This window comes from Pseudomonas sp. FeN3W, assembly GCA_030263805.2.
Lineage (GTDB): Bacteria > Pseudomonadota > Gammaproteobacteria > Pseudomonadales > Pseudomonadaceae > Stutzerimonas > Stutzerimonas stutzeri_G.
In genome coordinates this window covers 3,498,549-3,729,234 of the sequence record CP136010.1, presented here as the reverse complement: position 1 = coordinate 3,729,234, position 230,686 = coordinate 3,498,549, and the positions used below count along the sequence as shown (strand labels likewise).

214 protein-coding genes, 2 tRNA genes, 13 pseudogenes, 2 CRISPR repeat arrays and 1 other annotated feature (2 of these 232 only partly in view) are annotated in these 230,686 nt (G+C 60.8%); of the genes and pseudogenes, 116 read left to right on the top strand and 113 right to left on the bottom strand.

The annotated features are described in order from the left end of the window. Positions 1-1,172 carry the 3' portion of a diguanylate cyclase gene (locus P5704_017590; protein ID WOF77832.1) on the top strand. Its footprint begins 694 nt before the window's first position, so 1,172 of the gene's 1,866 nt are visible here — the last part of the coding sequence; its start codon lies off the left edge, out of view; the stop codon is at positions 1,170-1,172. On the opposite strand, the gene alr is transcribed toward P5704_017590, so the two are convergent. The 9 genes from alr to rnr all read right to left on the bottom strand — a co-directional run bounded on the left by alr (position 1,160) and on the right by rnr (position 11,712). After that, on the bottom strand, positions 1,160-2,236 hold the full coding sequence (gene alr, locus P5704_017585) for an alanine racemase (protein ID WOF77831.1): 1,077 nt from the start codon (positions 2,234-2,236) through the stop codon (positions 1,160-1,162). The genes P5704_017590 and alr overlap by 13 nt on opposite strands. A gap of 133 nt (positions 2,237-2,369) precedes the next feature. Next, positions 2,370-3,764, bottom strand: a complete 1,395-nt coding sequence (gene dnaB / locus P5704_017580) for a replicative DNA helicase (GenBank protein WOF77830.1) — start codon at positions 3,762-3,764, stop codon at positions 2,370-2,372. Positions 3,765-3,867: 103 nt separating this feature from the next. Beyond that, positions 3,868-4,314 carry a 50S ribosomal protein L9 gene (rplI, locus tag P5704_017575; protein ID WOF77829.1) on the bottom strand — a complete coding sequence of 149 codons (447 nt, stop codon included), beginning with the start codon at positions 4,312-4,314 and terminating at the stop codon, positions 3,868-3,870. A 21-nt stretch (positions 4,315-4,335) separates the two neighbouring features. After that, complete coding sequence (locus P5704_017570) at positions 4,336-5,229, bottom strand: hypothetical protein (protein WOF77828.1); 894 nt, start codon at positions 5,227-5,229, stop codon at positions 4,336-4,338. A 34-nt stretch (positions 5,230-5,263) separates the two neighbouring features. Next, positions 5,264-5,494, bottom strand: a complete 231-nt coding sequence (gene rpsR / locus P5704_017565; GenBank protein ID WOF77827.1) for a 30S ribosomal protein S18 — start codon at positions 5,492-5,494, stop codon at positions 5,264-5,266. Positions 5,495-5,522: 28 nt separating this feature from the next. Continuing rightward, positions 5,523-5,939, bottom strand: a complete 417-nt coding sequence (rpsF, locus tag P5704_017560) for a 30S ribosomal protein S6 (protein WOF77826.1) — start codon at positions 5,937-5,939, stop codon at positions 5,523-5,525. Positions 5,940-6,119: 180 nt separating this feature from the next. Further along, positions 6,120-8,288 (bottom strand): PAS domain-containing protein, encoded by a 2,169-nt coding sequence (locus tag P5704_017555; GenBank protein WOF77825.1) that lies wholly within the window; start codon positions 8,286-8,288, stop codon positions 6,120-6,122. Positions 8,289-8,455: 167 nt separating this feature from the next. Beyond that, positions 8,456-9,211, bottom strand: coding sequence for a 23S rRNA (guanosine(2251)-2'-O)-methyltransferase RlmB (gene rlmB, locus P5704_017550; GenBank protein WOF77824.1), 756 nt, complete (start codon positions 9,209-9,211; stop codon positions 8,456-8,458). Further along, positions 9,208-11,712, bottom strand: coding sequence for a ribonuclease R (gene rnr, locus P5704_017545; protein ID WOF77823.1), 2,505 nt, complete (start codon positions 11,710-11,712; stop codon positions 9,208-9,210). The genes rlmB and rnr overlap by 4 nt, the downstream gene beginning before the upstream one ends. Before the next feature lie 204 nt (positions 11,713-11,916). On the opposite strand from rnr, the gene P5704_017540 reads away from it, so the two are divergent. After that, positions 11,917-12,003: transfer RNA gene (locus P5704_017540), tRNA-Leu, on the top strand. A 114-nt stretch (positions 12,004-12,117) separates the two neighbouring features. Beyond that, positions 12,118-12,204, top strand: a tRNA-Leu gene (locus P5704_017535). 140 nt (positions 12,205-12,344) lie between these two features. On the opposite strand, the gene P5704_017530 is transcribed toward P5704_017535, so the two are convergent. From P5704_017530 to P5704_017480, 11 genes are all read right to left on the bottom strand, one after another. Continuing rightward, positions 12,345-13,640: an adenylosuccinate synthase gene (locus P5704_017530; protein ID WOF77822.1), complete on the bottom strand. Its 1,296-nt coding sequence runs from the start codon at positions 13,638-13,640 to the stop codon at positions 12,345-12,347. 87 nt (positions 13,641-13,727) lie between these two features. Then, positions 13,728-14,915, bottom strand: a complete 1,188-nt coding sequence (locus P5704_017525; GenBank protein WOF77821.1) for an ATP phosphoribosyltransferase regulatory subunit — start codon at positions 14,913-14,915, stop codon at positions 13,728-13,730. Between the two features lie 283 nt (positions 14,916-15,198). Continuing rightward, positions 15,199-16,065 (bottom strand): protease modulator HflC, encoded by an 867-nt coding sequence (hflC, locus tag P5704_017520; GenBank protein WOF77820.1) that lies wholly within the window; start codon positions 16,063-16,065, stop codon positions 15,199-15,201. Next, positions 16,065-17,240: an FtsH protease activity modulator HflK gene (hflK, locus tag P5704_017515; protein WOF77819.1), complete on the bottom strand. Its 1,176-nt coding sequence runs from the start codon at positions 17,238-17,240 to the stop codon at positions 16,065-16,067. Before hflK ends, hflC begins: the two co-directional genes overlap by 1 nt. A 98-nt stretch (positions 17,241-17,338) precedes the next feature. Continuing rightward, positions 17,339-18,640, bottom strand: coding sequence for a ribosome rescue GTPase HflX (gene hflX, locus P5704_017510; GenBank protein WOF77818.1), 1,302 nt, complete (start codon positions 18,638-18,640; stop codon positions 17,339-17,341). Positions 18,641-18,651: 11 nt separating this feature from the next. Further along, on the bottom strand, positions 18,652-18,906 hold the full coding sequence (gene hfq, locus P5704_017505; protein ID WOF77817.1) for an RNA chaperone Hfq: 255 nt from the start codon (positions 18,904-18,906) through the stop codon (positions 18,652-18,654). A gap of 92 nt (positions 18,907-18,998) precedes the next feature. Continuing rightward, a complete protein-coding gene (miaA, locus tag P5704_017500) occupies positions 18,999-19,970 on the bottom strand; it encodes a tRNA (adenosine(37)-N6)-dimethylallyltransferase MiaA (GenBank protein ID WOF77816.1) in 972 nt (323 codons plus the stop codon). A 79-nt stretch (positions 19,971-20,049) separates the two neighbouring features. Beyond that, positions 20,050-21,927: a DNA mismatch repair endonuclease MutL gene (mutL, locus tag P5704_017495; protein WOF77815.1), complete on the bottom strand. Its 1,878-nt coding sequence runs from the start codon at positions 21,925-21,927 to the stop codon at positions 20,050-20,052. Beyond that, on the bottom strand, positions 21,924-23,339 hold the full coding sequence (locus P5704_017490) for an N-acetylmuramoyl-L-alanine amidase (GenBank protein ID WOF81272.1): 1,416 nt from the start codon (positions 23,337-23,339) through the stop codon (positions 21,924-21,926). The genes mutL and P5704_017490 overlap by 4 nt, the downstream gene beginning before the upstream one ends. A 17-nt stretch (positions 23,340-23,356) precedes the next feature. Continuing rightward, complete coding sequence (gene tsaE / locus P5704_017485) at positions 23,357-23,827, bottom strand: tRNA (adenosine(37)-N6)-threonylcarbamoyltransferase complex ATPase subunit type 1 TsaE (protein ID WOF77814.1); 471 nt, start codon at positions 23,825-23,827, stop codon at positions 23,357-23,359. Beyond that, positions 23,815-25,305, bottom strand: coding sequence for a bifunctional ADP-dependent NAD(P)H-hydrate dehydratase/NAD(P)H-hydrate epimerase (locus P5704_017480; GenBank protein WOF77813.1), 1,491 nt, complete (start codon positions 25,303-25,305; stop codon positions 23,815-23,817). Before P5704_017480 ends, tsaE begins: the two co-directional genes overlap by 13 nt. A 73-nt stretch (positions 25,306-25,378) precedes the next feature. Between P5704_017480 and queG the strand changes: the two genes are divergently transcribed. Then, positions 25,379-26,452, top strand: coding sequence for a tRNA epoxyqueuosine(34) reductase QueG (gene queG / locus P5704_017475; protein WOF77812.1), 1,074 nt, complete (start codon positions 25,379-25,381; stop codon positions 26,450-26,452). 21 nt (positions 26,453-26,473) lie between these two features. Here the strand turns inward: queG and ftsH are convergent, their stop codons facing one another. The 4 genes from ftsH to mpl form a co-directional block, all read right to left on the bottom strand. Next, entirely contained in the window at positions 26,474-28,321 is a 1,848-nt protein-coding gene (ftsH, locus tag P5704_017470; GenBank protein ID WOF77811.1) for an ATP-dependent zinc metalloprotease FtsH, read from the bottom strand. 88 nt (positions 28,322-28,409) lie between these two features. Continuing rightward, a complete protein-coding gene (locus P5704_017465) occupies positions 28,410-28,700 on the bottom strand; it encodes a YceK/YidQ family lipoprotein (GenBank protein WOF77810.1) in 291 nt (96 codons plus the stop codon). 1 nt (position 28,701) lies between these two features. Then, complete coding sequence (gene ubiX / locus P5704_017460; GenBank protein WOF77809.1) at positions 28,702-29,331, bottom strand: flavin prenyltransferase UbiX; 630 nt, start codon at positions 29,329-29,331, stop codon at positions 28,702-28,704. A gap of 171 nt (positions 29,332-29,502) precedes the next feature. After that, positions 29,503-30,852, bottom strand: coding sequence for a UDP-N-acetylmuramate:L-alanyl-gamma-D-glutamyl-meso-diaminopimelate ligase (gene mpl / locus P5704_017455; protein WOF77808.1), 1,350 nt, complete (start codon positions 30,850-30,852; stop codon positions 29,503-29,505). A gap of 268 nt (positions 30,853-31,120) precedes the next feature. Between mpl and P5704_017450 the strand changes: the two genes are divergently transcribed. The 4 genes from P5704_017450 to eutC all read left to right on the top strand — a co-directional run bounded on the left by P5704_017450 (position 31,121) and on the right by eutC (position 36,583). Further along, entirely contained in the window at positions 31,121-32,641 is a 1,521-nt protein-coding gene (locus P5704_017450; protein ID WOF77807.1) for an aldehyde dehydrogenase family protein, read from the top strand. 197 nt (positions 32,642-32,838) lie between these two features. After that, positions 32,839-34,287, top strand: a complete 1,449-nt coding sequence (gene eat, locus P5704_017445) for an ethanolamine permease (GenBank protein ID WOF77806.1) — start codon at positions 32,839-32,841, stop codon at positions 34,285-34,287. Between the two features lie 15 nt (positions 34,288-34,302). Beyond that, positions 34,303-35,694: an ethanolamine ammonia-lyase subunit EutB gene (locus P5704_017440; protein ID WOF77805.1), complete on the top strand. Its 1,392-nt coding sequence runs from the start codon at positions 34,303-34,305 to the stop codon at positions 35,692-35,694. Between the two features lie 94 nt (positions 35,695-35,788). Further along, positions 35,789-36,583: an ethanolamine ammonia-lyase subunit EutC gene (gene eutC, locus P5704_017435; protein ID WOF77804.1), complete on the top strand. Its 795-nt coding sequence runs from the start codon at positions 35,789-35,791 to the stop codon at positions 36,581-36,583. Positions 36,584-36,589: 6 nt separating this feature from the next. On the opposite strand, the gene P5704_017430 is transcribed toward eutC, so the two are convergent. Then, complete coding sequence (locus P5704_017430; protein WOF77803.1) at positions 36,590-38,143, bottom strand: alkaline phosphatase D family protein; 1,554 nt, start codon at positions 38,141-38,143, stop codon at positions 36,590-36,592. An 85-nt stretch (positions 38,144-38,228) separates the two neighbouring features. Next, positions 38,229-38,657, bottom strand: a complete 429-nt coding sequence (locus tag P5704_017425) for a RidA family protein (protein ID WOF77802.1) — start codon at positions 38,655-38,657, stop codon at positions 38,229-38,231. Positions 38,658-38,831: 174 nt separating this feature from the next. Here P5704_017425 and P5704_017420 point away from each other — a divergent pair, with 174 nt between their 5' ends. Further along, on the top strand, positions 38,832-39,644 hold the full coding sequence (locus P5704_017420; protein ID WOF77801.1) for a zinc-dependent peptidase: 813 nt from the start codon (positions 38,832-38,834) through the stop codon (positions 39,642-39,644). A gap of 107 nt (positions 39,645-39,751) precedes the next feature. Continuing rightward, complete coding sequence (ppa, locus tag P5704_017415) at positions 39,752-40,279, top strand: inorganic diphosphatase (GenBank protein ID WOF77800.1); 528 nt, start codon at positions 39,752-39,754, stop codon at positions 40,277-40,279. 53 nt (positions 40,280-40,332) lie between these two features. Here ppa and P5704_017410 read toward each other — a convergent pair whose 3' ends face one another. After that, positions 40,333-41,760, bottom strand: a complete 1,428-nt coding sequence (locus P5704_017410; GenBank protein ID WOF77799.1) for a diguanylate cyclase — start codon at positions 41,758-41,760, stop codon at positions 40,333-40,335. A 337-nt stretch (positions 41,761-42,097) separates the two neighbouring features. Between P5704_017410 and P5704_017405 the strand changes: the two genes are divergently transcribed. The 6 genes and pseudogenes from P5704_017405 (at position 42,098) to dxs (ending at position 48,868) form a co-directional block, all read left to right on the top strand. Next, positions 42,098-43,030: an ABC transporter substrate-binding protein gene (locus P5704_017405; protein ID WOF77798.1), complete on the top strand. Its 933-nt coding sequence runs from the start codon at positions 42,098-42,100 to the stop codon at positions 43,028-43,030. Next, positions 43,024-45,414, top strand: a complete 2,391-nt coding sequence (locus P5704_017400; GenBank protein ID WOF77797.1) for an EAL domain-containing protein — start codon at positions 43,024-43,026, stop codon at positions 45,412-45,414. Before P5704_017405 ends, P5704_017400 begins: the two co-directional genes overlap by 7 nt. Positions 45,415-45,456: 42 nt before the next feature. Then, positions 45,457-45,591: pseudogene (locus P5704_017395) on the top strand (siderophore ferric iron reductase). Between the two features lie 140 nt (positions 45,592-45,731). Beyond that, positions 45,732-45,974, top strand: a complete 243-nt coding sequence (locus P5704_017390; protein WOF77796.1) for an exodeoxyribonuclease VII small subunit — start codon at positions 45,732-45,734, stop codon at positions 45,972-45,974. After that, positions 45,971-46,861: a (2E,6E)-farnesyl diphosphate synthase gene (ispA, locus tag P5704_017385; protein ID WOF77795.1), complete on the top strand. Its 891-nt coding sequence runs from the start codon at positions 45,971-45,973 to the stop codon at positions 46,859-46,861. Before P5704_017390 ends, ispA begins: the two co-directional genes overlap by 4 nt. 108 nt (positions 46,862-46,969) lie before the next feature. Continuing rightward, entirely contained in the window at positions 46,970-48,868 is a 1,899-nt protein-coding gene (dxs, locus tag P5704_017380; protein WOF77794.1) for a 1-deoxy-D-xylulose-5-phosphate synthase, read from the top strand. Between the two features lie 76 nt (positions 48,869-48,944). Here the strand turns inward: dxs and P5704_017375 are convergent, their stop codons facing one another. Further along, positions 48,945-49,418, bottom strand: a complete 474-nt coding sequence (locus P5704_017375; GenBank protein ID WOF77793.1) for an NYN domain-containing protein — start codon at positions 49,416-49,418, stop codon at positions 48,945-48,947. Positions 49,419-49,535: 117 nt separating this feature from the next. On the opposite strand from P5704_017375, the gene P5704_017370 reads away from it, so the two are divergent. Beyond that, positions 49,536-50,216, top strand: a complete 681-nt coding sequence (locus P5704_017370; GenBank protein WOF77792.1) for a YciC family protein — start codon at positions 49,536-49,538, stop codon at positions 50,214-50,216. 77 nt (positions 50,217-50,293) lie between these two features. Then, on the top strand, positions 50,294-50,716 hold the full coding sequence (locus P5704_017365) for a VOC family protein (GenBank protein WOF77791.1): 423 nt from the start codon (positions 50,294-50,296) through the stop codon (positions 50,714-50,716). A 10-nt stretch (positions 50,717-50,726) separates the two neighbouring features. On the opposite strand, the gene P5704_017360 is transcribed toward P5704_017365, so the two are convergent. Beyond that, positions 50,727-51,557, bottom strand: coding sequence for an SDR family oxidoreductase (locus P5704_017360; GenBank protein WOF77790.1), 831 nt, complete (start codon positions 51,555-51,557; stop codon positions 50,727-50,729). Between the two features lie 86 nt (positions 51,558-51,643). On the opposite strand from P5704_017360, the gene P5704_017355 reads away from it, so the two are divergent. Beyond that, entirely contained in the window at positions 51,644-52,459 is an 816-nt protein-coding gene (locus tag P5704_017355) for a transporter substrate-binding domain-containing protein (protein ID WOF77789.1), read from the top strand. Positions 52,460-53,026: 567 nt separating this feature from the next. After that, positions 53,027-53,304, top strand: a pseudogene (locus tag P5704_017350) (IS5/IS1182 family transposase). Positions 53,305-53,353: 49 nt separating this feature from the next. Here the strand turns inward: P5704_017350 and P5704_017345 are convergent. The 5 genes from P5704_017345 to P5704_017325 form a co-directional block, all read right to left on the bottom strand. Then, on the bottom strand, positions 53,354-53,509 hold the full coding sequence (locus P5704_017345; protein ID WOF77788.1) for a hypothetical protein: 156 nt from the start codon (positions 53,507-53,509) through the stop codon (positions 53,354-53,356). 723 nt (positions 53,510-54,232) lie between these two features. Further along, entirely contained in the window at positions 54,233-54,550 is a 318-nt protein-coding gene (locus P5704_017340) for a hypothetical protein (GenBank protein WOF77787.1), read from the bottom strand. A 23-nt stretch (positions 54,551-54,573) separates the two neighbouring features. Next, positions 54,574-57,696 carry an efflux RND transporter permease subunit gene (locus tag P5704_017335; GenBank protein ID WOF77786.1) on the bottom strand — a complete coding sequence of 1,041 codons (3,123 nt, stop codon included), beginning with the start codon at positions 57,694-57,696 and terminating at the stop codon, positions 54,574-54,576. Between the two features lie 2 nt (positions 57,697-57,698). Further along, positions 57,699-59,336, bottom strand: a complete 1,638-nt coding sequence (locus P5704_017330; protein ID WOF77785.1) for an efflux RND transporter periplasmic adaptor subunit — start codon at positions 59,334-59,336, stop codon at positions 57,699-57,701. After that, entirely contained in the window at positions 59,333-60,619 is a 1,287-nt protein-coding gene (locus tag P5704_017325) for a TolC family protein (GenBank protein ID WOF77784.1), read from the bottom strand. Before P5704_017325 ends, P5704_017330 begins: the two co-directional genes overlap by 4 nt. A gap of 636 nt (positions 60,620-61,255) precedes the next feature. On the opposite strand from P5704_017325, the gene P5704_017320 reads away from it, so the two are divergent. Genes P5704_017320 through P5704_017300 form a run of 5 tightly spaced genes read left to right on the top strand, consistent with a single transcriptional unit; the run spans position 61,256 to position 65,716 of the window. Further along, positions 61,256-61,696, top strand: a complete 441-nt coding sequence (locus P5704_017320) for a hypothetical protein (GenBank protein WOF77783.1) — start codon at positions 61,256-61,258, stop codon at positions 61,694-61,696. Between the two features lie 14 nt (positions 61,697-61,710). Beyond that, positions 61,711-63,879, top strand: a complete 2,169-nt coding sequence (locus P5704_017315) for an FAD-binding oxidoreductase (protein WOF77782.1) — start codon at positions 61,711-61,713, stop codon at positions 63,877-63,879. Beyond that, positions 63,880-64,569: a hypothetical protein gene (locus P5704_017310; protein ID WOF77781.1), complete on the top strand. Its 690-nt coding sequence runs from the start codon at positions 63,880-63,882 to the stop codon at positions 64,567-64,569. It begins immediately after the preceding gene. Continuing rightward, a complete protein-coding gene (locus tag P5704_017305; GenBank protein WOF77780.1) occupies positions 64,566-65,369 on the top strand; it encodes a cytochrome c3 family protein in 804 nt (267 codons plus the stop codon). The genes P5704_017310 and P5704_017305 overlap by 4 nt, the downstream gene beginning before the upstream one ends. An 11-nt stretch (positions 65,370-65,380) precedes the next feature. Beyond that, complete coding sequence (locus P5704_017300; protein WOF77779.1) at positions 65,381-65,716, top strand: DUF1622 domain-containing protein; 336 nt, start codon at positions 65,381-65,383, stop codon at positions 65,714-65,716. Positions 65,717-65,949: 233 nt separating this feature from the next. On the opposite strand, the gene P5704_017295 is transcribed toward P5704_017300, so the two are convergent. The 3 genes from P5704_017295 to P5704_017285 form a co-directional block, all read right to left on the bottom strand. Continuing rightward, on the bottom strand, positions 65,950-66,279 hold the full coding sequence (locus P5704_017295) for a DUF2790 domain-containing protein (GenBank protein WOF77778.1): 330 nt from the start codon (positions 66,277-66,279) through the stop codon (positions 65,950-65,952). 1,010 nt (positions 66,280-67,289) lie between these two features. Continuing rightward, positions 67,290-67,625, bottom strand: coding sequence for a hypothetical protein (locus tag P5704_017290; protein WOF77777.1), 336 nt, complete (start codon positions 67,623-67,625; stop codon positions 67,290-67,292). 195 nt (positions 67,626-67,820) lie between these two features. Continuing rightward, complete coding sequence (locus P5704_017285; GenBank protein WOF77776.1) at positions 67,821-68,114, bottom strand: hypothetical protein; 294 nt, start codon at positions 68,112-68,114, stop codon at positions 67,821-67,823. A 604-nt stretch (positions 68,115-68,718) separates the two neighbouring features. Between P5704_017285 and P5704_017280 the strand changes: the two genes are divergently transcribed. Beyond that, a complete protein-coding gene (locus tag P5704_017280) occupies positions 68,719-69,174 on the top strand; it encodes a DUF305 domain-containing protein (protein WOF77775.1) in 456 nt (151 codons plus the stop codon). Positions 69,175-69,376: 202 nt separating this feature from the next. Here the strand turns inward: P5704_017280 and P5704_017275 are convergent, their stop codons facing one another. The 10 genes from P5704_017275 to P5704_017230 form a co-directional block, all read right to left on the bottom strand. Continuing rightward, entirely contained in the window at positions 69,377-70,189 is an 813-nt protein-coding gene (locus P5704_017275; GenBank protein WOF77774.1) for a cytochrome c, read from the bottom strand. Between the two features lie 8 nt (positions 70,190-70,197). Continuing rightward, entirely contained in the window at positions 70,198-71,358 is a 1,161-nt protein-coding gene (locus tag P5704_017270; GenBank protein ID WOF77773.1) for a copper resistance protein B, read from the bottom strand. Further along, positions 71,348-71,659, bottom strand: coding sequence for a hypothetical protein (locus P5704_017265; GenBank protein ID WOF77772.1), 312 nt, complete (start codon positions 71,657-71,659; stop codon positions 71,348-71,350). Before P5704_017265 ends, P5704_017270 begins: the two co-directional genes overlap by 11 nt. A 12-nt stretch (positions 71,660-71,671) precedes the next feature. Further along, on the bottom strand, positions 71,672-73,453 hold the full coding sequence (locus P5704_017260) for a copper resistance system multicopper oxidase (protein WOF77771.1): 1,782 nt from the start codon (positions 73,451-73,453) through the stop codon (positions 71,672-71,674). Between the two features lie 359 nt (positions 73,454-73,812). Continuing rightward, positions 73,813-74,841: an IS30-like element ISPsp7 family transposase gene (locus tag P5704_017255; protein WOF77770.1), complete on the bottom strand. Its 1,029-nt coding sequence runs from the start codon at positions 74,839-74,841 to the stop codon at positions 73,813-73,815. A 372-nt stretch (positions 74,842-75,213) separates the two neighbouring features. Then, positions 75,214-76,977 (bottom strand): protein-disulfide reductase DsbD, encoded by a 1,764-nt coding sequence (locus P5704_017250; protein WOF77769.1) that lies wholly within the window; start codon positions 76,975-76,977, stop codon positions 75,214-75,216. Between the two features lie 182 nt (positions 76,978-77,159). Beyond that, on the bottom strand, positions 77,160-77,600 hold the full coding sequence (locus P5704_017245; GenBank protein WOF77768.1) for a DUF411 domain-containing protein: 441 nt from the start codon (positions 77,598-77,600) through the stop codon (positions 77,160-77,162). Positions 77,601-77,626: 26 nt separating this feature from the next. Then, on the bottom strand, positions 77,627-77,899 hold the full coding sequence (locus P5704_017240; GenBank protein ID WOF77767.1) for a heavy-metal-associated domain-containing protein: 273 nt from the start codon (positions 77,897-77,899) through the stop codon (positions 77,627-77,629). A 73-nt stretch (positions 77,900-77,972) separates the two neighbouring features. Then, positions 77,973-80,240, bottom strand: coding sequence for a heavy metal translocating P-type ATPase (locus tag P5704_017235; GenBank protein ID WOF81271.1), 2,268 nt, complete (start codon positions 80,238-80,240; stop codon positions 77,973-77,975). A gap of 92 nt (positions 80,241-80,332) precedes the next feature. After that, positions 80,333-80,503, bottom strand: coding sequence for a DUF2933 domain-containing protein (locus P5704_017230; GenBank protein ID WOF81270.1), 171 nt, complete (start codon positions 80,501-80,503; stop codon positions 80,333-80,335). A gap of 585 nt (positions 80,504-81,088) precedes the next feature. On the opposite strand from P5704_017230, the gene P5704_017225 reads away from it, so the two are divergent. From P5704_017225 to P5704_017215, 3 genes are all read left to right on the top strand, one after another. Further along, complete coding sequence (locus tag P5704_017225; protein WOF77766.1) at positions 81,089-81,766, top strand: heavy metal response regulator transcription factor; 678 nt, start codon at positions 81,089-81,091, stop codon at positions 81,764-81,766. A 38-nt stretch (positions 81,767-81,804) separates the two neighbouring features. Then, complete coding sequence (locus tag P5704_017220; GenBank protein ID WOF81269.1) at positions 81,805-83,142, top strand: heavy metal sensor histidine kinase; 1,338 nt, start codon at positions 81,805-81,807, stop codon at positions 83,140-83,142. 185 nt (positions 83,143-83,327) lie between these two features. Further along, the gene (locus P5704_017215) at positions 83,328-83,657 is read left to right on the top strand and encodes a four-helix bundle copper-binding protein (protein WOF77765.1); all 330 of its coding nucleotides are present in this window, start codon (positions 83,328-83,330) and stop codon (positions 83,655-83,657) included. 217 nt (positions 83,658-83,874) lie between these two features. On the opposite strand, the gene P5704_017210 is transcribed toward P5704_017215, so the two are convergent. The 3 genes and pseudogenes from P5704_017210 to P5704_017200 all read right to left on the bottom strand — a co-directional run bounded on the left by P5704_017210 (position 83,875) and on the right by P5704_017200 (position 85,450). Beyond that, entirely contained in the window at positions 83,875-84,174 is a 300-nt protein-coding gene (locus P5704_017210; protein WOF77764.1) for a hypothetical protein, read from the bottom strand. 430 nt (positions 84,175-84,604) lie between these two features. Next, a pseudogene (locus tag P5704_017205) lies at positions 84,605-84,982 on the bottom strand (transposase). A gap of 33 nt (positions 84,983-85,015) precedes the next feature. Next, positions 85,016-85,450, bottom strand: coding sequence for a mercury resistance transcriptional regulator MerR (locus P5704_017200; protein WOF77763.1), 435 nt, complete (start codon positions 85,448-85,450; stop codon positions 85,016-85,018). Between the two features lie 71 nt (positions 85,451-85,521). Here P5704_017200 and merT point away from each other — a divergent pair, with 71 nt between their 5' ends. The 6 genes and pseudogenes from merT (at position 85,522) to P5704_017170 (ending at position 88,838) form a co-directional block, all read left to right on the top strand. Beyond that, entirely contained in the window at positions 85,522-85,872 is a 351-nt protein-coding gene (gene merT / locus P5704_017195; protein WOF81268.1) for a mercuric ion transporter MerT, read from the top strand. 12 nt (positions 85,873-85,884) lie between these two features. Continuing rightward, positions 85,885-86,160, top strand: a complete 276-nt coding sequence (gene merP, locus P5704_017190) for a mercury resistance system periplasmic binding protein MerP (protein ID WOF77762.1) — start codon at positions 85,885-85,887, stop codon at positions 86,158-86,160. A 71-nt stretch (positions 86,161-86,231) separates the two neighbouring features. Next, positions 86,232-87,917 (top strand): mercury(II) reductase, encoded by a 1,686-nt coding sequence (merA, locus tag P5704_017185; GenBank protein ID WOF77761.1) that lies wholly within the window; start codon positions 86,232-86,234, stop codon positions 87,915-87,917. 17 nt (positions 87,918-87,934) lie between these two features. Next, positions 87,935-88,300 carry a mercury resistance co-regulator MerD gene (merD, locus tag P5704_017180; GenBank protein ID WOF77760.1) on the top strand — a complete coding sequence of 122 codons (366 nt, stop codon included), beginning with the start codon at positions 87,935-87,937 and terminating at the stop codon, positions 88,298-88,300. Beyond that, positions 88,297-88,533, top strand: a complete 237-nt coding sequence (merE, locus tag P5704_017175; protein WOF77759.1) for a broad-spectrum mercury transporter MerE — start codon at positions 88,297-88,299, stop codon at positions 88,531-88,533. Before merD ends, merE begins: the two co-directional genes overlap by 4 nt. Then, positions 88,530-88,838: pseudogene (locus P5704_017170) on the top strand (EAL domain-containing protein). The gene merE and the pseudogene P5704_017170 overlap by 4 nt, the downstream one beginning before the upstream one ends. Here P5704_017170 and P5704_017165 read toward each other — a convergent pair. The 5 genes and pseudogenes from P5704_017165 to P5704_017145 all read right to left on the bottom strand — a co-directional run bounded on the left by P5704_017165 (position 88,834) and on the right by P5704_017145 (position 91,711). Then, positions 88,834-89,235: pseudogene (locus tag P5704_017165) on the bottom strand (IS5/IS1182 family transposase). The pseudogenes P5704_017170 and P5704_017165 overlap by 5 nt on opposite strands. 31 nt (positions 89,236-89,266) lie before the next feature. Further along, positions 89,267-89,563: an MbcA/ParS/Xre antitoxin family protein gene (locus P5704_017160; protein WOF77758.1), complete on the bottom strand. Its 297-nt coding sequence runs from the start codon at positions 89,561-89,563 to the stop codon at positions 89,267-89,269. Between the two features lie 64 nt (positions 89,564-89,627). Next, the gene (locus P5704_017155) at positions 89,628-90,452 is read right to left on the bottom strand and encodes an inositol monophosphatase family protein (protein ID WOF77757.1); all 825 of its coding nucleotides are present in this window, start codon (positions 90,450-90,452) and stop codon (positions 89,628-89,630) included. Next, entirely contained in the window at positions 90,452-90,754 is a 303-nt protein-coding gene (locus P5704_017150) for a hypothetical protein (GenBank protein ID WOF81267.1), read from the bottom strand. The genes P5704_017155 and P5704_017150 overlap by 1 nt, the downstream gene beginning before the upstream one ends. Before the next feature lie 90 nt (positions 90,755-90,844). Continuing rightward, positions 90,845-91,711, bottom strand: a pseudogene (locus tag P5704_017145) (helicase-related protein). 62 nt (positions 91,712-91,773) lie between these two features. On the opposite strand from P5704_017145, the gene P5704_017140 reads away from it, so the two are divergent. After that, a protein-coding gene (locus P5704_017140; GenBank protein WOF77756.1) for an IS3 family transposase occupies positions 91,774-92,927 on the top strand; the annotation gives its coding sequence in 2 pieces (ribosomal slippage) (positions 91,774-92,020 and positions 92,020-92,927; 1,155 coding nt in all). Here P5704_017140 and P5704_017135 read toward each other — a convergent pair. Beyond that, positions 92,902-93,408, bottom strand: a complete 507-nt coding sequence (locus P5704_017135) for a DUF6088 family protein (GenBank protein ID WOF77755.1) — start codon at positions 93,406-93,408, stop codon at positions 92,902-92,904. The genes P5704_017140 and P5704_017135 overlap by 26 nt on opposite strands. 166 nt (positions 93,409-93,574) lie before the next feature. After that, entirely contained in the window at positions 93,575-93,865 is a 291-nt protein-coding gene (locus P5704_017130) for a helix-turn-helix transcriptional regulator (protein WOF77754.1), read from the bottom strand. Between the two features lie 104 nt (positions 93,866-93,969). On the opposite strand from P5704_017130, the gene P5704_017125 reads away from it, so the two are divergent. Then, complete coding sequence (locus tag P5704_017125; GenBank protein WOF77753.1) at positions 93,970-94,416, top strand: hypothetical protein; 447 nt, start codon at positions 93,970-93,972, stop codon at positions 94,414-94,416. 181 nt (positions 94,417-94,597) lie between these two features. Then, positions 94,598-94,867, top strand: coding sequence for an antitoxin Xre-like helix-turn-helix domain-containing protein (locus tag P5704_017120; GenBank protein WOF77752.1), 270 nt, complete (start codon positions 94,598-94,600; stop codon positions 94,865-94,867). A 1-nt stretch (position 94,868) separates the two neighbouring features. Here the strand turns inward: P5704_017120 and P5704_017115 are convergent. Beyond that, positions 94,869-96,091 (bottom strand): IS3 family transposase gene (locus P5704_017115; protein WOF77751.1). Its coding sequence is split into 2 segments (ribosomal slippage): positions 94,869-95,806 and positions 95,806-96,091, totalling 1,224 coding nucleotides; the frame shifts between segments, so codons are not numbered across the junction. Then, positions 95,697-95,813: a sequence feature (AL1L pseudoknot), on the bottom strand. (Overlaps the previous gene by 117 nt.) A gap of 50 nt (positions 96,092-96,141) precedes the next feature. On the opposite strand from P5704_017115, the pseudogene P5704_017110 reads away from it, so the two are divergent. From P5704_017110 to P5704_017095, 4 genes and pseudogenes are all read left to right on the top strand, one after another. Beyond that, positions 96,142-96,372: pseudogene (locus P5704_017110) on the top strand (hypothetical protein). A 128-nt stretch (positions 96,373-96,500) separates the two neighbouring features. Beyond that, on the top strand, positions 96,501-96,734 hold the full coding sequence (locus P5704_017105; protein WOF77750.1) for a hypothetical protein: 234 nt from the start codon (positions 96,501-96,503) through the stop codon (positions 96,732-96,734). 340 nt (positions 96,735-97,074) lie between these two features. Continuing rightward, the gene (locus P5704_017100) at positions 97,075-97,356 is read left to right on the top strand and encodes a hypothetical protein (protein ID WOF77749.1); all 282 of its coding nucleotides are present in this window, start codon (positions 97,075-97,077) and stop codon (positions 97,354-97,356) included. Positions 97,357-97,463: 107 nt separating this feature from the next. Further along, positions 97,464-97,736: a hypothetical protein gene (locus P5704_017095; GenBank protein ID WOF77748.1), complete on the top strand. Its 273-nt coding sequence runs from the start codon at positions 97,464-97,466 to the stop codon at positions 97,734-97,736. 141 nt (positions 97,737-97,877) lie between these two features. On the opposite strand, the pseudogene P5704_017090 reads toward P5704_017095, so the two are convergent. The 3 genes and pseudogenes from P5704_017090 to P5704_017080 all read right to left on the bottom strand — a co-directional run bounded on the left by P5704_017090 (position 97,878) and on the right by P5704_017080 (position 99,336). After that, a pseudogene (locus P5704_017090) lies at positions 97,878-98,037 on the bottom strand (DUF4113 domain-containing protein). A 631-nt stretch (positions 98,038-98,668) separates the two neighbouring features. Beyond that, entirely contained in the window at positions 98,669-99,019 is a 351-nt protein-coding gene (locus tag P5704_017085) for a DUF3147 family protein (GenBank protein ID WOF77747.1), read from the bottom strand. A 29-nt stretch (positions 99,020-99,048) separates the two neighbouring features. Further along, on the bottom strand, positions 99,049-99,336 hold the full coding sequence (locus tag P5704_017080; protein WOF77746.1) for a metal-sensing transcriptional repressor: 288 nt from the start codon (positions 99,334-99,336) through the stop codon (positions 99,049-99,051). A gap of 522 nt (positions 99,337-99,858) precedes the next feature. On the opposite strand from P5704_017080, the gene P5704_017075 reads away from it, so the two are divergent. Both P5704_017075 and P5704_017070 read left to right on the top strand, forming a co-directional pair. Continuing rightward, the gene (locus tag P5704_017075; protein ID WOF77745.1) at positions 99,859-100,596 is read left to right on the top strand and encodes a HupE/UreJ family protein; all 738 of its coding nucleotides are present in this window, start codon (positions 99,859-99,861) and stop codon (positions 100,594-100,596) included. A gap of 355 nt (positions 100,597-100,951) precedes the next feature. Beyond that, positions 100,952-101,260, top strand: a complete 309-nt coding sequence (locus P5704_017070; GenBank protein WOF77744.1) for a hypothetical protein — start codon at positions 100,952-100,954, stop codon at positions 101,258-101,260. A gap of 266 nt (positions 101,261-101,526) precedes the next feature. Here the strand turns inward: P5704_017070 and P5704_017065 are convergent, their stop codons facing one another. Next, on the bottom strand, positions 101,527-102,558 hold the full coding sequence (locus tag P5704_017065; GenBank protein WOF77743.1) for a DNA-binding protein: 1,032 nt from the start codon (positions 102,556-102,558) through the stop codon (positions 101,527-101,529). A gap of 117 nt (positions 102,559-102,675) precedes the next feature. Between P5704_017065 and P5704_017060 the strand changes: the two genes are divergently transcribed. From P5704_017060 to P5704_017050, 3 genes are read left to right on the top strand one after another with little or no spacing between them, the layout of a single operon-like run. Then, entirely contained in the window at positions 102,676-103,707 is a 1,032-nt protein-coding gene (locus tag P5704_017060) for a site-specific integrase (GenBank protein ID WOF77742.1), read from the top strand. A gap of 29 nt (positions 103,708-103,736) precedes the next feature. Continuing rightward, positions 103,737-104,480, top strand: coding sequence for a phage Gp37/Gp68 family protein (locus tag P5704_017055; protein ID WOF77741.1), 744 nt, complete (start codon positions 103,737-103,739; stop codon positions 104,478-104,480). 20 nt (positions 104,481-104,500) lie between these two features. Continuing rightward, the gene (locus P5704_017050; protein WOF77740.1) at positions 104,501-105,814 is read left to right on the top strand and encodes a three-Cys-motif partner protein TcmP; all 1,314 of its coding nucleotides are present in this window, start codon (positions 104,501-104,503) and stop codon (positions 105,812-105,814) included. A 91-nt stretch (positions 105,815-105,905) separates the two neighbouring features. Here the strand turns inward: P5704_017050 and P5704_017045 are convergent, their stop codons facing one another. Further along, on the bottom strand, positions 105,906-106,586 hold the full coding sequence (locus P5704_017045) for a heavy metal response regulator transcription factor (protein WOF77739.1): 681 nt from the start codon (positions 106,584-106,586) through the stop codon (positions 105,906-105,908). 414 nt (positions 106,587-107,000) lie between these two features. Here P5704_017045 and P5704_017040 point away from each other — a divergent pair, with 414 nt between their 5' ends. After that, entirely contained in the window at positions 107,001-107,207 is a 207-nt protein-coding gene (locus P5704_017040) for a co-regulatory protein PtrA N-terminal domain-containing protein (protein WOF77738.1), read from the top strand. A gap of 503 nt (positions 107,208-107,710) precedes the next feature. Here P5704_017040 and P5704_017035 read toward each other — a convergent pair. Then, complete coding sequence (locus P5704_017035) at positions 107,711-108,373, bottom strand: DUF305 domain-containing protein (GenBank protein ID WOF77737.1); 663 nt, start codon at positions 108,371-108,373, stop codon at positions 107,711-107,713. Between the two features lie 374 nt (positions 108,374-108,747). On the opposite strand from P5704_017035, the gene P5704_017030 reads away from it, so the two are divergent. The 7 genes from P5704_017030 to P5704_017000 all read left to right on the top strand — a co-directional run bounded on the left by P5704_017030 (position 108,748) and on the right by P5704_017000 (position 116,240). Then, positions 108,748-110,589 (top strand): copper resistance system multicopper oxidase, encoded by a 1,842-nt coding sequence (locus tag P5704_017030; protein WOF77736.1) that lies wholly within the window; start codon positions 108,748-108,750, stop codon positions 110,587-110,589. A gap of 12 nt (positions 110,590-110,601) precedes the next feature. After that, a complete protein-coding gene (locus P5704_017025; protein ID WOF77735.1) occupies positions 110,602-110,904 on the top strand; it encodes a hypothetical protein in 303 nt (100 codons plus the stop codon). Continuing rightward, positions 110,894-111,892 carry a copper resistance protein B gene (locus tag P5704_017020; protein ID WOF77734.1) on the top strand — a complete coding sequence of 333 codons (999 nt, stop codon included), beginning with the start codon at positions 110,894-110,896 and terminating at the stop codon, positions 111,890-111,892. The genes P5704_017025 and P5704_017020 overlap by 11 nt, the downstream gene beginning before the upstream one ends. A gap of 9 nt (positions 111,893-111,901) precedes the next feature. Next, entirely contained in the window at positions 111,902-112,711 is an 810-nt protein-coding gene (locus P5704_017015; GenBank protein ID WOF77733.1) for a cytochrome c, read from the top strand. A gap of 473 nt (positions 112,712-113,184) precedes the next feature. Beyond that, positions 113,185-113,514, top strand: coding sequence for a four-helix bundle copper-binding protein (locus tag P5704_017010; GenBank protein ID WOF77732.1), 330 nt, complete (start codon positions 113,185-113,187; stop codon positions 113,512-113,514). Between the two features lie 485 nt (positions 113,515-113,999). Beyond that, positions 114,000-115,208, top strand: a complete 1,209-nt coding sequence (locus tag P5704_017005) for a vitamin K epoxide reductase family protein (GenBank protein ID WOF77731.1) — start codon at positions 114,000-114,002, stop codon at positions 115,206-115,208. A 33-nt stretch (positions 115,209-115,241) separates the two neighbouring features. Further along, complete coding sequence (locus P5704_017000) at positions 115,242-116,240, top strand: SDR family oxidoreductase (GenBank protein WOF77730.1); 999 nt, start codon at positions 115,242-115,244, stop codon at positions 116,238-116,240. 60 nt (positions 116,241-116,300) lie between these two features. On the opposite strand, the gene P5704_016995 is transcribed toward P5704_017000, so the two are convergent. Next, on the bottom strand, positions 116,301-118,106 hold the full coding sequence (locus tag P5704_016995; GenBank protein ID WOF77729.1) for a glycoside hydrolase family 15 protein: 1,806 nt from the start codon (positions 118,104-118,106) through the stop codon (positions 116,301-116,303). A gap of 516 nt (positions 118,107-118,622) precedes the next feature. Here P5704_016995 and P5704_016990 point away from each other — a divergent pair. From P5704_016990 to flgB, 3 genes are all read left to right on the top strand, one after another. After that, positions 118,623-119,621: an SDR family NAD(P)-dependent oxidoreductase gene (locus P5704_016990; GenBank protein WOF77728.1), complete on the top strand. Its 999-nt coding sequence runs from the start codon at positions 118,623-118,625 to the stop codon at positions 119,619-119,621. A gap of 271 nt (positions 119,622-119,892) precedes the next feature. Next, positions 119,893-120,252, top strand: a complete 360-nt coding sequence (locus P5704_016985; GenBank protein WOF77727.1) for a co-regulatory protein PtrA N-terminal domain-containing protein — start codon at positions 119,893-119,895, stop codon at positions 120,250-120,252. A 169-nt stretch (positions 120,253-120,421) separates the two neighbouring features. Then, on the top strand, positions 120,422-120,835 hold the full coding sequence (gene flgB / locus P5704_016980) for a flagellar basal body rod protein FlgB (protein WOF77726.1): 414 nt from the start codon (positions 120,422-120,424) through the stop codon (positions 120,833-120,835). Positions 120,836-120,898: 63 nt separating this feature from the next. Here the strand turns inward: flgB and P5704_016975 are convergent, their stop codons facing one another. Together P5704_016975 and P5704_016970 are read right to left on the bottom strand one after the other, a co-directional pair. Continuing rightward, the gene (locus P5704_016975; protein WOF77725.1) at positions 120,899-122,566 is read right to left on the bottom strand and encodes a hypothetical protein; all 1,668 of its coding nucleotides are present in this window, start codon (positions 122,564-122,566) and stop codon (positions 120,899-120,901) included. Positions 122,567-122,671: 105 nt separating this feature from the next. Continuing rightward, a complete protein-coding gene (locus P5704_016970) occupies positions 122,672-123,418 on the bottom strand; it encodes a heavy metal sensor histidine kinase (protein ID WOF77724.1) in 747 nt (248 codons plus the stop codon). 108 nt (positions 123,419-123,526) lie between these two features. On the opposite strand from P5704_016970, the gene P5704_016965 reads away from it, so the two are divergent. Beyond that, on the top strand, positions 123,527-124,555 hold the full coding sequence (locus P5704_016965; GenBank protein WOF77723.1) for an IS30-like element ISPsp7 family transposase: 1,029 nt from the start codon (positions 123,527-123,529) through the stop codon (positions 124,553-124,555). Here P5704_016965 and P5704_016960 read toward each other — a convergent pair. From P5704_016960 to P5704_016915, 10 genes are all read right to left on the bottom strand, one after another. Beyond that, positions 124,544-125,161: a hypothetical protein gene (locus P5704_016960; GenBank protein WOF77722.1), complete on the bottom strand. Its 618-nt coding sequence runs from the start codon at positions 125,159-125,161 to the stop codon at positions 124,544-124,546. The two genes, P5704_016965 and P5704_016960, sit on opposite strands and share 12 nt — an antisense overlap. Positions 125,162-125,251: 90 nt before the next feature. Continuing rightward, complete coding sequence (locus P5704_016955) at positions 125,252-125,482, bottom strand: hypothetical protein (GenBank protein ID WOF77721.1); 231 nt, start codon at positions 125,480-125,482, stop codon at positions 125,252-125,254. A 23-nt stretch (positions 125,483-125,505) separates the two neighbouring features. Then, complete coding sequence (locus P5704_016950; GenBank protein WOF77720.1) at positions 125,506-125,763, bottom strand: DUF2933 domain-containing protein; 258 nt, start codon at positions 125,761-125,763, stop codon at positions 125,506-125,508. Positions 125,764-125,795: 32 nt separating this feature from the next. Then, positions 125,796-126,113: a co-regulatory protein PtrA N-terminal domain-containing protein gene (locus tag P5704_016945; GenBank protein WOF77719.1), complete on the bottom strand. Its 318-nt coding sequence runs from the start codon at positions 126,111-126,113 to the stop codon at positions 125,796-125,798. 142 nt (positions 126,114-126,255) lie between these two features. Then, positions 126,256-126,612 (bottom strand): copper-binding protein, encoded by a 357-nt coding sequence (locus tag P5704_016940; protein ID WOF77718.1) that lies wholly within the window; start codon positions 126,610-126,612, stop codon positions 126,256-126,258. Next, the gene (locus tag P5704_016935; protein ID WOF77717.1) at positions 126,609-129,773 is read right to left on the bottom strand and encodes an efflux RND transporter permease subunit; all 3,165 of its coding nucleotides are present in this window, start codon (positions 129,771-129,773) and stop codon (positions 126,609-126,611) included. The genes P5704_016940 and P5704_016935 overlap by 4 nt, the downstream gene beginning before the upstream one ends. After that, entirely contained in the window at positions 129,770-131,218 is a 1,449-nt protein-coding gene (locus P5704_016930) for an efflux RND transporter periplasmic adaptor subunit (GenBank protein WOF77716.1), read from the bottom strand. The genes P5704_016935 and P5704_016930 overlap by 4 nt, the downstream gene beginning before the upstream one ends. Further along, the gene (locus tag P5704_016925) at positions 131,215-132,468 is read right to left on the bottom strand and encodes a TolC family protein (protein WOF77715.1); all 1,254 of its coding nucleotides are present in this window, start codon (positions 132,466-132,468) and stop codon (positions 131,215-131,217) included. The genes P5704_016930 and P5704_016925 overlap by 4 nt, the downstream gene beginning before the upstream one ends. A 94-nt stretch (positions 132,469-132,562) precedes the next feature. Beyond that, positions 132,563-132,940, bottom strand: coding sequence for a hypothetical protein (locus P5704_016920; GenBank protein ID WOF77714.1), 378 nt, complete (start codon positions 132,938-132,940; stop codon positions 132,563-132,565). An 86-nt stretch (positions 132,941-133,026) separates the two neighbouring features. Beyond that, positions 133,027-135,390 (bottom strand): heavy metal translocating P-type ATPase, encoded by a 2,364-nt coding sequence (locus tag P5704_016915; GenBank protein WOF77713.1) that lies wholly within the window; start codon positions 135,388-135,390, stop codon positions 133,027-133,029. A 307-nt stretch (positions 135,391-135,697) separates the two neighbouring features. On the opposite strand from P5704_016915, the gene P5704_016910 reads away from it, so the two are divergent. Together P5704_016910 and P5704_016905 are read left to right on the top strand one after the other, a co-directional pair. Then, positions 135,698-136,330, top strand: a complete 633-nt coding sequence (locus P5704_016910; GenBank protein ID WOF77712.1) for an HAD family hydrolase — start codon at positions 135,698-135,700, stop codon at positions 136,328-136,330. Between the two features lie 34 nt (positions 136,331-136,364). Next, positions 136,365-136,490 (top strand): annotated as a pseudogene (locus P5704_016905) (arsenic resistance protein). Positions 136,491-136,684: 194 nt separating this feature from the next. Here the strand turns inward: P5704_016905 and P5704_016900 are convergent. Continuing rightward, entirely contained in the window at positions 136,685-137,575 is an 891-nt protein-coding gene (locus P5704_016900) for a cation transporter (protein WOF77711.1), read from the bottom strand. A gap of 92 nt (positions 137,576-137,667) precedes the next feature. On the opposite strand from P5704_016900, the gene cadR reads away from it, so the two are divergent. Further along, positions 137,668-138,072, top strand: coding sequence for a Cd(II)/Pb(II)-responsive transcriptional regulator (cadR, locus tag P5704_016895; GenBank protein ID WOF77710.1), 405 nt, complete (start codon positions 137,668-137,670; stop codon positions 138,070-138,072). A 122-nt stretch (positions 138,073-138,194) separates the two neighbouring features. Here the strand turns inward: cadR and P5704_016890 are convergent, their stop codons facing one another. The 4 genes from P5704_016890 to P5704_016875 all read right to left on the bottom strand — a co-directional run bounded on the left by P5704_016890 (position 138,195) and on the right by P5704_016875 (position 143,197). Next, the gene (locus P5704_016890) at positions 138,195-139,568 is read right to left on the bottom strand and encodes a heavy metal sensor histidine kinase (GenBank protein WOF77709.1); all 1,374 of its coding nucleotides are present in this window, start codon (positions 139,566-139,568) and stop codon (positions 138,195-138,197) included. After that, positions 139,565-140,239 carry a heavy metal response regulator transcription factor gene (locus P5704_016885; protein WOF81266.1) on the bottom strand — a complete coding sequence of 225 codons (675 nt, stop codon included), beginning with the start codon at positions 140,237-140,239 and terminating at the stop codon, positions 139,565-139,567. Before P5704_016885 ends, P5704_016890 begins: the two co-directional genes overlap by 4 nt. A gap of 321 nt (positions 140,240-140,560) precedes the next feature. Beyond that, positions 140,561-141,880, bottom strand: coding sequence for an OprD family porin (locus P5704_016880; protein ID WOF77708.1), 1,320 nt, complete (start codon positions 141,878-141,880; stop codon positions 140,561-140,563). Between the two features lie 288 nt (positions 141,881-142,168). After that, positions 142,169-143,197: an IS30-like element ISPsp7 family transposase gene (locus P5704_016875; GenBank protein WOF77707.1), complete on the bottom strand. Its 1,029-nt coding sequence runs from the start codon at positions 143,195-143,197 to the stop codon at positions 142,169-142,171. Between the two features lie 629 nt (positions 143,198-143,826). On the opposite strand from P5704_016875, the gene P5704_016870 reads away from it, so the two are divergent. The 4 genes and pseudogenes from P5704_016870 to P5704_016855 all read left to right on the top strand — a co-directional run bounded on the left by P5704_016870 (position 143,827) and on the right by P5704_016855 (position 150,149). Further along, entirely contained in the window at positions 143,827-145,134 is a 1,308-nt protein-coding gene (locus P5704_016870; protein ID WOF77706.1) for a TolC family protein, read from the top strand. Positions 145,135-145,143: 9 nt separating this feature from the next. Further along, entirely contained in the window at positions 145,144-146,490 is a 1,347-nt protein-coding gene (locus tag P5704_016865; GenBank protein ID WOF77705.1) for an efflux RND transporter periplasmic adaptor subunit, read from the top strand. Between the two features lie 17 nt (positions 146,491-146,507). Next, positions 146,508-149,678, top strand: coding sequence for a CusA/CzcA family heavy metal efflux RND transporter (locus tag P5704_016860; GenBank protein WOF77704.1), 3,171 nt, complete (start codon positions 146,508-146,510; stop codon positions 149,676-149,678). 265 nt (positions 149,679-149,943) lie between these two features. Further along, positions 149,944-150,149 (top strand): annotated as a pseudogene (locus P5704_016855) (IS3 family transposase). Positions 150,150-150,317: 168 nt separating this feature from the next. Here the strand turns inward: P5704_016855 and P5704_016850 are convergent. Continuing rightward, a complete protein-coding gene (locus P5704_016850; GenBank protein WOF77703.1) occupies positions 150,318-150,647 on the bottom strand; it encodes a hypothetical protein in 330 nt (109 codons plus the stop codon). Between the two features lie 395 nt (positions 150,648-151,042). Between P5704_016850 and P5704_016845 the strand changes: the two genes are divergently transcribed. After that, on the top strand, positions 151,043-151,963 hold the full coding sequence (locus tag P5704_016845) for a cation diffusion facilitator family transporter (GenBank protein WOF77702.1): 921 nt from the start codon (positions 151,043-151,045) through the stop codon (positions 151,961-151,963). 214 nt (positions 151,964-152,177) lie between these two features. Here P5704_016845 and P5704_016840 read toward each other — a convergent pair whose 3' ends face one another. From P5704_016840 to P5704_016830, 3 genes are read right to left on the bottom strand one after another with little or no spacing between them, the layout of a single operon-like run. Continuing rightward, complete coding sequence (locus tag P5704_016840) at positions 152,178-152,639, bottom strand: isoprenylcysteine carboxylmethyltransferase family protein (protein WOF77701.1); 462 nt, start codon at positions 152,637-152,639, stop codon at positions 152,178-152,180. A 4-nt stretch (positions 152,640-152,643) separates the two neighbouring features. After that, positions 152,644-153,324 (bottom strand): thioredoxin domain-containing protein, encoded by a 681-nt coding sequence (locus P5704_016835; protein ID WOF77700.1) that lies wholly within the window; start codon positions 153,322-153,324, stop codon positions 152,644-152,646. Then, positions 153,321-153,755, bottom strand: a complete 435-nt coding sequence (locus P5704_016830) for a disulfide bond formation protein B (protein ID WOF77699.1) — start codon at positions 153,753-153,755, stop codon at positions 153,321-153,323. Before P5704_016830 ends, P5704_016835 begins: the two co-directional genes overlap by 4 nt. Before the next feature lie 209 nt (positions 153,756-153,964). Between P5704_016830 and P5704_016825 the strand changes: the two genes are divergently transcribed. Then, the gene (locus P5704_016825) at positions 153,965-154,924 is read left to right on the top strand and encodes an arsenic resistance protein (protein WOF81265.1); all 960 of its coding nucleotides are present in this window, start codon (positions 153,965-153,967) and stop codon (positions 154,922-154,924) included. A 25-nt stretch (positions 154,925-154,949) separates the two neighbouring features. Here the strand turns inward: P5704_016825 and tnpC are convergent, their stop codons facing one another. Further along, positions 154,950-155,312: a Tn3 family transposase post-transcriptional regulator TnpC gene (gene tnpC / locus P5704_016820; GenBank protein ID WOF77698.1), complete on the bottom strand. Its 363-nt coding sequence runs from the start codon at positions 155,310-155,312 to the stop codon at positions 154,950-154,952. Beyond that, positions 155,309-156,469, bottom strand: a pseudogene (locus P5704_016815) (transposase). Before P5704_016815 ends, tnpC begins: the two are co-directional and overlap by 4 nt. A 321-nt stretch (positions 156,470-156,790) precedes the next feature. Between P5704_016815 and P5704_016810 the strand changes: the two are divergent. Next, positions 156,791-157,069: a BPSL0761 family protein gene (locus tag P5704_016810; GenBank protein WOF77697.1), complete on the top strand. Its 279-nt coding sequence runs from the start codon at positions 156,791-156,793 to the stop codon at positions 157,067-157,069. A 518-nt stretch (positions 157,070-157,587) separates the two neighbouring features. On the opposite strand, the gene P5704_016805 is transcribed toward P5704_016810, so the two are convergent. Together P5704_016805 and P5704_016800 are read right to left on the bottom strand one after the other, a co-directional pair. Further along, positions 157,588-158,088 carry a hypothetical protein gene (locus P5704_016805; GenBank protein WOF77696.1) on the bottom strand — a complete coding sequence of 167 codons (501 nt, stop codon included), beginning with the start codon at positions 158,086-158,088 and terminating at the stop codon, positions 157,588-157,590. A 136-nt stretch (positions 158,089-158,224) separates the two neighbouring features. Then, positions 158,225-158,575 carry a hypothetical protein gene (locus tag P5704_016800; GenBank protein ID WOF77695.1) on the bottom strand — a complete coding sequence of 117 codons (351 nt, stop codon included), beginning with the start codon at positions 158,573-158,575 and terminating at the stop codon, positions 158,225-158,227. 109 nt (positions 158,576-158,684) lie between these two features. Here P5704_016800 and P5704_016795 point away from each other — a divergent pair, with 109 nt between their 5' ends. Next, complete coding sequence (locus tag P5704_016795) at positions 158,685-159,185, top strand: hypothetical protein (protein WOF77694.1); 501 nt, start codon at positions 158,685-158,687, stop codon at positions 159,183-159,185. Beyond that, positions 159,182-160,366, top strand: coding sequence for a hypothetical protein (locus tag P5704_016790; protein ID WOF77693.1), 1,185 nt, complete (start codon positions 159,182-159,184; stop codon positions 160,364-160,366). Before P5704_016795 ends, P5704_016790 begins: the two co-directional genes overlap by 4 nt. Here P5704_016790 and P5704_016785 read toward each other — a convergent pair. From P5704_016785 to P5704_016775, 3 genes and pseudogenes are all read right to left on the bottom strand, one after another. Next, complete coding sequence (locus P5704_016785; protein ID WOF77692.1) at positions 160,355-161,383, bottom strand: IS30-like element ISPsp7 family transposase; 1,029 nt, start codon at positions 161,381-161,383, stop codon at positions 160,355-160,357. The two genes, P5704_016790 and P5704_016785, sit on opposite strands and share 12 nt — an antisense overlap. A 426-nt stretch (positions 161,384-161,809) precedes the next feature. Continuing rightward, positions 161,810-162,004: pseudogene (locus P5704_016780) on the bottom strand (IS5/IS1182 family transposase). Positions 162,005-162,089: 85 nt separating this feature from the next. Beyond that, a pseudogene (locus tag P5704_016775) lies at positions 162,090-162,470 on the bottom strand (ATP-dependent helicase). Between the two features lie 155 nt (positions 162,471-162,625). Here P5704_016775 and P5704_016770 point away from each other — a divergent pair. The 5 genes from P5704_016770 (at position 162,626) to P5704_016750 (ending at position 166,262) form a co-directional block, all read left to right on the top strand. Beyond that, positions 162,626-163,042 carry a polyribonucleotide nucleotidyltransferase gene (locus P5704_016770; protein WOF77691.1) on the top strand — a complete coding sequence of 139 codons (417 nt, stop codon included), beginning with the start codon at positions 162,626-162,628 and terminating at the stop codon, positions 163,040-163,042. Between the two features lie 25 nt (positions 163,043-163,067). Beyond that, positions 163,068-163,958 (top strand): cation diffusion facilitator family transporter, encoded by an 891-nt coding sequence (locus tag P5704_016765; protein ID WOF77690.1) that lies wholly within the window; start codon positions 163,068-163,070, stop codon positions 163,956-163,958. An 872-nt stretch (positions 163,959-164,830) separates the two neighbouring features. Continuing rightward, on the top strand, positions 164,831-165,310 hold the full coding sequence (locus tag P5704_016760) for an Lrp/AsnC family transcriptional regulator (protein WOF77689.1): 480 nt from the start codon (positions 164,831-164,833) through the stop codon (positions 165,308-165,310). Positions 165,311-165,475: 165 nt separating this feature from the next. Continuing rightward, positions 165,476-165,868 carry a globin gene (locus P5704_016755; protein WOF77688.1) on the top strand — a complete coding sequence of 131 codons (393 nt, stop codon included), beginning with the start codon at positions 165,476-165,478 and terminating at the stop codon, positions 165,866-165,868. A 175-nt stretch (positions 165,869-166,043) separates the two neighbouring features. Then, a complete protein-coding gene (locus tag P5704_016750; GenBank protein ID WOF77687.1) occupies positions 166,044-166,262 on the top strand; it encodes a DUF2788 domain-containing protein in 219 nt (72 codons plus the stop codon). Positions 166,263-166,283: 21 nt separating this feature from the next. Here the strand turns inward: P5704_016750 and P5704_016745 are convergent, their stop codons facing one another. Next, complete coding sequence (locus P5704_016745) at positions 166,284-166,850, bottom strand: pseudouridine synthase (GenBank protein ID WOF77686.1); 567 nt, start codon at positions 166,848-166,850, stop codon at positions 166,284-166,286. A gap of 363 nt (positions 166,851-167,213) precedes the next feature. Between P5704_016745 and urtA the strand changes: the two genes are divergently transcribed. The 13 genes from urtA to P5704_016680 all read left to right on the top strand — a co-directional run bounded on the left by urtA (position 167,214) and on the right by P5704_016680 (position 181,888). Beyond that, positions 167,214-168,482 carry an urea ABC transporter substrate-binding protein gene (urtA, locus tag P5704_016740; GenBank protein ID WOF77685.1) on the top strand — a complete coding sequence of 423 codons (1,269 nt, stop codon included), beginning with the start codon at positions 167,214-167,216 and terminating at the stop codon, positions 168,480-168,482. Between the two features lie 176 nt (positions 168,483-168,658). Further along, positions 168,659-170,230, top strand: coding sequence for an urea ABC transporter permease subunit UrtB (gene urtB, locus P5704_016735; protein ID WOF77684.1), 1,572 nt, complete (start codon positions 168,659-168,661; stop codon positions 170,228-170,230). After that, positions 170,227-171,306, top strand: a complete 1,080-nt coding sequence (gene urtC / locus P5704_016730; protein ID WOF77683.1) for an urea ABC transporter permease subunit UrtC — start codon at positions 170,227-170,229, stop codon at positions 171,304-171,306. Before urtB ends, urtC begins: the two co-directional genes overlap by 4 nt. After that, on the top strand, positions 171,303-172,154 hold the full coding sequence (urtD, locus tag P5704_016725; protein WOF77682.1) for an urea ABC transporter ATP-binding protein UrtD: 852 nt from the start codon (positions 171,303-171,305) through the stop codon (positions 172,152-172,154). Before urtC ends, urtD begins: the two co-directional genes overlap by 4 nt. A gap of 171 nt (positions 172,155-172,325) precedes the next feature. Next, the gene (gene urtE / locus P5704_016720; GenBank protein ID WOF77681.1) at positions 172,326-173,024 is read left to right on the top strand and encodes an urea ABC transporter ATP-binding subunit UrtE; all 699 of its coding nucleotides are present in this window, start codon (positions 172,326-172,328) and stop codon (positions 173,022-173,024) included. A gap of 206 nt (positions 173,025-173,230) precedes the next feature. After that, positions 173,231-174,064 carry an urease accessory protein UreD gene (locus P5704_016715; GenBank protein ID WOF77680.1) on the top strand — a complete coding sequence of 278 codons (834 nt, stop codon included), beginning with the start codon at positions 173,231-173,233 and terminating at the stop codon, positions 174,062-174,064. Positions 174,065-174,204: 140 nt separating this feature from the next. After that, on the top strand, positions 174,205-174,507 hold the full coding sequence (gene ureA, locus P5704_016710; GenBank protein WOF77679.1) for an urease subunit gamma: 303 nt from the start codon (positions 174,205-174,207) through the stop codon (positions 174,505-174,507). An 11-nt stretch (positions 174,508-174,518) separates the two neighbouring features. Next, on the top strand, positions 174,519-175,073 hold the full coding sequence (locus tag P5704_016705; protein WOF77678.1) for a GNAT family N-acetyltransferase: 555 nt from the start codon (positions 174,519-174,521) through the stop codon (positions 175,071-175,073). After that, the gene (locus P5704_016700; protein WOF77677.1) at positions 175,070-175,375 is read left to right on the top strand and encodes an urease subunit beta; all 306 of its coding nucleotides are present in this window, start codon (positions 175,070-175,072) and stop codon (positions 175,373-175,375) included. The genes P5704_016705 and P5704_016700 overlap by 4 nt, the downstream gene beginning before the upstream one ends. Before the next feature lie 688 nt (positions 175,376-176,063). Continuing rightward, the gene (ureC, locus tag P5704_016695; protein WOF77676.1) at positions 176,064-177,764 is read left to right on the top strand and encodes an urease subunit alpha; all 1,701 of its coding nucleotides are present in this window, start codon (positions 176,064-176,066) and stop codon (positions 177,762-177,764) included. A 342-nt stretch (positions 177,765-178,106) separates the two neighbouring features. After that, positions 178,107-178,835, top strand: a complete 729-nt coding sequence (locus P5704_016690; protein ID WOF77675.1) for a hypothetical protein — start codon at positions 178,107-178,109, stop codon at positions 178,833-178,835. Between the two features lie 330 nt (positions 178,836-179,165). Beyond that, positions 179,166-180,638, top strand: a complete 1,473-nt coding sequence (locus P5704_016685) for an NCS1 family nucleobase:cation symporter-1 (GenBank protein ID WOF77674.1) — start codon at positions 179,166-179,168, stop codon at positions 180,636-180,638. A gap of 68 nt (positions 180,639-180,706) precedes the next feature. Next, the gene (locus P5704_016680) at positions 180,707-181,888 is read left to right on the top strand and encodes a GAF domain-containing sensor histidine kinase (protein ID WOF77673.1); all 1,182 of its coding nucleotides are present in this window, start codon (positions 180,707-180,709) and stop codon (positions 181,886-181,888) included. On the opposite strand, the gene P5704_016675 is transcribed toward P5704_016680, so the two are convergent. Continuing rightward, positions 181,889-182,155 (bottom strand): DksA/TraR family C4-type zinc finger protein, encoded by a 267-nt coding sequence (locus P5704_016675; protein WOF77672.1) that lies wholly within the window; start codon positions 182,153-182,155, stop codon positions 181,889-181,891. A 202-nt stretch (positions 182,156-182,357) separates the two neighbouring features. Between P5704_016675 and P5704_016670 the strand changes: the two genes are divergently transcribed. Beyond that, entirely contained in the window at positions 182,358-183,083 is a 726-nt protein-coding gene (locus tag P5704_016670) for a TorF family putative porin (protein WOF77671.1), read from the top strand. 6 nt (positions 183,084-183,089) lie between these two features. Here P5704_016670 and P5704_016665 read toward each other — a convergent pair whose 3' ends face one another. Further along, entirely contained in the window at positions 183,090-183,953 is an 864-nt protein-coding gene (locus P5704_016665; protein ID WOF77670.1) for an oxaloacetate decarboxylase, read from the bottom strand. Positions 183,954-184,053: 100 nt separating this feature from the next. After that, positions 184,054-184,926 (bottom strand): DMT family transporter, encoded by an 873-nt coding sequence (locus P5704_016660; GenBank protein WOF77669.1) that lies wholly within the window; start codon positions 184,924-184,926, stop codon positions 184,054-184,056. A 241-nt stretch (positions 184,927-185,167) separates the two neighbouring features. On the opposite strand from P5704_016660, the gene P5704_016655 reads away from it, so the two are divergent. From P5704_016655 to P5704_016625, 7 genes are all read left to right on the top strand, one after another. Beyond that, positions 185,168-185,653 (top strand): GNAT family N-acetyltransferase, encoded by a 486-nt coding sequence (locus P5704_016655; GenBank protein WOF81264.1) that lies wholly within the window; start codon positions 185,168-185,170, stop codon positions 185,651-185,653. A 163-nt stretch (positions 185,654-185,816) separates the two neighbouring features. After that, a complete protein-coding gene (gene ureE / locus P5704_016650; protein WOF77668.1) occupies positions 185,817-186,317 on the top strand; it encodes an urease accessory protein UreE in 501 nt (166 codons plus the stop codon). Continuing rightward, positions 186,314-187,006, top strand: coding sequence for an urease accessory UreF family protein (locus P5704_016645; protein WOF77667.1), 693 nt, complete (start codon positions 186,314-186,316; stop codon positions 187,004-187,006). The genes ureE and P5704_016645 overlap by 4 nt, the downstream gene beginning before the upstream one ends. Before the next feature lie 1,156 nt (positions 187,007-188,162). Beyond that, a complete protein-coding gene (gene ureG / locus P5704_016640; GenBank protein ID WOF77666.1) occupies positions 188,163-188,777 on the top strand; it encodes an urease accessory protein UreG in 615 nt (204 codons plus the stop codon). Positions 188,778-188,805: 28 nt separating this feature from the next. Next, on the top strand, positions 188,806-189,378 hold the full coding sequence (locus tag P5704_016635) for a HupE/UreJ family protein (protein WOF77665.1): 573 nt from the start codon (positions 188,806-188,808) through the stop codon (positions 189,376-189,378). Between the two features lie 161 nt (positions 189,379-189,539). Then, complete coding sequence (locus tag P5704_016630; GenBank protein ID WOF77664.1) at positions 189,540-189,899, top strand: glucose dehydrogenase; 360 nt, start codon at positions 189,540-189,542, stop codon at positions 189,897-189,899. Between the two features lie 9 nt (positions 189,900-189,908). Next, positions 189,909-191,951: a membrane-bound PQQ-dependent dehydrogenase, glucose/quinate/shikimate family gene (locus P5704_016625; GenBank protein WOF77663.1), complete on the top strand. Its 2,043-nt coding sequence runs from the start codon at positions 189,909-189,911 to the stop codon at positions 191,949-191,951. Here P5704_016625 and amn read toward each other — a convergent pair whose 3' ends face one another. Together amn and P5704_016615 are read right to left on the bottom strand one after the other, a co-directional pair. Continuing rightward, complete coding sequence (gene amn, locus P5704_016620; GenBank protein ID WOF77662.1) at positions 191,952-193,424, bottom strand: AMP nucleosidase; 1,473 nt, start codon at positions 193,422-193,424, stop codon at positions 191,952-191,954. It lies immediately after the preceding gene. A 14-nt stretch (positions 193,425-193,438) separates the two neighbouring features. Further along, the gene (locus tag P5704_016615; protein WOF77661.1) at positions 193,439-194,836 is read right to left on the bottom strand and encodes a PLP-dependent aminotransferase family protein; all 1,398 of its coding nucleotides are present in this window, start codon (positions 194,834-194,836) and stop codon (positions 193,439-193,441) included. Between the two features lie 79 nt (positions 194,837-194,915). Here P5704_016615 and P5704_016610 point away from each other — a divergent pair, with 79 nt between their 5' ends. After that, entirely contained in the window at positions 194,916-195,869 is a 954-nt protein-coding gene (locus P5704_016610) for a threonine dehydratase (protein WOF77660.1), read from the top strand. 80 nt (positions 195,870-195,949) lie between these two features. After that, a CRISPR array of direct repeats spans positions 195,950-196,893; the repeat unit is 29 nt; unit sequence CGGTTCATCCCCGCATGCGCGGGGAACAC. A 66-nt stretch (positions 196,894-196,959) separates the two neighbouring features. Here the strand turns inward: P5704_016610 and cas2e are convergent. The 7 genes from cas2e to casA are packed head-to-tail and all read right to left on the bottom strand — an operon-like array spanning position 196,960 to position 202,660. After that, positions 196,960-197,259 (bottom strand): type I-E CRISPR-associated endoribonuclease Cas2e, encoded by a 300-nt coding sequence (cas2e, locus tag P5704_016605; protein ID WOF77659.1) that lies wholly within the window; start codon positions 197,257-197,259, stop codon positions 196,960-196,962. Beyond that, positions 197,256-198,173, bottom strand: a complete 918-nt coding sequence (gene cas1e, locus P5704_016600; protein ID WOF77658.1) for a type I-E CRISPR-associated endonuclease Cas1e — start codon at positions 198,171-198,173, stop codon at positions 197,256-197,258. The genes cas2e and cas1e overlap by 4 nt, the downstream gene beginning before the upstream one ends. Further along, positions 198,173-198,787 carry a type I-E CRISPR-associated protein Cas6/Cse3/CasE gene (gene cas6e, locus P5704_016595; GenBank protein ID WOF77657.1) on the bottom strand — a complete coding sequence of 205 codons (615 nt, stop codon included), beginning with the start codon at positions 198,785-198,787 and terminating at the stop codon, positions 198,173-198,175. Before cas6e ends, cas1e begins: the two co-directional genes overlap by 1 nt. Beyond that, entirely contained in the window at positions 198,762-199,424 is a 663-nt protein-coding gene (gene cas5e / locus P5704_016590; GenBank protein WOF77656.1) for a type I-E CRISPR-associated protein Cas5/CasD, read from the bottom strand. Before cas5e ends, cas6e begins: the two co-directional genes overlap by 26 nt. Before the next feature lie 2 nt (positions 199,425-199,426). Continuing rightward, on the bottom strand, positions 199,427-200,569 hold the full coding sequence (gene cas7e / locus P5704_016585) for a type I-E CRISPR-associated protein Cas7/Cse4/CasC (GenBank protein ID WOF77655.1): 1,143 nt from the start codon (positions 200,567-200,569) through the stop codon (positions 199,427-199,429). Between the two features lie 10 nt (positions 200,570-200,579). After that, entirely contained in the window at positions 200,580-201,122 is a 543-nt protein-coding gene (casB, locus tag P5704_016580; protein WOF77654.1) for a type I-E CRISPR-associated protein Cse2/CasB, read from the bottom strand. Further along, the gene (casA, locus tag P5704_016575) at positions 201,119-202,660 is read right to left on the bottom strand and encodes a type I-E CRISPR-associated protein Cse1/CasA (GenBank protein WOF77653.1); all 1,542 of its coding nucleotides are present in this window, start codon (positions 202,658-202,660) and stop codon (positions 201,119-201,121) included. The genes casB and casA overlap by 4 nt, the downstream gene beginning before the upstream one ends. Before the next feature lie 203 nt (positions 202,661-202,863). Here casA and P5704_016570 point away from each other — a divergent pair, with 203 nt between their 5' ends. After that, the gene (locus tag P5704_016570; protein ID WOF77652.1) at positions 202,864-203,154 is read left to right on the top strand and encodes a hypothetical protein; all 291 of its coding nucleotides are present in this window, start codon (positions 202,864-202,866) and stop codon (positions 203,152-203,154) included. Next, complete coding sequence (locus P5704_016565; GenBank protein ID WOF81263.1) at positions 203,148-203,432, top strand: type II toxin-antitoxin system RelE/ParE family toxin; 285 nt, start codon at positions 203,148-203,150, stop codon at positions 203,430-203,432. The genes P5704_016570 and P5704_016565 overlap by 7 nt, the downstream gene beginning before the upstream one ends. Positions 203,433-203,434: 2 nt before the next feature. On the opposite strand, the gene cas3 is transcribed toward P5704_016565, so the two are convergent. Continuing rightward, positions 203,435-206,092: a CRISPR-associated helicase Cas3' gene (gene cas3 / locus P5704_016560; protein ID WOF77651.1), complete on the bottom strand. Its 2,658-nt coding sequence runs from the start codon at positions 206,090-206,092 to the stop codon at positions 203,435-203,437. Between the two features lie 138 nt (positions 206,093-206,230). Further along, positions 206,231-206,994: direct repeats of the CRISPR family, unit length 29 nt; unit sequence GTGTTCCCCGCACCCGCGGGGATGAACCG. A gap of 259 nt (positions 206,995-207,253) precedes the next feature. On the opposite strand from cas3, the gene P5704_016555 reads away from it, so the two are divergent. Continuing rightward, complete coding sequence (locus P5704_016555; GenBank protein WOF77650.1) at positions 207,254-207,949, top strand: hypothetical protein; 696 nt, start codon at positions 207,254-207,256, stop codon at positions 207,947-207,949. Between the two features lie 57 nt (positions 207,950-208,006). Here the strand turns inward: P5704_016555 and P5704_016550 are convergent, their stop codons facing one another. From P5704_016550 to P5704_016535, 4 genes are all read right to left on the bottom strand, one after another. Beyond that, entirely contained in the window at positions 208,007-208,606 is a 600-nt protein-coding gene (locus P5704_016550) for a hypothetical protein (GenBank protein ID WOF77649.1), read from the bottom strand. A gap of 131 nt (positions 208,607-208,737) precedes the next feature. Continuing rightward, positions 208,738-209,613, bottom strand: coding sequence for a hypothetical protein (locus P5704_016545; protein ID WOF77648.1), 876 nt, complete (start codon positions 209,611-209,613; stop codon positions 208,738-208,740). Positions 209,614-209,677: 64 nt separating this feature from the next. Then, positions 209,678-211,327 (bottom strand): acyl-CoA dehydrogenase family protein, encoded by a 1,650-nt coding sequence (locus P5704_016540; protein WOF77647.1) that lies wholly within the window; start codon positions 211,325-211,327, stop codon positions 209,678-209,680. Between the two features lie 144 nt (positions 211,328-211,471). Then, a complete protein-coding gene (locus tag P5704_016535) occupies positions 211,472-213,472 on the bottom strand; it encodes a 7TM diverse intracellular signaling domain-containing protein (GenBank protein ID WOF77646.1) in 2,001 nt (666 codons plus the stop codon). Between the two features lie 221 nt (positions 213,473-213,693). Here P5704_016535 and P5704_016530 point away from each other — a divergent pair, with 221 nt between their 5' ends. The 10 genes from P5704_016530 (at position 213,694) to lnt (ending at position 223,255) form a co-directional block, all read left to right on the top strand. Then, positions 213,694-214,488 carry a hydroxymethylpyrimidine/phosphomethylpyrimidine kinase gene (locus tag P5704_016530; protein ID WOF77645.1) on the top strand — a complete coding sequence of 265 codons (795 nt, stop codon included), beginning with the start codon at positions 213,694-213,696 and terminating at the stop codon, positions 214,486-214,488. A gap of 14 nt (positions 214,489-214,502) precedes the next feature. Continuing rightward, on the top strand, positions 214,503-215,144 hold the full coding sequence (thiE, locus tag P5704_016525; GenBank protein ID WOF77644.1) for a thiamine phosphate synthase: 642 nt from the start codon (positions 214,503-214,505) through the stop codon (positions 215,142-215,144). A 55-nt stretch (positions 215,145-215,199) separates the two neighbouring features. Then, positions 215,200-216,483, top strand: coding sequence for a glutamate-1-semialdehyde 2,1-aminomutase (gene hemL / locus P5704_016520; GenBank protein WOF77643.1), 1,284 nt, complete (start codon positions 215,200-215,202; stop codon positions 216,481-216,483). A gap of 8 nt (positions 216,484-216,491) precedes the next feature. Further along, positions 216,492-217,115, top strand: a complete 624-nt coding sequence (locus P5704_016515) for a hypothetical protein (GenBank protein ID WOF77642.1) — start codon at positions 216,492-216,494, stop codon at positions 217,113-217,115. A gap of 116 nt (positions 217,116-217,231) precedes the next feature. After that, positions 217,232-217,768, top strand: a complete 537-nt coding sequence (locus tag P5704_016510; protein WOF77641.1) for a tetratricopeptide repeat protein — start codon at positions 217,232-217,234, stop codon at positions 217,766-217,768. Between the two features lie 89 nt (positions 217,769-217,857). Next, complete coding sequence (gene miaB / locus P5704_016505) at positions 217,858-219,171, top strand: tRNA (N6-isopentenyl adenosine(37)-C2)-methylthiotransferase MiaB (GenBank protein ID WOF77640.1); 1,314 nt, start codon at positions 217,858-217,860, stop codon at positions 219,169-219,171. A 120-nt stretch (positions 219,172-219,291) separates the two neighbouring features. Then, entirely contained in the window at positions 219,292-220,299 is a 1,008-nt protein-coding gene (locus P5704_016500) for a PhoH family protein (GenBank protein ID WOF77639.1), read from the top strand. Beyond that, positions 220,292-220,774: an rRNA maturation RNase YbeY gene (ybeY, locus tag P5704_016495; GenBank protein WOF77638.1), complete on the top strand. Its 483-nt coding sequence runs from the start codon at positions 220,292-220,294 to the stop codon at positions 220,772-220,774. The genes P5704_016500 and ybeY overlap by 8 nt, the downstream gene beginning before the upstream one ends. 9 nt (positions 220,775-220,783) lie before the next feature. Next, positions 220,784-221,626 carry an HlyC/CorC family transporter gene (locus P5704_016490; protein ID WOF77637.1) on the top strand — a complete coding sequence of 281 codons (843 nt, stop codon included), beginning with the start codon at positions 220,784-220,786 and terminating at the stop codon, positions 221,624-221,626. Positions 221,627-221,746: 120 nt separating this feature from the next. Next, positions 221,747-223,255 (top strand): apolipoprotein N-acyltransferase, encoded by a 1,509-nt coding sequence (gene lnt / locus P5704_016485; protein WOF77636.1) that lies wholly within the window; start codon positions 221,747-221,749, stop codon positions 223,253-223,255. Between the two features lie 823 nt (positions 223,256-224,078). Here lnt and P5704_016480 read toward each other — a convergent pair. Then, positions 224,079-224,852: a YdcF family protein gene (locus P5704_016480; GenBank protein WOF77635.1), complete on the bottom strand. Its 774-nt coding sequence runs from the start codon at positions 224,850-224,852 to the stop codon at positions 224,079-224,081. 60 nt (positions 224,853-224,912) lie between these two features. Continuing rightward, on the bottom strand, positions 224,913-225,368 hold the full coding sequence (locus tag P5704_016475) for a hypothetical protein (protein WOF77634.1): 456 nt from the start codon (positions 225,366-225,368) through the stop codon (positions 224,913-224,915). A gap of 260 nt (positions 225,369-225,628) precedes the next feature. Between P5704_016475 and leuS the strand changes: the two genes are divergently transcribed. The 5 genes from leuS to P5704_016450 all read left to right on the top strand — a co-directional run. After that, the gene (leuS, locus tag P5704_016470) at positions 225,629-228,235 is read left to right on the top strand and encodes a leucine--tRNA ligase (GenBank protein WOF77633.1); all 2,607 of its coding nucleotides are present in this window, start codon (positions 225,629-225,631) and stop codon (positions 228,233-228,235) included. Positions 228,236-228,278: 43 nt separating this feature from the next. Next, a complete protein-coding gene (gene lptE / locus P5704_016465) occupies positions 228,279-228,884 on the top strand; it encodes an LPS assembly lipoprotein LptE (GenBank protein WOF77632.1) in 606 nt (201 codons plus the stop codon). Positions 228,885-228,921: 37 nt separating this feature from the next. Beyond that, entirely contained in the window at positions 228,922-229,950 is a 1,029-nt protein-coding gene (gene holA, locus P5704_016460) for a DNA polymerase III subunit delta (GenBank protein WOF77631.1), read from the top strand. 104 nt (positions 229,951-230,054) lie between these two features. Next, a complete protein-coding gene (gene arfA, locus P5704_016455) occupies positions 230,055-230,213 on the top strand; it encodes an alternative ribosome rescue factor ArfA (protein WOF77630.1) in 159 nt (52 codons plus the stop codon). 62 nt (positions 230,214-230,275) lie between these two features. Next, positions 230,276-230,686, top strand: partial view of a lytic murein transglycosylase gene (locus P5704_016450; GenBank protein WOF77629.1) — the 5' end (the start) only. Its footprint extends 888 nt past the window's final position; 411 of the gene's 1,299 nt are visible here — the first part of the coding sequence; it begins with the start codon at positions 230,276-230,278; the stop codon falls past the right edge of the window.

Genomic DNA, 230,686 nt, shown 5'->3' with positions numbered 1-230,686 from the left:
GTCATGGCTTTCAGTACCTCTGGCCGGACGGCCCGGTGCCCTTCTGGCTCGACCGCATCAGCATCCCGGCACTCTGGGGCTTCAGCGCCTGCCGCTTCACCCAGACGCTGTTGCAGACACGCCAGTTCGTGCCCTGGGCGCACCGCCTGCTGACCTTCGCCTTGATGCTTTATGTCACCGCCGTGCTACTCAACGCCTTCGGCTGGCGCGCGTTCGGCGCCTGGGTATTCGTGGCGCTGGCGCTCACCGCGATTCCCGCCTCACTGTGGGCTTCGTTCCGCCGCTGGCGCCAGGGCTATTTCCCCGCATTGCTCTATCTGCTCGGCTTCGGCGTGATTCTGGGCAGCGTCAATCTGCTTCTGCTGCGCGCCACAGGCGTGGTTCAGCCCGCAGCCTGGAACGCCTACCTCTTTCCGCTGGCGGTGACCGCCGAGTCCATCCTGTTCTCCTTCGCGCTGGCCTACCGCATCCAGATCCTCAAACAGGAACGGGCAGCGGCGCTGGAACATGCCGATCAGGAAAAAAGCGCGCGACTGAGGCAGGTTCAGGCCAGCGCCGAGCAACTCAGCCTGGCAGTGGAAACCCGCACCGCCGAACTCGCCGAAGCCAACCGGCATCTCAGCGAAAGGGAAGTCGAGCTGAAGCAGGCCGCCTTCCACGACCCACTGACCGAGTTGCCCAATCGGCGCTATCTCATCGAGCGCGTCGAGATGGCCCTGAGCGATGCCCGGCGCCGCAATGAGTCCATCGCCCTGCTGCTCATCGACCTCGACCACTTCAAGCCCATCAACGACAGCTACGGCCACGACGCCGGCGACCTGCTGCTGCGGACGCTCGGCCAGCGCCTGCACGGTCTGGTTCGAAGCAACGACATGGCGGCACGGCTGGGCGGGGATGAGTTCGCGGTGTTGCTGACCGGCTCGAACGTCGAGCAGGACGCCGGCCAGATCGCCGAGCGACTCCTGCAGGAGCTATCCAAGCCAGTGCTCTATGGAGAGATCAGCCTGGCGGTGACGGTCAGCGTAGGAGCGGCCCTCTTTCCGCACCATGCCGACGAACTTTCACAGCTCTACAAGGCCGCCGACGAGGCGCTGTACCGCGCCAAGCATGAAGGACGCGGGAACTGGATCCAGCAGCAAGAGCAACGGCTGCCCGCCGATCAATCGACGTAGCGCCGCGGTACCCGTCCGGTCACCTTGGTCAGCAGCTCGTAGCCGATAGTCCCGCAGGCCTGGGCCAGCTCGTCGATCGGCATCTGCGCGCCCCACAACTCCACGGCATCCCCCACCTGCGCCTGCGGTAGATCGGTCAGATCGACGGCCAGCATGTCCATCGAGACCCGGCCGGCCAGCGGCACACGCTGGCCGTGGATCACCACCGAGGTGCCCGAAGGCGCGGTACGCGGGTAACCATCGGCATAGCCACAGCTGACGGTGCCGATTCGCGAAGGGCGTTGCGCGACCCAGCTGGCGCCATAGCCGACGCTTTCACCCTCGGGCACATCGCGCACAGCAATCAGCGCGCCGGTCAGCGTCATCACCGGACGCAACCCCAGCTCCTGCGCACTCAGTTCGGCGAACGGCGTGGCGCCGTACAGCATGATGCCGGGGCGGATCCAGGCCATGTGCGCCTGCGGCAACGTCAACACCGCGGCAGAGTTGGCCAGCGAGCAGTTGTCGAACTCCAGCGCCAGCAATTCACTGTAGCGCTCCAGCTGCAAGTCGGTCAGGGCATGACCGCGCTCATCGGCGCAGGCGAAGTGACTGATCAGATTGAGCTCGCCAACCAGCGCCATGCCCTTGAGCTGGGCATGGCATTCGCGCAGGCCTTGCAGGGTGAAGCCCAGCCTGTGCATGCCCGAATCCAGCTTCAACCACACATTCAACGGCCGCGGCAGATCGGCCGCCAGCAGCCAATCGGCCTGCCGCTGATCCTGGATGGCGACATCCAGCCCAAGCTCGGCGGCACGCAAATACTCAGCCGGCTCGAAACAGCCTTCCAGCAGCAGGATGCGCGCATCGGGCGCGCTGAGGCGAACCTCTTCCGCTTCTTCCAGGCAGGCCACGGCAAAGCCATCGGCGACCTCACGCAGCGCCGTAACCGCTTCCCGTGCACCATGCCCATAGGCGTTGGCCTTGACCACGGCAAAAGCCTGGCGCTGCGGGGCGCATTGCTTGGCGAGCAGGTAGTTGTGACGAAGCGCGGTCAGATCGACCGTGGCAACCAGCGGGCGCATGCAGTTTTTCCTGTTACAACGAGGGGTGGGCGAAATCTTACTCCTGTGGAGCCTATCGCGCAGGCCGAGGTTCTTGCGCCAGGCGAGCGCCAATGTCACCCCCCTTCGAACAGCCGATAGGATGCCGCTTCGATTACTCGTCGTCGAACTGATAGCTGCCCGGCGCCAGGTTCTCGAAGCGTGAATAGCGACCAAGAAACGCCAGGCGCGTGGTCCCAATCGGGCCGTTACGCTGCTTGCCGATGATGATTTCGGCAACGCCCTTGTATTCGGTCTCGGGGTGATAAACCTCGTCCCGGTAAACGAACATGATGATGTCGGCGTCCTGCTCGATTGCCCCCGACTCGCGCAAGTCGGAGTTCACCGGGCGCTTGTTGGGACGCTGTTCGAGCGAGCGGTTGAGCTGCGACAGGGCGATCACCGGACAGTTGAATTCCTTGGCCAGGCCCTTGAGCGAGCGCGAAATCTCGGAGATCTCGTTGGTCCGGTTGTCACCACTGGAGCCGGGAATCTGCATCAGCTGCAGGTAGTCGACCATGATCATGGCGATCTCGCCATGCTCGCGGGCCAGGCGCCGGGTCCGCGCGCGCATCTCCGACGGGCTGATGCCGGCGGTGTCGTCGATGAACAGCTTGCGATCGTTGAGCAGGTTCACCGCCGAAGTCAGCCGCGGCCAGTCGTCGTCCTCGAGCTTACCGGCACGGACCTTGGTCTGGTCGATGCGCCCGAGCGAAGCGAGCATACGAATGACGATGGAGTCGGCGGGCATTTCCAGGGAGAACACCAGCACGGCCTTGTCGGTGCGCAGCACGGCGTTTTCGACGAGGTTCATGGCGAAGGTCGTCTTACCCATGGAAGGACGGCCGGCGACGATGATCAGGTCCGCCGGCTGCAGACCGCTGGTGGCTTCGTCCAGATCGGTGAAGCCGGTGGACAGACCGGTAATCGCCTCGCCCGCGTTGAACAGGGTGTCGATGCGGTCGATAGCCTTGACCAGGATGTCGTTGATGCCGATCGGTCCGCCGGTCTTGGGCCGCGCTTCGGCGATCTGGAAGATCAGGCGCTCGGCTTCATCGAGAATTTCTTCGCCGGTACGCCCTTGTGGCGCATAGGCGCTGTCGGCGATCTCGTTACTGATGCCGATCAGCTGCCGCAGCGTGGCGCGCTCGCGAATGATCTGCGCATAGGCCTTGATGTTCGCCACCGAAGGCGTGTTCTTCGCCAGCTCACCGAGATAGGCCAGCCCGCCGACTTGCGAAAGGTGCCCTTCCTTGTCCAGCTGCTCGGACAGGGTAACCACATCGAAGGGCGAGTTGCGCTCGGCCAGGGTGAAGATGGCGCGGAAGATGAGGCGATGATCGTGACGATAGAAATCGCCGTCGGACACCTGGTCGAGCACGCGCTCCCAGGCATTGTTGTCCAGCATCAGACCGCCGAGCACCGCCTGCTCGGCCTCGATGGAGTGCGGCGGCACCTTGAGCGCTGCGGTTTCCAGATCGTATTGCTGGGGGACACTGATGTCGTTCATGGCACTCGGAATTCGAAACTACAGAAAAACAAAGGGCACGCTCCACTCGCGTGGAAACGTGCCCGATGTTACTCGTCAGGCACCAGCGGTGCCAGACGATGGCTTAGCCAGCTACGACGATCAGCTTGACGGTCGCTTCGACATCGGTGTGCAGGTGCACAGCTACGTCGTACTCACCAACCTGACGGATGGTGCCGTTCGGCAGACGGACTTCGCTCTTCGCTACTTCAACGCCGGAGGCGGTCAGTGCGTCGGCGATGTCGTGAGTGCCGATGGAACCGAACAGCTTGCCCTCATCGCCCGCGGTAGCGGTGATGGTGACTTCCAGCTCGGCCAGCTGAGCGGCGCGAGTTTCGGCAGAAGCCTTACGCTCGGCAGCAGCCTTTTCCAGCTCAGCACGACGAGCTTCGAACTCGGCGATGTTGGCTGCGGTAGCAGCAGTAGCCTTGCGCTGCGGCAGCAGGTAGTTGCGACCGTAACCAGACTTGACGTTTACCTTGTCGCCCAGGTTGCCCAGGTTTGCGACTTTTTCCAGCAGGATGACTTCCATTTGAGTCTTACCTCTTAACTTTTAACCTTCACCGTTCGCAGGTCCCGCGCCGTTCTTGCCGGAAGCGCGACCGCGAAAATCAAACAGACTGTCGACAATGGCCAAAACGGCCAGTAACGGATAAATCAACTGCATGAACAGCACCAGCGTGACGTACAGCCCCACCAGCCAGAATCGCGGCAGACGCCCCTGAGCCACCAGCCCGTGCATCAGCGCGATACCGGCGAACACCAGCGGCACACTGCACAACGGCGTCAATACGGCCAGCTGCGCACCCAGGTTCGGCCCTAGCAACATGCCGACCAACAGCAGCATCGCCAGCAGCGGTGGAAACCGCAGCGCACGAAACTCACTGCCGAAACCACCTGGGTTGTACAACGCTGCCTGCCAGTAGCGGCCAAGCATCAGGCTCAGCAGGGTGACGACCTGCAACAGTGCAGCCAAAAGGCCCGTCAGTACCGGTGCCAACAAAGACTCCAAGCGCCCGCGCTCTTCCACCGAAAGCTGCTGATAGGCACCCGACAATGCGTCAGGCAACACTTTCTGCAGTTCGTTGGCCAGCGCCGCAATGGGCTCGCCGAACACCGCACCGAGCGCCCAGACATACAACAGTCCAAGGCCCACACTGCACAACATCACCCGCACCCACGACGCCTGACTGCGCAGCAGTAACGCCAGCCCCAGCGAGCCCAGCAATACCAGCAGGGTTCGCGGATCGCCGAAGTACCACCAGGCCAGTGCCGGCAATACCGCCCAGACCAGCACACCCAACGCATCGTTGAGGCCACGGCGCAACAACACCAGGCTGCCCGCGGCTGCACTCAGCCAGAACAGCATAGGCAACGCTGCAGCACCTGCCACCACGAAGATGGCTTGCATACGGCCGCGCATGATGAACTCAGCCAGGGCGCGCATGCGATTTATCCTTTACTTCTGTCGACCAGCCGGATCAACGGCCGTGGCTGTCGGTGTAGGGCAGCAGGGCCAGGTAGCGGGCGCGCTTGATAGCGGTAGCCAGCTGACGCTGATAACGTGCCTTGGTTCCGGTGATACGGCTAGGAACGATCTTGCCGGTCTCGGAGATATAGGCCTTCAGGGTGTTGAGATCCTTGTAATCGATCTCTTTCACGCCTTCGGCGGTGAAACGGCAGAACTTACGACGACGGAAAAAACGTGCCATGAAATAGGCTCCTCAATAGATCCGTGGATTACTCGTCAGCGTTGTTATCGCTGTCACTGTCGCTCTCGTTGGAGCCATCAGTGTTGTCAGGGCGATCACGACGCTCGCGGCGCTCGCTACGGTTTTCCTCAGCCTTGAGCATTTCAGACTGTTCGGTCTCGGCTTCGTCGCGACGAATGATCAGGTTACGGATGACGGCGTCGTTGTAGCGGAAGTTGTCTTCCAGCTCGGCCAGGGCCTTGCCACTGCACTCGACGTTCAGCATCACATAGTGAGCTTTGTGCACGTTGTTGATGGCGTAAGCCAGCTGACGACGGCCCCAGTCTTCCAGGCGGTGAATCTTGCCACCGTCTTCTTCGATCAGCTTGGTGTAACGCTCCACCATGCCGCCAACCTGCTCGCTCTGGTCCGGGTGAACCAGAAAGATGATTTCGTAATGACGCATAATTGCTCCTTACGGGTTGCAGCCTGCCGACAAAGCGGTCAGGCAAGGAGTGAATGACTTGTTTTCTTGACTTGCAGGTAGGCGCGCAAACGCCTGCCATCCAGGCAAGGGGCGCCATTCTAGAGAAGGGCCGACAGCGGCGCAAGGCGAACTGGTGAATATTTAACCAGCATGAGACATTCAGTTGCGCAGCGCCGCACGCTCAGTGCGAATCCCGTCGAGCAGCTCGCGAACCTGGTGGATATCGTACGGCTTGAGCATGGTACGCAGCCGATCGAGCCCCACATCCGAGGCGTTGACCGCATAGCCCGAGGCGATCACCAGCGATAGCTGCGGGTGACGCGCACCTGCCTCACGCGCCAGGTCGATCCCGCTCATCCCGGCCAGACCGACGTCCGTCAGCAGCACGTCGAAAGGCTGCTGCTCCAGCGCCTCGAGGGCCTCTTCCGCTGTTTCGCTGACGACGACCTGATGACCGAGTTCCATCATGACTTCGCCGGTGAGCATGCGTAGGGTCGGATCATCCTCGACGAAGAGGATCTTCAGGCTGGCATCGTCTACCGCCGGGCTTGACGCCGAATCGGCGGGCCGCGAGTCGCCCGTCACCACCTTGACCGGACTGGCCGAGGAATCGCCCCCGCAAGCCTGTTGCTGCTCGTCGTCGACGCAGCGCGGCAGATGCACATGCACGGCGGTGCCACCACGCTCGCCGCTCTCCAGCGTGACGAAACCACCGCTCTGCTTGACGAAGCCATAGACCATGCTCAAGCCGAGACCGGACGCATTGCTGTCCTGTTTGGTGGTAAAGAAGGGTTCGAATGCCCGCGCGCGAACGTCGTCACTCATGCCGCCCCCCTCATCGATGACGCTGAGCAGGACGTAATCGCCTCGCGAGTCGCCAGGCGCATCTTCGCCCAACTGGCGATTCTCCAGACGCAGCACCACGCGTCCGCTACCTGCCATCGCATCGCGCGCGTTGGAAGCGAGGTTCAACACAACGCTCTGCAGATTGCCGACATCGGCGAACACCGGCCATGGCTCACCCAGAACCTCCAGCTCCAGCTGCACCGCCGAACCCAGCGCCCCGTTGAGCAGCTCATGCATCTGCTCGAGCAGCTCCGGCAGATGCACCTGACGCGGCAACAACGGCTGGCGACTGGCGAAGGCCAGCAGCTGCGATGCCAGACGCGCGCCCTTCTCGACACCGCTGACGGCCGAGTCCAGGCGACGTGCCGCGGTCTGATCACTGCCGAGGCTGCGCCGCAGCAGCTGCAGGTTGCCACCAATGATCTGCAGCATGTTGTTGAAGTCGTGCGCGATGCCACCAGTCAGCTTGCCCACTGCCTCCAGCCGCTGAGCTTGCTGCAGCGCCTGCTGGGCCACCTGCCGTTCGGCTTCGCTTTGCTCCAGCGCCAGGGTTCGCTCACGGACCAGCTCTTCCAGGTCATCGCGATAACGCCGCAGCTCCGTCTCGTTGCGCTGCTGCTCGGTCACATCCTGCCCTTGAACGAAGATACCAATGACCTTGCCATCGTTCTCGACGATCGGCTGCAGAACGAAATCCAGAATCGCTTCCTGTGGTTCTTTGTCCGGCTGTCGTCTCAGGAACAGCGATACACGCCTGCCGACATATGGCTGACCGGTGCGATAGACCTCGTCGAGCAGACCGATGAAAGCCTGTCCCTCGATCTCGGGCAACCCCTCGCGAACCGTCTTGCCAAGCAGCTGACGGTGCCCGGTGACCTGCCGATAGGCATCGTTGACCAGCTCATAGACATGATCAGGGCCACGCAGAAAGCAGACGAAACCGGGCGCCTGGGCGAACAGACGGCGCAGCTGCTCGCCTTCGGACTGCAGCAGCCTGGCACGGGACATCACGCCCTGCTCCAACTGCTGCACCGGCTGCCGGCCGGCTGCTGCCTGACTCAACGAATCCGTCCTTGCCTGCAACTCGGTGATGTCCGAGGTGTGCTGCAGAATCGCAACGACCTCTCCCTGCTCATCCAGGATCGGCGTGTGCGTGGCACTCCAGTATCGATCCTCATAAACAGGACCAAGCGGCGTTTGCCGCGCGATGGAGTAACGAATCACCGGCAGCGTATCGACCGCCTTGCGGCTGAGCACCCGCGCAAACGAATCGAGCAACTCTTGCACTCGGGTCATCTCGGGGCTGAGCGGATCGGCAGCGAAGGCCTCGTGCAGGCGTTGCCCCTGGATTTCCGTCAGTTTTCGCCCGGTAAGCGTCAGGTACGCGGCATTGGCATCCAGAATGACCAGATCGCGATCAAGCAGGACATAAGCATTCGGGGATAGCCGAAACAGGCTTTCGAAAGACGGGCGCTGCTGCATACAACCTCCATGGTACGAGCCTGACGCCGCGTAACTAACCCAGCAAGACTCCGGCAGCACCCGAAGCCCTCAAGCAAAAAATGACGAGAAGCCGCTGTCCGCGGACGGGCCTGGACACCGATTGACCACAAAAAGGTCAATCGGTTTCAGATCACCAGGGCAGGCCTTCAGCCGGCGACCTTGGCGCTCTTGCGCTGACGCAGCGCCTCGAACAAGCATACGCCGGTAGCCACAGAGACGTTCAGGCTGCTGACACTACCAGCCATGGGCAGGCGCACCAGGTAATCGCAGTGTTCACGCGTCAGGCGCCGCATACCGCGCCCCTCGGCGCCCATGATAAGCACGATGGGCCCGGTGAGATCCTGATCGTAGAGCGATTGCTCGGCCTCGCCTGCAGTCCCCACGACCCACAACCCACGCTGTTGCAGCTTCTCCAGCGTACGCGCAAGGTTGGTCACAGCGACCAGCGGAATCACTTCCGCCGCGCCGCAGGCAACCTTGCGCACGGTGGCATTCAGGGTGGCCGACTTGTCTTTCGGCACGATCACGGCGAGCGCCCCGGCAGCATCCGCGGTACGCAGACAGGCACCAAGGTTGTGCGGATCCGTCACGCCATCCAGCACCAACAGCAGAGGCGGGCCATCCGCGCGATCGAGCAACTCTTCGAGCATGGCCTCGCCCCATACCTGACTGGGGCTCACCTCGGCGACCACGCCCTGATGCACGCCCTCGACCCAAGCGTCCATCTCCCGCCGCTCACACTGCCCGACACTCACGCGCGCCTGAGCAGCCAGCTGGATCAACGTCTGGGCGCGCGGATCGCCGCGCCCCTCCGCCAGCCAGACCTGCTTGACGCGCTTGGGATGATGGCGCAACAACGCCTCGACGGCGTGCAGGCCATAGATCTTTTCCAACTGGCTCATGACTTGGCCTTGCGCTTTCTGGCACCGCCGCTCGAGCCAGACGACTTGCCGCCCGACCTGGCTGCAGATTTCGGCTTGGCGGAGCCTGATCGCGACTTGCTCCCGCCCGCGGCCTTCTCACTCTTGCCCTTTCTGCTGCCCTTGGCCTCGTCCAGCAACGCCTTCTTCAATTCTCGACTCTTGCGCACATCGGCATTGCCCGGCTCGCGCCCGCGACTCGCACCATCACGCTGCCCCGGTGCAGACTTGGTACCGCCGCCGATCAGCTCGAAATCGATCTTGCGCTCATCCAGATCGACCCGCATGACGCGAACCTCGACGCTGTCGCCCAGGCGGAAGCTGCGGCCGCTGCGCTCGCCGGACAGGCGGTGGTGCAGCGGATCGAAGTGATAGTAGTCGCCGGGCATCGCCGTGACGTGCACCAGCCCCTCGACGTAGATGTCGGTCAGTTCGACGAACAGGCCGAAACCAGTCACGGCAGTAATCACACCGGGGAAGCTCTCTCCGACGCGATCCTTCATGAACTCGCACTTGAGCCAGTTGGTGACGTCGCGGGTAGCCTCGTCGGCACGGCGCTCGGTCATCGAGCACTGTTCGCCCAGTTGCTCCAGCGCAGCTTCATCGTACGGATAGATACGCGCCTTGGGCATGCTGGTGGCGCCTTCGCGGCGAACATGCGGCGTGTCGCGACGGGAGCGGATGACACTACGAATGGCGCGATGCACCAACAGATCGGGATAACGCCGGATCGGCGAGGTGAAGTGGGCGTAAGCCTCGTAGTTCAGACCGAAGTGACCATTGTTCTCGGCGCTGTATACCGCCTGACTCAGCGAACGCAGCATGACCGTCTGAATCACATGAAAATCCGGACGCCCCTGAATCTGCTCAAGCAGCGCTTGGTAATCCTTCGGCGTCGGACCTTCCTTGCCCTTGTGCAACGAGAGCCCCAGCTCACCGAGAAAGGCGCGCAGCTTTTCCTGGCGCTCCAGTGGCGGCGCATCGTGGACACGATAAAGCGCTGGAATCTCATGCTTCTGCAGGAACGCCGCCGTGGCGACGTTGGCGCAGAGCATGCACTCCTCGATCAGCTTGTGTGCGTCGTTGCGCTCGGTCGGCTTGATCTCGGCGATCTTGCGGTCGCCACCGAAGACGATGCGCGTTTCCTGGGTCTCGAAATCGATCGCGCCACGGGTATGACGCGCCTTGAGCAGCACCTTGTACAGCGAATAGAGCTGCTTGAGATGCGGCAGCACTTCTGCGTACTCGCCGCCCAGGCGCTTGCCTTCGGCGGACTTGGGCTGTTCCAGCATCGTACTGACCTTGTTGTAGGTCAGTCGCGCATGGGAATGAATCACCGCCTCGTAGAACTGGTAGTCGGTCATCTTGCCCGACTTGTTCAGGGTGATCTCACAGACCATCGCCAGGCGATCCACATGCGGGTTCAGCGAACACAGGCCGTTGGACAGCTCCTCGGGCAGCATCGGCACCACCCGCTCGGGGAAGTACACCGAGTTGCCGCGCAGCTCGGCTTCCTTGTCCAGCGCCGAGCCGACCTTGACGTAATGCGAGACGTCGGCGATGGCGACGTACAGGCGGAAGCCGCCGGTGAGCAGCTTCCAGCCGCCGGGCTTCTCGCAATAGACCGCGTCGTCGAAGTCCCGCGCGTCCTCGCCGTCGATGGTTACAAACGGCAGATGCCGCAGGTCGACACGCTTGTGCTTGTCCTTCTCCTCCACCTCGGGCTTGAACCGGGCCGCCTCCTTGAGCACCGCCTGCGGCCAGACGTGGGGGATGTCGAAGCTGCGCAGCGCCACATCGATTTCCATGCCCGGCGCCATGTAGTTGCCGATCACCTCGACAATGTCGCCCTGCGGCTGGAAGCGCTGGGTGGGCCAGTGAGTGATCTTGACCTCGACGAACTGCCCCGGCTTGGCGTCGAGCGCCCGCCCGGGCGTGACCAGCACTTCTTGCTGGATCTTGGGGTTGTCCGGAATGACGAAGCCGACATCGCTTTCGATGTGATAACGACCCACGATGCTCTCGTGGGCACGGCTGATCACCTCGACGATGGCGCCCTCGCGGCGCCCACGGCGATCGAGGCCGGCAACGCGCGCCAGGCAGCGGTCACCATCGAACACCAGGCGCATCTGCGCCGGGCTGAGGAACAGATCGTCGCTGCCATCGTCGGGGACGAGGAATCCAAAACCGTCACGATGGCCACTGACACGACCACAGACCAGATCCAGCTTGTCCACCGGGGCATAGGTGCCGCGCCGGGTGTAGATCAGCTGGCCGTCGCGCTCCATCGCGCGCAGACGGCGACGCAGCGCTTCGATATCTTCGTCGGACTGCAGCCCGAACTCTTCGACCAACTCTTCGCGGGCAGCTGGTGAGCCACGTTCGCCGAGATGCTGAAGAATCAGCTCACGACTGGGAATAGGGTTTTCGTACTTTTCCGCTTCACGAGCGGCCTCGGGGTCGAGGGATTGCCAATCGGCCATTAAGAGATGTCACCTTTCATTCATTTATAGAGGCAGAACGCCCTTTTTCTATTGAAGCGCGAATCGCCGCCGGACGGCAGCTTTCATGCGAATTATTTTTCGCCATCAGGGGTTTACAAGGCCAAACCTCAGCCGTATAGTTCGCGCCCACAATGTCTGGCAGACGTTGTAACACGGAAACGGCTTAGTATCATCGTTTCTCGTGCCCAGGTGGCGGAATTGGTAGACGCACTAGGTTCAGGTCCTAGCGGTGGCAACACCGTGGAAGTTCGAGTCTTCTCCTGGGCACCACTTATTCAAATGAAACCCGCTGTGACTTGGCGAGTCTCATGCAAGACGAAGAAGCCAACTTCGACCGATCCGATCGGTGAAATGGCAAAAGTCGATGAGCGATCATCGCAATGTGCCCAGGTGGCGGAATTGGTAGACGCACTAGGTTCAGGTCCTAGCGGTGGCAACACCGTGGAAGTTCGAGTCTTCTCCTGGGCACCACTCTTCAAGAAAAAACCGAGCCCCTGGCTCGGTTTTTTTCGTTTCGGCGACCAACTGGCCGAACACCCCTCCTGATAGCCGACCATGCCAGATAAAAGAAGACCGCCCGGAGGCGGTCTTTTTGTACCCGGCAGCCTTTATCAGGCGTACGGATGGCGCAGCACGATGGTTTCGTTGCGATCCGGACCGGTAGAGATGATATCCACCGGCGCCTCGACCAACTCCTCGAGGCGCTTGATGTACGCACGCGCATTGGCGGGCAGCTCATCGAGGGTCTTCGCACCAACGGTCGACTCGCTCCAGCCCGGCATCTCTTCGTATACCGGCTGCAGGCCGTCATAGCTGTCCGCATCGGTCGGCGCATCAACCAGAACATCGCCGCTACTATCCTTGTAACCAACACAGATGCGAATGGTTTCCAGGCCGTCGAGCACGTCGAGCTTGGTCAGGCAGATGCCGGATATGCTGTTGATCTCGATGGCACGACGCAGGATCACCGCATCGAACCAGCCACAGCGGCGCGCACGACCGGTAGTGGAACCGAACTCGTGACCGCGCTCGGCCAGGCGAGCACCGATATCATCGAACAGCTCGGTGGGGAACGGACCGGAACCCACGCGCGTGGTGTAGGCCTTGGTGATACCGAGGATGTAATCCAGATACAGCGGACCGAAGCCCGAACCGGTGGCAGTGCCGCCGGCAGTGGTGCTGGAGCTGGTGACGTAGGGATAGGTGCCATGGTCGATGTCCAGCAGCGAGCCCTGCGCACCCTCGAACATGATGCAGGCACCCTGCTTGCGCAGCTCGTGCAGGCGGGCAGTGACATCGGTGATCAACGGCTTGAGGATTTCCGCGTAGCCAAGCGCCTCATCCAGGGTCTTCTGGAAATCAACCGGCTCGACCTTGTAGAAGTTCTGCAGCACGAAGTTGTGGTATTCCAGCAGCTCGCGCAGCTTGACCGCGAAGCGCTCCGGGTTGAACAGGTCAGCAATGCGCAGACCGCGACGCGCAACCTTGTCCTCGTAAGCCGGGCCAATGCCACGACCCGTCGTGCCGATCTTGCCTTCCGAGCGCGAAGCCTCGCGCGCCTGGTCCAGCGCCACGTGGTAGGGCAGGATCAGCGTACAGGATGGACTGATGCGCAGGCGCTCGCGTACCGGCACGCCCTTTTCTTCCAGCTTGGTGATTTCACGCAGCAATGCGTCGGGAGCGACCACCACGCCATTACCGATCAGACACTGCACATTGTCACGCAGGATGCCGGACGGAATCAGGTGCAGCACGGTCTTCTCACCGTCGATGACCAAGGTATGCCCGGCATTGTGGCCGCCCTGGTAACGCACGACCGCAGCCGCCTGATCGGTCAGCAGATCGACGATCTTGCCCTTGCCCTCATCACCCCATTGGGTGCCCAGGACCACGACGTTCTTACCCATAACCCTCTGTCCTCTTCGGCGAAGCATGCCGGTCGCAACCGGCGATAATCGAAACCAGGCCAGCGCCGCAGCGCGGCGCCACAACCATCAGGACGCCAGCGAAGCCACCGCCCAGACACCATCCTTCAATAGCAATTGCCGATCGCAGCCCAGCTGCGCGGCATCGGCTCGCGACTGCCCATCAAGGGCTTGCACCACGCGTTCGCCCTGTCGGCGCAACTGACGGACCGCATCCCACAAACCCGGCTCGCCGTCTTGCGGCGCCCAAACACCTGACACAGGCGCCGAAAGATCAGCATTCCCCAGACCAACCAGCGTTTTAAGGTCGGTGGAAAACCCCGTCGCCGGACGTGCGCGACCGAAGTCGGCGCCAATGTCGTCATAACGACCACCCTGCGCGATCGACTGACCGACACCGGGTACGAATACCGCGAACACCACTCCAGTATGGTAGTGATAGCCACGCAACTCGCCCAAATCGAAATAAAGCGGCACATCCGGATAACGCGCCGCCAGCTGATCGGCAATGGCTGTCAGCGCTTCCAGCGCGGCCTGCACTTCGACAGGAGCAGCCGCCAACGTCCTACGGGCCTGGTCGAGCACTTCCCGCCCACCGCACAGCCGTGCCAGTGCGCGCAACATGCCGGCCAATGCAGGGTCGAGCGCAGCAGTCTGCTCGGCAATCTCATCCATCGCCTTGCGCTGCAGCGCATCGAACAACCGTTGCTCGGCTTCGCCGCTCAGCCCGGCAGCCTTGGCCAGACCGCGATAGATGCCGACATGCCCGAGATCCATGTGCACATCCGGCACATCGGCGAGCTCGAGCATCTCCAGCATCAGACTGATGACTTCGACATCACTGGCGGCAGACGCATCACCATACAACTCGGCCCCCAACTGGATGGGGCTGCGCGAGGTGGAAAGCGCCTGCGGCTTGGCATGCAACACACTTCCGGCATAGCACAGGCGACTGGGGCCTTCGCGACGCAGGGTATGCGCATCGACACGGGCTACTTGTGGCGTGATATCGGCCCGCAGCCCCATCTGGCGACCGGAAAGCGGGTCGATGACCTTGAAGGTGCGCAGATCCAGATCCTGCCCGGAACCGGTGAGCAATGACTCGAGAAACTCCACGTGCGGAGTGATGACCAGCTCGTAGCCCCAACGCTGGAACAGGTCCAGCACGCGCCGACGCGCCGTTTCGATACGCGCCGCCTCCGGCGGCAGCACCTCTTCGATGCCATCTGGCAGAAGCCAGCGGTCTACCGTTGCCATTCGCGAAATCACCTCTCGTTCCGGTAAGCCCAGACGAAAACCGCGGCAGCAGCCTTAGCCGGCCTTCGGTCGCGTGCAGTTGTATTCGAACCATGGCATCCGAGCCATGCCCTGTGAAGGGATCGGCATGACCGCTGCATGCCTGGGATAGCCTGCGACCTCAAGGGCACAGACGCAAAAAAGCCGGGATTTTCCCGGCTGGCGGATCATAGCAATCTTTTCTCTACCGGTCACCCGACGGCACGGCCGTGCCGCCGGGGAACCTTCATCTCACCATCAACGACTAGTTGCTCTTTTCCAGATAACGGAAGAAATCGCTCTTCGGATCGAGCACCAGCACGTCTTCCTTGCTGGAGAAGCTCTCACGATAAGCCTGCAGACTGCGATGGAAGGCGTAGAACTCCTGGTCCTGACCATAAGCCGCGGCATAGATGGCAGCAGCCTGAGCATCGCCATCACCACGCAGCTCCTCGGCCTCGCGGAAGGCCTCGGCCAGCAGGACACGGCGCTGGCGATCGGCGTCGGCGCGGATACCTTCTGCAAGCTCCTTACCCTTGGCGCGATGCTCACGAGCCTCGCGCTCACGCTCGGAGCTCATCCGCTCGAACACGCTGCGGTTGACTTCCCGCGGCAAATCGATGCCCTTGACGCGGACATCGACCACTTCGATACCCAGCTCCTGCTGAGCGGCGCGGTTCAGACTGGTGGTGACCTGGGCCATCAACTCGTCACGTTGACCGGATACCGACTCGTGCAGCGTGCGCTTACCGAACTGGTCACGCAGCGCCGCTTCCAGACGACGAGCCAGACGCTCGTCGGCAATCTGCTTCATACCCGAGGTCGCGGTGTAGAAGCGCTCGGCATCATCCACACGCCACTTGGCGTAGGAGTCGACCATCAGCGCTTTCTTTTCCAGGGTCAGGAAACGGGAAGTCGTGGTATCCAGCGTCAGCAGCCGCGCATCGAATTTTCGCACCGAGTTCACGTACGGAATCTTCATGTGCAGGCCAGGCTTCACATCAGGCTCGACGATACGACCGAAGCGCAGCAGCACCGCGCGCTCGGTCTGCGAGACGATGTAGAAGCTGTTCCACAGGACGATTGCCGCCACCACGCCCACGATCAGGGCGGTAAGGGATTTATTGCTCATTAGCGGCCCTCCCTCGTACGAACTTCACGCGGATCCAGCTCCGGCGGCAGACGAGTGCTCTGCGTAGCCGCGCCCGAGGCAACCCCGGCCGGAGCCGGCGTGCTCGCACCACGACTGTTGATCATCTTGTCCAGCGGCAAATAGAGCAGGTTCTGCCCACCATCGCCGCTCACCATGACCTTACTGGTACTGCTCATGACTTCCTGCATGGTTTCCAGATACAGCCGCTCACGCGTGACTTCCGGCGCCTTGCGATACTCGGCGACCAGCTTGCTGAAGCGATCCGCCTCACCCTGGGCACGGGAGATCACCGAGTCACGGTAACCACTGGCTTCTTCCAGCATGCGCTGGGCCTGACCGCGGGCTTCGGGAATTACGCCATTGGCGTACGATTCGGCCTGATTTTTCTCACGCTGTTCGTCTTCACGTGCACGAATAACGTCATCGAAGGCTTCCTGCACTTCACGCGGCGCAGCCGCACTCTGCAGGTTGACCTGGGTGACCGCGATACCAGTGGCGTAATTATCGAGGAACTTCTGCAAACGTTCCTTGACCTCGCCAGCCATGACTTCACGACCTTCGGTCAGCACCTGATCCATAGCCGTCGAACCCACCACGTGGCGCACGGCACTATCGGTCGCATGCTGCAGGCTCACTTCAGGCTGATCGACGTTGAGCACGAACGCTTGGAGGTCGCTGATCTTGTACTGAACGGTAAGCGGCACCTCGATGATGTTCTCATCCTCGGTGAGCATCTGACCCTGCTTGCTGTACGAGCGCTCGCGGGTGACATTTTCCTGGAACTTGCGATCAATCGGCGGGAAGTAGATGTTCAGGCCCGGCCCTACCGTCTCATGGTACTTGCCGAAGCGCAGTACTACGGCCTGCTCCTGCTCGTCGACGATGTAGATGGCATTGAACAACCACACAGCCAGCAGTACGACCAAGGCAACCCAGACCAGGCCGAAGCCACCGCGCTTGCCGCTGCCACCAAAGTTGCTGCCGCCGCCACGCTTCTTGCCACCGAACATGCCGTTCAGGCTGTCCTGCAGCTTGCGGAAAGCCTCATCGAGATCCGGCGGGCCTTTCTGGTCGCCGCCACCGCGACGGCCACCGCCACCACTGCCCCAGGGATCCTGGTTGTTCGAGTTGCCACCCGGCTCATTCCAAGCCATAGCGCTCTCCATTCAAATAAAGCTAAAGGCGCGCCCACGGCGCGCCCGCCAATGCTACAGAAAGCCCCGAACTACCGGCAAAATTGCCACCGGAGGCTTTATTGCAAAGTGTGTTGCTCGATGAACTCGTCCACCCGCAACCCTTCGCGACTGATCAAGCGATTCAATTCGATTCTTGGCAAGCGAACTTCCAGCAGGCTGCCACCCTCGTCATCATGTGTTTCCCGCTGCACCGCGCTGAGCTCGAAGAACTGCGCCCGTAGCCGCCCGAGCCGCTGCGGCAGGCGCAGCGTCCCGACAAACAGATCGTTACCCAGCAGCTCGGCAATGGCCTGGCGCACAAGATCCAGACCCAATCCATCACGAGCAGACACCCACACACGCTGCGGCCTGCCATCGGCATCGCGCTGGATCTGCGGCTCGATGCCCACCATCAGGTCAACCTTGTTGTAGACCTCGAGCATCGGCAGCTCGTTAGCGCCGATCTCACCGAGCACCGCCAGCACCTGCTCGATCTGCTGATCGCGCTCGGGCTCGTGCGCATCGATGACATGCAGGAGAAGATCGGCATTGCTGGACTCTTCCAGCGTCGCCCGGAAGGACTCCACCAACTTGTGCGGCAGATGACGGATGAAACCCACGGTGTCGGCCAACACCACCGGCCCGACATCATCCAGCTCGAGCCGCCGCAATGTCGGATCGAGCGTGGCGAACAGCTGATTCGCCGCGTACACATCGGACTCGGTCAGCGCATTGAACAGAGTGGACTTGCCGGCGTTGGTATAACCGACCAGCGACACGGAGGGGATATCGGCGCGACGACGCCCGCGACGGGCCTGCTCACGCTGACCGCGGACCTTTTCCAGACGCTGCTTGATTTGCCGGATGCGCACGCGCAGCAAGCGGCGGTCGGTTTCCAGCTGGGTTTCACCCGGGCCACGCAGGCCGATACCACCCTTCTGCCGCTCGAGGTGAGTCCAGCCGCGAACCAGGCGCGTACTCATATGCTCAAGCTGGGCCAGTTCGACCTGTAGCTTGCCCTCATGGGTACGCGCGCGCTGGGCGAAGATATCCAGGATCAGACCGGTACGATCCAGCACGCGACATTCGAGCGCTCGCTCGAGGTTGCGTTCCTGGCTCGGCGTCAGGGTGTGATTGAAGATCACCAACTCGACCTCGCCATCCTTGACGAGGTCATGCAGCTCCTCGACCTTGCCACTGCCGATCAGGAACTTGGCGGATGGCTGATGCCGGGCGACATTGACGAAACCGACCGCCTCGGCGCCTGCCGAACGCGCCAGCTCCTGGAATTCCTGAGGGTCCTCGCGCGCCGCGGGGTCCTGGCCGTCCAGGTGCACCAGGATAGCCCGCTCACCACCACCGGGACGTTCGAAGAACAAAGAAACCTACCTCAGTCGTTGCTCGACTCGGATTGCTCGGCATCACCGGCGGTCGGCAGGCGCACTGGACGGCCCGGAACCACGGTGGAGATGGCGTGCTTGTAGACCATCTGGCTGACGGTGTTTTTCAGAAGAATGACGAACTGGTCGAAGGATTCGATCTGGCCCTGCAGCTTGATGCCGTTGACCAGATAGATGGAAACCGGGACGCGTTCCTTACGCAGTGTGTTGAGGTAAGGGTCTTGTAGCGAATGCCCTTTTGACATGTGCCGCACTCCTTAGAGGATCTGTTTCATTAGTGTTCTAAAAGTACAACCGACGATCCACTTGTCTGAGAATAGACGGTCAATTCGCAGTGTCAGCTCAATATGGAGAGCGATTGCAGGTATTTCAATGCGCGCGGCAGATTGTCGCGGGACAAACTGTCCAGCCACTGCATCTCCCCCCAGCTTCGCAACCAGGTGAACTGCCGTTTGGCCAGTTGCCGAGTTGCGATGATGCCGCGCGCCACCATTTCCTCTCGGGTCGATGATCCGTCCAGATATTCCCAGACCTGACGATAACCAACCGCTCGAATCGACGGCATGCCAAGGTGCAGATCACCCCGACTCCTCAGGGCTTCGACCTCTTCGACAAAGCCCTGTTCAACCATGTGCAGGAAACGTCTCTCGATGCGCTCATGCAGGATGTGGCGTTGTGCGGGGGCGATGCACAGTTGCGCGACAGTATAAGGCAAGACTCCTGAGCCTGGAGCGTCTGCGACGGCTTTTTGCGACCTTTGTCGGGCGCGGTGCTCGCTCATGGTCAAGCCGCTGACGCGATAGACCTCCAGCGCGCGTACCAACCGCTGCGGGTCGTTGGGATGAATGCGCGCCGCCGACTCCGGGTCCACCTGGGCCAGTTGATCGTGCAGCGCCTGCAATCCTTGCGCCGCGGCCAGCGCTTCGAGCTCGGCACGCAGCGACGGGTCAGCCGCCGGCATATCGGCGAGACCTTCCTGCAACGCCTTGAAATACAACATGGTGCCGCCAACCAGCAGCGGAATTCGGCCAGCCGCGCTGATCTCGGCCATGGCCGCCAGGGCATCTGCGCTGAACTCCGCAGCCGAGTAGCTCTCGGCCGGGTCGCGAATGTCCACCAGACGATGGGGAAACTCAGCCAACACCTCAGCCGACGGCTTCGCGGTACCGATGTCCATGCCACGATAGACCAGCGCCGAATCGACGCTGATCAGCTCGCAGGGCAGCACTCGGGCCAGTTCCAGCGCAAGGTCGGTCTTGCCCGACGCAGTGGGGCCCATGAGGAAGATGGCAGGAGGGAAAACGGACATCAGCGAGCTCGACGGTCTTAGCCGCATAGTTTCCGGCGGCAGGCGGCCGGCTGCAAGCACGGCTCGCCGCCAAGACTGCTCAGCGACCGCGCAGGAACAGCTTGTCCAGTTCGTCCATGCCCAGCTGCGTCCAGGTCGGACGCCCGTGATTGCACTGCCCGCTGCGCTCGGTATGCTCCATATCGCGCAGCAAGGCGTTCATCTCGGGCACCGTCAGCCGCCGGTTGGCGCGCACCGCACCATGGCAAGCCATGGTCGCCAGCAGCTCGTTCAGATGCGCCTGGATACGGTCACTGGTGCCGTACTCAAGCAGATCGGCCAGTACATCGCGCACCAACTGAGTCGCTTCGGCCTGCTTGAGCAGTGAGGGAATCTGTCGAATCGCCAGCGTTTCCGGCCCCAGTCGCTGCAGCTCGAAGCCCAGCATCTGAAACCATTGTCCATGCTCTTCGGCGCAGTCGGCTTCACGCTGGCTCAGCGCAACCGACTCAGGCACCAGCAGTGGCTGCCCGCGCAAGCCTTCACTGGCCATGGCGGTTTTCAGTCGCTCGTAGGTGATGCGTTCGTGGGCGGCGTGCATATCGACCAGCACCATGCCCTGAGCATTCTCGGCGAGGATATAGACGCCCTTGAGCTGCGCCAGCGCGTACCCCAGCGGCGGCACATCGTCCTGGCTCGCCGGCAGCGCAGCAGGACTGCTTTGCGGCAGCGGCGTGAAGAATTCCCGATAGGCACCCTGGGCTTCGGCCGTATAGCCGGCCGAAGCTGGCCGTGGTGCCTGATAGCCTGCGCCCGCACCGCGCCAGGCGGGCGTATCGCCCTGTGGCTGTTCGAGCACACTGGCGGCCAGGCTCATCTCGTTCTGCCCGGCGAACTCGCCGGCGGCCAATCCGGAAACCTGCGTCATCGGCGTGACGCTGGCCGGTGCTGCGAGCTGATCTTCCGGCCGCACATCCCCCAGCGCACGATGCAGCGTGCCGTAAAGGAAGTCATGCACCATGCGGCTGTCGCGGAAACGCACTTCATGCTTGGTCGGGTGCACGTTGACGTCCACCACCGCCGGATCGACATCGAGGAACAGCACGAACGTCGGGTGCCGGCCGTTGAACAGCACATCGCGATAGGCCTGGCGTACCGCGTGGGCCACCAACTTGTCGCGAACCATGCGCCCGTTGACGTAGAAATACTGCAGGTCGGCCTGGCTGCGCGAGAAGGTCGGCAGGCCGACCCAGCCCCACAGCCGCAGCCCGTTACGCTCGATCTCGATGGGCAACGCCTGCTCGAGGAACGCCGGCCCGCATACCGAAGCGACGCGACGCGCTCGCGCCGCATCGTCCTCGGCCTGGTGCAGTGCCAGCACGACCTTGCCGTTGTGCCGCAGATGGAAGGCCACATCGAAACGCGCCAGCGCCAGGCGCTTGATGACTTCCTGCAAGTGATCGAATTCGGTCTTCTCGGTGCGCAGGAACTTGCGCCGCGCCGGCGTGTTGAAGAACAGATCGCGCACCTCGACCGAGGTGCCGACCGGATGCGCCGCCGGCTGCACCCGCGCTTCCATTTCACGCCCCTCGGTTTCCACCTGCCAGGCCTCGCCGGCATCGGCGGTGCGTGAGGTCATGGTCAGGCGCGAGACGGAGCTGATCGAAGCCAGCGCTTCGCCCCGAAAGCCCAGGCTCATGACCCGCTCGAGGTCTTCGAGGTCGCGGATCTTGCTGGTGGCGTGACGCGCCAGGGCCAGCGGCAGATCGTCCGGCGGGATACCGCAGCCATCGTCGCGCACCCGCAACAGCTTGACCCCGCCCTGCTCGACATCCACATCGATGCGCCGCGCGCCCGAATCCAGACTGTTTTCCAGCAGTTCCTTGATCACCGAGGCCGGGCGCTCCACCACCTCGCCAGCGGCAATCTGGTTCGCCAGCCGCGGACTTAGCAGCTGGATGCGTGCTACTTCGCTCATGGCTGCGAGGCCAGTGTGGTGGCGGGAATGTTCAGCGTCTGACCGATTTTGATCACGTCATTGCGCAGATTGTTGGCGCTACGCAGGGAAGCAAGGCTGACCTGATAGCGCTGGGCGAGCAACGCCAGGCTCTCGCCCGAGCGCACGATGTGCTCGCGCGGCGCACTGGCGATCTTGCCGGAATCGCGCAACCAGGCCACATAGGTTCCAGGTGGCGGATTTTCATGGAAGAACTGCCTTACGCCGCTGTGGATCGAGCGCGCCAGCGACTGCTGATGGCTCGCTGTCTGCAGTTTCCTGGCCTCGGATGGGTTCGAGATGAAGCCGGTCTCCACCAGAATCGACGGAATGTCCGGCGACTTCAGCACCATGAAGCCTGCCTGCTCGACCCGCCGCTTGTGCAGCGGAGTGATGCGTCCCATGTTGCTCAATACCTTCTGCCCGACATTCAGACTCGATGACAACGAAGCGGTCATCGACAGATCCAGCAGCACACCGGCGAGCATCTGGTCCTTGTCGCCGAGGCTGACGTTGCCGGCACCGCCGATCAGGTCGGAACGGTTCTCGCTGTCGGCCAGCCAGCGCGCGGTCTCCGAGGTGGCACCGCGGTCGGACAGGGCGAACACCGAGGCACCGTAGGCCGCCGAACGCGGCGCCGCATCGGCATGGATCGAGACGAACAGGTCGGCGCCCTTCTTGCGCGCGATCTCGGTGCGTTTGCGCAGCGGGATGAAGTAGTCGCCGGTGCGCACCAGCTCGGCTCGGAAACCCTTGTCGGCGTTGATCTGTCGCTGCAGCTCCTTGGAAATCTGCAGTACCACGTGTTTCTCGTAGATCTTGCCGGGCCCGATCGCGCCAGGGTCTTCGCCACCATGACCCGCGTCGATGGCAATGACGATGTCGCGCTTGCTACTCGCCGTAGCCGGGAGCTTCACCGCCGGCAGGGTCGGGGAAACCGGCGCGGCGGGTGTCGCCGGAGTGGCGGTGGCTGGCGGCTGGGTCGCAGCGCGAGCGGCTGTCGCCTGATCGAACAGGTCGACCACCAGACGATGACCGTATTGCTGGTTGGGCGCCAGACTGAAGCTCTTCGGCGCTACCGGCGCATGCAGATCGACGACCACGCGCAGCGTGTCGGCATCGTGCTGGCCGGCGCGCAGGGAGGCGACCGGGGTGTTCTTCAACGGCAACTTGTCGAGCTCGGCCTTGAGCGTCGCGCCGGTCACGTCGATGACCAGCCGATCAGGTGCGGTAAGGGTGAAGATCTTGTGCTCGACCGGGCCGGACAGATCGAACACCAGGCGGGTGTTGTCCGGCGCACGCCACAGACGCACGCTCTGCACATCGCTGGCGGCATGAAGGTCGGTTGCCATCAGCACCAGCACCAGCCCACCAATCAGGGTGCGAATGCGCATACCCAAACCCATGTTATTCATAGCTCTCCGTCGGTCAGGGCGACACACCAGGCTTCACCCCGCGCGGTGTGGGGTGACAGGCGCAGCGTACGGCCGGCCTCATGCGGTGCAATGGTAATGTCCATGTCGGCCTTTGGCAAAATGCCGGCCCCACGTTCCGGCCATTCGATCAGGCACAGCGCATCGCCTTCGAAATAGTCGCGAATGCCGAGGAACTCCAACTCTTCCGGGTCGACAAGACGGTATAGGTCGAAGTGGTAAACCTGCACATCCCCCAGTTCGTAAGGTTCGACCAATGTGAAAGTCGGACTCTTGACCTTGCCCGTATGGCCGAAGCCGCGAATCAGGCCGCGCGACAGCGTGGTCTTGCCCGCACCGAGGTCACCATGCAGATAGATCACGCCACGACCGCCGGTCGCCTTGGCGATGTGCGCGCCCTGCGCGAGCATGGCAGCCTCGTCCGCGGCGTACAGATTCACTTCAGGCATGGCGACTGTTCCTCGAGCAACTGACGAATCACGGGAATCAGGTCGCTGGCAGCCAGGCCGCGCCCCTGCTCACCGAGGCGCTCACCAGCCGCAGCATGCAGCCACGCCCCCAGGCAGGCCGCATCGAACGGCGTCAGCCCCTGCGCCAGCATGGCACCGATCACACCGGCCAACACATCGCCCAGACCGGCGCTGGCCATCGCCGGATGGCCGCGGTCACACAGCGCCAGCCGACCATCCGGGTCGGCGATCAGCGTACCTGCGCCCTTGAGCAGCGCCACGCAGGCGTAGCGCCTGGCCAACGCGCGCACTGCCGCCGGACGATCCGCCTGCACCTCGACGGTGGAGCACTGCAGCAACCGCGCCGCCTCGCCGGGATGTGGGGTGATCACGCTCGCTGCCGGCAATTCGACGCCGCCGCCGGCCAGCAGGTTCAGCGCATCGGCGTCCCACACCTGCGGCAACTCATGTTGCGCCGCCAACGACAGCAGGCTGCGCCCCCAGGGAGCCTGCCCCAGGCCTGGGCCGACTACCAGCACATCGGCGCGCTCGACCAGCGCCGTCAGGCTATAGGTCGACTCGACGCCACTGCACATGACTTCCGGGCGCCGTACCAGCGAGGCCGTTACGTGCTCCGGACGAGTCGCCAGCGTCACCATGCCCGCACCACAACGCAATGCCGCCTCGGCACTGAGCAACGCGGCGCCGCCGGTACCCAGGTCACCACCAATGACCAGCACCTGACCAAAGCTGCCCTTGTGCGCCACCGGCGAGCGCGGTGCCACCTGAGCCAATATTGATGGATCCAGGCGTACAGCTTCGCTTGCGACCTGGCAGACGATCTGCGGATCGGCCTGCAGATCATCGAATACCAGCGCGCCAACACGATCAGGACCGTCGGCGGTGAACAGCCCCAGCTTGAGTCCGATGAAGGTGACACTGAGATCGGCACGCACCGCGTGTCCCAGCACCCGCCCGCTGTTCGCGCAGAGCCCGGACGGCAGGTCGATGGCCAGTACCGGTAGCGCGCTGCCATTGATCGCTTCGATCGCAGCGACATAAGGCTCGCGCACCTCACCGGCAACACCGGTGCCCAGCAGCGCATCCACCAGCACACCCTGCAAAGTCGCCTCGGCATGCCAAGGCTCGACGACCACACCGCTCGCCCGCGCCTCGACCAGGGCCTGCGCGGCATCGCCCTGCAGCGCTTGCGGATCGCCCACTGCCAGCACCCGCACCTGCCAGCCGGCGCGCTGCGCCAGCGCCGCAACGAGGTAGCCATCGCCGGCGTTATTGCCACGCCCGGCCAGCACGGTGACAGCCCCGGCATCCGGCCAGCGCCGGCGCAGTGCACGCCAGGCGGCATGAGCGGCACGCTGCATCAGTTCGAAACCGGGAGTGCCGGCAGCAATCAGGCGCGCATCGAGTTCGCGCACCTGGGCGGCGGTATACAGAGCGACGGGCAGGGAATCGGTCATCGGAGCAGGGATCATCGCGGCGGAATGTCTGGCAGAATTATACGCACCCGCCCACTTCCCGCCGCAGTCTCCGATGTCCAGCCTCTCTCTTGATCCCGCTGCCCTCGCCCAATCCATCAAGGAATGGGGCCGCGAGCTCGGCTTTCAGCAGGTCGGCATCACCGATGTCGATCTCGGCGAGCACGAGGCGCATCTGGAGGCCTGGCTGGCAGCCGGTTATCAGGGCGAGATGGACTACATGGCCGCCCACGGCAGCAAGCGCTCCCGGCCGGACGAGCTGGTACCGGGCACGCTCAGGGTGATCTCGCTGCGCATGGACTACCTGCCCGGCGACACACGGATGACCCAACAGCTGGCCGCGCCGGAAAAAGCCTACGTGTCACGTTATGCACTGGGCCGCGACTACCACAAGCTGATCCGCAAACGCATCCAGCAACTGGCCGAGCGCATCCAACAGATGGTCGGCCCGTTCGGCTTTCGCGCCTTCGTCGACAGCGCGCCGGTGCTGGAGAAGGCCGCCGGGCAACAGGCCGGGCTCGGCTGGATCGGCAAGAATACCCTGCTGCTCAACCGCAAGGCCGGCAGCTGGTTCTTTCTAGGCGAACTGTTCGTCGATATCGCGTTGCCGGTCGACGAGCCGATGACGCGCGATCACTGCGGCAGCTGCCACGCCTGCCTGGACGTCTGCCCGACCGGCGCCTTCGCCGGCGAGCGCCTGCTGGACGCGCGCAAGTGCATCTCCTACCTGACCATCGAACTCAAGGGGCCGATTCCCGTCGAGCTGCGCGCACCGATGGGCAACCGCGTGTTCGGCTGTGATGATTGCCAGATCGTCTGCCCGTGGAACCGTTTCGCCCGCCCCACCGAGCAAAGCGACTTTCAGCCGCGCCACAGCCTGGACAACGCCGAGCTGGCGACGCTGTTCCACTGGACGGAAGAAGAATTTCTCAGCCGCACCGAGGGCTCGCCGCTGCGCCGCGCCGGTTACCAGCGCTGGCTGCGCAACCTGGCGGTCGGCCTGGGCAATGCGCCATCGAGCATCCCGGTGCTGGAAGCGCTCGAGGCGCGCCGCGACGATCCGTCGGAGCTGGTCCGCGAACACGTCGAGTGGGCGCTGGCGCAGCACGCCCAGCGCCGGCCCGACTGACGCAGCGGCCCTGAGGCCGCATCAGGCCTGAGGGGACGCCTGTGCCGAACCACTGGCTGGAGCGGCGCTGAGTTCACGCAGCTCATCGGCATCCAGCGTCTCCTGCTGCAGCAAACGACGCGCACAGCGCTCAAGCAGTTCATGTCGTTCTTCAAGCAACCCCAGGCTGCGTTGGAATGCAGATTGCACCAGCTCCTGCACTTCCTCGTCGATAGCGGTTGCCGTGCTCTCCGCATAGCCATGTTGCGGCTTCAGGCCGAGCATCGCCTCGTTGCCGAGGAACGAGCTCGGCTCGCGCTCCAGCGCCAGATGCCCGAGGCGCCTGGACATGCCGTAACGGGTGACCATGGCGCGGGCGATGTCGGTGACCTTGGCCAGATCGTCCGCCGCACCGGTGGACAGATGGGCGAACACCAGCCACTCCGCCGCGCGCCCGCCGAGCAGCACGGCCATCTTGTTTTCCAGCTCATCGCGGGTCATCAGGAAACGGTCCTCGATCGGGCGCTGGATGGTGTAGCCCAGCGCGCCCATGCCGCGCGGGATGATCGACACCTTGTGCACCGGGTCGACGCCCGGCAGCGCCATGGCCACCAAGGCATGGCCCATCTCGTGATAGGCGACGATCTCGCGCTCGCGCGGATTGAGCAGGCGGTTGCGCTTCTCCAGGCCGGCGATGATGCGTTCGATGGCCGCGGTGAAATCCTCCATCGCCACCGCCTCGGCATTGCGCCGGGTCGCCAGCAGCGTCGCCTCGTTGACCAGGTTGGCCAGGTCGGCACCGGTGAAGCCCGGGGTCAGCGCAGCGATGGCCTGCGGATCGACATCGGTGCCCAGCCGCGATTTCTTCAGATGCACATTGAGAATTTGCACCCGTCCGACCTTGTCCGGCCGATCGACCAGCACCTGACGGTCGAAACGGCCAGCGCGCAGCAGCGCCGGATCGAGAATCTCCGGGCGGTTGGTAGCCGCCAAGAGAACCAGCCCGCTGGAGGTATCGAAGCCGTCCATTTCCACCAGCAGCTGGTTGAGCGTCTGCTCCTTCTCGTCATGCCCGCCGGACAGCGGCCCGGCCCCGCGGGCGCGGCCAAGGGCGTCCAGCTCGTCGATGAAGATGATCGCCGGCGCCTGGGCGCGGGCCTGCTCGAACAGATCGCGCACCCGCGCGGCACCGACGCCGACGAACATCTCGACGAACTCCGAGCCGGAAATGGAGAAGAACGGCACCTTCGCCTCGCCAGCCACGGCACGCGCCAGCAGGGTCTTGCCGGTGCCGGGCGGGCCGACCAGCAGCACGCCCTTGGGCATGCGTCCACCGAGGCGGCCGTAGGTCTGCGGGTCGCGCAGGAACTCGATGATTTCCTTGAGCTCGTCCTTGGCCTCGTCGACCCCGGCGACGTCGGCGAAGCTCACCTTCATGTCGGTCTCGACGTAGACCCGCGCCTTGCTCTTGCCGATCTGCATCATCCCGCCGCCGCCCAGGCCGCTGCCGATGCGCCTGAGCAGGAACAGCCAGATGCCGAAGAACAGCGCCGCCGGGATGATCCAGGACAACAGGTCGCGCACCAGCGTGCTTTCCACCTTGCCGGTGTAGCGCACCGGGTACTGCTGCAAGTGCTCGGCCAGCTGCGGTTCGACGCGGTTACTGATGAAACGTCGCTGACCGCTGGCCAGCGGCTCCTTGAGGGTGCCCTCGATGCGCCGTTCGGTGATCGCCAGCTCGTCGACGCGGCCGTCCCTGAGATGCTGCTCGAACTCGCTGTAGGGGATGGTCGCCACCTCCTGCTGGATCGATAGCAGATACTGCAGGCCGAAGAACACCAGAATGGCGATCATCCAGTAATTCATGTGGAACTGAGTTCGGTCTTTCACACCTGTTCTCCTTGTGCCGCAGACGAGGAAATTATGCCTGCTGCGCGAGAGTCCAGCCTGAACCCAGATCAGTAATGCTGCACGCCGCTCAAAGACCGCCGCGCACGCCGAGCCCGACGCCCAGCTCCGCCGCCACGGCGAAGGGCAGCAGCAGCGTATCCACCAGGGCGCTGGCGGGCAGATCCAGCGCGGGATATTTCGGCGGCATGCCACCGAAACGATCCATCGGGCAACAGCCACCGTTGAGGCTGTACCAATCCAGGCGCGTGCCGGAGTAGATGATCGGCGCGCCAGGCTTGGCCGCATCCAGCGTGCGCACCGTGGCGCAACCGCCGAGCAGGCTCAGCGTCATCAGCACCAGCAGCGCCCGGCCGATCATCTCAGTCGTCGCTGACGATATGGTGCTCGCCCCAGCGCGGCAGCATGTCCTGCGGGATGTTGAGCAGATTGAGGATGCGTGCGACGACGAAGTCGACCAGGTCATCGATGGTCTGCGGCTGGTGATAGAAGCCCGGCGACGCCGGCAGGATGGTCACGCCGAGATTGGACAGCTTGAGCATGTTCTCCAGGTGAATGCTGGAGTACGGCGCTTCACGCGGCACCAGGATCAGCTGGCGGCGTTCCTTGAGGGCCACGTCGGCAGCGCGTTCGATCAGGTTGTTGCAGGCGCCGGTGGCGATCGCCGACAGCGTGCCGGTGGAACAGGGAACGACGACCATGGCCGTCGGCGCCCCGGAACCGGAGGCCGGCGGCGCCATCCAGTCCTCCTTGGCGAACACGCGAATCTGCCCTGCCGCCGCCCCGGTGTATTCGGAGAGAAACGCCTGCATGGCCTGCGGCTTGGCCGGCAGCACCACGTCGGTCTCGGTGGCCATCACCAGCTGCGCGGCCTTGGAGATCAGGAAGTGCACCTCGCGGTCTTCCTGGATCAGGCAATCGAGCAGGCGCAGGCCGTATTGCGCGCCGGATGCGCCGGTCATGGCCAAAGTGATGCGTTCCGGTCCGCTCATACATTTATTCCCTTGTAGCCGCTTGGTCGTGTTCGGGCGGGCTGAAGCGGAACGCCGCCCGGCCCACCCTACTTGCTGATGCGATCCGCGTGGAAATGCCTTCGGCGATTTCCACCCTACCCACGGTCTTCGTAGGGTGGAAAACCGCGAAGCGTTTTCCACCTTGAGCAATCAGCTCAACGCCTCAGCCAACTTGCCGTGCAACCCACCGAAACCGCCATTGCTCATCACCACCACCTGAGTGCCCGGCGCGGCGTCGGTTTTCACCTTGGCGATGATCGCCTCCAGCGAATCGCAGACCGTGGTCGGCACCGGGGAGCCGGCGACGGTCGCGGCGAGATCCCAGCCGAGGTTGGCCGGTGCGTACCAGATCGCCTGGTCGGCCAGCGCCACCGACTCCGCCAACCCCTCGCGATGCGCGCCGAGCTTCATCGAGTTGGAGCGCGGTTCGACCACCGCGATGATCGGCGTATCGCCGACGCGCTTGCGCAGCCCATCGAGTGTGGTGGCGATGGCAGTCGGGTGATGGGCGAAGTCGTCGTAAATGGTCACGCCGTTGACCTCGGCGACCTTCTCCATGCGTCGCTTGACGCTCAGGAACTCGCTCAGCGCCTCGGCGCCCTGCTTCGGCAGCACGCCGACATGCCGTGCTGCGGCGAGGGTTGCCAGTGCGTTGTTTACGTTGTGCTGGCCGGTCAGCTCCCATTCCACTACGCCCTGTACGGCGCCATCGAAGATCACTTCGAAGCGCGAGCCATCGGCACTGAGCAGGTTGGCCTGCCATTGGCCGCCTTCGCCGGTGGTCTGTACCGGCGTCCAGCAGCCCATTTCGATGACGCGCTTGAGCGCAGTTTCCGACTCGGGATGGATGATCAGTCCCTCACCCGGCACCGTGCGCACCAGATGATGGAACTGCCGCTCGATGGCGGCGAGATCAGGGAAGATGTCCGCGTGATCGAATTCCAGGTTGTTCAGGATCGCCGTGCGCGGGCGGTAGTGGACGAACTTGCTGCGCTTGTCGAAGAAAGCGCTGTCGTATTCGTCGGCCTCGACCACGAAGAATGGCGTGCCACCCAGCCGCGCGGAGATGCCGAAGTTCTGCGGCACGCCCCCGATGAGAAAGCCCGGGCTCATGCCGGCATGTTCCAGCACCCAGGCCAGCATGCTGCTGGTGGTGGTCTTGCCATGGGTACCGGCCGCGGCCAGGACCCAGCGCCCCTGCAGCACGTGATCGGCCAGCCACTGTGGGCCGGAGACATAGGGCAGGCCCTTGTTCAGTACGTACTCCACCGCCGGGTTGCCGCGCGACAGTGCATTGCCGATCACCACCAGGTCCGGCGCCGGCTCCAGCTGGCTCGGCTCGTAGCCTTGGGTCAGCTCGATGCCCTGGGCTTCGAGTTGGGTGCTCATCGGTGGATAGACGTTGGCGTCGGAGCCGGTGACGCGATGCCCGAGTTCCTTGGCCAGCACCGCGAGCGACCCCATGAAGGTGCCGCAGATGCCGAGAATATGGATATGCATTGTTGACCTCTGAAAAACGCCGCGCCACAGACTGTGAAAACTACTGCGCTCGGTCATGCTGCGTTTTCACACAGCCTGGCCAGGCGGCATGGCTGCGCATCTCGGCGCCGGAAACTGCGGCGCAGATTAGCACAGCACCGCCGCGCAAGCGGCCCCCGCCGGCACCCGAGCCTGGCCCGCATGTCATCTCGTTCGCCGGCTTCGACAAGCTGATCTACGCTGAAACGACCGCCGTTTCCTCGACCCTTACAAGAACCGGAGACTCATCATGCGTTACGCCCATCCTGGCAGCGAAGGCGCTGTCGTTTCCTTCAAGTCCCGCTACGGCAACTTCATCAATGGCGAGTTCGTGGAGCCCATCAACGGGCAGTATTTCACCAACCTGTCTCCGGTCAACGGACAGCCGATTGCTGAATTCCCGCGCTCCGACGCCGCCGATATCGAGAAAGCGCTGGACGCCGCCCATGCCGCCGCCGACGCCTGGGGCAAGACCAGCGTGCAGGCGCGCTCGCTGATCCTGTTGCAGATCGCCGACCGCATCGAGCAGAACCTGGAAATGCTCGCCATCACCGAGACCTGGGACAACGGCAAGGCGGTGCGCGAGACGCTGAACGCCGATATCCCGCTGGCGGCCGATCACTTCCGCTATTTCGCCGGCTGCATCCGCGCCCAGGAAGGCACCAGCGCCGAGATCGACGAGCACACCGCGGCCTACCACTTCCACGAGCCGCTGGGCGTGGTGGGGCAGATCATCCCGTGGAATTTCCCGATCCTGATGGCCGCCTGGAAACTCGCCCCGGCACTGGCGGCCGGCAACTGCGTGGTGCTGAAACCGGCCGAGCAGACCCCGCTGGGCATCGCGGTGCTGATGGAGGTGATCGGCGATCTGCTGCCCCCGGGCGTGCTCAACGTCGTGCAGGGCTACGGTCGTGAAGCCGGCGAGGCCCTGGCCTCGAGCAAGCGCATCGCCAAGATCGCCTTCACCGGCTCCACCCCGGTGGGCTCGCACATCATGAAGCGCGCCGCCGAGAGCATCATCCCGAGCACCGTGGAGCTGGGCGGCAAGAGCCCGAACATCTACTTCGAAGACATCATGCAGGCCGAACCGACCTTCATCGAGAAAGCCGCCGAAGGCCTGGTGCTGGGCTTCTTCAACCAGGGCGAGGTGTGCACCTGCCCATCGCGCGCGCTGGTGCAGGAATCCATCTACGCACCCTTCATGGAGGCGGTGATGAAGAAGGTCGCGCAGATCAAGCGCGGCGACCCGCTGGACACCGAGACCATGGTCGGCGCCCAGGCCAGCCAGCAACAGTTCGACAAGATCATGTCCTACCTGGAAATCGCCAAGGGCGAAGGCGCGGAAGTGCTTACCGGCGGCGCGGCGGAGAAGCTCGAAGGCTCGCTCGCGACCGGCTATTACATCCAGCCGACCCTGCTCAAGGGCACCAACCAGATGCGCGTGTTCCAGGAGGAGATCTTCGGCCCGGTGATCGGCGTCACCACCTTCAAGGACGAAGCCGAAGCCCTGGCCATCGCCAACGACACCGAGTACGGCCTCGGCGCCGGCGTCTGGACCCGCGACATCAACCGCGCCTACCGCATGGGCCGGGCGATCAAGGCCGGGCGCGTATGGACCAACTGCTATCACCTCTACCCGGCCCATGCCGCGTTCGGCGGCTACAAGAAGTCCGGCGTCGGTCGCGAAACCCACAAGATGATCCTCGACAGCTACCAGCAGACCAAGAACCTGCTGGTCAGCTATGACATCAACCCACTGGGCTTCTTCTAATAGATCGGCGCGGGTGGCGCACGCCGCCCGCGCCCTGAACAAGACACCTGCCGGGCTCCGCCGTGGTGCTGCGGAGCACGCAAAAGGTGCGTTCCTGCCAAACTTGGCTGACAAAACACCGTAAATATCGCATTTCCGGCGCGGGGCATGACGCTTGCTAGGGAGAGACCTGCCAACCTATCCAAGAGGATTTCCCCATGGCCCTCGAACACAGCCGTTCAACGCCACCGCACCATGCAATCGATTTCGAAACCGTTGGCAGTAGCTATTTCCAGGAACGCGAACTGAAGAAAGGCGCCGCCGGCTGGGTGCTGCTGGTCGGTCTTGGCGTCGCCTACGTGATCTCCGGCGACTATGCCGGCTGGAACTTCGGGCTCGCCCAGGGCGGTTGGGGCGGGCTGTTCATCGCCACGTTGCTGATGGCGACCATGTACCTGTGCATGTGCTTCTCGCTGGCCGAGCTGTCCTCGATGGTCCCCACGGCTGGTGGCGGCTACGGCTTCGCCCGCACCGCGTTCGGCCCGCTGGGCGGCTTTCTCACCGGCACGGCGATCCTCATCGAATACGCCATCGCGCCGGCGGCCATCGCCGTGTTCATCGGCGCCTACTGCGAGTCGCTGTTCGGCATCGGCGGCTGGGCGATCTATCTCGCCTTCTACATCATCTTCATCGGCATCCATATCTTCGGCGTCGGCGAGGCGCTGAAGCTGATGTTCATCATCACCGCCATCGCCGCCTTGGCGCTGGCCGTGTTCATCGTCGCGATGGTGCCGCACTTCTCGGTGGACAAGCTGCTCGATATCGCGCCGACCACCGCAGCCGGTGCCAGCGCCTTCCTGCCGTACGGCTACGTCGGTATCTGGGCGGCGATCCCCTACGCGATCTGGTTCTTCCTCGCCGTGGAAGGCGTACCGCTGGCCGCCGAGGAGACCAAGAACCCGCAGCGTGACATGCCGCGCGGCTTGATCGGCGCCATGCTGATTCTGGTCGCCTTCGCCGGGCTGATTCTCTTGGTCGGCCCCGGTGGCGCCGGTTCCAGCACGCTGGTGGCGTCCGGCAATCCGCTGGTGGAGGCACTGACCACCGCCTACGGCTCGTCCACCTGGATGAGCGGCTTCGTCAATCTGGTCGGCCTGGCCGGGCTGATCGCCAGTTTCTTCTCGATCATCTTTGCCTACTCGCGGCAGATCTTCGCGCTATCGCGGGCCGGCTACCTGCCGCGCAAGTTGTCGCTGACCAACCAGAACAAGGCGCCGGTGCTGGCCCTGGTGATCCCTGGCGTGATCGGCTTCCTGCTGTCGCTGACCGGCCAGGGCGACCTGCTGATCCTCGTCGCGGTGTTCGGCGCGACCATCTCCTACGTCTTGATGATGGCCTCGCACATCGTCCTGCGCCTGCGCCGGCCCGACCTGCATCGCCCGTACAAGACCCCTGGCGGCATCGTCACCTCGGGCGTGGCGCTGGTGCTGGCCTGCATCGCGGTCATCGCGGGCTTCCTGGTCGATCCGCGGGTGGTGATCGGCGCCGCGATCATCTACGGGATCTTCATCGCCTACTTCGCGATCTACAGTCGACACCATCTGGTGGCCGGCACGCCGGAAGAGGAATTCGCAGCGATCGAGAAGGCCGAGGCGTCGCTGCACTGAAAGAAGGAGGCTGACATGGCTTACTCGCACAGCGTGGGCGGCACCGCCTGGCGCTTCGACGATCTGCGCGAAGTGATGGCCAAGGCCAGTCCGGCGCGCTCCGGCGACCTGCTCGCCGGGGTCGCGGCGGGCAGCGATGCCGAACGCGTGGCGGCGCAGATGTGCCTGGCCGCAGTGCCACTCAAGCGCTTTCTCGAAGAAGCACTGATTCCCTACGAAAGCGATGAAGTCACCCGGCTGATCATCGACAGCCATGACGCGGCGGCTTTCGCCCCGGTCAGCCACCTGAGCGTGGGCGATTTCCGCAACTGGCTGCTCGGCGAGGAGGCGGACGAAGCCACATTGCGGGCGCTGGCGCCAGGACTGACGCCGGAAATGGTCGCTGCGGTGTCGAAGATCATGCGTGTGCAGGACCTGATTCTGGTGGCGCAGAAGGTGCGCGTCGTCACCCGCTTTCGCAACAGCATCGGTCTGGCCGGGCGCATGTCCACCCGGCTGCAGCCGAACCATCCGACCGACGACGGCGCCGGCATCGCCGCGAGCATTCTCGACGGCCTGCTCTACGGCAATGGCGATGCGGTGATCGGCATCAACCCGGCCACCGACAGCACCGCCGGCATCTGCGAGCTGCTGAAGATGCTCGACGCGGTGATAAGCCGCTACGAGATCCCGACCCAGGGCTGCATCCTCACTCACGTCACCACGTCCATCGAGGCGATCAACCGCGGCGCGCCGCTGGATCTGGTGTTCCAGTCCATCGCCGGCAGCGAGGCGGCCAACGCCAGCTTCGGCATCAACCTGGCGACCCTGCAGGAGGGCTACGAGGCCGGTCTGTCGCAGAAGCGCGGCACCCTCGGCGACAACCTCATGTATTTCGAGACCGGCCAGGGCAGCGCGCTCTCGGCCAACGCCCATCACGGCGTCGATCAGCAGACCTGCGAAGCCCGCGCCTACGCCGTCGCGCGCCGCTACAAGCCGCTGCTGGTGAACACCGTGGTCGGCTTTATCGGCCCGGAATACCTCTACAACGGCAAGCAGATCATTCGCGCCGGTCTGGAGGACCACTTCTGCGGCAAACTGCTCGGCGTGCCCATGGGTTGCGACATCTGCTACACCAACCACGCCGAAGCCGACCAGGACGACATGGACATGCTGCTGACCCTGCTCGGCACGGCGGGCATCAACTTCATCATGGGCATCCCGGGCTCGGATGACGTGATGCTCAACTACCAGACCACTTCCTTCCACGACGCGCTCTACGTGCGCCAGGTGCTGGGCCTACGGCCCGCGCCGGAGTTCGAGGAGTGGCTGGCGAAGATGCAGATTCTCCGGCAGGACGGCAACCGCCTGCAGCTCGGCCGCGAACTGCCCGAAGCCTTCCGCCGGGCGCTGGAGCAGCAGGCATGAGGCGCTGCCCCATTCGCCGCCAGCAGCGTGGAAAACGCTGCGCGCTTTTCCACGCGTCTGTTCACGCGCCTGACCGCTACGCTCCGAGGTAGCCATGCCCGACCGCTCCCCCACCACCGAAAATCCGTGGCAGCACCTGCGCCAGCTGACCCCGGCACGCATCGCCCTTGGCCGCGCCGGCATCAGCCTGCCCACCGATGCGCAGTTGGATTTCCAGTTCGCCCACGCCCAGGCGCGCGACGCCGTGCATTTGCCGCTGGACTGCGAAGCGCTGGCTGCCGAGCTGAAGAAACATGAACTTGGCTGCCTGCACCTGCGCAGCGCCGCGTCAGACCGGCAGATCTATCTGCAGCGCCCCGACCTCGGTCGACGCCTCGACGAAGCCAGCGCCGCCACGCTCGACGAGCATGCGGGCGACGGCTGCGATCTGGCGCTGGTGATCGCCGACGGCCTCTCCGCACTGGCGGTGCAGCGCCACGGCGCACCGATGGTCTTGAAGATCGCCGAGCAGTGTCAGGCCGAAGGCTGGGCGCTCGGACCGATCACCCTGGTCCAACAGGGCCGCGTGGCGATTGCCGACGAGATCGGCCAGCGGCTCAAAGCTCGGATGGTGGTGATTCTGCTCGGCGAACGCCCAGGCCTCAGCTCGCCGGACAGCCTGGGCCTGTACTTCACCTGGGCGCCGCAGGTCGGCCGGCACGATGCGCAGCGCAACTGCATTTCCAACATTCGCCCCGAGGGTCTGAGCTACAACCTGGCCACGCACCGCCTGCTCTACCTGATGCGCGAAGCCAGCCGCCGGCAGCTCTCCGGCGTACAGCTCAAGGACGAAGCAGAAGTCCCCGCGCTGGATGGTGAACCCCGCGCCGGCAACTTCCTGCTCGGCTGAGCCGGCTCAGGCCGGCTGCCAGGGCTCAAGCGTCTGGCTGTAGACCAGCGTGCCGTCGATGTCGCGCAGACTCACGCCCAGCGCACCGCTCTGCGCGTCGATCTCCACCTCGCCGAAAAACTGGAAGCCGGCCCGCGGCGAGCTGTTCGGCGTGGGCGCCGCCTTCTGGAAGACCACTTCCGGACCGAAGGTGCCGTCCAGCGGATTCGGTCCGAAGCTGCCGGCGTTCAGCGGGCCGGCGACGAACTCCCAGAACGGTTCGAAACGCTGAAAGGCAGCGCGATTGGGGTGATAGTGGTGCGCCGCGCAGTAGTGCACATCCGCCGTCAGCCAGACGGTATTGCGCACCCGCGCGCGCTGGATGAAGGTCAGCAGGTCGGCGATCTCCAGCTCGCGGCCCAACGCCTCGCCGTCGTTGCCATTGGCGATCGCCTCCCAGCGCGGGCCATCGGGCACATGCAGGCCAATGGGCATGTCGGCGGCGATGACCTTCCAGGTTGCGCGCGAGGCGCTCAGCTCGCGCTTGAGCCAGCGCAGCTGCTCGCGGCCGAGAAACGCCGTGTCGGCGCCCTGCTCCGCCTGCAGGTTGTGGGTGTTGGGCCCGCGATAGCTGCGCATATCCAGCACGAACACATCCAGCAGCGGCCCGTAGCTGACCTTGCGATAGATGCGCCCAAGCTTGTCGCGGCGGGCGATGCGCATGGGTGCGTATTCCAGGTAGGCCTGGCGTGCGCGGCGGACCAGGGTATCGATGTCGCGCACCTGCTGATAGCGGTCGTCCAGCACCTTGCTCGGCGACCAGTTGTTGGTCACCTCGTGATCGTCCCACTGCCAGATCTGCGGCACCTCGGCGTTGAAGGCTCGCAGGTTCTCGTCCAGCAGGTTGTAGCGGTAGTTGCCGCGAAACTCGTGCAGCGTCTCGGCGACCTTGCTCTTTTCCTCGGTGACCAGGTTGCGCCAGACGCTGCCGTCCTCGGCGGTCACTTCGGCGGGGATCGGCCCGTCGGCATAGATGACGTCGCCGCTGTGCAGGAAGAAGTCCGGCCGGCGCAGGCGCATGCTTTCGTAGATGCGCATGCCGCCGAAGTCCGGGTTGATGCCGTAGCCCTGGCCGCAGGTATCGCCACCCCAGACGAAACGAATGTTGCGCGGACGCGTTGGCGCGCTGCGCAGGTGGCCGAACCAGGGCTCGCTGAGCACGCCGCTGCGAGCATCCTCGAAGCGCGCGCGGTAGAAGATCGACTGATCCGCCGGTAGCCCGCGCAGATCGACGCGGGCGGTGTAGTCCTGACCGGCATCGGTCACCGAGGAGATCATGCGCCGCGGATTGCCGAAACGGCTGCGCGTGTCCCACTCGACGATCAGCCGCCCGGGGCGGTCGCCGCGGCTCCAGATCAACGCGCGGCCGTCCGTCACGTCGCCGGACTGCACACCGTCGAGCATCTGCGGGCGCTCGCGCGGCGCGGCGATGATGGCGGGCGCGACGCCCAGGGCCGGCAGCGCGAGGCCGGCGCCGATGCCCTGCAGCAGTTGGCGGCGTTTCTGATCCGGTGCGGTCATCTCGGAAGTCTCCTGGCGAGTGGGGGGTTCTCCTGATGTAGCCGCCCCGCTTGACAGTCCCGTGACGCGCCGACCGACGGCACGCTCAGCCAGCCGTCAGCAACAGCACGGCCTCGATTTCGAACAGCATGCCGTCGAGCGCCAGACGCGGCACCGGGATCAGCGTGCACGCAGGCTTCGGCCCCGCGCCCAGCGCTCGCTGCAATTCTTCGCCGAAGATGTGCAGGCGCTCCTCGCTGTGCTCGACGATCAGAACGCCGAGCTTGGCGATCTGCGCCGGCGTGCCACCCGCCGCCTCGATGGCGATGCACAGATTGCGCAGCGCCTGGCGCACCTGATCGCGGAAATCCTCGGACAAGCGACCATCGGCAGTCTCCCCGCCCTGCCCGGCGATGAACGCCATCCGCGCACCGGGCGGCAGCACTGCCACGTGGGAGTAGCCATTGGGCGTCGGGTCGTACAGGCCGGGCGGATTGATCAGGGAGAGGGCCTCACGGCCGCCGTGTTCAGTCATTGCAATGCTCCTCCTGTTGCGCCGCTTGCTGCGAGGCAGGCCGACGCGAGAATTCACCGGGCGCAATCGCCCGGCACATTCACCGTAGCAGGGGGCCGATAATCCGCCATTTGCTTGCCCGCATTTCGCCGTCGCGCTTATGGTGAGCGCCCCGCTTCGTTGGAGCCTCCGTGCATGTGGTCCTTCCGCGCCTGGCAGCGCAAACGCATCCTCGCCCGCAACCCGGTCGATGCCGATCTGTGGCAGCAGGTGCTCGACAGCCTGCCGATTCTCGACGGCCTGAGCGACGACGAGCTGAATCGCCTGCGTGAGCGCGCCGTGCTGTTCCTGCACGACAAGCGCCTGACACCGCTGGCCGGTATCGAGCTGCAGGCCGAGGACCGCCTGCGCCTGGCGCTGCAGGCGCAACTGCCGCTGCTGCACCTGGCCGATCTCGGCTGGTACCGCGGTTTTCACGAGATCGTGATCTACCCCGACGACTTCCTCAGCCCGCAGAAGCACCGCGATGCCGCCGGCGTCGAGCATGAATGGGACGCCGAGCACAGCGGTGAGGCCTGGCTGCAGGGCCCGGTGATCCTGGCCTGGCCCGGCGTGCAGCAGAGTGGCGGCTGGGAGGCCTACAACCTGGTGATCCACGAGCTGGCGCACAAGCTGGACATGCTCAACGGCGACGCCAACGGCTTGCCGCCGCTGCACCGGCAGATGCGCATCGACTCCTGGGCCGGCGCCATGCAGCGCGCCTACGACCAGCTCGACCGCATGCTCGATGCCGACCCGGATGCCGAAACGCCGATCGACCCCTACGCCGCCGAGAACCCGGCGGAATTCTTCGCCGTTACCAGCGAGTACTTCTTCAGCGCACCGGACGTGCTGCAGCAGGCCTTTCCCGAGGTCTATGCACAGCTTGCGGGCTTCTACCGGCAGGACCCGCTGGCGCGCCTGCAACGCCTGCAGACCGAACATCCCGCCTACCGGGAACCTGCGTAGGCCGGGCGCGTCGAAGCCGGCGTGCATTGCACGCGACATTGCGCCTATAATCGCGCCCACTTTTTTCCGCCCCCAGGCCGCGCTGGCCGATCAGGAGCCCATCGTTCATGAGCTACAGCAAAGTCCCGGCTGGCAAAGACCTGCCGAACGACATCTACGTCGCCATCGAGATCCCGGCCAACCACGCGCCGATCAAGTACGAAATCGATCACGACACCGACTGCCTGTTCGTCGACCGCTTCATGGCCACCCCGATGTTCTACCCGGCCAACTACGGCTTCATTCCGCACACCCTGGCCGATGACGGCGACCCCCTCGACGTGCTGGTCGTGACCCCCTATCCGGTTGCCCCGGGTTCGGTCATCCGCTGCCGTCCGGTCGGCGTACTGAACATGACCGACGAAGCCGGCGGTGACGCCAAGCTGATCGCCGTCCCGCACGACAAGCTGACCCAGCTGTACGTGGACGTGAAGGAATACACCGACCTGCCTGCGCTGCTGATCGAGCAGATCAAGCACTTCTTCGAGAACTACAAGGATCTCGAGAAGGGCAAGTGGGTCAAGGTCGAAGGCTGGGAAGGCGCCGACGCCGCCCGTGCAGCAATCACCAAGGCGGTTGCGGCTTACCAAAAATAAGCCAACGCCACCCCCTGAAGCCGGCCACAAGCCGGCTTTTTATTGCCTGCGATTCAGCCTTCCGCTTCGTCCTCTGGGCGGCCGACGCGAACCTGGTTTCGACCTCCGTGCTTGGCGTCATAGAGCGCCTTGTCCGCCCACGCGATCAACTGATCGATCTCATGCTGCCCGGCATCCGTCTGGGCCACGCCGATGCTAACCGTGATCTCGATGTTGCCCGCCGCGGTCGTCAATGGCGTCTGTTCGATGGCCAAGCGGATCTTCTCAGCCACACTGCGTGCGCCGTCGAGATCTGTATGCGGCAAGGCAATTGCAAACTCCTCCCCACCCAGACGGCCGAACAGGTCGTGCGCGCGCAGCATGCTGGCGCATATGGCAGTGAACTGCTTGAGCACTGCATCGCCGATCGGATGGCCGTACACATCATTGACGCGTTTGAAGTGGTCAATGTCGAGCATGAGCAGGCTCAGGCTTTCAGCGTGGCGGCGAGCCCGGGCAAGCTCGGCCTCCAGGCTAGCCAGGAACGATCGACGGCTGCTCACCCCCGTCAATACGTCGGTATTGGCCAGCTGCGCCAGTTGATCGTGAGCCTGGCGCAGCCTTTCCGTGCTCTGGAAATAGCGGCAACTCAGCACGAATATCAGCAGTGCGACCGCCGCCAGCAGCAGCGAGATGATGCCAGCCGAGACGATCAGCAACTCCCGGCGCTTGTCGAACGCGGCCATGAAATCCTTCGGCGATAACAGCACCACGACCACGACGCCATCATTGGTCAACCGCCGATAGGCACCCAGGCGATACTCGCCATCTATCGCGCTGACGCCTTCGTAGTAGCCGCGCGCAGGGGCATTCGGATCGAAATAGGGCTTATTTTCCGGCAACTTGAAGCGCCCGTAGCGACTTGGTATCGGGGTTCCTGAGGCGATGGCGCGCAAGCTTCGGTCGGTACCCACGAGCACGATGCTGCCATTTGGCCCGACGTTGATCTGCTGGTAATAGTCGGTAAAGAAGCTGGTGGGCATGGAAAGCACCAGCACACCGGCAAACTCACCATTCTGGTGAATGGGGCGGGTGAACTGGATAGTCCACTGTTTCGACACCCTGCCCAATACCGGCTTGCTAATGAACAGACGATCTTCTAGCGGGTGATCTTGGTGAACACGAAAATGCTCGCGATCACTCAGATCCACAGGTTTGTCGGAAGGGGCGAGATTGGAGAAAACCAACAAGCCATTCTTGTCTATCACCGCCAGCTGCGTGACGAAACCTCCGTAGCCCTGCAATCCATCGTACACGTAGTGTTGAGTTTGAGGGTACTGGAGCATGTGTTTGCGCATATCCAATAACACAATATCCATTAGCTCGATCACGCTATGCACGTGCGCCTCGAATGCTGTGGCCAGGTTCATTGCATCATTACGCGCCGTTTCTGTGGCCAGGGCGCGCTGATGCTTGACCTCATCAATAACAAAGGCCCACATAGGCACCAATGCGAGGACAAGAATTAGAGCTGCCAGTAGTCCTGCTTTATGTCTCAAGCGTTCCCCCGACGGGCATACACAAAATTCTCGATATGAGGAGGTTAACCAGCCGCCCAGCTCGGCCTTTGGGCACGTGACCGAACGCACAGTGCTGGACTGGATGCAGGCCTCCAATGGCTATGCAGCGCCGCTATAATGTCATGGCGCCATTATTTGAGCTAGACGACAGCATTGGCGTCACTTTATTGACAATCTTCAAATGTCCCCTTCTTTAGCAGGGATTCCCGTGACTGTACGGTTTCGCTATGGTGGCAATCAGGTATCACGGAGTGATCGCATGGTCCGAGGCTCAATCCTATTGCTGATGTTCATCGCCTTGCTCGGCTGCCAGCCCGACCCGAACGCCGTCCGGGTCGGCAGTAACCGCTGGCTCGGTTACGCCCCGTTCTATCTGGCGGACGAATTGCAATGGACGGCTCCAAGCGACATCCGCCTGGTCGAGTACCCAACCACCACCGGCGTACTGCGCGGCTTTCGCAACGGCATGCTGGATGCTGCCATGCTGACCCTGGACGAAACGCTGCTGCTGCAGGCCAGCACCGATCTGAATCTGGAGATCATCCTGATCGCGAGCGTCTCCGCCGGCGCGGACGTCCTCTTCGCCCGCGCCCCGATCGCCACCCTCGACGATCTGCGCGGCCGACGAATCGGCGTGGAAAACACCGCGCTCGGCGCCTATTTCCTCTCCCGCGTGCTGGATCAGGCGCAGCTGGACATCGCAGACCTGGACGTGGTCAGCCTGCCGGTACATGAGCAGGTCGAGGCGTATACCGCCGGTCGCGTCGATGCGGTCATCACCTTCGCCTCGGAAGGGCCGGCGCTGGAGGCCAGCGGAGCGCGCCGCATCTTCGACAGCCGCCAATTGCCGGGCGAGATCGTCGACGTCTTGGTCGTTGATCGCCAGCGGGTCAGTCCTGAACAGCGCAGGCGCCTCAGAGCGCTCTGGTTCGATGCCTTGCGCGCCTGGCAGGAACAACGTGCCAAGACCGACCCGCATCTGCTCGCACGCCTGGGCCTGACGCCCGCGGCGCTGCAGGTCACGCTGAACGGCCTGCTCATGGGCGATCGCACGGTCAATCACGAGTGGCTCGACGACGGCCAGCTACATCGCAGCATCGCACGCCTGAACCAGTACATGAGCGAACGACAACTGCTGAACAACGTCCGGCATGAGGGGCTGGTCCCCCGCTGCGAGGTGCTCGAATGCTGACAAGATTGTCACTGCGCAAATCGCTGCCCCTGCTGCTGGGCATCTTCGGCCTGATGTTCACCGTGCTGTTGACCACCTGGCACCTGCCGACGCGGATCGAAGAAACGCTCACCGACTGGCGCGACCACACCGCGCAGCACCTCGCCCTGCTGCAGAGCAGCCTGAGCGATCACCGCCGGCTGGGACGCAACGCCGAGCTGGAGACCGAGCTGGCCGACCTGGCGAGCCTGGAGGGGGTACGCTGGGCGATGGTGATCGGCCCTGATCTGCAGATAATCGCCACCACCCGGCTGGGCCTGACGACCGCGCGGCTGGAGCTGATCGACGCCGCCGCGCTCAAGGCCCATGTTGACAGCGGTCGCCCGGCCTGGGCCGGCGAAGGCACGCGGCAACTGGCGATCTACCCGCTGGACCGTGTCGCGCAGGACGGCACGCCGGTGCGCGAAGCGCTGCTAGCCGAGTACGACTTCACGCCGATGCTGGCACAGACCAAACGTGACGCCTGGTTCTATCTGGCCCAGACCCTGACGTTATTGCTGCTGCTCGGCCTGATCCTCAACCGCATCTACGGCCGCCTGCTGACGCGCCGCCTGGCGCGCATCGACCAGGCCGCACGGCAGTTCGCCATCGACCAGCGGCCACAAACCCTGGCGGTGGCCGGCCGTGATGAGATCGGCCGGCTCGCCGCCACCCTCAGCCGCATGATGAACCAGTTGCACGAGCGGCAGCTGGCCCTCAGCGAAAGCGAACAGTTGATGCGCGACTTGGTCGACACGGCACCGATCGGCATGCTGGTGGTCGACCGCGAGCTGCGAGTGCTGCAGGCCAACCCGGCGGCGGCTGCGCTGTTCGGCTGCACGCCGGAGGAGCTAATCGGCAACCTGCCGGGCGACCGCCTGGCAGAGAGCGATGCCACCGCGCGCCTGCGCAGCACGCCGGCGAACACTACGCTGGAGCTGACCGGCCGCCGAAACGGTCAGGACATTCCGCTGGAGATCAGCTGCTCGCCCTTCCAGCGCTACGGCGTGCGCCATTTGCTGGTCCTGCTGCGCGATATCAGCGACCGCCTGCGCGCCGAGCAACGGCTGCGTTTTCTCGCCCACTTCGATCCGCTGACCCAGCTGGCCAACCGCAACTACCTGATGCAGCGCCTCGACCAGCTGTTGGCAGCCCGCCTGCCGCTGAGCCTGCTCTACCTCGATCTGGACCACTTCAAGCGCATCAACGACAGCCTCGGTCATGAAGTCGGGGACAAGCTGCTGATACAGATCGGCGATCGCCTCGGCCAGCTGATGCCGGAAAAATCCCTGCTTTCGCGTACCGGCGGCGACGAGTTCATGCTGTTGCTCGACGGCAGCGATGCCCGGCGTGCGGAACAGCTGGCGCAACGCATCATCGACCGCTTCGAGCTGCCGGTGCGCATCGGTCAGTACGAGTGCTTCGTCAGCCCGAGCATCGGCATCGCGGTCAGTGACGGCCGGCACAGCGCCACCGAGCTGCTCAAGCGCGTCGACCTGGCGTTGTATGCGGCCAAGGATGCCGGACGCAATCGCACCGTCATCTACAACGAAGCGCTCAGCGACGCAGCCGCCAGCCGCCGCGAACTGGAGCAGGCGCTGCGGCGCGCGCTGGATCACGAAGAGTTCGTGCTGCACTACCAACCGCAGGTCAACACCCAGGGTGAGCCGGAAGTCATGGAGGCCCTGCTGCGCTGGGCCTCGCCGGACCGAGGTCTGGTACCACCCGGAGAGTTCATTCCGGTGCTGGAAGAGAGCGGCATGATCATCGAGGCGACCCGCTGGGTGTTTCGCGAAGCATGCCGCCAGGCATGCCGCTGGCACGCCATGGGGCATGCGCTGCGCATCGCGGTCAACCTGTCGCCACTGGACTTCCGGCAGGCGGATCTGGCCGGCAGCCTGCTGGCGATTCTCGAGGAAGAAGGTGCATCGGCGAGCATGCTGGAACTGGAGGTCACCGAGAGCGCACTGCTCGAAGCGGACGAGCATGTCCAGCAGACCCTCAGCCGCCTGAAGGCGGCCGGACTGCCGCTGCTGCTCGACGATTTCGGTACCGGCTATGCCTCGCTGACCTACCTGCAACGCTTTCGTTTCGATGGCATCAAGATCGATCGCGAATTCGTCAGCGGGCTGCCGGATAGCGAACAGTCGGTCGCGCTGGTACGCGGCATCCTCACCATGGCCAGCCACCTCGGCCTGCACGTGGTCGCCGAAGGGGTGGAGAACGAGCGCCAGGCGGCGTTCCTGCGGCTCAACGGCTGCCCCAGCCTGCAGGGCTTCCACTACGCACGGCCGCAACCGGCGGCGCAGTGCCGCCTGCAGCAGAACGGTCGGCCGATCAATCTGCAGCTGCCGCTGGACGGCTGAAGGTCGACCGGCGTGTCAGCATCAAGCCCGCAACTGGCCGCTGGCGGTACCCGTCTGGGCTAGCAGCGCAAAGCCTGTTGCCAGCACTTTCGCCGCACCGACGGCGAGCTCTGCGGCAGCCGCCCGAAGCTGCCACTCGCCGAGCGGAAAAGGCGGGTGCGCAAGCGGGATCACTGAACGGCGACGCAGGATAGCGGGCATCCCGCCAGCCTACGCAGGTTGATACACATCACGCGGGCGAACCTTGTGGCTGCCGCGGGCGTTTCTTTGCTAATGTCGCGCCCGTTTCCGACTCGCCGCCGACGACAGGTTCCCGCATGGCCCGCAAGAAAGCTGCCCTCGATTTCGAACAATCCCTCGCCGAGCTGCAACAGCTGGTCGAGCGCCTGGAAAGCGGCGAGCTGTCGCTGGAAGACTCGCTGACCTGTTTCGAACAGGGCATCGGCCTGACCCGCGACTGCCAGGCGGCACTGAGCCAGGCCGAACAGAAGGTGCAGATCCTGCTGGAGCGCGACGGCAGCCTGCAGGAAGCCCCCTTCGAGTCGGCCCCCGAAGCATGATCATCGGCGACTACCAGAAAAGTTGTCAGCAGCGCGTCGACAGCTGCCTCGAAACCCTGTTCGTCCCGCCGCTGCCGCAGCTCGAGCGGCTCTATCAGGCCATGCGCTACAGCGTGATGAACGGCGGCAAGCGCGTCCGCCCGCTGCTGGTCTATGCCGCCTGCGAAGCGTTGAACGGCGACAAGGCCAGCGCTGACGGCGGCGCCTGCGCGGTCGAGCTGATCCACGCCTACTCGCTGGTGCACGACGACTTGCCGGCCATGGACGACGACGACCTGCGCCGCGGCCAGCCGACCACCCACAAGGCCTTCGACGAAGCCTGCGCCATCCTTGCCGGCGACGGCCTGCAAAGCCTGGCCTTCGAGGCCATGGCCCAGGCCGAACACAATCCGCAGGACGCCACGCTGCGCCTGCGCATGTTCGCCGTGCTGGCGCGCGCCGCCGGGCCGGCGGGCATGGTCGGCGGCCAGGCCATCGACCTTGGATCGGTCGGTCTCAAGCTCGATCGCAACGCCCTGGAGCTGATGCACCGGCACAAGACCGGCGCGCTGATCGAGGCCAGCGTGCAACTCGGCGCGCTCGCCAGCGGCCATGCCGACGCCGACAACCTCGCCTCGCTGAGCCAGTACGCGCGCGCCATCGGCCTGGCCTTCCAGGTCCAGGACGACATTCTCGACGTGGAAAGCGATACCGCGACCCTGGGCAAGCACCAGGGCGCCGACATCGCCCGGGACAAACCGACCTACCCGGCCCTGCTCGGCATGGACGCAGCCAAGGCCTACGCCCTGGAGTTGCGCGACCAGGCACTGCACGCGCTGCGGCCGTTCGATACCGCCGCCGAGCCGCTGCGCGAGCTGGCGCGCTACATCGTCGAACGACGCAACTGAGCCTTTCGCCGAAATAGCAGTCAAACCCCTACCGGACCCAGGGCCGTTCTTATCGAAGGGCCCATCGGGTAAACTGCCGCTCTTTTTTCAACAACAACGATCCGCCTGATGCCCAAGACTTTTCACGAGATCCCTCGGGTTCGCCCCGCGACGCCCGTTCTTGACCGAGCGGCGACCCCCGAACAGCTGCGCCGACTGGGCGAGGCGGAACTCGAAGAGCTTGCCAACGAATTGCGCCAGGAGCTGTTGTACAGCGTCGGCCAGACTGGCGGCCACTTCGGCGCCGGCCTCGGCGTGATCGAGCTGACCATTGCCCTGCACTACGTCTACGACACGCCGGATGACCGCCTGGTGTGGGACGTCGGCCACCAGGCCTATCCGCACAAGATCCTCACCGGGCGCCGCCAACGCATGGCCACGCTGCGTCAGAAGGAAGGCCTGGCCGCCTTCCCGCGCCGCTCGGAAAGCCAGTACGACACCTTCGGCGTCGGTCATTCCAGCACCTCGATCAGCGCCGCTCTGGGCATGGCGGTCGCCGCTCGTCTCAAAGGCGAGCAGCGCAAGTCCATCGCAGTGATCGGCGACGGCGCGCTCACCGCCGGCATGGCCTTCGAGGCGCTGAACCACGCGCCGGAAGTCGGCGCCAACATGCTGGTGGTGCTCAACGACAACGACATGTCGATTTCGCGCAACGTCGGCGGGCTGTCCAACTACCTGGCCAAGATTCTCTCCAGCCGCACCTATTCGAGCATGCGCGAAGGCAGCAAGAAGATCCTCTCACGCCTGCCGGGCGCCTGGGAAATAGCGCGTCGCACCGAGGAATACGCCAAGGGCATGCTGGTGCCCGGCACACTGTTCGAAGAGCTGGGCTGGAACTACATCGGCCCCATCGACGGCCACGACCTGCCGACGCTGATCGCCACCCTGCGCAACATGCGCGACCTCGACGGCCCGCAGTTCCTCCATGTGGTGACTAAGAAAGGCAAGGGCTTCGCCCCCGCCGAAGCCGATCCGATCACCTGGCATGCGATCAGCAAGCTGGAGCCGGTCGGCGCCCCGGCCAAACCGAAGAAGCCCTCCGGGCCCAAGTACTCCAACGTGTTCGGCCAGTGGCTGTGCGACATGGCCGCCGCCGACCCGCGCCTGACCGGCATCACCCCGGCGATGAAGGAAGGCTCGGATCTGGTGGCCTTCAGCGAGCGCTACCCGGAGCGTTACTTCGATGTCGCCATTGCCGAGCAGCACGCCGTGACGCTGGCGGCCGGCATGGCCTGCGAAGGCATGAAGCCGGTGGTGGCGATCTACTCGACGTTCCTCCAGCGCGCCTACGACCAGTTGATCCACGACGTCGCGGTGCAGAACCTCGACGTGCTGTTCGCCATCGACCGCGCCGGTCTGGTCGGCGAAGACGGCCCGACCCACGCCGGCAGCTTCGACCTGTCCTACCTGCGCTGCATCCCCGGCATGCTGGTGATGACGCCCAGCGACGAGAACGAGATGCGCCGCATGCTCACCACCGGCTACCACTTCGAAGGCCCGGCCGCGGTGCGCTACCCGCGCGGCAGCGGCCCCAACGCCACCATCGAGCCAGGGCTGGAACCGCTGGAGATTGGTAAGGCCGTGGTGCGCCGTCAGGGCAGCAAGGTGGCGCTGCTGGTGTTCGGCGTGCAGCTGCCCGAGGCGTTGCAGGTCGGCGAGGCGCTGGACGCCACGGTGGTCGACATGCGCTTCGTCAAACCGCTCGATGAAGCCCTGCTGCGCGAGCTGGCGGGCAACCACGAGCTACTGGTGACCATCGAAGAGAACAGCATCATGGCCGGTGCCGGCAGCGCGGTCGCCGAGTTCCTGACTGGCGAAAGCATTCTCAAACCGATGCTGCATCTGGGCCTGCCCGACTACTACGTCGAGCACGCCAAGCCCAGCGAAATGCTCGCCGAGTGCGGCCTGGATGCCGCCGGCATAGAGGCGGCGGTGCGCAAGCGTCTGGCGGCGCTGGGCAACGCCTGACGTCGTTTCGGTGGATGGGTGGAAAACTGCGAAGCATTTTCCACCAGCCAGCGCCTCGACCATCTCCTCCGCGCATTCAGCGCAACAGCAAATCCCCCTCGATCGGCACGTAACGCGTCGCCGCACGGATCAGCGATTGCGCGGTAAGTCCGGGTACGCCATAGGCGGTCGCTTCGGCGCCGCCGGCTCGCACCCGCTCGAGCAGCAGGTCGAAATCGCCATCGCCGGACGCCAACGCCACCTCGTCGACTCGCCCCGCGGCATCCAGCACATCGATGGTGATGCCCACGTCCCAGTCGCCCTTGGCCGAACCGTCGCTGCGCTGGATATAGGGCTTGAGCTTCACCGTGAAGCCAAGATTGCGCAGGATCTGCTGGAACTGCTGCTGCCGCGCATCGCCACGCTCGATGGCGTAGGCATAGGCCTCGACGATGGTGCCGCGACGACTGACATCGGCCCACAGCGCGGAGTAGTCGAAGTGGCAGCCATGGGCCTGCCGCACGGTGTAGTAGAGGTTCTGTACATCGGCGAACAGGGCGATCTTCTTCACGCGGCGGCCCGAATCTGAAAGGGGGCTCCAGTATGGACGGCGAAATCGCGCATGTCCCGTCCTTGCCGCATCCGTTACAGTGGCGCCCCGAAACGACTACCTCACCTTCGGTCTGCAATGAACGTTCTTGCCATCCTGCGTGACGCCTGGTTCTTCTACTCCCGTCACTTCCCGACCATCGTCCGGCTCTGCCTGCCGCTGATCCTGCTCGAAAGCGCGACGCGCCTGGCGCTCGACCACTGGCTCGGCGAAAACGTCCTGCCCGCCCTGGACCTGCTGGTGGGCCTGATCTTCTACCCGCTGTACGTTGGCGCGCTGATCCTCTTTCTGGACGCGCGCAGCCGTGGCCATGATCCGGCGCTGCGCGCGGTCTACGGCCGGGCGCTGCCGTTGTGGCCGGCGTTGGCGGTGCTCTCGGGGCTGGGCACGCTGCTGATCATGCTCGGCGCCTCGCTGTTCGTGCTGCCCGGCATCTGGGTAATGGTCAAGATCGCCTTCGCCGAGTACCTGCTGGTCTTGCGCGGGCTGACACCGCTGGCAGCGCTGAAGCAGAGCTTCCTCCTCACCCGCGGACATTTTCTGCTGATACTCGGCTGCGTGATGACCGTGCTGTTGCCGATCTGGATGCTGGAAATCTGGATCGCCGCCCAGCTGTTCGCCGAGCAGACGCCGCCGCTGCTGCCGGCCATGTTGCTGGATGCCGTGGTCGGCCTGCTGCAGTTGCTGCCGACGATCATGCTGTTCCGCTGCTTCATGCTCTGCACCGAGCCGCCGATAGGTCAGCCGGACAACGACTGAGCGGCCTTTCGACGGTGGTTCAGGCGAGGCGCGCAGCGCCTGCTAGGCTTGCTTCGGCCACATCAGGAGAGCCCGCCATGGCCGAACAGAACCCAAGCATCCTTTCGCACATCTCCCTGGGCAGCAATCGCTTCGACGAAGCGGTTGCCTTCTATGACCAGGTCCTCGCCATCCTTGGCTGCAAGCGCATCCTCGAACACCCCGGCGCCGTCGCCTGGGGCCGTGAATACCCGGAATTCTGGATTCAACGTCCCTTCGACGGCGGCAGCGCGTCGGTGGGCAACGGCACCCATGTCGGCTTTTTCGCCGCGGATCAGGCCGAGGTCGACGCCTTCCATCGCGCGGCGCTCGCCGCCGGCGCAGCCGATGAAGGCACACCCGGCCCGCGCCCGGAATATGGCGAGCCCTACTACGGCTGTTTCGTGCGTGATCTGGACGGCCACAAGATCGAAGCGTCCTACTGGGACGTGGCGCTGATGCAGCAACTCTACGGCAGCTAGCCCGCCGCGTTCAGGAGGCGCGCCCGCCAAGCAGTCGCGGTAACAGCAGGCTCTGGTACAGCCGCGGAAAACAGCGCGCCAGCAGCTGGGCCTTCCAGTCCAGGTTGGACAGCACCAGCAGCCGACGCCGGCGCAGTGCGCCCTGATAGATCGCCTCGGCCACGTCCTGCGGCGAAGCGACCCGGCCGATGTCCAGCACCGGGGTCGGCGCGGTCGAGCCATCGCCAACCAGCACGTTCTTGCGCAGATCGGTGGCGGTGTAACCGGGACAGACCAGCATGACGTTGACATCGCTCTCGCGCAGCTCGCAACGCAGCGTCTCGAACAAACCGTGCAGGGCATGCTTGCTGGCGTTGTAAGCGGCCCGGTTGGGCACCGGCGCATACTGCGAAAGCGAGCTGAGTACGATGATCTGCCCGCCACGGGCGATCAGGCTCGGCAGCGCCGCCTGGGTGCAATGCAGTGCGCCATAGAAGTTCACTGCCATCACCCGCTCGAACACCGCCAGGCTGGTACTCGCCACCGGGCTGCGATGAGTGATGCCGGCGTTGTTGATCAGCACATCGATGCCGCCGTAGCGCTCCACCACCAGTGCAATCGCACGCTGCACCGCCTCGGCATCGCTGACGTCACAGCACAGGCCCAGCGCATCGGCGTTGTGATGGTCGGCCAGATGCTGCACCAGGCCATCCAGCGCATCCTGATGCAGATCGAAGATCACCAGCCGCGCGCCAGCCTGAGCCATGCGCACCGCCAGTGCACGGCCGATCCCGGCACAGCCGCCGGTGATCACCACCAGCTTGCGGTTGAATACCTTGCGATCGAACACCTTGCGCTGCATACCCCTACTCCTTCGTGCCGCACCCCTGCCTTTCGGTATGAGCATAGGTCGATATAGGCCGACATTCCTCACGCTGCTGCTGCAATATGGCGCCTGGACAACCGGGCATCGGCTGCGCATGCTTGTTGGAACAGCGCAAAGCAACGATCGATCCATTGAAAGCACTCATCTATCTGGCCCTGGCCTTCTTTCTTGGCTTACCCGCGACGGTTCTGGCCGATTCCGTTCAGCAGCGAGTGCTCAACGTCGGCTACTACGAATTCGCCCCGGCCATCTATACCGATGCCCACGGCATGGCACGCGGCGAACTGGCCGAACTGACCCGCCGCGTCGCGCGCCAGGCCGGTTACGGTGTGCGCTTTCGAGGACTACCCGGTGCCCGTCTCTATGCGGCGCTGGAAAATGGCAGCATCGACCTCTGGCCCGGTGCCAAGGGCAAGCCGGAACTGGCGAGCCATACGCTGGAAGGCCGGCATACGCTCAGCCAGATCAACCTCAACCTCTACCGCCTTGCCGGCACGCCGGCACCGCACCTGCCGGACGACCTCGCCGGCAAATCGCTGATCCTCATCGGCGGCTACAGCTACTGGCCGAACGTCAATGCGCTGCTGGAAGACCCCGACCTCGACCTGCGCCTGCTGCGCACCAGCAATCACCTTTCCGCGCTGGAAATGCTGCAGCGCAACCGTGGCGATTACCTGCTCGATTACCAGATTCCAGTGGAACAGGCCCGCCAACGGCTACGGATGGGGCCGCTGCCCTACCAGCGCCTGGCCCAGGTGCCGATCCACTTCATCGTCTCGCGTCACGCACGCGACGCCGCGGCCATCGTCACCGCACTCGACGACGCCTATGAAGCATTGCGCGACGCCGGTGAGGACCTCAGCCTGCCGTCGGACTGAGCCTACTGCCCGCGTGGCTTGGCCCGTGCGGTGGGCTCGGCGATCAGTGGGTCGTCCGGCCAGTAGTGCTCAGTATCACCTTACGTTCCCTACATTGACACTGCCAAATCGCCCGTCACCCCTACCTCTTGCGGCTATTTCGGTAATTGGCAATTGACCGTCAAACTCAAGTCCATTGATTGACACAAACTCGCGCCAATCAAGAGCAGGTTTGACGGGGGTATCAGAGCGAGCCAGCTCTAACAACGCCATGTTTGACACCCACATTCGACGCATTAAGCCCGGAAGCAGCGTTAACGTGCGGTTTGCGAATCATTACGCAGGCGTACCAAAGCAGAAATCCTCTCGACATCGGGCTCACCTTGAACCGGTCAGAGCTTAGATCTTGGCATGTGAAAGGTGCCTGAAAATTAAATCGGATTCCTTGCTCGAAGGTCGTTGCTGGATCGATGGACACTCTGAGGGCAACAACAACCCACACTAACCCCGAGGTAAATCCATGATTGGATGCCCAGAATATAGTTTGACATAGAGGGCCGCAAAATCCGCAAGCTTCAGCGCTATGGCATGCCGCAACAACGGAAATATAGTTCGACACAGCCTAACGCGTCCGCCGGAAAAGCCCCACCGCAGCCAGGAATAAAGTCTGACACCGCCGCCCTGGCTCGGCTTATTTTGCCTACTCCGCCAACTTCCTGAGCGACACCGAGCATGGCGTGATCATGTAAGTGGAAACGACTCCGGTGCATCGTACTGCCGCAGTCGACTCGACCAGAACGATGGTCGAGTGTTTCGAAGCGCAGTTCGATCTAACGCCGGAACGCCTCATTGGCTATGCCGCCTATGCGGTGCAATCCGCCTAAAGAGGTGCGTTCACGGGCCGCGGTTTGAGCTTTAGGGAAAATCCTCCTCGCTTTTCTCCACTATCAGCTCATCTCCCAGCGTCCAACCGAGTTTCGCAAGTAACTCAGATGGAAGCTCAACGATTACGTCTCCGCTGCCGTCTCCCGGATCTTGGCAGACAACTCGCCAGCTGTTAGGTGTGTCCATGACGCCACCCTCCTTACAGAAGCTAAAGTCAGAAGCATGGCGGAGACGCCTTACCATAGCGCACACCCATGTCGTAGATTCCCCCTATTTGGAGGCTAAACCATGACAGAGCCCAGCGACCACGAAATTGGCCATCCCGAGGGATTGATTCCTGCGCTCGCAGCCAGCGCCACGCATGCTGCTTACCTGCGTGCAGTTCAGGCAGGCCGTACGCTGATAATGGCGAGGGATGGATGGCTCGTTCGAATTGATCCGGACGGCTCAGAGACGCGGCTTCGCGCCTTACCCATGAAGCATAAGGTAACGGCGGGGAGCGTCTTTCATTTTAGCGCGCAATTGCGGAGCTAGGGCTGCCCAACGCGGATACGACTGCCTCACGAAAGTGGCGGGCGCAGGCAGTACCGCCAAGATCTTGAGGCGGTGAGTGCGGCAAGCTTAATCCGTACAATGCCGCTTCGTTTGCTCTGTGTAGCCCGATGAAGCACCCGATGGTGGCAATCACCGAGGCCACGCCAGGTCGCCTGGATCGAAGTAGCTGCTACAGGTAGCAGACGTGATCGACACGAAGCCTGATTTGCGTGGCTGTCCATTCGCATCGCTTGGCCTGCCGTCCGAGAATGGATTCCCGCGGCAGTTATTTGGAATCTGCGGTGCTGCTCGACCTGGCTTGTTAGCTGGCGTAAACCAAGATCCATCACGGCGACCAGATGAAGACCGGTGGAATTAGGAGGCGATGCGAATGCCGCACGCCGAGTACTTCTGGTTAAGCGCCAGATCGATTTCGGCAACGTACTTCACGTGCGCCATGCTGCACGGCACATCTATCAGGCGATGCAACGTCTTCTCTATTTTAGCCTGGGGCCTTTTGGTTGTTGACGATACCGTCGATGGAAATCGCGCCTGCACAGTCAGCAGCGACACCGTTTCGCCTCCAAGATCTATGGCTCCATTAGCGTCGCGAATGACTGATGGAGGATGCGAATCGGTGTCGGAGTCGATGCGATTACCCACCGGCCGTACGATCAGGGCGGATTCGAACAAATCGATGCTCGAATCCGCATCATTTAGCAAGCCGAACGGGCCAGGCCACGCTGTTTCACGAGCGTATAGATCGCCGGAATAACAACCAGCGTAAGAATCGTCGAAGAAACCATGCCGCCCACCATCGGCGCGGCGATGCGCCTCATCACCTCCGATCCGGTACCGGTGCCCCACATGATTGGCAACAGACCGGCCATGATGGCAACCACAGTCATTATCTTCGGCCGCACTCGATCCACCGCGCCAATTATCACTGCCTGGTAAAGGTCATCCACCGTCAGCTTTTCACCGGCAGCCTCCCGCTCTGCTCGACGCTCATCGAGCGCGTGGTCAAGGTAGATCAGCATGATCACGCCTGTCTCCGCGGCAACGCCAGCCAGAGCAATGAAACCCACCGCTACTGCAACGGAGAAGTTGTAGCCCAACGCCCACATCAGCCAAACGCCACCTACCAGCGAGAATGGCACTGAGAGCATGACGATCAGCGTCTCGGTAAGCCGCCGGAAGTTCAGATACAGCAGGAGGAAGATCACCACCAGCGTCAACGGCACTACGATTTTCAGCCGCTCGGCCGCTCTCTCCATGTACTCAAACTGGCCGCTCCAGGTGACATAATACCCAGGCGGGAAACTCACTTGCTCCTGTACAGCTTGCTGCGCCTCGCGCACGTAGCTACCGATATCCCTATCACGAATATCCACGTAGATATAGGCCGATAGCAATGCGTTCTCAGTGCGGATGCTCGGCGCGCCCTTAGTGATGCTGATGTCCGTAAGCTGGCCGAGTGGTATCTGTGCACCGCTCGGCGTCGGCACTAGCACTTCAGTGCCGATCCGTTGGGGATCGGAACGCAGCTCTCGCGGATAGCGCACATTGACGCCGAATCGCTCCCGCCCTTCGACAGTGGTGGTCACAAGCTCGCCGCCAAGGGCGGTGCTAATCACCGTTTGCACTTCCCCTACCGTCAAGCCGTAGCGGGCCAAGGCGTCATAGTCGGGCGAAATGTCGAGGTAGAAGCCGCCTGTAATACGTTCGGCAAACGCGCTGGTGGTGCCGGGCACTGCCTGCACAACCGCTTCAATCTGAGTTGCTAGCCGCTCGATCCCGGCGAGGTCCATGCCAAATACCTTGATGCCAATGGGCGTTCGAATGCCGGTGGAGAGCATGTCCAAGCGCCCTTGGATGGGCATAGTCCAGCTATTTGCCACGCCCGGAAATTTCAGCGCGTCGTTCATCTCGGCGATGAGCTTGTCCACCGTCATTCCTGGCCGCCACTCTTTCTCCGGTTTGAGGTTAACCACCGTCTCGAACATTTCCACCGGCGCCGGGTCGGTGGCCGTGGCCGCGCGGCCCGCCTTGCCAAACACCGAGGCCACCTCTGGGAAGCTCTTGATGATCCGGTCCTGCGTTTGCATGAGCTCAGCGGCCTTGGTAATAGACATACCAGGAAGCGAGGCTGGCATATACAGCAGCGTGCCCTCGTTGAGTCGCGGCATGAACTCGCTACCGAGCTGCCGCGCCGGCAAAATGCTAACGACCAAAACCACCAGCGCTACAACGATTGTCATCACCTTCCAACGCAGCACACCTTGGATGATCGGGCGGTAGACCCATATCAGAAAGCGGTTCACCGGGTTCTTGTGCTCGGGGATTATCCGCCCTCGCACGAACAGCAGCATCAGCACCGGCACCAGGGTCACTGATAGCAGCGCCGCAGCGCCCATAGCGAAGGTCTTGGTGAGCGCCAGCGGCGAGAACATCCTCCCCTCCTGCGACTCCAGCGTGAACACCGGTAGGAAGGAGACTGTGATGATCAGCAGCGAGAAGAACAGCGCAGGGCCTACCTCCCGACAGGCCTCGATTATAATATGTACACGCGGCTTCTCCGGCGGCGCTCGCTCCAGGTGCTTGTGGGCGTTCTCGATCATCACAATAGCTGCGTCCACCATCGCACCGATGGCGATCGCGATGCCGCCCAAACTCATGATGTTGGAGTTGAGCCCTAGCCAGCGCATGGCGATGAAGGACATTAGGATGCCAATCGGCAGCATGAGGATGGCCACCAGCGCACTGCGCACGTGCAGAAGAAACACAACGCACACCAGCGCAACGATGATCGACTCTTCAAGAAGCGTGAACTTGAGATTGTCGACAGCGCGCTGGATAAGATCCGAGCGGTCGTACACCGTCTCGATATTCACTCCTTCCGGCAGGCCGGGACGGATCTCCTCTATTTTGGCCTCAAGATTGTCGATCACGGACATAGCATTCTCGCCGTAGCGGGCAACGGCGATGCCGCCGACCACCTCACCCTCTCCATCGAGCTCAACGACGCCGCGACGCTCGTCCGGGCCGAGTTCGACGCGAGCTACATCACGCAGCAGAACCGGAATTCCGCGTGAAGCTTTCAGCACCAGTTTCTCGATGTCCTCTGCACCGCGCAGGTAGCCACGACCGCGCACCATGTACTCGGTCTCGCTCATCTCTACGATGCGGCCACCGACGTCGGCATTGCTGGTACGGATGACTTCAGATATCCGGCTCAACGGGATGTCATAGGCCTGAAGCTTCTGCGGGTCAACGGTGACCTGGTACTGCTGGACAAAGCCTCCGATGCTCGCAATCTCGGATATGCCTTCGGCCTTGGTGAGCTGATAGCGCACGAACCAGTCTTGCAGGGTGCGTAGCTCAGCAAGGGTATGACGTGTGCTGGTCAAGGCGTATTGGTAGACCCAGCCCACACCTGTGGCATCTGGCCCTAACGCGGGTGTCACCCCCGCTGGCAGGTTCTTCGAAGCGAAGTTGAGGTACTCCAGCACCCGCGAGCGGGCCCAATAGATGTCGGTACCGTCCTCGAAGATGACATAGACGAAGGAGGCACCGAAAAACGAGAAGCCTCGCACCACCTTGGAGTTGGGCACCGATAGCAGCGCCGTGGTAAGCGGATAGGTGACCTGATCCTCTACCACCTGCGGGGCCTGCCCAGGATATTCGGTGTACACAATCACCTGCACGTCGGATAGGTCCGGCAGTGCGTCCAGTGGGGTTTTCATTACCGCGTAGATGCCGGCGCCGATGATAATCAGCGTGGCGAGCAACACAAGGAAGACGTTGCGCACCGACCATTCAATGATTTTGGCAAGCATGCTTAATGCCCTCCATGGGAATGGCCGCCGTCCGGCATCACATGATCTGGGTGACTCCCAGACTCAGCGTCGCTACCGTGGCCCGCATCCACCTCACCCGCCGGCTTATGAAGCTCGTTGCTCTCGTAACTGCCGCTATCACTGTGATCGTCGTGTCCAGCATGACGATGAAGTGCATCGGCATTGCCTGGCGCGGCGGGACCGTCAGGCCCGACGGCGGCTCCATGGGCATGGGGATCCGCTTCTGCAGTCGAAGCCGACTTCCCACTCATGCCGCTTAGCGCTGCCTTTAGGTTGCTCTCGGCGTCTATCAGGAAGTTGGCGCGCGTGACTACTGACTCGCCCTCCCCCAGCCCTTCCAACACCTCAAGGTAGCCGTCGGCACGCCTGCCTGTGCGCAGTTCGCGCGGCTCAAAGCGACCTTCGCCCAGGGCAACCAGCGCAATCCGGCGAGTACCGCTGTCGATTACCGCCGAGTCAGGCACTGCGAGCACCGGCGCCTGCTCACCTGCTGCGAGCTGAGCGGTGCCGAACATAGCCGGCTTAAGCAGGCCGTCGGGATTGGTTAGCTCGATGCGAACCCTGGCGGTGCGAGTCTCCGGCGACAGATCGGGATAAACGAAGGTTACCTCGCCCCTAAAGCGCCGGTCGGGATAGGCGCTTACCGTAAGCTGCGCCTTCTGCCCAAGCTGAACTAACGCCAGATCCTGCTCGAAAACCTCAGCGATAAGCCAGACGGTATCGAGATCCGCGATTCGGTAGAGGGCATCCCCTGGCTGAAAGCGCATACCTTCAACCGATGGCTTATCCAATACCACGCCATCCACGGGCGCGGCGATCGTCAAAGTGCGAGTTACCTTGCCAGTACGACGCAACCGTTCAAGCTGTGCTTCCCCGATATCCCAATTGCGTAGCCGCTCAAGGGCAGAATAGGAGAGGGAGGCGAGCCCCTTTTGCGCGGCCGCGCTGCCGCCGGCAAGACTTTGCTGCCCGGCATTGGCGATCAGGAACTCCTGCTGCGCCGACACCAGCTCGGGGCTGTAGACCTCCATAAGTGGCTGGCCTTTGCGAACCGGCTCACCGGTCGTGTTGACGTAGAGCTTTTCGATCCAACCCTCAAACTTGGGCGCCAAGGTGTATTGGCCGCGCTCGTCGACCTGCACCGTACCGACTGCACGCACTGTACGGGTGAGCACGCGGCGCTCAACTGGCGAAGACAGTACACCCAGCAACTGCACCTTCTCAGGGCTGATTACAACGGTGTTTCCCGATTCATCACCCTCATAAACGGGGATGTACTCCATACCCATGGAGTCCTTCTTCGGCACCGGGGAGGTGTCCGGCAGTCCCATGGGATTGCGGTAGTACAGGATCTTGCGCTCGCCCTGCGCGGCAGCAGGCCCCTTGTCGGCGTAGACCGGGATGTAGTCCATCCCCATCGGATCCTTCTTGGGCACTGGCGACGTGTCGGGCAGCCCCATGGGGTTGCGGTAGTACAGAACCTTGCGCTCTTGTGGGGCGGTGCTTCCAGCTACCTCCGAGGAGCCTGTCCTTTGCGCCACCATGTAGCCACCACCGAAGCCGGCGATTGCCGTCGCAAGGGCGAGCGCACCTGCGCCGAAAATCATGCTGCGATTCATAGTTCTGCTCCGACAAGACGTTCCAATTCCACCACTTGGACTCGTTGCTCCAGCGCCAGCGAGAGCAGCGACAGCCTCAGCTGGCGAATCTGTCGCTGGGCATCAAGCAAGGTCGCGAAATCGACGTTGCCGGTCTGATAGCTGGCGAGCGCCGATTGATAGGTGAGCTCCGCCTGCGGCAGGAGCGTTCTGTCAATCAGTTCGTGCTGTCGAAAGGCTGTCTCCAACGCCGACCACGCTTCACCTACGCTGCCCGCGAGACGGCTGTTGACCGCCTCGCGACGAGCCTCGGCGGCGTAGCGCAAGGAAACGGCCTCGCGCTGCTCTGCGCTGCGGCGTTTGCCCCACAGCGGGATATTCATCTCCAGCATCAACTCGAACTCTTCGGCCCGGTTACCCATCTGGACGACGGCAGTGCCGACGGTGATATCCGGAATCCAGTTTCGGCTGGCAAGCGCCTCAGCACGCTGGGCCTCTTGAATTCGTGCATTGAGCTCAGCCAGTTGAGGATTGCCACCGAAGATACGAGCCTGCAGCTCAGCCAAGGTCGGCACTGATGCAGGCAGAGCAGGCCAACCGGCGGGCTCCGCCAGCGGCGAGTTCGCAGGGCGCGCCAAGATGCCGTTCAACCGCGCCGCCGTGCCGCGTCGGTCGCGTTCCAGCGTCAGCAGCTCGCTCTGCAGACTGGTGTGCTCGGTCTGAGCCTTGATCACGTCCTGTTGCGGCGCAAGCCCCACTCTGTAGCGAGCTTGGGCAATACTCTCAAGCTCATCCACCAGCGCCCGCAGCTCCTCGGTGACCTGGATGGCTGCGTGGGCATACTGGTATTCGTTGAAGGCAAGCTTGACGAGACTCCTGAGCTCGACTCGGCTCAGGCGCTCGCGGGCCGCTGCCTGCTCGGCGCCCGCCTCTGCGATCTCGCGAGCAAGCCCCCGCTTGCCGCCAATAGGAAAAGTCTGACGGAACGCGTAACGTGTGCTGCCAACGCCGCTGGGCGATAGGATCGGGTCGTCGCGGGCGATGCCCATTTCCTCAAAAGTGAGCATCGGGTCCGGGAGCGCACCGGCTACATCGGGACGCTCCCAGGCGGCCTGCCTCTCATGCCCGACAGCCCGGAGCTCTGGGCTCTGCCGTTCAAGCAGGTCTAGCAGCGGAGGCAACGTGGCGCCAAGCTCGGCTGACCCTGGCGAAGCCTGCGCGCCGCTGCTCAGAGCAAGGCCTAGGATGACGGGTGCTAGCAGCCCCCAACTGCGGACGGGCAGCGGCTGAACGATCCAGTTCATAGAATCTCCTTACTGCAGTGCCGGTCCCGTTGATTGCAGCAACGACAACTAGAATATTCGAGGACTTCGGCTTGCGCACCACGCCAGTCATGAGCGGAGAGCGGAAACGGGTGTGCCGACCAGGCGCGATATTTGATCAAGTCATTCATCATGTTTAACTCCGAAGCACGCAAATTTCGGCACAAGGGAAAGCTTGGACCCGTTTATGAGCGAGCCTCGAATAGTTCGTAAATATTGTTTGGCTTTATTGCAGATCAGACCTGTCGTTTATATAACCTAAACTTTACATTTATGTCAGTTACCTAAACTAACATATTTTCAGCGTACTACTCGCAAAACACCTGCTATCTCCGCCGCCGCAAACCACAAATAACCTGCTACCTCCTCTTCAAAATCAATACAACTATTTCACCAACAAACGTGAAAATGTAATGCACAAGTAAGGTTTACGACAGCTTCTTCTCCGTAGGCTATTAGTAATAGCCTGATCTGTAAGGTAGTTTTTCCTACGCCCACAGCCAAAGTCAGAAAAACAACCATTAGGAGGTTGTCATGAGACCGCACCGACGCACACCCCTCGCTCCAATTTGCTTCGTGGGAATACTCCTCGCTGGGACGACGCTCGCTGATGATGACATGCACAAGAAGGATGCCATGCCAGGCGCCATGGGGCAGCAGCCCGCCAGCACCCCGGCGGCACCTCACGCTCCAGCGGCGCACCCTACCGATCCGAAGTCCCCTGCTTCTCAGAATGCGCCCGCAACGCCCGATGCCATGGCCACGCACATGGAGGAGATGGCAGCCATGATGCGCGAACGGGGGCAAGCCATGGAGGCCATGGGCCGACAGATGCAGGAAGGCAGCATGCAGATGCATCAGCAGGCCATGGCGATGAAGGCTGGCGATGCCTCCGCGCATAAGGACATGGACATGCCCGCCACGATGCAGCACATGCAGCAGATGAAGGAGGACATGGAGCACTGCGAGATGCAGATGCAGAAGGTCGACGCCACCATGCAGAAGATGGATTCGAGCATGGGCGGGGGCATGGCCAAGAAGAAGATGGGCCATATGTAGTGGAGGCCGCCGCGGTGCTGACGGAAGGCTTCGTGGGGTGGAAGCGAGTCGCCGCCCTGGCCACGCTGGCGATGCTGCTGGCTCATGGAGCGGCCGGCGCTCAGTCGGCTGCTGATCCACACGCAGCCCATCCGCCAGACAAGACCGGCGGCACGACGGCTGCGCAGCCGGACGCTGCCGGCACGTCATCGGCCCGGGACAGCGGCTCGATGGCTGGTATGCCGATGGGCACCACGCCGCCGGCTGGCGCGCCGATGGGCGATGACGATCACGCCGCGCATCATCCGGACAAGGCCGGAAGCATGGCGGTACCGCAGCCGGCGCCAGCCGATGGCATGCCGGCGCAAAGCAGCAGCTCGATGAACGGCATGCCGATGAGCGCCACACCGCCGGCTGACGCATCGGCGGGCGATGACGATCACGCCGCGCATCACCCGGACGCGACTGCCAGCATGCCGGCTTCGAGTGGTGCATCGATGGCCGGTTCCATGGGCGGCATGATGGACGACATGATGCGCGGCTGCCGCGGAGACGAGTGCGGTCGGGATCGGCGCCTCAACAAGCTGCTGTATCCGCAGCTGATGGCGCTGCCGGATCTACCGCCGGAGCGGCGCGCGAGCGTTGAGCAGCTCGCCCACCACCGGATGCACGAAGGGATCCAGCTATTGGCGTCCCTGTCGTCGGAGGCGTCGCACGCGGTCCAGCGCAACGACTACGGCGGCCTGCAGGAAGCATCCGACCGCATGCGCGTGGCCTGGGGCGAATTCGACAGCGGCTTGTCGGCCTACCGCGCACTGGCCGAAGGACAGGCGCCGCGGGGGATCGCGCTGGCGTGGTTCCGGCGCGAGATGAACCTGACCGATCCCCTGACCACGGCCCCGGCGCACGGCGTCTTCGGCCTGTCGGGCTTCCACTACTTCACGATGGCGTTGCTGCTGGCCTTTGCGCTGCTGGCCGCCTGGATGTACGTGGCGCGAACCCGACGCACGAATGCGGTCCTCGCCACGTTGCGCACCGGGGCACCGGTGCCTCCGGCCCCCGCCGCTGCGCCTCGTTCCGGTGTGGCGCCGGCCCCCGCGGCGTCCGTGTCTCCGGGCGTGCCGGCCGAGGGCGAGCCGCAGGCACGCGCACCCGTGTCCACCATGGGCGGCTGGGTGGGCAAGCTGCGGGTCGCACGCGTCTTCCAGGAGACGCCCAAGGTCAAGACGTTTCGGCTGGCGCCAGTGGAGGGCGTGGGTGCGCTGCCGTTCGAGTTCGAGCCCGGCCAGTTCCTCACGCTTTCGGTGCATTCAGGCGGGAACCAGGTCAAGCGCTCGTATTCGATCGCTTCATCGCCATGCTGCCACGGCTGGTGCGACCTGACGGTCAAGCACGAAAGCGGCGGCATCGTCTCGGGTTACCTGCACGAGCAGGTGAAGGAAGGCGATCTCCTCGATGCGTCCGGCCCCTACGGCCGCTTCACCTTCCGCGGCGTCGAGTCCGACAGTGTCGTGTTCCTGGGCGGCGGCGTCGGCATCACGCCGCTGATGAGTTCCATCCGCTACCTGACCGACCAGAGCTGGAACGGCCGGATCGACCTGGTCTACGCCTGCAAGGACCTGGAAAGCGTGATCTTCCGCGACGAGCTGAACCAACTCGCCCGCCGGCATCCGAACCTGCATGTGTCCATCGTGCTGAGCGACGAGTCATCGGCGGCATGGACCGGCCCGCGTGGGTTCATCACCGCCGAACTGCTGGGGCAGATTCCGCAGATCCGTTCGCGCCGCATCCACTTGTGCGGTCCGTCGGTGATGATGGACGCGGTCCGCAACGAACTGGGCAAGCTGGGCATCGACCTGGCGTCGGTTCATTCCGAGCTGTTCCTGAGCCCCTCCAGGACAGTGCCTCCCGGCCTGGAGGTGTCGGCGGGCGACACGGCGACGGCCGTCACCTGCAGCTTCGAGCGGTCCGGAAAAAAGGCGCCGCTGGCGGCCGGCCAGACCGTTCTCGAGGCCGCCGAAGAGGTCGGCGTTCCGATCGAATATGCCTGCCGGCAGGGTTACTGCGGCCTCTGCAAGATCAAGCTGCTGTCGGGCGAGGTCACCATGGACGTGGACGACGGTCTGACGCCACTCGATCGTTCCTCGGGCGTGATCCTGGCCTGCCAGGCGAAAGCGTCGGCCGATATCTCGGTGGATGCGTAGATGCGCAACCAGGATCGCATCATCGCGACGATCATCTTCTCGATGCTGGTGGTCCTGTGGCTGGGTTTCCTGGTGCACCGCTCTTCCTTCTTCGCCGGAAGCCTCCTGGGTGGCGTGTTCGGCGTCGTAGGCGCGGCGTTCATGCTCGTCCCGCTCACCTACACCGTAATCAAGCGCAGCGCTACGCTGCGCCGCGCATTCACCAGGAAGCATGGCTTCGGCGCATTGCTGCAGGCGCACGTCTATTTCGGCTTGGTAGGCGCGCTGTTGGCCATCCTCCATAGCGGGCACAAGTTCCAGAGTGCGCTCGGCGTCGCGCTGACGGCATCGATGCTGCTGAGCGTGCTCACTGGGTTCATCGGCCAGCATTACCTGCGCTACGTCGCGGAGAACATCCGCGAGAAGAAGGCGCAGATCGACGGGCTGTGGCGCCTTCTGGATGGGCAGTACTGGGCCTACGCGCAAGGACCAACAGCGGGCGTTGCCGGTACGCCCAAGGCCAGCGCCGAACTGCTGCCACTGGCATCCGCCGCCGCCGATCTGCAGTACTCGATCCAGTTCCAGGAGCGGGTGCGCAGGCTGTTCAACGCCTGGCTGTCGGCACACATCGCGTTCTCGATCATCTTCTATCTTCTGCTGGCGTTGCATATCTGGGCTGGCATCTACTTCGGGTTGCGGTGGTTCAGATGAGTCGAAAGGGAAAGATCCTCGCCGCGCTGCTCGCGGTCCTGGCGCCGGTGTCGGCAGTCGCACTGTGGACATACCTTCCGCAAATGCAGCGCGCCGCGACGTGGCAGAACATGGCCTCTCCGGGCCCCCTGTCCAGCGCACATGCGTTTCTCAAAGAGGACTGTGCGGCGTGCCACACGCCGGTGAAGGGCGTGGAGGACGCGACTTGCGTGGCCTGCCATGCAAACGAGACCGTCCTGGTCCAGCGACAACCGACGGCATTCCATGCCGACATCGCCGGCTCGAACAACTGCGTGGCCTGCCACAAGGAACACGACGCCGGCCGCAGCCTGCGTGGTATGGACCATGCGGCTTTGACCGACATCATCGTGCGATGGCTCGATCGGGCCCCGGAGGGTCATGAGGGGGCGGTGCTGCTCGCGCACCTCAAGGCACACCGGCCCGAGGCGCTGCCGGGCAACCTCTCGCTTGCCAACGGCATGACTTACAAGGAGACGCTGCTGGACTGTGCGAGCTGCCACAAGACCACCGACCCGCACGTCCAGGTCTTCGGAAACGACTGCGCGACATGCCACGGCACGACCACATGGTCGATTGCCGAGTACCGGCATCCACCGCCGAGTTCCACCGAGTGCGGCCAGTGCCACCTCGCGCCGCTCAGCCACTACAAGGAGCACTTCGGAATGATGTCCAAGCCGATAGCGGGTGTCAGGAATGCGGAACCTGAGCAGTGCTATCTCTGCCACCAGACCACCTCATGGAACGATATTCGGGGAATAGGCATCTATGACCACCATTGACGGGTGTTTCTATGAACCTTGAGGCACCTCATGCAGCGATTGAGATCGCGGTGATCGGGTTCGAGATTGCAGGGGTGCTCGCTATAACTTTCGGAAGTTTCATAGCGCTCTATCGCTTTTTTTTCAATTACAAAGGGGCCGCATTGACGGATCGCTCCCGGTCATTACGGCAAGATATTGGCGGCGCGATTGTGCTAGGACTAGAATTCCTCGTTGCTGCCGATGTCATACGAACGGTTGTAATTGAGCCCTCGCTACGAAACGTTGCAGTACTTGGTTTGATAGTACTTGTCCGAACATTTCTCAGCTACACGCTCCATATGGAAAATAAAAGCCGCGAGTCGTAGGCACCCCTCGCGGCTATGTATGTACTACTAAGCACATCGCTCAGCTGGGCAGTTTCCCCAGACGGCCCCATGCCAGTACCCGCACCGATTCGCCATAAAAACGGCAAGGCTAGTAACGATTGTATTGCTGAAATGCTTATGACCACCGCCGCACCAGGAGCATGTCTCGGGCTGCGACTACCGCCTCGGACTCTTACGTTTATGCAGGCTTCGATGGGTCGATAGGTGGTGTCTTATCTCCGACAGTTCGTTCCGGCGACCCGATACTCAACAATCGCCAAATCACCCTTAGAGTCCTCATAGGTAATTTGGGCCGGCATCACATCGTTGCAGGTCATATCGGTTCGCGTGGTACGAATTACCTTGGCGATGTCCAACTTCATCCCATAACGATAATGGACAACTTCGGGAGGCTTCTTTCCGACAGAAGTAGCGTACTCCCGCATAGTATTTTCGTTCGCACGTATCATTTCGCCATACTCGCGATCTGAGCTACCCTCTGCCAAGGATAATGAGCTCACGCTCATAAAAAACACTGCTGCCGTAATCTTGAAAGCTTTCATAACCAGCTCCTAACTTAACGTGTGTGATGAAATTATAAGAGCGGCAAGCTGTTACTCATATGACACGGTAATTACACTGGTGTTATGAATCAAATTACCCAAGGATTAAGTGGGGCCGGTAGCATTCGAGCAAGCATAGCCATCCCGATTAATTGGCTCAGTTACCTAGCGGCCACACCATATGAAAATCATTCAGCCGTTGAGCTGGGGGTCGCAGGCGCTCAAGTTTTAAATTTGAGAGGCCCATCCACGCAGCGCTTCTGGCTAGGACGGGCCGACGGGTGACAGGCGCCCCTCGGCTCTTGATGAAGGGGCATAGAACTGGCACTGCCGGAGCAGAGAACAGCATCGGCATCGACCAGGGGCGTATTCTCGATATGCGCCGCATCAGACTTTCCCGGCTCAAAGCTGGGATACTGACCGCTGCGATCTCAGACCAAAAGATGGGTCTCGTCGATCACATGCATCGCTTTGCGTGACGTCCGCGTTTGCAAGCTACCCGCGGCAATTATCGGTGCCTTTTGGAAGACATCACGAGGAAGACCACATACTGCTCGACAATGACAGACTCAACTTGGTAATAGCCTATGTAGGAGGCGATAGCGGCGCGGCCATAAGGGGCGGCATTCAGAATGGCAATGGAGCTTCAAAACGCTGCGTATCGTCACACTTTTGGTCAGGGCCTCATATTCGCGGCAGAGAACGCGATCGCGATCGGCGGCATATCAGAGCGGACTGGTGGTTTTCCACAGCGACTGTAGTGATTTCGTAGCAGCACCACTGGGTCCCCCACAGACATTCGCTCAACTGGTGAAGTAGACGCCAACTGAATGTAAAAATTGTATGTGCTGTGGAAAAATTAAATCACTCGCTCATGTTGCTTTGAGCTGAGCCGAGAAGGCCGACTCAGCCCATTGTTGCATGACACGCTGTCAGGATCCTCCTCCCGTGTAAGGAGACGTTATGATCCGGCTTACCCCTGTGGCAGCTACTCAGAAATAACTTTCTTGTCATTTATTACCATGTGAGCGGTTGTTTATTTTGGCTGGCATTCCGCGGAACTCTACCGCGTGAAGTCGCCCGTCTGGAGTACGAATTTTTATTTCATATGGCCTAACATTTCCCTTAAGTGTGTTATTTATAGCTTTATTATCCGAACGCTCTTTATTCATAGGGGCCACACTCACCACCTCGCCGCGCTTCAGCAGATCCAGCATTACTTGGTGACCATCCCCAACAGTGTGATCGTGCCGCATAGCACTTTCTTGTTCCGTGCCGGCGACGGCTGCGAAAGCTGCCGAAATTAGCGAAATCGTCACCAGTGCTTTACTAATTTGGTTCATCATTTATCCCTCTTCCCCGATTTGCGTTTAAAAAACTATTGCTCGCTTTCTGTCTCAAACATCCCAAGTATAAACTGCACGTCTAGGGTTCCCTTAGCAAAGGGAAGCCTAAGCATCGATGATTGTTGCAGGGTAAGTGCTGATACCTGCAACAACCATAATCGTATTAATATCGCGGAGGTGTCCGTTAAAGTGGTATCAGCCGTTTTTAACGCCTACTGGGGCACCGAGAAATTCGACCGAATGGACGACTCCGTCAGGGGTTTTAATTTTAATCTCATACGTTCTTACATCACTTCCGGACACTGGTGAATTACCCATTGGGGTCACGCTTAGCACTTGCCCGGTTTTTAGCAGATTGACCATCACTTCATGACCATCGCCAACAGTATGGTCGTGTCTCATGGGTTGATCGCCTTTATTTGCAGCGATGAGAAAAGGAGATGTAGCGGTTAGAACAAGGGCGATAACGAGCTTTTGCATGCTTTTCATTGTGCTTTCCTCAGTGTTGGGGCCTGATTTGAGTGTGGCGGGTGAATACTTACGGGATGCTGTCCCTAAAATTACATTGGCGTAACCTCAGTGACAGCCAACAAACGTTCAGCTCCTGCGCTTTGGAAACTGGAAACAGGTCTGAACGACCTGATCTTCCACAAATCGCAATTACTGGTTACCGCAAGGATCTCGATGTCGCCCCTTACCCCTTAAAGGCTTACCTCTTCTACATTCGACAGCGAATATCGAGGAGACATCCACAGTTCGACAGGTCGTACAGCGTCACCAGGCGCGCCGTGTTCCTCACCAAATCACGGAAGCGCGTCACGCAGCCAGACTGGCGCATGGTCACTTCGACTTGGAGCAGCGCTGCGCAAACCCGAGAGCGAGTAAACTTGGTGCAGATTACATTTTTGTAAGCTTTTTAAAAAAATCGAAACCTCACAGCCTCCCGGCTTGTCCGTTCTTAGGTAACACCGAGGGCTGATTATCAAATCTGAGCTCTCACAGTATTAGTAACGCAACTGCCCGGCATGATCGAAAAATACGCAGACTTTAGTCAATGCAATACTGTGGCAGCACATCACCAAGAGGAGTTGATATGAAAATGTCTTATTGGCGTTTCGCTGCGATGGTGGCCACATCAACCGTCATCATGTACGGCGTTATGTATTTGAATACTTACGCTTTTGAGCATGTTCTATGGAGTGAGACCCGTGCTTGGATGGCGTTAGTAATGGGAGCTGTCATGGCGATAGTCATGCTCGCCTTCATGCTCAATATGTACAAGAAAAAGCCCATGAACATAGCGATATTCGCCGGCGGAGCAGCTTCCTTTGCTATTGCCCTGTGGCTTGTTCGTAGCCAGGCAACTGTCGACGATACGGACTATATGAAGGCCATGATTCCTCACCATTCCATAGCCATCATGACAAGTGAGCGCGCTCAGATTTCAGACCCGCGCGTTCGCAAGCTGGCAGATCAAATCATTGAGGCTCAGCGCCGAGAGATCTCTGAGATGAAGTTCCTGATCAATGATCTAGAGAGGGCTAACTGAAAAAACGTATCGAGCAACTTTCTCGCCCCGGCCCGTTTTTCCTTCAAGCGTCACGCGATCCCGACGAGGTCATTGCGCTTATTGAGTTCGCTGACCTGAGCGGCCAGCACACGAACTAACCCGCGATGACGGCGGTGTAGCAAGACGCTCGTCGCGGTAAAAGCTCAACTACTGCTTGACCACCAAACGTGCCCCGTTGCTTTTAGCTGTCATGTACGTGCTCTTTGCCATCCGCATGAGTGTGAGCGTTGGACGCCGGCTCGGCATGATGGTCGCTGGCGCTACTGCCTTTCGTGCTGGAGTTACTTCCACCATGGTGATCATCGCCGTTACTGCTCGAAGAATGGTGATCGGCCTCTGGAGCTGAGCCGCCGTGGTGGTCTGCAGCCGCTATACCGCGACGTCCAGACTCTCCTCCAGCGGCAGCATTGCCATGATGGTCAGAATTGCTGCCATCCAAGCTTTCATGATTGTGCGTCTGGCTCTCACCGCCACCATGCTGGTGACCGCCACTCGCAGCGACGAGCGCTTGGTATTGCGTAGCGTCGATCTTGGGCAACTGGCTGATGAAGGCAACCATGCCCCAGATATATTCGTCGCCCATACTCTTACCCCAGGCCGGCATGCCTGTTGCTTTGATTCCATGCTTAATGACCCAGAAGGCGGATGCAGGGCCTGCGTCAATGCCGATCTTGGCCAGGTTAGGCGGGGCTGGATACAGCGCCTGACTCAGCTCTGTTTGTTCGACACCGGGCGCCAGATGGCACCCAACGCACATGGCGTTGTAGTTCCCGGCCCCGCCACGAATGAGAGCCTCGTCATCTAGATTGGGAATCTCAATGTCCTTGGACCGCGCTTCGATAGAGCGATCACGCGCCATTGAAAGGAACGCATGCACGGCTGGGTAATGAGGATCGTCAGCACCAACGTTGATCAAGCCGGAATAGGCTCCGGCTAATATTGCTGCACTACCGACAGCGCCTGCTACCAACAGGGTTGTAATTGTTTTTTTCATATCAGGCTCTAAAACCACATTCGAATGCCGGCGACAAAGCGCGCCTCTTCAACATCTTCTCCTTCGTCGCGCAGCATGTCTGCGGTATTACCGTATGAGCGACTCCAAGAAATCCCGATGTAGGGCGCAAACTCGCGAACGATTTCGTAGCGCAGGCGCAAACCCAGTTCGGTATTCGCCAGGCCCGAGCCCACTCCTCTTTCAGAATCATTCTTACCGTAGAAATTGGCTTCCGCAGTTGGCTGGAGGATCAGCCGATTGGTAAGCAAGATGTCATAGTCGCCCTCAAGACGCGCCGCAGTCTGGCCGTTTTCGCCGACGAAGGCTGTGGCCTCGGCTTCAAAAGCGTAAAGCGCCATGCCTTGCACACCAAAGGCAGCCCAGGTCTGTGGAGACTCGGGTTTGAAGTCTTGGCGAACGCCAGCAACGACGTCCCACCAGGGGCCGACCGAGCGCCCATACAACAGCTGCAGCTCGGCATCCTCGGTTACGCCGTTAGTACGCTCTCCCTCGGAACGAAACCAGACCCGATTGATATCGCCTCCCACCCAGCCTGAGGCATCCCAGGCCAGGGTGCTGCCCTCATCAGCGTCCTGATATTCAAGCTGATCGAGCAGAAAGAAGCTGTTGATGCCGCTATCGTGCACTGTGTGTCCAGGCAGAGGCGCGAAGGCCGCTTGGCGATCAGCATCCGTGAGGACGGGGATCGGTGTACGACTGGTGCTTCTCGGGGTATCAGCGGAGCTATGGTTCATTTGGGAGTGATCCATGTTGCTGTGATCCATCCCTTTCATTTGCTCTTGCATGGCGCCGTGGCCCATCTTGCTATGGTCCATAGCCGCAGCTTTACTCTGATTTTGGCCATGGTTCATCTGGGAGTGATCCATACTGCCCATCTGGCCTTGCATGGCCTCATGATTCATCTTGCTGTGGTCCATAGCAGGAGTCCCATCCTGCGAATTCTGGCCCTCGGGCATCTGGCTATGATCCATGCCCCCCATCTGCACCTGAGCAGCCCCGTGGTTCATCTTGCTATGGTCCATCGGCATGGAGCCGTGGTCCATAGTCGAGTGATCCATCTCTTCTGCGGCAAAGGTAAAGCCGCTACTCAGTGCGCTCATTGACACCGCCAGCGCAATGAGCGATGGACGTGAAAGCTTAATGGTCATGGTTCGAATCTGCCTCGGCATGGTCGCTGCCATGCTCACCGGTCATTTTTTGGTGGTCCATGCCGTCATGGTCCATCGAGCCGTGATTCATCGAGCCGTGATCCATTTGCTGATTGGCGGGGCCCTGGCCTCGCACCTGAGGAGGCTGCTTCTCACTTGCAGCTTTGGAAGAGTCAACGGCGTGCCGTCCGTGATCGCTGTGATTTTCTTCGGCCAGCGACACTGGGATATACAGGGCAGCCAAAAGGCTCAACATTGCGGCACTGCAGAACAGGTGGTTTCGTTTCGGGGAATTGCTCATTAGATATCTCCTTTACTCATCCACACGAACTTCACGGAACATGCCCATTTCCATGTGGAGCAGCAGGTGGCAGTGATAGGCCCAGCGCCCTAGCGCATCTGCGGTTACGCGATAGCTGCGCTTCGAGCCTGGTGGTACATCAATGGTGTGTTTGCGAACTAGGAAGTTGCCGTTCTCATCCTCCAGATCGCTCCACATGCCATGAAGGTGGATGGGGTGGGTCATCATGGTGTCGTTGACTAAGGTGATACGAACACGCTCGCCATACTTCAATCGCAACGGTTCCGCATCAGAGAACTCAATGCCATCGAATGACCAAGAGAATTTCTCCATGTGACCTGTGAGGTGCAACTCGATGGTACGGCTCGGCTCGCGCCCATCCGGATCGAGGAAGGTGCTGTGCAGATCTGAGTAAGTCAGCACACGGCGACCGTTGTTGCGAAGCCCGATTCCCGGGTCATTCAGCTTGGGAGTTGGCGTCATGGTCTGCATGTCGACCAGAGGGTTATTGGTTTCGGAGGCCGGATGGGGCTGCATCGCTCCACCCATGCCTGCCATCGCTGAATGATCCATGCCAGCCATGCTGTCGTGGTCCATACCTGCCATCTTGCTATGATCCATGCCTGCCATGCCGCCCTGCATGGAGCCATGATCCATTCCCTCCATGCTGCCGTGATCCATTCCCATATCGCTCATGGAGATCAACGGGCGAGGATCAACTTCAGGAACAGGCGCGCTCAGCCCTTCGCGAACGGCCAGGGTGCCGCGTGAATAGCCAGTGCGGTCCATGGACTGCGCGAAGATGGTGTAGGCCTGCTCGCTATCGGGCTCGACTATTACATCGAAGGTTTCGGCCGCAGTAATACGGAACTCATCGACGCTAACAGGTTTGACGTACTGCCCATCGGCCGCCACCACCGTCATCTTTAGACCGGGGATGCGGACATCGAAATAGGTCATGGCCGATGCATTGATGAAGCGCAGACGGATTTTCTCACCCGGCTTGAAAATACCAGTCCAGTTGTTATCCGGCGCCTGGCCATTCATCAAGTAGGTGTAGGTATAGCCACTGACATCGGCAAGATCAGTCGGGCTCATTTTCATCTCGGCCCACATCTTCCGATCAGCGATCGCTGCGGACCACCCCATCTCGCTCACGTCATCGACGAAGTCGCCGACAGTACGTTTGTGGAAGTTGTAGTAATCCGATTGCTTTTTGAGCTTGGCCAGAACCCGTTCCGGATCTTCGTCAGTCCAGTCACTTAGTAGCACGACGTAGTCACGGTCGTAGCTGAACGGCTCCGGCTCTTTGGCATCGATCACCAGAGCACCATAGACGCCAGCCTGCTCCTGCAGTCCCGAGTGACTGTGGTACCAATAGGTGCCGTTCTGGTTAACCTTGAATTTGTACTCATACATGCCATCGGGGGCGATGCCGTGGAAACTCAGGCCAGGTACGCCATCCATGTTCGCCGGCAGGATGATGCCGTGCCAGTGAATCGAGGTATCTTCCTGCAGACGATTACGAACGCGCAGAGTCACGGTATCGCCTTCCCGCCACCGCAGGGTCGGCCCCGGAAGTGAGCCATTGATGGTCATCGCGGTACGAGCCGCGCCAGTAATATTTACCGGGGTTTCACCGATGAACAGATCAAAATCGGTACCGGCCAGCACGTTGGCCTGACCGGGACTGGTCACGGCCCAGACCGGCATACGCCACATGCCTAAGCCGCCGAGAATACTGGTGGCGGCTAGCCCCTTGATGAAAGTGCGCCTTGTGGTTTTGCTTTGCATCCCGTTATGTCCATTAATCAGATGAGCCGGTGGTGAGCAATCCGGTCTCGGGTTCGTTGACTGCCCCACTATCGAGATTCCACCTTCAACCTTTCCCACTGTTGTGTGAACTCGTCCAGCGAGCAGCGCCTCTTCAGCAGTTGGTAAGCTCAGCTTATTTGGCGTCGCAATTTGCAACAGGCGCCTCGGCTTATGCTGCTTGGAGGCGACAGATTCTCAAACCGCCACTCAGGTGCCCCATATGCCAACTGACACATTCGCCCCTGCCAAGTCGGAGTACTCGGCAACGCATGAAAACAGGGGCATTGTTCGATCCCCCTCGAAATACCCGGCGGTTGCAGGAGCTGAGTGCAACACGGTTATTGAATTGAAACCGGAGCATCATGCCGCATTGCCATGGCATTTTGCATGACCTCTCCCATCACCTCGATGGGGCATTTGAAGTCGAAGCGCTTGCGCGGTCGCATGTTCAGTTGCAGCGCAATGGCGTCCAGCTCCTCCTGGCTATGTACCGACAGGTCTGTGCCCTTGGGCAAGTACTGGCGAATCAGGCCGTTGATGTTTTCGTTGCTGCCGCGCTGCCAGGGGCTGTGCGGGTCGCAGAAGTAGATCGCCACGCCGGTTCTTTGGGTGATCTCGGCGTGTCGCGCCATCTCCCGGCCCTGGTCGTAAGTCATGCTCTTGCGCATCTCCAGCGGCATGCTATTGAGCGCGGCGCTGAAGCCTTCCAGCGCCGAAGTCGCCGTCGCGTCGTTCATCTTCACCAACATCAGGTAGCCACTGGTGCGTTCCACCAGCGTACCGACGGACGAGGCGTTGGCCTTACCCTTGATGAGGTCGCCTTCCCAATGCCCCGGCATCAGCCTGTCTTCAATCTCCGGCGGGCGCACATGAATACTGACCATCTCGGGGATCTGGCCGCGCCGATCCACGCCACCAGAGCGCGGCCGGCGCGTCGTCTTGCCTTGGCGCAGACAGATGATCAGCTCCTTACGCAGCTCACCCACTGGCAGGGCATAGATCGCGTTGTAGATCGTCTCGCGACAGACGTAGGCATCTCGCAGGTTGGGTATGTTCATGCTGCGCAGCTTGCCGGCAATCTGCTCGGGAGACAAACGCTCACGCAGCATATGGGTCACCAGTTCGAAGCGCTCGCTACCCGGCAACAGTTTTCGCATCGGTCGACAAACCTGGCGGCGGGCCTGCATTTGCTGCTGGGCCAGGCGGGCCGAGTAGCCACCGCAAGCACCTCGGTTACGGCGCAGCTCACGGCTGATGGTCGAAGGGGATCGGTTGATCAAGCAGGCAATCCTGCGCAGGCTGAAGCCTTGGGTACGACCGATTTGAATGGTGGCGCGCTCTTCAACGCTGAGTTCGGTATAAGACATAGGGGCAGCACCGTACCGGAAAGGTCAGGTGTTGCACTCAGTTTTTGCCGCCGCCCCCGTTAATTCGGTTTCCGTTTGAACGGAGTGCTTTGTTCTTCAGGCACGACGCCAACTTAACCGCGGCATCCTGTCACAGGACTTAGCGAAACATTACAGTTCTGTCAGGTTCTAGTTTTTCTGACTGTTAAGTTCCGGTGTGGCTGTTCAACAAATGGCTGACTTCAGCCGTCACGGATTTTGAAAGTGGAGCATCGGTAAAAACGATCAAGTCATCTGCCCACGTCTTAGCTTTCAGCCGCCGCAAGTACATGCTGCGGCGGGCTGCGATCTGCCAGCTGACGTCGACTTCCGGGAGCGACCAGGTTGCATGCTTTACATTCGGTCGTCGGCTTGACGCAGTCGTTCCAGAAAACTCTCGGCGTCGGTTTCACCAACCGTGCGAAGGTCCTGCCACTCATCACCACTGGGGGCAAACAATTGCAGTGCCGGCGGGCCAAACAGCTGGTAGCGATCAAGCAGCGCGCGTTGCTCGGCATCGCTACGCGTCATATCGAAGCGCACCAGCCGGTAATCAGCCAGCTGTTCGCGCACAGAGGACACTTCGAGTACTTCTCGTTCGATTACTTTGCAACTGATGCACCAGTCGGCGTACCAGTCCAGCAGCAAAGGTTGGCCGGCAGTTTTCGCTGACAACAGTGCCGCATCCAGGGCTGCTGGGGTGTCCAGGGTCTGCCAGCCGACGGTTGCGCCGATTTGAGGCAAGCCTTGGGCGTCCAGGCGACCCAGTGGGCGCAGCGGGTCGGTTTGACCTTGCAAAGCGCCCACCCAACTGCTGATGCCGTAAACCAGCAAGGCCACACCAAGCAACTGGGCAAGCTTCTGCTTGCCGGGCTTAGGAATAAATTCCAGGGCGCCCAGCCACAACGCAGTGCCAACCGCCAACAGGCCCCACAAGGCCAGCGTCACGGGAGCTGGTAACACACGCTCCAGCAGCCATACAGAGACACCCAGCAACATCAGACCGAAAACCTTGCGTACGCCGACCATCCAGGTCCCGGACTTGGGCAACAAGGCGGCGCCACCAGTGGCGAACAACACCAACGGCGCCCCCATGCCCAGACCCAGCGAAAACAGCTTCAGCCCGCCGCCCAGGGCATCGCCGGTGGCGCTGATGTACAGCAGCGCACCGACCAGTGGTGCTGTCACGCAGGGTGATACAAGCAGGCTTGACAGCACGCCTAGCGTTGCGGCCCCTATCATTGAACCCCCGCGGGTTCGGCTGGCCAGGCGATCCATTCGTTCGGTAATAAAGCGCGGCATACGCAACTCGAACACCCCGAACATGGCCAGGGCAAATACCGAAAAGAACAGCGCAAAGGGCACCAGTAGCCACGGTGACTGCAGGCGCGCCTGCAGGTTGAGGCCAGCTCCGAACATGCCCATCAGCGCTCCGAGCAGTGCGAAGCAGGCAGCCATGGGAAGTACGTAGGCAAGCGACAGGCGAAAACCTCGTAGCCCACCGAGTTGTCCACGCAGCACTACGCCGGAAAGGATGGGCAGCATCGGCAGCACGCAGGGAGTGAAAGTCAGCCCCAAACCGGCCAGAAAGAACAGTGCCAGACTTCCCCAGTCCAAGGTCGTTTCCGGTTGCGCAGGCGATACCGGGGGCGAGTTACCGATCTGAAAAGTGCGCATTTCAGGTGGGTAGCACAGTCCCAGATCGGCGCAGCCCTGGTAGCTCACCTGCAGGGTGAACGGCCTGTTCTGAGGGTTATCAATCGGTAGTTCTAAGTCCGTAATGCCGTAGAACACCTCGACATCGCCGAAATACTCATCGGTTTTCGGTTCGGCTGCAGGCCATTGCGGGGTGCCGATTGTTACTTGCGGATGGTCGCTGTTGAAGGCGAAACGATGTTTGTAGAGGTAATAGCCATCGGCATTTATGAACCGCAGGCGAATACTGTCGGTGTCGGCTTCTATCAGATCAAGGCCAAAGGCCAGATCCACCGGCAGGAAGTCCTGGCTGTTATTCAGGGGGGCGTTGAACAGGGCCGGCTGTAAGCGAGGCAGATCAAAAATCCCAGCACTGACCGGCAGTGGGATCAGTAAAAGCAGGCACAGCAAAAGGCGGAACATGGGTATCTCGCGGAACAAGAGTTAACGAAAGGCTCCGGACATAATTCCGCCTCGCAAGTCAGGAAACTGTCCTGAGCAAGCGAGCCGGACGGGGTGATCGCTGCGATCATCCAGTGATCACCCCCGCGTTCTCTTTGCTGCCACCCGCCTGGGAAAGCCGGTCAGCGGCACGGAGCCTGAATTTACGGGTACTTGGCGAGGACCTCATCCTGCCCTGAACGGGTAAGCCCGATTACCTCGTAGGCATGTTTGGCATCACCGTGCTCCATACCGGGCGATCCAGCCGGCATGCCGGGCACGGCAATACCTAGCAGGTCGGAACGCTTGCGCAATTCGAGTATCTGCGCCACCGGCACGTGGCCTTCAACGAACTTGCCGTTGATCACACCGGTGTGACAGGACGCCAGACGCGGCTCCACTCCTAGGTCTTGCTTCACCGAACGCATGTTGCGTTCAACATGGTCGCGGACCGCAAAGCCGTTGTCCTCCAGATAGGAGATCCAGTCCTTGCAGCAACCACAGTTGGCGTCTCGGTGTACATCGATGATCAAGGGTTCAGCGGCATGGATCGCCCCACTTACCAGCAGCGCCGCAAGGGCTGATATACGCAGTTTTCTAGACATATAAGAACCTTGTTTGCCTCTCGTTTTCAGTTGCAGCCGCAGCCACCGCTGCCACCGCAACCCGTCTTTTTCATGTTGTTCGTCCCGGCTGCCGGACTGGCCAGCTGCGCGGGATATCCCGCATCAGTCAGGGAAGCAATCAGCACTTGGCTGTCGCTCTGGCCGCTAACCCGCACCCTGGCGGCTTGCAAATCGACATCCACCTTGGTGACGCCCTCGACAGTGTTGAGCGCCTCGGTGACATGCTTGACGCACGAGCCGCAGCTCATGCCTTCGACGTTCAGTTCAATGGTGCTCATGAGAATCTCCTGGGAAGTCACCGTAATGGTTGAGCAGATGTTCAACCTTGCCAGAGCGGCAAGGTCAAGCGTTTCAATCGATCGATACCTTGCGCAGCCTCAACGCGTTAAACACCACTGAGGCCGAACTCAGGCTCATCGCCAGCGCGGCGATAATCGGCGACAGCAGCAGGCCGGTCAGCGGGTAGAGCAGGCCTGCGGCCAGCGGGATGCCCAGAGCGTTATAGAGAAAAGCAAAGGTCAGGTTCTGGTGCATATTGCGCACGGTGGCCACTGACAGGCTCCTTGCGCGCAAGATGCCCAGCAGGTCGCCCTTGACCAGCGTGACTTGAGCGCTGTTCATCGCCACGTCGGTGCCGGTGCCCATGGCAATGCCGATATCGGCGCGCGCCAGGGCTGGGGCGTCGTTGATGCCGTCGCCGGCCATGGCCACGCGGTGCCCTTCTTGTTGCAGGGCGGCGGCCAAGCGTTCCTTGTCCTGTGGTTTGACCTCGCCGTGCACCTCTTCGATGCCTAGCTCGCGGGCCACTGCGCGAGCAGTAGTCAGGCCATCACCGGTGGCCATGATCACCCGCACGCCGTCTGCCTGCAGGCGCTCTACCGCCAGTTTCGACGTCGGTTTGATCGGATCAGCCACTGCCAGCAGACCAGCCAGGACGCCGTCCACCGCCAGGAACATGATGCTCACGCCTTCGCCGCGCAACTGTTCGGCCCGCGCACTGAGGGAGCTGGCATCCACGCCGGCATCATTCATCAGCGCGGTGTTGCCCAGTTGCAGGTGGTGGTCATCAACCTGGCCACGTACGCCGATGCCGGAGGCTGATTCGAATGTCTCGGCCGTGCTCAGTGCCAGGCCGTGCGCGCGGGCATGGTCGACGATGGCGTGGGCCAGGGGATGTTCGCTGCCCTGATCGAGGCTCGCTGCCAGGCGCAGCACCTCATCCGGAGTGAAACCAGGCGCCGCCTCTACACTGTGAAAGGCCGGGCGACCTTCAGTCAGGGTGCCCGTCTTGTCGACGATCAGCGTGTCAATCTTGCGCAAATTTTCGATGGCGCCCGCATCGCGGAACAGTACGCCGCTGCCGGCCGCCTTGCCGGTTGCGACCATTACCGACATTGGCGTGGCCAGGCCCAGGGCGCACGGGCAGGCAATGATCAGCACCGCCACCGCGTTGATCAAACCGAAGACCCAGCTCGGCTCCGGACCCCAAAGCCCCCAGACAAGGAAGGTTAGTATGGCGATAGCGATCACCACCATCACAAAGTAACCAGCAATAACATCAGCCAGTCGCTGCATCGGTGCTTTGGAGCGCTGCGCCTGGGCAACCATCTGCACGATCTGCGCAAGCATGGTCGAGCTGCCGACCTTCTGCGCCTGCATCACCAGACTGCCGTGGGCGTTAAGGGTGGCACCGATGAGACTGTCACCGACGTGCTTCATGATCGGCACCGGCTCGCCTGTCAGCATTGACTCGTCCACCGCGCTTTCGCCTTCCAGCACCAGACCGTCGACTGGCACCTTCTCTCCAGGGCGTACGCGTAGCCTATCGCCCGCATGAACATGGGTGAGCGGAATGTCGTCCTCTGTACCGTCGGGATTGATGCGTCGCGCGGTCTTCGGCGCCAGGCCGAGTAGTGACTTGATCGCCGCCGAGGTCTGCGAGCGTGCCTTCAGCTCGAGGAGCTGGCCGAGCAGAGTCAGTGAGATGATCACCGCCGCCGCCTCGAAGTACACGCCGATGCGCCCGTCTTGTACAAAGTCGGCAGGAAACACGCCTGGCGCCAGAGTGGCAACGACGCTATACAGGTAGGCGGCGGCGGTGCCGAGGCCGATCAGCGTCCACATGTTCGGACTGCGCAGCACGAACGAGCGTACGCAGCGCTCGAAGAATGGCCAGCCAGCCCAAAGCACTACCGGAGTGGTCAGTACGAGCTCGACCCAGTTCTGCGTGGTGCCGTGGAACAGGTTCAGGGAATGCCCACCCATGGCCAGCACGGTGACGATCACCGTCAACGGCAGGGTCCACCAGAAGCGCCGAGAGAAGTCCTTAAGCTCCGGGTTCTCTTCTTCGTCTAGTTCCGGAATGACAGGCTCCAATGCCATACCGCAGATTGGGCAGCTTCCTGGTCCTGCCTGGCGAATCTCCGGATGCATCGGACAGATGTATTCGGTGCTAGGTCCGGACGGCGCTTGAGCTACATCTTGATGCTGCTCATGCGGCCGGCCGCTTGCGAACCGCTGAGGGGCAGCCTGGAATTTCTCCTGACACCTTGCGCTGCAAAAGCGATAAGTCTTTCCTTCGAAGGTCTCGTGATGAGGACTATCTGGCTTGACCGCCATTCCACACACCGGGTCGTACTGTTTACCGTTTTGATCGTGCGAATGGTTAGCCTGATGCCGGTCGTGGTTGCTGGAAGAATTGTGCATGCCATTTACTTCCTATCTTTGTCCTTGGAGACACGGGTGGGATTGGAATGGCCACCATGGTTGTGACCAAACAAATGGAGCAACGGGCAAAGCAGCAAGATTATGTATGGCAGTCCCTGCAAGAGATGACCGTAATGCTCGCGTGCCAAGTAGAAAAAACCGATTATTGCCAGCATTAAGAGCGCTACGCCGGGTCTAGTCTTCCAAAAAGATATTTCATTATTCCGATGAAGATGGCGGTGATACACGGCAGTGACCTCCAGTGCTGGTATTTTTAGTACGTTGCGTCAGCATGAGCCGCTCGTCCCGATAGATATAGCATGCCAACTAAGGAGATTAACGGATCCTCACCTTGCCGACCCTCCTTGCTTGATAGCCGACTGATGGATGTCGCGCCCAATCTAAGCATTGAAAGAAACTCCGTGCAGAGGAATGAATTAATTCACTTCAAGTTCAGAGGTGCGCACACTTAAATTACTATCTGTAAGGCTCGCCCGCCTGATCAGATCACCAAAAAAAAAAGGCGCCGTTGAGGCGCCATTAGGCCAAGGGAGCAATGTGGAAGGCCTGGAAAAACCAGCTGCTAGCATTCTTAGAGTCACTGCTCATATTTTGCTCGAACATAGATTCCGACTTATGTGAAACACTATCACCTCCGCCTGTCAGCGAGCTGATTTGTACGTTACATTTTTGTAAGCTTCTAGATGGCGGCCTCGTTAACCTGCACACTGAGTCGAAACAAACTTTCGGAATCTGCCTGCATGAAATTACTGGTCGCTGAAGACGAACCCAAAACTGGTTCTTACCTGCAACAAGGACTTACCGAAGCTGGATTTACCGTCGACCGGGTCACGACTGGCACAGATGCGCTCCAATATGCGCTGAGTGAGGTTTATGACCTTTTAATCCTTGACGTGATGATGCCAGGGTTAGATGGATGGGAGGTGCTACGCATGGTCAGATCAGCAGGGCACGAAATACCCGTACTGTTCTTGACCGCACGTGATGGCGTGGAAGACCGCGTCAAAGGCCTGGAGCTGGGCGCGGACGACTACCTGATTAAGCCGTTCGCGTTCTCCGAACTTCTGGCAAGGGTCCGGACATTGCTTCGCAGGGGCAGCGGCTCCCCCACCCAAACCACCGTGAAAATTTCAGATCTCGAAGTGGACCTGCTAAAGCGCCGCGCCGTTCGTGCTGGGAAGCGAATTGATCTGACGGCGAAGGAATTTTCACTGCTGGAATTGTTGATGCGCCGACGCGGCGAGGTGCTTCCGAAGTCTCTGATTGCATCTCAGGTATGGGATATGAACTTCGACAGCGACACCAACGTTATCGAGGTCGCGGTACGCCGTCTGCGCGCAAAAGTCGACGACGACTTCGAGCACAAACTGATCCATACCGTGCGTGGCATGGGCTATATGATGGATGCACCGGAGTGAGACTGCGTCACCTTTCGCTGACCGCCCGAATGAGTGTCATGTTCATGTCTGTGGTGGTTGTAGTTCTCACCATAGCTGGGCTGAGCTTCAATTTGCTTAGCCAGCATCACTTCGAAGTGTTGGATCGGCAGGCCTTGGTGGAGAAGCTCGAATCGACCAAGAAAATTTTCAATAACGTACGCAGCAGCGCAAACCTTGCTGAGGAGCTACCGCAGTTGCGAGCTCTGCTAGGTGCCCATCATGATTTAGCGGCGACCATCTTGAGCGAAGATGGCAGAGTGCTCTTTTCTGATCCCAAGACAGTCGACGTCCCGGAAAGCTATAGGGACGCAGAACAGCAGAATATGTGGGAATGGAAATATGCCGGCCGCCTGTATAGAGGATTGACTGCCCGAATCTCGGTAGCAGACCAGCCCGAACCACTTACAGCACTGTTGATTCTTGATGTCACTAACCACGCGCATTTCTTTCAGACTTTGCAGCGTTGGTTCGGCGTTGGATTAAGCGTCAGCGCTCTAATTAGTGCTGCGCTTGGCTGGATGGTAGTTAGAAGCGGTCTCAGGCCTCTGAGGCAAGTTACCCATCTCGCCGCATCGATGTCAGCAAGGTCGTTGCAGGAACGAATGCCGCTTGAACCGATACCGCTTGAGTTACAGCAATTGGTTCTGTCCTTCAATGCGATGTTAGGTCGCTTGGAAGATGCCTTTGTTCGGCTTTCCAATTTCTCGGCGGACATTGCTCATGAACTGCGAACCCCTGTTAGCAACCTCATGACCCACACCGAGGTGGTGCTGACCAAAAAGCGGAATATTGATGCTTATGAGGAGAATCTTTACTCCAATCTAGAGGAGTTGAAGCGTATGTCACGCATTATTGACGACATGCTCTTTTTGGCCAAATCCGACAACGGCTTGATTATTCCCGAACAAGCGTCTATCGAACTAGCTGATGTCGTTGCTAAACTGCTTGCGTATTACCACTTAGTGGCTGACGAACGCGATATCCGTCTCTCAGTCTCAGGCGCAGGAAATGTGCTGGGAGATAAATTAATGATTGATAGAGCGGTCTCCAATTTGTTATCCAACGCGCTGCGTTACACCCCGGTAGGGGAAACTATTTCTGTAACGATTCACGAGGCGGAAAGAACGGTAACCCTCAGCGTCGAGAATCCCGGAGGGACGATCGAGCCCGAGCACCTGGACAAGCTCTTTTATCGCTTCTATCGGGTCGATCCTGCCCGGCGCGAGGGTAGTCCAAGCAACGCTGGCCTCGGCTTGGCTATTACCAGATCTATTGTTGAGGCCCATAAAGGCAGAATCTGGTGCACCTCATTAGACGGCGTGACGGGCTTTCACATGGAATTTCCCCGCCAATAATAAAATATCGAATAAAGGTAAATATTTTAAAATCAGCCGCATAGCGATCATAAGGGACCTTACACGATTGTAATGTTAACCATTGGAACGGACGAACTCTGAATATGTCGGATTTATGAGCTGCTAGAGGATCACCTCAGGCCAGCTCAAGACTATACGCTAAAATACGAACTTTGGAGGAAGTCATGACTGAAACAATGTTCAATAGCTGCATTCAAGCTTGTTCTAACTGCGCTCTAGTTTGCGAAGCATGCGCATCTGCCTGTTTACTTGAAGACGACGTACAAACGATGGCCCGTTGCATTGAGCTCGACAGAGATTGTGCTGACATATGTGCTCTGGCAGCCAGACTCATGAGTCGCCAGAGCGAGTTGGCTAAAGAGTTCTGTGCATTGTGTGCAAAAATTTGCCGAGCCTGCGGTGAAGAGTGTGCCAAGCATCAGATGGATCACTGCCAAGAGTGCGCGAAAGCCTGTATGAAGTGCGCTGAGGAATGTGAACGTATGGCTGTATAACCAGCAAGCCGCTTTCCTGCCAAGATGGTATCTTATGGACTTGGTAGGAAAGCGCTTTTATTCAGTGGCAGGACACCTACGCTCTACCCACTGAAATGACGCCTTGGCTTCTATTGTTACTCTTGTGCAAAAAAGAATGCCATTTGAAAAATCAGTCATAAGCCAATCGTAACGATCATACAATTGGCTTATATCGTATTAATTCCCTTATAAATAATTAACCGTTATTGATGCCAACTGGCGCGCTACGGAACTCCACTGAGTGGACAACTCCATCAGGAGTACGAATTTTGATTTCGTATGGCTGCGCACGATAGCTTGGCCAGCCTAGAATACTATCTTCGCCCATTGGCGTCACACTTAGTACATCACCGCTTTCAAGAAGAACCTTTAAAGCCTGTCTACCCTCGACTGCAGCATAGTCATGCTGCATCGTTGAGTTTCTATCAACCTCAGCCATTGCGAAGGAGGAACTTACGGCTATGCCAACAGCAAGAACTGCCGCAAATTTTTTCATCGTTAACACCTCTTGGTCATTGATGTTGGATAGTTTAAAGGTGTCAACCTTACACAAAGCTGAGTCTTATATTACATTAATGCTAAGCGGAGCTTACGTGTGATGTGCTCTTAACCTCATCACTTGCACTGAAAAACAGCAGAAATTTTTGTTCGATGGCTGCTGCTCGTGGTCTTCAAATTCCGGCAGCAAGAAGCGGATACTCGAACAAGGCGTAGTTCCCCCAAGCGCAACAGAATCTCAAGACAACACTAGCATTTATGCCGTGAGCCAATTTATTCTAGGGATGGTCTGAAGTAGCCCTGTGTTTCCGGCCGACTTCTGCCCTTGCCAATTTTAGAAGCGGCGATTCGACCAAAATCGATCAAGTCATCCGCTCATTTCTGAGTTTTTAGCCGCCGCGAACACCTCTCAGCGGCCATTTCCCACATTACAGGCGCACCTCTCCTGCATTCGCCAGCAAATGCCGGCGCGCCATCCACAGGTTCGACAGGGCAAACAATGTCACCAGCTGCGCCGTGTTCTTCGCCAGGCCACGGAAGCGTGTCTTCACATAACCGAACTGGCGCTTGATCACCCGGAACGGGTGCTCGACCTTGGCGCGCACCTGGGCCTTGGCCTTCTCGATCTTGCGCTTGGCTTTGTACAGCGCGCTGCGCTTACTCAGCTTCTTGTACGTACTGCGGCGGGCCGCGATCTGCCAGATCACCTCCCGGCCTTCATGTTCCGGGCGCTTCTCGACGCCGGTGTAACCCGCGTCGGCACCCACCATGTTTTCCTCACCGTGCAGCAGCTTGTCGACCTGGGTGGGGTCGTCTCAGAAAACGGAAAATAAAGCACGCTAAGGCATAGCCGAACCTGCCAAGCTTGCTCCACCCTGTAGTGACGCGATCAGCGGGCAGGAAACGTTCCCCCTTCGCGCATGGCAGGCGCACACCAACTCAGACAGCACGGCCTCCATGCGCGCCAGGTCAGCCATTTTCTCGCGCACGTCCTTGAGCTTGTGCTCGGCCAGACTGCTGGCTTCCTCGCAATGGGTGCCATCCTCCAGCCGCAGCAGCTCGGCGATCTCATCCAGGCTGAAGCCCAGCCGCTGGGCTGATTTCACGAAGCGCACCCGCGTTACATCCGCCTCGCCATAGCGGCGGATGCTGCCATAGGGCTTGTCAGGCTCCAGCAACAAGCCCTTGCGCTGATAGAAACGGATGGTCTCCACATTGACCCCGGCCGCCTTGGCGAAAACGCCAATGGTCAGGTTCTCCAAATTGTTTTCCATATCGCTTGACTCCGTACATGAGTACGGAAGTAAGGTTACGCTATCCAATTTCAATTCGAAAGGACAAGCGCATGTCTGAACCAAAAACCGGGCGCGGCGCGCTCTTCACTGGAGGGCTTGCCGCCATCCTCGCCTCGGCTTGCTGCCTCGGGCCGTTGGTTCTGATCGCCTTGGGGTTCAGCGGCGCTTGGATCGGCAACTTGGCGGTGTTGGAACCCTATCGCCCCATCTTTATCGGCGTGGCGCTGGTGGCGTTGTTCTTCGCCTGGCGGCGCATCTACCGGCAGGCAGCGGCCTGCAAACCGGGTGAGGTCTGCGCGATTCCCCAAGTGCGAGCTACTTACAAGCTCATTTTCTGGATCGTGGCCGCGCTGGTTCTGGTCGCGCTCGGATTTCCCTACGTCATGCCATTTTTCTACTGATCGGAGTTCACCATGAAGAAACTGTTTGCCTCCCTCGCCCTCGCCGCCGTTGTTGCCCCCGTCTGGGCCGCCACCCAGACCGTCACGCTGTCCGTACCGGGCATGACCTGCTCCGCCTGCCCGATCACTGTCAAGAAGGCGATTTCCAAGGTCGAAGGCGTCAGCAAAGTTGACGTGACTTTCGAGACACGCCAAGCGGTCGTCACCTTCGACGATGCCAAGACCAGCGTGCAGAAGCTGACCAAGGCAACCGCAGACGCGGGCTATCCGTCCAGCGTCAAGCAGTGAGTCACTGAAAACGGCACCGCAGCACAACGGACGTCATTGTCTGGCGCCACAAACGATAAAGGATCTGTTGCATGACCCATCTAAAAATCACCGGCATGACTTGCGACTCGTGCGCGGCGCACGTCAAGGAAGCGCTGGAAAAAGTGCCAGGCGTGCAGTCGGCGCTGGTGTCCTATCCGAAGGGCACAGCGCAACTCGCCATCGTGCCGGGCACATCGCCGGACGCGCTGACTGCCGCCGTGGCCGGACTGGGCTACAAGGCAACGCTAGCCGATGCGCCACTGGCGGACAACCGCGTCGGACTGCTCGACAAGGTGCGGGGATGGATGGCCGCCGCCGAAAAGCACAGTGGCAACGAGCCCCCGGTGCAGGTAGCGGTCATTGGCAGCGGTGGAGCCGCGATGGCGGCGGCGCTGAAAGCCGTCGAGCAAGGCGCGCAGGTCACGCTGATCGAGCGCGGCACCATCGGCGGCACCTGCGTCAATGTCGGCTGTGTGCCGTCCAAGATCATGATCCGCGCCGCCCACATCGCCCATCTGCGCCGGGAAAGCCCGTTCGATGGCGGTATTGCGGCAACTGTGCCTACGATTGACCGCAGTAAGCTGCTGGCCCAGCAGCAGGCCCGCGTCGACGAACTGCGGCACGCCAAGTACGAAGGCATCCTGGGCGGTAATCCGGCCATCACCGTTGTGCACGGTGAGGCGCGCTTCAAGGACGACCAGAGCCTTACCGTCCGTTTGAACGAGGGTGGCGAGCGCGTCGTGATGTTCGACCGCTGCCTGGTCGCCACGGGTGCCAGCCCGGCGGTCCCGCCGATTCCGGGCTTGAAAGAGTCACCCTACTGGACTTCCACCGAGGCCCTGGCGAGCGACACCATTCCCGAACGCCTTGCCGTAATCGGCTCGTCGGTGGTGGCGCTGGAGCTGGCGCAAGCCTTTGCCCGGCTGGGCAGCAAGGTCACGGTCCTGGCGCGCAATACCTTGTTCTTCCGTGAAGACCCGGCCATCGGCGAGGCGGTGACAGCCGCTTTCCGTGCCGAGGGCATCGAGGTGCTGGAGCACACGCAAGCCAGCCAGGTCGCCCATATGGACGGTGAATTCGTGCTGACCACCACGCACGGTGAATTGCGCGCCGACAAACTGCTGGTTGCCACCGGTCGGACACCGAACACGCGCAGCCTCGCGCTGGACGCAGCGGGGGTCACTGTCAATGCGCAAGGTGCCATCGCCATCGACCAAGGCATGCGCACGAGCAACCCGAACATCTACGCGGCCGGCGACTGCACCGACCAGCCGCAGTTCGTCTATGTGGCGGCAGCGGCCGGCACCCGTGCCGCGATCAACATGACCGGCGGCGATGCGGCGCTCGACCTGACCGCAATGCCGGCCGTGGTGTTCACCGATCCGCAAGTGGCGACCGTGGGCTACAGCGAGGCGGAAGCCCACCACGACGGGATCGAGACCGACAGCCGCACCTTGACCTTGGACAACGTGCCGCGTGCGCTCGCCAACTTCGACACACGCGGCTTCATCAAGTTGGTTATCGAGGAAGGCAGCCATCGGCTGATCGGCGTACAGGCGGTCGCGCCGGAAGCGGGTGAACTGATCCAGACGGCGGCTCTGGCCATTCGCAACCGCATGACGGTGCAGGAACTGGCCGACCAGTTGTTCCCCTACCTGACGATGGTCGAGGGGTTGAAGCTCGCGGCGCAGACCTTCAACAAGGATGTGAAGCAGCTTTCCTGCTGCGCCGGGTGAGAAAAAGGAGGTGTTCAATGAACGCCTACACGGTGTCCCGGCTGGCTCTTGATGCCGGGGTGAGCGTGCATATCGTGCGCGACTACCTGCTGCGCGGATTGCTGCGCCCGGTGGCGTGCACACCAGGCGGCTACGGCTTGTTCGATGATGCCGCCTTGCAACGGCTGTGCTTCGTGCGGGCGGCCTTCGAGGCGGGCATCGGCCTCGACGCGCTGGCGCGGCTGTGCCGGGCGCTGGATGCGGCGGACGGCGACGAAGCGGCCGCGCAGCTTGCCCTGCTGCGTCAGTTCGTCGAGCGTCGGCGCGAAGCGTTGGCCGATCTGGAAGTGCAGTTGGCCACCCTGCCGACCGAGCCGGCACAGCACGCGGAGAGTCTGCCATGAACAACCCCGAGCGCTTGCCGTCCGAGACGCACAAACCGATCACCGGCTACCTGTGGGGCGGACTGGCTGTGCTGACTTGCCCCTGCCACCTGCCCATCCTCGCTGTCGTGCTGGCCGGCACAACCGCCGGTGCTTTCCTCGGCGAGCATTGGGTCATCGCGGCGCTCGGTTTGACCGGCCTGTTCCTTCTGTCCCTGTCGCGGGCGTTGCGGGCATTCAGGGAAAGAGAATGAGCGCTTTCCGGCCGGATGGATGGACGACGCCGGAACTGGCCCAAGCGGTCGAGCGCGGGCAGCTTGAACTGCACTACCAGCCCGTCGTCGATCTGCGCAGTGGTGGGATTGTCGGCGCGGAAGCCCTGTTGCGCTGGCGTCATCCGACGCTTGGACTATTGCCACCGGGCCAGTTCCTGCCCGTGGTCGAATCGTCCGGCCTGATGCCTGAAATCGGCGCTTGGGTGCTGGGCGAAGCCTGCCGCCAGATGCGTGACTGGCGAATGCTGGCATGGCGACCGTTCCGGCTGGCCGTCAATGTAACGACAAACCGCGGTCGCCCAGATAACCATTGATCACCGCCAGAATCCCAGCCGCCAATTCGTGTTTCTCCAGCAAGCGACGGAAGTTGAGGATGGTGGTTTCGTCGGGAATGCGTTCCAGGCTCAGCCCGGCAAACTGGCGCAGGATCGTGGTCTCGTACAACGCTTCCTCCATCGCCGGATCGCTGTAGCCGAACCAGTTCTGCATCAGGTGTACGCGTAGCATCGCCATCAGCGGATACGCCGGACGGCCGCCTTCACCCTTGGGGTAGTGCGGCTCGATCAGGGCAACCAAACCCGTCCACGGCACCACCTGATCCATCTCGATCAGGAACAACTCCTTACGGGTCTGCTTGCGCTTACCGGCGTACTCGGCGTCGGCAAAGGTCATCTGCTTCATCGGGAAACTCCGGCAACGGGATCGGCGTATTTCACCAGAAACGGGAAGTCTTCTTCAGGATTTCCCTAAGCACCTGGCGAGCGCCGATCTCGGTATCGCAAAGGAATATCGGCATTTTCCCACCCAAGGCATCGTTAACTGTGGTCATCCATGAGATTGCAACGGCTTTGTCTTCGAAAATTTCTTCGGCTATGACTGCTACTTGGGAAAGACGGTCTTGCTTCGTCGCGACAAGGGGATTCATCGAGTCGACAGATATCGGGTTTTCGGGCTTTTTGATCAGTCCTTTGAGTGCTGTGACGCTTTGATCCTCGGCCGGCTTATCCACAGATGCTATCTCCTTGGGCAGAAGGAAAAACTCACCACGAATAACCCACCCTCGCATACACGACCTACAGCACATAACCACTGCCTTTCAGCGAATGCCATGGCCGGCCAAGCAGTTCTGAGCACGCTGCCTGCGCGCCACCGAAGCAGAAATTCAAACTTCGAGTGAATGCTTGTGGTGATGCGTATCGCACCGACTCACCTTTCTCATTCCAGATATCGCCATTGACCGCCCGCAACAAAGCATGACCCGCAACCAGGTCATGGGGCGAAACGCTGTAGAGCGATACGGCAGCAACACCATCGCCTGCGGCAACACGCGCAAGGCGGTAAGCAATGCTTGGCATCGGGTGGAAAATAGCCGGGTGGCAAAGCAAAGCATTCTGCTTGGCTTTTTGGGTGCCCCCATAACTGACCATTACCGCTGTCCCCGGTGCCAAGATCGCAGATTGCAGGTCATTATTCACGGGACGACCATTACGCAGTAAAGCCGGTGCACCCTCAGCCCATGCTATGCAGTCAGGACCACTAGGCGTGACGGGGGCGTAAACCACGCCCAGCACTGGCGTTGCGTTATGCAGCAATCCGATAGAAATGGCAGAGCCCGGCCGACGATTGAGGAAGTCGCCTGTTCCATCATTGGGGTCAACAACCCAACTAAATGGGTGGCCTGATAGCTCGCAGCCCGTTTCTTCTCCGACAAAATCGCAATTAAGGATGTGCTTCAGTCGCTGTCGCAGAAGTACCTCGATTTCAACATCGACGTCTGCCTTAAAGCCACTGCCCCTTGGGCCGTCTGGTCTATTAAGCTCTGACTCAATAAGTCGGCCTGCTTCGTAAGCAAGCTGCATGACGGGTTCAAGAAGATCGCTCAGCCGCAGTCCTGTCATCAGCTCTTTTCCCAGTAGTTACCCTTGCTGACCAAGCCAAAATCCTCAGAGGAAAATGGCTGCTCATCATCGAACATGCCATTGACCATACACTCCCGACGCAATCCACTCAGCACCCTGAAAAAGCAGGGCTCGCAGAGATGCACCCGATAGTGCTTTCCGTCATGCTGTGATCCATATCCCCATTGGGCTTCAAGCTTGCCGTATTGAAGGCCATAGCCAGGGATACGAGTTCCAGAGCGGCACACGTCGCAGATCACATCCTCAACGACATCGACCAATGCCTGCGACCTAACCTCCATACGCACCTCACGATTACGTTCCACGCGGCACCGGCCGGTTATGGATTCATGCACACCGGCATCATTCGAGCAGCCTCGACTGGCTGAGCATCAGAAACAAGCCAGTAGCTGCTGCCGGTAATGCTGGGAAAAGCTGACCTGGTAAGCGGGCTCATTTGCAAAGCCACCCAGCGAAATGATGTTCGTAGCCTGCGACCCAATACCAGGTTCTGCGCCACCTAACCCAGCATCGCCGATACCCTTGACATGGCCCGAAGCACCCATCGGTTCAGGCCTTGAGTCTGGATTAAATCCAGGCATCTGCACATCTCTCAAAACCGCTAGGTCATCCGGCAAATCATCTGCAATTCGCTCCGCAAAGCCCTGAAGCGTCGGTTCTGCCAGCATGAATAGCCATGCCTGGTCATCCGACTCACCTGTGCGTCGCAGTACCCGTCCCAGCACTTGCCGGTAATGCAGTTCGGTGCGGATACGGCTGAGATAGCAGCACACTTGCAGGCGTGGAATGTCGGTGCCTTCACTGATCATTCCTACGGCGACAATCCAGCGGCAGGTGTTGCTGCGGAATGCATTGATCACCTGCTGCGCATCCGGGGTTTTGTTGGTCACGATACGGCACTCTTCACCCATTGCTTCCAGAGCCTGGGCTATTTGCTGAGCGTGTTCGATGTCGGTAGCCACCACCAAGCCGGCGGCGTCAGGCTTGATCTGGCGTAGCTCGTTGAGCTTGCTGTAGCCAAGGTCGAGGATTGGATTGATCACCTCGTCATGGCGCAGCAGTTCCTCATAGGTGACAGGTGACTCCCCCAAAAGCTTGGCGATGCTCGGAAACAGCCTGACGGAGCTATCCGCGCCAAGTCCTTCAGTGAGTTTCACCTTCTGATTATCAAGCAACACAATGCGAGGGGATCGGCACACGCCGTCGGCAATGGCATCTTTCAAGCCATAACGGTAATCGGGTTCTACCCCGTTAGCACGGACACTTTCGAGTAAGCTCATACCGAGCTGAAGGAGTGTTCATGAAGCGCAAGAAATACAGTCCTGAATTCAAGCGGGAAGCCATCGAGTTGGTTCGTCGTTCAGGGGCGAGCTGTCGACAAGTGGCCCTGGAGATTGGTGTAGCTCCGAACCTGCTCACACGCTGGGTTCGAGAAGCACAACCAGGCACAGAAAAGGCCTTTCCCGGAACCGGTAGTCCGCGAGATGAGGAGCTGGCCCGCCTCAAGCGTGAGTTGGCCCGGGTGACCAAGGAACGTGATTTTTTAAGAGACGCGGCAGCGTACTTTGCCAGGGAATCATCGAGCGGTACACGGTGATCCAGCGCTGCCGCAACGAGTACCCGGTACGTCTGATGTGCCGTTGCCTGAAGGTTTCTGCCAGTGGCTATTACGCCTGGCAGGATCGTGATCCAAGCCCGCGAACTCAAGAGAATGCACGCCTGGTAAGGCGCATTCGGGAGATTCACGAGGACAGCCGTGGTGTGATCGGAGCGCCCCGGATGCACGAGGATCTGCTCGACGAGGGCGAAACCGTCAGCCTGAACCGCGTTGCTCGCCTGATGGCGGCTGAGCGAATTCAAGGTTGGCCACGCCGCAAGAGGCGTGGCTTTGGAAGAGTCGCCAGCGGGCGTCCAGCAGGCGTGAAAAACCTGCTGGAGCGCGATTTCACTGCGCAGGAACCGGAGCGCAAGTGGGTCACGGACATCACGGAAATAGCCACACTGGAAGGCAAACTCTTCCTATGCGTGGTGCTCGACTTGTACAGCAAGCTGGTGATCGGTTGGTCGATGCATCACCGTCAGGATCGGCAGATGGTGATTCGAGCGGTGGAGATGGCGATCTGGCAGCGCCAGGGTGACTGGTCAGTGATCCTGCATTCGGATCGCGGCAGCCAATTCACCAGTGCTGACTACCAGCGCTTTCTGAATCGCAACACGCTGGTCTGCAGCATGAGTGCAGTCGGGCATTGCGGCGACAACGCTGCCTGCGAAGGCTTCTTCGGTCAGCTCAAACGGGAGCGCGTTGCCCATCAGTCGTATCGAACTCGTGATGAAGCACGGGCGGATTTATTCGACTACATCGAGCGGTTTCATAACCCACGAATGCGTCGTAGAGTCGCCCGGCAAGATCTGAAGTTTTCAGCCCTTTTCAAACCGTCCGTGGAAATGGGGTAGAACCCGACAGCCCTTCTTTCCCGATGTAGTAGAGAGCAGTAAGCGCCACACCTACCGTCGTGCCGGCGTGCTGCAAGCGATCCTTGGATACGTGGCGGAGGCGAACCACCGCATTGCCAACCTTGATCTCGCGAGTAGATCCGCTGGTGTAAAAGGTCGGCAACACCTGCATCTGTGTGCTGAGGCCCAACCTCCGAACAGCCTCCGCGCCGTGTATCTGGATCGTCTCGCCGCTCGCCTTCGTGATGACCTCCATGACAGCCAGCGGACTCGGGCGCACCACCCTGCCGGTGTACTTGCTCATTTTGGGGCGCATGTAGACACCGCGAGCTACTCGCTCCAGCGTGCCTGATTGCACCAGCCTAGAAAGCGCTTTATCAATCGACGCACGGGAACCGATCTGCGCGAACACCGCGCCGGCAAAGGGCCTCCCCTTTGGCATGTGCTTGACTCGATTTAAAATAGCTTGTGCGACGGACATATGAGCCCCAAAAAGTCAGAATCCACATATTTTCTGACGCCCACAAAAACTATAAGCCCTGCCAAAAACGGGACCTCCAGGCCAGCCACAGGGCACAGAGGGACAGCAAGGTCAACACTCACTGTGCGGCCACGGAACCGGTCCCTCACACAGCCTCGCTGAGTAATCAGTCAGGTTCGACTAGAGCTCTCAACTCCTCACCAACCTTCTCCAGGAGCTGCTCAAAACTTTCAGGAGCTTCGGATCCAAGCAAGTAGGTCAGGGCCAAGAGGGTGACCGGATGAGTGTCGAGCACCGTGCAGAGGCTATCGAGCTTTTCGAGAGTCGGGCTCGTTGCCCCGCGCTCCAGCATGCTGACGAAGGTACGGCTGCTAACGAGCGAGAAATCTTCCTGCGCCAGCCCCCTACGGTGCCGCACGAATCTCAACGCTTTCCCGAACGAATCCCGGACTTCCATTTTGCTGCTCCGCAAAATGGAAAGATGAAGCGCGATTGAACAATATATGACTACAAAATATATTGTGCACCAATCAAACACAATTCTCATTAGGTGATTGCCGCGTGTTCAAGACCAGCCGAAATGCGGAGCTGCTCCCCGGACTCTCAACAGCGCCAGATGGCGTCCAGTTCTGGTCATATGTCGAGCTAGAGGTGACCTGGCTCTGGTTCTATTTGCAGATCGTTGAGGACGATGGAAACGAGGCCTTTCGAAGCATGCTAATGGTCCCGTCGGTTCCATTGCTGGAACAGGTCATAGCTGCGCAGACTGAGCACGCCTGGCTGGAGCAGGCGTATCTTGTGAATCCAGGGCACATGAACAAGGCTGGTCGTTGGATGATGGAGCCATTGCTGGAGATTAGCTCCATTCGAGACGCTCAAGGTAATGTGCTTGGGCATCAGTACAGAGTGGAAGGCGATCGCACGTACTCAACCTCAGCGAGTCAGCCTCTCGATACTCGGATGAGTACCCACGTGATCTTCTCTGCGGCATTGCATCTGCGAGGCTAGGTGCGTATTTCGGCCCATCGTGACCGGCCTTTTCGCTAACGCATGACCACTCATTTCGCTAACAACGTGACCAATTTCCAGCCTACTTCGAAACAGGCGGTCACGGTTTAGCGAAATACTTCCCCCCGTTGCGCATGACCTGACTCGACCGCCATGTTGCGTAGATACAGGAGCTACCACCATGCATGCAGCATCCAAAACCCTTGCATTCTCAAAGGATCAGGGCAGCGTGATTCTCCGAACGGCACTGAGAATCCTAGAGAAATGGAAGTCTACTACTGAGCAGGTGTGCAGTATTCTTCGTGTCTCGCGCAGCAGCATTTCCCATGCTCAGCAGGGCAAGGGCGTGGAACTCGACTTCGATCAACTGGAGCGGGCCAGCATCGTATTGAACTGCCACGCCAGCTTGCGACTGAACCGCCCCGGGAATTCCGGAGGCTCTTTGGTGTGAGTCATGCCGCTTGGGCCGACTCGGTAAGTTGCTGATAGTAGATCGCTTCGGCCTCTGCCGGCGGCATGTTCCCGATGGGCTCCAGTAGCCGTCGGTGGTTGAACCAGTCCACCCACTCCAGCGTCGCCAGCTCCACTGCCTCCCGATTCTGCCAGGAACGACGATGGATCACCTCGGCCTTGTACAGGCCATTGATGGTCTCGGCCAAGGCATTGTCATAGGAGTCGCCCACGCTGCCCACCGAGGGCTCGACCCCAGCTTCAGCTAGGCGCTCGGTATAGCGGATCGAGACGTACTGCACGCCACGGTCGCTGTGATGGATCAGGCTGCCCTGGCCGACCGGTCGGCGGGCATACAACGCCTGTTCCAACGCATCGAGAACAAAGTCTGTGCGGGCTGAGCTGGACACGCGCCAGCCGACGATACGCCGGGCGAATACGTCGATAACAAAGGCCACGTAGACGAAGCCCTGCCACGTGCTGACGTAGGTGAAGTCCGACACCCAGAGCGCGTTTGGCCGCTCGGCGCGGAACTGGCGATTGACCTTGTCCAGCGGGCACGGGGTGGCCTTGTCGCTGATCGTAGTCTTGACCGGTTTGCCGCGTACGACACCTTGTAGACCCAGTCGCCGCATCAGTCGCTCCACCGTGCAGCGGGCCACCACTACGCCTTCGCGCTTGAGTTGCCGCCAGACCTTGCGCACGCCGTAGACCTGGAAGTTCTCCTCCCAGACCCGCTGGATATGCCCGCTCAGTACCTCGTCACGCCGTGTTCGCGGAGAACGCCGCTCGGGAGCGGCCTGGCAATGTGCATGGGCGTAGTAGGTCGATGGAGCGATCGGCAGTACCCGGCAGATCGGCTCGACTCCATAAACCGCACGATGCTCATCGACGAACGCCTTTATGGCTTGAAGCGGCGGTCGAGCTCCGCCTGGGCAAAATACGCGGACGCCTTGCGCAGGATCTCGTTGGCCTGGCGCAACTCACGCACCTCACGTTCCAGCGCCTTGATCCGCTCGCGTTCGCTGCTGGTCTGGCCTTCACGTTTGCCAGTATCGCGCTCGGCCTGGCGTACCCAACGGCGCAGTGTTTCGGCGGTACAACCGATCTTGGCAGAAATCGAGCAAATCGCTGCCCATTCCGACTCGTGGTTGCCTTGATGCTCCAATACCAGTCGAACCGCTCGCTCGCGGACTTCCGGGGAGTACTTCGTCGTCGTCTTCATGGCTCCATCCTCTCAAGAGTTGGAGCCTCCGGGAAAGCCGGGGCGGTTCACGACTGGTCTTTGATAACCCTGAGAACGTCTACGGTTTTGCGGGCAAGGAAAACCACAACGATTTCTTTAATGGCCGTAAACCGTTGAAAATCATGGCGCAGGGCGACCTCATGTCCCTGTTCGAGACTTACAAGGGGATTGACGCCCTTTGTAGGGCTGGTGAGCTTAACCAAGAGGGGATAGGTCGAATGCAAACGGTGGTCAGCAACAAAGCAAGTGCTGATCAGTGAAAGAGGAACCCCGCCGCGTCAGGATAGTTGTCGTGTGAGCGTGTCATGCTGCCTTTGATGATTGCGGCAGTACCGCCTCCCGTTCCGGATTGGCGCAGCAAAAGACTTGATTCGAATTCGGAGGAAACATGGGTATTTCGTATTACCTTGCATGTTTGGAGACCCGGCAATATGTCTGGGTTGGCAGGCTTGAGCCACAGGGGGCGGTGCCGGTGGCGGACGCCGGAGGCTCCATCGCCATGTTCGCGCTGGAGAATCGGAACAAACCGTTGATCGTCGTGAGCGAAAGCCATCCGATCCTCGAAGAGGGAATGGAGTGGTCGCCGCCGGCAACGCAAGAAACGTGCAGGGGACAACCTTGACAAACCAAAGCCAACCGCATCTCCAGACACTCGTCGCATTTCCAATCATGGCACAGGTCGTCGATGGACAGCTTGAAGTGTTGGCGCTGATGGGAAATTGACCCAGTCGGATTGCTGATTTCTGCATCTGCAACTGTCGATAAGTTTATCAGCGCAGTTGCTTTTGAATCCTCCCTTCGATAGCCCAGTTCAGTTGTCGAAGACCTGCCACATCCACCGCTGGCATGGTGCACCAGACCATGCTTGAGCTGACGCAGCGGCGCTTGCAAATTGGCAAAAGGCACTCCGTTGTGCAGTGCCCCCCCGCCGCCCTCTTTAATACGAACACGAGAACTGCCCGATGACAGAGCCCCATAAAGACACCATTTGCGATGTATGCGCTACCAGTACGAGGGTGCCGGGATACGGCGAGCAGTTCGGGACGCTCCAGGCGCTCTGGGGCTATGGCGCAGGGCATGATGGCGAGCGCTATCGAGTCAATCTATGCGAAAGTTGCTTTTTCGCGGCGCTAGCGTTTTTGAAGCAGGAGCGCCGCACGCAGAATCTGTTCAGCGATGAGCAGCCCTGCGAGGAACGCCCATTCGGACTAGTCGCCTGTGATGACTACTTTGGTGATTCGTAGCCATATCGCAGAGATGAGGTTGTTGGCTCGCCAGCATCGAACTCAGGCCATGTCAGCACCACTCCTCGCTACAATGGCGTCACCCGCAATCGCTCTAGGGATCTCGCTTGACTGACGCAAAACTCATTGAAGCCGAGATGCGGCGCGCACTTGGCCTAGACCCCGCTCCTTCGAAATCGAAGCAGCCAATACCCAAACAGCACTCCACCTTCACACTCGTTGAATTGAGCGTGCGCAAGAACGGTGGCTCGCCATTCCGCTTCGAGCACAGCTCCCGCTCCATCAGTACACTCGCTGCCCAACTCGAGGCCGAGAAAGCGGCTCGAGAGAAAGGGTATGAAGTCTGGGTCGTGTTGGATATCAGGCAGGTTTCATCATAGAACTGAAACAGTCGCCAGTCAGGCCAATCTCGCTGACTGCTCTGGGGCAATGAACGCCTGAATCAACTAGAGCGAATCAATTCGCACTCGGGCAGCTCTTGGCTTATACCTGTTTCTTCCAGGGTAGGCTGCCTCAAGCGCTTACGTTACCGTCCATAACTGATCAATCCGCGTCGTATTGCTCGGGCTCATCATCTCCCGCCGCATGCCCTCAGTCCGGTTTCACCGGCACCCCTGCAGATCGCATGGTTCCCCGTCCCCATCGCGCATTGATCGCATCCATCACGCCCATCACCCGCTCGGCAGTCACTGGCGGTGTAGCGACGCACGGGTCGTCCAGAGACAGGGTGACCTCGATGTGATCCTCGGCCGGCGAGGGGAAGCCAGAGGCGATCGGACTCAGGAACAGGGGCAGCCGCTGGATGGACGCGCGCAGCGGGCCGAGCGGTGTCAAACTCATGATGACGGCTTCAAAAATACTGTATCTGTTGCTGCCGATGCATTTTTGACCCACATGCCGGTATTTCATTGCCCCAGTTTCGAACGCTGAACTCGCTGTTGCATTTCAACTTTTAAGACTGCTGGGTTGGGTCTGCATAGCGTCGGCACCCGGGTCAAAAAATCATCGGCGGCAACAGGCTGGAGTCAGACCGTCGCTATCCGGCCCAGGCTGTGTAAAAACTCCGACACGCTATCGAAGTTCGCGCTCGTGCTTAAATTCTGAAAAAGATCGGCTGGTGTGTAGACCTAGAATTTACGGAGCGACGCGTTTTTCTGCTCGTTTTTTAGTCACCGCCTCGGAGCCCGAGGTTTTTACACAGCCTCGGCCATAAGCGGTCGGTCAAAGTCTTATCCAGAGGGGGTGGGCATCTCATGTTGCATGAGGCGATCCAAGCTATGCGGTGAGCCTGCTGGGCAAGGATGGCTGCCCATTACAGCAATTCGATGCCGAAGCGGCGCATTGCTAGAGCAAACAGGACGAAACACAGGCACGTGGCCAATGCGTAACCCGCCAGTGCCAGCCAGAAGCCGAAGCGAGACATTAGGAGTGGGAACATCAACATCGCCGGTAGCGTGGGGATCACATACCAGAATGTGTACCAGGCATGATTGGCGATCTTTTGTCCCGGCTGATGCTCAATGTGCAGCCAGATCAAGGTCAGCACCGTAACTATGGGCAGGGCGGCGATGACACCGCCAATACGGTCGCCATGCTTGGCCGCTTCGGATACCAAGACCACCATCAGTGCAGTGATCAGGTACTTGGTCACTATCCAGGTCATGACGTGCTCCGCGGTGCTGCGAAAGAAGATCAGAGGTACTTGGTGATCTGCTTGAAGTCACTCAGCGCGGTGGTGTCACCCTGTTCGGTGGCCGCGAGCGCGTGCTCCAGACAGTGATCGATGTGGTCCTGGATCAAGGTGCGCTTGGCCTGGCAAACCGCTTTTTCTACTGCGTGTAGCTGCTGGGCAAGGTCCACGCAGGGGCGACCGACCTCGATCATGCCGACAATGCTGCGCAGGTGGCCTTCGGCACGCTTCAACCTTTTGATGATATCGCTATGACTTTGGTGCTGATGGGCGTGTTCTTGATCGCTCATGCCTTGAGTCCCATGCCTCGATGACTTACGCTTCGATCCTATCCCCCTGGGGGGGATATGGCAAACCTGTCGTTGTCGTCGGGCGGCCAGCCGAATCTGTAAACGAAGACACATCCATGCTCAGTAAACCGGTCAGCGCTCAGTTAACGTTTGTCCTAGCCCTCGTCATGCTAATGGCATGGGCCGGGCATAGCGCCGCGCTTGGCCCTGGGGTGAGCCAAGGTGCGTGGAACGGCGAGGACCGTGCTCATGCTCATTCCCACAGCATGGGTATTTCGGTCTGTGCCAGATGCGCGGATCACTACCACTCCACGCTTACCGCCGACCACGTGCACGAAACGCCATACCTGACCACGCTTCTCACCGTCAGTACGCTGCCAGAGCGTCCGCAGCCGATAGAAGCCACGCGCTACGCCATCCCTCCCAGTCCGATCTTCCTGATCGAGCGGCCACCACGCCCAAGATTTGCGCTCTGACACCGGCCGCTATGCGGCCAATACCACTGTCACGTAGGACTCAACCATGCATTCGCTATCCATGTGCGGTATGGGCGCATTTTCCGCGCGCCCAAACCGCTCGCTAATACTGCTGCTCTTGTTCACCGCATTGCTATTTCTCGGCATGCCTGACGCGCTGGCCCACGCTGTTGCCGAGGGCGACAAGGGCTTTATCCAGGAAAGCTCCGGGGTGATGGTGCTGCCGTTCATTTATATGGGCGCCAAGCACATGATCACCGGGTACGACCATCTGCTGTTTCTGTTCGGGGTGATCTTCTTTCTCTACCGCCTGAAGGACGTCGGGCTCTACGTCACCCTGTTCGCCGTGGGCCACACGGTGACGCTGCTGCTCGGTGTATTGGCGGAAATCACCATCAGTTCCTATGTGATCGACGCCATCATCGGTTTTTCGGTGGTGTACAAGGCGCTGGATAACCTGGGCGCCTTCCAGCGCTGGTTCGGCCATCAGCCCAATACCAAGGCGGCCACGCTGATCTTTGGTTTGCTGCATGGCTTCGGCCTGGCGACCAAGATCCAGGAGTACGAGATCTCGGCGGATGGCCTAGTTGCCAACCTGATCGCTTTCAACGTCGGGGTGGAAATTGGCCAGCTACTGGCGCTGAGCGCCATTCTGATCGTCATGGGCTACTGGCGACGAACCGCCAGCTTCTGGCGCCATGCCTACACCGCCAACGTCGCCATGATGAGCGCCGGTTTCCTCTTGATGGGTTACCAGCTCACCGGCCTGATCGTCTCTCAGTAAGGATTTCTCAGCATGTTCAATACCAAGCTTCCAACCCAGAGTGGGGCCATGCCGAGATAACGGGAAAATTCACTCACATCCCTCCTTCCTGATTGATTTATCAGGCCTTTTTCATGATGGGAATTTTTATGGCATCATAACGAGATCACGGAAAATTAAGACATTCAAACCATAAATGTTTGATTTCTAGGCATTGTGTTGCTCTCACATGCTTGCGCATGTTCGCCCACCTTCAATTAGCCTCAAGATATCCTTCTCCCCGGTGATGGTTCGAGGCGGCCTTCGCGACACCTTCCATTTCCGGTCTCAAATGTGGGCTCGATGGCAGCTGTAAACTTTCCTCTCCTCGGAGGTGATGATCATGCGGCACATTGCAATGCAGCCAACGGAAACGACTTCAGACGTTACCTGTGACGCTTGTTGCCAAAGCACAAGTATTGAGGGCTATGGCCACCAGTTTGGCGTTCTTCAAGCGTGTTGGGGCTATGGTTCCAAGCATGATGGTGAGCGTTATGAGGTTCACCTCTGCGAGCCCTGCTTTTTCCGAACGCTGGCCATGCTACGTCGGGAGCGAATGGTTAACACCATGTTTGATGATGAGCTTGACACCAATCAGGATGAGTTCGGTTTGGTGCGCAAGGATGATTTTTGGGCCGAAGGTTGAGTATGCCGGCCAAAGACCGGTTCGTAGCATCTCATTCACGACGATGCGACCCTGCCAAATCCAGTCCGTCGGCGGCGTTGCTCAGTTGGCGCCCCGCCAAACTGAGGAAATTCACGCAAGGTGCGCCAACTTTTTTCCAGCGTGTCCTTCATAAAATCCTCGCCGGTCAGCTAACTTCGTAGCGGCCTGCCCCAGAGCATTTGCAGTTGGCCTCGCATTAGCCACTCATGCGATCAAATATGACCTGTCTGTCCGACCCGCCCAAGTTAAGGCGTGTCTGCTTCTGGCCCCGGTAACGGTTCATGGCTATCCGCACCGCCGTTGGCAGGCGGTGAATGCTCAATCAGCTTCAGTTGCAAGAGAGCTTCGGACAAACGCTCCTGTAAGGTCTGCGCTTTTTGTGCCTGAACCTCGGCCCTTTCACCAAGCCGGGCTACTTCGGCCTGCAAAGTGTTACTGCGTTGTTCCAAGGCATCATTCGTACGCTCCATTCCGGTCAGCGAGCGCTGAGCGACCTCTAAGGCCTGAGCCTTCTGGGTGAGAAGCTGCTGCTGCGTATGTTGATCCTTCTGTAACTGCCGCGCCTCGGCGAGCAGCCGTGCGTTGTCGCGGTTGAGCTGGGTCAACTCATCCTGTTTGACGATCAGGGTCTGCTGTAACTGCCGCAGCTCCAGTTGCAGCTGTTGCACCTGAGACTCGTGCCGGCGCTGCTCCTGCTCACGCTGCTCCTTGGCGGCCTGGCGATAGTGCTCCAGGGCATCACGGGCGTGCTGATGTTTTTCCTCCAGCGAGCGAATCTGTCCATCGCGGTCCTTTAGGCGCTCCTCCAGGTCGCGGTTGGCCTGCAACAGACGGGCGTTCTCGATCTCGCCCTGTTGGCGGTGCTGCTGCTCCTGCTGTAACGCGTGCTGGGCAGCCTGGAGCTGTTCCGTAAGCCCGCTGAACTGACTTTCCAACTGCTGGATTCGGCTTTCGGCCAGCCGAGCCTGGTTCTGAAAATCGAGCCGTTCGCGTGCAAATTGCTCCCGCTCCTGGGCCACATCGACCTGAGCCTCTTCCGTTAGCTGATCTGCCAACTGGGACACCAGATTGGCCAGCTGCTCGCTGAGCGGGATCGAGGCCGCGTCCCGGCCGCGCTCAGCATCTTCGAGCTCTTTCAAGTAGCGGTGAATGGTGGTTTTCGAGCCGGTGTTACCGAGTTCGACCCGCACCGCATCGATGCTGGGATTCTCGCCTCGCGCCAAGATGGTTTGGCGGGCCTTCCGAACCAGTACTTTATTAATGCCGCCGCGGGCCATGGTTGCTCCTACGATTTCGTATCGTTTTACATACTACGTATTTACGTACTAAAACTTGCCGTTGTAAAGCGAGGTGTTATAGTTAAATTCAGATAAAATAATGAAGCATTATTCAATATGAATGGCGCAAACGGTCGTTCAGTGACCGTTTTTCAGTACATAAAGGCATCTCAGACGATGAAAGACGTCGGGCGCTACCTACAAGCCGGTACGCGGGAAAACACCCGCCGTAGCTATCAGTCGGCCATCGAGCACTTCGAAGTGACTTGGGGCGGATTTCTGCCCGCGACAGGCGATAGCGTTGTCCGCTACCTGGTGGACTATGCGGATACGCTGAGCGTGAACACGTTGAAGCAACGCTTAGCTGCTCTCGCTCAATGGCATATCATCCAAGGATTTCCAGACCCAACGAAGACTCCCACGGTGCGTCAGGTACTCAAGGGCATCCGCACCCTACATCCGGCACAGGTCAAGCAAGCGGCCCCTCTGCAGCTGCAGCACTTAGAGCAGGCAGCCCAATGGCTGGATCAGGAGTCAGATCGAGCTCGGATGCGGGGCGATTTAGCGAACCTGTTGCGCTGCCGGCGCGACATGGCATTACTGCTGATCGGTTTTTGGCGAGGCTTTCGCAGTGATGAGCTCTGCCGGCTGCGGGTCGAGCATATTCAAGCCGAAGCAGGCGCAGGCATGCGTCTGTTTCTGCCACAGAGCAAGGGGGACCGAGAAAATCGCGGTACGACGCACTACACGCCGGCGCTAAAGCGACTATGCCCGGTACAGGCCTATCTCGACTGGATCAGTACTGCAGGTATCGTTCGAGGAGCCGTGTTCCGTCGCCTGGATCGCTGGGGGCATCTCAGCGAGGATGCTTTACACCCGGGTAGCCTGATCAGCCTGCTGCGCCAGATTCTTCAACGCGCCGGGATCCCGGCTGAACTTTATACCAGTCACTCCTTGCGCCGCGGCTTCGCTACATGGGCCACAGCCAATGGATGGGACCTCAAAGGCTTGATGACCTATGTGGGCTGGAAAGACATCAAGTCGGCCATGCGGTACATCGATCCCGCTATTTCATTTGGTGGCCTGGCGGTCAGGCCCGCTGTTGAATTCAATACTGGCACTTTGACGCAACTGCCAGCTTCTCACTAACATCGCTGCACGACAGGAGTGACGGTGAAATGAGTACGCAGACCAGCATCGAATGGACGGAAATGACCTGGAACCCCGTCGTGGGTTGCACCAAGGTGTCGCCCGGATGCAAACACTGCTATGCGGAAAACATGGCCTACCGGCTGCAGGCCATGGGAACGCCGGGCTATGAAAACGGCTTTCGCCTGAGCCTGCGGCCGGAGAAGTTGCAGGAGCCGCTACAGCGCAAGAAACCGACCATTTACTTCGTCAACTCAATGTCTGACCTGTTCCACGAGCATGTACCGGACGAATACATCGACCAAGTATTCGAGGTGATCCGAAAGGCTTCCCAGCACACCTTCCAGATCCTCACCAAGCGTGCCGAGCGACTAGCTGAGTATTTCAGCAAGCGGACGCCTCCAGTCAATGCCTGGCTGGGGGTGTCGGTTGAAGACCGCGAATATGGTGTGCCGAGGATCGACTGCCTGCGCCGGGTAGATGCCACGATTCGCTTCCTCTCTGCTGAGCCGCTGCTAGAAGATCTGGGGGAGCTGGATTTGACCGATATCCACTGGGTCATTGTCGGCGGTGAGTCGGGCCCCAAGGCTCGCCCGATGAAACAGGAATGGGTCGACAACATTCATCGCCAGTGCGACGCCTCTGGCTCAGCGTTCTTCTTCAAGCAATGGGGCGGATGGGGTGCCGATGGCGTGAAACGCTCGAAGAAAGCCAACGGTCGACTGTTGAACGGTCAGACCTGGGATGAAATCCCGCTGCTCAACCTCGCCTGATACCAACACAAGGAATACGCATGGCCAAGGATGACGAGAAGTACCGTTGGGATTGGGGCACGCAGACCTTCCCGACCATCGATCCGCACAGCAAGATCAAACATCAGATCATCGATGAGTACATCCAGACTTACATCGACGTGCTACTGCGAAATCAGTTGATGCCAGAACTAGGCTTGTCGATCGTCGATGGCTTCAGTGGTGGAGGTATATACCACGACGGCGTAGGTGGGAATCACTTCGGCTCTCCCGTGATTGCACTGGAGGCGATTCAGGCTTCGGAGGTCCGCAACAACCTGGAGCGCATCAAGCCGCGCCCCATCCGCTCCCAGCACTATTTCGTTGATGTGAAGCCCGAGAACATTGCCTGCTTGCATTCGGTATTGGCCGCGCGTGGTCATGCTCCTCGGCTTGGCCAGGATGTGCATCTGCATAGCGCTGAATTCACAGAAGCATTGCCGACCATCGCTCAAAAGCTCAAGCATTTCGGCAAGGGTGAGCGTGTGCTCTTCCTGCTGGATCAGTACGGCTATGGCGACGTGCCGTTCCCCAAGATCAAATGGATTTTCCAGCACCTCAGCAATGCCGAGGTGCTGCTGACCTTCAACGTCGATTTTCTGGTCACGTACCTGGCTGACCGCCAAGCGAATCGGAAGGCCATCGCCAATATCGGCCTGGATCACCATGTGCCATGGAGCATGCTGAAAGAGCTGAAGGCCCATCAGCCGCGCAATTGGCAGTACCTGATCCAACGCCATCTGTCTGAAGGGATCAAACAGGAAAGCGGTGCCCAGTACATGACCGTGTTCTTCATCCGCCCTGCTGGCAGCAACCCGATGGCCTATTGGTTTATCCATCTGGCGAACAACTACCGCGCCAACGATGTGATGAAGAAGATCCACTGGAAATACGGCAACAACTTTTCCCATATGCTGTCGCCTTCCAGCTTTTTCGGCTACGACGCCAATCGGGATATCGCCGTGACAGGTCAGCACGATTTGCTGTTGGATGAGCATCACTTCGACGATGCCACCGATGACCGCGTCCGAGGAGAACTTTCAGAGCTCTTGCCCAAACAGGTCTACGAGGTAGAACGGCAACCTTTTTTGGGCCTGATGAGCGGATTGACCAACTACACCATGGCTGACGAGTTTCGCGTAAAGCAGGCGCTCGATATCGCTGTTGCGACCGGTGATTTGCTGGCGGTCGGTAAGGATGGCAAGACCAAGCGTCGCAAGGGCACTAGCATCAAATCCACTGATATTCTGATAGCTCCCCCGCAGCGACCCATCTTCTTCGTGCCACACCTGACGAAATCCAGCTCGGAGAACTGAGGTTCGGCACCGCTCCTTGTTCGGTGGCTAGCCCTAGCCGCATAGGTACCGGTAGCTTGGCCCATCGCGATGGAATGCCGAGCATTTCGCTCTAGGGGTCTGGTACGTCGATCAAATATCCCATCCCACGCGCGGTTTGTATGAGCTTAGGCTCGAACTCATCATCGATTTTTGCTCTCAGCCGTCGTACCGCCACCTCAATGACGTTGGTATCGCTGTCGAAGTTCATATCCCAAACCTGGGAGGCGATAAGGGACTTTGAGAGCACTTCCCCGCGACGCCTAAGCAATAGCTCAAGAAGTGCGAATTCCTTAGCGGTCAGGTCTATGCGTTTCCCCGAGCGCGTAACCCGACGTCTCAGCAAGTCCATCTCAAGGTCGTGGAGCTTGAGTATCGTCTGGTTGGGGGCATGGTTGCCGCGGCGAAGCAACGTACGGATCCTGGCTAGCAACTCGGAGAAGGCAAACGGCTTGATGAGATAATCATCAGCGCCCAGCTCCAATCCCTTTACTCGATCCTGAACCCCATCTCTGGCGGTGAGGAAGAGCACAGGGACCTCATTACCCGCAGCGCGGATTTGATGTAAAACCTGCCACCCATCCAAGCCAGGCATCATCACATCTAGAATGAGCAGGTCGTATGCCGCATTAAGCGCATGCTGAGCGGCATCGGTCCCGTTCTCTACTCGATCGACAGTGAATCCAGCCTCCGTGAGCCCCTGCTGTAGGTAGGTGCCCGTTTTCGGCTCATCTTCAGCAACAAGAAGCTTCATTGAAGGTACTCTCGCCAGCATTTAGAACAGTGTGCCGATTGTCTGGGCGGGCAGCCAGTACCTTACAGAAACGTAATGCCCGCATCATCGGAATGACAGCTTGCAACGCTAACTTTCACGTCAGCAGTTGCTCCCATACTCTGCTTTTGGCCTTTCCATGCTCCTTTGGCCTATCGGCGCCTCGATGGCGCCTTTTTTTTGCCGGCAGGAAACAAGACCTATTGCCAGAACGAAAAGCGCCATACACGCTTTCTGCGCTTTCGCTTGTAGCTGCTTGCCTGCTTTACTGACGAAACCGTAATGTCTAGTTCAGGGATCTGACAGGAACTCTCGGTTAGCTTAGACACAAGCCCAAGCCAAGACTCCTGCCTGGAGCGGCGCTGGGTATCTATGTCTTTCCACGAGGTAACAAGCATGAAACTTTTCAGATCTCTTTCCGTACTGCTCGCCATCGCAGCAAGCTCTTCCTATGCAATGGCAGAAGGTGGTGGTGATCGTACCTTTGCTCGTATGGAGCAGGCTCGGCAAGTGTCGATCGCGGCTTATCAGGCTGATCAGAAGGATCAAGCCCAAGAGGTTGCCTCCAAGGCAGCTCCGGCTGCCAAGCACGCTAAGTGCTGAAGCGAAACCTTACGCAAATGTGAACACTCGGCTCGCTGAACTGTGGCAGCTCCATGAATGTTGTAGCTGCCACGGCGTTGGCGCTTGCAACGTTAGTTGCAAAAGGCCGAAGGGGCCATTATCAGCTACGTTGAAACTTGTTCTTCTAAAAACGAGACCTAGCATCCCCACCTTAAGCGGATGAACGGTATATTGGCGATTCTCTTCAATGACCTCGACAATCGAGGCCTTCTGCATAGCCCGCACAGCCTAAAAAAAAGGCGCCAAAAAAGCGCCGTCAGGCTAAAGGAGCATCAAAAAAGCCTTAGAAAATCGCTCATTATGTCGGGGATGTATTTATGGATACACCCTTTAAACGGTTCTTATCAAGCCTACGACCAAATAAAATCAGTCCTAAAGTGACCGGAATAATTATGATCGGAAGGCGGCGGGCTGTTAGGAGGTTACGGATACTCGCCGCATATTTGGAAAGTCCTACCGTTTCGCCGTGCAGCTAATTCAACCTATTTGTAAGGCTGATAATCGCAGACCCTGAATCGCTCGCACAGCTGTCCACGCATATCATTGATTTGCCTCGTTTGCGCTTGGACTATGCCCTCGCAATAGTGCTTGAGCTCTTCATGTTTCAAATCAAATTTTACCCTGCAATCCTGACTTGGCCCTAACGCCAAATAGTGGTGGTTGCTGAAATTTGCCAAAAACGCTCTGTCGAAATTAGCCCCAGGACTTTCGTACATGAGTGCTTGGATCTGTCGCTGCCCGGCAGGTGGTATCTGCGGAACGTGTGCGACGCCATACCACTCAAGCAAGAACCGCTGAGCTTTCGCAATTTCTTCCCGTTGCGTGCGGTTTGCCATGCGGGCCATTGACTTTATTTCTTCGGAGCTTGCTTTGGCAGGTGTCTCACCAAAGTTCGGAGTAGGCGCAGTCCCTTCACGCGGATCATTTATGTTCGGATCACGCACTGTATCCGTTCCAGCGGCTAGTTCGGTCATTCTAAGCGCTGAGTAATGATGATCGATGATAAAAGTCAGATAGTTCTTTTCAAACGCAGCTGTTCTTCCTGTGCCCGGCCCAGCGGCCTGCACAGGCGCAGTTAATAAAACACTGGCGGTCAGCAATGCAGCACCTAAAAAACCTGTACGGCGCAAAGAGTCGTTAGCCATGGCATTAGTCCTGTATGAATTTACACCCGTTATTATTGTTGCTTTGCTCAAACAGATGACGTTTGTATTCAATGAGCATCATTGCAATCAGATTCTTGTAAGAATCAAAAGTTCCTTCTCACGGTAACGCTATCGCACGGCTTTTACGTGAACGTCCTACATCTTCACTGGCGATTCCTTGGGCGCTTTCTGGTGCGCTTTAAGCTTACAAAAATGTAATCACGCGTCTTACTTCGGCATGCCATATTTACGATGAAAGGCGAGTCGCTTGATAAGACAGACCGCGCGCGAGCCTCTATGATCAATTACCGCTGGCAACACCAACCCGTAGGGCTGGTTTCGGCTTGGCTCCTTAGCTTGATTGGAACCTACACATGCAACGTAAAACCTCTAGGCGAACCTTTGTTAAAGGCTTGACTGCCGCAGGCCTCCTTGGTGGTCTTGGCCTGTGGAGAGCTCCGGTCTGGGCAGTGAGTAGCCCCGGCCAGCCCAGCGTACTAACCGGCACGGAGTTCGACCTGCTGATTGGGGAGACGCCGGTCAATATCACCGGTGCGGCTCGGACGGCGATGACCATCAACGGGACTATCCCAGGGCCGCTTCTACGTTGGCGTGAAGGGGATACCGTCACGCTGCGAGTCAGGAATAAGCTGAGTGAAGATACATCTATTCACTGGCACGGCATGATCTTGCCGGCCAACATGGATGGTGTGCCTGGATTGAGCTTCCAAGGCATCGCTCCCGATGGCATGTATGTATATAAGTTTCAGGTTAAACAGAACGGTACCTATTGGTACCACAGTCATTCAGGGCTACAAGAGCAGCTTGGTGTCTATGGCCCGTTGGTCATCGATGCGAAAGATCCCGAACCGTTCAGCTATGACCGCGATTATGTGGTGATGTTGACTGATTGGTCCGATGAGGATCCCGCTCGTATCCTTTCTAAGCTCAAGAAGCAGTCCGATTATTACAACTTCCACAAGCGCACTGTCGGAGACTTCATTAACGACGTGAGCGAAGACGGCTGGGCCGCTACGATTGCGAATCGGAAAATGTGGGCTCAGATGAAAATGAGTCCCACCGACCTCGCCGACGTAAGCGGCTACACCTATACCTATTTAATGAACGGCCAAGCACCCGACGGGAACTGGACCGGTATCTTTAAGCCCGGCGAGAAGCTTCGTCTGCGGTTCATCAACGGCTCGGCCATGAGCTATTTCGATGTCCGCATTCCAGGGCTGAAGATGACTGTAGTCGCAGCCGATGGCCAATACGTCAACCCAGTTAGCGTCGACGAATTCCGCATTGCCGTGGCAGAAACCTACGATGTGATTGTCGAGCCTGCGACCGAGGAGGCTTACACGATCTTCGCCCAATCGATGGATCGCACAGGATACGCCCGTGGCACGCTAGCGGTTGCCGAAGGGCTGAGCGCTCCTGTTCCAGAAACCGATCCTCGACCACTAATCACCATGGACGACATGGGGATGGATCACGGCAGCATGGGCGGTATGGCGGGCATGGACCATGGCGGCGACATGGGCGCGATGGACCATAGCAACATGTCCGGCATGAACCACGGTGACATGCAAGGGATGGGCGACATGGGCGCAATGGCCGGCATGGATCACAGCAAAATGGGTGGGATGTCCGGGATGGACCACTCTGGAATGGCTGGGATGAGCGCAGGTATGCAATCGCACCCGCCCTCAGAGTCCAATAACCCACTGGTGGACATGCAGACCATGAGCCCAACTCATAGGCTGAACGATCCCGGTATTGGCTTACGAGACAACGGCCGCCGAGTCCTGACCTATAGCGACTTGAGAAGCACTTTCCCCGATCCGGACGGCCGTGAGCCCAGTCGGACGATCGAACTCCATCTCACCGGCCACATGGAGAAGTTCTCCTGGTCATTTGACGGTATAGAGTTCTCTGATTCGGAGCCCCTGCGGCTCAAATATGGCGAGCGGGTACGCATCACTTTGGTCAACGACACCATGATGACCCATCCGATTCATCTGCATGGTATGTGGAGCGATCTTGAAGATGAGAATGGAAAGTTCATGGTTCGCAAGCACACGATCGACATGCCTCCAGGTTCGAAGCGCAGCTACCGCGTGACAGCCGATGCGCTCGGGCGTTGGGCTTATCACTGTCACCTACTGCTTCACATGGAAATGGGCATGTTTCGTGAAGTCCGAGTGGACGAGTAAGAGGAACTTTATATGGGAAATTTTACGAAGCGTAAAACTCTTATCGGCAGCGCGTTAATGTTCAGTCTGCTGGGCGTAATGAATATGTCAGCTGCGTTTGCAGAGCAAAAGCATGATCAGCACAAGCAATCATCGGCTTCATCGCAGAATCCAGGCAACAAGCCGGCATCTCAGACACAAGGCACCTCTAACTCAAAAATGAACCACGACGACATGGATCATGGCTCGATGGACCATGGAGAAATGGAGCACGGCAAGATGGATCATGACCCCAAGGCCACTGATACTGAGGTGGATTCGCACCATGACCACTAGACCTTCTCGCTTTGCTCTGATTGCGCTCGGAGTTTCGTTGAGCGCAGCGGCTGGAGGGACAGCCAACGCTGCCGAGATGATGGATCATTCGATGCATCAAACCCCTCCTGCTGAGGCAGCTCAAGCCCCTGCATCTTCAGCGAAGCCCGCAGCTAAGAATCATGGCTCCGGTGGGCAAACGGACCATTCTGCGATGGGTCATGGTGCGATGGACCATAGCACGATGAACCATGGCCAAATGAAGCATGACGATACGCTCGAAATGCCCGGCATGGTTCATCCCTCGTTCATTCCAGTATTGACCGATGCGGATAGAGAAGCGGCTTTCCCTGGTCTTCAAGGTCATACAGTCCATGACAAGTATCTGGCCTGGTTCCTTCTGCTAGATCAACTTGAGTACCAGAACGCAAATGAAGGTAGCACCCTCAGTTGGGAAGCTACTGCCTGGGTTGGTGGCGATATCAATCGGTTCTGGTTTCGCTCGGAAGGTGAGCGAACGAATGGCGTTACTGAAGATGCGGAAATTCAGGCGCTCTACGGGCGTGCCATCAGCCCCTGGTGGGATGTGGTAGCAGGTGTTCGCCAGGACTTTAAGCCCGAGTCGCCGCAGACGTGGGCGGCTTTAGGCGTCCAGGGGATGGCTCTGTATAACTTTGAGGCGGAAGCCACCGCCTTCGTCGGTGAAGGTGGGCAGACAGCAGCACGTTTTGAAGGCGAGTACGACATTCTCCTCACTAACCGGCTGATCCTCCAACCGACTGCCGAGCTCAATTTCTATGGCAAGGACGATCCTGCGCGCGGAGTAGGCGCTGGTCTCGCAAACACAGAGGTGGGGCTCCGCCTCCGATACGAAATCGTTCGTGAGTTCGCACCGTACATCGGCGTCACGTGGAGCCGGGCATACGGTAATACCGCTGATATGGCGAGAGATGACGGCGAAGACCTAGATGAGGCGCGGTTCGTTGCTGGCATCAGGCTTTGGTTTTAAGGACCTTCGATGAAAAGAATAATTATTAGCTTCGCTGCCTTCTGTGCTCTAGGCCTGTTGGTAGTGGCCGGAGTTGTTTTCTCAGGACTGATTAGCGTTGCCGCGGATGATCCTCATACGGGAGTCGTGCACGCATTCCTGGAAACTGCTCGCAATCGCTCGATTGAGGTTCGCTCCGAAGACATAGCCGTGCCATCTCTCGACGATGAAGACCAAATTCGCGCCGGGGCGGGGAACTACGACTCGATGTGTGTGGGTTGTCATTTGGCGCCAGGCATGGCTGAGACCGAGCTAAGCAATGGCCTTTATCCCGCTCCACCCAGCCTGGCTGAAGCGGGGCTATACGATGACCCAGCAAAAACATTTTGGGTCATCAAGCATGGCATCAAGGCCACTGGGATGCCTGCGTGGGGTAAAAGCATGGCTGACCCGTACATCTGGGGAATGGTGGCTTTTCTGCAGAAGCTTCCTAAGTTAGATGAAGGAGCGTATCGAGCACTCGTTGCGTCTAGCGGTGGTCACCAGCATGGTGGTGGGGAGACCCCAGCTGGGCATGGTGAGCAACACGGCGAGATGGCCTCGGGCGACCACCATCAGGGCGACAGTGGCGGCTCGGATCACCACGGCTCTAGCAGCTCGGGTGGAGCACCCGGCCAACCAGGCTCCGGGCATCATGGTGGTAAAGAAAGCGATGACCATCATGCGTCAGACCAGCCACAGACGGCGGAGGAAAGCACTGACAATGACCGTGCCGATGCGGAAGGCAAATCCTCTGCAAATAACCATGTGCACGCAGACGGGAAGCAACACGAGCACTAACATCCGATATGTGTGTGCCTAGTCGGTTCTGACTAGGCTCTTTGAAAGGCGCCTCAGCAAAAGCATAAGGGTCGGCTCTAGGCCATCCTGGTCGACGCAACGGTACCGGAGGCCTCTGCAATTGCTTTCTAAAAGTTAGGCCGCAAGGCTAGTTGCCCATATGGTTCAGCGGCTTTCGCTCCGGCCGTTCTCTAATGGATGCTCCCAGTCCTGGCGACAGGGAGCCCCCCATTTCCCACTCAATCATCTCGCACAGACTAGCGAAGCCGTACAGGCAATCTGACTGCCACATCGCCACCAACTGCGCCCGCAGAGCCCCGGTGCGGTTGGATTTACCTTACAACATTGTAATGAAGTTTTTCGAAACGGGCTCGGTAGGAGCGTGTCGTAATTCGGTGTCTGCTAACAGGCTGATGAGCCGTATCGGTCAGTAGGCACCGACGACATACAACTATCGAACCCTGGAGAACGCAATGACAAACTCAATGTTCGCTTCCTGTATCCAAGCTTGTTCGAACTGTGCCCTTGTGTGCGAAACGTGCGCCTCTGCTTGCCTGCGTGAGGATGACGTAAAAATGATGGCACGCTGCATCGAGCTTGACCGCGACTGCGCGGACATTTGTAGGTTGGCCGCCATACTGATGAGTCGCGAAAGTGATTACGCTAAAGAATTTTGTGCCCTTTGCGCCAAGATCTGCCGTGCATGCGGAGAGGAATGCGCGAAACATCAAGTGGATCACTGCCAAGAGTGTGCCAAAGCGTGCATGAAGTGCGCTGAAGAATGCGAGCGCATGGCTGCGTAACATTCGCGACTTGCTGCTCTGGCAAAGCTCGTCATCTCGTTGCCAGAGCAGCTTCGCCGGAATGACCTTATATCCCAGCATGTGCAGTTGAAGCTAAGCCAGCTGACTTGCTAGCAGAAAAGGCCTAGATATCCGCTGGCCGAGCTCACCCAAACCTGCACGCGGTCGCAACACCGTAACGCTTTTTCTCTTGCCGCAACGTAACCAATACTTCAGTGCTGGGGACTAGATCTATGGAGCATCAAGGGGAATATCTACGCCAAGGCGCCATGTCGTCCGATATGGGTATGGATGCGCATATGCAGATGATGGAGCGGCGCCACATCGCGACGCTTTGGTGCCACTTCGTCAATGTATTGCTCGGCTTTTGGGTGCTGAGTGCGCCCTTCATATTCGGCTACATGAACGTAGCGCCGGGCGACCTCGACCTGCCACGCCTCGCAACCGAGCGTGATCTACCCGAGGTCGCCACTCGCGCGCTGCTGATGACCTGGAACGACGTCATCAGCGGCGCGTTGATCGTGTTGTTCGCCATCCTCTCGCTCAAACGGATCAGCTGGGCGCAATGGGCCAACACGATTATGGGATTGTGGTTGATGTTCGCGCCGCTGCTGTTCTGGACTCCTTCCCCGGCGAGCTACGGCAATGCCTTGCTGGTCGGCGGGCTGGTAATTGCCTTCTCCACTCTGGTGCCGATGATGCCCGGCATGAGCATGTCCGGGATGATGCAGAAGGCCGCGGTTCCACCGGGCTGGGATTACAACCCTTCAACCTGGCTGCAACGCCTGCCAATAGCTATTCTCGCCGTGATTGGCATTCTGCTCGCACGTTATCTAACCGCTTATCAGCTTGGCCATACCTCGAATGCCTGGGACCCGTTCTTCGGCACCCAGCCCAACGGCACGGAAACCATCATCACTTCCGACATGTCGCGCGCCTGGCCGGTGTCCGATGCCGGGATCGGTGTGATGGCCTATATGATCGAGCTCCTCATGGCGGTGATGGGCGATGCCCGGCGCTGGCGGACCATGCCGTGGATGGTCGCCGCGTTCGGCGTGGTGGTAGTGCCCCTGGGCGTCGTGAGCATCTTCTTCATCATCGCCCAGCCGATCTTCATCGGTACTTGGTGCACGCTTTGCCTGGCTCAAGCCTTGGCTATGCTGGTGATGATGCCTTACGCGCTGGATGAACTGGTTGCCATGTGCCAGTTCCTCAAGGATGCGCGGCGCCGTGGCAAACCGTTTTGGAGAACTTTCTTCAAAGGCGATGCGATGGAAGGCGCCCGTGAGGACAATACGCCGGAGTTCGACGGCAGCCTCTCCTCGATGACTCTCAGAGGCCTTCGCGGAGTGAACCTTCCCTGGGGGCTCGCGCTGCTGTGCATTCTAGGCGTCTGGCTGATGTCAACCCGCCTGATCTTCGGCACCGACGGCGCGATGGCCAACAGTGATCACCTGATGGGCTCGCTGCTGCTCACCGTCTCGGTCCTGGCGTGCGCCGAAGTGGCACGGCCGCTGCGTTTTCTGAACCTGCCAATCGGTGCCTGGCTACTGGCATCACCCGCCTTCCTCGACGGTGCAGGGTTCGCCGCGACCGTGGGTAGTCTGATCGCCGGCGCGCTGGTGATCGGCCTGAGTCTGCCCAGAGGTCCTATTCACCATCGTTATGCCGGCTGGAATGCGTTGTTGCGGTAGCCAACCTTCACCGAACACAAAGGAGCCCCGGACATGACTGACCGTGAACAGACCGCCGTGATCTGTGGCGGGACCGCAGGCGTAGGCCGCGCGACGGCTCACGCGTTCGCCCAGGCGGGCTACCGCGTCGCCGTGATTGCGCGTGGTGAGCAGGGCCTGGCGGACACTCGCAACGAGCTGGAAGCGGCTGGGGCGAAAGTTCTGGCAATTGCCGCGGATGTCGCCGACCCCGAAGCTATCGATCAGGCGGCCGATCGGATCGAGGCGGAACTGGGGCCGATCGAGATCTGGGTCAACGCGGCGATGGCGACGGTGTTCGGCCCGGTGAACAAGATCAGCGCGGCGGAATTCAAACGTGTGACCGACGTGACCTATCTGGGCTTCGTGCATGGCACGCTGGCGGCGCTGCGGCATATGGAGTCTCGCAACCGCGGCACCATCGTCCAGGTGGGTTCGGCGCTGTCCTATCGCGCGATACCGCTGCAATCGGCCTACTGCGCCGCCAAGTTCGCCATTCGTGGGTTCACCGACTCGCTGCGCTGCGAACTGATCCATACCAACAGCCGGGTGCGGCTGACCATGGTGCAGCTGCCAGCGCACAACACGCCGCAGTTCGACTGGTCGCGCAACAAGATGCAAAAACGACCGCAGCCGGTCCCACCGATCCATACGCCTGCTGTGGCAGCGCGCGCGATTGTCCGCGCGGCAACCGATGCGCCGCGCGAACTGTGGATCGGACGCGCCTCTTTTCAGGCGATTATCGGCAACATGTTCATGCCCGGCCTACTCGACCGGATGATGGCCAAGCAGGCCTGGAGTGGGCAGATGACCGACTCGCCGGCCGGTGATGAACAGCCTGACAACCTGTTCCATCCCGTAGAGGGCCTGCACCGTCTCGAAGGGCGCTTCGGCGCGCAGGCCAAGGACAAGGCACTGGGCCTCAGTTCCGAATCCGTGGGCAAGCTGGCCACGGGCGCCTTGGCACTGGTAATGGTGATTTGTGTAGCGGCAGTAGTTGCCATTGCCCGCTAGCTAGCTGGGTGGCAACGACTAGACCATGCAAGAGCGCGTTATAGACCGGCTACAGCTACGTTAATCAGCAGAGCCGAGGCTCAGGGCGGCGTTTATCAAACCGACATGAGAAAAGGCCTGAGGTACATTCCCTAAATGCTGGCCGCTTCGGGTGTCGAACTCCTCAGCGAACAGGCCGTGCTCACCCTTGCGTTGCAGCAGCTGTTCGTAAAGTTCCTTTGCCTCTCGAGGCCGGCCGGTTTGCACTAATGCCTCGACCAGCCAAAAGCTACAGATGAAGAAGGCGCCTTCTCGGCCCTCTAGCCCATCCGAAATTTCAGCAGGGTAGCGCCGTAGCGCGCCGCCGCCTTCGTCCAGTTGTTTGCGGATCATATCGACCGTATTGACGAAACGTTCATCGCCGCCTTCGACGAAGCCAACACGCGCTAATAACAGGAGGCTAGCATCCAGCCTATCGTCATCGAAGGCCCGGACGAAGTTATTGCCGTCGGCGCTGAGACCACGGCGCAGGACTAACTGACGTAGAGCCTCGGCCTGATTGACCCAACTTTCCTCATCTCCGTCTAGGTCATGGCGGCGCTTCAGCCATAGCGCACGCTGTAGACCGGCCCAGGCCATGACCTTGGAGTGCACATAGTGGCGCGGCGCGCTGCGCATCTCCCAAATGCTTTGGTCAGGCTCCTGCCAGTGCGCTGCAATGAAATCAGCAGCGGCGCGCATATGAGGCCAGTGCGCCCGCATCGCATCGTCGCCCATGCTATCGCAGATGCTCACGCACTCCAGCAACTCGCCATAAACATCCAGCTGAAACTGGCCATCAGCAGCGTTACCCACACGCACCGGCCGCGAGCCGCGATAGCCATCAACCCCTTCGATATTACGTTCTGGCGGTGGCGCAGCTCCGTTTACATCGTATAGCACGGCCAGCGGCGTCCCATGCTGCTCAATGGTTCGCTGCATCCACTGGGCCCAACAATGTGCCTCATCCCGACAACCGAGGCCGAAAAGAGCACCAAGTGTCAGCCCCGCATCTCGAAACCAGGTGTAGCGGTAATCCCAGTTCCGCTCCCCGCCCAGGTGTTCAGGTAGGGAAGTGGTTCCGGCGGCAACGACCGCTCCGCTGGGTGCGTAAATCAATAACTTAAGGCTAATCGCGCTGCGTACCACGGCGCCTCTATATGCTGCGGGGCACTCCAGCGCTGCGCACCAGTCGCGCCACGCAATCAGGGTCGCCTCAATCCGCGCGGGTACAGATTCAATCGACACAGGAACGGGTGGGGCATCTTGCTCTAAGGAAACGCTTAGAGAAACTCCCGCACGCCCTCCTGCATCTACTGAGATCGCTCCCTTCCAGCCTTCGCCGTCCGGATACAGTGCGCAGTCCGCTTGAAGCAACAGCTGTTGACCCATATAAGAATAGGTTAACCCTTCGGCTGAAATGCTTGCCTCACCGGCTACGCTTCCGAAATCTGGACGCGGCTCAAACTGCAGAGTGAACTCACAGCGGCCAGCTAAGCCGTCTACCTGCCAAAGCAAGCGTTGCTGATCGTCCGATCCAGGCCACTCCATACAAAGCGTGACACGGGCGGACCCGGACGCGCTGTGCACTTCGAACTCTAATACTGCAGAATCGTCCAGATAATGCGTTTTGACGTCACCCGGTGTCGACAGCTGTAGCCGCCCGCCACGTTGACGGTCGAGCAGCGGCCAAATCATCGGTGTGGCATCGAAGCGCTGGGGACAGAACCATTCCACGTTGCCATCTGGGCCCACCAATGCCATGGAGCGACCATCACCGATGGCCGCCAGCGAAGCGATCGTTGGATATTCTGCCTTTCCAGCTGCCAGTTGCTGATTAATTCTCATAGTTCTCTTCGTGTCGGTGCGCTTACAGACGGTTCAAAGGCCAGTCTGGACTGCTGCTTCAAAGCGGCAGGCTCGCGTTGAGGTAATAAATGCATTGAAGTTGGCATGAAGAGTAACCCGACGTACGCCGGCTTATTTTTAACCATAACGATGTCGCTTTTCGAAGCGCAAGCCGCGCGAAAATACAAGAAACAGATTATTAGTCGACTGCACGATTAATCAGTAGTTTCAATTGCGATTGTGAATTGTCAGACTCGATAGATCGAATAGCAAAATCTTTTCCAAGCATGCATTCGTATAGCTCAATAATTCAGTTCTATGCTTACAGAAATGTAATCAAGTTTCCGCGCCATAACTAGATTGATGATCTAGCCTGAAAAGTTCTATTCGCCTGTCCTGCGGCGGCGCTGGCACAAGGCAGTCGTACAACACTGGAGTTACGGACCATTCGGCCGTATGACTTTGCCAGGAGAACCAATAATGGTTTTGCGAATCTTCTCATCGCAGAGATTGGCTTTGCTGCTGCTTCTGCTTACCGCCCTGCAACTCAGTGGCTGCGCCGTTTCCCCACGCCTGAAACCAAGCGACCAGCCAAGCGTAGCTGGCAAAACCTTCGTCATCACTGGTGCCTCCAGTGGCTTCGGTCGCGGCGTGGCGCTCAGGCTTGCCGCTTTGCAAGGCGACGTGGTGCTGGCGGCCCGCCGAACCGCGGTGCTCGAAGAACTGGCTACGCAGATACGCGAGGCAGGAGGGTCGGCACTCGTAGTGACCACCGATGTGAGCAAACCAGCCGACATACAAGGCCTGGCCCAAGCCGCCATCGAACGCTTCGGCAGTATCGACGTGTGGATCAACAACGCAGCGGTCGGAGCACTGGGGCGCTTCGAAGACGTCCCCGTCGAGGACCATGCGCGGGTTGTGGACGTCAATCTCAAGGGCGTGATCTACGGAAGCCACGCGGCCATGCGCCAGTTCAGAACTCAGGGCTTCGGCACGCTGGTCAACGTCGGCTCGGTCGAGAGCGAGATACCGCTGGCTTACCATGCCTCCTACGCAGCGACCAAAGGTGGAGTGATGAATCTCGGGGCAGCAATCGCCGAGGAGATTCGCCTGAGCGGCAGCGAGACTATTAGTGTCGCCACTGTTATGCCCTGGGCTGTGGACACACCGTTCTGGGAACACGCGGCCAACTACACCGGCGGCACGCCACGCATGGCCGCAATGGACGGCCCTGAGCAGGTGGTTGAAGCCATCGCCTGGGTCTCGGTCAACCCGCGCAAACGTCTGCCGGTAGGCTGGAAAGCCCGGGGCGCAGTGATCTCGCATTCGCTGTTCCCCTCTCTCACCGAGCGAATCGCGGCGAACATCGCGCACCGCTGGCAGATCGAAAAAGCTCCGCCAGCACCGCCAACAACGGGTTCGCTTTACAAGCCAATGCACTCTGGCACTGGTGTGGAAGGCGGCGTGCGTGAACGTATGGAGCGGGAAGAGACTGCACGAGAGCAATCGAAATAACGCCGGCTATTACCGGTTGATCGAGCTGGCTTGGGATGAAATACCCGTGCTGGTGATTTCTGGTAATGAGCTACCAGTTTATGCGGGTGAGCGGCCGCTCGGTCAAAAAACCGATAGCTTACAAAAATGTAATCACAAGCTCAGCTTCATGACAGGGCAGATTAACTAATCTGCAGAAGTAGATGGTCCAAGAGACGGCATAAAATGGTTCTAGTCCATTGAAACAGGCTCAGTAGCAACGGCCGCAGCTTTCACTACGGAGGTCACCTCTATGAAATCGTTGATACCTTTTTACCTTGTCGGATCGCTGATGCTGTCTCCCATGGCTTTGGCTGAAGGAGGAAGCGACCGCACTCTCGAGCGCCTTCAGCAACTGCGCGATAAAGCTGAAGCGGTTTTGGTTCAAGCAGAGAAAGCGCCAGTCTGCGAGCGCCAAGTGCATATGAAAGAACATATGGGAATGCTCGAAGAAATGATGAGCCAGCTCCATAAAGATCATCCAGGACCAAACGTCTCTACCGAGGAGCATTTGGCTTGGATGGAGAAGCACGACAAATTGGTAGACGACGTACTGGAACAAATGATTCGCGAGCATAAGCTGATGACGGCTGATAGGGAGTGTCATCAGTAATAAATCTCTACACTTCCAGGAATTACGATTACAACGCTATCTGGCTCTGCACCGCCCGACCAGGTGCCAGGTGCCAGGTGCCAGGTGCCAGGTCGGGCGTAAATCCTATGGGGCTGATCGACGTAATTCTGATCAGCACTGGTTTTCTCCAAACTTGATAGGATCGTTGATGAGGATTAGTTTCGAAAAGGCTGTAGGCGGGCCAGAAAAAACGCTCCTCTACACTGCCAAAAGGGCAGAGGTGCTGAGCAACAATATAGCCAATGCTGATACACCCAATTTCAAAGTCAGGGATTTGAATTTTGCCTCGGTGCTTGCCGCTCAAAACAAGCAGGCAATTAACACTGAGTTTTCACTGGCCAAAACTAACCAGAGCCATATAAATACTGGTGGCTTGGAGGTTACTCTTAGCGATGCGGCCCTACTCTACAGGGTTCCCAATCAACCATCGCTTGATCAGAACACAGTAGACGTTCAGGTTGAACAAGCAAAATATGCGGAAAATTCGATTCGTTTCCAGGCTGCATTTACTCGGCTGAACGGCGCATTCAAGGGTTTAATGATGGCCCTGAAAGGTGAGTGAAAAGGCAATCTTCCTTTGGCTCTGCGCCCCGTAAGGAACCTCTGGGCTGTGCGAGACAGGCTCTCACTCGCTTTTAAACAACAGTCCCTCAATTCGATCGTGTTCTTCCCGTGTCGGTAGAGCGGTTGAATCTACATTGTCATCACTATCCGACTCGTCGTTTTTCGGCGAACCACGTTCAGGGTGGTAACCGCCATCTGCGTCGAACGCTACCCACCCGTACCACTCTCGGATGACCTTAGACGGTTGGCCGTCTTCCATTGCCACATACCAGTCCGCCAATCGAAAACGCTTACCGGCAAGCTTCGAAGTAGCCCTTTCGGCTCGAACCAACGCGAGATAGAGCGGGTGCGGCAGCTTTTCTATGGCTCCGGTTTCGTCGAGCAAGAAAGTGAACGAGGCGTGCGATAGTTGCTTTGTGGAACCGGCCAGCTCCTCTTCCTCGCCTAAGGTAAACACAGGAGCAAAGCCGCCCCCCTCCGTTCGAAAGTTGGTCGTTTGGCCTTGGTAGACCCTGGCAGCGTTCCACTGCACCTCGCCAGCATAAGCGTACGCGCGCAGGTCAAACTTCATTGGTCGTACCTGAGGGTCGGCGACGGTTCTACGCTCGCCAGGAGCTATAAGGGACTGGGCCAAGTAGTTTCCGCCAATGATTTCTTCCCAAACCCGCTTGGTGAGCTTGTCTCCTCGGTACGCACCGCGACTACCAAACCCGCTGACAGGCTTGAAAAAGAGGCTACGGCGGTTTTGCCAGAGGTGCTCCGCATTGCGATGCTCGACAGGAACCGTAAGCGGGACGTACTGGGCCAATACGGCTCGGACTTGCTGATCGACGCCAATCTCTTCCAAAAAACGTGCGTTGGTTAGGTCAACCAACCGGCGTTTGTCGGCATAAAGGGCATAGGCCTGAGGATGTGGCGTTACCGTCACGACATCAGCCAAATAAGCGCTGCGCAGCGCGCTGCAATTGTCGCCTTCCAGATAGAAATCGGTGAGTCGGTTGTAGACGAGATCCACAGGCTTCCCGTCGACCAAGAGGCACTCGTTGTGAAAGGCCAGATCGGCTGGGTCCGCGATTAGGCAGTCGATTCCTGCTGACTCGAATAACCGCTGAAAAAGAAGGAACTCCGGATACAGGTATTGGGCTTGTGGGCTTTCATCCAAGATCACCACGCGCGTGAGCGGACGTGGCTCGCCGCTCGTAGACCATTCCTGGGCGAACATATCCAGAATCGAACGCTCGAAGCCGCCGGGTCCTTCCTGACCTGGCGAAAGCCCGACTACGCCGCTGCAACAACTACGCTGCGCGCGGGCGAGCAATACGTTTAGCATCGCTCCGCCCGCATTTGTGTTTATTTCGATGAGCCCAAGCTTGTCATCATCCAGATGGAAGTCGTAGCCAAAGAAGACGCCGCGCGCGCCCCGAGGATCGTGTCGGGCAATAGGAGGTGCAGAATCCAGAGCATGCTCACGCCAACCGGGCGAGCTCACGGTCTGCTCGATGGCCTGAATAACCTCATTAACCTGGCGCAGCCGCAAGGATGAAACAAAGACCGGTCGTGCTGCAAACACATGAGGGCAACGTGACTTCAATAGCTCCGACAGCTCTGAATTCCCAAGCTGTTCGGTCAATGAGTTTACGAGCGCAGCTTGATCTAGGCTTACGCAGAAGCACGCTTCGTTGAGCGCTGCGGCTGTCGTACCGCATTTTCTCGATGAGGACGCTTGCACGGGAACCTCCAGAACCAAACATACAGCTTCGAAAGTCTCGGCCTCTTTCGGTTCAGCCTGGCGTTTCTATGAGCGTAGGTCAGGGTCGTTGCTGGCACTCTGCCATTAACTAGACATAAGCTTTGGAAGCGTCATTGTGAAAGTCGTATGCCCCTCAGCTGATTCGCAAGCGATGCGCCCTTTGTGCGCTTCGACTATCGAACGAGTGATAGCCATGCCGAGGCCCGCATTCATGGTGGTTCCTTCGCGCCTTGCGGTGTCGACCCTATAGAATCGATCAAACACTCGGGCCTGAAGCTCGGCTGGAATCGTTGTGCCTCGGTTGGATATGGCTGTGCAAACCGAGCCACCGCTCTCGCTTATTTCAACGCTGATGGTGCTGCCTTCCTCTGCATATCGAACTGCGTTAGAGACTATGTTTGAGACGGCCCGTCTCAGCATCGATTTATCGCCATGTACCGATCCATCGCCTGAAAGCGCGATTTCTACCTTTTTGTCCTCGGCTGCAAGCTCGTAATATTCGATAACGCTCGCGGTAATCTCAGCCATGCTGGCATCTTCGGCATTGGGCGTAATCTTCCCGTTGTCCGCCTTGGCGAGGAATAGCATGTCATCGACCATCTTTGACATGCGCCTAAGTTCTTCGAGGGCGGAATACAAAATGTCTTTGTAGTCGGTATTCTCGCGGTCGCGCAAGAGCGCGACCTCCATTTGGGTAAGCATGCTGTTCAGCGGCGTTCTTAGCTCATGCGCGATATCCGCTGAGAAACCTGACAATCTGAGAAAAGAGTCGTCCAAGCGCGAAAGCATTTCGTTGAAGTTGTCTACGAGTTCATGCAGCTCGCCTGGCACCGACTCGGTTGGAATTCTGGTATCTAAGCAGTGGGCGGTTACCGTAGAAGAAGGGCGGCGGCAAAAACTGAGTGCAACACCTGACCTTTCCGGTACGGTGCTGCCCCTATGTCTTATACCGAACTCAGCGTTGAAGAGCGCGCCACCATTCAAATCGGTCGTACCCAAGGCTTCAGCCTGCGCAGGATTGCCTGCTTGATCAACCGATCCCCTTCGACCATCAGCCGTGAGCTGCGCCGTAACCGAGGTGCTTGCGGTGGCTACTCGGCCCGCCTGGCCCAGCAGCAAATGCAGGCCCGCCGCCAGGTTTGTCGACCGATGCGAAAACTGTTGCCGGGTAGCGAGCGCTTCGAACTGGTGACCCATATGCTGCGTGAGCGTTTGTCTCCCGAGCAGATTGCCGGCAAGCTGCGCAGCATGAACATACCCAACCTGCGAGATGCCTACGTCTGTCGCGAGACGATCTACAACGCGATCTATGCCCTGCCAGTGGGTGAGCTGCGTAAGGAGCTGATCATCTGTCTGCGCCAAGGCAAGACGACGCGCCGGCCGCGCTCTGGTGGCGTGGATCGGCGCGGCCAGATCCCCGAGATGGTCAGTATTCATGTGCGCCCGCCGGAGATTGAAGACAGGCTGATGCCGGGGCATTGGGAAGGCGACCTCATCAAGGGTAAGGCCAACGCCTCGTCCGTCGGTACGCTGGTGGAACGCACCAGTGGCTACCTGATGTTGGTGAAGATGAACGACGCGACGGCGACTTCGGCGCTGGAAGGCTTCAGCGCCGCGCTCAATAGCATGCCGCTGGAGATGCGCAAGAGCATGACTTACGACCAGGGCCGGGAGATGGCGCGACACGCCGAGATCACCCAAAGAACCGGCGTGGCGATCTACTTCTGCGACCCGCACAGCCCCTGGCAGCGCGGCAGCAACGAAAACATCAACGGCCTGATTCGCCAGTACTTGCCCAAGGGCACAGACCTGTCGGTACATAGCCAGGAGGAGCTGGACGCCATTGCGCTGCAACTGAACATGCGACCGCGCAAGCGCTTCGACTTCAAATGCCCCATCGAGGTGATGGGAGAGGTCATGCAAAATGCCATGGCAATGCGGCATGATGCTCCGGTTTCAATTCAATAACCGTGTTGCACTCAGCTCCTGCAACCGCCAAGTCTTGGACAGTTCGTCTATTGGTTTTAAGCCTTTCCTGATCAGAACAACACCTAACGCGCCACTCAGAAGTGCACTAACGACAAGCGTATAAGCAAACCACTGCTGAATCATATCGAAGAAGTGGATTCGGTGCGTTACATCCAAAGCCAAATAGATAACAGTGTCCTGCCCTTCTACCCACCGATTTACTTTTCTGGTAATTCCGCTGTACTGGTGGCCACCGAAACTTACCGTCCAGCGTTCCTCTTGGATGTCTGTGACAAGAGGTAGCAAGCTCTCAGACAGATTGTGATGGGAGTAAACCGTCTTACCGTCTACTACAACCGCAGTCGCGAAGCCAAAGGAGTGCTCAATAACGGCATCGATCCTTGAAGCGGTCTCAGGCCCGAATGCTGAGCTGTTGAGTAGCGTACGCTCTACTGCAGCGGCCTTTTCATTAAGCACTTGTGCATCTTTGCGTTCGAAATGGAGCTGACAAAAATAATTAAAGCTGATTGCGGCCGCCAGCAGCACAACCGTAACCACGAGCATGAAAGCTATCGCCATTCTGCTCGTCAGTGACACTTTTCCCATCAGTACGGTCCTGGTTAGGCCATCAAGCACAAAAAAGCAGGTGGGGCACCCCCCACCTGCTTCGATCATTGTTACTCACACCCTCATATCCTATGCTGCGTCTGGATTTTCGCCATTTTGCGAGTGGTCGGCTTTGGCGGCCCCCATCATCTCACGACACTCTTTCATCATTCCACGCATGTCACCCATCATTTCCATATGCTTGTCGCCGCTCATCATGCCGGTTTCTGAATGGCTTTGGTCCGCTTTATCTGCCGCTGCGAAACTCAGTCCGCTCGCCAAGGTGATTGCGATTGCTGTAACGGTGATGGCCTTTCGCATGTTAAATCTCCAAGTTCAGTGGGTTATTCGCTTTTGCTTAACAAGGTGTTTTCGCCAACGTTGGGCTCCTTGGGCTTGTCGCACTTACCGCTAGACATATGCTTCATGCATACGACCATCATCAACAAGCAGGGCAAGAGAAAGAGCAGGCTTGGCAGCGTTGTTGCCAACGCCGCAGTGCTTTGGTTCAGTAGCATGTAGCCAACCACAGCTGCGGTTAACCCCGTTACGACCGGATTGCGCTGCAGTACGCTTTTAATCTTGGATATTATGCTGCTCATCTAACTATCCCTCGGATATTAAGCTTGGCAGATTAGCCATTGTTCACGCCAACTGGGGTGCTCAGGAACTCTACCGTATGGATCTTCCCGTCGGGGGTCTTGACCTTCATCTCATACGTCTGGACTTGGGCACTAGTTCTATAGTTTTGAATCATTCGAGTCGTGCCGGTCGCCCCTGCAGGTGCGATGCTCAGCACTTGACCCTCTTTGACAAGCTCCTTAAGGGTGGGCTTTGCTCCTGCCGAGTCATTTAAGCGATTCAGCGTACGTTCGCTTCCGCCTTCGGCCATTGCAAGCGAGGAAGCAACGGTCAGAATAAAAGGAACGATTACTTTGGTTATGCGGTTCATGGTTTGCACCTCTTGGTTAGTTGATGCCTGTAGATTAAAGGCTTGCTACTTACAAGAAGCTGTTGCCAAGGTTACAAAGCGGTAATCGCTTCATTCTCGTGTTGGTACGACCGCCGCGCCTGCGGCGGTCGCTTTCTGCTCTTTACTGCTTTTCGATGCGCGTAATGGTGGAATCCATACCTTTCGAGGAGAACTCGAATTCGACCTGGTCCCCTTCTTTCAGCGTTTGGAGCTGATCAGGCTTTGCTTTGAAGCCCATCGTCATCGACGGCCAGCCCAACGCTTCGACCGGGCCGTGGGCAATGGTGACGGTTCCGCTCTCGGTGTTTACTTTCTTGACCGTACCTGTGGCTGTAGCGGTCTGTCCCGCCGACTTCTGGTCCATTGGCATGTTCATGCCTTTGTGATCCATCGGCATGCCGTCCATTGGCTCCTTGTCGGCGGCATAGGCGACTGGTACTAGGAAGAGTGAGGCAAGGGTGATGTGCTTGATGTTCATAGATGTTCTCCAGGGGAGTTGGTTGCTTGCTGGGGTGTTACACGCAATTGCCGGCGGCGCATCAGCAGGTAAGCTGCCGGCAGAACGAACAAGGAGAGCAAAGGCGCGGTGATCATGCCGCCTACCATTGGCGCGGCGATGCGGCTCATGATTTCGCTGCCGGTCCCGCTACCCCAAAGGATGGGAAGCAGACCGGCGATGATTACTGCGACAGTCATGGCCTTAGGGCGCACCCGTTGCACAGCGCCTTCGCGAATCGCGTCGAGGAGGGCGCCCTCACTTTGAGCTCCGGCATCAAGGCGCTCGATCCAGGCATTCTTTAGGTACAGCAACATGATCACACCGAACTCTGCAGAAACCCCTGCGAGCGCAATGAAGCCGATACCTGTCGCGACGGAGAGGTTGTACCCCAGCAGATACAGGAACCAGACGCCACCGGTCAGGGCGAATGGCAGCGTAGCCATGATGAGCAGCGCCTCGCCAAAGCCGGCAAACGTGAGGTAAAGCAAGACAAAAATGATCAGCAAGGTAGCCGGCACGACGAGCTTCAGCTTCGCATTAGCTCGCTCCATGAATTCGAATTGGCCGGAATAGCTGATGCTCATGCCGGACTCGAGTTGGACCCCTTCGCTGATTTTTTTCCTCAGATCGCCCACGACCGCCGCCATGTCGCGGCCACGAACATCAACGTAAACCCAACCCGATAGCCTTGCGTTTTCGCTTTTGAGCATGGGCGGCCCATCGGTCACCTGTACCTTGGCCACCGTCCCCAAGGTGATCTGACTGCCTTGCGGCGTGTAGATAGGCAGGTTGCGCAGATCGGTTATCGAGTCGCGCCATTCGCGACCATAGCGGAGGTTGATCGGATACCTGGCGAGCCCTTCCACGGTTTCACCAATGGTTTGACCACCGATGGCACCGGCCACAATCGATTGCACGTCCGCGATATTCAAGCCATAGCGTGCGGCGGCGACACGATCGATATCCACATCGATGTACCGGCCGCCGGTCAGTCGCTCGGCGAGCGCCGAACTGACCCCAGGCACCGTTTTGGCGATCTGCTCGACCGCCAGGGTCGCTTTGTCGATCTGCGCGAGGTCAGTGCCATATACCTTCACCCCTATCGGGCTCTTGATCCCCGTCGCCAGCATATCGATGCGGTTGCGAATCGGAGGGATCCACAGATTGGCCAATCCAGGTACCTGTACGGTGCGATCCAACTCATCAACCAGCTTTTCAGGCGTCATCCCAGGGCGCCACTGATCTTTCGGCTTGAACTGGATGGTCGTCTCGAACATTTCCAGCGGGGCGGGATCGGTAGCGGTGTCGGCTCGACCAGCCTTGCCGAACACATGTGCGACCTCTGGAACCGTTTTGATCAGCCGGTCTGTCTGTTGCAATAGCTCGGAAGCCTTCTGAGCGGAGAGGCCTGGAAGTGCAGTGGGCATATAAAGGAGGTCGCCTTCATCCAGCGGTGGCAAGAACTCCCCACCGAGGCGAGAGGCGGGCCACAAGCCAGTCAGAAAAACCAGAACCGCCACCAGCAGGGTCATCTTGGGCCAGCGCAGCACCGCATCCAGGGCCGGCTTGTAGATCCAGATGAGGCCACGGTTGAGCGGATTGCGGTGTTCATCCGGGATTTTGCCCCGTATCCAATACCCCATGAGTACTGGAACCAGCGTGACGGACAGGCCCGCGGCGGCCGCCATTGCATAGGTTTTGGTGAACGCCAGTGGACCGAACAGTCGGCCTTCCTGCGCCTCCAGGGTGAACACTGGTATGAACGACAGCGTGATGATCAGCAGGCTGAAGAACAGTGCCGGCCCGACTTCAACGGCCGCGTCAGTGATTACCTTCCAGTGCTCTTGGCCCTTCAAAGTTGAGCCAGGATGCCGCTTGTGCCAGCCCTCGATGTGCTTGTGGGCGTTTTCGATCATGACGATTGCCGCGTCGACCATCGCTCCGATCGCGATCGCGATGCCGCCCAACGACATGATGTTTGCGTTGATGCCTTGCCGCTGCATGATGATAAAAGCAATCAGGATGCCGATCGGCAACGAAACGATGGCGACCAGAGATGAGCGCAGGTGCCACAGGAATATTGCGCAAACCAGCGCAACGACAATGAATTCCTCGATGAGCTTGTGGGTGAGGTTTTCAACGGCACTGTCGATCAGCTTGCTACGGTCGTAAGTCGTGACGATTTCGACGCCTTCGGGAAGGCTCGCTTTGAGCTCATCAAGCTTGGTTTGAACGGCAGCGATGGTTTCGCGAGCGTTCTTGCCGCTACGCAGGATAACGACTCCACCGACTACCTCACCTTCGCCATCAAGCTCGGCAATACCCCTGCGCATTTCCGGGCCGAGCTGGATATGCGCAACGTCCCCTAGCGTCACAGGCACGCCGCCGTCGAGACGCAAAGGAATGGCTCGAAAGTCCTTGAGAGTCTCCAGATACCCTGTCGCACGAACCATGAACTCGGTTTCTGCGAGTTCCAGAACACTCCCGCCAGTTTCACGGTTGGCCTCATCGATCGCCTTTGCAATCTGCTGCTGCGTCACGCCCCTGCTGGCCATGCGTACGGGATCGAGTACGACCTGGTACTGCTTGACCATCCCGCCTATGGGCGCGACTTCCGCCACGTTGGGCAATGTTTTGAGCTCATAGCGCAGAAACCAGTCCTGCAGGGAGCGCAGCTGCGAGAGGTCATGTTTGCCCGTTCGGTCCACCAAAGCATACTGGTAGATCCAACCAACACCCGTGGCGTCGGGCCCCAAGGCAGGTTTGGCGGCAGCGGGAAGCCGACTCTGCACCTGACTCAGGTACTCAAGCACCCGCGAACGGGCCCAATAGAGGTCTGTGCCGTCCTCGAACAGGACGTACACGTAGCTATCCCCGAAGAAGGAGTAGCCGCGGACTGTCTTCGCGCCGGGGACAGACAGCATGGTCGTCGTCAGCGGGTAGGTGACCTGATTCTCGACAATCTGCGGCGCCTGCCCTGGGTATGGCGTGCGAATTATGACCTGAACGTCGGAAAGGTCTGGCAACGCATCGACAGCGGTGTTCTTGACCGACCAGATACCCCAGGCGACCGCAAACAAAGTGGCGAGCAAGATCAGAAAGCGGTTGGCCACTGACCATCGGATTATGGCTGCGATCATTGCTGGCCCCCGAGCTTCTCGATGCGCTCGATGATCAGGCCTTCGTCGCTTTCACGCACGCCAACACGGACGCGGTCGCCCGTTTGCAAGCCTGATAAGAGGGACTGATCGGCAACCGGGAAGGACATGGTCATCCCAGGCATGTTCAGCGTCTTGAACGGCCCATGTGACAGGCCAACCATGCCATCTTCCAGGCTGACGACCGTGCCTTCAGCCTCGTGCAAAGCAGGTCCGGTGGAAGATGTAGGCTGCTCCAAACCCTGAGCGGTCAGTCCGCGTAGGCTAGCCTCGGAATCCAGGAGGAACTGACCGGACGCCACCACCTTCTGACCGGCTTCCAGCCCTTCAAGTACCTCTGTTTTGTCATCGAATTCTCGACCGGTGCGGACCTCAACGGGACGGTAACGGCCTTCATCCTCAGCGAGCATCACCAATGCTCGCCGGCCGGTGCGAATGACCGCCTCGGTTGGGATGACCAAGGCATCTTCAACATTGCGACTCAACGTCACCTCGGCCGTCATGCCAGGACGAAGCCGCTGTTGTGGGTTAGGTAGCTCAACCCGGACACGCACAGTGCGGCTATCCAGGTTGGCCTGCGATAGTACAGTCTGGATCGTTCCTTCCAGCGTTTCGCCCGAAAAAGCGGGCAGGCGCGCAGTTACTGATTGCCCAGGCGCTAAATGTGCGATCTGCGCCTCTGGTACTGCAACTTCTAGCCAAACCGTGTCCAGCCCATTGACACGCGCAAGAGATGCGCCGGCGGGTACGGTCATGCCCTCGCGGACATCAAGACTTTCTAATACGCCACCGATCGGGCTCGTCACGGTCCAGACGGGGCGCGCTTTACCGGTCCGTTCCAGCTGCGCAATGACCTCTGCCGGCATGCCGGCAAGGCGCAACCGCTGACGGGCTGCTGCGAGCAGCTGGGGTTCGCCGATCTTTCTCAGTGCTAGGTACTCTTCCTGTGCAGCAGCCCACTCAGGGATAAGCAGATCTGCAAGCGGCGCCCCTTTCTCAATGACGTCTTCCGGCGCTCGGTCGTAGACGCGCTCGACGAAGCCCCCGGCGCGCGCCTGCACGACAGCCACGTCTCGCTCGTCAAACATCAATGCACCTGTGGCTTCGAGCGATTGGCTAATTGACTCACGTGTTGCGGTCGCCAGGCGCATGCCAAGGTTCTGCGTCACGCTCGGATCGATGCTCATCGACGCCCCGTCGCCTCCCTCATCGGCATAGCGCGGGACTAGATCCATGTCCATGAATGGGGACTTTCCTGGCTCATCGAACTTCTGTTGCGGATACATCGGGTCGTACCAATAAAGCACCTCCTTGCCTTCATCTGCCGCTTGGGCAAAGACAGAAGTAGACAGAGCGACAAGGCTCGCCGTACTGATAATCAGCGGGAGGCTTAGGACGACGGCCAGCCGTTTGAGTTGAAATGTCATGGTCGGGTATCTCCAAAGGCGAAATGCAAGCGGGCGTTGCTCAGCGATCGGTCGCGGGCTACGTCAATACGACGCAGGCGGGTCTCGACAAGCTGGCGGCGCGCGTCGATCACGGCGGTCAGCTCGCCGTTCCCGGCGCGGTAGTCCGCCATGGCAAGGCGGACCTTTTCCTCGGCGAGTGGCAGTAGAGTTTCTTCAACGCGTGCGAACGCGCGGTCAAGGCGCTGATATTCAGCCAGGTCGGCGGCCAGCTCCTGGTTATGCATACGCAACGCCGCTTGGCGCTGCGCCTCGATCTGTGTGAGGCGCGCTCGCTCAGCCGCGATCTTTGGATCCTGCCGAGAGCTGGTAAACAGCGGCAGGTCGAAACTGACGCTGAGGTTGACCATGTCGCCGTACTCCCGGCCACGACGTAGATAATCGACTCCCCAACTCCAGTCCGGTGTTTTCTCAGCGATGGCCTGGCGAACTTTTGCCTCAGCTTCACGAGTCATCGGGTCGAAGGCGAGCAAAGCCGGATGGCGGTTCAGGCTGTGCTGATAGTGATCAAGGTCGGTAAGCCATCGCGGCCAGTCGCCTGTAAGCGGCTGGTCTGCTGGCTCGCCTATCCAGCGGCGGAGGTCGGCACGCGCAACAACTTGGTTGCGCAGCAGCTCATCCTCTTGTTCAGCAAGCAATGCTGCCTCTTGCTTCGGAAGTACGCTGTCTGCGGTTTGCCCACCGCCGCCAGCAATGCGCGCCTGAACAGCCCGCGAAAGTAGCTGATTCTCGCTGTAGAGCTGTTTGAAAAGGCTCAGCTTCTGCTCGACCGCGAAGCTGGCGATCCATGCCTCGGCGGTCGCCTGGCGCACGCTGAGACGTTCAATGGTTTGCTGAACGCCTGCGAGCGCAACACTAGCCTGCGCAGCCTCGACACGGGCGCGCCTTTTCGCTCGGTTTGGCACATCTTGCATGACCCCAACCATTTGCATGGTCATGGCCTCTTGGTCCAATTGCCAGCGCGAGTCACCTTCAATGGGAACGTTTTGCAGCCCAAGCCTAAGTTTAGGGTCAGGGAGCTCGCCGGCAGGGATTGCAGCGCTGCGTGCGGCTTTGAGATTGGCGGCTTGCGCATCCAGCGAAGGCGCGTCTTGCTCAGCCAAGCTCAGGGCTTGTTCTAAGGTTAGAGCTGACGCGAGCTCGGGGAATGAGAGCGCGCCGATGATCAAGGCGGCCACGTAGGGAGGCGCCCAGCGGATACGGGGTTTCATTTAGACAGGATTCCTGATCTTCCATGCGAGCCGAAGGCGCGCGGTAGCCGGCCCGAATGCTCACATCCGGGCGGTTCCTAGAATTTGATCGGAATCAGACGCGGGGAGGATGCCAGACGGCGTCCAGATGGCGGGAAAGTACCTGGTCGTTATAGGGCGTATTCGCCGGTTTACCCGCAGGGACCAGCTGCGCCTTTGCAGCAACGATCTGAAGAAGGCTGACGGTTTTGCATTCTTGTCCCGTCTTGCAGACGGTCGTCTTCCCTTGCTCATGCCCTTCACAGCACTCGGGCTCAGCGCCGCTGACGCCAGCCATCAATGCGTGGTTGGCTGCCATGGCGTCCATGCCTTCCATATCAAGCATAACGTGATGCGCTGACGACCCAACCGGCATTAGCAATTGCGCCATCCCGTTGATCGGAAGCGCGAGCACTAGCAGCAGGATAAGGAAGGAGCGCATGTAGGACTTCATATTTTCAGCTTACGGGGCAATTCATGAGCAATCAATGAGGCAATCGGTCGCTTCGCAACCGAAGCCTAAGCCTAAGCCGACAGGCTTCAAACTACACGCGCTTTACGGAGCCGGAGGGCGTTGAACACAACCGATGCTGAGCTGAGGCTCATGGCCAGGGCAGCAATCATCGGAGACAGCAACAGTCCAAAGAACGGATAGAGCAGACCTGCAGCAATCGGGATGCTCAACCCGTTGTACATAAATGCAAACAGAAGGTTCTGACGCATATTGCGAACTGTCGCCACCGAAAGCGTACGGGCGCGAAGTATTCCCATCAGGTCACCTTTAACGAGCGTGACTTGGGCGCTATTCATCGCGACGTCGGTACCCGTACCCATCGCGATGCCTACGTCAGCCCTAGCGAGAGCCGGAGCGTCATTTATTCCGTCGCCTGCCATGGCCACTACTTTACCGAGGGCTTGTAGCTTAACCACCAGCGCCTCCTTGTCCTGCGGCTTCACTTCACCATGCACTTCATCGATCGATAGCTCACGAGCCACCGCGCGGGCAGTGGTAAGCCCGTCGCCGGTGGCCATGATGACTTGCACGCCCTCCGCTTGGAGCCGCGCTACAGCTTCCTTGGACGTCGGTTTGATCGGGTCCGATACGGCCAGCAAGCCGGCAAGTGCCCCATCAACAGCCAGGTAAACAATGCTGGTACCGCTCTCTCGCATTTTTTCTGCCTGATCTTTCAACGGCTCGACGCTAACACCCGCGTCTTCCATAAGAGCGGTGTTGCCTAGCTGTAGCTGCTTGCCTTCCACCAGACCACGGACCCCGATCCCTGACCCTGACTCGAAGGTTTCAGGCTTTACCAACTGAATACCCTCGCTTCTCGCATGGTCCACGATGGCGTGGGCTAGGGGATGCTCGCTACCTTGATCCAAGCTGGCAGACAAACGGATGACTTCCTGAGCATCGAACGGCGTGACGCCTATGGCCCGATCGAAAACAGGTCGGCCCTCGGTCAACGTTCCAGTTTTATCGACAATCAGCGTGTCTACCTTACGGACATTCTCGATGGCGCCTGCGTCTCTGAAAAGCACTCCGCTTCCAGCCGCTTTGCCTGTGGCAACCATGATCGACATAGGCGTCGCCAGGCCAAGTGCGCAAGGGCAAGCGATAATCAGAACCGCAACTGCATTGATCAGGCCGAATACCCAGCCCTGCTCGGGTCCGAACAGGCCCCATGCAAAGAAGGTCAACAGCGCAATCCCGATGACCGTCAGCACGAAATAACCAGCAACCGTGTCCGCCATCCGCTGCATGGGTGCTTTTGAGCGTTGTGCATTCGCAACCATCTGGACGATTTGTGAAAGCATGGTCCCGGAGCCAACTTTAGTGGCTCGCATGACAAGCGAGCCACTCGTGTTCATCGTCGCGCCGATGAGCGCATCGCCTGTCCGCTTCGTCACCGGGACGGGCTCGCCCGTTAGCATGGATTCGTCGACGGCGCTCTCGCCCTCCAATACTTCTCCATCCACCGGTACCTTTTCACCAGGACGAACGCGCAGATGGTCACCCTCGTGAACATGTGTAAGCGGAATGTCCTCCTCGGAACCATCCTTGGCGATACGGCGAGCTGTTTTGGGCGATAGGCCAAGCAAGGACTTGATTGCCGAGGACGTCTGGGAGCGGGCCTTCAATTCGAGCAACTGCCCTAAAAGCGTCAGGGAAATGATGACCGCGGCGGCTTCGTAATAAACGCCTATCCGGCCGCCCACTGTGAATGATTCTGGAAATATGCTCGGTAAGACGGTTGCTACGATGCTGTAAATATACGCAGCCCCTGTGCCAAGCCCGATCAACGTCCACATGTTTGGGCTGCGATGCTTAACAGATGCGAAACCGCGCACGAAAAATGGCCAGCCTGCCCACAAGACAACCGGGGTCGTAAGGGCTAGTTCAACCCAGTTCTGGCTAGCGCCGTGAAACAGCGGAAGTGCATGTCCCGCCATGGCCAACAGGGTCACTGCTACGGTCAGGGGCAGTGACCACCAGAAACGCTTCGAAAAGTCCTTGAGTTCAGGATTCTCCTCCTCATCTAGTTCAGGGATCAGCGGTTCTAATGACATCCCGCAGATAGGGCAATCACCTGGCCCCATTTGGCGAATCTCAGGGTGCATTGGACAGGTGTACTCGGTCGTTACATCACCGTCGGGTGCCTTCTGTGCCGCCGACGTAGAAGCCTGAGACGACGCCCTATGATCCTGCTGTGCAGTGAGATATCTAGCAGGATCAGAACGAAACTTGGTCTGGCAACCCTGGCTGCAGAAGCGGTAAGTGCTTCCCTGATAGTGCTCTTGATGCTCGCTGTCCTCTTTCACCTTCATCCCGCAGACGGGGTCTGTGAGTCCTGCAGAGCCTTTCGTTTGGTCAGGCTGATGATGGCAATGCGAGGAGGTCATGCGGGCTCCTTATGGATTGGTTAGCAACGAACAGCCTACTGCGGGGACGTTTGTGGTTTTTCCGATGCTTACAGCGTCCGACAACCAATATATGCAAAGCGTCCTGACCAAAGGCTGAAGTAACCATTACATTTCTGTCAGGTTCTCCGGTATGTCAGGTCGTACGAATGCTGAAGCGAGCTGCTGAAAAAAGTAGCTCGCGCGAATACCGCTTGCTGGCCTAGCCTATGCCTCCCTTATCCGAAGCCCGGCCGCTTTCTTTTAATGAATACCGAACCGTGCAAAGCCTAAGCGCAGGTGCTCTGTTTTGATAGAAGCCGTAATTTTTGATGTCTATGGCACACTCCTGCAAATCAGTGAACGACGGCGGCCATTTCGCAAGCTCTTAAAACAGGTACGCAGCCAAGGTCGTCAACCTAGGGCCGATGATGCCAGGACATTGATGACACGAAACTTGGGGCTGGCCGGCGCCGCCGACCTGTTTGGTACACAACTAGGTAACGATGAGCTTGCTATTTTGGAGCTTGATCTCTACGCGGAACTGGCCAGCGTGCGTCCCTATGATGATGCCCTGCGGGCACTGGAAAGCCTTAAGAGAGCGGGGCTGAAAGTGGCGCTGTGCTCCAACTTGGCTACCCCCTATGCCATACCTGCCAAGTTGCTACTGCCTGAGTTTGACGCCTATGCCTGGAGCTTCGAGGTGGGCGCGATCAAACCGGAGCCAGCGATCTACGAACATCTGCTAAAGCGGTTGGGTTGCAAAGCGTCTTCCATTGCAATGATCGGCGATACATTGGAGGCCGATGTGTTCGGTCCCGAAAGGCTGGGAATGCATGGCTTCCACCTCCAGCGCGATGCCATCCGTGGTCCTGACCGATTAGCTAGCCTGATCGAATTTGCAGACCACATTTTGGGCACGGGGACTGTCACTAGAACGTAGCACTAGCGCACATCGAGGTCGCCTCCAGCTATCGGCCTTCAGTTCAAGCACTCACAACTCGCTTGTAGTGCTTTTCCTGACGATGGCGCTCCCAAAGTCCGTTCGCGCATTGGCCGCAGCGGTTGTGATCACTCAGGCATTCGTAGAGCTGATTGGTTAAGCGGGGCTACCACCAACAGCGTGAAGGAAAGCCGATCAGTGCGGCTTCGTCTCGCTGATGGACTTTGCAGCCCACGTTCTGCAATACCCACCATCCGCCAACGGCTAAAGCGGCGTCGCCAGTTTTAGCTGACGCCGCTAGACCCGGATGGCTTACAGGCATGAAGACACCCTTTTTCTGTAACGGGAGCTCCTTCAACCCTTGAGTGCCAGAATACGCCGAGCGCCGTTGAGAACGATGAATCCCACAACGGTACCGATAATCAGGTCTGGGTAGTTGGACCCAGTCCAAGCGACGAGCGCTCCGGCGACTATAACGCCCATGTTGATGACCACATCATTGGCGGAGAATATCCAGCTCGCTTTCATGTGAGCACCACCTTCCCGGTGTTTGGAAATCAGCAGCAAACAACCCGTGTTGGCGAGCAATGCCAGGAACGCGACGGCCATCATTATCAGCGACTCGGGCTCGCTGCCGAATATAAAGCGTCTGACCACCTCTACGAGCACGCCGAGGGCCAAAATCAGCTGGAGCACACCAGCAAGGTGTGCAGCACGCACCTGCAGATTGACGCTGCGCCCAACCGCATAAAGGGCCAGGCCGTACACTGCCGCGTCAGCGAACATGTCGAGCGAATCGGCAATCAGACCTGCGGACCTGGCAATCAGGCCAGCAGTCATCTCTACCACGAACATGAAGGCGTTGATGCCTAGCAGTAAACGTAGGGAGCGGGATTCCTGTGTAGAGTTCGCCGGATTCTCGGCGGCTTTGATCATCTCTGGGTCTGCCGCGACAGTTTTCTGAAGAGTGGCGCCTAGCCCTAACGTCGCCAGCTTTTTGGTTATGGGCTCAACGGCACTGTCATGCATGACATCTAACCGACGGTCCGACAGATCAAAAGTCAGCTTCCGAACTCCGTCCAAACCATTCAGCGCCAAGCGGATCATTCGCTCTTCTGATGGACAATCCATCTTGGGCACGGCGTAAACACTGACCCATTGCCCCGTCGTATCGGAAGGGTTTTGCACATCGGCATCAGCGGCTGGCGTCGCATCGCAGCCGCAGGGACCATCGGACTTGCTCATGATACGGCTCCACTTGAAATCGAAGATGGGATCATTAAAAGCCTTATAGCTACTATAAGGTCAATAACGCAGAGCCGATGAGGATTCACACGATGCGCATTGGTCAGTTAGCAAGGCTAATAGGGATTGATACACAGACGATCCGCTTCTATGAGCAGCAGGGCTTGTTGCCACCGCCTGATCGCCAGGCGAACGGCTATCGTGTCTACACCGAGAAGCATGGCGAGCGGCTAGCTTTCATCCGGCGCTGCCGAATCTTGAATCTGTCACTTCCAGAGATTCACGCACTCCAAAGCTACCAGGATGACCCTCGCCAGCCTTGTACGGCCGTCAATGCCTTACTCGATGATCACATTTCTCAAGTCAGATCCCAGATAACCGCTCTGCAATCACTCGAACGACAACTCGTTTCACTGCGGGCTAATTGCAACGATGGGCGGGAAGTTGAGGCTTGCGGCATTCTCGCCGGAATTAGCGAGGACGCATGCATTAAATGAACGGCGTTGGGGCTTGCGGGCCTGGTTACCCGGCCAACGCGCATGCCCTCGAAATGGTTGTTTGTCCCTGTGGTTTTTGCCCCTTCGTAGTGATGGCTGTCTCCGTGCGGTATCACTTTGAGTCAGGCCTGCCGAGGAAACGTGAGTTCAAACGTGGTCTGACCGTCTTTGCTGGCGACGGCCACGTGGCCTTTGTGGAGGTTCATCACTGAACGGACAATCGCTAGCCCCAAGCCTGCTCCACGAGGTTGTATGCCGTTCACGCGGTAAAAGCGGTCGAACAGGTGTGGGAGATGATCCGATTCGATAGTCGCGCCATGATTGGTGACAGTCAGCGAGACAATGTCTACGTTCTCCTCAAGGATCTTAAGTTCGACCGTGCTGCCAGTATTCGAATGCCGCAACGCGTTGGATAACAGGTTGGAAATCGCCCGTTGGACCATAAGCCGATTTCCTAAAACCACGGCATCGCCCGTTACTGTCGTTGCAACTCCCGCTTCTTCGGCGAGGACTTCGAAGTATTCACATACGCGCCTCGCCTCACTTCCTAAGGATAATTTTTCGAGCTTCAGTGCCGGGCTGGAGTGGCTGGCCTGGGCAAGAAACAGCATGTCTGACACGATTCGATCCATGCGTTCGAGCTCTTCGACCGACGATTCGAGCACTTCGCGATACTGCTCTTTGCTTCGCTCTCGTACCAAAGTCACCTGCGCCTTGCCTATTAGGTTGTTCAACGGAGTTTTCAACTCATGGGCCACATCGTCCGAGAACTGTGTCAGTTGCTGAACGCCGTCATCGAGTCGATGAAGCATTACGTTGAGGCTGTGCGCCAATGCCTGGAGCTCTTGTGGGAGCCGATCGCTACAGATTCGGGGTGATAGGTCCTGTGTCGATACCTTAGTCGCCAACGCCCGGAACCTGCGCAGCGGTCGCAAACCATTTTGAGCGATTAGCCACCCAGCCAATCCGATTAATATCAGTAGCATCGGCACGGTCACTAAGGCCGAGCGCAGGAACGCAGCCACCAGCCGTTGATCGGCACTGCGGTCTTGCGAAAGTAAAAGCGTCATTGGAGCCAGTCCCGGGACTTGAATTCGCTTGCGCCCGCTTAGCATCTGCACCCCATCTTTCGTTGTCCAGCCAAGATAGTCGCCGTCCCTGCTCACAAGATCCAGCTGCTGCAGCTCTTTGGCGAAGCGGCCGATACTGAAAATGTGTGATTTCGCTGTATCGCCGATGACTGTAATCGAAAGGTTGTCATGGCCGAGTACCGTATCGCTCAGTACGTGTTGCCAGGAACGGCCCATACGGGTTTTGGTGTCTTCGAGGAGTCCATGATCGATCTGCGAGAGCTTGGCCGTCACTTCCTCCTGGGCGCGCAGTTCCAGTTGGCGCACCAGTACCCAGTAGCTCAGTGCAATCAGCAGCGCGACCAAAGCGGCGCCGGTAAGTGTGATTTGAAGCGCGAGACGCGATGCGAGGCTGAGTGGCTTCAAGGCCGCGCCTCCAGCACGTAGCCCACACCCCGGATGGTGTGTATCAGGCGATCGCCGAAGGGTTCGTCCACTTTCATCCGCAGGCGACGAATCGCAACATCCACCACATTGGTGTCGCAGTCGAAGTTGATGTCCCACACCAGGGCAGTTATTTCGGTACGCGTGAGGACTTCGCCAGTCCGGCGCATGAGCAGATGCAATAACGCAAATTCTTTGCTGGTGAGATCAATACGCTGACCATTCCGGTAGGCCCGATGCCGGCTTGGGTCCAGTTCGAGGTCGGCTACACGCAGGTTGCTTGGAAGTGCGACTGCCTCGCCTCGCCGCAACAGTGACCGGATACGAGCGAGCAGCTCAGGGAACTGAAACGGCTTGACCAGATAGTCATCAGCACCCAGCTCCAAACCGCGGACTTTTTGCTCTAAGCGACCATTGGCGGTCAGCATGATGACGCGTGTCTGCTTACGCCGCCTGATGAGTTCGAGCACCTCCCACCCATCCATGTTTGGCAGATTCACATCCAGTAGCACGATGTCATAGTCGTTCTGCAGTGCCAGGTGAAATCCATCTAGCCCATCACTTACGCAATCGACGATGTACCCACATTCGATAAGACCCTGCTGCAGATATTCCGCAGCTTTGATCTCGTCTTCTACAACCAGAATGCGCATGTTTTCAGGTAACTCGGCAAGGAGGTGCGTGGTAAGCGGAACCAAAAATAATCCATGTAGTAACTATAGGGTCAAGACGAAAGAGGCTTGGCTCTAGGGTGAAAGGCAGAGGCGAAATGACCTGCACAGGGAAGCGGGAAGCACTTTAACGCGGTAAAAGTCCTGCGGGGCTGTCTTGCAAATTTGTAATCTACCTGTCATTTGGTTGGCCCGCAGCGCAAGGAGGTGCACTTAAGCAAAAAAAGGCGCCCTACGGGCGCCTGAAACACATCTTCAAACCAAGGGAGCACAAAAAGAAGATGTGGTGTTGCTCGTAGTGCTTCACAGGATCGAGAGCGGGTACTCGGCGATGAATCGAACCTCATTGAGGTCGGACTCGAAAGCAGTCGCCCGTGTTGTAGCCTGGCGCACCCGCAGAGAGAGGTCCTTGAACGAGCCTGTCTGTACAACGTAGCGTGCTTCGACGTCGCGTTCCCAGCGCTTCTGTCCGGACAGAGGCGCGCCGTTATCGTCTTGGCGCATATATACCTCATTTGCGTTGCTGTAATCGGCGCCCCAGCCGCGGGCGTAGCGAGTCATGAACGTAAGCCCAGGTATGCCGTAACCCGCCATGTTCAGGTCATAACGCAGCATCCAGGACTGCTCTTTAGGTGAGTTGAAATCACTGTACTGGATGGAGTTATTCAGGTAGATCGAGTCCGCCTGGCGCAAGTAGTCAAAGTCGTTGTTACCGTTGTTTCGCTGATACGACGCCGTGACGGTGTGCGCGCCGAAGGCGACACCCAGGCTGGAGCTCCAGATGTTGTTGTTGAACTCGCCCAGCAACTCGCGGCCTTCGTCGGTTGCCTTGTAGTAGTTGAAACTGCCCAGCAACGCGACGACATCGGAAAGCGGATAGGTGGCCGATAGACCGAAGTAATGTTGGTTCCAGGCATCCTTGAGCCGGCTGGTATACAGGCTAAGACTAAGATTTTCGTTGACGCTATAGTCGCCGCCTGCGTAGCCGAGCCAAGGCGAGTCGACGCCGCCGCCATAAAACGTGACGAAGTCATCGTTCGTGTTGCTGGTATTGGGCTGGCTCATCGCGTGCAGGCGGCCGCCCTGGAGGGTGAGGTCGTCCAGCGAGTTGTTCACAACGGTGACACCCTTGAAAGACTCCGGCAGCAGCCGTGCGTCACCAAAGTGCACGACAGGAGTAGCGGGAAATACATCGCCTGCCTTGATCTCGGTGCCCAAGAACCGTGCTTTCACGGCCCCCCCTACTCGAGAAAAGTCATCCTCGGCATCGCCGGCGCTATTGTAGGGGAGAAGATCGACGGTTCCGCCAGCACCGGAACGTCCTGATCCAGAATCGAGCTTGAGGCCGAGCATGGCGAAGGCGTCGACGCCGATCCCCACCGAGCCTTGGGTATATCCGGACTCGAAGAAGGCCATCAGCCCGTGAGCCCACTCCTCAGAGTAGCCATTGCCGGTCGCACTCTCACCGTCGCGAAAATCTCGATTGAAATAATAGTTGCGATTTATCAGCGATAGCGTGCTGCCTTCGATGAAGCCCTCCGCTGTTTCCGATTGGGCAAAGACCGGGGCGCTGCCCAATGCCAGTGAAAGGGCTGTTAGTGAAAAAACGGCCATTTTGCTCATGATGATGCTCCTGGTGTACGGCAGGTCAGTGCTCAAATGACGCCTTTCGCTTTTTTTTAGCGCTTAGGCAAGTTCTTCCCTGCAGATGACCGCAGGATTAGCGGCAAATTACTATTTTGTTATCTGAGAGGCAAGCAATCGCGCATATCCTCGATTACAGATTTGTAATGTTGCGGTCACGCGGTCGTTATCCACTCTTCTTTAAAGTCAGCCCCATGGCCATCAGTTATCTCCCCGGCTTGGCGAGGCTGATAAAAACGGCGGTTGCAGGAGCTGAGTGCAACACGGTTATTGAATTGAAACCGGAGCATCATGCCGCATTGCCATGGCATTTTGCATGACCTCTCCCATCACCTCGATGGGGCATTTGAAGTCGAAGCGCTTGCGCGGTCGCATGTTCAGTTGCAGCGCAATGGCGTCCAGCTCCTCCTGGCTATGTACCGACAGGTCTGTGCCCTTGGGCAAGTACTGGCGAATCAGGCCGTTGATGTTTTCGTTGCTGCCGCGCTGCCAGGGGCTGTGCGGGTCGCAGAAGTAGATCGCCACGCCGGTTCTTTGGGTGATCTCGGCGTGTCGCGCCATCTCCCGGCCCTGGTCGTAAGTCATGCTCTTGCGCATCTCCAGCGGCATGCTATTGAGCGCGGCGCTGAAGCCTTCCAGCGCCGAAGTCGCCGTCGCGTCGTTCATCTTCACCAACATCAGGTAGCCACTGGTGCGTTCCACCAGCGTACCGACGGACGAGGCGTTGGCCTTACCCTTGATGAGGTCGCCTTCCCAATGCCCCGGCATCAGCCTGTCTTCAATCTCCGGCGGGCGCACATGAATACTGACCATCTCGGGGATCTGGCCGCGCCGATCCACGCCACCAGAGCGCGGCCGGCGCGTCGTCTTGCCTTGGCGCAGACAGATGATCAGCTCCTTACGCAGCTCACCCACTGGCAGGGCATAGATCGCGTTGTAGATCGTCTCGCGACAGACGTAGGCATCTCGCAGGTTGGGTATGTTCATGCTGCGCAGCTTGCCGGCAATCTGCTCGGGAGACAAACGCTCACGCAGCATATGGGTCACCAGTTCGAAGCGCTCGCTACCCGGCAACAGTTTTCGCATCGGTCGACAAACCTGGCGGCGGGCCTGCATTTGCTGCTGGGCCAGGCGGGCCGAGTAGCCACCGCAAGCACCTCGGTTACGGCGCAGCTCACGGCTGATGGTCGAAGGGGATCGGTTGATCAAGCAGGCAATCCTGCGCAGGCTGAAGCCTTGGGTACGACCGATTTGAATGGTGGCGCGCTCTTCAACGCTGAGTTCGGTATAAGACATAGGGGCAGCACCGTACCGGAAAGGTCAGGTGTTGCACTCAGTTTTTGCCGCCGCCAACGCTTTCGTGTATTGTGTCCTAAACCCAGGACGAATCACTGTCGCAGTAGCGGCGCTGTGTTCCGCGTCTTGGCGGGGGTAGCTCTATGATTGGATTCGACATCTAAACCAGGAAGTCATCGTTTTGCCTTGGATGAGAAAAATAGTTCTGCTGTTGTTGCTAGCCCTGTTCCCATTGCAATCATCATGGGCAGTTGTTAGCACGAGCTGCAGACATGAGGATGGTTCGGCAGCAAATCATCTTGGACATCACGAACATTCGCACGAGTCTCTGGGTGCTGACGAGGAAGGATCGTCAAAAGCCGCAAAAAAAATCAGTCTGGATGGAGACTGTGTCTTTCATGGCGACCATATCAAGCCGCTTATAAGGAAAGGGATTTCTCCCGGTTCGGTATTATCAATAAGCTTGAAACCGTTTTCTTCTGCTAGCTACGCATCGGCTGAAGCGGGGCGTCCTGAGAAACCTAATTGGCGCATCGGTGCAAAGCCGGTGAGACGCCAGATTAACCAGTAGGACGCCATTTATCTGTATCTGACGTCTCACCGAACCTTCCCTTTTCTAGGAGATTTCGGTGCGAAAAGTTCTTTTACCGCTGGGGTTGTCGATGTTGTCGTGCAATCTCGCCTTTGCGCAACCCTTAGAGTTGCCGACCTTCACACAGACCTTACCTGTCAGTGTGTCAAATACCTTCCCCGTTGAGTCTGTCGACTCCATAAGCTTTGTACGCGCCTTGGAACTCGCTAGCTCTGCAAGCCCTGAACTGGCTGCTGCAAGACGTGAGCTGGCTGCTTCTCGCGCATTGATTAGCCAAGCCGGAGCGCGTCCGAATCCAATATTGTCCGCTAGCCAGGAGGGAATCCGAGGTGATGCCCCCGAGACGACGCTTGAGCTGAGCCAAGAAATAGAGCTGGGTGGTAAACGTTCGGCTCGTATTGAGGCAGCGCAACGCGCCATGGACGTAGCGGCCGCCGACCTACAGGACGCTCAAGCTCGACTGAGGGGGGCAGTGATGGGCGCATACTACGATGTGCTTACTGCTCAAGAACGGCTGGAGCTCGCTCAGGCTGCTTCAAAGCTTGCGAAGCAAGCAGTGAACGTGGCCAATCGGCGTGTGAGGGCCGGCATGGTTTCTCCCGTAGAGGAAACCCGGGCGCGGGTTGCGGCTACTGGAGTGCAAGTGGAGCTTGCCCAGGCCACAGCTGAACTCGAAGCTGCGCGCACTCGTCTGGCGGCCAACTGGGGAAACCCACAGCCACGCTTTGAGCGAGTACTAGAGCCGGCAGAGGCAGTACCTCCGCTTCCCGAACTAGCTGAGCTTTATAGCCGCTTGAGCGATTCCGCTCAACTAACCCGCGCGCGTCGGGAAGCAGAAAGACGTCGGGCTGCGTTGGAGCTGGAAAGGACGAATCGCTTTTCTAACGTGACGGTTAGCGTAGGTGCCCAACGCTCAGATGAATATAACGGCACGCTGGGACTGGTGAGTATCTCGATGCCCCTGCCGTTGTTTGATCGAAACCAAGGCAACATCGGAGCAGCGCAGGAACGGGCCTACCAGGCGCAGGACGAGCTCAACGCCGTCCATATACGCCTGAAAAGCGAACTTTCCCAAGCGCACATGCGGCTGCGCACTGCCCGCCAGCAGTTTGAACTGTTGCGCAACGACATGCTCCCCAGTGCCCAAAGCGCTTATGAAGCTGCCAACAAGGGGTTCGAACTTGGAAAGTTCACGTTCCTTGACGTACTGGATGCTCAACGCACGCTTTTCCAAGCCCGATCTCAGTATCTGTCTGCGCTATCACAAGCTAACCAGGCGGCGGCAGAAATCTCGCGAATTGTCGGCGATGGGTCGGCCGTTATCACCTCGGCCACTCAGCCATAAGGAATCCATATGACAAGTAAATCGAACACATCTTCCTTGGCTGTTCACAAAAAACAGATTTTTTGGATCGTCGTCATATTAGGCGTGGCACTGGTGCTTGGTGGATTACTTCTTAGCAGTAGTCCTGCCGTGCCCAATGCGAGCGACGCGCATGGCGAGCATGGTGGCGCTTCGGAGCATGAAGATGAAGGGCATTCGGATGAGAATACCGAAGCCGAAGGAGGTCATGGCCATGATGAAGAAGGCGCCGATAGCGATCACGAGGTCGGTGCGGCAGAGAAAGATGAGCATGACGATGGCCCTGAGGGAGCGGCGCACGCTGAAGCAGCAGAGGTTGAACTCTCTGAGACCCAAATCCTAGCCGCGGGCATCTCGCTAGCAACCGCTCAGCCTGCGCAGATAAAAAGCGCAATCGAGCTGCCTGGCGAAATTACATTCAACCAAGACCGCACAGCGCAAGTTGTGCCTCGTCTCTCAGGTGTCGTTGAAGCGGTCAAAGTCGATTTGGGCGAACAGGTCAAACAGGGGCAAGTGCTTGCTGTGATCGCGAGTACCGACCTGTCGGAACGTAGAAGCGAGTTCTACGCGGCACAAAAACGTCTTGCATTGGCTCAGAAAACCTATCGACGCGAAAAGGAGCTATGGGAAGAGCGTATTTCTGCAGAACAGGATTATTTACAGGCACAACAGGCTCTACGGGAAGCAGAGCTGACTGTTGCGAATGCAAAAGCACAGCTACAAGCGCTTGGCAGTGATGCTGGCAAGCCAGACGCATTGAGCCGCTACGAACTCAGGGCGCCGTTCGATGGGATGATCGTTGAGAAGGACATCACGCTCGGCGAGTCAGTCAATACCGACGACCAGATATTCATCATTTCCGATCTCTCTACCGTTTGGGCAGATATCAGCGTTCCTGCCAATGCACTCAGCGCGGTACGAGTCGGCAGCAATGCCGTTATCGAGGCCACAGCATTCGAGTCCAGTGCCAATGGAACCGTTTCTTATGTCGGCTCACTTGTTGGTCAGCAAAGCCGCGCCGCTACCGCCCGGGTCACGCTTCCGAACCCGGAAGGTGTTTGGCGTCCCGGCCTGTTCGTCAAAGTGCGGGTAGGCTCTGGCGGAGTGTCCGTGCCGGTTGCAGTCAAGCCCGATGCGATCCACACGTTGGAAGATAATCCGGTGGTGTTTGTACGGACCGACCATGGCTTTGCTGCTCAGCCAATCGTGACTGGTCGCAGCGATAGTGAAGCGGTCGAAATCAAGGAAGGCCTCCAGGCCGGAGCGCGCTATGCCTTGGATAACAGCTTCATCATCAAGTCCGAGCTTGGCAAAGCCAGCGCCTCGCATGCTCACTGATACGGAGTTATAGAATCGTGTTCGAACGTATCATTCGTTTTTCTATCGAGCATCGCTGGTTGGTTATGCTAGCCGTGCTTGGCATGGCAGCGTTAGGAGCTTACAGCTACCAAAAGCTGCCTATCGATGCTGTCCCGGATATCACCAACGTACAGGTGCAAATCAACACTGCGGCGCCAGGTTATTCCCCGCTGGAAGTGGAGCAGCGTATTACCTACCCGCTCGAGACGGTAATGGCTGGGCTGCCCAAGCTCGAGCAGACCCGTTCCTTGTCTCGATATGGACTTTCTCAGATCACAGTTATTTTTGAGGAAGGCACTGACATCTATTTTGCCCGCCAACTTGTGAATGAGCGCTTGGGAGGGGCCAAAGATCAGCTTCCGGAAGGCGTCACTCCAACACTTGGCCCTATTTCCACTGGGCTTGGCGAAATCTATTTTTGGACGGTTGAAGCTGAGGACGGTGCCACCAAATCGGACGGTACGCCTTATACCTCTGCTGACTTGCGTGAGATTCAAGATTGGATCATCAAACCGCAAGTCCGCAATGTACCAGGCGTAACTGAGATCAATACGATCGGAGGATATGCAAAGGAATATCAGATCGCCCCCAACCCAGACACTTTGCGGTCGTTTGGACTAACACTACAAGATTTGATCGAGGCGGTTGAGCAAAACAATAACAATCTAGGTGCCGGATATATTGAAAAACGCGGCGAGCAGTATCTTGTTCGTGCTCCAGGACAAATGCAATCAGTAGAGGACATCCGCAATACCCTTATTAGCAACGTTGACGGTACCCCAGTACGTATCCGCGACGTTGCGACGGTAGAGGTTGGAAAGGAGCTCCGTACTGGCGCAGCCACCGAGAATGGCCGCGAAGTGGTTCTAGGTACGGCTTTCATGCTTATCGGTGAAAATAGCCGGGTAGTTTCTAGGGCTGTCGATGACAAGATGAAAGAGATAAACCTTTCGCTTCCAGAGGGCGTAAAGGCGATTACTGTCTACGATCGAACTGTACTCGTAGACAAAGCTATATCCACCGTTAAGAAGAACCTCACTGAGGGTGCCATTCTTGTTGTGGTTATACTTTTTCTCTTCTTGGGCAATATCCGTGCGGCGATCCTAACCGCACTTGTTATACCGCTGGCGATGCTCTTTACGTTCACCGGCATGGTAGCCAACGAGGTCAGCGCCAACCTGATGAGCTTAGGCGCATTGGATTTCGGCATCATTATCGATGGTGCCGTGGTGATTGTTGAGAACTGCGTGCGTCGACTTGCTCACGCTCAGTCCCATCACGGGCGGGCATTAACGCTGTCCGAACGGCTTCATGAAGTGTTCGCTGCGGCAAAGGAAGTGCGTCGGCCTCTACTCTATGGGCAGCTGATCATTATGATCGTATATCTGCCGATATTCGCCCTTACAGGGGTAGAAGGTAAGATGTTCACGCCCATGGCGTTTACCGTAGTGACAGCGCTATTCGGGGCGATGATTCTCTCGGTGACGTTCGTCCCGGCAGCCGTTGCGCTCTTTATCGGCAAGCGTGTTACAGAGAAGGAAAACTTTCTAATCCGCAATGCTAAACGGGCCTACGCACCTGCATTCGATGCGGTGATGTCCAACAAGCCAGTAGTGCTCACCTTTGCCGTTGTTGCAGTTGTACTTTCCGGCCTCGTAGGGGCACGTATGGGCAGTGAATTCGTGCCTAGCCTCAACGAGGGGGACTTCGCTATCCAAGCCCTTCGTGTACCGGCTACCAGCCTTAGTCAGTCTGTCGAGATGCAGCAGCAGCTGGAGCGAAAGCTCATGGATGAGTTTCCGGAGATCGAGCGGATTTTTGCGCGCACAGGCACTGCGGAGGTGGCATCCGATGCCATGCCTCCAAACATCTCTGACGGGTACGTCATGCTGAAGCCACAAGAGCAGTGGCCGGATCCAGGCAAGTCGCGCGACGAACTCTTAAGCGAGGTCCAAGCATCCGCCGCTGAGTTACCGGGCAATAACTACGAGTTTTCCCAGCCTATTCAGCTGCGTTTCAACGAGTTGATTTCCGGTGTTCGTGCCGCTGTAGCCGTGAAAATCTATGGTGATGACATGGAGGTTCTTAACAGCACGGCGGCGGAAGTGTCCGAGGTGCTAGGACAAGTACCAGGCGCCTCCGAGGTTACGGTCGAGCAAACGACTGGCCTTCCTATGCTCACGATTGATATCGATCGCGATCAAATCGCACGATACGGCCTGAGTTTAGATACTGTACAGCAAGCGGTTGCAGTAGCCATCGGGGGCCGAGAGGTAGGCACCTTGTTTCAAGGAGACCGGCGTTTCGATATCGTAGTTCGTTTACCGGACGAGATACGAAGCGATCTCGCCGCAATTGAGAGGCTCCCAATTGCCCTTCCAAGGGAATTAAACAGCGCCATAAGTTATATCCCCCTCGGCGAGGTGGCCACTCTGGATTTGGCCCCCGGTCCGAATCAGATCAGTAGAGAGGAAGGGAAACGGCGAATTGTCGTTAGTGCAAACGTCCGTGGTCGGGACATTGGATCATTCGTATCTGAGGCAGAACAGAAAATCCAGGCCCAGGTAGATATCCCGTCAGGTTATTGGATCGACTGGGGCGGTACCTTTGAGCAGCTTGAATCTGCAACGAAGCGGCTGCAGATTGTCGTCCCTGTGGCGCTGCTCCTGGTGTTCATTCTGCTTTTCATGATGTTCAACAATGTCAAAGACGGCTTGTTGGTGTTTACAGGGATTCCATTTGCGCTCACCGGAGGCATTGTTGCGCTGTGGCTGAGAGATATCCCATTGTCCATTTCAGCAGGAGTTGGCTTTATTGCTCTGTCGGGCGTCGCCGTTCTAAATGGCCTGGTAATGATCTCCTTCATCCGTAGCCTACGGGAGCAAGGTTTACCTCTGGGCACCGCGATCCGCGAGGGCGCTCTGACCCGGCTACGGCCGGTATTGATGACAGCCTTGGTGGCTTCACTCGGGTTCGTTCCGATGGCCTTGAATGTGGGTACCGGTGCAGAGGTACAGCGCCCCCTTGCGACGGTGGTGATCGGGGGGATTCTCTCCTCAACGGTGCTAACGCTATTGGTACTGCCGTTGCTCTACCAGCTGGCTCATCGGCGCGAAGACGAATTGGAGGAGCAAGAAATCGCGTTGGCCGCTGACAGAACAAGCTAGAGATTGGATGGCGGCACACAACGCCCCGTTCTTGCTAGCTCGCGAGAACGGGGCGTGTTGGTTTCGGAGTGCTAAGATTCAGCGGCGGCGCAGCGGGCAGCAAAGCCTTTATAGCGTAGGTCTAATGCATCTAAACGGTGAATAGAAAGGGTGCTCAGCGCTTAGTGCGTATGACTCCGCGCTACATACGCCTCCTCGGCTGATGGCTTTCACCCACGGTGAGCTGACGAAAGATTATGCAAGCAGCGGCTGACCTGCCCCGGGCGGCAGCACGGGCGATAGCTACGAAAACGCCCTGGCTGGAACGATCAGCGGGCTTTACAAGGCCGAGCTGACACCTTCAATCATGGACGAACCGCGAGGCCGTTGAGATGGCGACCCTGACGTGGATGCGTTGTACGCCACCAGCGTCTGTTCAGCTCAATCGGATATGCTCTTGCGAACGCTAATAACAGACAGATCAGGCGATAGCGGCCTGACTTAACGAAACGGCCTATAAAGGCCGGGGCGATTCGCTGGTAGCGATGTTGCGGGCAAGTGATGGACACAAAAAAGCGCCCCGAAGGGCGCTTAGAGTACAACTGCTTCCAACGGTGCTTGGAAGCTGCCGGCGGCGGATATCGTTCAGATATTAAGCGGTTAGTCAGCTTTGGTTTCTTTCTTAATTTCCGTGTTGTTCTGATCTTGGCGAATATCATTAACCTTCAACTCGTTTGCTTTTTTTTCGGCGGATTCGGTTCCGTGAATTCGCTTTTGATCTGCTCGGAATTTTTCATTAAATTTCATTGAACGGTCGTATCCATCTCCTGCATAAGACGATGCGGAGCCGAAAATTACCAAACCAACAACAATAGCTTTCAACAGATTCATAGGGCAGTCCTCGCTAAATTCAAAGGTGGCTTGCTGAGCTTTCTCGGTGAGCTCTACAGGTTCGAATGAATTTTGCCTGACTGAAGCTAACAGCAGCATGAGCCAAGCATTACATTATTGAAATGTAATGCTTCCATTGTGGAGTGACATGAGCGCCTTGCTTCGTCATTGCAGCAACAAGGCGCACCAATCTGCAAGGGGCTTGAGCCTACGACAAAATTGATTGGAAGATTACATTTTTGTCATCTTCAGATCATGGCACCGCATAATCCATATCATTAGCGAGCAACGTCGTTTATCGTTTGAGAGAGATCGACCTGTTGTCGGCGAGTTAAAGACGATAACGCACGAACTCGCTCGAGGGTGGTCGCATTTTCTGTCAGTGTGGCTTGGAGGGCCAGATGGTATAGGCGCTAGTATTTTTATTATCTCTTATGGGCGGTCGTTTGGCTCCCCTATTTTTCTTACGCTAGTTTTTAAGGAGCGGTAAAAATATGGCTCACGAACATAACCATAACACCGAAGCCATGGGTGATAAGCGTTTAATCGCAGCTATTGGCGTTAATACTGCACTAACTCTGGCACAAGTTGTTGGCGGGATACTTTCTGGGAGCTTATCGCTCATAGCGGATGCACTACACAACTTGAGCGATGCTGCATCACTGGTTATTGCGCTCATCGCACGTAAGATCGGCCGCAAACCGCCAGATGCTTTTAAAACCTTTGGCTACCGACGCAGTGAAACCATAGCGGCTTTGATTAACTTGGTCACGCTGATTATCGTTGGTCTCTACCTCATCTACGAAGCTATAGGTCGGTTTTTTTCCCCACAGCCCATTGAAGGATGGACAGTGGTCGTGGTGGCGGGAATAGCCTTGATTGTAGATATCGCTACGGCCTTGCTCACCTACACAATGTCTAAGAATAGCATGAATATAAAGGCGGCATTCTTGCACAACGTGTCGGATGCGTTGGCCTCCGTCGGCGTTATTATTGCCGGAACATTGATCCTCCTGTATGGCTGGTATTGGACAGATACTGTCCTGACGCTGATGATTGCTGGTTACGTGCTATGGCAGGGCTTTAGCATGCTACCTAAAACCATTCACTTGTTGATGGAGGGCGCGCCAGAAGGAGTTTCCATCGCCGACATAATCAATATCATGGAACATGTAAACGACGTTGTGAGTGTTCACCACGTACACGTATGGGAAATCGCTGAGCATACAATCGCACTGGAAGCACATGTTGTCATCAAGAAGGCTAGCCTGCCCGATATTGAACGAGTAAAGACTGATTTAAAACGAGTACTTCATGAGCAATTCAAAGTCAGCCACTCGACACTTGAAATGGAGCTAGACGGCAGTGTTTGTATCGACACCAGGCAGGCCGACAGTCATCGCAGCGAAGCATAAGCCTGCTTTGCGCTCAACGCTGTTGCTAGACAGTTATCTCGATATCAACGGAGTGAACTTGCGACATCACTCGTTGGCGCTATGTCTTCGACCAGAGACATGCTAGCGGCATGTGGCCAAAGCAGCTCGTCACGAGGAGATCAGGCTAGGTCGTGGCACCTTCGGCAGGCTGCCGCGACGAGCAAGCCCCGCCAGTCGCTACCGCCGCGGACGCTCAGAGCCAGCGGCGGACTCGTGCACGGTAGCGGGCAAATGATTCGCCGAACAATGTTTCCAGCGCCCACTCTTCGGCTGGGATCTGGAAACGGTTCATGTACAGCACGAAAGCAACTACGCCAAGCAGGGTTAGAGGCGAGGCCAAGACCAGCGCCCAAGCCGCCAGGATAATGGCAAAGCCTAAGTACATGGGGTTGCGGCTGTACCGGTAGATGCCAGCCTCCACTAATGCAGAAGCCTGCTGCGGCTGCAATGGATTAACCGTAGTACGCGCGCGGCGAAACGACAGGACGCCGGCGAGGCACACGCCGAGCCCCAGGAGCAGTATTGGCAAAGCGAAGGTCAGGCGCGCGGTCCATGCCAGTTCGAAACCCGGCAATTTGGTTCCCGACAAACCCATCAGCACAGCGATCAGGCCGGCCACGAGCAGCGGTGGCACGCGGTTTTCCAGCGCGCTCATAGTGTCATTCTCGTGCCTTGGCCACTTCGCTGTTCACCAACTGGCGCAGCGGCTCCGGGCCAAACTCGCTGAGCGCACGACCATTGACAAAAAAAGTCGGCGTGCCACGAACCCCAACGGCTTTAACGTCCTGCATGTCCGTTTCCAGCACGGCGTTGACGCCAGGCGTATGCATGTCCTGGCGGGCCTGTTCCAAGTTCAAACCGACGCGCTCTGCAGCAGCCCATGCCTGCGTTACCTTGGGGTCGTCGTGCCAACCGGGTTGGGCTTCCAGCACAGCCCCCAACACTTGTTCATGGAGATTTTGCTTACGCGCCGCCTCCAGCATTCGCGCCACCTCTTCGGAGCCTTGATGGAACAGTACATAGCGCAGCACCAAACGCACGTCTTCCGGGTTCTCGGCGAGGATCTGCTTCACATAGGGGTGGAAGGCGCGGCATGCCTCGCAGGAAGGGTCAAAGAATTCGACGATGGTCACTGGCGCTTGCGCCGGGCCGAACACTGGTGAGTGGAAGCGAACCAACTGGCCGCCGTTCTGTTTGGGTTGTGTCGCGGTCTCTTGGGTTGTCGAACCGGGAGCCTGGGCCTGTTGAGGCGATTGCGAGGGGGAATAGAAGAATGCGGCGGCAGCAAAGACGGCCAGGATCACGACACTGACGATCAGGACCACGGAACGGCGATTCATGGGGTGGTTCTCCGACGGATGATTATGAGCAGGATGGCGATAAGGATAAAAGCGAACAAGGCGAGTGCCGGCAGGGGCACCACGCCGAAGAGGGTCATTCCGGCGCCTGAGCAGGATGGACCAGTGGCCGTGCAGGGCTGGATCGGCTGTGGAATCAGCCCTGCATAGAGCAGCGTGTGAACAAATGCCAGTGCCGCACCGATAGCGGTCAGCGGCAGGGCATAGTGCCAGACGGTGAAATCCGAGCGGTAGCAGGCGATGGCCAGGATCACCGCCAGCGGAAACATGAAGGCACGCTGGAACCAGCACAACACGCAGGGTGCCTGGCCCATCACCTCACCAATGAACAGCGCGGACAGGGTCGATACCAGTGCGACCAGCCAGGTTAGCAGCAGCAGGTTCCAGGGCATGCCTGAAGGTTGAGGATTCATTGCGGTTAACTCCTGGCGATGGCGAGCACTTGCCTCAGACCCGCCATCCAGTTATTTCGAAACATCATGCATCCTCTTATCGGCAGGACTTGTTAGGACCGTTGCGGACTTCGCCCAACGGCAAAGCGAAAAGCAACCAGCCTCAACGCTGGGTTAAATCCGATGCCAGTGGGAGAATGTCGCCCTTGCGCAACAAGGGAAGATATCAGATGTCGCGGGACTGGCTGGAAGAACACCAGATAGCATTTTATTTCGCGGCGGTGGTGGCCGCTGCCATTGCAGGCCTGAGCTCTGCGCAATTCACCGGACTGACGGCCATGGCCATCACACCGGCGATTGCCGTGCTGATGTATGCCATGTTTCTGCAGATTCCTTTTTTGGAGCTGCGAGAAGCTTTTGCCAACCGCCGCTTCGTCGGTGCCTTGTTGCTGGCCAACTTCCTATTGGTGCCATTGATGGTGTGGCTGGTGACGTGGCCGCTCTCATCGAACAAGGCCTTGTTGGTCGGCGCGCTGCTTGTCCTGCTGACGCCTTGTATCGATTACGTGGTGGTCTTCACCCACCTGGGCAAAGGGGACTCTCGTCTGGTGCTCGCGGCGACGCCATTGCTGCTGTTGCTCCAGCTTCTGCTGCTGCCCCTCTACTTGCGGCTAATCCTTGGCCCCGAAGCCGGCACAGTGATCGAGCTGTGGCCCTTCGCAGAAGCCTTCCTGTTACTGATCGTCCTACCCTTGGTAGCGGCTGTGCTCACCGAATTTGGCGGACGCCGATCTCTGCTGCTTCGCGCATGGAGCGCAGGTTGGGCCTGGCTGCCAGTGCCTGCAATGGCCCTGGTTCTAATCGTGGTGGTGGGTTCGCAGATCGCGGCTGTCGTGTACCAACTCGACATCCTGGCGCCGTTGCTTCCGGTATACGGAGCGTTTCTACTACTCGCTCCGGCCCTCGGCGTACTCAGCTCCCGGCTATTTGGCTTGGAGGCTTCTGCCGCACGGGCAGTGGCCTTTAGCTCAGGCACTCGCAACTCGCTTGTAGTGCTTCCCCTGGCCCTAGCGCTCCCGGAGTCCATTCGCGGGCTGGCTGCGGCGGCTGTGATCACTCAGACACTCGTAGAATTGATTGGTGAGTTGATCTACTTAAGGGCGATTCCAGCCATGATCAAAAACCGCTGAGCCTGGTCGAAATCGGCGAGAGCGCTCATGCCTCGTGCTGTGGAGCAAGATTGATCAGCGGCGCAATGATGAGCTGAGCAGTGCGAGCCCAGGAAACCAGCGCCTCAAGATCCGTCTGCAGAGATTCGGCTTCTGCCCAGATACAAGCACTCTCGGCAGGCACCGTAAGGGCGATGCCCTCAATTATCGTCAGAGCCATCGCATGCAATCTCAGCAGCTCGTCGCGAATGGCGGTGGTTCCGCCCAGTTGCAGCAAGCAGGCGTCCAATCGATCAACCAGCCGGAGCAGTTGAGAGGCGTCGAAGCCGTCGCGTAGGTTTTCCAACGCCACCGCATCGACTTCGCCGTACGGTGTAACGCGAAAGGCTGCGGGAGGAACATTGATCATGTCGTTTTCTCGGTATCTAGCTGGCGAGGTGTGATCACCCGCAGCGAGCCGGCAGCTTGTTGGAACACCGAGTCCTTAATCCAGGGCTCCGGTGGCCGGTTGAGCTTTAGGTTGAATTCGCCGAAGCGTTTGACGTTGCTGGTCAGGTAGGGGCTGAGGAAGGACACATCCTCGTCGGTGAACTGCCAACCCTCTCGGGCCAATTTCTGCAGGATGCGCATCATATCTACAGTGTTCTGCAGGATCACCGATGAGGCCACCATGTCGTTGTAGCGCAGACGTTTTTGCTGTTCGTCCGGATCGTTCTCGGCAATCACGTCGCCACCGAACGAAAGCCACTTCGAGAAACCATTGTAGGACTCGATTTTGTTGGTGTTGGCGGTAACTTCCTGGCGCAGCTCGCGGCTGCCGATCCAGTTGAGCAGGAAGATCGTGCGGATCACGCTGCCCAGTGCCTGGGCCGCATGGTAGAGCTTGTTGCGCCGACTATAGGAGCCGAGTTTTCGCAGCAGCATAGGCGAGGAGATTTTGCCGGCCTGGATGGACAGCGCGACCTGCATCAGATCTTGCCAGTGAGTTTCGATCAAGTGCCAGTCGGCAGTGTCGGTGAACAGGCGGTTGATATGCTTGTACGACGCGCCGCGATCCGGCCGGCACATCACCAGGTCACGCCAGTTGCGGATACGTGGCATCAAGTTGATGCCCAGCAGATGGGTGAAGGCAAAGACTGTCGCCGATTGCCCCTGAGTATCTGAATACACAGTGTCTGCCTCGACACTGAGATCAGCCTTAAGCAGCCCCTCAATTACGTAAATCGCCTCCCAGATGCCTGGTGGGATGAAGTGCTGGAACACAGCGATGTAGTTGTTGGCCACGTGCCGATAGGCCACGGCACCCATCTTGCGGTAGCGGAAATGATAGCCGGCCAGCAGGTTGTCATCATAGAAGTCGAACTGCGTGCCGTCCGCTGCCACCGCCTTGCCATCGCCCCAGAGCTTAGGCAGATCAAGCTGCAAATAGAGTTCCACCAGCTCGCGGTTAGCCTTGTCCAGCTTCTCCAGTGAAAGGTGGCGGCGATTCGTATAGGACAGCATGTGTGGCGTGACATTACCGGCCAGATGCCGCGCAGCCTGGTTGGGACCGAGATTGCAGCCCATGGTGCTGCACAACGAGCCCTGGCCACGCAGTTTCTCGGCCGCTCTGCTCACATAGGTTGCTAACCAGCGCACTTGAAGCTTCGTCGACCATGGCTGCACCACGATGAGTGATATGCCCCCAGGCCTGGCCGCACCGTTACTCTGCCACCTTCGAATGCTGTTTTGCGGGCAATAGCGGTGCGGAGCGGATCACAGGAGACTGATGATTGAGGCTCCACCCTTTTTGGCAGATCAAGCTTCATACAGTAAAATGCCCCCACGGGCCGTGGGACATGTTGACGGGAAGCCGTCTCCCCCTGCGGACATTTCAGGAGCAATGCCATGACGATGGCCCATGAGCGCACCCGTAGCGTTGTGCAAACACGGGACTTCCTACAGGAACTGGCCAGGGACACGAGCCTTCCTGAAAGCGTACGGTACCAAGCAAAAAATCTACTACGGCATTACCCGACAGCGGAGACCATCTCGTTGGCTGGGCGAGCGGAAGAGCGATCCAAGCAGGAACTTTCCCTATTGGCCGACAAGCATGGACCTCTACATCCGGTGTTAGTCAGCTGGCTGTTAAATGATCCGATGTTTTCTGATCACGGAACTAGCTGAGCCAGACCAGGTGGGTGCACTGGTACAACACTGGTACAACACTGGTACAACACTGGTACAACAATGAGCGCCTGCTGAGTTCAATCGGGTATATCCCGCCTGCGGAGGCTGAGGCAAACTTCTACCGGCAACAAGCTGGTGTGGCCATTGCGGCCTGACTTAAACGAAACGGCCTCCACAAAAGCCGGGACGATTCAGCACTCCGCTGGAGGATGCCTTTCATTCCCGCTCCATACTTCGCACGTCAACACTAATAGCCTCTAAAACTCCCTTTAAATCGGCTCCCAGCTCGGGCCGCACGAGCCGTATGTAGGCTGCTATTGCCTCGTTCATTAGTAACCGGGATACGTACCCTTTCACGACCACCAAGCGAATCATCACGCCACTGGCTCTCGTGCAGTTGCTTTACGTTGACCGTGGTGAGCTTGTGAGGGCTAGCGGCGCTCACCTGCCCATATAAACAACGTGATGAAGCTCTCGTTTTTGACAAGAATTATGAATTTTAGTGCATTTAGTAATTAATGGAACTCATCGAAGATTACGAGCTGCGGATAGGCGGCCTGATTCTCTTCGGTGTCCGCCAAGGTAACCGTGACCCCGTCGACCAGGCGCACCCGCCGACCCCGCCAATGCCACCAGGAGGCAGCACCTTCGGCGATGATCCCCCCGGTTTGGCGTGCCAGCGCCGAGATCATTGACTGCGGCAGACGCGAGCGCGCCTTGCAGTACCCACCGGAATCCGTACTGCCCGGCTTGAGCCCACCGATCACCCGCTTGACCATGGCGTCGTTGACCGCCGCTTGGCAGCTGCCGTCAGCCGACAACACCTGGGCGAGAAACATCGACAAGGTTTCCGCCGGCGGAAACAACCGCTCGCGGTGCTCCGGTAGCAACGCCCCAACACGGTCGAACAGCTTTGGGCTGGTCAGCAGATTGAACAGGAAATAGCTGTCCGCGTTGCTTGCATAGTGGCGTACACGCTGTTGTTGCCCCGTTGTTGGGCGGTGGCTAGGATGCATGTGGGCTGGCTCCTCGGGTGGTTGCTGTGGATTTCGCAACCTCCAGCCTACTATCCGGGGCGGCCAGCCCTCTACTTTCCCATAAAAATCAATGGCTTGGGTTTAATTCAGTGCCATTCGGCTATACGACGTTTTCTTAGTCCGCGGTCTCGTCGCTCAGATCGAGGTTCCAGTCGCCAACCGTGATCACGCCAGCAATTAGCATCGGGTCATACTGATTAGGGCCGAGATGGATCTGATAGCCATGCTTCTTTAGCAAGGTCACCGAGCGCGAGTTGATCGCACCATCAATGTGGCAGCAGTACTCGCGCACGTAACGCCAGGCGAGATCAACAGCCTGTTGAGTGTGAGTAGGCAGATCGGCGTATACGTCAGGATGATTAATCGCATCCCCTTCGTTGTCGCCGTAGGGACGCTGTACGTGGCGTAGCGCCTCTAGCGCGTTGACGACGTCTCGAATGGTCAGCGGGTGGTAGTAGTTGAACATGTGATTTTTCCTTCTGAAATTCCGAACCCTGTCAGGGGCTATCGCGATGCGATGGGAAGCAGGCTATGGTGACTCTGCATTTTCTAGGTACCGGAAAGGGCGAGAATCGATGAAGGACGCAACAGGCCTCGGCTGGGCAAGGATTCCAACCTACGCAGAAACCATAGACGCACTAGCAAGTGGATTCGGCCTGATAGAAGCGAACGAGCAAAAATTGACGTTCCAGCGCTCGTGGCATGGAAGACAGTCTCGTTTTGGTCCCAATGCAACCAAACCGTGGCGAAGTGCCAACCAAGGTCGAATCGGCGAGTTGCTAATGCTCTTGTCTGGCGACGATCAAAATATTGCCGACGAGCTTTCTGAGTTCCTGGACACTGCAGAGACTCTCCTGTCATTTATTCGCTCAAGGGCTGTTTTCACCAGAACGTCATACCGAACTGGTTTGGGAGCATTTTTATCAATAATTGCATTCCCCCAACTGGCACTATTTTTATGCCATATCCGTGCGCGCCTTCCAGAATCAACACCTCTATATTACCTCTTCGACCTACTTCCCGATATTCATATGACGGAATATGACTGCGCAAAAAAAACACCCGCAACGCAGTGAGACAACAGCTTGACAAAATAACCGAGGCAAACACTGCGGACTTCAGGAGTTCGCTAAATAAGATCACAACAAAATCTGACATCAAGTTAAAAACAATAGAAGATAAAATTGGTAAACTGAACCAAAATTTCAGCAGTCGCGATTGCAAAGAAGAACTACCTGATAAAGTCAAAAATGTTCGCGCCGCCTATATAGCCGGGACCGCAATTCAAAGATTCATTGGCCATTTATCCAACGGCACACCAGACATTCACTCTGCCAGCCTCCTTGGAATCCTTAAGTATTACATTAACGAGTTCACCAACCAAGCCCAGAAAAAAACTCAAGACAATTTCCATCAGTCTCACATAATCTTGCATCATGACATGATAGGAAGTTCAAACTGTTTCCCCGAGCCAGATCTCGACACATCGATTATGGAAATCTTTAATTGTTATGAGAGATTTGTAGCCACCAGGACTATTGAAGAGTGCGCACCTCTAGCATATGCACTAGAGATTATCGACAGAGCGGCCTCGGATACCACCCCAGTCAGAGAAGCTATCGCCCTTCTTGAGCAAGACGAAGATTTCGAGATTTTCAAGCCAGTACACCATTATCTAAAGGCACGCCTTCAGATAATTGAGGGCGACAATACGAGTGCGCTGCTGAATCTTAAGGACATACTGAACTGCAGCAAGAAGCAACAGCTAGGTGAAATTGCAGTTATTGCAGCAAGTTATGCCATTACCTTGGAATTGAAGAAACCCGGGAGATGGATAAATAACAGCCTAGATCCATTTATAATTTGTTTAGCTCAAAATAAACAGCAAAACGTATCAATTGAAATCCCCATGCCAACCCCATTTTGGACATTCTCTAAGAACCCGCAGGTGACAGATTCGACCAAGCTTGTTTTTGAAGCCATCTCGCTAATCAACTCAATAACACTGCAAAACGCCACCAGCACCACTGACGAACTTTGCAACCCCTTATCAAAACTTGAAAAGCACCTCTCCAAGCTTCTTAAAATACACAGAAAACTTTGCCAGAGCGTAGCCTTTGACGAAGAATCAATAAAAACAGCCACCTCGACAACCTTTAACAATAGCCTTAAATCAAAATCAATTCTACGGACCCATCACGCAAAACCATACGAAGGGCGGTTGCAGGAGCTGAGTGCAACACGGTTATTGAATTGAAACCGGAGCATCATGCCGCATTGCCATGGCATTTTGCATGACCTCTCCCATCACCTCGATGGGGCATTTGAAGTCGAAGCGCTTGCGCGGTCGCATGTTCAGTTGCAGCGCAATGGCGTCCAGCTCCTCCTGGCTATGTACCGACAGGTCTGTGCCCTTGGGCAAGTACTGGCGAATCAGGCCGTTGATGTTTTCGTTGCTGCCGCGCTGCCAGGGGCTGTGCGGGTCGCAGAAGTAGATCGCCACGCCGGTTCTTTGGGTGATCTCGGCGTGTCGCGCCATCTCCCGGCCCTGGTCGTAAGTCATGCTCTTGCGCATCTCCAGCGGCATGCTATTGAGCGCGGCGCTGAAGCCTTCCAGCGCCGAAGTCGCCGTCGCGTCGTTCATCTTCACCAACATCAGGTAGCCACTGGTGCGTTCCACCAGCGTACCGACGGACGAGGCGTTGGCCTTACCCTTGATGAGGTCGCCTTCCCAATGCCCCGGCATCAGCCTGTCTTCAATCTCCGGCGGGCGCACATGAATACTGACCATCTCGGGGATCTGGCCGCGCCGATCCACGCCACCAGAGCGCGGCCGGCGCGTCGTCTTGCCTTGGCGCAGACAGATGATCAGCTCCTTACGCAGCTCACCCACTGGCAGGGCATAGATCGCGTTGTAGATCGTCTCGCGACAGACGTAGGCATCTCGCAGGTTGGGTATGTTCATGCTGCGCAGCTTGCCGGCAATCTGCTCGGGAGACAAACGCTCACGCAGCATATGGGTCACCAGTTCGAAGCGCTCGCTACCCGGCAACAGTTTTCGCATCGGTCGACAAACCTGGCGGCGGGCCTGCATTTGCTGCTGGGCCAGGCGGGCCGAGTAGCCACCGCAAGCACCTCGGTTACGGCGCAGCTCACGGCTGATGGTCGAAGGGGATCGGTTGATCAAGCAGGCAATCCTGCGCAGGCTGAAGCCTTGGGTACGACCGATTTGAATGGTGGCGCGCTCTTCAACGCTGAGTTCGGTATAAGACATAGGGGCAGCACCGTACCGGAAAGGTCAGGTGTTGCACTCAGTTTTTGCCGCCGCCAAGTTATTAAAGATCTATATTTCTATATCAATGAATTCTTTGGTCAAGCGGAGATAGAAATTCATGAAAAACTGAATCCCGCAATACTTGAATACCTCAATCTTCCACCTCAACTCCAGCTAACCATTCTAAAGACTTTAGACGAGGACGCTTTTCGCTCAGACTCAAACAAGGCAGGCAATAATCAAATCTGATAGATAAGACTTTGGCTCGCCCGATCTACGCGCGAACCCAGGCCAAAGGAATATTCGCGGTTCAAGAAGCCCAGAGCCCAGAGCCCTGGTCACTTACTGAGCAAGTTGAGAAGCTCACGTCGGACGGGAAGCTTCTGATCACCCTGATCAACCTCGTGTAGCAGCCGGACTGGACTGTTTGTAGAGGACACTGTGCTTGTCGTGTCGCTGGTAGGTATTGCGCCGGGCTGAGATATTCAAGATCACCTGGCACCTCGCATGTTCGTTGCGCTTCTAGACCCCGATGTAGGTGGCATCTGTACACACTACGGTTTCCTCGCCATACAGAAGTTTGCCGGCCTGGGTGTCATTGGCCACGCTGGCCGCCGTAAGCGTCCAGAGGCGGGAGAGAGCCCAGGGAGGAAGGGCAGGATGATTTTGACAAGAAATGCCACTATTTCGGTGCAAATGGCAAAACGTGGAATTCGTCGAAGATCACCAGGCCGACGCCTTCCAGCGCCGGATCGTCCTGCAACCGCCGCGCGAGAATGCCCTCGGTGACCACCTCGATGCGGGTGCGCGGCCCGACCTTGCTGTCCAGGCGAATGCGGTAGCCGACGGTTTCGCCGACCCGCTCGCCCAGTTCGCTGGCCAGCCGCTCCGCCGCTGCACGGGCAGCCAACCGGCGCGGCTCCAGCATGATGATGGTCTGCCCCGCCAGCCAGGCTTCGCCGAGCAGCGCCAGCGGCACGCGGGTGGTCTTGCCGGCACCGGGCGGCGCCTCGAGCACGGCTTCGTCGCGCTGCTGCAGAGCCTGGCGCAACGCCGGCAGGGCTTCGTCGATGGGTAGGCTGATCATGTCGGCTCCGATTGCGGCGGCCGATTATATCGAGGCGACCGCATCGATAGCGGACCGGCGAGTTTTTGCGAACAGCGGCGCGGCCCGGGCGGTCTGATGTCGAGAAAACATCATCGAGCCCTTGTATAGTTGCGCCACTTTTCCAGGAGGTCCTTATGCGTACTCGTAACCGAATCATCGGCGGCGTGTTGGCCGCTTCCCTGTTCACCCAGCTGACCGCCTGCGGCACGCTGTTCTATCCCGATCGCCGCGGGCAGATCGAAGGCCGCATCGACCCGGCCATCGCCGCGCTCAATGCGGTCGGTCTGCTGTTCTACGTCATTCCCGGTCTGATCGCCTTCGGCATCGACTTCGCCACCGGCGCGATCTACCTGCCCGATAACGAGTACTCCATGGCCCCGGAAAAACTGCAGGAAGCCATTGGCGCCGACGGCCAGATCGATCAGACCCGCCTGAAAGCCATCATCGAGAAGGAAATCGGCCGCAGCCTGCCGCTGGACGATCCGCGTCTGATCCAGCACAACGGCAGCGTCGAGCAGCTGGCAGCCTTCGGTCTGCGCCCCGCAGCCTGATGACCCGCGCAGATAACGACCAGCGATGAGCATCAATCGCGACCACGCCCAGCTCATGCGCCGGGCCACCGCTGCGGCATTAGCGACGGCCATCGTGCTGGCGCTGAGCAAGGCGGTGGCCTGGTGGCTGAGCGGCTCGGTGAGCCTGCTCGCCGGCCTCACCGACTCGCTGCTCGACGGCGCCGCGTCGCTGCTCAACCTGCTGGCGGTGCACTACTCGCTGCGTCCGGCCGACGACGATCATCGCTACGGCCACGGCAAGGCCGAGGCGCTGGCAGGGCTCGGGCAAGCGGCGTTCATCTGCGTCAGCGCGATCCTCGTCGGCGTGCAGGGCATCGACCGCCTGCTGCACCCGCAACCGCTGGGCGCGCAGGGCATGGGCATCGCGGTGATGGTCTTCTCGCTGCTGATGACCGCCATCCTGCTGAGCTACCAGCACCACGTGGTCAAGCTCACCGGCTCCACCGCGATCCGCGCCGACTCGCTGCATTACCGCTCCGACCTCTTGCTCAATACCAGCATTCTGCTCGCGCTGGTGCTGGCCAGCTTCGGCTGGGAGCGAGTGGACGCGCTGTTCGGCATCGGTATCGCGCTGTACATCTTCTGGAGCGCGATCACCATCGTCCGTGAGGCCGGCGCGGTGCTGATGGATACCGAGCTATCCGCGGAGATCAGCGAGCAGATGCAGAAGCTGGTCTGCGAAGTGCCCGGCGTGCATGGCTGCCATGACTTCCGCACACGGGTGTCCGGGACGCGCTGGTTCGTGCAGCTGCACCTGGAGCTGCCAGGTGAACTGCCGCTGTCACAGGCGCATGATCTGTGCGTGGCGGTGGAGAACGCGATTCACGATCGCTATCCGAATGCGGAGGTGCTGGTGCATGCCGATCCGCTTGAGGTAGCGCCGCCGAGGCGGTGATTGGATGCCATTTTCCGAGCCGATTTTGGCGTTGTCTGATGGCTTGGTTTCGCCCTGCTGGGCGAGTCACTTTTTCCAAACGCCGAAAAAGTAACCAAAAACGCTTTGCCCCTGCATACGGGTCTCGCTGCGCTCGACTTCCCTCATTTCACCGCGGCTCCGAGGGTCGCCGCGCAAGGGCCATCCATGGCCCTTCACGGCTATCGCGGCATCCATGCCGCTCTCCCCTCTGCGCCGAGATTCCATTCGGCCTCCTGAAGGGGGCGTTCGGCGGCGTCTGGTAGCTCGTTTCGTCAGCAAACAAGCAAAGCGTGTTTGTTTTTACGAACTTTCAAACAACTCGGACCCGATCCCCCTCTCAGGAGGCCGAGCGTAGGCGCTACGCAAGGGACTGCCGAGCGAGGTGCGATGGGACATGGATGTTAAGGTGGCCTTCTCTTTGGTCACTGTCTCTTGGCCCGGACGGCGTTTCCGCAGACAAAAGAAACTGACTCGCCCAGCAGTGGCGAACGAAGCCATCAGCCAGCTCGACGACCGGATTTGGCTTGACATCCAAACCACCGCCACGCCCACAACGAAAAAGACCACGCCTGGGCGTGGTCTCTTCGATTCGTCGGGCCGATGATAACGGCTTCTTCGCACGGTGCCTCGTGAGCACCGGGGGCCCGGACCGTCGGTCTTGGTAAGACCTTCGGTGGTCATGGCGGGGATCCTGTGCCGTGACCGTTTCTGCCGGGGGCTGAAGTTGGAATAAAGCTTACGCCTCGAAACGCGGCACAGGATTGCGAAGATTGCTTAATTGGTTGCTACTTGCGCAACATAGCTCCAGCAACCCATCATCCTGCGCAACAACTTTTCAAAAGAAGCCAGCCATGAGCAAAATCGATCGCTACGACCTGCGCATCCTCGCCGAATTGCAGCACGACGCCCGCATCTCCAACCAGGAACTGGCCGAACGCATCGGCCTGTCACCCTCGCCCTGCTCCCGCCGGGTCAAACAGCTGGAAGACGATGGCTACATTGCCCGCCAGGTCGCCCTGCTCGACCGCAAGAAGCTCGGCCTGACCCTTACCGCCTACGTGCTTATCGGCATGGACCGGCACACACCGGAGCGCTTCGAGCACTTCGAAGGCGTGATCGGCAAATGCCCGGAGGTGCTCGAATGCAGTCTGGTCACGGGGATGGACGCCGACTACCAACTCAAGGTCGTGGTGCCCGACATGGAGCATTACCAGCAGTTTCTGCTCGGCACCCTGACGCGCATCGAAGGCGTCTCCAGCGTGCGTTCCAGCTTCGTATTGCGCCAGGTGTCATCGAGTACGGAGCTGCCGCTGGAGCATTTGCGCAGCTGAGACATGGCTCACAGCTTTCGCCCCACACTTCGCAGGGTTGCTGCCTATAATCCGCCCCCTTCTGCACCGCCTCGCATACGGATGATCCCGGCCGGGGGGCGGATCGTCCATCGCCTGCTCACCGGCGGGCCTCGCTGCAAAATGCCCTCGTGCAAGGGAATGCCCATGAAAGACACCAACCGCGTCATGCAGAGCTACGGCCGCTGCTGCGCCAGTCCCGACTTCTTCGATGACTTCTATGCGTCCTTCCTCGCCAGCTCGCCTGCGATCCGGGAGAAGTTCGTGCGCACCGACATGACCGCGCAGAAACAGCTGCTGCGCGCCGGCATTCTCAATCTGGTGCTGTTCGCCCGCGGCATGCCGGATACCAAACTCCGCGCGCTGGGCAAAAGCCATTCACGCGAGCAGCTGAATATCCACCCGGAACTCTATGACCTGTGGATCGCGGCGCTGCTGAAAACCATCGGCCAGCACGACGGGGAGCTGCAACAGCAGGACCTGCAGGCCTGGCGCACGGTGCTGAACAAGGGCATCGATGTGATCAAGGCGGCCTACTGAATACCGGTGAGACATTTCGCCGCACCGGCGCCCGCCTCGCGCGATCCGAACGCTTTCCGAGCTCGACCGTCCAACCAGTGGTGGCACACGCGCCACTCGCTGGCGGCGTATACTGCGCCGCTTTCGCGCCCGGCCTGCCACGGGCGCATTCGTCGAAGTCAGTCAGGAGATCCCTGTGGAGCCCGAAGTTTTCGAAAAGTGGATGATGATCGTGCTCGTCGGCGGACTGATGGCCTTCATGGCGTTCATCATCTGGGACCTGGCCAAGAAGTCGAAGGCCGGTCGCCTCGGCACTGCCATCCTGTTTCTCGGTTTAGGCCTGTGTCTGTTCGCCTTTCTCGCCAAGCCGGTCATCGGTTACGTCATCGAAGTCACTCAGGGCATCCCGCACTGAGTTGAGGCGCCAGCCGGTGCACTACAGCTGCGCCGGCACCTCCCGCCACTCACCCGGCTGCAGGCCATCGAGCGCCCACGGCCCGATGCGCACCCGCACCAGACGCAGGGTCGGCAACCCGACCGCCGCCGTCATGCGTCTGACCTGGCGATTACGCCCTTCGCGGATCACCAATTCCAGCCAGCTGGTCGGCACGCTCTTGCGAAAGCGCACCGGCGGGTTGCGCGGCCATAGCTCGGGCTCGTCCAGCTGCCGCGCTTCGGCGGGCAGGGTCAGGCCGTCATTGAGCTGGACGCCATCGCGCAAGCGCTGCAGCTGCTCGGCGCTGACCTCACCCTCCACCTGGCACCAGTAGGTCTTCGGCAGCTTGTGCTTGGGGTCGGCGATGCGCGCCTGCAACTGACCGTCGTTGGTCAAGAGCAGCAGCCCCTCGCTGTCGCGATCCAGCCGGCCAGCCGGATAGACGCCCGGCACCTGCACGTAATCCTTCAGCGTCGCGCGGCCATCGGCATCGTTGAATTGCGTCAGCACGTCGAACGGCTTGTTCAGCAACAACAGGCGTGGCTCGGCCGGCGGTGCCTTGGCCACGCGCCGCGGCGCGGATGGGCGCGCGGTTCGTGCAGGCGGACGCGAGGATGGAGGACGCGGTGGACGGGGCATGGCGACGGGTCTCGATACGGGCCGGCCATGCTAGAAGTGACACCCGGCAGCTGCAAGTGGCGGAGCCACTCGGCGCGGCACTGAAATCGGGCAAAGCGGCCTCCCGCGGTGCACCACTGGCCTTCGCGTGCACCAGCATGGCTCACAGCGAAAGCAGCCCGATCAACCCCAGATCGGCGCAAAGCTGCGTCGCAGAAGGCTTTGCGCCATTTGGCACGGATGCTGCCCTTGCTCCTGGCGTTCCGATGTTTTCAGCCCACAGTTGCGCACGGACAGCCAAGGAGCCCCACAATGAAACGCCGTCCTCTGATCAAGACCACCCTCGCCGCCAGTGCCCTGATGCTCAGCGGCCTGTTCCCGTTCACCCTGCAGGCCGCCGAGACCATCAAGGTCGGCATCCTGCATTCGCTGTCCGGCACCATGGCCATCTCCGAGACCTCGCTCAAGGACATGGCGCTGATGACCATCGACGAGATCAACGCCAAGGGCGGCGTGCTCGGCAAGCAGCTCGAGCCGGTGGTGGTCGACCCAGCCTCCAACTGGCCGCTGTTCGCCGAAAAGGGCCGCCAGCTGCTGACGCAGGACAAGGTGGCGGTGACCTTCGGTTGCTGGACCTCGGTATCGCGCAAGTCGGTACTGCCGGTCTATGAAGAACTCGACGGCCTGCTGTTCTACCCGGTGCAGTACGAGGGCGAAGAGCTGTCGCCGAACGTCTTCTACACCGGCGCGGCGCCAAACCAGCAGGCCATCCCGGCGGTCGAGTACCTGATGAGCGAAGACGGCGGCGGCGCCGAGCGCTTCTTCCTGCTCGGCACCGACTACGTCTACCCGCGCACCACCAACAAGATCCTGCGCGCCTTCCTGATCAGCAAGGGCGTGCCGGAATCGAGCATCGAAGAGGTCTACACCCCCTTCGGTCACAGCGATTACCAGACCATCGTCGCCAACATCAAGAAGTTCTCCGCCGGCGGCAAGACCGCTGTGGTGTCGACCATCAACGGCGACTCCAACGTGCCCTTCTACAAGGAGCTGGCCAACCAGGGCCTGGAAGCCACTGACGTTCCGGTCGTCGCCTTCTCGGTCGGTGAGGAAGAACTGCGCGGCATCGACACCAAGCCGCTCGTTGGTCACCTGGCCGCCTGGAACTACTTCCAGTCGGTTGAAAACCCGGTCAACGAAGCCTTCGTCAGCAAGTGGAAAGCCTACGCCAAGGCCCAGAACCTGCCTGGCGCCGACAAGGCCGTGACCAACGACCCGATGGAAGCCACCTACGTCGGTATCCACATGTGGGCGCAGGCGGTTGAGAAAGCCGGCACCACCGACGTCGGCAAGGTGCGCGACGCCCTCGCTGGCCAGACCTTCGAGGCGCCAAGCGGCTACACCCTGACCATGGACGAGAAGAACCACCACCTGCACAAGCCGGTGATGATCGGTGAAGTCCAGGACGACGGTCAGTTCTCGGTGGTCTGGGAAACCGAAAGCCCGGTCCGCGCGCAGCCGTGGAGCCCCTACATCCCGGGCAACGACAAGAAGCCGGATTACGCGGTGAAGTCGAACTAACCGCTGCGGTCGCCGCGGTGGATGGATGACGCGCCAACTCCGCGTCCCGATCCACCCTGCGATCACTCGGCTTTCGTTGGGCGGATCGAGACGCGTAGTCGAGACGATCTCATCCGCCCACCCACCGCCGCCAGCTCCGCCAAGAGAGCACACGGCGCCCCCTGGGGAATGCACAGATGAACACTGCCCTGCACCGATTATTGCTGCTGCTCATGCTCGCCCTGCCCTGGGCGGCACAGGCCGGAGACGCAGCCGACTACGCCAAGGCCAGCCCGGCCAAACAGGCCAAGCTGCTGGAAAGTTGGGCCGCCGTGCCCGCGCCTGAGCGCCTGCCGTTGATCGAAGCGCTGCGCGCCAGCCGCGTGGGGATCGACCAGAACAAGACGCCCTTCATCGAGGAAAACGGGGCCTACCGTGCCCTCGAAGGCGACGCCGAGCCGGTCGGCACGCCGAAGAAGCTGCGCCTGAACAACCGCCTGCGCGGTCTGCTCAACACCGCGCTGGCCAGCCACCAGCTGTTCGCCGAAGACCCCGCGCAGCGCCTCGCTGCGGCCAAGCGCCTGCAGCGCAGCGGCAAGCCGGAACAGCTCGAACTGCTCCAGCAGCGCCTGGACGTAGAGGAAGATGCTGCCGTCAGCGAAGCGCTGACCCTGGCGCTAGCCAACCTGCAGCTGACCGCGAGCGACCCGGCCGTGCGCCTCGCCGCCGTGCGGTTGCTTGGCGAAACCGGTGCTCCGCTGGCGCGGGTAAGGCTGGAAAACCTGCTGGCCGATGAAGCGGAAACCGATACCGCCGTGCGCAAGGCCGCCGAGACCAGCCTGGCGCAGGTCAAACGCAAGCTCCTGATCGGTGAACTGCTCGGCCAGGCCTTCAGCGGTCTGTCGCTGGGTTCGATCCTGCTGCTCGCCGCCCTCGGGCTGGCGATCACCTTCGGCCTGCTCGGCGTGATCAACATGGCTCACGGCGAGATGCTCATGCTCGGTGCCTACACCACCTACATGGTGCAAGTACTGATGGCGCGTCTCGCCCCTGAAGCGCTGGCGTTCTACCCACTGGTGGCGCTGCCGGTAGCCTTTTTCGTCACCGCCGCGATCGGCATGGCGCTGGAACGCACGGTTATTCGCCACCTCTACGGCCGCCCGCTGGAAACTCTGCTGGCGACCTGGGGCATCAGCCTGATCCTGATCCAGCTGGTGCGCGTGCTGTTCGGCGCGCAGAACGTCGAAGTCGCCAACCCCGGCTGGCTCTCCGGCGGCCTGCAGGTATTGCCGAACCTGGTGCTGCCGTACAACCGCATGGTGATCATCGGCTTCGCGCTGTTCGTGGTGCTCCTGACCTGGCTCTTGCTGAACAAGACACGTCTGGGCCTGAACGTGCGCGCGGTCACGCAGAACCGCAACATGGCCGCGTGCTGCGGCGTGCCCACTGGGCGCATCGACATGATGGCCTTCGGGCTGGGCTCCGGTATCGCCGGCCTCGGTGGTGTTGCACTTAGCCAGATCGGCAACGTCGGCCCGGATCTCGGCCAGAGCTACATCATCGACTCCTTCCTGGTGGTGGTGCTCGGCGGTGTCGGCCAGCTGGCCGGCAGCATCTTCGCCGCCTTCGGCCTGGGCATCGCCAACAAGATCCTCGAACCGCAGATCGGTGCCGTGCTGGGCAAAATCCTCATCCTCGCGCTGATCATCCTCTTCATCCAGAAGCGTCCCCAGGGACTATTCGCTCTCAAGGGGAGGGTCATCGATTGAACCAGCCACTCACCCTCACCGCCGCACAGAAAGCCGGGCCGAAGCTCACCGTCGTCGCCCTCGGTATCGCTTTGGTCGTTTTGCTGGCCATGCCGCTGCTGCACCTGCTGCCGGCCGAGCATGCCCTGCACGTCTCGGCCTACACCCTGACCCTGGTGGGCAAGATCCTCTGCTACGCCATCGTCGCCCTGGCGCTGGATCTGGTCTGGGGTTACGCGGGGCTCTTGTCCCTCGGCCACGGCCTGTTCTTCGCCCTCGGCGGTTACGCCATGGGCATGTACCTGATGCGGCAGAGCGCCGGTGACGGCCTGCCGGCGTTCATGAGCTTCCTCGCCTGGAACGAACTGCCCTGGTACTGGTACGGCACGTCGAGCTTCCTCTGGGCCATGTGCCTGGTGGTGCTGGTGCCCGGCGTGCTGGCCTTCGTCTTCGGCTTCTTCGCCTTCCGCTCGCGGATCAAGGGCGTGTACTTCTCGATCATGACCCAGGCGCTGACCTTCGCCGGCATGCTCCTGTTCTTCCGCAACGAGACCGGCTTCGGCGGCAACAACGGCTTCACCGATTTCAAGACCATTCTCGGCTTCTCGATCTCGGCTCCGGCAACCCGCGCCACGCTGTTCCTGGCCACCGTCGCCCTGCTGGTTGGCAGCCTGCTCCTTGGATGGCGGCTGGCACGTAGCAAGTTCGGCCGGGTGCTCACAGCGCTGCGTGATGCCGAGAACCGGCTGATGTTCTGCGGCTACGATCCGCGCGGTTACAAGCTGTTCATCTGGACGCTGTCAGCCGTGCTCTGCGGTCTGGCCGGCGCGCTCTATGTGCCGCAAGTCGGCATCATCAACCCCAGCGAGATGGCGCCAACGCAATCCATCGAAGCCGCCGTCTGGGTCGCCCTCGGCGGACGCGGCACGCTGATCGGCCCGCTGCTCGGCGCCGGCATCGTCAACGGCATGAAGAGCTGGTTCACCGTGGCCTTCCCCGAATACTGGCTGTTCGCCCTCGGCGCACTGTTCATCGTCGTCACCCTGTACCTGCCCAAGGGCGTCATCGGCCTTATCAAGCGGAGGGGCGAAGAATGAAAACCGTACCCTGCAGCGCCGTCATCGACGGCTTCGACCCCACCGGCGGCGGCCTGACCCGCGATGCCATCGGCCTTGGCCGGGTCGCCGAGAAGGGCCTGGACGTACGTCACGGCACCATCCTCAGCCTCGAAGACATCAACGTCAGCTTCGATGGTTTCAAGGCGCTGACCAATCTCAGCCTCTACATCGGCGTCGGTGAACTGCGCTGCATCATCGGCCCCAACGGCGCCGGCAAGACCACCATGATGGATGTCATCACCGGCAAGACGCGCCCCACCAGCGGCAGCGCGTATTTCGGCGAAACCCTGGACCTGACCCGCATGAGCGAGGTGGACATCGCCCAGGCCGGCATCGGCCGCAAGTTCCAGAAGCCCACTGTGTTCGAGGCGCTCTCGGTGTTCGAGAACCTGGAGCTGGCGCAGAAGACCGACAAGTCGGTGTGGGCCAGCCTCAGGGCCAGGCTTTCCGGCGAGCAGAAGGACCGCATCGACGAAGTGCTGGAGACCATCCGCCTCGGCCAGTCGCGTCATCGCCCAGCCGGGCTGCTGTCCCACGGGCAGAAGCAGTTCCTTGAGATCGGCATGCTCTTGATGCAGTCGCCGCAGCTCTTGCTGCTCGACGAGCCGGTAGCCGGCATGACCGACGCCGAGACCGAATTCACTGCCGAGCTGTTCAAGAGCCTGGCGCGCAAGCATTCGCTGATGGTGGTCGAGCACGACATGGGCTTCGTCGAGACCATCGCCGACCACGTCACCGTGCTGCACCAGGGCCAGGTGCTGGCCGAGGGTTCGCTGCAACAGGTGCAGGCGGATGAGCGGGTGATCGAGGTGTATCTGGGGCGGTAAGCGGCTCGCAGGGGTGAATGAGGCCGGCTTGATCCATCAATGCCATTCCACGGTGGATGGGTAAAGCGTCATCCACCCTACGCCCGCCGAGCGCCCATGCCCGCATCATCACAAACCTAATCGTAGGGTGGATAACGCCAGAGGCTTATCCACCAAGTGAAGGAGTCGCACATGCTGCAAGTCCAGCAACTGCACCAGTACTACGGCGGTAGCCATATCCTGCGCGGCCTCTCGTTCGAGGCGAAGGTCGGCGAAGTCACCTGCCTGCTCGGGCGCAACGGCGTCGGCAAGACCACCCTGCTCAAGTGCCTGATGGGCCTGATTCCGGCCAAGGAAGGCGCGGTGAACTGGGAGGGCAAGCCGATCACCGGCTTCAAGCCGCACCAGCGCGTGCACGCCGGCATCGCCTACGTGCCGCAGGGGCGCGAGATCTTCGGCCGCCTGACCGTCGAGGAAAACCTGCTGATGGGCCTGTCCCGCTTCAACGCCAAGGAAGCCAAGGAAGTACCCGAGTTCATCTACGAGCTGTTCCCGGTTTTGAAGGAAATGAAGCACCGCCGCGGCGGCGACCTCTCCGGCGGTCAGCAACAGCAGCTGGCCATCGGCCGCGCGCTGGCGAGCAAGCCGCGCCTGTTGATCCTCGACGAACCCACCGAAGGCATCCAGCCCTCGGTGATCAAGGAGATCGGCGCGGTGATCAAGAAGCTCGCGGCCCGCGGCGACATGGCGATCCTCCTGGTGGAGCAGTTCTACGACTTCGCCGCCGAACTGGCCGACCAGTACCTGGTGATGAGCCGCGGCGAGATCATCCAGCAGGGCCGCGGCGAAACCATGGAAGCCGAAGGCGTACGTGGGCTGGTCGCGATCTGACCGGCCAGCGCACCACAACAGCGCATTTGTCGCTCGACGCACCAGCCCGATGCACAAAAAGAACAACCTGAGACGCTGCCCAAGATGCGAATCCACGTCGAAAAAACGCCATAGCGCCGATCTGTCAGGCCGCGCACCAATGCAGCGCATAACGGGCATGGCGATTGCTCTGCTTTCCTGACCGACAGATCGAAAAGCCTGCACCCATGAACGCCCCTGCACCGCTGTTCACCCCCCATTGGCATGCCGAGCTGGAGCTCGGTTATGCGCTGTGCGCCGGCGCCACGCGGCCGGTGCTGCGTCGCCACAACGGGCCGCTGCGGGTGCAGAAGCATCTCTACCCCGAGGGGCCGGACGTCTGTCAGCACATCATCGTGCACCCGCCGGGTGGCATTGCCGGCGGGGATCGGCTGGATATTAGCGCCTCGGTTGCAGCCGGTGCCTGGGCGCAGCTGACCAGCCCCGGTGCAGCCAAGTGGTATCGCGCCGTCGGCCCGGCCTTTCAGGACCTGCAGCTGCGCGTCGAGGCCGGTGCCACGCTGGAATGGCTGCCGCAGGAGACCATCGTCTATTCCGCGGCTCAGGCCGAGCTGAACACTCGCATCGAGCTGCACGGCGACGCCCGGCTGTTCTACTGGGACATCGTCGCCCTCGGCCGGCCGGCCGCGGGCGAGCGCTTCGACGCCGGGCATTTCCAGGCGCGCCTGAATATCCGCCGCGATGGCCAGCTGATCTGGCACGAGCGCCAGCGCATCGCCGGCGCCGATGCGCTGCTCGACTCACCGATCGGCCTCGACGGGCGTTCGGTGTTCGCCACCCTGATCGTCAGCGGCGAAATCGACGCCGAGCTGCTGGAACGCTGCCGTGAATTACCCAGCCGCGTGCGCGGTGACCTGACGCAACTGCCGGGGCTCATCGTGGCGCGCTGTCTGGCCGACGAGGCGCTGCATGCGCGCGCCTGGCTGATCGACCTGTGGCGGCTGTTGCGCCCCGAACTGCTGGGCCGCGAAGCGGTACCGCCGCGAATCTGGAGTACCTGAATGATCGGTGGGCACGGCTGCGCCGCTGCCCTCCCTACGCCGGCGCGCCTGCGTGCACGTCGCCCTGAACAACGCTGCGTGGTCTCGACCACCGGCCGGTGGATACGAAGAGCGACATCCACCCTACGACTGGAGCTGTTATGGATCTGTCACCAAGAGAGAAGGACAAGCTGCTGATCTTCACCGCCGGCCTGGTGGCCGAGCGCCGGCTGGCCCGCGGTGTGAAGCTCAACTACCCGGAGGCCATGGCCTACATCTCCGCTGCGCTGCTCGAAGGCGCGCGCGACGGCCAGACGGTCGCCGAGCTGATGCACTACGGCACCACCCTGCTCAGCCGCGAGCAGGTGATGGAAGGCGTGCCGGAGATGATTCCGGAGATCCAGGTCGAGGCGACCTTCCCGGACGGCACCAAGCTGGTCACCGTGCATCAACCAATCGCCTGAAATATCGGTCAATGTCTACTGCCCATGACCTTGAACCGTTCTTGAAGGAAACCAACGTGCAGATACGCGACGCCCTGGACACCGACCTCGAAGGCATCCTGCAGATCTACAACGACGCGGTGCAGAACAGCACGGCGATCTGGAACGACCGGATCGTCGACCTCGACAATCGCCGCGCCTGGCTGGCCGAGCGCCACGAACAGAACTACCCGGTGCTGGTGGCCATCGACGAGCTGGGCCAGGTGGCCGGCTATGCCTCGTTCGGCCCCTGGCGCCCGCATGACGGCTTTCGCCATACCGTGGAGAACTCGGTGTACGTGAGCCCCGACCACCGCGGCAGCGGCATCGGTCGCAGCCTGATGCAGGCGCTGATCGAGCGCGCCCGGATGCTCGAGAAGCACGTGATGATCGCTTTCATCGAAAGCGAGAACCGCGCCTCGATCCATATGCACCAGCAGCTCGGCTTCATTCACGTCGGCCAGATGCGCCAGGTCGGCTGCAAGTTCGGTCGCTGGCTGGACCTGACCATGATGCAACTGACCCTGAACAGGACGTCCCAACCATGATTCCCGGCGAATACCAGATCCAGGACGGCGACATCGAGCTCAACGCCGGCCGCCGCACCCTGACCCTCTCGGTGGCCAACAGCGGCGACCGGCCGATCCAGGTCGGCTCGCACTACCACTTTTTCGAAACCAACGATGCGCTCACCTTCGACCGCGCCGTCACGCGCGGCATGCGCCTGAACATCCCGGCCGGCACCGCGGTGCGCTTCGAACCGGGACAGAGCCGCGAGGTGGAGCTGGTCGAGCTGGCCGGCGAGCGCCGGGTGTTCGGTTTCGCCGGACGGGTGATGGGCGCGCTCTAAAAGCCCCTCACCCCAACCCTCTCCCAGAGGGAGAGGGGGAAAAAGCCACCGTCGCGGCGGGATGCACAAACGCAGATCACCTCTCACCCACCGGGAGAGTAGAAGTGGCCGACCGCGATGGGACAGACCAGCGCCAATCCGCCCCCTCTCCCTCCGGAGAGGGTTGGGGTGAGGGCAATACAGGAACAGACGACAGCACCGCTCCTCTCCATAGGAGAGAAAAGCGGCCCACCGCGACGGGATAGACCAACGCCGATCAGCCCCCTCTCCCTCCGGGAGAGGGTTGGGGTGAGGGCAACACAGGAACAGACGACAGCACCCCTCCTCTCCATAGGAGAGAAAAGCGGCCCACCGCGATGGGATAGACCAGCGCCAATCCGCCCCCTCTCCCTCCGGGAGAGGGTTGGGGTGAAGGCTACACAGGAACAGACGACAGCACCGCTCCTCTCCATAGGAGAGAAAAGCGGCCCACCGCGAAGGGATAGACCAACGCCGATCAGCCCCTCTCCCTCCGGGAGAGGGTTGGGGTGAGGGCAACACAGGAACAGACGACAGCACCGCTCTTCTCCATAGGAGAGAAAAGCGGCCCACCGCGATGGGATAGACCAACGCCGATCAGCCCCCTCTCCCTCCGGGAGAGGGTTGGGGTGAGGGCAGAGCCACTACAGGGACCGACCAAGGAGCCCCGATGAAGATCAGCAGACAAGCCTACGCCGACATGTTCGGCCCCACCGTCGGCGACAAGGTGCGCCTGGCCGATACCGAGCTGTGGATCGAAGTGGAAAAGGACTTCACCACCTATGGCGAGGAAGTGAAGTTCGGTGGCGGCAAGGTGATCCGCGACGGCATGGGTCAGGGTCAGCTGTGCGCCGCCGAGGTGGTCGACACGCTGATCACCAACGCGCTGATCCTCGACCACTGGGGCATCGTCAAGGCCGACGTGGGCCTGAAGGACGGCCGCATCGCCGCCATCGGCAAAGCCGGCAACCCGGATATCCAGCCGGACGTGACCATCGCCATCGGTGCCAGTACCGAGGTGATCGCCGGTGAAGGCATGATCCTCACCGCCGGCGGCATCGATTCGCACATCCACTTCATCTGCCCGCAGCAGATCGAAGAAGCGCTGATGAGCGGCGTGACCACCATGATCGGCGGCGGCACGGGTCCGGCCACCGGCACCAACGCCACCACGGTGACGCCCGGCCCCTGGCACATGGCGATGATGCTCAAGGCCGCTGACGCCTTCCCGATGAACATCGGCTTTACCGGCAAGGGCAACGCCTCGCTGCCCGAACCCTTGATCGAGCAGGTCAAGGCCGGCGCCATCGGCCTCAAGCTGCACGAGGACTGGGGCACCACCCCGGCCGCCATCGACAACTGCCTGTCGGTCGCCGACCAGTACGACGTGCAGGTGGCCATCCATACCGACACGCTGAACGAATCGGGCTTCGTCGAGACCACCCTCGGCGCGTTCAAGGGCCGCACCATCCACACCTACCACACCGAAGGTGCTGGTGGCGGCCACGCGCCCGACATCATCAAGGCCTGCGGCTTCGCCAACGTGCTGCCCAGCTCGACCAACCCGACCCGGCCGTTCACCAAGAACACCATCGACGAGCACCTGGACATGCTCATGGTCTGCCACCACCTCGACCCGAGCATCGCCGAGGACGTCGCCTTCGCCGAGAGCCGCATCCGCCGCGAGACCATCGCCGCCGAAGACATCCTGCATGATCTCGGCGCGTTCTCCATGATCAGCTCCGACAGCCAGGCCATGGGCCGCGTCGGCGAAGTCATCACCCGCACCTGGCAGACCGCCGACAAGATGAAGAAGCAGCGCGGCGCCCTGCCCGGTGACGGGGATGGCAACGACAACTTCCGCGCCAAGCGCTACATCGCCAAGTACACCATCAACCCGGCCATCACCCACGGCGTCAGCCACGAGGTGGGCTCCATCGAAGTCGGCAAATGGGCCGATCTGGTGCTCTGGCGCCCAGCGTTCTTCGGCGTCAAGCCGACGCTGATCCTCAAGGGCGGGGCCATCGCCGCGAGCCTGATGGGCGACGCCAACGCCTCGATCCCGACGCCGCAACCGGTGCACTACCGGCCGATGTTCGCGAGCTTTGGCGGCTCGCTGCATGCGTCGAGCTTCACTTTCATCAGCCAGGCCGCCTTCGAGGCCGGAGTGCCCGAACAGTTGGGGCTGAAGAAGAAGATCGGCGTGGTGAAGGGCTGCCGTTCGGTGCAGAAGAAGGACCTAATCCACAACGACTACACGCCGGACATCCAGGTCGACCCGCAGAACTATCAGGTGCGCGCCGACGGCCAGCTGCTCTGGTGCGAGCCGGCCGAGGTGCTGCCGATGGCGCAGCGCTACTTTTTGTTCTGATCAAATTGTTCCGATCGACAGCACGCCGAGGGAGGCCCACTGCCTCCCACCCGGCGCGCGCTTTGACCATCGCCGCAAGGTCGATGCTCGCGCTGCACTTCGTCGGTTCGCGAGGGAATCAACCGTTCGATGGATTGGGAAAGTCGGGCATGCAATTACCGTCTGACAACCCAAGCGCAACGCTCTACCCAGGGATGCATGGATGCGCAGCGAGCACCGGCTACCGTGGCTGGCGGAAGGCATTGCCGGTACCGCGTTCGAGGGGAAAGCGGGCGATTTCGGGTAACCGCGTCAGCTGAAAACCAGCGGCGCGATTGACTGAATCCTACGGAGAAACAATCGATGTTCAAAACCAACGCGCTTTTCGCTGCTGTACTCGCCGTCTCTGCCACCCAGGCTATCGCGGCCAGCAGTGAAGCGGTTATCGAACAAAACGGTGTTGACCAGATCGCCGATGTCTACCAGGAAGGCGTCGGCCAGGCTTCGTACATTTATCAGACCGGCGCTTCGCAGCAGAACAGCGCCACGACCACCCAACTCGGCCAGGACAACTTTTCCGAGGTAACTCAGCAGGGTGCCTTGCACCAGGCCGATGTGATTCAAACCGGCGTCGAGGGCGAGGTGTTCATCAGCCAGTACGACCGGGACAACAGCACGATCGTCGAGCAGGCGGGCTTCGCCAACAGCGCCGACGTGATCCAGGATGGCGTGAGCAACGATGTGGTGCTGATCCAGGACGGCGCGTACAACAGCACCATTGTCGATCAGTTCGGTGAAGGCAACGAAGCGCTGATCTCCCAGAGCGGCCAGGAAGGCATCGTCGATCTCATCCAGACTGGCAACATGAACGTGGCCGATATCGATCAGGCTGGAATCGGCAACTCCGTCGATCTGGAACAGCAGGGCGACGGCAACCTCGCGCTGGTCGATCAGTTCGGCGATTCCAGCCAGGCCATGCTGCTGCAGAGCGGCACCGACAACTTCGCGACCGTGACCCAGGCAGGCTTTGCCGACTACGCCAGCATCAGCCAGACCGGCAGCAACAACACCGCGATCGTTACCCAGCAGTAATCGCGTCCATCGGCCGATTCGGTCGGAAAGCCAGGCCCCCACGCAGGGCCTGGCTTTTTATGCGCCATCGAAAAGCACCCTGCTGGTGCATTGCACGCACCTAAGGCTCTCGAGCGGCGCCCCCGTAGACAGGCCGCTGCACTCATCCCCGGCTAAATCCGCACCAGTTTCTGTATACAAAAAATCCAGGCGAACTGTCTGGGAGCGCCTAGAATCCAGGGGTTGGCGAAGTGGCGCGCTACGCCACGGCCGATTTATTCGCGAGATCTGCCTTACGCGGAACAAGAACTGCATACAAAAACTCCACAGTCTTGCTCAGAGCGCCCTCCCATGAACCGTGACGACTTCCAGATCAAACAGATCGATCCCAGCCTGTACAACGCCGATCTCGCACCACTCGCCCCGCCTGAGCGCAAATGGGGCTGGTTCGAGATCTTCAACGTGTGGTCCAACGATATCCAGAGCCTGTTCGGTTATACCCTCGCCGCCACGCTGTTCATCAGCTACGGCCTCAATGGCTGGGCGGTGCTGGCGGGCATCGTGCTGGCCGGCTTCATCGTCATGGGCCTGGTGCAGCTCACCGGCAAACCCAGCGTGAAGTACGGCATCCCGTTCCCGGTGATGGCGCGGGCGAGCATGGGTGTGCGCGGCGCGAACTTCCCGGCAGTGGTACGCGGCATCGTCGCCATCTTCTGGTACGGCGTGCAGACCTATTTCGCCTCGACCGCGGTGGCCCTGCTGCTGCGGACATTGCTCGGCAGCGAGCCAGAGGCGGCCACGCTGCTCGGCCTGACGGCCATCGACTGGGCCGCCTACGTGATCGTCTGCGTGTTCCAAGTGGCGCTGTTCGTGCGTGGCGTCGACTGGGTAACGCGCTTTCTCAACTGGGCCGGGCCGCTGGTGTACCTGGTGATGATCGTGCTGATGATCGCCATCTGGTATCAGGCCGGCCCGAGCCTGGTCGGCGCCCTCGGCGACATCTTCAGCGGCAGCGGAGAGCACGCCGGCGGACCGATCGCCGCGTTCGCCGCGGTGGTCGGCACCATGGTCGCCTACTTCGCCGCCGTGGTGATCAACTACGGCGACTTCGCCCGTTTCGTGAAGAGCGAACGGCAGATGCGCATCGGCAACTTCCTCGGTCTGCCGGTGAGCCTGGCGATATTCTCGCTGATCGCGCTGGTGATCACCGCCGGGACCGTGGTGGTGTTCGGCGAAACGCTGACCAACCCCACCGACATCGTCGCGCGCATCGATAACGTGACCCTGACAGTGGTGGCCGCCATCACCTTCTTTGCCGCCACGGTCGGCATCAACCTGGTCGCCAACTTCATCCCGCCGGCCTACGACATCGCCAACCTGGCACCGGCCAGGATCAGCGCGCGTACCGGCGGTTTCATTACCGCGGCCATCGCCTTCTTCATCGGCGCGCTGTGGGTGGCCTTCATCAGCGAGGTGGGTATCGCCGCCTTCGTCGACACGCTGGGCGCGGTGCTGGCGCCGCTGTACGGCATCATCGTCGCCGACTATTACCTGGTTCGCCGCCAGCACCTGGACCTGCAGCAGCTGTTCTCCACCGAGCGCAGCGGGATCTACCACTTCAATGCCGGCTGGAACCGCAAGGCGATGATCGCCTTCGGCGTCAGCGCGCTGTTTTCGGTGGCCTCGGTGTGGGTGCCGGGCCTGGAGAGCCTGTCCGGCTTCGCCTGGCTGCTCGGCGCGCTGTTCGGCGGCGTGCTGCACTACGGACTGATGCGTAACCAGTCGTTGCTCGCTCGGGCGGTGCAACCCGCTCCGCTCGGCTGACCGGCGCCTGCTGCAGAGGTCGGCCATGTTAAAGTGGCCGGCCTTTTTACGTCGCTCAGGGCCTGCAGATGGTGCGATCCATCCTCGACGACCTGCTCACCGTCCAGCGCATCAGCGCCGTCCCGGCCATCCTGCAAGTCGTCAGCAAAACAACCGGATTGCGCTTCGCTGCGGTCGCTCGGGTTACCGAAAATTCCTGGACGGCCTGTGCCGTGCTCGACCGCATCGAGTTCGGTCTGAAGGTTGGCGGTGAACTCGACGTGACCACCACGCTGTGCAGCGAAATCCACACTTCGCAGCAGCCGATCATCATCAGCCAGGTGAGCGCCAACCCCGACTACTGCAACCATCACACACCGCAGATGTACGGCTTCGAAAGCTATATCTCGGTGCCGGTGCTGCGCGCCGACGGCAGTTTCTTCGGCACGCTCTGTGCGCTCGACCCGCTACCGCGCGACCTTTCCCACCCGGCGACGCGAGCGATGTTCGAGTCATTTGCGCGGCTGCTGACGCTGCAGATCGAAGCCGAGGAGCAACAGCAGGCCACGCGTGCGGCGCTGGCCGATGAGCGCATCACCGGCCACCAGCGCGAACAGTTCATCGCCCTGCTCGGCCATGATCTGCGCACCCCACTGGCCTCAATCCAGGCGGCCAGCGATCTGTTGGTCCGGCGCTCTACGGAACCCGATACGCAACGACTCGCCGAGCATGTGCGCACCTCCAGTCAACGCGCCTCACGAATGGTCGATGATCTGCTGGATTTCGCCCGCGGCCAGCTGGGCAATGGCATACCGCTGAACTGGACGGCCTCGGCCAACTTGCATCTTGTTCTATCGCAGGTGGTCAACGAGCTGCGTACCGCCTATCCACGCCGGGTGTTGCTTGACCAACTGCCGGAGCTGCCGGTGTTCGAGTGCGACCCGGACCGGATCGCCCAACTGCTGGCCAACCTGATCACCAACGCGCTGCATCACGGCGCCAGTACCGGTCCGGTGATCGTGAAGGCCGAGGTGGTCGACAAGCATTTCCAGCTGGCGGTGCACAACCGCGGCACGCCAATCCCACCTGAACGGTTGGAACAACTGTTCCATGCCTATTCCCAGGAAGACGACACCTCGCGCAACGGGCTTGGGCTCGGGCTGTTCATCGTCGATCAGGTGGCCAAAGCCCATGGCGGCGGCATGCGGGTAACCTCCAGCGCCGAAGCCGGTACCACCTTCACCTTCCGCATGCCGCTCAACCGCACCTGATCAACGCAGCTGGCTGTCCTTGCTGCCACGGCGGTTGTAGCCGCTGAACCTGGCGTCTTCCTTGTCCTGCTCGGCCTGGCACTTGATGCACAGCCTGACGCCAGGCACCGCCTGGCGCCGCGCTTCGGGAATGGCCGCGCCGCACTCCTCGCAATGCTTGAGGCTCTCGCCGCGGGCGAGCTTGCTGCGGGCGCGCTGCACCGCGTCTTCGACGGTACTGTCGATCTGCTCCTGGACGGCACCGTCGCCTGCCCAACCTGTCGCCATTGCTCACCTCCCGCATCGCTCGATGCTGTTCTGCTTTGGAGTCATTGCGCGGGCGGATGCTCACCCCAGGCGATACCGCCCATCGAATGACGCCGGGCAATCGACGGATGGCGCTGACCGGGCGGCATAGTCGCCTATCCTGCCCCGGTTCACGCCGACGGCTCAGCGCCTCGGGCATTTGCGAACCGGCAGGGCAGCCAGCATGAAGCGCATCTTACCGACCATAACCAGCCTGCTCCTGGCAGCGGGCTGCGCCAGCGAACCACAGGTGCTTGAGCGCGAACTGGGCACCTTCGACCTCAAACTGGGCACCGAGCCCGCCCGCAGCATGGCTCAGGGGCTGGTGCAACCGAGCACCGGCAATGCATTCCATGGCGGACTCGATCTCACCCATGCCAGCGGGCTATATGTCGGGCAGTGGTCCCCCAGCGTCGGGTTGGTCGACGGTAGGCAACTCGAGGTGAATTCCTATCTCGGCTATGCGCAGCAGAACGATCAGGATCAACTCGGCTACGAGATCGGCCTGATGCGCTACAGCTTTCCGGAACTGCCCGAATGGGATCGTCACGAATACTACGGTGGCCTGACGCTGGGCGACCGGCGCCTCGGCGCGGCGCTGAACAGCGCCGCCGGGCGTACCGACAGCACGCTTTATCTGGACCTGGGCACGGTGACGCCTTTCGCCGTCGGCGTCCGCGTGAAGTACTCGAGCCACGCGCTGGCCACACCGCATTATCTCGACGGTGGCGGCAGCGTGGACATGTTCAGCGACTGGTCGCTCGACCTCTCGCGGCCCTGGCTGGGCCTGCAGCTGAATCTGTCCTACAGCGACTCCAGCCTGAGCGGCCAGGCGTGCAGCGCCTACTCGGGACAGAACCCGCGCTGCGACGGCCTGCTGACCTTCCGCGCCGAGCGGCAGCTGTTCTGAGCGCGGCTATTCCTTGACCTGCATGTATTCCTCGGCCCAAACGACGTATTCATCGGCCGTGGAGTATTTGACCGACAGCTGCGAGGCATTCAGGTCCAGTGCATCGACCTGGCGCTGCTCGCGCAGGCAATCGTAGGTGGCCTTGATCGCTGCGAAGTAGGCGGCATGGCCATTGACCACGATGCGCACGCCGAGCGCCGCCAGCCGCGCGTTGTCGCGCAGGTTGGGGTTGCCGTAGGTGACCAGCATCAGCGGCTTGCTGAGCTGGCTGGCGATGCTTTCCAGATGGTCGAAGTCCTCGATGCCGACCAGGCAGATGGCATCGGCGCCGGCCTTCTCGTAGGCCTGGGCGCGGGCGATGACTTCCTCGAAGCCGATCACGCCGGCATTGGTCCGGCCGATGATGGCCATTTCCGGGTCGACTCGCGCCTCCAGCGCCGCACGGATCTTGCCAACCGCCTCGAACATGCCGATGAGGTCGGTGGAGCGGCGACCGAATTTCGGCGGCAGCAGGGTGTCCTCGATGGTCAGCGCGGAAATTCCGGCGCGCTCCAGTTCGGAAACGGTGCGCATCACGTTCAGCGCGTTGCCGTAGCCATGGTCGGCGTCGGCCAGTACCGGCAGCTGGGCGACGCGGCAGATGCGCGTGGCCTGCTCGACGAACTCGCTCAAGGTGATGAGGTTGAAGTCCGGCGCGGCGAGGACCTGCAGCGAGGCCACCGAGCCGCCGAGGATGCCCACTTCGAAACCGAGGTCGGCGGCGATGCGCGCGGACATCGGGTCGAACACCGAGGCGGTGTGGAAGCAGCGGTCGGCGTTCAGCAGCTCGCGAAAGTTGCGGCGCAGGTCGTGATGAGAGAGTCGCGGCATATAGGCTCCATGGGTGCACGCAAGGGTCGATTCGCCCTGTCTTTTCATTTCAGTGTTGTTGAGAAGCTGCCTGGTCGGCCGAATGGCACATTTTCGCTGTTTATCTCTCGGCCGGCCCCTGGCGGCGCTGCACATAGGCCATGCACAGGCCGCTGGCGATGATCACCGCCATACCGATCAGCGCCCCCGCATCCGGCGCATGATCGAAGGCAACATAGCCGACCACCCCAGCGAAGACGATCTGGCCGTAGGTGAATGGCGCCAGGGTCGCCGCGCTGGCGAAGCGGAAGGCATTGGTCAGCAGCAGGTGGCCGAGCATTGCCATGCCACCGAGCGCGCCCATCAGCAGCGCGTCGTGCAGCGTTGGCGTCCGCCAGTTGAAGACCACCAATACGCTCAGGGTCACGCAACCGACCAGGCTGGTCAGGTAGTTGCTGGTCACCGGATGGTCGGTACCGGCCAGGCGCCGGGTCACCAGCTGATACACGGTGAACGACAACGCCGCGCCGAAGGGCAACAGCACCGCCGGTGTGAACAGCGCCGAACCGGGGCGCACGATGATCACCACCCCGAGCAGACCGAAGCCCACGGCCAGCCACTGGCTGCGGCTGACTCGCTCGCCCAGCAGCGCCGAGGCGATGGTCACCAGCACCGGGGTCAGAAAGATCACCGCGGTGGCTTCGGCCAGCGGGATGAAATGCAGGCCGTTGATGAACAGCAGACTCACGCTGACCAGGCTCAGCCCGCGCAGTAATTGCGGCCACGGGCGCAGGGTGCGAAACACGCGCTGGCCCATGCGCGGTACGAACAGCGCGGTCATCAGCACTGTCTGCGCGATGTAACGAGCCCAGATGACCAGGAACACGGGGTAGATTTCCGAGAGGTGCTTGGCCAGCCCGTCATGACTGGCCAGCAACAGACCCGACAGCAATATCAGCAGGACGCCGTAGAGCGGGTGGTGGTGATCGTTCAACGCAGGCCTCAAACCACTTGTTAGCAGGCTAACCATTATGCCTGTCATCTTGTCGCACCGCTGCACCAATCAGCTGAAACCTTTCACCTGAGCTCGAACACGGCCGCGACTGTCCCGCTGTGGATGCGCCGCCCGGCGGCAAGCGGAGCACCGGTATTTCGCGTATGATCGCCGGCTTTTTGCCGAGTCGCGCGGCGTTTCGCGGCGTTCGAGTGTAGTCGTGATGTACCAGTTGAGAGCGATGCAGGAGCGCGATATCCCTGCCGTCCTGGCGATCCAGGAAGAATCCTATGCCGCCGAGGTCCTCGAAGACGAGGCGGTGATCCGTTCGCGTCTGGCGGCGTTTCCACAGCTGGCGTGGGTGGCCGAGGATGACGAGGGCGTATGCGCCTACCTGTTCGCCTATCACTCGCGCCTGGGCAAAGTGACGCCGCTGGACGGGGAGTTCTGCACCGACGGCGAAGCCGATTGTCTCTATCTGCACGACCTGGCCGTGGCCAAGCGCGCCGCCGGCCGCGGCATCGGCCCGGCACTGGTGCGGCACAACCTGCAACAGGCCGGTGCCGCACAGTTGCGCTATTCGGCACTGGTGTCGGTGCAGGATTCCACCGGCTTCTGGTCGCGCCTGGGCTACGAAGCCCACGACGAACTCGACCCGCCGCAGGCCGGAAATCTGGCTAGTTATCAGATCCCAGCGGTGTACATGGTGCGCGACCTGCACCAGTAAGGCGCACGCACTAGATCAGCCTCCGACAGTCGCACCATGACGGTGCACCAAAAGCCCCATTATCAGGCACGCGGGCCCGATAGCGACCGCGATCGCGATATATGGGGCCGGTTGGCAAGCCACTTGCTCTTGTTCCGGAAACGATCCGACCGGAACTCTGCACATGCTGGTGATTCGCCAACGCATCGAGGCCCGCCCCGAGTGGCAGGCCGAACTCGAACTGACCTACGACGCGCGCAGCAAGAGTCGCCTGCGCTGCTTCAGTACCAGCGGCGAAGACGTCGGCCTGTTTCTCGAACGCGGCCAGCCGCCGCTGCACGATGGCGAATGCCTGCTCGCCGGTGATGGCCGTGTCGTGCGCGTACGCGCACGCCCCGAGCAGCTGCTGCATGTCACCTGCGCCAGCGCTTTCGAACTGACCCGCGCGGCCTATCATCTGGGCAACCGCCATGTCGCCCTGCAGGTCGGTGACGGCTGGCTGCGGCTGCTCGACGACTACGTACTCAGAGACATGCTGTTGCAGCTGGGCGCCAGCGTTGAACACATCGAGGCGCCCTTCCAGCCGGAGCATGGCGCCTACGGTGGCGGCCATCACCATTCCCACGCTGGCGAAGCGGAGTTCAGCTACGCACCGCGCCTGCACCAGTTCGGCGTACGCCCGTGAACGCGACGGCCGCTCCCGGCTCGGCCTGGGCATTGCTCCGGCTGGCCAGCCCGCAGTTGCCTATCGGCGGCTACAGCTATTCCCAAGGGCTGGAGATGGCGGTGGAGAACGGCCAGGTGAACGACCCGCCCAGCGCCCGGCGTTGGCTGGAGGACCAACTGCTGCTCAACCTCGCCCGCTTCGAGGCACCGCTGCTGCTGGCCCATTGCGAAGCGGCGGCACAGAACGATTGGCCGCACCTGTTGCAACTGGCCGCAGAACACCGCGCCAGCCGCGAAACCCGCGAGCTGCAGCTGGAAAGCCGGCAGATGGGCTATTCCCTGACGCAGCTGCTCGACGGCCTGCCAGAGCTCGACCCGCCAGCACGTGACTGCCTCGCGGCTGCCGGCGAGCCCGGTCTGGCTCTCGCCTGGGCACTGGCCGCCCGTGCCTGGCGGATCACGCCCGCCGACGCCCTCGCCGCCTGGTTGTGGGGCTGGCTGGAAAACCAGCTGGCGGTGCTGATGAAGACGTTGCCGCTGGGGCAGCAGGCTGCTCAGCGGTTGACCTCGCAGCTGTTGCCGGTTCTAAGCCGGGCGCAGCGGGAGGCCAGCGAGCTGCCGGAGCGGGAATGGGGTAGTGCGCCGTTTGGACTGGTGCTGACCAGCATGGCGCATGAGCGGCAGTACAGTCGGTTGTTTAGGTCATGACTAGATCGAGTCCGGCTTTGCCGTGCGCGTCTGTAGGAGCGAGCGCTGCTCACGAACCCGATGGTCACTCGTGGCGCACGGTGTTCACCGAACCAACGCGAAGGAATCCTGGCCGCGAAACTGTTGGTTTTCTGCCTGAGTGCCGGCGCTCCGCGCTTTCCTCGGCGCGAGCGACAGGTTGCGCCTCTCACGGCGCCTTACTTTTCTTTGCACGCGCAAAGAAAAGTAAGCAAAAGAAAGCGCGCCCCAGCATCCGGCCCTGCGCTACGCGCAGGGTTCATTCACTCCATCGCCGCTCCAGGGGTCGGCTTACAAGGGCCATCCATGGCCCTTTAAGCGGGGACGCCTCAGTCCTTTCGCCGCGTCCATGCGGCTCATCCCCTTACGCAACGATTCCGCTCACCCTCCTGAAGGGGAATCGGGTGTTGCCTGTCAGGCCGCGGAGGGAAAAGCAAATGCCCGTGCGACGCAATGTAGGGTGGAAAACTGCGCAGCATTTTCCACCGCTGGCTACAAGCAAGTTCTCGCCGGGCCATGGCGGATTACTTTTCAAAACGGTGGGTAAGCTTCGCGTTACCCACCCTACGGACGTCGCGCCCCTCCGCGCGGAATCCATTCGGCCAACTGAAAGGGGCGTTTTGCGTCGCCTGTTAGTCCGCACCCACGCAAACAAGCAAAGCGCTTCGCTTCCCTTGCTTCATATCTTCCAGACGACTCGGTCTCGACTCCCCTTCAGGAGGCCGAGCGCAGGTGTTGTGCAGGGGGACGCGAGGCATGGATGCCGAGCGAGGAGTGATGGGTCGGGGCCGCCGTCGGCATGGATGTCCCTTCGCGACGGCCCCCGGAGCAGCATCGGAGCGAGGGAAGTTTTGCGAAGCAAAACCCGGATGCAGGGGTGGCCTTCTTTTTGGTTACTTTTTCTTGGCCACACAAGAAAAAGTGACGCGCCGTGAAAGGCGCAACCTGTAGTTCCTGCCGAGGAAAGCGCGGCGCCCCACAGCGATGCCCGGGCCACAGCCAATACACGCCCAGCATTTTCACGCGAGCAAAAAACTCACCCCAACGAATCCCATATCGCCTCGCCGCCCCACTGGCAGCGGCGATCCCCGTATATCAACCCCTATGCACCCCAGCTGCCATCCAGAGGAGAACCCCCATGAATACCCACCCCCTGCGCGTCGGCATCGGCGGGCCGGTCGGTTCCGGCAAGACCGCCCTGACCCTCGCCCTGTGCCAGGCCCTGCGCGAGCGCTACAACCTCGCCGTGGTGACCAACGACATCTACACCCAGGAAGACGCCCAGTTCCTGGTGCGCAATGAGGCCCTGGCGCCCGAGCGGATCATCGGCGTGGAGACTGGCGGTTGCCCGCACACGGCGATCCGTGAGGACGCCTCGATCAACCTCGAGGCCGTCGAGCAGCTGAACCGGCGCTTTCCTGGGCTGGATCTGATCATCGTCGAGTCCGGCGGCGACAACCTCTCGGCGACTTTCAGCCCCGAGCTTTCGGACCTGACCATTTACGTGATCGATGTGTCCGCTGGCGACAAGCTGCCGCGCAAGGGTGGGCCGGGCATCTGCAAGTCCGACCTGCTGGTGATCAACAAGATCGACCTGGCGCCAATGGTCGGCGCCTCGCTGGAGGTGATGGATCGCGACGCCCGCAAGATGCGCGGCGAGCGCCCGTTCGTCTTCAGCAATCAGAAGGTCGGTCAGGGCCTCGACGAGATCATCGCCTTCATCGAAAAACAGGGAATGCTCAGCGCCGCCTGACGTCCGCCCGATAATCCAAGGAGTCTTTATGAACCTGCGCAAACCACTGCTCGCCACCCTCCTGCTGCTCAGCCCGGCCCTGGCGCTGGCTCACCCCGGCCACGACCATGCCGGCGTGCTGTCCGGCATCGCCCACCCCATCTTCGGTCTCGACCACCTGCTGGCGATGGTTGCCGTCGGCTTATGGGCAGCCCAGCAGACCGGCAAGGCGCGCTGGGCCCTGCCGCTGACCTTCGTCGCTACCATGCTGCTCGGCGGCCTGGCTGGCTTCGCCGGTTTCGAAATGCCGCTGATGGAAACCGGCATCGCCGGCTCGGTGCTGGCCCTCGGCCTGCTGGTAGCCCTGGCAATTCGCCCGCCGCTGGTCGTCGCCGCAGCGCTGACCGCGCTGTTCGCCGCCAGCCATGGCGTCGCCCACGGACTGGAACTGCCGGAGCTGTCCAGCCCATGGGGTTACGCCGTCGGCTTTGTGGCGGCCACCGCTGCGCTGCATGCCCTGGGCTACGGGCTGGTGCGCGGCCTGCCGCAGGCCGCAGCGCCGCTGGTTCGCATCGCGGGGGCCGTATCGGCGGTTACCGGCGCCTGGCTGCTGGTCGCCTGATAGGTGACAGGCATGCCCACAATAACCCTCGCTTATAACCCAGTCCCATCCTGAATCACCGGGAACCCTCGGCGACAGCACAAACCAAAGCTAGTGGACGCGTTCTACGGTGCGGCCTTTAAAGCGCACCGCAGAACGGGCTACCCACTGACAAGGGAGCGATGCTGTTGACCACCTACTCTACGCACGGCTTTGCCTACTGGGCCCTGAAGGCATTTGCCATCGTCCTCGCACTCTATGGCCTGGCGCTGGCGGCGGGCGGCCTCTGGCTGGTGACGCTGGGAGGCTCCTGGTATTACCTGCCCGCCGGTATCGGCATGCTGGTCTCCGGCATTCTGCTGTTATTCATGCGCATTCAAGGCGTGTGGCTCTACTGGCTGGTATTCGTGGCCACGCTGGTTTGGGCACTTTGGGAAGTGGGCCTCGAGCCCTGGCCCCTGGTACCCCGTCTGGTCGCGCCCGCGGTCATCGCGCTGCTTACATTGCTGTTCATCCCCACGGTTCGCCGCCACTCGAATTGAGGTAGACCTATGCGCCTCTGGATCGCGCTCGCCGCGCTGACATTAAGCCTGCCCGACATTCACCACGCCCAGGCTCAGAACAGCCCGACCACCGAACGGGCGACAGCGGCCTCCCCCGCGCCTTCGGACTGGACGTCGTACGGCCGCGACAACGCAGCCACCCGCTATTCGCCGCTCAGGCAAATCACGCGCGACAATGTCGACCAGCTCGAGCCCGCCTGGGTGTACCAGACCGGCGACATGCCGCCACCGGAAGTGGACGACAAGTGGGCCCCGGAAAACACCCCGCTGAAAGTCGGCAACTCGCTGTACCTGTGCAGCGCCATGAATATCCTGATCGGGCTCGATGCCGGAAGTGGTCGCGAACGCTGGCGCTTCGATCCACAGGTGCCGATCGATCACATCCCCTATTCAGCAGCCTGTCGGGGCGTCAGCTATTACGAGGTGCCCGATCCAGAGCCGGCCCAGGCCTGCGCGCGGCGCGTCATCGAGGGCACGCTCGATGCGCGGCTGATCGCCGTCGATGCAGACACCGGCCAGCCGTGCGAGGACTTCGGCAACTCCGGGCAGGTCAATCTGCTCGAAGGGATGGGCGATTCGCCCCCCGGCTACGTCGCGGTGACCTCGGCACCGACCATCGTGCGTAACGTGGTCGTGGTCGGCCACCAGGTGCTCGACGGGCAAAAGGAGGATGCGCCATCCGGGGTGATCCGCGGCTACGATGCCGAAACCGGCGAGCTCGCCTGGGCATGGGACATGGGGCGTCCGGGCGAGACGGGCATGCCGGCCGAGGGCGAGCAGTACACGCGCGGCACGCCCAATGCCTGGACGACCTTTTCGGCCGACGACGAGCTCGGCCTGGTCTACGTGCCCATGGGCAATTCGGCTGTGGATTACTTCAGCGGCAACAGAGAAGACTACGAGCACCCCTACTCCACCGCCCTGGTCGCGCTCGACATCACCAGCGGCGAAGTCGCCTGGGTTTTCCAGACGGTGCACAACGATGTCTGGGACTATGACCTGGGCTCGCAGGGCACGCTTGCCGACTTTCCCATGGGAGAGGGCCAGAGCGTCCCGGCTGTCATTCTGCCGACCAAACAGGGCGATATCTTCGTGCTTGACCGGCGCACCGGCGAGCCGCTCACCGAGGTGCAGGAGCGCCCGGTGCCGGCCAGCAAGCTGCCCGACGAACAGCTGTCGCCGACTCAGCCCTTCTCGGTCGGCATGCCGACACTCGCCAAGCCCAAGCTCACCGAACGCGACGCCTGGGGCTTTTCACCCCTGGATCAGCTCTGGTGCCGGATTCAATTCCTGCAGTCCGACTACGAGGGGATGTACACCCCGCCGAGCGTCGAGCGGCCCTTCATCCAATACCCCGGCTACAACGGCGGCAACGACTGGGGCGGTGGTTCGCTGGACCCCGAGCGCGGCATCTTTGTCGCCAACTACACCGACTTGCCGATGCGTGATCAGCTCATCCGTCGCGAAGAGGCTGATGAGAAAGGCATGGTGCCGCTGGGCGAGCCGGGTGGGACGACCGATTCCGGCGGGCCGGTGCCCCAGGCAGGCTCTCCTTACGCCATCTCGATCAAGCCATGGCGCAACGGCCTGACCGGTATCCCCTGCACCCGGCCACCCTACGGCGGAATCATGGCCATCGACCTGGCCACCCGTGAGGTACTGTGGGACAAGCCACTGGGCACCGCCCGCAACAATGGCCCCTTCGGCATCCCCTCGCGCCTGCCCTTCACCATCGGCACGCCCAACAATGGCGGCTCGGTGATCACCGCCGGTGGGCTGATCTTTATTGCCGCCACTACGGACGACCTCATTCGCGCCATCGATATCGATACCGGCGAAGTGGTCTGGCAGGACGTGCTGCCCGCTGGCGGCCAGGCGACGCCGATGACCTACGAGGTCAACGGACGCCAGTACCTGGCCATCTTTGCCGGCGGTCACCATTTCATGGAGACCAAGATCGGCGATTACCTGGTGGTCTACAGCTTGCCCACCCCGGGGGACTCCAGCTCCACCGAAACGCTGGAGGAGTGACTAGCGAAATGGCGGCTCGTCGAAGCTGCGCAGCTTGCGCGAGTGCAACGAGTTGAGCTGGTTGCGCAGCAGTTCGAGCGCGGTGATGCCGATCTTCAGGTGCTGGGTCACGGCCCGCTCGTAGAAGGCATTGGCCGAGCCGGGCAGCTTGATCTCGCTGTGCAGCGGCTTGTCCGATACGCACAGCAGCGTGCCGTAGGGCACCCGCAGGCGATAGCCCTGGGCCGCGATGGTGCCGCTTTCCATGTCCACCGCGACGGCCCGCGACAGGTTGATCAGCGGCCGCTCCTGCGCCCAGCGCAGCTCCCAGTTACGGTCGTCGTAGGTCAGCACGGTGCCGGTGCGCAGGCGCTTCTTCAGCGCCTCGCCCTGTTCGCCGGTGACCTTGGCCGCGGACTCCTGCAGCGCCTGCTGCACTTCGGCCAGTGCCGGCAGCGGGATGTGCGGCGGCAGCACGCGGTCGAGGATGCCGTCGCGGCGCATGTAGGCGTGGGCCAGCACGTAGTCACCGATCGACTGCGACTGCCGCAGCCCACCGCAGTGGCCGATCATCAGCCAGCAATGCGGGCGCAGCACGGCCAGGTGGTCGGTGATGTTCTTCGCGTTGGAAGGACCGACGCCGATGTTGACCAGGGTGATGCCATGGCCATCGTCGGCGGTCAGGTGATAGGCCGGCATCTGGTAGCGGTGCCACATCACCCCGCCGATGATCGCCTGCGCCTCACCCTCCTCCATGCCGCGCTCGATGACCACGTTGCCCGGCAAGACCATACGCGTGAAGCGGGTGTCGTCGCGCAGCATGTCGAGGCCGTGGCGGATGAACTGGTCGACGTAGCGGTGGTAGTTGGTCAGCAGGATCCACGGCTGCACATGGCGCCAGTCGCTGCCGGTGTAGTGCACCAGCCGGCGCAGCGAGAAGTCCACCCGCGCGCCATCGAATAGCGCCAGCGGATAGGGGTCGGCATTCTCCCAGTCGTAGAGCCCGTCGGCGATATCGTCGGTCGCGGCGGACAGGTCGGTGCTGGGAAACACCCGCGCCAGCTCGGCGGCGGTCACGCCGGTACCGGCCAGCTCGTCGCCCTGCTCGATGACGTAGGGATAAGGGATGTTGCGCTCGCTCATGCCGACCTCAACGGTGACGTTGAAGTCCTGGATCAGCGGCCTCAACTGATCGAGCAGATAGGCGCGGAACGCCGCCGGGTGGGTCACCGTGACGCTGTATACACCGGGTGCCTGCACCTTGGCATAGGCGCGGGTCGAGGCCGGCACTTCGCCGTGGCATTCGTAGGTCAGGCGCAGTTGCGGGTAGCGGAACAGGTTGCGCTCCGCGGCGCTGGGCTCGGTACGGCTGGCTACGTAGCGCTTGAGCGCCTGGTTGAGCGCGGTGGTGGCGCGTTCATGCAGTTCGGCAAGGTAGTCCACTGCAGCTTCGGCGCTGGTGGCAATGCGGAAAGTATCACCGGCTGGATTCATGCTGGATTCCTTGTTCAGTCGTTGGAAACATCTTGCCTGCTCATCGATGACAGCGATAGCGCCGCAGCTGCTTGCCCAGTAGCCAGCCGCCCGGCCAGCGCCTGCAAGCCACGCTGCAGCGCAACCAGCCCCGGCGCTGCACTGAGACTCAGGCGTAGCGCGTCCGGCGCACCGGGGCCGACCGCAAAGACGCCTGCTGCCGCACCTTCGATACCCGCCGCACGGGCGATACCGGGCAGATCGATCTCGCCAGTGCAAGCAGCCAACCACAGGTGCGGCGAGGCGCCTGTGCTCAGCCGTGGACCAAGCATCTTCCGCGCCATGCGCCAGCGGTGCTCGACCTGGGCACGCTGCCAGACCAGCCTGCGCTGTGCCGTGCCATCCTCGATCCACTCGCTCGCCACACGTAGGCACAACGGCGACAGCGCCCAGCCGGTGGCCTGCGCTTCCGGGTCGATGCGCGCCAGCCAAGGTTCGGCGGCCGCGATGAAACCGAAGCGCAGCCCCGGCGCGACGGTCTTCGACAGGCTGCCGACCAGCACGCTGCGCTCGCCCAGCAGCGATGCCAGCGGCGGCTCGTCGCCGAGCGCACCGTAGACGTCGTCCTCGATGATCAGCAAGTCGTGTCGACGCGCCAGCGCAGCGATCGCTTCACGCCGCGCAGCATCCATGCTGACGCCCGTCGGATTCTGCAGGCAGGGCGTCAGCACGGCGACGCGAGCACCGGTGGCGCGGACCTGGCGATCGAAATCCTCCGGCAGGATGCCCCGTTCGTCCATCGCCACGCCGTGCAGCGGCAGGCGCAGCTGGCGTGCGGCCGCCTTGATCCCGGGCGAGGTCAGTGCTTCCACCAGAATCGGTTCGCCCGGTGCGCACAAGCCCAGCAATGCGGCGAATACGCCCTGTTGCGCACCGGCGCAGAGCAGCAACTGCCGCGGCGGCAACTCCAGCGCACGCCCTCGCAACCATTGGCTGGCCGCCAGGCGTCCGCGCTGCATCGCCGCAGGCGACGGGTAACCCTGCAATTCGGCGAGATCGACCGAGGCGCCAAGCACCAGCAGGCTGCGCTGCAGATCACCATCGTCCGTGTCGATCACCGGCAGGTTGGTCGACAGGTCGAGCAGCGCCGGCAACGCCCCCGGCTGCTTGAGCAGAAACAGGCTGGCCTCGCGACTGCTTGCCAGCACGTAAGTGCCGCGCCCGACCTCACCACCCACCAGATGCCGCCGCGCCGCTTCGCGGTACGCCTGCATCGCCGTACTCGGGTTGAGCCCCAGCGCCCAGGCCAGGCGGCGCTGCGGCGGTAAGCGATCGCCGGGCTTGAGCACGCCCTGCTCGATTGCGCTCGAAATGGCATCCACCAGCGCCAGGTAGCGCGGTTGATCGTTATCGATGAGCCGAGGAAGCCACATTGTCTGCCATGCAATATAAGGATTTACCCATACAATGGCCGCGCTCTAGGCTGCTCGTCAAACCGCCGAGGAGCCACCCATGTTCGAACTCTCCGCCCTACGCCAAGCCGCCGAGCTGATCGGCCGCCATATTCCGCCGACCCCGCAGTACAACTGGCCACTGCTGCGCCAGCGGCTCGGTTGCGACCTGTGGGTCAAACACGAGAACCACACACCCGCCGGCGCCTTCAAGGTCCGCGGCGGCCTGCTCTATGTCGACGAGCTGCTCAGGCGTGAGCCCGGGCTGCCGGGCATGATCAGCGCTACCCGCGGCAATCACGGCATCAGCCTGGCGATGGCCGCGCAGCGGACCGGCATTGCCCTGAAGGTGCTGGTACCCGAGGGCAATTCAGCGGAAAAGAACGCGGCGATGCGCGCCTGCGGCGCCGAGGTCATCGAGTACGGCCGCGATTTCGACAGTGCCCGCCAGCACGCCGCCGACCTGGCTGCCCAGAGCGGCTGGCACTTCGTTCCGGCGCTACATCCGGACCTGATCCGTGGTGTGGCCACCTATGCGCTGGAGCTCTTCGAAGCGGCACCAGCGTTGCGCCGTGTCTACGTGCCGATCGGCATGGGTTCCGGCATCTGCGGCCTGATCCGCACACGCGATCTGCTGGGCCTGGATACCGAGATCATCGGCGTCGTCTCCAGCGCGGCGGATGCCTATGCACAGAGCTTCGAACAGGGCCGTATCGTCTGCACCGAAACCGCTGACACCTTTGCCGACGGCATGGCCTGTCGAATGCCGGCCGCCGAAGCACTGGAGATCATCAACCAGGGTGCAACCCGCATCGTGCGGGTCGATGATGCGGAGATTCGCCAGGCGATCGTCGCCCTGCACGAAGACACTCACAACACCGCCGAAGGCGCCGGCGCCGCCGCATTGGCTGCGGCGATGCAGGAGCAGGAACGCAACCGCGGTGAACGCATAGCCGTGGTGCTCAGCGGCGCCAATATCGACCGCCGGCTGCTTGCCGGCATTCTTGGCGGATAGGCTCGGGGGATTCTCGGTTCGGCGTGGTGTTCACTATCCCCGCTGGGTGCGGGGCGCAGGAAAGCTATTGCGGTGCCGTTCGGTTCAGCCCCGCGGGCGCGGGGAACACTGGTCGGGCTTCGTCGTTTCTGGCTCCCGTGTCGGTTCATCCCCGCATGCGCGGGGAACACAACCGCATCCTCAACCTCTACGGCCTGCCGCACGGTTCATCCCCGCATGCGCGGGGAACACAACAGGTCGTCGATCGCCTCGAGCAGCAGATGCGGTTCATCCCCGCATGCGCGGGGAACACGCTGGGCATGATCCGTGGCGTCTCGAAGATCCGCGGTTCATCCCCGCATGCGCGGGGAACACCTGGCCACCGTCGTCACGGCGTTGGTCGAGCGCGGTTCATCCCCGCATGCGCGGGGAACACCTGCACCAGGAGGAATACGACCTCTACCTGGACGGTTCATCCCCGCATGCGCGGGGAACACAAGTCACTCGCAGCCATGACGCCCCCTTAACCCGGTTCATCCCCGCATGCGCGGGGAACACTGATCCCAAATGACGTCGCTCCACTCGGTCAGCGGTTCATCCCCGCATGCGCGGGGAACACCTAGCAGTGGTCGGCCACAAGTGGATCGGCAACGGTTCATCCCCGCATGCGCGGGGAACACCGGGAAAGTCCACCGCGAGCCAGGCTGAGGACCGGTTCATCCCCGCATGCGCGGGGAACACGCACCTGCGGCGTAGGCATCAAGCCGAACAACCGGTTCATCCCCGCATGCGCGGGGAACACGAGGGGGTAGGTAAATCTCTGGAGGTTCGGCGCGGTTCATCCCCGCATGCGCGGGGAACACCGTTTATCGATCTTCTTGAAGTGGCTGATGTTCGGTTCATCCCCGCATGCGCGGGGAACACGGTGGATGGGGATTTGAACAGGTTCTTGAGTGCGGTTCATCCCCGCATGCGCGGGGAACACCGACAGAAGCTTGTGCATCGCAGCGCCCTGCTGGTTCATCCCCGCATGCGCGGGGAACACTCTTAGCGTAACTGACTGTTCCAGAAAGGAAAAATCAGCTGCTAAAAATCTACCAACTTTTCCTTGTTAAAGATCGGGATTTTCCAGCGGATGGAAGGCGACCAGATGCAGGCCGTCGAACTCCACGGGGAGGCGACGATTGGGGCCGAGGGTCTGGAATTCGTAGCCGGACTCATGGTTGCTGGCCCAGGCCATCACCACGTTGCCGTCCTCATGTCCCTGGCTCAGTTGCTCCCAGATCATTTCGCGGGTGCGTTTGGAAACATCGCCGATATAGACACCGGCGCGCACCTCCAAAAGCCAGATGGCCATACGTCCACGCAGGCGCGGCGGTACGTTTTCGGTAACCACGACGAGAAAGCTCATCCCTGCGTCCTGTGCCCGGCCTCGCCGATGCTTTCAGGGTTGGGGATGGCAGGCGGTACGGACTCGGGTGGCGCTTCGGGCGGCGAGATGCCGCCGGCCGACAGCACGTCTTCAATGGTGGGGATGATTTTCGCCAGGATCTTGCTGGAGCGGAACAGGTCGCGGCAGCCCAGGCGCACTTCCCGCTCGGGTTGCGGCGGCGACTTCGCGGCGATGCGGAAGGCCAGCGGCACCACGGTCTCGAACTTGAACAGGTCGGCGATATCGTAGACGAAGGACAGCGGCTTGCCGGTGTGGATGAAGCCCACCGCCGGCGCGTAACCGGCCGCGAGCACGGCCGCTTCGGCGATCCCGTACAGACAGGAAGTAGCCGCAGACAGGCAGCGGTTGGGAATGTCCGCCGCATCCCATTGCTGCCTGTCGTAGTTGCGCGCCCGCCAGTCGACCCCATACTGCTTGGCCAGCAGTCTGTAGGTTTCGCGCACCCGTGCGCCCTCGATGCCGCGCAGTTGTTCGACACTGCGCCGGGCCGGTGCCGGCTCCTGGAAACGCAGCTCGTACATCTTGCGCACCACCTTCAGGCGCAGCTCGTCGTCCAGCGCCAGCTTGGCCTGGTAGAGCAGGCGGTCCGCCCGTGCCCCGCCCGGCTGGCCGCTGGCGTACAGGCGCACACCGGATTCGCCCACCCACACCAGCAGGGTACCCACGGTGGAAGCCAGGTGCACGGCTGCGTGGGATACCCGCGTACCCGGTTCGAGCATGATGCAAGCTACCGAACCGACCGGGATGTGCATGCGCACGCCGGTCTTGTCGATCACCACGAAGGCGCCATCCTGCACGTCGATCTGACCGTACTGGACGAAGATCATCGACACCCGGTCCTTCATCGGCAGGGGCTTGAGCGGAGGCAGCATCAGCCGCGCCCCAAGCTTAGCAGCCCGCAACCGAATGCCTTGCCCGGGCCGACTCCTTGTTCAAGTGCGCGACTGAACGCCGTCAGCTCGCGCACCTGCAAACGCCCCTCGAAGCACACCCGCTGCAAACTGATACGGCTGTCGCCCTTGCGGCTTGCCAACACGTCGCTGGCCGTGACCAGGGCGGCTTCGACCTCGAAGCCGTGGCGCTCGCCCTGGCGATTCAACCAGGCCAACTGCTCCGCCTCCCCCACCAGGCCATAGCGCTTGCCCTGACGCGTAACAGTCGGATTGGCCTGCAGGCGAAAGCGATAACGCCCACCGCCTTCGATCCAGGCCTGGAGGTCGAGTGGTTTGCTTTCGATCTCGCGCTGCAGGTAGTTGGGCAACACCTGCAAGGCCGACCAATCGCCCGAGCGCAACGACTGCACCAATACGGCAGGAGTCGCCCAGGCATTGCCGCCCGCTTCCAAACGCCAAAGGAAGCGAGCCGGGGCGCTGTGCTCATCGGTGACGAAGGCGCGGGCCAGGGTGCGGTGCATCTCGTAGGCATCGGCCAAATCACGCCGAGCTTGCGCACTGCGCGGGTCAAGCGTCAGTCTGGTCAGGTACATGCAGCACTCCTGATTTCACGAAGCGTGGGCCGAAACGACGCTCGGCAAAAGGTGCGACAGGCTGATCCAGGCGGATGGCGCCCTCCTGATCATCCTCCAGCAGACAGCGCAGGGTCGGCTGCGAGTCAGTTCGCCGCGCACTGGCAAGCCGAGGATACTGAGCCAGCGCCTGCTCCAGGGACAGAGGGGATAGGCCATCGGGCAGCCAGACCGGCATGCCTGGCGCAAAGCTCTTGCGCCCCAGCGCCAACGGCCAGTGTGGGGCTCGCAAGGCAGCATGAATGCGCGTCAGCAGGGCTTCATCCGCCCCTTCCAGACCGACCAGAAAGGCAGCATCGGAGAGGTAATAGCGCGGGCTGACCACGGTGCGGCGCATGTCCGCCTTGCCGGTGGCGATCAACACGCCGGTGGCGGTCTGGTAATCGCGCATCGGCACGCCTTCGTGATCGACACGCACGCCCATGCGCAGGACAGCCAGATCCTCGACCGACTCCTGCCGGTCACGCCCCAGCGCGGCGCAGACCAGCCCGAGCACGCCCGACTTGGAGGGTTCCAGCTGGGTATCGCGCTCATCGAAGCGGCTGGTGGTGCCCCAGGATTGCATCGGCCCCTGCAAGCGCAGCAACAGGGTAGCCATACTCAGCCCTCCAGTTGTGCGGCGACCTGCATGCGTACCCAGGTCGCCAGCTCACCCAGGCTCTGCACTGCAAAGCCCTTCTGCTGCGGCCAGGCTTCGCTCAGATCGAGGTAAGCCCACTGGTCCCGAGCGTCGGCATAGACCGCCGCCAATTTTCCCTCGTGCCTGGCCAGTTCACCGACCGACAGGCTGCTAAGCGCTGTATCCTGGCGTGCGGCGATGGGCTTCTCGAAGGCGTTGGCCAGGTTCAACGGGCTGGCATGACGCAGGCAGACGCCAACGAAACTCGGCAGGTTGTGGGCGGCGAAGGTGTTCTGCTTGCCCGTCGGGATAGCGCGCACCATGGCCTGGGTGAAGGACTCCAGCGCGGAAAGCGTCAGCTCGCGATCCTGCTGCAGGTTGCCGAACAGCTTGTTGGCATCGACCACCGCATAGCGGTACAGCGTGGCGGAATTGAACTCCACCTGGCCGATCATGCCGGCGCCAGTTTCGTCCGCCCCGCCCTTGTCATCGACGGCGGTGAAGTAGTCGAACTCACGCTCCACACGATGCGTGCTGATGGCATGCGCCACCTGGCAGGCGGCATCCTGGTTGACCTCCGGCATATCGGCGAGCATGCGCCCGAACAGCGCCACGTCCACCGCCTTGCCACCATCGAGCAGGGCCTTGGCCTTTTTCACCACCTCGGCCGGGGCGCTGGCCTTGGCTTCCTTCTTGCCCTTCTTCTCACCACCTGCCGGGGCAGCGGCCAGCTCATCCCAGTGCTGCTCGATGAGGTTGGCGAAACCAGCAATTTCGGCCTCGCCGAGAAACAGCAGGTACTCGGTCTTGCCGTCATCCTTGAGCTTGAGGCCGGCAGCGGCCAAGGCTACTTCGATCTTGCCCTCGGCTTCGAGCGGATCGCGCTCGGCCAGACGCTCCAGCAGCAGCGCCTTGAGCTTCTTGGTGCGCACACCACGAAACTCCGGGGCAACCAACTCATGCTCCTGGGCGGCCAGGCGAATGGCGCGCTTGAAGCACTGGCTGCTGACCCGCGCGCGGCGATAACCACCGAACAGGGCATCCTTGGGGGCGCCGGTGTCGTCACGGTTGAGGTTGGATGGAGCGAAGTTCTGGATCAGGTGAAATTCGACGAACAGACTCATGATGTCCCTCTCAGTCGTTGGCAGCTTGTTCAGGAGTGTCGACGGCAGGTTCCGCCAGTGCACGGTAGAAGTCCCGCGCCCAGCGCTGGCGTACGCCGTCGCGGCGCTCGGCATCGATATGCGGGTTGAGCCAGACGCTCAGGTCGCGCAGCAGCACGCCGTAGTCCAGCGGGCGATCATCGGCGGCCAGCAGGCTGATGATCTGGCGCAGATATACCGCCAGGTTTTCCGCATCGGCACCGAGCAAGGCGATGAAACGTTGTTCGATGCTGGCGCTGTCACGTTTGCGCATCAGCTCGCCAAGGCTGCTGGCCAGGCTTCTGGCGCCGTGATGAGGATGAGCGGCGTACAGGCCAGCCGTCAGGTACAGCGCCAGGCGCGAAGCGTCCTGGGCATGCCGCTCAGCCGCGACGAAGCGTTCCACATACGGATAAGCCGGCGGATAGCTGCCCGGCTTGAAGCTCAGGCTGCGGCGCAGGGTGGCCAGGGCGCCCCGGTCGCGTTCCTGCAGGCGCTGCAAATGCGCGATAAAGCTCTGCACGAACTCACTCATGCGCGAACCTCCTTGTCGGGTGTGGGAGTCGCCTGCAACGGGGCGAGTAGCCCCTGCAGGCGTGGATAATGACGTGCTTCGGCACGCAGGGCTTTGGCGCCTCGCCCCAAGCCGGCCAGCACGGCCTGCCAGGCCTCACGAGCCGCGTCATGCAGGCTCTGCCGCCAGAGCGCCTCTGCCTCGTCCAACTCATCGTTGCCCAGCAGCGCCATGACACGACCCAGATGGCGCTCGGCGCTGGCGAAGTACAGGGCGCCCGCCGGGCCGGCGTCGATCAGGCTGCGCGCACGTGCCCAGGTGTCCTTGCTGCCAGGGTCGGGCAAGGTTTCGGCAAGCATGCCGGTGGCCAGCTTGCGCAAGGCAGTGAACAGCTCTTCGGCATCGCGGACATAGCGGCGCAATTCGTTGGCGTGATCGGGTGAAGCCAGCAGCTTGGCAGGCAGTGCGATACGCTCGGAGCGCCAGCGCAAAAGCTTGGCCTGATCACTGGCCAGGCCAGCGATAAGCAAGGGTTGCACGCCATTGCCCAGGTAGAACTGCAGATTGGCGGCCCACTCCAGCACTGCGGCAGGCTGCGACGCCTTGCCTTCAGCATCCGGCAACAGTGCAGGAAGATCACGCCACAAGGCACGTCCCTCTGTGAAGCCCAGGCGCACCAGGCTGTTGCTACCGGCGCGGTAGCTGGCCATCGGGTCGGGCGCCTGCACGTCATCGCCCAGCGCCAAACCTGCGGCGAAGCGAATCCACTGCAAGCGCTGATCATCATCCCTGAGCAGCAGCACGGCGCGGCTCTGCCGGGTGTAGCGATCATTCGGGCCGCTGGCCAGTTCCGGGTCGCCCTGCAATTGCGCGATGCTCGGCGCGCTGCGCTCCCATGCTGGCAGGTCTTCATGCCCCGTTTGAGTCGGTGGATGCAGGGCCAGGCACAAGCTTTGCGCCAGCGAATCGCCCATCGGCATCACCGCTGCCGTATTGGCCAGGGCGCCTGCCTTGTCGGAGTCGCGCAGCGTCTTGACCAGGCCACCGGGCGTGAATTGCAGAAAGCCGAGCAAGGTACGCAACGTATCGGCGGCACCGATGTTGCGTGGTGTCAGATCGCAGGAGTGATCGAACACCACCGGCGCATTGCCGTTGGCGCTGGCCAGGGAAATTTGAGTCCAGGGTTTGAGCTTGTCGCGGGTGGCTTCGGAATCGGCCAGCGCCGCCACCTGCATGAAGGGATACTGCGGATGGAACAAGCAGAAGCGTTCGCGCCAATGCTGCAGGTAGTCGCGAATGGCCGCCAGCGGCAGCCCGTCCTGATACCAGCGCAAACGCTCGGCATCCCTCCAGCGCCCTTGCGCCTGGCTGATGGCGCGGTGAGTGATCGCCAGCAACAGCCGGTATTGGGCGATCAGACTCGGCGGCGAGGTTTCCGCCAGGGCACTGATCTCGCTGGCGCGCTCGAATAGCTCAAGCAAACCCAGTTCACGCACCTGCCCATCGTGCATCCGTACTGCCAGCCATGGCTCGTCGAGCAGGCAGAACGATTCACTCATGCCGCACCTCTGCTCCCTGTTCTCTGCGTGATTCCATATCCCTCCTCCTCCCTGAATCCGACAGGCCTGCAGTAAAGCAGACAAAGTGCCACCATGGCATGAGTCAGGTCAGCCTAGCCAATGCCGCTCATCCATGATCACGCTTCCCTAAATGACCGCGTGCTACAATGCACTGACCCTGTAACACATTGAGATGCTCAAACATGAGTGAAGCCACCTTTACCTTTCGCGTAGACGACGCACTGAAAAGCGAATTTGCCCAGGCTGCCAAAGCCCGCGACCGCACCGGCGCCCAGTTGCTGCGCGACTTCATGCGTGATTTCGTCCGGCAACAGCAAGAGGCCGCCGAGCACGATGCCTGGCTGCGCCGCCAGGTGCAGATGGGATTGGATTCGGCCAATGCCGGTGAGCTACTCAGTAGCGAAGAGGTCGAAGCCGAAGCCGCCGCATGGCGCGATGAAATGCGACGCAAGATGGGCAGCACCGCATCGTGAGGCTTGCATGGACGCGTCTCGCGCTGAACGACCGCCAAGCCATCCGCAGCTATATCGCCCAGGACAACCCTGCTGCCGCCCTGGCGCTGGATGAGTTGTTCACGGAGAAGGTCAGCCGCCTGGCCGATCACCCCGGTCTGGGACGACCAGGCCGAGTGAACGGCACCCGAGAACTGGTCGTGCACCAGCATTATCTGGTGATCTACGACCTGGCCAATGATCAGGTACGAATACTCCGCGTGCTGCATACGGCGCGCCAGTGGCCAAGTGCGGACTGAACTCAAATCTCGCGCTGATAGACCAAGCCCAGCTCATCATCCAGACGCACCGTCAAACGGCCGATCTGCAAATAACCATCGGTTAGCAACAGCGGTTTGAGGTGACGCAGTAGCGGATGCTCGCTGAATGCGCGAGGTGATTCTTCACCCTGTGCATGTTTGACCAGTGCGGCGCGTGAGGTTTTCAGCTGGCGGGCATGGAGCTGCCTGGCCAGCGCGTTGGACAGCGGCTGATCGGGATCGAAGGCTTCACCATCTGGCATGAGACTCCAACCGCCAGGCACCTGATGCACGGGGATCAGAGTCATGGAGTCGTCGCCGAGGCGGGTGTAGTTGGGCAGCCCCAAACCTTCCTCACCTTCTTCATAGCCACGATTCTTCTGGGTGTAGGCGTTTTGTGGCTCGGCTTCTGGGTCGATGGCAACATTACGCGCCATCATCCGCTCGGTCTGCCGTTTGCCTAGATGGCTACCGTAGGCTTCATCCTCGATGAAGGCGCGGTCAGCCTCGGCCAGATCCGCCGGCAAATCCTCGCTGTCATACACCGCCTGCACCAACCGGTCGATATCCTGCGGCAGATGCAATGCCTGCTCGCGCGACAGCAACGCCCAGGTACGTCCCAGGATGTAAGGCTCGTAGACGTACTCCCAGGCCGTGCTCTTGAGATCGGGCAAGGCTTCTGGCGCCAGCCCCGCCACATACAAGGTCGCCTGGCAATGCGCCTCGGGGCGCTCGCGCTGGTGACGATGCAGACGACCGGCGCGCTGCAGGATCAGATCCACAGGAGCCAGGTCGGTGAGCATGAAGTCGAAGTCGATATCCAGACTCTGCTCGGCCACCTGGGTGGCGATCAACAAGGCCTTGGCAGGTCGCTCGCCGCTCTGGCCGAAGCGCGCGAGGACCGCCAGTTCCTGTTCGCTACGCCGATCCGCCGGGAAACGCGCATGAAACAGCAGCAGCGGCACTTCATCGCCCAACTCGACCTTGAGCTTGAGATAAAGGCCCTGCGCGCGATCCACGGTATTGACGATCAGCGCGCCGCAACCGCCTTGCCGCACGAGTTCACAGGCCTTGGCGGCCAGGCTGTCGATCATTTCCGCCACGGCCTGGAGCTGAATCGGCGGCAATGGCCGTGAGTCGCACGTACCGCCTTGCACCCCACGCGCGTCGGCCAGCAGCAGGCGCGGGTAGTTCAGCTCGGGCGCTGCCTCTGGAGCAACGCCCCAGGCACGCAGCAACGCATCGCGGCGTGGCGCCGGCAAGGTGGCGCTCATCAGCACCACCGAACTGCCCATCGCCTTGAGCCAGCGCAGCAGCGCTTCGATCAGGCCGCTGGTGTAGGTGTCGTAGGCATGTACTTCGTCGAGCACCACCACGCGGTTGCTCAACCCCCACAGGCGCACGAAGTGATGCTTGACGTTGAGCGTGGCGAACAGCGCCTGATCCACGGTGCCGACGCCATAGGGCGACAGCAACGGGCGGCGGCGCTGAGAGAACCAGGCCGACGAGGAGACGCTTTCACCCTCTGCACCATAGATGCCACGCAACGCCAGCACCTGCTCGCTGAGCGCGGCACCGCCGTGCACCAATTGCACATCCAGCGAAGTGTCGGCTGAAAAGCCGTGCAGAAAGGTCAATGCTCGGCTGAATAGCGCATTGCCCGTGGCCTGAGTCGGCAGTGCGACGTAAAGCCCCCGGTGCTGGTTGGCAGCCTGCAGCCGCAGGTGGGCGAGAAAAGCCAGTTCGGTCTTGCCCTCCCCCATCGGCGCCTCGACCAGCAGTAGCGCAGGGCCCCGCACACCATCGAGCAGGCGGTCCGCCTCGCGCTGCAAAGGGCGCGCGGTCAGTTCCGGGCGCTGGACGATCTGCCCGATAAGTCGATCGGCCGTGGCCGGAGCAGTCAGCAGGGGCTGAAAGGGTCGCCAGCCGATCCGCTGTAGAGCTTGATCAGCACGCATACGGGCATCGGCATAATGCCCGGTGAGCAGCACGTGGCGCTCACCCAGTGGGAACCACTCGGGGTTGGAGCCGATCCAGTCGGCCACGCTGGTCAACCCGGCCAGCCACTGCACCGCTGGCTGCGACAGCGCCTCGATCTGCGGCGCACCCTGTGGTGCCAGCACTGTCCAGTAGGCGTCGAAGAGTTCCCGCCGCGCCTCGCCCCAGGCCGGTGGCTCGAATGGCGGTTTGGCGCGGGTGAGTTCGGTCTGGTTGAAGTTGTAACCATGGTGGGCGCTGATGGCCTGCAACACATGACGAATCCACAACAGATGATCAATACCCTGGCGCGGCAGATGCTCCCAGAGCAAGGCAGCGCTGGCACAGGCATGGTCGGTGACGCTCATCGAACGGGCTGGAAAAGGCAGGCCCAGCGCCTCATCGGCCGACCGCCCTTCGAACCATTTGTCCTGGAAACCGGGAATGGCCTTGCCGAAGTCATGCAACCCCACCAGACAGGCAATCCAGCGCGCCGCATGCTGGTGCTCCAATCCCAGGGCCCGGGCCGCCCAGTCCAGGGTGCTGGCGGGCTCATGCTCGAGCATGCATTCGGCCACTGCGGCCACATCCAGCAGATGCGCCAGGACGCCATGACCGAAGCCCTCACCACTCTTGGCCCAGAGCCTGCGGGCCTGAGCGCTCAGATCAGAGAATCCTTTCATCCATGTCTCGCCAGTGACTAACGATAGCAAATTGCCACTATCATTCGAGCCGAATCAAGCTCCGCTCTTTAACAATGAAAATCTGGTAGATTTTCGGCGTTCGATTTTTCCTTGCTGGAACAGTAAGTTACGGCAAGAGTGTTCCCGGCACCCGCGGGGATGAACCGTTGCGTTTGGCCATGACAGCTCCTTGTTGGGGGTGTTCCCCGCACCCGCGGGGATGAACCGGAACGAAGTTCGCCAGCGCAGCCAATCTCACCGTGTTCCCCGCACCCGCGGGGATGAACCGCTCTTGGTCAGATAATGGGTTTCAGCCTCACGGTGTTCCCCGCACCCGCGGGGATGAACCGTCCAAAACCGGCACCGCTTTCGGCATGGACCTGTGTTCCCCGCACCCGCGGGGATGAACCGTCGGATGACGCGACAGCGGCTGGCACTTTTCCGTGTTCCCCGCACCCGCGGGGATGAACCGGCTTCGAGGTTGTGCAGGTCGGTGGCGGCCATGTGTTCCCCGCACCCGCGGGGATGAACCGCTGGTGCAGGCACGCGAGGGCGAGCGAACCGCCGTGTTCCCCGCACCCGCGGGGATGAACCGTCCTCGCCCCTCTCTGGAAAACCCTCCCCCGAGTGTTCCCCGCACCCGCGGGGATGAACCGGCCGCTGCCGCCAAGGCTCAACCCGCAGTACCGTGTTCCCCGCACCCGCGGGGATGAACCGATCGGTTCATTCTTCATTTCTTGGCCTCTTTGACGTGTTCCCCGCACCCGCGGGGATGAACCGACTACCGACAAGGACTTCACCAAGACCGACACGTGTTCCCCGCACCCGCGGGGATGAACCGACCGCGAGGGGCTGATCGATCACCCACTGGAAGTGTTCCCCGCACCCGCGGGGATGAACCGCTTATTTGTGCCGGGTTCTTTACCAATCTTATGGTGTTCGGGGGTGAACCGCGCGCCGGTTGGACGCGGCCGCTCGCGGCGCCCGGGCTGGAGGTCTCGCTAGGGTGGCAAAGTAAGAGGTAGGGCTGGACGGCGGCCGAGCTGTACAGAGCTGGACATCGGGCTGTACGGCTGGCGTGTCTCGTGCTCCTGGTTCGCACACGTTTTGACCCCGGCGGGGCGCCGCGATATCGTTCGGCCACCATGGATAGGGGGCGGGATGGACTTGGAGCTATTGAGCGTGTTGGTATCGGTGGGCGTAGTGCTGGCGGGCCTGCTGGCCTATCTGATCTATTCCGCACTGGCCAGCGGGTTCGAAGCCCGTAGGCAAGCCGAGCAGGCGGCGAAAGAACGGCGCTGGGCGGCAGCTTTTGAAAGGCTCGAGGGGCGAGAGCTGGAATGCGAGCCGGAGCCCGCTTTGCCTAATTCGTGGTGGCCGGTCGTCCGGTTATGTGGGGGCGTACTGGCGCTCGTGCTGGTGCCAGGGCTTTTCCTCGCCTGGCAGGATAACGCCGCGCGCGAGGCACGGGAGGCGGAAAGGGACGCCCGGTGGGCTGCAGAGGATCAGCAGGCCGCAATCAGGAAACAGCGGGCGGATCCAGTGGAACAACGCCGCGAACTGGCATGGTTCGGCATGCGCGCAGCAGGCTTGCCGGTCGACCTGGCGGCCGTAAAGAACGTGCCGGGCGAAGCCGAAACCCGGGAGCTGGTCGCGACGGGGATCAACCTCAACGGACATTTGTGCGCGCGCGTAACGGCCATCCGGCCGCTAAAGCTGGACGGGGGATATGAGATAGAGTGCATTGAATACCGGGGCGGGTCGACGACGAAAACCTACATCATCCACGCCGGGCGGGGTTTCGCCTTCGTACCGGGTGCCGCCCCCGGATCGACCGAAGGCTGGATCCGGCCGTAGCCGCGACGGTCTATGACAAACATAGACCGTTCGGACACAAAAAAGCCCGGGCTCCGGTCAATAGCCGATTAGCGTTTCCATTGGCGTTTGCGGCGGAGCCTGGCCATCCAACCCCTTCGGCTGACGTGCGTAGAACTCCAGCGCACAGCGGCCGGCGAACGACCGAGGTCCGGTCTCCGGGGTGTCCTCGCTGCTACGCAGCAGGGCGATATCATAAAGCGATCGGGTATCGAACTGGCGGCCTCTCAGAACTCGAAGGGCCTCGAGGGTGTAGTCGTAGCACTCCGCCATGCGGCCGTCACCGGTCGTCACGCCCAGCCATCGCTCGAAACGGCGATTTATATGGACCCGGCCTGACTTGCTCAGATCCGGCGCGCACGTGGCCCAGGAATAGATAAAATCCGGAAATTGTGAGGGCTCAGCGCCCGACAGTAGCTCATGATGGCCGACCGCAAGATTGTAGGTGACTCCAGCGAGCCATGCGGATTCCTCGAATCGCAGCTCGGTCACATCCTGCAGATCGAAAGCCGGCTGGCTCCTGCATGCCTCCTCAAAGCCCTTGAGTTTCACGCCTGAGCGGCGCCGGCAAGCCGGCACCGTTTGAGGTGTTCCCCGCAACCGGACGGCGCCGAATGTGGCCAGAGCTGGTCTCAGCATTACCCCACCCGCGGGGATAAACCCAGGTTGTTGAACTTGCCCATCACCTGGCCCGCCTGTTCCCCACCTTCGCGAGGATGTGCAGATAGCGAGCGAATCGAAGAAGGCGCTATCGCTCTGCTGGGCAACCCTCAGACACTGATCGAGAGCCCCGCGCCCACCAGGGAAGGTCCGGCTCCGGGGAAGCCGCCGCCGAGGTTTCGGGCGGTGCTTTCGCTCTCGCCGAGCAGTGCCTCGATCTCCGCGAGCTGTTTGCGCGAGTCGGGATCGTCCGTTGCGCGGGCGCTTTTCACCAGGGCCAGCAGGGACTTGAGCCGGCGCACCACGTCCTCGATCAGTTCCGCGTCGTCGCGGCGCTGGCTCGCGTCGTCGGCGGTCGGTTGTTCGTCCTGCTTCGCCCGCTGCAGGTTTTCCAGGTACAGGCTCAGCGTCACGGCCGTTTGCGCGGCCAGGTCGTCGTCGATGTCCTGTCGTTCCTGTTCGGGTGATCGCTCGCCGGCATCCTCGATCGCGGCATCCTGGCCCGCGGGCGCCACGCTCGTTTCCTGCGGCCCGGCCTCCGCTTCACCCGGTGCCTCTCCCGATGGCGCTCTCGCGGACGCCGCGTTTTCAGCGCTGCCCGCATGCCCCGCGGCACCATCCGATCCGGCGAGCACCTTGGCGGCCTGGCCGAGCGCCTGGGCCAACTGGCGGATCTCCCGCAGGATGCCCTTGGAGGCGAGCCCGCCGCTGACCAGCATTCGCAGCATCTTGATACGCTGCTTGATCTCTTCGAGGCGTTGGCGGGCCGCTTCCTTTTTCGAGCTGTCGGCCTCGCGCAGCGCGTTCGACAGCGAGCGGGTGGCCTTGCCGGCCGAGAGCAGACGCTCGCGCATGCGTTCGCTGAACGATACCCGGGTCGACGACTCGGAGGGCTCCTGCGCGGCTTCGCGCGCGCCCCCTGGCGGTACGGCCGTACGCGAGGCCGGGCGCGCGAGGGCCGCGGAAGCGGATATGGGCTGGACCATTGCGGACTCCTGGCTGATAGCCAGGCTGTCGGCCAGGAGCCAGGCAAACTTGAGCCGCGCCCGCTCAGGCCAGGTGTGGCGCGCTGCGCTCCAGCAGCGCGTCGATATCCAGCCCCCGCGGCAGCGTGCCGTAGACCCGGCCGCGGCCTTCGAGGAGGCTGGCGATGAAGGCATCCGAAACGGCCGCGTTGCCGGCTTCGAGCAGCAGCTTGGCCTGCAGGCCGACGGCAACGTCTTCGGTGAGCTGACGGGCGCGGTACTGGATGTCCTCGCTGTCGCCGAAGGCGGCCTTCAGCCGCTGGATATGCGCCTTCAGGCGCGCGTCGCCGTGACCGTCGCCGAGCTCGGCGAACAGGACTTCGAGCACGCCCGGCTCCTTCGATAGCGCGCGCAAGACGTCGAGGCACTGCACGTTGCCCGAGCCCTCCCAGATGGAGTTCACCGGCGCCTCGCGATACAACCGCGGCAGGATGGTTTCCTCGACGTAGCCGGCTCCGCCCAGGCATTCGCTGGCCTCGGCGATCATGTTCGGCGCGCGTTTGCAGATCCAGTACTTGCCGACGGCGGTGACCAGACGGGCGAACTTGTCTTCGTGCTCGTCATGGCGATTGTCCTGGGCGCGGCCCATGCGCAGGGTCAGCGCCAGCGCCGCCTCGCTTTCCAGGGCAAGGTCGGCCAGCACGTTCTGCATCAGCGGCTGCTGCAGCAGGACCCGCCCGCCGACCTGGCGGTGCGCGCAATGGTGCAGCGCCTGGGTCAGGGCCTGACGCATCAGCGAGCTGGAGCCGATCATGCAGTCGAAACGGGTCGAGGAGACCATCTCGATGATGGTCGGTACGCCGCGCCCTTCCTCACCGACCATCCAGGCCAGCGCACCGCGGTATTCGACTTCGCTGGAGGCGTTGGCCCAGTTGCCCAGCTTGTTCTTCAGGCGCTGGATATAGAACTGGTTGCGCGTGCCGTCCGGCCGATGGCGGGGCAGCAGGAAGCAGGACAGGCCCTTGTCGGTCTGCGCCAGGGTGAGGAAGGCATCGCACATCGGCGCCGAGCAGAACCATTTGTGCCCGACCAGCTCGTAGGCCTGCCCGGGGCCAGCGGCGCCGACCGGATAGGCGCGGGTGCTGTTGGCGCGTACGTCGGTGCCGCCCTGTTTCTCGGTCATGGCCATACCGATGGTGACACCGGCTTTCTGCTCCATCGGCAGGTTGCGCGGGTCATATTCGCGGGCGAGGATCTTCGGCAGCCAGCGCTCGGCAAGATCCGGCTGCAGGCGCAGCGCCGGTACGCTGGCGTAGGTCATGGTCAGCGGGCAGCTGCTGCCGGCCTCGGCCTGGTTGTGCAGGTACATCAACGCCGCGCGCGCCACCTGTGCGCCGAGCTGCGGATCAGCCCAGGGCAGCGAGGGGATGCCGTGCTCGATGGCCGCACGCATCAGCTCGTGATAGGCCGGGTGAAACTCCACCAGGTCGATGCGATGACCATAGCGGTCATGACTCTTGAACACCGGCTTGTTCTCGTTGGCGAGAAAACCGGCCTGCATCAACGGACCGCCGGCAAGCGCACCGTAGGCATCCAGGCGTTCGTCCGCCCAGCCGGCGTGGTAGCGCTGCACCCATTGCTGCAGCGGCAGGTCGATACGGTAGAGGTTGGCGCCGTCGAGGGGCGGCACCTGGTTGGTGACCTCGTGGGTTTCGGCGCAACTTTGCGGATTCATCTGGGCGTCCTCCTTCAATACCGGCACAGCTGTCAGCAAGCGTAGCCGGCCTGGGCGGGGCGCCGGCCGCGCGGCAATGGATCAGCAGTGAAACATGCTGCGCGACGAGGATTGAAGCGAGGTATCGGCCAAAAGGTCCGCGCGTCAGGCAATCGGCGCGCAGGGCGGAAGATCGTTCGCACGGCCTGCGGCGGGCCCATCCGTCGCGCTCAGCGGCAGGCGCAGACGCACGCAGAAGCGACTGCCCAGGCCGGGCCGTGATTGCTGATCGAGCTGCCCACCCATCACCTCGATCAGCCCCCGGCTGATTGCCAGGCCGATACCGAGGCCGCCGTAGCGCCGGGTCATGGAGCCGTCGACCTGACGGAACTGGTGATAGAGAAATGCCAGGTCGGCGTCGCTGAAGCCTATGCCGCTGTCGACGACCTCGACATTCAGCAGCAGTTCGCGCTGCTCCAGCGCACCAGCGAAACGCAGCGTGACAGCCCCACGGGAGGTGAACTTGACGGCGTTGTCGAGTAGATGGCAAATGCTCTGTTCCAGCTTTTCACCATCTCCGTACACGCGGTCAGGCAGCTTCTCGTCGAACTCGAGATCGAAGACCAGGCCCTTGTCCTGCGCCCGCGGGGCGAACTGCTGCTGCAGCCGTGCGGCGGTTTCCCGCAGACTGAAGCGTTGATCCTGCAGGCGCAACTTGCCGGCGCGCAGTTCGCTGAGCACCAGGATGTTGTTGACCAGACGCATCATGTCGCGCGCCGAGCCGGTGGCGATGTGTTGGTACTGTTGCAGCTCTTCCGGCGTATCCGAGCTGGGCAGCAGCTCCAGCGCGCCCATCACGCCCATCATCGGCGTGCGCAGCTCGTGGCTGATATTGGAGAGGAATTCGTCCTTGAGCCGGTTGCTCTCGGCCAGCTCGCGGTTCAGTTGTTCCAGCTCGGCACGGGCGTTTTCCAGGATCTTCGCTCGCTCGTCCTTCAGCCCGTTGATGCGGTCGGCCAGCGCCATCGACAGCAGCACCACCTCCAGCGCAGCACCTAGCTGGCTGGCGTACATGGTCAGGAAGTTGTGTGGCAAGTGCCCGAGCACCATCAGCGTGTTGATCTGCCCGCCGACCAGCAGCGCGCTCCAGGCGATGATGAAGTAGCGCGCCACACGCATGCCGCGCAGCCAGGCCAGGATGCCGGCGGCAAACACCACCAGGGTAAACAGCAGCGCCAGCGCGGTGGCCAGGCGCAAGGCCACTCCGTAATCGGCGGCCATGGCGAGCGCCATCACCAGCACGGAGAAGACAATGATCAGCCGCAGCAGCCAATCCACCCAGCGGCTGTGCTCCGCGGTGCGCAGAAAGCTGCGGGTGAACAGGCAGCCGAACAGCCCGGTGGCCCCGATCAGCAGCGGCGTCGCGGCATTGGCCCACCAGGGGCGATCCGACCAGAGAAACTGCACACCGGCGCCGTTCACCGAGACCTGATAAAGACCGAATGCGGCGATGTAGAGGATGTAATAGAGGTAGCTGGGATCGCGGATGCTGATATAGATGAACAGGTTGTAGACCAGCATCGCCAGCAGTACGCCGTAGATCATGCCCAGCACATAGAGCCGCCCGGGTTGCGCCTCAAGATAGGCGTGATGCGACCAGAGACTCAGGGGCACCTGGATCGAACCCTCGCTTTGCACGCGCAGGTACAGGCGCTGGGGCCGATCAGTCGGCAGCTGCACTTCGAACAGGTAGTTGCCCTGGCCGATCTCGCGGCTGGCCCAGGGGCGGGTGTCGCCGGTGTCACGCGCCAGGCGGTAACCGCCTTTGCCGTCAGGCAGGTACAGCTGCAGGCTGTCGAGCGGCGGATAGGCCACCTCCAGCAACCAGCGTCGCGCGCCTTGCACGGTTTGCGGACGGTAATGCAGATCGACGCGCACCCAATGCGCGGAGCGCGAATAGCCGGCGTTGAACACCGCGGTCCGGTGAGGCAGGAAGTGACTTTCGAACGCGGGCGAGGCGACTTCGTCGATTTGCGCGTCGCCAAGTGGATCCTCGAACACCCGCATGAGCTGCCCGAGTGGCAGGTGACGGGTGTGTTCGTCCAGTTCGACAGCAGCGGCCAGGGCCGGCAAGAGAGCCAGGATGAGCAGGAAGACGTACCGCATGATGCCTCGTGCAGGCCAGACGACGAAAACGGATTCACGCCCTGCGAACCCCGCCACCCGACCCGAAAACCAAAGTGCCAGCAATCTACCACAGCGATGGTTGCAGCCGGAAAAGACGAATGTCTGCCGGATCGCTGGCCCGATGGCCGGCGGGCGCCGCGCTGGCGGGACGCACAACTGCCACGTCCCGCCAGCGCTGTTTGGTGATAAGCTCGCACGCCATGAAAAACCCTACTTCAAGACCCGTCGTCCTCTGTCTGTCCGGCCATGATCCCAGCGGCGGCGCCGGCCTGCAGGCGGACATCGAAGCCCTTCTGGCGCAGGCCTGTCACGCTGCACCGACCGTCACCGCACTGACCGTGCAGGACACCGTCAACGTCACCGACTTCCGCGTCCTCGACCGCGAATGGGTGCTCGCCCAGGCCAACGCGGTGATCGCCGATATGCCGATCGCGGCAGTCAAGCTCGGCATGCTCGGCTCGGTGCAAATGGTCGAGACCGTTCTCGAGATCATGGCCAAGCTGCCCGGCGTGCCGCTGGTCTGCGATCCGGTGCTGCGCGCCGGTGGCGGCGGCGCGCTGGGCAAGGATGATGTCGGCTTCGCCATGCGCGAGCGACTGTTCCCGGTGTCGACCATCGCCACGCCGAATCTGCCGGAAGCTCGCATCCTCGCCGAACTGCCCGAGGGCAGCGCCGACGAATGCGCCGAACGCCTGTTGCCGCATATCCGCAACCTGCTGATCACCGGCGGCCACGGCGATGAAAGCGAAGTGCATAACCGTCTTTACTGCCGCGATGGTAGCCGCCACGATTTCACCTGCGCGCGCCTGCCCGGCAGCTATCACGGTTCCGGCTGCACCCTGGCCAGCGCCCTCGCCGGACGCCTGGCGCTGGGCGAGGAGCTGACCAGTGCTGTCCGCTCGGCGCTCGATTACACTTGGCGCACCCTGCGCGATGCCGAGGCGCCCGGCCATGGGCAATTCGTCCCGCGGCGCCTGCCACTGGACCTGGTCTGACTGGAGAGCAGCGCATGAAGGACTCGACCCGCCTGCGCGGCCTGTACGCCATCACCGACAGCAAGTTGCTCGCCGAGGGCCGTTTGCTCTCGTATGTCGAAGCCGCATTGAAAGGTGGCGCCCGCCTGCTGCAGTACCGCGACAAATCCAGTGACGAGGCCCGTCGCCTGCGTGAGGCCGATGCGTTGCAGGAACTCTGCGCCCGCCATGGCGCGCAACTGATCATCAACGACGATGCCGAGCTCGCCGCGCGACTGGGCGTCGGCCTGCATCTGGGCCAGGAAGATGGCTCGCTGGCCGCCGCCCGTGCCCTGCTCGGCCGCCAGGCAATCATCGGCGCCACCTGCCATGCGCAGCTGCCGCTGGCCGAACAGGCCGCGCGTGACGGCGCCAGCTATGTCGCCTTCGGCCGCTTCTTCCAGTCGCAGACAAAGCCGGGGGCACCCTCGGCCGATCCCGAACTGCTGCGCGAAGCTCGCGCCCGCATCGGCCTGCCGATTGTCGCTATCGGTGGCATCACGCCGGAAACGGCACCGCGCCTGATCGCCGAGGGCGTGCAGATGATCGCCGTGGTGCACGCGCTGTTCGCCGCTGACAGCCCGACCGAGGTCGAGCGCCGCGCCCGAGCGTTCAGCCAGCTGTTCAATACCCCCTGATTCCGCCACGGCTGACCCGCCATTCGGCGCTCAGCCCCTGCTTTGCGAGGCCCGCATGTCCCGTTCCGAAACCCTTTTTGCCGCTGCCCAAACCCACATCCCTGGCGGCGTCAACTCCCCCGTACGCGCCTTTCGCAGCGTCGGCGGTACCCCGCTGTTTTTCAAACACGCCGCCGGCGCCTATGTCATCGACGAGGATGACAAGCGCTACGTCGACTACGTCGGCTCCTGGGGCCCGATGATTCTCGGCCACAGCCATCCCGAGGTGCTCGATGCCGTGCGCCGCCAGCTCGAGCACGGGCTGTCCTACGGCGCGCCGACCGCCATGGAAACCGAGATGGCCGAACTGGTCTGCCGCTTGGTGCCGTCCATGGAGATGGTACGCATGGTCAGCTCCGGTACCGAAGCGACCATGAGCGCGATCCGCCTGGCCCGTGGCTACACCGGCCGCGACGCCATCATCAAGTTCGAAGGTTGCTATCACGGTCACTCCGACAGCCTGCTGGTCAAAGCCGGCTCCGGCGCCCTGACCCAGGGCGTGCCGAGCTCGGCCGGGGTACCGGCGGATTTCGCCAAGCACACCCTGACTCTGGCCTACAACGACCTCGCCGAAGTCGAGGCCACGCTGAAGGAAAAGGGCGAGCAGGTCGCCTGCATCATCGTCGAGCCGGTCGCCGGCAACATGAACTGCGTCCCCCCGGCGCCAGGCTTCCTCGAAGGCCTGCGCACCCTGTGTGACGCGCATGGCGTGGTGCTGATCTTCGACGAAGTGATGACCGGGTTCCGCGTCGCCCTCGGCGGCGCCCAGGCCTACTACGGCGTGACGCCGGACCTGTCGACCTTCGGCAAGATCATCGGCGGCGGCATGCCGGTCGGCTGCTTTGGCGGAAAGCGCGCCATCATGCAGCACATCGCCCCGCTCGGCCCGGTCTACCAGGCCGGCACGCTGTCCGGCAACCCACTGGCGATGGCCGCGGGCCTGACCACGCTGGGCCTGATCAGCCGCCCGGGCTTCCACGACGAGCTGAGCGCCTACACCAGCCGTATGCTGCAGGGCCTGCAGGACCGCGCCGATGCCGCCGGCATCCCCTTCGTCACCACCCAGGTCGGCGGCATGTTCGGTCTGTATTTCAGCGGCGCCGATGACATCGTGACCTTCGCCGACGTCATGGCCAGCGATGCCGACCGCTTCAAGCGCTTCTTCCATCTGATGCTCGAGGGCGGCGTCTACCTGGCACCGAGCGCGTTCGAGGCCGGTTTCACTTCTATCGCCCATGGCGACACCGAGCTCGCAATCACCCTGGATGCGGCCGAGCGCGCCTTCGCCAAACTCAAGTGAGCCCGACGATGGAGTTGCTGCAGAGCATTCTGCTCGCCCTGACTGCCGGCGCCAGCGCACTGCTGATCGGCCGCGCCCGGCGCCGTTACGGCGAAGCGGACCAGCCAGCGCTGTTCAGCGCACTGCTCGGCTTCATCCTGACGGCCGCCAGCGCTGCGTGCGCCGCCACAACTCTGCTTGGCATGGATCTGGAGCAAGCGCGGCAGTGGCTGGAGCGCGCCAGCCTGCTGCTCGGCCTGCCGCTGATTGCGATCGCTGCGCTGACCCTGGCGCGGCGCTGGGTGTGGAGTCGACCGAACTGGGGTCGTGTGGTGCTGGGGTTGTGCGTGTTCTTCGAACTGGCGCGGCAGCTGGGCTGGAACGAGCCCTACGCCTTCGGCGTGATGCTGACCAGTGCGCTGCTGGCGATCTACGCCGGCGCGCTGCAATGGCCGGCACGCCTGCCGACCCTTGCCGGCCTGGCGGCTGGCGCGCTACTGCTGGGCATGGCCCCACTGCCGAACGGTGTGTCGATCGCCAATCCGCTCGGCGACCTGGGTCCGCTGCTGTTGGCCATCGCCAACCCGCTGCTGACCATTCTGCTGGTGCACCTGCCGGGCAGCACACGCGAGGACGCTCCAGCAGTCGCATAAAAAGCCGATGACAGGCGGTTAAAGGCTTTGTAAGCAGACTGCAGCTTATCCATAATGTGACGGCTGGCTCGTTCCAGCCTTTCATTACCGCCCTGCTCCTCGAGGCGCCAGATTTCATGATCCGCACCGGCCGCATCCTGTCTTTGGGCTGTCTGCTGCTTCTCTCGCCTCTCTCGGCCATGGCCGGCGGGAATACCCTGCTGATCCCGGCGACCGCGCGCTGCGCGCTCGACACGCTTGCCGAAGAACTCCCCGAAGCACTGCGCAACTGCCAGCAGGCCGCCAGCGAAGGCGACGTGCAAGCCGCCTACGAGCTGGGCGAATTCCACTACGACGGCAAGCGTGCGCCACGGGACCTGGCCAAGGCACTGTACTGGTTCGAGCAGGCCTCACTACGCGGTCATGCCGCCGCGCAACACCGGCTCGGCGTGATGTTCTTCCGCGGTGAAGGCGTCAAGGCCAACAACGTGCAGGCCTACATCGTGCTGAAGATGGCCGCCGTGAATGGCGAGGACGATGCACTGGACACCGCCGACCGCGTCTCCGGACAGATGCGTCGCGACGAACTGGAAATCGCCACCCAGGTTCTCGGGCAGATCTTCCGCGACTACCTGATGCAACTGCAGGCCGCCGACGCGCCGCAGATCCCCTGAACAATCCTGCGGCATCCGCCCGCGCTTTCCCCTGCTCGGTCGTGGGCATATAATCGCCGGTCATTTTTTGCACAACGCCGGCCCGTAACATGACCCGCAAGCTTTTCATCGAAACCCATGGCTGCCAGATGAACGAGTACGACAGCTCGCGCATGGTGGACCTGCTGGGCGAACACCAGGCCATGGAGATCACCGAGAACCCGGCAGAAGCCGACGTGATTCTTCTCAATACCTGCTCGATCCGCGAAAAAGCCCAGGAAAAGGTTTTCTCGCAACTGGGTCGCTGGCGCGAACTGAAGCTGGACAATCCACAACTGGTGATCGGCGTCGGCGGCTGCGTGGCCAGCCAGGAAGGCGCGGCCATTCGCGACCGCGCCCCGTATGTCGACGTGGTCTTCGGCCCGCAGACCCTGCACCGCCTGCCGGAGATGATCGACGCCGCGCGCACCACGAAGAAGCCGCAGGTGGACATCTCCTTCCCCGAGATCGAGAAGTTCGACCGCCTGCCCGAGCCACGCGTCGATGGTCCCAGCGCCTTCGTCTCGGTCATGGAGGGCTGCAGCAAGTACTGCACCTTCTGCGTGGTGCCCTACACCCGCGGCGAGGAAGTCAGCCGCCCGCTGGCCGACGTGCTGGCGGAAATCGTCCACCTGGCCGAGAACGGCGTGAGGGAAGTCACCCTGCTGGGGCAGAACGTCAACGGCTATCGCTACGACGGCCACGACTTCGCCGACCTGCTGCACGCCGTGGCCGCGATCGAAGGCATCGGTCGCATCCGTTACACCACCAGTCATCCGCTGGAGTTCTCCGACGCGATCATCCAGGCCCATGCCGACATCCCGCAGCTGGTGAAGTACCTGCATCTGCCGGTACAGGCCGGTTCCGACCGCATCCTCGCGGCGATGAAGCGCAACCACACCGCGCTGGAGTACAAATCGCGCATCCGCCGGCTCAAGGCCGCGGTGCCGGACATCCTGATCAGCTCGGACTTCATCGTCGGCTTCCCCGGCGAGACCGACAAGGACTTCGAACAGACCATGAAGCTGATCGAAGACGTCGGCTTCGACTTCTCCTACTCCTTCGTCTATAGCTCCCGCCCCGGCACCCCGGCCGCGGACCTGGTCGACGACACCCCGGACGAGGTGAAGAAGCAGCGCCTGGCGATCCTCCAGCAGCGCATCAATCAGCAGGGTTTCGAGAACAGCCGACGGATGGCAGGCACCACTCAGCGCATCCTCGTCAGCGACTACTCGAAGAAGGACCCCGGCATGCTGCAGGGTCGTACCGAACACAATCGCATCGTCAATTTCCGCTGCGACAACCCGCGACTGATCGGCCAGTTCGTCGACGTGCACATCGACGACGCGCTGCCGCACTCGCTACGTGGCACCTTGCTAGCTTGAGAACCGGGAATGCGGCCCCCATGTGATTGCATCGGGGCCGCGTCTGCGCTTTCCGCTTTGCGCCCGCGGCGCTATTCTTCCCCCACCACTTCGCCGACCACGGCCACATACTAAAAGCCCTTGAACGCACCCATAGAACCGCATCGTTTCACCCTCGAACCCTTTGAAGCCCGTCGCTTCGCCAATCTCTGCGGCCAATTCGACGAGCATCTGCGCCTGATCGAACAGCGCCTGGAACTGGAAATCCGCAACCGCGGCAACCAGTTCGAGCTGATCGGCCCCACCGACGTGGCCAAATCTGCCGAACAGCTGCTGCGCCGGCTGTACCGGGAAACCAAGAACACCGAGCTCTCTCCGGACATGGTGCATCTGTACCTGCAGGAATCCGGCATGGAAGAGCTGGCCAATCCGAATGCGCACCAGGGCGTCGCCCTGCGTACCAAGAAGGGCATGATCCGCCCGCGCGGCGCGAATCAGCAGCGCTACGTCAAAGCCATCCTCGACAACGACATCAACTTCGGCGTCGGCCCGGCCGGTACCGGCAAGACCTACCTCGCCGTCGCCTGTGCCGTGGACGCGCTGGAGCGTGAACAGGTGCGCCGTATTCTGCTGGTACGCCCGGCGGTGGAAGCCGGCGAGAAGCTCGGCTTCCTGCCCGGCGACCTGGCACAGAAGATCGACCCCTACCTGCGGCCGCTCTACGACGCACTCTACGAGATGCTCGGCTTCGAACACGTGGCGCGGCTGATCGAGAAACAGGTGATCGAGATCGCCCCGCTGGCCTACATGCGCGGCCGCACGCTGAACAACAGCTTCATCATTCTCGATGAAAGCCAGAACACCACCCAGGAACAGATGAAGATGTTCCTTACGCGGATCGGCTTCGGCTCCACCGCGGTGATCACCGGCGACATCACCCAGGTCGACCTGCCTCGCGGCACCAAGAGTGGCCTGGCGCATGTCATCGAGGTGCTCAAGGACGTCAACGGCATCAGCTTCACCCACTTCAAGCCCAAGGACGTGGTGCGTCACCCACTGGTGCAGCGCATCGTCGAGGCTTACGAGTCCTTCGAGGATCGTCAGTCGCCGGCCAGTAAGCGTGCCGCGCAGGACGCCAGCGATGATTGAGCTCGACCTGCAGTTAGCCAGCACGGGCGCTGCGCCGGCGCTCGCCGATCTGCAGCGCTGGTGCGAACTGGCGCTACGTCAGCGCAGCGGCGACTCGGAGCTGACCATTCGCCTGGTGGACGAGGCAGAAGGGCGCGAGTTGAACCGCACCTGGCGGCAGAAGGACTACGCGACCAACGTGCTCTCGTTCCCGGCAGACGTTCCCGACGAATTGCTGGACATCCCGCTGCTCGGCGACCTGGTCATCTGCGTACCGGTGGTCGAGCGCGAAGCCGCGGCACAGGGCAAGACTCTGGCGGCACACTGGGCACATCTGGTTATCCATGGCTGTCTGCATCTGCTCGGCTACGATCACATCGACGATGCCGAAGCCGAAGAGATGGAAGAGCTGGAGCGTCAATTGCTGGCCGAACTGGGTCATCCCGACCCCTATGCCGAAGAATCGCCCGTCATGGGCACTTGCAAGGACTCTTGAGTCAACGACATGAGCGAAGATCGATCGATCAGCGGGCAGAAGACCTGGCTGGAAAAAATCACCCAGGCTTTTGCCCATGAGCCCAAGAATCGCCAGGAGCTGCTGGAAATCCTGCGCGAAGCCCACCAGAACAAGCTGCTCGACAGCGAGGCACTGGCCATCGTCGAAGGTGCCATCCAGGTCGCCGACCTGCAGGTACGCGACATCATGGTGCCACGCTCGCAGGTGATCAGCATCAAGGCCGACCAGTCGCCACGCGAATTCCTGCCCGCCATCATCGCCGCCGCACACTCGCGCTATCCGGTCGTCGGTGAAAGCCTCGACGAAGTGATCGGCGTGCTGCTGGCCAAAGACCTGCTGCCGCTGATCCTCAAGGACGAACAGCACAGTTTCGACATCAAGGATCTGCTGCGCCCGGCCACCTTCGTGCCGGAGTCCAAGCGCCTCAACGTGCTGCTGCGCGAGTTCCGCGCCAACCACAACCACATGGCCATCGTCATCGACGAGTACGGCGGCGTGGCCGGCCTGGTGACCATCGAAGACGTGCTGGAGCAGATCGTCGGCGACATCGAAGACGAGCATGACGTCGAGGAAGACAGCTACATCCGCCCGCTGCCCAGCGGCGATTTTCTGGTCAAGGCGCTTACCCCGATCGACAGCTTCAACGAATACTTCGGCAGCGCTTTTCCCGACGACGAATTCGATACCGTCGCCGGCCTGGTGATGAGCACCTTCGGTCACCTGCCCAAGCGTAACGAAGTGACCGAGATCGACGGCTTCCGCGTGCGCGTACTCAACGCCGACAGCCGCCGCGTGCATATGCTGCGTCTGAGCCGTACCGCGGACGCGTAAGCCGGCACGAGCCCCGCCGCGCAGCCGGGCCTGCGCGGACGCTCTTCCGCCGGCCGGGCTTGCCTGGCCATCTTCGTTGCCCTTAGCCTCCCTTCCCGCACCGCTGCGCAAGGAACTTCCATGCACTGGATCACCCGTCCCGGATGGCCGGGCAACCTGCTGGCACTGGTCGCCGGCACACTGACCACGCTGGCGCTGGCGCCTTTCGACATCTGGCCGCTGGCGCTGCTCTCGGTGGCGCTGTTGTACCTCGGCCTGCGCGAAACCGCAGCGAAGCAAGCGGCGCAACGCGGCTGGTGCTACGGCTTCGGGCTGTTCGCCTCGGGCGTCAGCTGGGTCTACGTCAGCATCCATGACTTCGGCGCGGCCTCGCCGGCGCTGGCCGGATTGCTCACCCTGGGCTTCGTCGCCGGCCTGGCGCTGTTCTTCGCCCTGCTCGGCTGGCTCTGGGTGCGCCTGCTGCGCAATCGCCATTCCGCACTTGGCGATGCGCTGGCGTTCGCCGCACTCTGGCTGGCGCTCGACGCCCTGCGCGGCTGGATCCTCACCGGTTTTCCCTGGCTGTATATCGGCTACAGCCAGCTGGATGGCCCGCTGGCCGGACTGGCTCCGCTCGGCGGGGTCTGGTTGCTGAGCTTTGCCGTCGCACTGAGCGCCACCCTGCTCGCGGCGATCCCGCGACTGCTTGCCGATAAAGCACGCCTGGCCGCCGTCATCGTGCTGCTGCTCACCCCCTGGCTTGCGGGCCTGGCGCTCAAGGACCATGCCTGGACGGCCAGCAAGGGCCAACCGCTGACCGTCGCCGCAGTGCAGGGCAACGTCGCACAAAGCATGAAGTGGGACCCGAAGAAACTCGAGATGCAGCTGCTGCTGTATCGCGACATGACCTTCGGCAGCCGCCCGGCAGACCTGATCGTCTGGCCGGAAACCGCCGTGCCGATCCTCAAGGATCACGCCGAAGGCTATCTGCAGATGATGGCCGGCTTCGCCAAGCAGCGCGATGCGGCACTGATCACCGGCGTACCGGTACGCCAGCCCAACGCGGAGGGCGAACTGCGCTACTACAACGGGCTGACCACCGCCGGCGACGGCAGCGGCACCTACCTCAAGCAGAAACTGGTGCCGTTCGGCGAGTACGTACCGCTGCAGGATCTGCTGCGCGGCTTGATCGCCTTCTTCGACCTGCCGATGTCCGACTTCGCCCGCGGCGAATCCGGCCAGCCGCTGTTGCAGGCGAAGGACCTGCAGATCGCGCCGTATATCTGCTACGAAGTGGTCTACCCGGAGTTCGCCGCAGGGCTCGCGGCGCAGAGCGATCTGCTGCTGACGGTAAGCAACGATGCCTGGTTCGGTCGTTCCATCGGTCCGCTGCAACACCTGCAGATGGCGCAGATGCGCGCTCTGGAAGCCGGGCGCTGGATGATCCGCGCGACGAATAACGGCATCACCGTGCTGATCGACCCTTATGGGCGCATCACCGAGCAGATTCCGCAGTTCGAACAGGCCGTGCTGTATGGCGACGTCACTCCGATGCGGGGCCTGACGCCCTACCTGCGCTGGCGCTCGTGGCCGCTGATCGCGATCTGCACCCTGCTGCTCGGCTGGGCGCTGGCCAGACGCAAGGCGTAGGTTGGGTTGAGCTGCGCAGCAGCGAAGCCCAACATTGCAGTGCCGAGCCCGGCAGAGAGCCCCCACGACGCAACGAATCCGTCACCCATGGCCTCGCCCGTTGGGCTTCGCGGAGCTCAACCCAACCTACGGCCAGGAAGCGCATCCCGGCGCCCTCGCTCCGTAGGTTGGGTTGAGCTGCCCAGCAGCGAAGCCCAACATTGCAGGGCCGAGCCCGGCAGAGAGCCCCCACGACACAACGAATCCGTCGCCTGTGGTCTCGTCCGTTGGGCTTCGCGGAGCTCAACCCAACCTACGGCCAGGAAGCACATCCCGATGCCCTCGCTCCGTAGGTTGGGTTGAGCTGCGCAGCAGCGAAGCCCAACATTGCAGCGCCGAGCCCGGCAGAGAGGACACGACGCAACGAATCCGTCGCCCATAGCCTCCCCCGTTGGGCTTCGCGGAGCTCAACCCAACCTACGGCCAGGACTCGCATCCCGGCGGCCTCGCTCCGTAGGTTGGGTTGAGCTGCGCAGCAGCGAAGCCCAACATTGCAGGGCCGAGCCCGGCAGAGAGGCTCCACGACGCAACGAATCCGTCGCCCATGGCCTCTCCCGTTGGGCTTCGCGGAGCTCAACCCAACCTACGGCCAGGACACGCATCCCGGCGGCCTCGCTCCGTAGGTTGGGTTGAGCTGCGCAGCAGCGAAGCCCAACATTGCAATGCCGAGCCCGGCAGAGAGACCCCACGACGCAACGAATCCGTCACCCATGGCCTCTCCCGTTGGGCTTCGCGGAGCTCAACCCAACCTACGGCCAGGAAGCGCACTCGGCGCACCATCCCCTCACTCGCCCTCCGCGCCGTAGACGAGCGGGTACACCAGCATACCGACGACTTCGTTGAGCAAAATGCCGTTCTGCCAGAAGGCCTTGGCCTCCGGCAACCAGCCATTCAACGGCCGACCATTGGGCACGCCCATGAAGCCCACCGGCGCAGCGATCACCTCGATCCCGTTCTGCTCGAAGCACCAGCGCGAGCGCGGCATGTGCGAGGCGGATGTCACCAGCACCACGCGCTCGATGCCCGCCGCCCGCAGCATCTCGGCGCTAAAAAGGGCGTTCTCCCAGGTCGTGCGGCTGCGCTCTTCGAGCCAGCGCGTGGCGACGCCAAAGTCGCGCTGCAGCACCTCCACGCCGAGCAGGGCCTCGCTAGGCGGCTGACCATAGTGCAGGCCGCCGCTGGTGAGAATCGGCAAGCCGGAGGCCTTGGCCAAGCGCGCGGCATAGCGTAGGCGTTCGAGAGCGACATAACTCGGCTGATCGCCGCCCCATGCCGGATCACTCTGCTCGCGCCCGGCCCCCAGCACCACGATGGCGCCGGCCTCTTCACCCAACTGCACCCACTGCGTCTCGACCAGCGCCGGCTCGCGCTCGACCAGCCGCGCCGTCCATTCGGCGACGACCGGCAAGCTCATCAGCCAAAGCCCAACCAGCCCCGTGACGAAGCACAACGCCGCCAGTTTCGGCGCGCGCCGGCGCAGCCACCATCCGAGCAGCAGCAGGAGCAGCAGCACGCCCGGCGGCAAAAGCAGCTGCTTGAAGAAATAGCGAATCGGCATCCGACCTCCGCGGCAAAGGCAGACACTTTAGCCGCCGCCAGAGGATTTGTCGGCCACCGCTCAATGCCGCGGATAGGTGTGCAGGCGCTGCCGGGCGCGCAGCAGCTGTGACCCGCAGACGTGGCAGGCTGCGGGGCCGGCGCCTTCCGGCCAGCTCACTTCGGCGTTGCATAGTGCGCAACTCAGCGTCTGTTGCAACGCCAGCGGCGCGTGGCGACCACCATGCGCACCGTGCCGTTGTCGACTACCGCCGCGCACAGCCGGGCGCAGCGCCTGACGCGACAGATGAGCCTGCTCCTCGGCCGCGGCATGCCAGCCGGAAAGCCATTGGGAATCACGCTGCAGATACGCACGGATCAGCTCGAATTCCGCCGGCGTCAGGCCGCGCACTTCCAGCTCGCCAGCAGCATCCGCATCACCGGACGTAGCACGTTCGGCCTCTTGCAGAGCCGAGCTCAACCGCTGCAACACCCTAGCATAAAGACTGCCGTCCTCAGATCGTGGCTCTCGGTCCATCAACCTCACCTCACATTCGTCCCGCCCCTGGATCAAGCGTAGCTCAGCCTGAGGCGCTCAAGACGCGTACGACGGACGGAGCCCTGGAGCGACGGCAAATGGGGTTTCCCTAGGCCGCGGGGGGTCATGTATGCTACGGCGCTTCCATGCCTCCGCCCGCAACCCGCCGGGTCGCGTTAGCGCCAGGTCCGCCGGACCTGCCAACGTGCCCGCGACAGCGCATTCGCGGAGAGCCAGCCCCCATCCCAACGCCAGTAGCCATGCACGAACAGTATCAGCCCCGCGAAATCGAAGCCGCCGCGCAATCCCATTGGGACGCGCAGAAATCCTTTGAAGTGAGCGAACAGCCCGGCAAGGACACCTTCTATTGCCTGTCGATGTTCCCCTACCCCAGCGGCAAGCTGCACATGGGTCACGTGCGCAACTACACCATCGGCGACGTGATCGCGCGCTACCAGCGCATGCAGGGCAAGAACGTCCTGCAACCCATGGGCTGGGACGCGTTCGGCATGCCGGCGGAAAACGCCGCGATGAAGAACCAGGTGGCGCCGGCGAAGTGGACCTACGAAAACATCGCCTACATGAAGGCTCAGCTGAAAAGCCTGGGTCTGGCAGTCGACTGGACCCGTGAAGTCACCACCTGCAAGCCGGACTACTATCGCTGGGAGCAGTGGCTGTTCACCCGCCTGTACGAAAAAGGCGTGATCTATCGCAAGAACGGCACCGTCAACTGGGACCCGGTCGACCAGACCGTGCTGGCCAACGAGCAGGTCATCGACGGCCGTGGCTGGCGTTCCGGCGCGCTGATCGAGAAGCGCGAAATCCCGATGTACTACTTCAAGATCACCGCCTACGCCGATGAGCTGCTGGAGAGCCTGGACGAACTGGATGGTTGGCCGGAACAGGTCAAGACCATGCAGCGCAACTGGATCGGTAAGTCGCGCGGCATGGAGATCAGCTTCCCCTACGACGTGGCCAGCATCGGCAGCGAAGGCGTGATGAAAGTCTTCACCACCCGCCCCGATACGCTGATGGGTGCGACCTACGTGGCCGTTGCAGCGGAACATCCGCTGGCCACTCTCGCCGCACAGAACAACCCCGAGCTGCAGACCTTTATCGACGAATGCAAGCGTGGCGGCGTCGCCGAAGCCGACATCGCGACCCAGGAGAAGAAAGGCCTGGCCACTTCCCTGCGCGTGCAGCATCCGCTGACTGGCGAGTTGCTGCCGGTGTGGGTCGCCAACTACGTGCTGATGAACTACGGCGAAGGTGCGGTCATGGCCGTCCCGGCGCACGACGAGCGCGACTTCGAATTCGCCAGCAAGTACGGCCTGCCGATCAAGCCGGTGGTACGCACCAGCGCCGGCGACCAGACCCCGGCGCCCTGGCAGGACGCCTACGGCGAGCACGGCGAGCTGATCAATTCGGGCATCTTCGACGGCCTCGACTTCGACGGCGCGTTCGATGCCATCGAAGTGGCGCTGCAGAAGAAAGGCCTCGGCCAGGCACGCACCCAGTTCCGCCTGCGCGACTGGGGCATCAGCCGCCAGCGTTACTGGGGTTGTCCGATCCCGATCATCCATTGCGAGAGCTGCGGCGACGTCCCGGTCCCCGAAGACCAATTGCCGGTCGTACTGCCGGAAGACGTGGTGCCGGACGGTGCCGGCAGCCCGCTGGCGCGCATGCCGGAGTTCTACGAATGCAGCTGCCCGAAGTGCGGCGCGCCGGCCAAGCGTGAAACCGACACCATGGACACCTTCGTCGAGTCGTCCTGGTATTTCGCCCGCTACGCCAGCCCGAACTACGACAAGGGCATGGTCGATCCGGCCGCGGCCAACCACTGGCTGCCGGTGGATCAGTACATCGGCGGCATCGAGCACGCCATTCTGCACCTGCTCTACGCACGCTTCTTCCACAAGCTGATGCGGGACGAAGGGCTGGTCAGCTCCAACGAGCCGTTCAAGAACCTGCTGACCCAGGGCATGGTCGTCGCCGAGACCTACTACCGCACCCTGGAAAACGGCGGCAAGGACTGGTTCAACCCGGCCGACGTCGTCGTCGAGCGTGATGCCAAGGCCAAGGTCATCGGCGCGAAACTGGCCAGCGATGGCCTGCCGGTGGAAATCGGTGGCACCGAGAAGATGTCCAAGTCGAAGAACAACGGCGTCGACCCGCAAGCGATGATCGATGCCTACGGCGCCGACACCTGCCGCCTGTTCATGATGTTCGCCTCGCCGCCGGACATGAGCCTGGAGTGGTCCGACTCCGGCGTCGAGGGCGCAAGCCGCTTCCTGCGGCGCGTCTGGCGCCTGGCCCATGCACATGTCAGCGCCGGCGTCGCAGGTACGCTGGATACCGCCAGCCTGAGCGACGAACAGAAGGCCGTACGCCGCGCCATCCATCTCGCCATCAAGCAGGCCAGTGTCGATGTCGGCCAGCACCACAAATTCAACACCGCCATCGCCCAGGTGATGACGCTGATGAACGTGCTGGAGAAAACCGCGACCGCCAGCGAGCAGGACCGCGCGCTGTTGCAGGAGGGCCTGGAAACGGTCGCCCTGCTGCTCGCACCGATTACCCCGCACATCTCTCACGAGCTCTGGCAGCAACTCGGCAAACAGGGCGCGGTCATTGACGCGCAATGGCCGAAGGTCGACGAGTCGGCCCTGGTGCAGGACAGCCTGACTCTGGTGGTGCAGGTCAACGGCAAGCTGCGCGGGCAGATCGAAGTGCCGGCTGCGGCCACACGCGAGGAAGTCGAGGCCGCTGCCCGTGGCAATGAGAACGTACTGCGCTTCACCGAGGGCCTGACGATCCGCAAGGTCATCGTGGTGCCGGGCAAGCTGGTCAATATCGTCGCTAACTGATTCGGCCCCGGCGCATGCGCCGGGCCTGCAAGGGGATAACAAGATGAACAAACGGAATCTGGTGGTGCTGAGCCTGACACTGCTGCTGAGCGCCTGCGGCTTCCAGCTGCGCGGCACTGGCGATGTCGAGTTCGGCCTCAAGGAAATCGATCTGCAAGCCCGCAACAGCTACGGCGAAACGGTTCAGCAGCTCGAAGACCTGCTCGAAAGCAACGGCGTGCGGGTTTACCCAGGCGCCAAGTACAGCCTGAACCTCGCCCGCGAACAGACCCGCCAGCGCACCGCCAGTTACACCAGCTCGGCACGCAGCGCCGAGTATGAGCTGACCAGCATCCTCGATTACGAATTCCGCGGCCCGCAGAACCTGCTGCTGCTCGAGGACAGCATCGAAGTACAGAAGGTCTACGTGCACGACAGCAACAACCTGATCGGCTCGTCCCAGGAAGGCGATCAGCTGCGCCAGGAAATGCGCCGTGAGCTGCTGCAGCAGCTGACCCTGCGCATCCAGCGCATCACCCCGACGCAGCTCGACCGCCTGCAGCAGGAAGCCGAAGCCAAGGCCCGCGCCGAGGCTGAAGCCATGGAAGCTGCCCGTCGTGCCCAGGACGCGCAGCCGCAACAGTCGCCCATCCAGCTGCCCATCCAGTAACAGGTAACGGGGGCCTCAAGGCTCCCGACTTCGCACCATGAAGCTTTCTCCCGCTCAGCTCGGCAAACATCTGCAAGGCCCGCTGGCGCCCGTTTACGTCGTCTGTGGCGACGAGCACCTGCTGTGCCAGGAAGCTTGCGATGCGATCCGCGCGGCGACCCGCGCGCAGGGCTTCAGCGAGCGTCAGGTGTTTCACGTGGAGAGCGGCTTCGACTGGAGCCAGCTGATCGAGGCGGGCGCGAGTCTTTCGCTGTTCGCCGAGAAGCGCCTGCTCGAACTGCGCATCCCCAACGGCAAGCCCGGTGACAAGGGTGCCGCGGCGCTGCTGGAATATCTGGCCCGCCCCGCCGAGGACACGGTGCTGCTGGTCAGCCTGCCCAAGCTCGACGGCAGCACCCAGAAGACCAAGTGGGCCAAGGCGCTGATCGATGGCAAGGACGTGCAGTTCCTGCAGATCTGGCCGGTGGATGCCGCGCAGCTGCCGCAGTGGATACGTCAACGCCTGGCCCAGGCGGGACTGTCTGCGGATCAGGAAGCCGTCGAACTGATCAGCGCCCGAGTCGAAGGCAATCTATTGGCCGCGGCACAGGAAATCGAAAAGCTCAAGCTGCTGGCCGAAGCCGGGCAGGTCACCGCGGAAACCGTCCAGGCCGCAGTGGCTGATAGCGCCCGTTACGATGTCTTCGGCCTGATCGACGCAGCCCTGCACGGCCAGGCCGCCCATGCGCTGCACATGCTGGAGGGCCTGCGTGGCGAAGGCGTCGAGGCGCCAGTGATCCTCTGGGCGCTGGCCCGCGAACTGCGATTGCTGGCCAATATCGCGCAGCAATATGCCCAGGGCACTCCGCTCGACCGCGCTTTCAGCCAGGCCCGCCCGCCAGTCTGGGACAAGCGTCGCCCACTGGTTTCCAAGGCCCTGCAACGGCATAACACGACCGGCTGGAACCAGTTACTGAGAGATGCGCAACGCATCGACGAGCAGATCAAGGGCCAGGCCGCCGGGGATCCCTGGATCGGGCTGGCGGACATCTGCCTGCAGCTGAGTGGCCGCCGGATCGGCGCCTGACACGGGATCGGGGGAGAGCGAGATCACGCCGCAGGGCACTGGACATTTTTTGTACAAGGCCTATGATTCTCCCGCCCGTTCCCGGGCCTCCTTGAGGGAATCGAATGAGCACACGCAAGAAAAGGCCGAACAAGGCCAAGCACCTGGTTGCGCAACCCCTGTTCCGCCTCCGCCAGGAAGCGCCGAAAAAAGGCAAAGGCAGCTACCGCCGTGAAGCCTCCCAGTCCATCAACTGGGAGGCTTCGGTCCTTCTGGCAGCCTGAAAACCCAACACCGCCAAAGCGTGATAATGTCTGCGGCCGACGACACGTTTCGAGAGCGGTGCATGTATCACACCTTCGTTCCCGTTCTGCTGCTACGTACCCTGGTTGCCGCTTCGGCGATGAGCCTGGTCGTTGCCTGTGCAGCCGAACCCCTCGCGCAGTCCACTCTGGTCAGCAACGCCTCCCCCACCGCCAACCAGGCCAGCGACGCCACCGTCGCCGATGTCCGTTCGGAAGCCACCCACCTGAGCTTCAGCCAGTGGCGCGAGCAATTTCGCGCTGAAGCCCTTGCGGCCGGCATTTCCGCCGCGACCTTCGACCAGGCCTTCGCCGGCGTCCAGCCCGATCCAGCAGTGATCGAAGCGGACCGTAGCCAACCCGAATTCACCCGGCCCGTCTGGCAGTATCTGGAAGGTGCCATTTCGCCGCAGCGCGTGCGCAGCGGCCGCCGCTTGCTGAGCGAGCACGCCGCC

Bases quoted from the DNA above. Each gene is read 5' to 3' on its own strand.
- alr (WOF77831.1), bottom strand. From the start codon at position 2,236: ATGCGCCCGCTGGTTGCCACGGTCGATCTGACCGCGCTTCGTCACAAC.
- dnaB (WOF77830.1), bottom strand. From the start codon at position 3,764: ATGAACGACATCAGTGTCCCCCAGCAATACGATCTGGAAACCGCAGCG.
- rplI (WOF77829.1), bottom strand. From the start codon at position 4,314: ATGGAAGTCATCCTGCTGGAAAAAGTCGCAAACCTGGGCAACCTGGGC.
- P5704_017570 (WOF77828.1), bottom strand. From the start codon at position 5,229: ATGCGCGCCCTGGCTGAGTTCATCATGCGCGGCCGTATGCAAGCCATC.
- rpsR (WOF77827.1), bottom strand. From the start codon at position 5,494: ATGGCACGTTTTTTCCGTCGTCGTAAGTTCTGCCGTTTCACCGCCGAA.
- rpsF (WOF77826.1), bottom strand. From the start codon at position 5,939: ATGCGTCATTACGAAATCATCTTTCTGGTTCACCCGGACCAGAGCGAG.
- P5704_017555 (WOF77825.1), bottom strand. From the start codon at position 8,288: ATGCAGCAGCGCCCGTCTTTCGAAAGCCTGTTTCGGCTATCCCCGAAT.
- rlmB (WOF77824.1), bottom strand. From the start codon at position 9,211: ATGAGCCAGTTGGAAAAGATCTATGGCCTGCACGCCGTCGAGGCGTTG.
- rnr (WOF77823.1), bottom strand. From the start codon at position 11,712: ATGGCCGATTGGCAATCCCTCGACCCCGAGGCCGCTCGTGAAGCGGAA.
- P5704_017530 (WOF77822.1), bottom strand. From the start codon at position 13,640: ATGGGTAAGAACGTCGTGGTCCTGGGCACCCAATGGGGTGATGAGGGC.
- P5704_017525 (WOF77821.1), bottom strand. From the start codon at position 14,915: ATGGCAACGGTAGACCGCTGGCTTCTGCCAGATGGCATCGAAGAGGTG.
- hflC (WOF77820.1), bottom strand. From the start codon at position 16,065: ATGAGCAATAAATCCCTTACCGCCCTGATCGTGGGCGTGGTGGCGGCA.
- hflK (WOF77819.1), bottom strand. From the start codon at position 17,240: ATGGCTTGGAATGAGCCGGGTGGCAACTCGAACAACCAGGATCCCTGG.
- hfq (WOF77817.1), bottom strand. From the start codon at position 18,906: ATGTCAAAAGGGCATTCGCTACAAGACCCTTACCTCAACACACTGCGT.
- miaA (WOF77816.1), bottom strand. From the start codon at position 19,970: ATGTCCGTTTTCCCTCCTGCCATCTTCCTCATGGGCCCCACTGCGTCG.
- mutL (WOF77815.1), bottom strand. From the start codon at position 21,927: ATGAGCGAAGTAGCACGCATCCAGCTGCTAAGTCCGCGGCTGGCGAAC.
- P5704_017490 (WOF81272.1), bottom strand. From the start codon at position 23,339: ATGCGCATTCGCACCCTGATTGGTGGGCTGGTGCTGGTGCTGATGGCA.
- tsaE (WOF77814.1), bottom strand. From the start codon at position 23,827: ATGCCTGAAGTGAATCTGTACGCCGCGGACGAGGCTGCCATGCTCGCG.
- P5704_017480 (WOF77813.1), bottom strand. From the start codon at position 25,305: ATGACCGATTCCCTGCCCGTCGCTCTGTATACCGCCGCCCAGGTGCGC.
- queG (WOF77812.1), top strand. From the start codon at position 25,379: ATGTCCAGCCTCTCTCTTGATCCCGCTGCCCTCGCCCAATCCATCAAG.
- P5704_017465 (WOF77810.1), bottom strand. From the start codon at position 28,700: ATGATCGGCCGGGCGCTGCTGGTGCTGATGACGCTGAGCCTGCTCGGC.
- ubiX (WOF77809.1), bottom strand. From the start codon at position 29,331: ATGAGCGGACCGGAACGCATCACTTTGGCCATGACCGGCGCATCCGGC.
- mpl (WOF77808.1), bottom strand. From the start codon at position 30,852: ATGCATATCCATATTCTCGGCATCTGCGGCACCTTCATGGGGTCGCTC.
- P5704_017450 (WOF77807.1), top strand. From the start codon at position 31,121: ATGCGTTACGCCCATCCTGGCAGCGAAGGCGCTGTCGTTTCCTTCAAG.
- eat (WOF77806.1), top strand. From the start codon at position 32,839: ATGGCCCTCGAACACAGCCGTTCAACGCCACCGCACCATGCAATCGAT.
- P5704_017440 (WOF77805.1), top strand. From the start codon at position 34,303: ATGGCTTACTCGCACAGCGTGGGCGGCACCGCCTGGCGCTTCGACGAT.
- eutC (WOF77804.1), top strand. From the start codon at position 35,789: ATGCCCGACCGCTCCCCCACCACCGAAAATCCGTGGCAGCACCTGCGC.
- P5704_017430 (WOF77803.1), bottom strand. From the start codon at position 38,143: ATGACCGCACCGGATCAGAAACGCCGCCAACTGCTGCAGGGCATCGGC.
- P5704_017425 (WOF77802.1), bottom strand. From the start codon at position 38,657: ATGACTGAACACGGCGGCCGTGAGGCCCTCTCCCTGATCAATCCGCCC.
- P5704_017420 (WOF77801.1), top strand. From the start codon at position 38,832: ATGTGGTCCTTCCGCGCCTGGCAGCGCAAACGCATCCTCGCCCGCAAC.
- ppa (WOF77800.1), top strand. From the start codon at position 39,752: ATGAGCTACAGCAAAGTCCCGGCTGGCAAAGACCTGCCGAACGACATC.
- P5704_017410 (WOF77799.1), bottom strand. From the start codon at position 41,760: ATGTGGGCCTTTGTTATTGATGAGGTCAAGCATCAGCGCGCCCTGGCC.
- P5704_017405 (WOF77798.1), top strand. From the start codon at position 42,098: ATGGTCCGAGGCTCAATCCTATTGCTGATGTTCATCGCCTTGCTCGGC.
- P5704_017400 (WOF77797.1), top strand. From the start codon at position 43,024: ATGCTGACAAGATTGTCACTGCGCAAATCGCTGCCCCTGCTGCTGGGC.
- P5704_017390 (WOF77796.1), top strand. From the start codon at position 45,732: ATGGCCCGCAAGAAAGCTGCCCTCGATTTCGAACAATCCCTCGCCGAG.
- ispA (WOF77795.1), top strand. From the start codon at position 45,971: ATGATCATCGGCGACTACCAGAAAAGTTGTCAGCAGCGCGTCGACAGC.
- dxs (WOF77794.1), top strand. From the start codon at position 46,970: ATGCCCAAGACTTTTCACGAGATCCCTCGGGTTCGCCCCGCGACGCCC.
- P5704_017370 (WOF77792.1), top strand. From the start codon at position 49,536: ATGAACGTTCTTGCCATCCTGCGTGACGCCTGGTTCTTCTACTCCCGT.
- P5704_017365 (WOF77791.1), top strand. From the start codon at position 50,294: ATGGCCGAACAGAACCCAAGCATCCTTTCGCACATCTCCCTGGGCAGC.
- P5704_017360 (WOF77790.1), bottom strand. From the start codon at position 51,557: ATGCAGCGCAAGGTGTTCGATCGCAAGGTATTCAACCGCAAGCTGGTG.
- P5704_017355 (WOF77789.1), top strand. From the start codon at position 51,644: ATGGCGCCTGGACAACCGGGCATCGGCTGCGCATGCTTGTTGGAACAG.
- P5704_017345 (WOF77788.1), bottom strand. From the start codon at position 53,509: ATGGACACACCTAACAGCTGGCGAGTTGTCTGCCAAGATCCGGGAGAC.
- P5704_017335 (WOF77786.1), bottom strand. From the start codon at position 57,696: ATGCTTGCCAAAATCATTGAATGGTCGGTGCGCAACGTCTTCCTTGTG.
- P5704_017330 (WOF77785.1), bottom strand. From the start codon at position 59,336: ATGAATCGCAGCATGATTTTCGGCGCAGGTGCGCTCGCCCTTGCGACG.
- P5704_017325 (WOF77784.1), bottom strand. From the start codon at position 60,619: ATGAACTGGATCGTTCAGCCGCTGCCCGTCCGCAGTTGGGGGCTGCTA.
- P5704_017320 (WOF77783.1), top strand. From the start codon at position 61,256: ATGCACAAGAAGGATGCCATGCCAGGCGCCATGGGGCAGCAGCCCGCC.
- P5704_017310 (WOF77781.1), top strand. From the start codon at position 63,880: ATGCGCAACCAGGATCGCATCATCGCGACGATCATCTTCTCGATGCTG.
- P5704_017305 (WOF77780.1), top strand. From the start codon at position 64,566: ATGAGTCGAAAGGGAAAGATCCTCGCCGCGCTGCTCGCGGTCCTGGCG.
- P5704_017300 (WOF77779.1), top strand. From the start codon at position 65,381: ATGAACCTTGAGGCACCTCATGCAGCGATTGAGATCGCGGTGATCGGG.
- P5704_017295 (WOF77778.1), bottom strand. From the start codon at position 66,279: ATGAAAGCTTTCAAGATTACGGCAGCAGTGTTTTTTATGAGCGTGAGC.
- P5704_017290 (WOF77777.1), bottom strand. From the start codon at position 67,625: ATGATGAACCAAATTAGTAAAGCACTGGTGACGATTTCGCTAATTTCG.
- P5704_017285 (WOF77776.1), bottom strand. From the start codon at position 68,114: ATGAAAAGCATGCAAAAGCTCGTTATCGCCCTTGTTCTAACCGCTACA.
- P5704_017280 (WOF77775.1), top strand. From the start codon at position 68,719: ATGAAAATGTCTTATTGGCGTTTCGCTGCGATGGTGGCCACATCAACC.
- P5704_017275 (WOF77774.1), bottom strand. From the start codon at position 70,189: ATGAAAAAAACAATTACAACCCTGTTGGTAGCAGGCGCTGTCGGTAGT.
- P5704_017270 (WOF77773.1), bottom strand. From the start codon at position 71,358: ATGACCATTAAGCTTTCACGTCCATCGCTCATTGCGCTGGCGGTGTCA.
- P5704_017265 (WOF77772.1), bottom strand. From the start codon at position 71,659: ATGAGCAATTCCCCGAAACGAAACCACCTGTTCTGCAGTGCCGCAATG.
- P5704_017260 (WOF77771.1), bottom strand. From the start codon at position 73,453: ATGCAAAGCAAAACCACAAGGCGCACTTTCATCAAGGGGCTAGCCGCC.
- P5704_017255 (WOF77770.1), bottom strand. From the start codon at position 74,841: ATGTCTTATACCGAACTCAGCGTTGAAGAGCGCGCCACCATTCAAATC.
- P5704_017250 (WOF77769.1), bottom strand. From the start codon at position 76,977: ATGTTCCGCCTTTTGCTGTGCCTGCTTTTACTGATCCCACTGCCGGTC.
- P5704_017245 (WOF77768.1), bottom strand. From the start codon at position 77,600: ATGTCTAGAAAACTGCGTATATCAGCCCTTGCGGCGCTGCTGGTAAGT.
- P5704_017240 (WOF77767.1), bottom strand. From the start codon at position 77,899: ATGAGCACCATTGAACTGAACGTCGAAGGCATGAGCTGCGGCTCGTGC.
- P5704_017235 (WOF81271.1), bottom strand. From the start codon at position 80,240: ATGGCGGTCAAGCCAGATAGTCCTCATCACGAGACCTTCGAAGGAAAG.
- P5704_017230 (WOF81270.1), bottom strand. From the start codon at position 80,503: ATGCTGGCAATAATCGGTTTTTTCTACTTGGCACGCGAGCATTACGGT.
- P5704_017225 (WOF77766.1), top strand. From the start codon at position 81,089: ATGAAATTACTGGTCGCTGAAGACGAACCCAAAACTGGTTCTTACCTG.
- P5704_017220 (WOF81269.1), top strand. From the start codon at position 81,805: ATGTTCATGTCTGTGGTGGTTGTAGTTCTCACCATAGCTGGGCTGAGC.
- P5704_017215 (WOF77765.1), top strand. From the start codon at position 83,328: ATGACTGAAACAATGTTCAATAGCTGCATTCAAGCTTGTTCTAACTGC.
- P5704_017210 (WOF77764.1), bottom strand. From the start codon at position 84,174: ATGAAAAAATTTGCGGCAGTTCTTGCTGTTGGCATAGCCGTAAGTTCC.
- P5704_017200 (WOF77763.1), bottom strand. From the start codon at position 85,450: ATGGAAAACAATTTGGAGAACCTGACCATTGGCGTTTTCGCCAAGGCG.
- merT (WOF81268.1), top strand. From the start codon at position 85,522: ATGTCTGAACCAAAAACCGGGCGCGGCGCGCTCTTCACTGGAGGGCTT.
- merP (WOF77762.1), top strand. From the start codon at position 85,885: ATGAAGAAACTGTTTGCCTCCCTCGCCCTCGCCGCCGTTGTTGCCCCC.
- merA (WOF77761.1), top strand. From the start codon at position 86,232: ATGACCCATCTAAAAATCACCGGCATGACTTGCGACTCGTGCGCGGCG.
- merD (WOF77760.1), top strand. From the start codon at position 87,935: ATGAACGCCTACACGGTGTCCCGGCTGGCTCTTGATGCCGGGGTGAGC.
- merE (WOF77759.1), top strand. From the start codon at position 88,297: ATGAACAACCCCGAGCGCTTGCCGTCCGAGACGCACAAACCGATCACC.
- P5704_017155 (WOF77757.1), bottom strand. From the start codon at position 90,452: ATGACAGGACTGCGGCTGAGCGATCTTCTTGAACCCGTCATGCAGCTT.
- P5704_017150 (WOF81267.1), bottom strand. From the start codon at position 90,754: ATGGAGGTTAGGTCGCAGGCATTGGTCGATGTCGTTGAGGATGTGATC.
- P5704_017135 (WOF77755.1), bottom strand. From the start codon at position 93,408: ATGTCCGTCGCACAAGCTATTTTAAATCGAGTCAAGCACATGCCAAAG.
- P5704_017130 (WOF77754.1), bottom strand. From the start codon at position 93,865: ATGGAAGTCCGGGATTCGTTCGGGAAAGCGTTGAGATTCGTGCGGCAC.
- P5704_017120 (WOF77752.1), top strand. From the start codon at position 94,598: ATGCATGCAGCATCCAAAACCCTTGCATTCTCAAAGGATCAGGGCAGC.
- P5704_017105 (WOF77750.1), top strand. From the start codon at position 96,501: ATGGGTATTTCGTATTACCTTGCATGTTTGGAGACCCGGCAATATGTC.
- P5704_017100 (WOF77749.1), top strand. From the start codon at position 97,075: ATGACAGAGCCCCATAAAGACACCATTTGCGATGTATGCGCTACCAGT.
- P5704_017085 (WOF77747.1), bottom strand. From the start codon at position 99,019: ATGACCTGGATAGTGACCAAGTACCTGATCACTGCACTGATGGTGGTC.
- P5704_017080 (WOF77746.1), bottom strand. From the start codon at position 99,336: ATGAGCGATCAAGAACACGCCCATCAGCACCAAAGTCATAGCGATATC.
- P5704_017075 (WOF77745.1), top strand. From the start codon at position 99,859: ATGCATTCGCTATCCATGTGCGGTATGGGCGCATTTTCCGCGCGCCCA.
- P5704_017070 (WOF77744.1), top strand. From the start codon at position 100,952: ATGATCATGCGGCACATTGCAATGCAGCCAACGGAAACGACTTCAGAC.
- P5704_017065 (WOF77743.1), bottom strand. From the start codon at position 102,558: ATGGCCCGCGGCGGCATTAATAAAGTACTGGTTCGGAAGGCCCGCCAA.
- P5704_017060 (WOF77742.1), top strand. From the start codon at position 102,676: ATGAATGGCGCAAACGGTCGTTCAGTGACCGTTTTTCAGTACATAAAG.
- P5704_017055 (WOF77741.1), top strand. From the start codon at position 103,737: ATGAGTACGCAGACCAGCATCGAATGGACGGAAATGACCTGGAACCCC.
- P5704_017050 (WOF77740.1), top strand. From the start codon at position 104,501: ATGGCCAAGGATGACGAGAAGTACCGTTGGGATTGGGGCACGCAGACC.
- P5704_017045 (WOF77739.1), bottom strand. From the start codon at position 106,586: ATGAAGCTTCTTGTTGCTGAAGATGAGCCGAAAACGGGCACCTACCTA.
- P5704_017040 (WOF77738.1), top strand. From the start codon at position 107,001: ATGAAACTTTTCAGATCTCTTTCCGTACTGCTCGCCATCGCAGCAAGC.
- P5704_017035 (WOF77737.1), bottom strand. From the start codon at position 108,373: ATGGCTAACGACTCTTTGCGCCGTACAGGTTTTTTAGGTGCTGCATTG.
- P5704_017030 (WOF77736.1), top strand. From the start codon at position 108,748: ATGCAACGTAAAACCTCTAGGCGAACCTTTGTTAAAGGCTTGACTGCC.
- P5704_017025 (WOF77735.1), top strand. From the start codon at position 110,602: ATGGGAAATTTTACGAAGCGTAAAACTCTTATCGGCAGCGCGTTAATG.
- P5704_017020 (WOF77734.1), top strand. From the start codon at position 110,894: ATGACCACTAGACCTTCTCGCTTTGCTCTGATTGCGCTCGGAGTTTCG.
- P5704_017015 (WOF77733.1), top strand. From the start codon at position 111,902: ATGAAAAGAATAATTATTAGCTTCGCTGCCTTCTGTGCTCTAGGCCTG.
- P5704_017010 (WOF77732.1), top strand. From the start codon at position 113,185: ATGACAAACTCAATGTTCGCTTCCTGTATCCAAGCTTGTTCGAACTGT.
- P5704_017005 (WOF77731.1), top strand. From the start codon at position 114,000: ATGACCTGGAACGACGTCATCAGCGGCGCGTTGATCGTGTTGTTCGCC.
- P5704_017000 (WOF77730.1), top strand. From the start codon at position 115,242: ATGACTGACCGTGAACAGACCGCCGTGATCTGTGGCGGGACCGCAGGC.
- P5704_016995 (WOF77729.1), bottom strand. From the start codon at position 118,106: ATGAGAATTAATCAGCAACTGGCAGCTGGAAAGGCAGAATATCCAACG.
- P5704_016985 (WOF77727.1), top strand. From the start codon at position 119,893: ATGAAATCGTTGATACCTTTTTACCTTGTCGGATCGCTGATGCTGTCT.
- flgB (WOF77726.1), top strand. From the start codon at position 120,422: ATGAGGATTAGTTTCGAAAAGGCTGTAGGCGGGCCAGAAAAAACGCTC.
- P5704_016965 (WOF77723.1), top strand. From the start codon at position 123,527: ATGTCTTATACCGAACTCAGCGTTGAAGAGCGCGCCACCATTCAAATC.
- P5704_016960 (WOF77722.1), bottom strand. From the start codon at position 125,161: ATGGGAAAAGTGTCACTGACGAGCAGAATGGCGATAGCTTTCATGCTC.
- P5704_016955 (WOF77721.1), bottom strand. From the start codon at position 125,482: ATGCGAAAGGCCATCACCGTTACAGCAATCGCAATCACCTTGGCGAGC.
- P5704_016950 (WOF77720.1), bottom strand. From the start codon at position 125,763: ATGAGCAGCATAATATCCAAGATTAAAAGCGTACTGCAGCGCAATCCG.
- P5704_016945 (WOF77719.1), bottom strand. From the start codon at position 126,113: ATGAACCGCATAACCAAAGTAATCGTTCCTTTTATTCTGACCGTTGCT.
- P5704_016940 (WOF77718.1), bottom strand. From the start codon at position 126,612: ATGAACATCAAGCACATCACCCTTGCCTCACTCTTCCTAGTACCAGTC.
- P5704_016935 (WOF77717.1), bottom strand. From the start codon at position 129,773: ATGATCGCAGCCATAATCCGATGGTCAGTGGCCAACCGCTTTCTGATC.
- P5704_016930 (WOF77716.1), bottom strand. From the start codon at position 131,218: ATGACATTTCAACTCAAACGGCTGGCCGTCGTCCTAAGCCTCCCGCTG.
- P5704_016925 (WOF77715.1), bottom strand. From the start codon at position 132,468: ATGAAACCCCGTATCCGCTGGGCGCCTCCCTACGTGGCCGCCTTGATC.
- P5704_016920 (WOF77714.1), bottom strand. From the start codon at position 132,940: ATGAAGTCCTACATGCGCTCCTTCCTTATCCTGCTGCTAGTGCTCGCG.
- P5704_016915 (WOF77713.1), bottom strand. From the start codon at position 135,390: ATGACCTCCTCGCATTGCCATCATCAGCCTGACCAAACGAAAGGCTCT.
- P5704_016900 (WOF77711.1), bottom strand. From the start codon at position 137,575: ATGAGCAAGTCCGATGGTCCCTGCGGCTGCGATGCGACGCCAGCCGCT.
- cadR (WOF77710.1), top strand. From the start codon at position 137,668: ATGCGCATTGGTCAGTTAGCAAGGCTAATAGGGATTGATACACAGACG.
- P5704_016885 (WOF81266.1), bottom strand. From the start codon at position 140,239: ATGCGCATTCTGGTTGTAGAAGACGAGATCAAAGCTGCGGAATATCTG.
- P5704_016880 (WOF77708.1), bottom strand. From the start codon at position 141,880: ATGAGCAAAATGGCCGTTTTTTCACTAACAGCCCTTTCACTGGCATTG.
- P5704_016875 (WOF77707.1), bottom strand. From the start codon at position 143,197: ATGTCTTATACCGAACTCAGCGTTGAAGAGCGCGCCACCATTCAAATC.
- P5704_016865 (WOF77705.1), top strand. From the start codon at position 145,144: ATGACAAGTAAATCGAACACATCTTCCTTGGCTGTTCACAAAAAACAG.
- P5704_016850 (WOF77703.1), bottom strand. From the start codon at position 150,647: ATGCTGCTGTTAGCTTCAGTCAGGCAAAATTCATTCGAACCTGTAGAG.
- P5704_016845 (WOF77702.1), top strand. From the start codon at position 151,043: ATGGCTCACGAACATAACCATAACACCGAAGCCATGGGTGATAAGCGT.
- P5704_016840 (WOF77701.1), bottom strand. From the start codon at position 152,639: ATGAGCGCGCTGGAAAACCGCGTGCCACCGCTGCTCGTGGCCGGCCTG.
- P5704_016835 (WOF77700.1), bottom strand. From the start codon at position 153,324: ATGAATCGCCGTTCCGTGGTCCTGATCGTCAGTGTCGTGATCCTGGCC.
- P5704_016830 (WOF77699.1), bottom strand. From the start codon at position 153,755: ATGAATCCTCAACCTTCAGGCATGCCCTGGAACCTGCTGCTGCTAACC.
- P5704_016825 (WOF81265.1), top strand. From the start codon at position 153,965: ATGTCGCGGGACTGGCTGGAAGAACACCAGATAGCATTTTATTTCGCG.
- tnpC (WOF77698.1), bottom strand. From the start codon at position 155,312: ATGATCAATGTTCCTCCCGCAGCCTTTCGCGTTACACCGTACGGCGAA.
- P5704_016810 (WOF77697.1), top strand. From the start codon at position 156,791: ATGACGATGGCCCATGAGCGCACCCGTAGCGTTGTGCAAACACGGGAC.
- P5704_016805 (WOF77696.1), bottom strand. From the start codon at position 158,088: ATGCATCCTAGCCACCGCCCAACAACGGGGCAACAACAGCGTGTACGC.
- P5704_016800 (WOF77695.1), bottom strand. From the start codon at position 158,575: ATGTTCAACTACTACCACCCGCTGACCATTCGAGACGTCGTCAACGCG.
- P5704_016795 (WOF77694.1), top strand. From the start codon at position 158,685: ATGAAGGACGCAACAGGCCTCGGCTGGGCAAGGATTCCAACCTACGCA.
- P5704_016785 (WOF77692.1), bottom strand. From the start codon at position 161,383: ATGTCTTATACCGAACTCAGCGTTGAAGAGCGCGCCACCATTCAAATC.
- P5704_016770 (WOF77691.1), top strand. From the start codon at position 162,626: ATGCGTACTCGTAACCGAATCATCGGCGGCGTGTTGGCCGCTTCCCTG.
- P5704_016765 (WOF77690.1), top strand. From the start codon at position 163,068: ATGAGCATCAATCGCGACCACGCCCAGCTCATGCGCCGGGCCACCGCT.
- P5704_016760 (WOF77689.1), top strand. From the start codon at position 164,831: ATGAGCAAAATCGATCGCTACGACCTGCGCATCCTCGCCGAATTGCAG.
- P5704_016755 (WOF77688.1), top strand. From the start codon at position 165,476: ATGAAAGACACCAACCGCGTCATGCAGAGCTACGGCCGCTGCTGCGCC.
- urtA (WOF77685.1), top strand. From the start codon at position 167,214: ATGAAACGCCGTCCTCTGATCAAGACCACCCTCGCCGCCAGTGCCCTG.
- urtB (WOF77684.1), top strand. From the start codon at position 168,659: ATGAACACTGCCCTGCACCGATTATTGCTGCTGCTCATGCTCGCCCTG.
- urtD (WOF77682.1), top strand. From the start codon at position 171,303: ATGAAAACCGTACCCTGCAGCGCCGTCATCGACGGCTTCGACCCCACC.
- urtE (WOF77681.1), top strand. From the start codon at position 172,326: ATGCTGCAAGTCCAGCAACTGCACCAGTACTACGGCGGTAGCCATATC.
- P5704_016715 (WOF77680.1), top strand. From the start codon at position 173,231: ATGAACGCCCCTGCACCGCTGTTCACCCCCCATTGGCATGCCGAGCTG.
- ureA (WOF77679.1), top strand. From the start codon at position 174,205: ATGGATCTGTCACCAAGAGAGAAGGACAAGCTGCTGATCTTCACCGCC.
- P5704_016705 (WOF77678.1), top strand. From the start codon at position 174,519: ATGTCTACTGCCCATGACCTTGAACCGTTCTTGAAGGAAACCAACGTG.
- P5704_016700 (WOF77677.1), top strand. From the start codon at position 175,070: ATGATTCCCGGCGAATACCAGATCCAGGACGGCGACATCGAGCTCAAC.
- ureC (WOF77676.1), top strand. From the start codon at position 176,064: ATGAAGATCAGCAGACAAGCCTACGCCGACATGTTCGGCCCCACCGTC.
- P5704_016690 (WOF77675.1), top strand. From the start codon at position 178,107: ATGTTCAAAACCAACGCGCTTTTCGCTGCTGTACTCGCCGTCTCTGCC.
- P5704_016685 (WOF77674.1), top strand. From the start codon at position 179,166: ATGAACCGTGACGACTTCCAGATCAAACAGATCGATCCCAGCCTGTAC.
- P5704_016680 (WOF77673.1), top strand. From the start codon at position 180,707: ATGGTGCGATCCATCCTCGACGACCTGCTCACCGTCCAGCGCATCAGC.
- P5704_016675 (WOF77672.1), bottom strand. From the start codon at position 182,155: ATGGCGACAGGTTGGGCAGGCGACGGTGCCGTCCAGGAGCAGATCGAC.
- P5704_016670 (WOF77671.1), top strand. From the start codon at position 182,358: ATGAAGCGCATCTTACCGACCATAACCAGCCTGCTCCTGGCAGCGGGC.
- P5704_016665 (WOF77670.1), bottom strand. From the start codon at position 183,953: ATGCCGCGACTCTCTCATCACGACCTGCGCCGCAACTTTCGCGAGCTG.
- P5704_016655 (WOF81264.1), top strand. From the start codon at position 185,168: ATGCAGGAGCGCGATATCCCTGCCGTCCTGGCGATCCAGGAAGAATCC.
- ureE (WOF77668.1), top strand. From the start codon at position 185,817: ATGCTGGTGATTCGCCAACGCATCGAGGCCCGCCCCGAGTGGCAGGCC.
- ureG (WOF77666.1), top strand. From the start codon at position 188,163: ATGAATACCCACCCCCTGCGCGTCGGCATCGGCGGGCCGGTCGGTTCC.
- P5704_016635 (WOF77665.1), top strand. From the start codon at position 188,806: ATGAACCTGCGCAAACCACTGCTCGCCACCCTCCTGCTGCTCAGCCCG.
- P5704_016630 (WOF77664.1), top strand. From the start codon at position 189,540: ATGCTGTTGACCACCTACTCTACGCACGGCTTTGCCTACTGGGCCCTG.
- P5704_016625 (WOF77663.1), top strand. From the start codon at position 189,909: ATGCGCCTCTGGATCGCGCTCGCCGCGCTGACATTAAGCCTGCCCGAC.
- amn (WOF77662.1), bottom strand. From the start codon at position 193,424: ATGAATCCAGCCGGTGATACTTTCCGCATTGCCACCAGCGCCGAAGCT.
- P5704_016615 (WOF77661.1), bottom strand. From the start codon at position 194,836: ATGTGGCTTCCTCGGCTCATCGATAACGATCAACCGCGCTACCTGGCG.
- P5704_016610 (WOF77660.1), top strand. From the start codon at position 194,916: ATGTTCGAACTCTCCGCCCTACGCCAAGCCGCCGAGCTGATCGGCCGC.
- cas2e (WOF77659.1), bottom strand. From the start codon at position 197,259: ATGAGCTTTCTCGTCGTGGTTACCGAAAACGTACCGCCGCGCCTGCGT.
- cas1e (WOF77658.1), bottom strand. From the start codon at position 198,173: ATGCTGCCTCCGCTCAAGCCCCTGCCGATGAAGGACCGGGTGTCGATG.
- cas6e (WOF77657.1), bottom strand. From the start codon at position 198,787: ATGTACCTGACCAGACTGACGCTTGACCCGCGCAGTGCGCAAGCTCGG.
- cas5e (WOF77656.1), bottom strand. From the start codon at position 199,424: ATGGCTACCCTGTTGCTGCGCTTGCAGGGGCCGATGCAATCCTGGGGC.
- cas7e (WOF77655.1), bottom strand. From the start codon at position 200,569: ATGAGTCTGTTCGTCGAATTTCACCTGATCCAGAACTTCGCTCCATCC.
- casB (WOF77654.1), bottom strand. From the start codon at position 201,122: ATGAGTGAGTTCGTGCAGAGCTTTATCGCGCATTTGCAGCGCCTGCAG.
- casA (WOF77653.1), bottom strand. From the start codon at position 202,660: ATGAGTGAATCGTTCTGCCTGCTCGACGAGCCATGGCTGGCAGTACGG.
- P5704_016570 (WOF77652.1), top strand. From the start codon at position 202,864: ATGAGTGAAGCCACCTTTACCTTTCGCGTAGACGACGCACTGAAAAGC.
- cas3 (WOF77651.1), bottom strand. From the start codon at position 206,092: ATGAAAGGATTCTCTGATCTGAGCGCTCAGGCCCGCAGGCTCTGGGCC.
- P5704_016555 (WOF77650.1), top strand. From the start codon at position 207,254: ATGGACTTGGAGCTATTGAGCGTGTTGGTATCGGTGGGCGTAGTGCTG.
- P5704_016550 (WOF77649.1), bottom strand. From the start codon at position 208,606: ATGCTGAGACCAGCTCTGGCCACATTCGGCGCCGTCCGGTTGCGGGGA.
- P5704_016545 (WOF77648.1), bottom strand. From the start codon at position 209,613: ATGGTCCAGCCCATATCCGCTTCCGCGGCCCTCGCGCGCCCGGCCTCG.
- P5704_016540 (WOF77647.1), bottom strand. From the start codon at position 211,327: ATGAATCCGCAAAGTTGCGCCGAAACCCACGAGGTCACCAACCAGGTG.
- P5704_016535 (WOF77646.1), bottom strand. From the start codon at position 213,472: ATGCGGTACGTCTTCCTGCTCATCCTGGCTCTCTTGCCGGCCCTGGCC.
- P5704_016530 (WOF77645.1), top strand. From the start codon at position 213,694: ATGAAAAACCCTACTTCAAGACCCGTCGTCCTCTGTCTGTCCGGCCAT.
- thiE (WOF77644.1), top strand. From the start codon at position 214,503: ATGAAGGACTCGACCCGCCTGCGCGGCCTGTACGCCATCACCGACAGC.
- hemL (WOF77643.1), top strand. From the start codon at position 215,200: ATGTCCCGTTCCGAAACCCTTTTTGCCGCTGCCCAAACCCACATCCCT.
- P5704_016515 (WOF77642.1), top strand. From the start codon at position 216,492: ATGGAGTTGCTGCAGAGCATTCTGCTCGCCCTGACTGCCGGCGCCAGC.
- P5704_016510 (WOF77641.1), top strand. From the start codon at position 217,232: ATGATCCGCACCGGCCGCATCCTGTCTTTGGGCTGTCTGCTGCTTCTC.
- miaB (WOF77640.1), top strand. From the start codon at position 217,858: ATGACCCGCAAGCTTTTCATCGAAACCCATGGCTGCCAGATGAACGAG.
- ybeY (WOF77638.1), top strand. From the start codon at position 220,292: ATGATTGAGCTCGACCTGCAGTTAGCCAGCACGGGCGCTGCGCCGGCG.
- P5704_016490 (WOF77637.1), top strand. From the start codon at position 220,784: ATGAGCGAAGATCGATCGATCAGCGGGCAGAAGACCTGGCTGGAAAAA.
- lnt (WOF77636.1), top strand. From the start codon at position 221,747: ATGCACTGGATCACCCGTCCCGGATGGCCGGGCAACCTGCTGGCACTG.
- P5704_016480 (WOF77635.1), bottom strand. From the start codon at position 224,852: ATGCCGATTCGCTATTTCTTCAAGCAGCTGCTTTTGCCGCCGGGCGTG.
- P5704_016475 (WOF77634.1), bottom strand. From the start codon at position 225,368: ATGGACCGAGAGCCACGATCTGAGGACGGCAGTCTTTATGCTAGGGTG.
- leuS (WOF77633.1), top strand. From the start codon at position 225,629: ATGCACGAACAGTATCAGCCCCGCGAAATCGAAGCCGCCGCGCAATCC.
- lptE (WOF77632.1), top strand. From the start codon at position 228,279: ATGAACAAACGGAATCTGGTGGTGCTGAGCCTGACACTGCTGCTGAGC.
- holA (WOF77631.1), top strand. From the start codon at position 228,922: ATGAAGCTTTCTCCCGCTCAGCTCGGCAAACATCTGCAAGGCCCGCTG.
- arfA (WOF77630.1), top strand. From the start codon at position 230,055: ATGAGCACACGCAAGAAAAGGCCGAACAAGGCCAAGCACCTGGTTGCG.